The organism is Salinimonas sediminis (assembly GCF_003429285.1).
Lineage (GTDB): Bacteria > Pseudomonadota > Gammaproteobacteria > Enterobacterales > Alteromonadaceae > Alteromonas > Alteromonas indica.
Window position 1 is genome coordinate 3446715 of sequence record NZ_CP031769.1, and the last position, 230686, is coordinate 3677400.

The 230686-nt window shown below is 47.8% G+C and carries 180 protein-coding genes, 3 tRNA genes, 3 rRNA genes and 3 pseudogenes (2 of these 189 only partly in view); 95 read left to right on the plus strand and 94 right to left on the minus strand.

All coding sequences use genetic code 11. From position 1 onward, the window contains the following. The 3 genes from D0Y50_RS15180 to typA all read right to left on the minus strand — a co-directional run. Positions 1–1037: the 5' portion of a MalY/PatB family protein gene (locus tag D0Y50_RS15180; RefSeq protein WP_117317745.1), read on the minus strand. 100 nt of this gene lie to the left of the window's left edge; only the first 1037 of its 1137 coding nucleotides appear in the window; the start codon lies at positions 1035–1037; the stop codon falls past the left edge of the window. 115 nt (positions 1038–1152) lie between these two features. After that, a complete protein-coding gene (locus D0Y50_RS15185) occupies positions 1153–1530 on the minus strand; it encodes a response regulator (protein ID WP_170145524.1) in 378 nt (125 codons plus the stop codon). 163 nt (positions 1531–1693) lie between these two features. Next, positions 1694–3526, minus strand: coding sequence for a translational GTPase TypA (typA, locus tag D0Y50_RS15190; RefSeq protein ID WP_117317747.1), 1833 nt, complete (start codon positions 3524–3526; stop codon positions 1694–1696). Between the two features lie 459 nt (positions 3527–3985). Here typA and glnA point away from each other — a divergent pair, with 459 nt between their 5' ends. The 7 genes from glnA (at position 3986) to D0Y50_RS15225 (ending at position 14970) form a co-directional block, all read left to right on the plus strand. Beyond that, positions 3986–5395: a glutamate--ammonia ligase gene (glnA, locus tag D0Y50_RS15195; protein ID WP_117317749.1), complete on the plus strand. Its 1410-nt coding sequence runs from the start codon at positions 3986–3988 to the stop codon at positions 5393–5395. A 123-nt stretch (positions 5396–5518) separates the two neighbouring features. Continuing rightward, a complete protein-coding gene (locus D0Y50_RS15200; RefSeq protein ID WP_147318250.1) occupies positions 5519–6043 on the plus strand; it encodes a DUF4124 domain-containing protein in 525 nt (174 codons plus the stop codon). Between the two features lie 114 nt (positions 6044–6157). After that, positions 6158–7243, plus strand: a complete 1086-nt coding sequence (gene glnL, locus D0Y50_RS15205) for a nitrogen regulation protein NR(II) (RefSeq protein ID WP_117317753.1) — start codon at positions 6158–6160, stop codon at positions 7241–7243. Further along, positions 7236–8648: a nitrogen regulation protein NR(I) gene (glnG, locus tag D0Y50_RS15210; RefSeq protein ID WP_117317755.1), complete on the plus strand. Its 1413-nt coding sequence runs from the start codon at positions 7236–7238 to the stop codon at positions 8646–8648. Before glnL ends, glnG begins: the two co-directional genes overlap by 8 nt. 340 nt (positions 8649–8988) lie before the next feature. Further along, positions 8989–11850 carry a TonB-dependent receptor gene (locus D0Y50_RS15215; protein ID WP_408640702.1) on the plus strand — a complete coding sequence of 954 codons (2862 nt, stop codon included), beginning with the start codon at positions 8989–8991 and terminating at the stop codon, positions 11848–11850. 128 nt (positions 11851–11978) lie between these two features. Then, positions 11979–13469, plus strand: a complete 1491-nt coding sequence (locus D0Y50_RS15220) for a tryptophan halogenase family protein (protein WP_117317757.1) — start codon at positions 11979–11981, stop codon at positions 13467–13469. Positions 13470–13479: 10 nt separating this feature from the next. Further along, complete coding sequence (locus tag D0Y50_RS15225) at positions 13480–14970, plus strand: tryptophan halogenase family protein (RefSeq protein WP_117317759.1); 1491 nt, start codon at positions 13480–13482, stop codon at positions 14968–14970. On the opposite strand, the gene D0Y50_RS15230 is transcribed toward D0Y50_RS15225, so the two are convergent. The 3 genes from D0Y50_RS15230 to D0Y50_RS15240 are packed head-to-tail and all read right to left on the minus strand — an operon-like array spanning position 14933 to position 19065. After that, positions 14933–16372 carry a TolC family protein gene (locus tag D0Y50_RS15230; protein ID WP_147318251.1) on the minus strand — a complete coding sequence of 480 codons (1440 nt, stop codon included), beginning with the start codon at positions 16370–16372 and terminating at the stop codon, positions 14933–14935. The two genes, D0Y50_RS15225 and D0Y50_RS15230, sit on opposite strands and share 38 nt — an antisense overlap. After that, positions 16365–17402, minus strand: coding sequence for an efflux RND transporter periplasmic adaptor subunit (locus tag D0Y50_RS15235; protein ID WP_108567429.1), 1038 nt, complete (start codon positions 17400–17402; stop codon positions 16365–16367). Before D0Y50_RS15235 ends, D0Y50_RS15230 begins: the two co-directional genes overlap by 8 nt. After that, positions 17389–19065, minus strand: coding sequence for an ABC transporter transmembrane domain-containing protein (locus D0Y50_RS15240; protein WP_117317763.1), 1677 nt, complete (start codon positions 19063–19065; stop codon positions 17389–17391). The genes D0Y50_RS15235 and D0Y50_RS15240 overlap by 14 nt, the downstream gene beginning before the upstream one ends. Before the next feature lie 101 nt (positions 19066–19166). Between D0Y50_RS15240 and D0Y50_RS15245 the strand changes: the two genes are divergently transcribed. Further along, a complete protein-coding gene (locus tag D0Y50_RS15245) occupies positions 19167–20072 on the plus strand; it encodes a LysR family transcriptional regulator (RefSeq protein WP_117317765.1) in 906 nt (301 codons plus the stop codon). On the opposite strand, the gene D0Y50_RS15250 is transcribed toward D0Y50_RS15245, so the two are convergent. Then, entirely contained in the window at positions 20073–21227 is a 1155-nt protein-coding gene (locus D0Y50_RS15250; protein ID WP_117317767.1) for an HD domain-containing phosphohydrolase, read from the minus strand. It abuts the gene before it with no gap. 179 nt (positions 21228–21406) lie between these two features. Between D0Y50_RS15250 and D0Y50_RS15255 the strand changes: the two genes are divergently transcribed. The 6 genes from D0Y50_RS15255 to D0Y50_RS15280 all read left to right on the plus strand — a co-directional run bounded on the left by D0Y50_RS15255 (position 21407) and on the right by D0Y50_RS15280 (position 28137). Next, a complete protein-coding gene (locus tag D0Y50_RS15255; RefSeq protein WP_108567425.1) occupies positions 21407–22132 on the plus strand; it encodes a 1-acylglycerol-3-phosphate O-acyltransferase in 726 nt (241 codons plus the stop codon). 33 nt (positions 22133–22165) lie between these two features. After that, positions 22166–22558 carry a ribonuclease E inhibitor RraB gene (gene rraB, locus D0Y50_RS15260; protein WP_108567424.1) on the plus strand — a complete coding sequence of 131 codons (393 nt, stop codon included), beginning with the start codon at positions 22166–22168 and terminating at the stop codon, positions 22556–22558. 250 nt (positions 22559–22808) lie between these two features. Beyond that, on the plus strand, positions 22809–23543 hold the full coding sequence (locus tag D0Y50_RS15265; protein WP_117317769.1) for a choice-of-anchor H family protein: 735 nt from the start codon (positions 22809–22811) through the stop codon (positions 23541–23543). A gap of 80 nt (positions 23544–23623) precedes the next feature. Then, a complete protein-coding gene (locus D0Y50_RS15270; RefSeq protein ID WP_108567422.1) occupies positions 23624–24892 on the plus strand; it encodes an ABC transporter substrate-binding protein in 1269 nt (422 codons plus the stop codon). 23 nt (positions 24893–24915) lie between these two features. Beyond that, positions 24916–27585, plus strand: a complete 2670-nt coding sequence (locus D0Y50_RS15275; RefSeq protein ID WP_117317772.1) for a hybrid sensor histidine kinase/response regulator — start codon at positions 24916–24918, stop codon at positions 27583–27585. 372 nt (positions 27586–27957) lie between these two features. After that, complete coding sequence (locus tag D0Y50_RS15280; RefSeq protein WP_232366278.1) at positions 27958–28137, plus strand: DUF2798 domain-containing protein; 180 nt, start codon at positions 27958–27960, stop codon at positions 28135–28137. Positions 28138–28235: 98 nt separating this feature from the next. Here D0Y50_RS15280 and D0Y50_RS15285 read toward each other — a convergent pair whose 3' ends face one another. Genes D0Y50_RS15285 through pepA (D0Y50_RS15295) form a run of 3 tightly spaced genes read right to left on the minus strand, consistent with a single transcriptional unit; the run spans position 28236 to position 32995 of the window. Further along, a complete protein-coding gene (locus D0Y50_RS15285) occupies positions 28236–31046 on the minus strand; it encodes a valine--tRNA ligase (RefSeq protein ID WP_117317778.1) in 2811 nt (936 codons plus the stop codon). A gap of 14 nt (positions 31047–31060) precedes the next feature. Further along, positions 31061–31483, minus strand: coding sequence for a DNA polymerase III subunit chi (locus D0Y50_RS15290; protein ID WP_108567418.1), 423 nt, complete (start codon positions 31481–31483; stop codon positions 31061–31063). A 6-nt stretch (positions 31484–31489) separates the two neighbouring features. Beyond that, positions 31490–32995, minus strand: coding sequence for a leucyl aminopeptidase (gene pepA / locus D0Y50_RS15295; protein WP_108567417.1), 1506 nt, complete (start codon positions 32993–32995; stop codon positions 31490–31492). A gap of 295 nt (positions 32996–33290) precedes the next feature. Here pepA (D0Y50_RS15295) and lptF point away from each other — a divergent pair, with 295 nt between their 5' ends. Further along, positions 33291–34394, plus strand: coding sequence for an LPS export ABC transporter permease LptF (gene lptF, locus D0Y50_RS15300; RefSeq protein ID WP_108567416.1), 1104 nt, complete (start codon positions 33291–33293; stop codon positions 34392–34394). Further along, positions 34394–35455: an LPS export ABC transporter permease LptG gene (gene lptG / locus D0Y50_RS15305; protein ID WP_108567415.1), complete on the plus strand. Its 1062-nt coding sequence runs from the start codon at positions 34394–34396 to the stop codon at positions 35453–35455. The genes lptF and lptG overlap by 1 nt, the downstream gene beginning before the upstream one ends. Positions 35456–35531: 76 nt before the next feature. On the opposite strand, the gene D0Y50_RS15310 is transcribed toward lptG, so the two are convergent. Beyond that, positions 35532–35975, minus strand: a complete 444-nt coding sequence (locus D0Y50_RS15310; RefSeq protein WP_117318800.1) for an RDD family protein — start codon at positions 35973–35975, stop codon at positions 35532–35534. A gap of 259 nt (positions 35976–36234) precedes the next feature. Here D0Y50_RS15310 and D0Y50_RS15315 point away from each other — a divergent pair, with 259 nt between their 5' ends. From D0Y50_RS15315 to D0Y50_RS15325, 3 genes are all read left to right on the plus strand, one after another. Next, complete coding sequence (locus tag D0Y50_RS15315; protein ID WP_117317780.1) at positions 36235–37773, plus strand: TonB-dependent receptor domain-containing protein; 1539 nt, start codon at positions 36235–36237, stop codon at positions 37771–37773. Further along, on the plus strand, positions 37749–38216 hold the full coding sequence (locus D0Y50_RS19915) for a TonB-dependent receptor domain-containing protein (protein ID WP_117317782.1): 468 nt from the start codon (positions 37749–37751) through the stop codon (positions 38214–38216). The genes D0Y50_RS15315 and D0Y50_RS19915 overlap by 25 nt, the downstream gene beginning before the upstream one ends. A gap of 124 nt (positions 38217–38340) precedes the next feature. Next, positions 38341–38427 (plus strand) — tRNA-Leu (locus D0Y50_RS15325). A 684-nt stretch (positions 38428–39111) separates the two neighbouring features. Here D0Y50_RS15325 and D0Y50_RS15330 read toward each other — a convergent pair. Beyond that, positions 39112–39375 carry a Blp family class II bacteriocin gene (locus tag D0Y50_RS15330; protein WP_170145525.1) on the minus strand — a complete coding sequence of 88 codons (264 nt, stop codon included), beginning with the start codon at positions 39373–39375 and terminating at the stop codon, positions 39112–39114. A 773-nt stretch (positions 39376–40148) separates the two neighbouring features. Further along, positions 40149–41069, minus strand: a complete 921-nt coding sequence (locus tag D0Y50_RS15335) for an AraC family transcriptional regulator (RefSeq protein ID WP_108567388.1) — start codon at positions 41067–41069, stop codon at positions 40149–40151. Positions 41070–41286: 217 nt separating this feature from the next. Between D0Y50_RS15335 and D0Y50_RS15340 the strand changes: the two genes are divergently transcribed. From D0Y50_RS15340 to D0Y50_RS15360, 5 genes are all read left to right on the plus strand, one after another. Next, positions 41287–42342 carry an alpha/beta hydrolase gene (locus D0Y50_RS15340; protein WP_117317786.1) on the plus strand — a complete coding sequence of 352 codons (1056 nt, stop codon included), beginning with the start codon at positions 41287–41289 and terminating at the stop codon, positions 42340–42342. Positions 42343–42354: 12 nt separating this feature from the next. Continuing rightward, positions 42355–43443 carry an alpha/beta hydrolase gene (locus D0Y50_RS15345; protein ID WP_108567386.1) on the plus strand — a complete coding sequence of 363 codons (1089 nt, stop codon included), beginning with the start codon at positions 42355–42357 and terminating at the stop codon, positions 43441–43443. Positions 43444–43482: 39 nt separating this feature from the next. Next, the gene (locus D0Y50_RS15350; protein WP_232366279.1) at positions 43483–44622 is read left to right on the plus strand and encodes a (R)-mandelonitrile lyase; all 1140 of its coding nucleotides are present in this window, start codon (positions 43483–43485) and stop codon (positions 44620–44622) included. 39 nt (positions 44623–44661) lie between these two features. After that, complete coding sequence (locus D0Y50_RS15355; protein WP_218023546.1) at positions 44662–45156, plus strand: nuclear transport factor 2 family protein; 495 nt, start codon at positions 44662–44664, stop codon at positions 45154–45156. A 384-nt stretch (positions 45157–45540) separates the two neighbouring features. Continuing rightward, positions 45541–45774, plus strand: a complete 234-nt coding sequence (locus D0Y50_RS15360; protein ID WP_117317788.1) for a YrhK family protein — start codon at positions 45541–45543, stop codon at positions 45772–45774. 573 nt (positions 45775–46347) lie between these two features. On the opposite strand, the gene D0Y50_RS15365 is transcribed toward D0Y50_RS15360, so the two are convergent. The 3 genes from D0Y50_RS15365 to D0Y50_RS15375 form a co-directional block, all read right to left on the minus strand. After that, entirely contained in the window at positions 46348–46851 is a 504-nt protein-coding gene (locus tag D0Y50_RS15365) for a hypothetical protein (protein WP_117317790.1), read from the minus strand. A 24-nt stretch (positions 46852–46875) separates the two neighbouring features. After that, entirely contained in the window at positions 46876–47058 is a 183-nt protein-coding gene (locus tag D0Y50_RS15370) for a hypothetical protein (RefSeq protein WP_117317792.1), read from the minus strand. A 654-nt stretch (positions 47059–47712) separates the two neighbouring features. Beyond that, on the minus strand, positions 47713–50196 hold the full coding sequence (locus D0Y50_RS15375; RefSeq protein ID WP_232366280.1) for a glycosyl hydrolase 115 family protein: 2484 nt from the start codon (positions 50194–50196) through the stop codon (positions 47713–47715). 402 nt (positions 50197–50598) lie between these two features. Here D0Y50_RS15375 and galB point away from each other — a divergent pair, with 402 nt between their 5' ends. Further along, positions 50599–53316, plus strand: coding sequence for a beta-galactosidase GalB (gene galB / locus D0Y50_RS15380; protein ID WP_117317796.1), 2718 nt, complete (start codon positions 50599–50601; stop codon positions 53314–53316). Positions 53317–54029: 713 nt separating this feature from the next. Here galB and D0Y50_RS15385 read toward each other — a convergent pair. The 13 genes from D0Y50_RS15385 to D0Y50_RS15440 form a co-directional block, all read right to left on the minus strand. After that, positions 54030–55391 carry an MBL fold metallo-hydrolase gene (locus D0Y50_RS15385; protein ID WP_108567376.1) on the minus strand — a complete coding sequence of 454 codons (1362 nt, stop codon included), beginning with the start codon at positions 55389–55391 and terminating at the stop codon, positions 54030–54032. A 32-nt stretch (positions 55392–55423) separates the two neighbouring features. Further along, complete coding sequence (locus D0Y50_RS15390; protein WP_117317798.1) at positions 55424–55855, minus strand: DUF6691 family protein; 432 nt, start codon at positions 55853–55855, stop codon at positions 55424–55426. Between the two features lie 21 nt (positions 55856–55876). Next, entirely contained in the window at positions 55877–56305 is a 429-nt protein-coding gene (locus tag D0Y50_RS15395) for a YeeE/YedE family protein (protein ID WP_117317800.1), read from the minus strand. Between the two features lie 328 nt (positions 56306–56633). Continuing rightward, entirely contained in the window at positions 56634–57812 is a 1179-nt protein-coding gene (locus D0Y50_RS15400) for an MFS transporter (protein ID WP_117317802.1), read from the minus strand. Further along, entirely contained in the window at positions 57809–58336 is a 528-nt protein-coding gene (locus D0Y50_RS15405; protein ID WP_117317804.1) for a TetR/AcrR family transcriptional regulator, read from the minus strand. The genes D0Y50_RS15400 and D0Y50_RS15405 overlap by 4 nt, the downstream gene beginning before the upstream one ends. Positions 58337–58810: 474 nt before the next feature. Further along, a complete protein-coding gene (locus D0Y50_RS19585) occupies positions 58811–58954 on the minus strand; it encodes a hypothetical protein (RefSeq protein WP_170145527.1) in 144 nt (47 codons plus the stop codon). Positions 58955–59241: 287 nt separating this feature from the next. Continuing rightward, positions 59242–59973, minus strand: coding sequence for a 3-oxoacyl-ACP reductase FabG (gene fabG / locus D0Y50_RS15410; RefSeq protein WP_108567371.1), 732 nt, complete (start codon positions 59971–59973; stop codon positions 59242–59244). A gap of 6 nt (positions 59974–59979) precedes the next feature. Continuing rightward, positions 59980–62292, minus strand: a complete 2313-nt coding sequence (locus D0Y50_RS15415; protein ID WP_117317806.1) for an MMPL family transporter — start codon at positions 62290–62292, stop codon at positions 59980–59982. 3 nt (positions 62293–62295) lie between these two features. Then, positions 62296–63009 (minus strand): LolA family protein, encoded by a 714-nt coding sequence (locus D0Y50_RS15420; protein ID WP_147318253.1) that lies wholly within the window; start codon positions 63007–63009, stop codon positions 62296–62298. Then, positions 62994–63413: an acyl-CoA thioesterase gene (locus tag D0Y50_RS15425; RefSeq protein ID WP_108567368.1), complete on the minus strand. Its 420-nt coding sequence runs from the start codon at positions 63411–63413 to the stop codon at positions 62994–62996. Before D0Y50_RS15425 ends, D0Y50_RS15420 begins: the two co-directional genes overlap by 16 nt. Then, entirely contained in the window at positions 63404–63670 is a 267-nt protein-coding gene (locus D0Y50_RS15430; protein WP_147318254.1) for a hypothetical protein, read from the minus strand. Before D0Y50_RS15430 ends, D0Y50_RS15425 begins: the two co-directional genes overlap by 10 nt. Further along, positions 63667–64380: a lysophospholipid acyltransferase family protein gene (locus D0Y50_RS15435; RefSeq protein ID WP_147318255.1), complete on the minus strand. Its 714-nt coding sequence runs from the start codon at positions 64378–64380 to the stop codon at positions 63667–63669. Before D0Y50_RS15435 ends, D0Y50_RS15430 begins: the two co-directional genes overlap by 4 nt. A 139-nt stretch (positions 64381–64519) precedes the next feature. After that, positions 64520–65458, minus strand: coding sequence for a chorismate transformation enzyme, FkbO/Hyg5 family (locus tag D0Y50_RS15440; protein WP_147318256.1), 939 nt, complete (start codon positions 65456–65458; stop codon positions 64520–64522). Positions 65459–65715: 257 nt separating this feature from the next. Between D0Y50_RS15440 and D0Y50_RS15445 the strand changes: the two genes are divergently transcribed. After that, positions 65716–67086 carry an AMP-binding protein gene (locus tag D0Y50_RS15445; protein WP_117317817.1) on the plus strand — a complete coding sequence of 457 codons (1371 nt, stop codon included), beginning with the start codon at positions 65716–65718 and terminating at the stop codon, positions 67084–67086. Between the two features lie 321 nt (positions 67087–67407). On the opposite strand, the gene D0Y50_RS15450 is transcribed toward D0Y50_RS15445, so the two are convergent. The 9 genes from D0Y50_RS15450 to D0Y50_RS15485 form a co-directional block, all read right to left on the minus strand. Next, positions 67408–67881, minus strand: coding sequence for an ApeP family dehydratase (locus D0Y50_RS15450; RefSeq protein ID WP_108567363.1), 474 nt, complete (start codon positions 67879–67881; stop codon positions 67408–67410). Then, entirely contained in the window at positions 67881–68876 is a 996-nt protein-coding gene (locus D0Y50_RS15455; protein ID WP_108567362.1) for an LpxL/LpxP family acyltransferase, read from the minus strand. The genes D0Y50_RS15450 and D0Y50_RS15455 overlap by 1 nt, the downstream gene beginning before the upstream one ends. Position 68877: 1 nt before the next feature. Further along, complete coding sequence (locus D0Y50_RS15460) at positions 68878–69621, minus strand: glycosyltransferase family 2 protein (protein ID WP_108567361.1); 744 nt, start codon at positions 69619–69621, stop codon at positions 68878–68880. Next, positions 69618–70007: an ApeI family dehydratase gene (locus D0Y50_RS15465; protein ID WP_170145528.1), complete on the minus strand. Its 390-nt coding sequence runs from the start codon at positions 70005–70007 to the stop codon at positions 69618–69620. Before D0Y50_RS15465 ends, D0Y50_RS15460 begins: the two co-directional genes overlap by 4 nt. Then, complete coding sequence (locus tag D0Y50_RS19590; RefSeq protein ID WP_170145529.1) at positions 69994–70587, minus strand: COG4648 family protein; 594 nt, start codon at positions 70585–70587, stop codon at positions 69994–69996. The genes D0Y50_RS15465 and D0Y50_RS19590 overlap by 14 nt, the downstream gene beginning before the upstream one ends. Further along, entirely contained in the window at positions 70584–72155 is a 1572-nt protein-coding gene (locus D0Y50_RS15470) for an NAD(P)/FAD-dependent oxidoreductase (RefSeq protein ID WP_117317819.1), read from the minus strand. The genes D0Y50_RS19590 and D0Y50_RS15470 overlap by 4 nt, the downstream gene beginning before the upstream one ends. Before the next feature lie 3 nt (positions 72156–72158). Next, positions 72159–72968 (minus strand): beta-ketoacyl synthase chain length factor, encoded by an 810-nt coding sequence (locus tag D0Y50_RS15475; RefSeq protein ID WP_108567358.1) that lies wholly within the window; start codon positions 72966–72968, stop codon positions 72159–72161. A gap of 1 nt (position 72969) precedes the next feature. Next, positions 72970–74148 carry a beta-ketoacyl-ACP synthase gene (locus D0Y50_RS15480; RefSeq protein ID WP_108567357.1) on the minus strand — a complete coding sequence of 393 codons (1179 nt, stop codon included), beginning with the start codon at positions 74146–74148 and terminating at the stop codon, positions 72970–72972. Between the two features lie 63 nt (positions 74149–74211). Further along, positions 74212–74475: a phosphopantetheine-binding protein gene (locus D0Y50_RS15485; RefSeq protein ID WP_117317821.1), complete on the minus strand. Its 264-nt coding sequence runs from the start codon at positions 74473–74475 to the stop codon at positions 74212–74214. A gap of 90 nt (positions 74476–74565) precedes the next feature. Here D0Y50_RS15485 and D0Y50_RS15490 point away from each other — a divergent pair, with 90 nt between their 5' ends. Continuing rightward, positions 74566–75333: a 4'-phosphopantetheinyl transferase family protein gene (locus D0Y50_RS15490; RefSeq protein WP_117317823.1), complete on the plus strand. Its 768-nt coding sequence runs from the start codon at positions 74566–74568 to the stop codon at positions 75331–75333. 856 nt (positions 75334–76189) lie between these two features. On the opposite strand, the gene D0Y50_RS15495 is transcribed toward D0Y50_RS15490, so the two are convergent. Together D0Y50_RS15495 and D0Y50_RS15500 are read right to left on the minus strand one after the other, a co-directional pair. Further along, on the minus strand, positions 76190–78253 hold the full coding sequence (locus D0Y50_RS15495) for an NAD(+) synthase (RefSeq protein WP_117317825.1): 2064 nt from the start codon (positions 78251–78253) through the stop codon (positions 76190–76192). Beyond that, positions 78250–78831, minus strand: coding sequence for a cysteine hydrolase family protein (locus tag D0Y50_RS15500; RefSeq protein ID WP_117317827.1), 582 nt, complete (start codon positions 78829–78831; stop codon positions 78250–78252). The genes D0Y50_RS15495 and D0Y50_RS15500 overlap by 4 nt, the downstream gene beginning before the upstream one ends. Positions 78832–79358: 527 nt before the next feature. Between D0Y50_RS15500 and D0Y50_RS15505 the strand changes: the two genes are divergently transcribed. The 3 genes from D0Y50_RS15505 to D0Y50_RS15515 all read left to right on the plus strand — a co-directional run bounded on the left by D0Y50_RS15505 (position 79359) and on the right by D0Y50_RS15515 (position 84063). Continuing rightward, positions 79359–80525 carry an AI-2E family transporter gene (locus tag D0Y50_RS15505; RefSeq protein ID WP_108567352.1) on the plus strand — a complete coding sequence of 389 codons (1167 nt, stop codon included), beginning with the start codon at positions 79359–79361 and terminating at the stop codon, positions 80523–80525. 436 nt (positions 80526–80961) lie between these two features. Next, a complete protein-coding gene (locus tag D0Y50_RS15510) occupies positions 80962–82461 on the plus strand; it encodes an alpha-N-arabinofuranosidase (protein ID WP_232366281.1) in 1500 nt (499 codons plus the stop codon). Positions 82462–83190: 729 nt separating this feature from the next. After that, the gene (locus tag D0Y50_RS15515; protein ID WP_117317831.1) at positions 83191–84063 is read left to right on the plus strand and encodes an EamA family transporter; all 873 of its coding nucleotides are present in this window, start codon (positions 83191–83193) and stop codon (positions 84061–84063) included. Positions 84064–84102: 39 nt separating this feature from the next. Here the strand turns inward: D0Y50_RS15515 and D0Y50_RS15520 are convergent, their stop codons facing one another. The 8 genes from D0Y50_RS15520 to D0Y50_RS15555 all read right to left on the minus strand — a co-directional run bounded on the left by D0Y50_RS15520 (position 84103) and on the right by D0Y50_RS15555 (position 93725). Next, the gene (locus tag D0Y50_RS15520) at positions 84103–84555 is read right to left on the minus strand and encodes a DUF6314 family protein (RefSeq protein WP_117317833.1); all 453 of its coding nucleotides are present in this window, start codon (positions 84553–84555) and stop codon (positions 84103–84105) included. A gap of 77 nt (positions 84556–84632) precedes the next feature. Then, positions 84633–86483 (minus strand): TonB-dependent receptor plug domain-containing protein, encoded by a 1851-nt coding sequence (locus tag D0Y50_RS15525; protein WP_117317835.1) that lies wholly within the window; start codon positions 86481–86483, stop codon positions 84633–84635. Positions 86484–87335: 852 nt separating this feature from the next. After that, complete coding sequence (locus D0Y50_RS15530; protein ID WP_117317838.1) at positions 87336–88031, minus strand: HAD family hydrolase; 696 nt, start codon at positions 88029–88031, stop codon at positions 87336–87338. A gap of 80 nt (positions 88032–88111) precedes the next feature. Beyond that, on the minus strand, positions 88112–89143 hold the full coding sequence (locus tag D0Y50_RS15535) for an ABC transporter ATP-binding protein (RefSeq protein WP_117317840.1): 1032 nt from the start codon (positions 89141–89143) through the stop codon (positions 88112–88114). Positions 89144–89154: 11 nt separating this feature from the next. Then, positions 89155–89985: a carbohydrate ABC transporter permease gene (locus D0Y50_RS15540; RefSeq protein ID WP_108567345.1), complete on the minus strand. Its 831-nt coding sequence runs from the start codon at positions 89983–89985 to the stop codon at positions 89155–89157. 3 nt (positions 89986–89988) lie between these two features. Beyond that, the gene (locus D0Y50_RS15545; RefSeq protein ID WP_117317842.1) at positions 89989–90861 is read right to left on the minus strand and encodes a carbohydrate ABC transporter permease; all 873 of its coding nucleotides are present in this window, start codon (positions 90859–90861) and stop codon (positions 89989–89991) included. A gap of 67 nt (positions 90862–90928) precedes the next feature. Next, complete coding sequence (locus D0Y50_RS15550; RefSeq protein ID WP_408640703.1) at positions 90929–92215, minus strand: ABC transporter substrate-binding protein; 1287 nt, start codon at positions 92213–92215, stop codon at positions 90929–90931. A gap of 190 nt (positions 92216–92405) precedes the next feature. Beyond that, positions 92406–93725 (minus strand): hypothetical protein, encoded by a 1320-nt coding sequence (locus tag D0Y50_RS15555; protein ID WP_117318806.1) that lies wholly within the window; start codon positions 93723–93725, stop codon positions 92406–92408. A gap of 805 nt (positions 93726–94530) precedes the next feature. On the opposite strand from D0Y50_RS15555, the gene D0Y50_RS15565 reads away from it, so the two are divergent. After that, on the plus strand, positions 94531–95181 hold the full coding sequence (locus tag D0Y50_RS15565) for an HAD family hydrolase (RefSeq protein WP_117317845.1): 651 nt from the start codon (positions 94531–94533) through the stop codon (positions 95179–95181). Between the two features lie 14 nt (positions 95182–95195). Further along, entirely contained in the window at positions 95196–96158 is a 963-nt protein-coding gene (locus tag D0Y50_RS15570; protein ID WP_117317848.1) for a sugar-binding transcriptional regulator, read from the plus strand. A 512-nt stretch (positions 96159–96670) separates the two neighbouring features. Here the strand turns inward: D0Y50_RS15570 and D0Y50_RS15575 are convergent. After that, positions 96671–97513, minus strand: coding sequence for an alpha/beta fold hydrolase (locus D0Y50_RS15575; protein WP_232366282.1), 843 nt, complete (start codon positions 97511–97513; stop codon positions 96671–96673). Between the two features lie 1502 nt (positions 97514–99015). On the opposite strand from D0Y50_RS15575, the gene D0Y50_RS15590 reads away from it, so the two are divergent. After that, positions 99016–101340, plus strand: a complete 2325-nt coding sequence (locus tag D0Y50_RS15590) for an FdhF/YdeP family oxidoreductase (protein WP_108567339.1) — start codon at positions 99016–99018, stop codon at positions 101338–101340. Positions 101341–101348: 8 nt separating this feature from the next. Here the strand turns inward: D0Y50_RS15590 and fdhD are convergent, their stop codons facing one another. The 5 genes and pseudogenes from fdhD to D0Y50_RS15615 form a co-directional block, all read right to left on the minus strand. Then, positions 101349–102149 carry a formate dehydrogenase accessory sulfurtransferase FdhD gene (gene fdhD, locus D0Y50_RS15595; protein ID WP_108567338.1) on the minus strand — a complete coding sequence of 267 codons (801 nt, stop codon included), beginning with the start codon at positions 102147–102149 and terminating at the stop codon, positions 101349–101351. Further along, positions 102139–102690, minus strand: a complete 552-nt coding sequence (gene mobA, locus D0Y50_RS15600) for a molybdenum cofactor guanylyltransferase (RefSeq protein ID WP_232366283.1) — start codon at positions 102688–102690, stop codon at positions 102139–102141. The genes fdhD and mobA overlap by 11 nt, the downstream gene beginning before the upstream one ends. Positions 102691–103278: 588 nt before the next feature. After that, positions 103279–104495 (minus strand): annotated as a pseudogene (sstT, locus tag D0Y50_RS15605) (serine/threonine transporter SstT). 908 nt (positions 104496–105403) lie between these two features. Continuing rightward, positions 105404–105844 carry a host attachment protein gene (locus D0Y50_RS15610; RefSeq protein WP_108567336.1) on the minus strand — a complete coding sequence of 147 codons (441 nt, stop codon included), beginning with the start codon at positions 105842–105844 and terminating at the stop codon, positions 105404–105406. Between the two features lie 169 nt (positions 105845–106013). Continuing rightward, positions 106014–107414: a carbohydrate porin gene (locus tag D0Y50_RS15615; protein WP_108567335.1), complete on the minus strand. Its 1401-nt coding sequence runs from the start codon at positions 107412–107414 to the stop codon at positions 106014–106016. Between the two features lie 1572 nt (positions 107415–108986). Between D0Y50_RS15615 and D0Y50_RS15620 the strand changes: the two genes are divergently transcribed. Beyond that, positions 108987–110168, plus strand: a complete 1182-nt coding sequence (locus D0Y50_RS15620) for a DUF547 domain-containing protein (RefSeq protein ID WP_117317854.1) — start codon at positions 108987–108989, stop codon at positions 110166–110168. Positions 110169–110579: 411 nt separating this feature from the next. Here the strand turns inward: D0Y50_RS15620 and D0Y50_RS15630 are convergent, their stop codons facing one another. The 3 genes from D0Y50_RS15630 to D0Y50_RS15640 are packed head-to-tail and all read right to left on the minus strand — an operon-like array spanning position 110580 to position 113841. Next, complete coding sequence (locus D0Y50_RS15630) at positions 110580–111503, minus strand: SDR family NAD(P)-dependent oxidoreductase (RefSeq protein WP_117317859.1); 924 nt, start codon at positions 111501–111503, stop codon at positions 110580–110582. A 3-nt stretch (positions 111504–111506) separates the two neighbouring features. Continuing rightward, complete coding sequence (locus D0Y50_RS15635; protein ID WP_117317861.1) at positions 111507–111995, minus strand: MaoC family dehydratase; 489 nt, start codon at positions 111993–111995, stop codon at positions 111507–111509. Between the two features lie 40 nt (positions 111996–112035). Further along, the gene (locus D0Y50_RS15640) at positions 112036–113841 is read right to left on the minus strand and encodes an acyl-CoA dehydrogenase (RefSeq protein ID WP_108567330.1); all 1806 of its coding nucleotides are present in this window, start codon (positions 113839–113841) and stop codon (positions 112036–112038) included. A 161-nt stretch (positions 113842–114002) separates the two neighbouring features. On the opposite strand from D0Y50_RS15640, the gene D0Y50_RS15645 reads away from it, so the two are divergent. After that, positions 114003–114860 carry a helix-turn-helix domain-containing protein gene (locus D0Y50_RS15645; RefSeq protein ID WP_117317863.1) on the plus strand — a complete coding sequence of 286 codons (858 nt, stop codon included), beginning with the start codon at positions 114003–114005 and terminating at the stop codon, positions 114858–114860. 126 nt (positions 114861–114986) lie between these two features. Here the strand turns inward: D0Y50_RS15645 and D0Y50_RS15650 are convergent, their stop codons facing one another. Next, entirely contained in the window at positions 114987–116318 is a 1332-nt protein-coding gene (locus tag D0Y50_RS15650) for a DEAD/DEAH box helicase (protein WP_108567328.1), read from the minus strand. 102 nt (positions 116319–116420) lie between these two features. Next, on the minus strand, positions 116421–116627 hold the full coding sequence (gene cspE / locus D0Y50_RS15655) for a transcription antiterminator/RNA stability regulator CspE (RefSeq protein ID WP_108567327.1): 207 nt from the start codon (positions 116625–116627) through the stop codon (positions 116421–116423). A 627-nt stretch (positions 116628–117254) separates the two neighbouring features. Between cspE and D0Y50_RS15660 the strand changes: the two genes are divergently transcribed. Both D0Y50_RS15660 and D0Y50_RS15665 read left to right on the plus strand, forming a co-directional pair. After that, entirely contained in the window at positions 117255–118094 is an 840-nt protein-coding gene (locus D0Y50_RS15660; RefSeq protein WP_117317865.1) for a carboxylesterase family protein, read from the plus strand. Positions 118095–118193: 99 nt separating this feature from the next. Continuing rightward, positions 118194–119255: a transporter substrate-binding domain-containing protein gene (locus D0Y50_RS15665; RefSeq protein ID WP_170145530.1), complete on the plus strand. Its 1062-nt coding sequence runs from the start codon at positions 118194–118196 to the stop codon at positions 119253–119255. 107 nt (positions 119256–119362) lie between these two features. On the opposite strand, the gene D0Y50_RS15670 is transcribed toward D0Y50_RS15665, so the two are convergent. After that, entirely contained in the window at positions 119363–119635 is a 273-nt protein-coding gene (locus D0Y50_RS15670) for a hypothetical protein (RefSeq protein ID WP_117317869.1), read from the minus strand. A gap of 729 nt (positions 119636–120364) precedes the next feature. Between D0Y50_RS15670 and D0Y50_RS15675 the strand changes: the two genes are divergently transcribed. Beyond that, complete coding sequence (locus tag D0Y50_RS15675; RefSeq protein ID WP_117317871.1) at positions 120365–121210, plus strand: acyl-CoA thioester hydrolase/BAAT C-terminal domain-containing protein; 846 nt, start codon at positions 120365–120367, stop codon at positions 121208–121210. Positions 121211–122028: 818 nt separating this feature from the next. Then, complete coding sequence (locus tag D0Y50_RS15680) at positions 122029–124119, plus strand: EAL domain-containing protein (protein ID WP_232366284.1); 2091 nt, start codon at positions 122029–122031, stop codon at positions 124117–124119. Positions 124120–124539: 420 nt separating this feature from the next. On the opposite strand, the gene D0Y50_RS15685 is transcribed toward D0Y50_RS15680, so the two are convergent. Together D0Y50_RS15685 and D0Y50_RS15690 are read right to left on the minus strand one after the other, a co-directional pair. Continuing rightward, positions 124540–124989, minus strand: coding sequence for a hypothetical protein (locus tag D0Y50_RS15685; RefSeq protein WP_232366285.1), 450 nt, complete (start codon positions 124987–124989; stop codon positions 124540–124542). Beyond that, on the minus strand, positions 124977–126185 hold the full coding sequence (locus tag D0Y50_RS15690; RefSeq protein ID WP_117317873.1) for a TonB-dependent receptor: 1209 nt from the start codon (positions 126183–126185) through the stop codon (positions 124977–124979). The genes D0Y50_RS15685 and D0Y50_RS15690 overlap by 13 nt, the downstream gene beginning before the upstream one ends. Positions 126186–126613: 428 nt before the next feature. Here D0Y50_RS15690 and D0Y50_RS15695 point away from each other — a divergent pair, with 428 nt between their 5' ends. From D0Y50_RS15695 to cyoE, 7 genes are all read left to right on the plus strand, one after another. Then, positions 126614–127849, plus strand: coding sequence for a mechanosensitive ion channel family protein (locus D0Y50_RS15695; RefSeq protein WP_117318812.1), 1236 nt, complete (start codon positions 126614–126616; stop codon positions 127847–127849). Between the two features lie 840 nt (positions 127850–128689). Further along, complete coding sequence (locus D0Y50_RS15700; protein WP_147318257.1) at positions 128690–129106, plus strand: hypothetical protein; 417 nt, start codon at positions 128690–128692, stop codon at positions 129104–129106. A 165-nt stretch (positions 129107–129271) separates the two neighbouring features. Next, a complete protein-coding gene (gene cyoA / locus D0Y50_RS15705; protein ID WP_108567322.1) occupies positions 129272–130222 on the plus strand; it encodes a ubiquinol oxidase subunit II in 951 nt (316 codons plus the stop codon). Between the two features lie 2 nt (positions 130223–130224). Further along, the gene (cyoB, locus tag D0Y50_RS15710; RefSeq protein WP_108567321.1) at positions 130225–132213 is read left to right on the plus strand and encodes a cytochrome o ubiquinol oxidase subunit I; all 1989 of its coding nucleotides are present in this window, start codon (positions 130225–130227) and stop codon (positions 132211–132213) included. Continuing rightward, entirely contained in the window at positions 132210–132842 is a 633-nt protein-coding gene (cyoC, locus tag D0Y50_RS15715) for a cytochrome o ubiquinol oxidase subunit III (protein WP_108567320.1), read from the plus strand. Before cyoB ends, cyoC begins: the two co-directional genes overlap by 4 nt. Further along, positions 132842–133198 (plus strand): cytochrome o ubiquinol oxidase subunit IV, encoded by a 357-nt coding sequence (gene cyoD / locus D0Y50_RS15720; RefSeq protein WP_108567319.1) that lies wholly within the window; start codon positions 132842–132844, stop codon positions 133196–133198. Before cyoC ends, cyoD begins: the two co-directional genes overlap by 1 nt. A gap of 56 nt (positions 133199–133254) precedes the next feature. Further along, positions 133255–134139: a heme o synthase gene (cyoE, locus tag D0Y50_RS15725; protein WP_108567318.1), complete on the plus strand. Its 885-nt coding sequence runs from the start codon at positions 133255–133257 to the stop codon at positions 134137–134139. A gap of 48 nt (positions 134140–134187) precedes the next feature. On the opposite strand, the gene D0Y50_RS19595 is transcribed toward cyoE, so the two are convergent. Next, positions 134188–134358, minus strand: a complete 171-nt coding sequence (locus D0Y50_RS19595; protein WP_170145531.1) for a hypothetical protein — start codon at positions 134356–134358, stop codon at positions 134188–134190. Positions 134359–134694: 336 nt separating this feature from the next. Between D0Y50_RS19595 and pepA (D0Y50_RS15730) the strand changes: the two genes are divergently transcribed. After that, positions 134695–135450: a flocculation-associated PEP-CTERM protein PepA gene (pepA, locus tag D0Y50_RS15730; protein WP_117318814.1), complete on the plus strand. Its 756-nt coding sequence runs from the start codon at positions 134695–134697 to the stop codon at positions 135448–135450. 139 nt (positions 135451–135589) lie between these two features. On the opposite strand, the gene D0Y50_RS15735 is transcribed toward pepA (D0Y50_RS15730), so the two are convergent. Together D0Y50_RS15735 and D0Y50_RS15740 are read right to left on the minus strand one after the other, a co-directional pair. Further along, positions 135590–135883 (minus strand): putative quinol monooxygenase, encoded by a 294-nt coding sequence (locus tag D0Y50_RS15735; protein ID WP_108567317.1) that lies wholly within the window; start codon positions 135881–135883, stop codon positions 135590–135592. 233 nt (positions 135884–136116) lie between these two features. Continuing rightward, entirely contained in the window at positions 136117–137301 is a 1185-nt protein-coding gene (locus D0Y50_RS15740) for an ROK family transcriptional regulator (protein ID WP_117317877.1), read from the minus strand. Positions 137302–137508: 207 nt separating this feature from the next. Between D0Y50_RS15740 and fucP the strand changes: the two genes are divergently transcribed. The 3 genes from fucP to D0Y50_RS15755 all read left to right on the plus strand — a co-directional run bounded on the left by fucP (position 137509) and on the right by D0Y50_RS15755 (position 140942). Beyond that, positions 137509–138813, plus strand: coding sequence for an L-fucose:H+ symporter permease (gene fucP / locus D0Y50_RS15745; RefSeq protein WP_117317879.1), 1305 nt, complete (start codon positions 137509–137511; stop codon positions 138811–138813). A 19-nt stretch (positions 138814–138832) separates the two neighbouring features. After that, positions 138833–139810, plus strand: a complete 978-nt coding sequence (locus tag D0Y50_RS15750) for a carbohydrate kinase family protein (RefSeq protein WP_117317881.1) — start codon at positions 138833–138835, stop codon at positions 139808–139810. A 595-nt stretch (positions 139811–140405) separates the two neighbouring features. Then, complete coding sequence (locus D0Y50_RS15755) at positions 140406–140942, plus strand: hypothetical protein (RefSeq protein WP_117317883.1); 537 nt, start codon at positions 140406–140408, stop codon at positions 140940–140942. Between the two features lie 75 nt (positions 140943–141017). On the opposite strand, the gene D0Y50_RS15760 is transcribed toward D0Y50_RS15755, so the two are convergent. After that, positions 141018–143867, minus strand: a complete 2850-nt coding sequence (locus D0Y50_RS15760; protein WP_117317885.1) for a TonB-dependent receptor domain-containing protein — start codon at positions 143865–143867, stop codon at positions 141018–141020. A gap of 615 nt (positions 143868–144482) precedes the next feature. Here D0Y50_RS15760 and D0Y50_RS15765 point away from each other — a divergent pair. The 3 genes from D0Y50_RS15765 (at position 144483) to D0Y50_RS15780 (ending at position 148285) form a co-directional block, all read left to right on the plus strand. Then, entirely contained in the window at positions 144483–145070 is a 588-nt protein-coding gene (locus tag D0Y50_RS15765) for a porin family protein (RefSeq protein ID WP_108567311.1), read from the plus strand. 291 nt (positions 145071–145361) lie between these two features. Then, positions 145362–147548 carry a VTT domain-containing protein gene (locus D0Y50_RS15775; RefSeq protein WP_108567309.1) on the plus strand — a complete coding sequence of 729 codons (2187 nt, stop codon included), beginning with the start codon at positions 145362–145364 and terminating at the stop codon, positions 147546–147548. Continuing rightward, on the plus strand, positions 147536–148285 hold the full coding sequence (locus tag D0Y50_RS15780; RefSeq protein ID WP_108567308.1) for an endonuclease/exonuclease/phosphatase family protein: 750 nt from the start codon (positions 147536–147538) through the stop codon (positions 148283–148285). Before D0Y50_RS15775 ends, D0Y50_RS15780 begins: the two co-directional genes overlap by 13 nt. An 84-nt stretch (positions 148286–148369) precedes the next feature. On the opposite strand, the gene D0Y50_RS15785 is transcribed toward D0Y50_RS15780, so the two are convergent. Beyond that, complete coding sequence (locus tag D0Y50_RS15785; protein WP_108567307.1) at positions 148370–149365, minus strand: LysR family transcriptional regulator; 996 nt, start codon at positions 149363–149365, stop codon at positions 148370–148372. A 488-nt stretch (positions 149366–149853) separates the two neighbouring features. Between D0Y50_RS15785 and D0Y50_RS15790 the strand changes: the two genes are divergently transcribed. From D0Y50_RS15790 to D0Y50_RS15885, 21 genes and pseudogenes are all read left to right on the plus strand, one after another. Continuing rightward, positions 149854–152490: a TonB-dependent receptor plug domain-containing protein gene (locus D0Y50_RS15790; RefSeq protein ID WP_117317887.1), complete on the plus strand. Its 2637-nt coding sequence runs from the start codon at positions 149854–149856 to the stop codon at positions 152488–152490. A gap of 134 nt (positions 152491–152624) precedes the next feature. Then, a complete protein-coding gene (locus tag D0Y50_RS15795; RefSeq protein WP_108567305.1) occupies positions 152625–153446 on the plus strand; it encodes a sulfite exporter TauE/SafE family protein in 822 nt (273 codons plus the stop codon). 27 nt (positions 153447–153473) lie between these two features. Next, on the plus strand, positions 153474–154649 hold the full coding sequence (locus tag D0Y50_RS15800) for a pyridoxal phosphate-dependent aminotransferase (RefSeq protein ID WP_108567304.1): 1176 nt from the start codon (positions 153474–153476) through the stop codon (positions 154647–154649). Positions 154650–154972: 323 nt separating this feature from the next. Continuing rightward, on the plus strand, positions 154973–156160 hold the full coding sequence (locus D0Y50_RS15805) for a methyl-accepting chemotaxis protein (protein ID WP_232366286.1): 1188 nt from the start codon (positions 154973–154975) through the stop codon (positions 156158–156160). A 114-nt stretch (positions 156161–156274) separates the two neighbouring features. Further along, positions 156275–156640, plus strand: a complete 366-nt coding sequence (locus D0Y50_RS15810) for a response regulator (RefSeq protein WP_108567302.1) — start codon at positions 156275–156277, stop codon at positions 156638–156640. Positions 156641–156655: 15 nt separating this feature from the next. Further along, positions 156656–158605, plus strand: a complete 1950-nt coding sequence (locus D0Y50_RS15815; protein ID WP_117317891.1) for a chemotaxis protein CheA — start codon at positions 156656–156658, stop codon at positions 158603–158605. Then, positions 158602–159096 (plus strand): annotated as a pseudogene (locus D0Y50_RS15820) (chemotaxis protein CheW). Before D0Y50_RS15815 ends, D0Y50_RS15820 begins: the two are co-directional and overlap by 4 nt. A gap of 415 nt (positions 159097–159511) precedes the next feature. Then, positions 159512–159796: pseudogene (locus D0Y50_RS20075) on the plus strand (PAS domain-containing protein); the annotation flags it as partial. A 21-nt stretch (positions 159797–159817) separates the two neighbouring features. Next, the gene (locus D0Y50_RS15825) at positions 159818–162370 is read left to right on the plus strand and encodes a methyl-accepting chemotaxis protein (protein ID WP_456300107.1); all 2553 of its coding nucleotides are present in this window, start codon (positions 159818–159820) and stop codon (positions 162368–162370) included. Further along, positions 162351–163217: a CheR family methyltransferase gene (locus D0Y50_RS15830; protein ID WP_108567298.1), complete on the plus strand. Its 867-nt coding sequence runs from the start codon at positions 162351–162353 to the stop codon at positions 163215–163217. The genes D0Y50_RS15825 and D0Y50_RS15830 overlap by 20 nt, the downstream gene beginning before the upstream one ends. Before the next feature lies 1 nt (position 163218). Beyond that, positions 163219–163833, plus strand: coding sequence for a chemoreceptor glutamine deamidase CheD (gene cheD / locus D0Y50_RS15835; protein ID WP_108567297.1), 615 nt, complete (start codon positions 163219–163221; stop codon positions 163831–163833). Between the two features lie 7 nt (positions 163834–163840). After that, complete coding sequence (locus D0Y50_RS15840) at positions 163841–164884, plus strand: protein-glutamate methylesterase/protein-glutamine glutaminase (protein WP_117317895.1); 1044 nt, start codon at positions 163841–163843, stop codon at positions 164882–164884. Positions 164885–165503: 619 nt separating this feature from the next. Then, positions 165504–165869 (plus strand): response regulator, encoded by a 366-nt coding sequence (locus D0Y50_RS15845; RefSeq protein ID WP_108567295.1) that lies wholly within the window; start codon positions 165504–165506, stop codon positions 165867–165869. Continuing rightward, entirely contained in the window at positions 165866–166450 is a 585-nt protein-coding gene (locus tag D0Y50_RS15850; RefSeq protein WP_108567294.1) for a chemotaxis protein CheC, read from the plus strand. The genes D0Y50_RS15845 and D0Y50_RS15850 overlap by 4 nt, the downstream gene beginning before the upstream one ends. Continuing rightward, positions 166451–167749: a sensor histidine kinase gene (locus D0Y50_RS15855; RefSeq protein WP_108567293.1), complete on the plus strand. Its 1299-nt coding sequence runs from the start codon at positions 166451–166453 to the stop codon at positions 167747–167749. Positions 167750–167777: 28 nt separating this feature from the next. Beyond that, the gene (locus tag D0Y50_RS15860) at positions 167778–168308 is read left to right on the plus strand and encodes a sigma-70 family RNA polymerase sigma factor (protein WP_117317897.1); all 531 of its coding nucleotides are present in this window, start codon (positions 167778–167780) and stop codon (positions 168306–168308) included. Further along, the gene (locus tag D0Y50_RS15865; RefSeq protein WP_108567291.1) at positions 168305–168997 is read left to right on the plus strand and encodes an anti-sigma factor; all 693 of its coding nucleotides are present in this window, start codon (positions 168305–168307) and stop codon (positions 168995–168997) included. The genes D0Y50_RS15860 and D0Y50_RS15865 overlap by 4 nt, the downstream gene beginning before the upstream one ends. Positions 168998–169127: 130 nt before the next feature. Then, positions 169128–170711, plus strand: coding sequence for a DUF4331 domain-containing protein (locus tag D0Y50_RS15870; protein ID WP_117317898.1), 1584 nt, complete (start codon positions 169128–169130; stop codon positions 170709–170711). A gap of 9 nt (positions 170712–170720) precedes the next feature. Next, a complete protein-coding gene (locus D0Y50_RS15875) occupies positions 170721–171218 on the plus strand; it encodes an Ig-like domain-containing protein (protein ID WP_108567289.1) in 498 nt (165 codons plus the stop codon). A gap of 48 nt (positions 171219–171266) precedes the next feature. Next, on the plus strand, positions 171267–172280 hold the full coding sequence (locus D0Y50_RS15880) for a hypothetical protein (RefSeq protein WP_108567288.1): 1014 nt from the start codon (positions 171267–171269) through the stop codon (positions 172278–172280). A 5-nt stretch (positions 172281–172285) separates the two neighbouring features. Further along, the gene (locus D0Y50_RS15885) at positions 172286–173401 is read left to right on the plus strand and encodes a HupE/UreJ family protein (RefSeq protein WP_108567287.1); all 1116 of its coding nucleotides are present in this window, start codon (positions 172286–172288) and stop codon (positions 173399–173401) included. Between the two features lie 49 nt (positions 173402–173450). Here the strand turns inward: D0Y50_RS15885 and D0Y50_RS15890 are convergent, their stop codons facing one another. Then, positions 173451–174491 carry a patatin-like phospholipase family protein gene (locus D0Y50_RS15890; protein ID WP_108567286.1) on the minus strand — a complete coding sequence of 347 codons (1041 nt, stop codon included), beginning with the start codon at positions 174489–174491 and terminating at the stop codon, positions 173451–173453. A gap of 265 nt (positions 174492–174756) precedes the next feature. Here D0Y50_RS15890 and D0Y50_RS15895 point away from each other — a divergent pair, with 265 nt between their 5' ends. The 3 genes from D0Y50_RS15895 (at position 174757) to D0Y50_RS15905 (ending at position 179458) form a co-directional block, all read left to right on the plus strand. Continuing rightward, positions 174757–176619, plus strand: a complete 1863-nt coding sequence (locus D0Y50_RS15895; protein ID WP_117317900.1) for a diguanylate cyclase — start codon at positions 174757–174759, stop codon at positions 176617–176619. Next, positions 176616–178982: a DNA polymerase II gene (locus D0Y50_RS15900; RefSeq protein WP_232366287.1), complete on the plus strand. Its 2367-nt coding sequence runs from the start codon at positions 176616–176618 to the stop codon at positions 178980–178982. Before D0Y50_RS15895 ends, D0Y50_RS15900 begins: the two co-directional genes overlap by 4 nt. Before the next feature lie 263 nt (positions 178983–179245). Further along, on the plus strand, positions 179246–179458 hold the full coding sequence (locus D0Y50_RS15905; RefSeq protein ID WP_108567284.1) for a hypothetical protein: 213 nt from the start codon (positions 179246–179248) through the stop codon (positions 179456–179458). Between the two features lie 382 nt (positions 179459–179840). Here D0Y50_RS15905 and rrf read toward each other — a convergent pair. The 5 genes from rrf to D0Y50_RS15930 form a co-directional block, all read right to left on the minus strand. Next, positions 179841–179956, minus strand: a 5S ribosomal RNA gene (gene rrf, locus D0Y50_RS15910). A 207-nt stretch (positions 179957–180163) separates the two neighbouring features. Beyond that, positions 180164–183145, minus strand: a 23S ribosomal RNA gene (locus D0Y50_RS15915). A 475-nt stretch (positions 183146–183620) separates the two neighbouring features. Then, positions 183621–183697 (minus strand) — tRNA-Ile (locus D0Y50_RS15920). A gap of 175 nt (positions 183698–183872) precedes the next feature. After that, positions 183873–183948, minus strand: a tRNA-Ala gene (locus D0Y50_RS15925). An 80-nt stretch (positions 183949–184028) separates the two neighbouring features. Beyond that, positions 184029–185563 (minus strand): 16S ribosomal RNA (locus tag D0Y50_RS15930). Together the 16S, 23S and 5S rRNA genes with 2 tRNA genes alongside form the textbook arrangement of a ribosomal RNA operon. A 513-nt stretch (positions 185564–186076) precedes the next feature. On the opposite strand from D0Y50_RS15930, the gene D0Y50_RS15935 reads away from it, so the two are divergent. Then, a complete protein-coding gene (locus tag D0Y50_RS15935) occupies positions 186077–186541 on the plus strand; it encodes an RNA recognition motif domain-containing protein (protein ID WP_108568456.1) in 465 nt (154 codons plus the stop codon). Between the two features lie 98 nt (positions 186542–186639). Here D0Y50_RS15935 and D0Y50_RS15940 read toward each other — a convergent pair whose 3' ends face one another. After that, complete coding sequence (locus tag D0Y50_RS15940; RefSeq protein WP_108568455.1) at positions 186640–187860, minus strand: DUF5610 domain-containing protein; 1221 nt, start codon at positions 187858–187860, stop codon at positions 186640–186642. 148 nt (positions 187861–188008) lie between these two features. Here D0Y50_RS15940 and trmA point away from each other — a divergent pair, with 148 nt between their 5' ends. After that, positions 188009–189103 (plus strand): tRNA (uridine(54)-C5)-methyltransferase TrmA, encoded by a 1095-nt coding sequence (trmA, locus tag D0Y50_RS15945; protein ID WP_108568454.1) that lies wholly within the window; start codon positions 188009–188011, stop codon positions 189101–189103. A gap of 1 nt (position 189104) precedes the next feature. Here trmA and fabR read toward each other — a convergent pair whose 3' ends face one another. Then, complete coding sequence (gene fabR, locus D0Y50_RS15950) at positions 189105–189743, minus strand: HTH-type transcriptional repressor FabR (protein ID WP_108568453.1); 639 nt, start codon at positions 189741–189743, stop codon at positions 189105–189107. 220 nt (positions 189744–189963) lie between these two features. Between fabR and D0Y50_RS15955 the strand changes: the two genes are divergently transcribed. The 4 genes from D0Y50_RS15955 (at position 189964) to sthA (ending at position 197039) form a co-directional block, all read left to right on the plus strand. Continuing rightward, positions 189964–191091: a fatty acid desaturase gene (locus D0Y50_RS15955; RefSeq protein ID WP_108568452.1), complete on the plus strand. Its 1128-nt coding sequence runs from the start codon at positions 189964–189966 to the stop codon at positions 191089–191091. A gap of 264 nt (positions 191092–191355) precedes the next feature. Next, complete coding sequence (locus D0Y50_RS15960; RefSeq protein WP_108568451.1) at positions 191356–193623, plus strand: putative bifunctional diguanylate cyclase/phosphodiesterase; 2268 nt, start codon at positions 191356–191358, stop codon at positions 193621–193623. Then, positions 193620–195479, plus strand: coding sequence for a sensor histidine kinase (locus D0Y50_RS15965; RefSeq protein WP_108568450.1), 1860 nt, complete (start codon positions 193620–193622; stop codon positions 195477–195479). The genes D0Y50_RS15960 and D0Y50_RS15965 overlap by 4 nt, the downstream gene beginning before the upstream one ends. Positions 195480–195608: 129 nt before the next feature. Next, entirely contained in the window at positions 195609–197039 is a 1431-nt protein-coding gene (gene sthA / locus D0Y50_RS15970; RefSeq protein ID WP_117317903.1) for a Si-specific NAD(P)(+) transhydrogenase, read from the plus strand. A 52-nt stretch (positions 197040–197091) separates the two neighbouring features. Here the strand turns inward: sthA and D0Y50_RS15975 are convergent, their stop codons facing one another. Then, complete coding sequence (locus tag D0Y50_RS15975; RefSeq protein WP_108568448.1) at positions 197092–197403, minus strand: pyridine nucleotide transhydrogenase; 312 nt, start codon at positions 197401–197403, stop codon at positions 197092–197094. A 114-nt stretch (positions 197404–197517) separates the two neighbouring features. Here D0Y50_RS15975 and D0Y50_RS15980 point away from each other — a divergent pair, with 114 nt between their 5' ends. Then, positions 197518–198105, plus strand: a complete 588-nt coding sequence (locus D0Y50_RS15980; protein ID WP_108568447.1) for a uracil-DNA glycosylase family protein — start codon at positions 197518–197520, stop codon at positions 198103–198105. A gap of 26 nt (positions 198106–198131) precedes the next feature. Here the strand turns inward: D0Y50_RS15980 and D0Y50_RS15985 are convergent, their stop codons facing one another. Next, entirely contained in the window at positions 198132–200372 is a 2241-nt protein-coding gene (locus tag D0Y50_RS15985) for a bifunctional diguanylate cyclase/phosphodiesterase (RefSeq protein WP_108568446.1), read from the minus strand. A gap of 141 nt (positions 200373–200513) precedes the next feature. Between D0Y50_RS15985 and D0Y50_RS15990 the strand changes: the two genes are divergently transcribed. Beyond that, complete coding sequence (locus tag D0Y50_RS15990; protein ID WP_117317905.1) at positions 200514–201416, plus strand: TIGR03899 family protein; 903 nt, start codon at positions 200514–200516, stop codon at positions 201414–201416. 61 nt (positions 201417–201477) lie between these two features. Here the strand turns inward: D0Y50_RS15990 and D0Y50_RS15995 are convergent, their stop codons facing one another. The 9 genes from D0Y50_RS15995 to dusA all read right to left on the minus strand — a co-directional run bounded on the left by D0Y50_RS15995 (position 201478) and on the right by dusA (position 210220). Beyond that, positions 201478–202224 (minus strand): phosphoadenylyl-sulfate reductase, encoded by a 747-nt coding sequence (locus tag D0Y50_RS15995; protein WP_117317907.1) that lies wholly within the window; start codon positions 202222–202224, stop codon positions 201478–201480. Next, the gene (cysI, locus tag D0Y50_RS16000; RefSeq protein WP_108568443.1) at positions 202217–203935 is read right to left on the minus strand and encodes an assimilatory sulfite reductase (NADPH) hemoprotein subunit; all 1719 of its coding nucleotides are present in this window, start codon (positions 203933–203935) and stop codon (positions 202217–202219) included. The genes D0Y50_RS15995 and cysI overlap by 8 nt, the downstream gene beginning before the upstream one ends. Continuing rightward, positions 203935–205761: an assimilatory sulfite reductase (NADPH) flavoprotein subunit gene (locus tag D0Y50_RS16005; RefSeq protein ID WP_108568442.1), complete on the minus strand. Its 1827-nt coding sequence runs from the start codon at positions 205759–205761 to the stop codon at positions 203935–203937. Before D0Y50_RS16005 ends, cysI begins: the two co-directional genes overlap by 1 nt. Positions 205762–205872: 111 nt before the next feature. After that, complete coding sequence (locus D0Y50_RS16010) at positions 205873–206628, minus strand: TIGR04219 family outer membrane beta-barrel protein (protein WP_108568441.1); 756 nt, start codon at positions 206626–206628, stop codon at positions 205873–205875. A gap of 3 nt (positions 206629–206631) precedes the next feature. After that, positions 206632–207621, minus strand: coding sequence for a DUF2333 family protein (locus D0Y50_RS16015; protein ID WP_108568459.1), 990 nt, complete (start codon positions 207619–207621; stop codon positions 206632–206634). 118 nt (positions 207622–207739) lie between these two features. Then, a complete protein-coding gene (locus tag D0Y50_RS16020) occupies positions 207740–208078 on the minus strand; it encodes a hypothetical protein (protein WP_117317909.1) in 339 nt (112 codons plus the stop codon). Continuing rightward, positions 208078–208281, minus strand: a complete 204-nt coding sequence (locus D0Y50_RS16025) for a PspC domain-containing protein (RefSeq protein ID WP_108568439.1) — start codon at positions 208279–208281, stop codon at positions 208078–208080. The genes D0Y50_RS16020 and D0Y50_RS16025 overlap by 1 nt, the downstream gene beginning before the upstream one ends. A 431-nt stretch (positions 208282–208712) precedes the next feature. Next, a complete protein-coding gene (locus tag D0Y50_RS16030; protein WP_108568438.1) occupies positions 208713–209006 on the minus strand; it encodes a hypothetical protein in 294 nt (97 codons plus the stop codon). A 176-nt stretch (positions 209007–209182) separates the two neighbouring features. Next, the gene (dusA, locus tag D0Y50_RS16035) at positions 209183–210220 is read right to left on the minus strand and encodes a tRNA dihydrouridine(20/20a) synthase DusA (RefSeq protein ID WP_117317911.1); all 1038 of its coding nucleotides are present in this window, start codon (positions 210218–210220) and stop codon (positions 209183–209185) included. A gap of 723 nt (positions 210221–210943) precedes the next feature. On the opposite strand from dusA, the gene D0Y50_RS16040 reads away from it, so the two are divergent. Then, positions 210944–211273: a four-helix bundle copper-binding protein gene (locus D0Y50_RS16040; protein WP_117317913.1), complete on the plus strand. Its 330-nt coding sequence runs from the start codon at positions 210944–210946 to the stop codon at positions 211271–211273. A gap of 95 nt (positions 211274–211368) precedes the next feature. On the opposite strand, the gene D0Y50_RS16045 is transcribed toward D0Y50_RS16040, so the two are convergent. From D0Y50_RS16045 to D0Y50_RS19600, 4 genes are all read right to left on the minus strand, one after another. Further along, on the minus strand, positions 211369–212655 hold the full coding sequence (locus D0Y50_RS16045) for a cytochrome P450 (protein ID WP_117317915.1): 1287 nt from the start codon (positions 212653–212655) through the stop codon (positions 211369–211371). A 98-nt stretch (positions 212656–212753) separates the two neighbouring features. Then, the gene (locus tag D0Y50_RS16050) at positions 212754–215087 is read right to left on the minus strand and encodes a phosphoketolase family protein (protein WP_117317917.1); all 2334 of its coding nucleotides are present in this window, start codon (positions 215085–215087) and stop codon (positions 212754–212756) included. Then, complete coding sequence (locus tag D0Y50_RS16055; RefSeq protein ID WP_117317919.1) at positions 215084–216196, minus strand: acetate/propionate family kinase; 1113 nt, start codon at positions 216194–216196, stop codon at positions 215084–215086. The genes D0Y50_RS16050 and D0Y50_RS16055 overlap by 4 nt, the downstream gene beginning before the upstream one ends. Positions 216197–216955: 759 nt before the next feature. Next, complete coding sequence (locus D0Y50_RS19600) at positions 216956–217123, minus strand: hypothetical protein (RefSeq protein WP_170145532.1); 168 nt, start codon at positions 217121–217123, stop codon at positions 216956–216958. 937 nt (positions 217124–218060) lie between these two features. Here D0Y50_RS19600 and D0Y50_RS16060 point away from each other — a divergent pair. Both D0Y50_RS16060 and D0Y50_RS16065 read left to right on the plus strand, forming a co-directional pair. Then, on the plus strand, positions 218061–218483 hold the full coding sequence (locus tag D0Y50_RS16060; protein ID WP_117317921.1) for a CBS domain-containing protein: 423 nt from the start codon (positions 218061–218063) through the stop codon (positions 218481–218483). 185 nt (positions 218484–218668) lie between these two features. Beyond that, a complete protein-coding gene (locus D0Y50_RS16065) occupies positions 218669–218932 on the plus strand; it encodes a DUF7218 family protein (protein ID WP_117317923.1) in 264 nt (87 codons plus the stop codon). A gap of 258 nt (positions 218933–219190) precedes the next feature. Here the strand turns inward: D0Y50_RS16065 and D0Y50_RS16070 are convergent, their stop codons facing one another. Next, positions 219191–220414: a cation:proton antiporter domain-containing protein gene (locus D0Y50_RS16070; RefSeq protein ID WP_117317925.1), complete on the minus strand. Its 1224-nt coding sequence runs from the start codon at positions 220412–220414 to the stop codon at positions 219191–219193. A gap of 716 nt (positions 220415–221130) precedes the next feature. Here D0Y50_RS16070 and D0Y50_RS16075 point away from each other — a divergent pair. Continuing rightward, positions 221131–223197, plus strand: a complete 2067-nt coding sequence (locus D0Y50_RS16075) for a TonB-dependent receptor (protein ID WP_117317927.1) — start codon at positions 221131–221133, stop codon at positions 223195–223197. A 110-nt stretch (positions 223198–223307) separates the two neighbouring features. Beyond that, positions 223308–223820 carry a hypothetical protein gene (locus D0Y50_RS16080; protein ID WP_117317929.1) on the plus strand — a complete coding sequence of 171 codons (513 nt, stop codon included), beginning with the start codon at positions 223308–223310 and terminating at the stop codon, positions 223818–223820. A 109-nt stretch (positions 223821–223929) separates the two neighbouring features. Here the strand turns inward: D0Y50_RS16080 and fghA are convergent, their stop codons facing one another. Then, positions 223930–224766 (minus strand): S-formylglutathione hydrolase, encoded by an 837-nt coding sequence (gene fghA, locus D0Y50_RS16085; protein WP_117317931.1) that lies wholly within the window; start codon positions 224764–224766, stop codon positions 223930–223932. Between the two features lie 3 nt (positions 224767–224769). Next, the gene (locus D0Y50_RS16090; protein ID WP_117317933.1) at positions 224770–225909 is read right to left on the minus strand and encodes an S-(hydroxymethyl)glutathione dehydrogenase/class III alcohol dehydrogenase; all 1140 of its coding nucleotides are present in this window, start codon (positions 225907–225909) and stop codon (positions 224770–224772) included. A 103-nt stretch (positions 225910–226012) separates the two neighbouring features. Between D0Y50_RS16090 and D0Y50_RS16095 the strand changes: the two genes are divergently transcribed. From D0Y50_RS16095 to D0Y50_RS16105, 3 genes are read left to right on the plus strand one after another with little or no spacing between them, the layout of a single operon-like run. Further along, positions 226013–226927: an acyltransferase gene (locus D0Y50_RS16095; protein WP_117317935.1), complete on the plus strand. Its 915-nt coding sequence runs from the start codon at positions 226013–226015 to the stop codon at positions 226925–226927. Next, positions 226921–227814 (plus strand): acyltransferase, encoded by an 894-nt coding sequence (locus tag D0Y50_RS16100; RefSeq protein WP_117318818.1) that lies wholly within the window; start codon positions 226921–226923, stop codon positions 227812–227814. The genes D0Y50_RS16095 and D0Y50_RS16100 overlap by 7 nt, the downstream gene beginning before the upstream one ends. A gap of 2 nt (positions 227815–227816) precedes the next feature. After that, positions 227817–229133, plus strand: coding sequence for a mechanosensitive ion channel family protein (locus tag D0Y50_RS16105; RefSeq protein WP_117317937.1), 1317 nt, complete (start codon positions 227817–227819; stop codon positions 229131–229133). A gap of 26 nt (positions 229134–229159) precedes the next feature. On the opposite strand, the gene D0Y50_RS16110 is transcribed toward D0Y50_RS16105, so the two are convergent. Next, positions 229160–229351, minus strand: coding sequence for a hypothetical protein (locus tag D0Y50_RS16110; protein ID WP_117317939.1), 192 nt, complete (start codon positions 229349–229351; stop codon positions 229160–229162). A 309-nt stretch (positions 229352–229660) separates the two neighbouring features. Here D0Y50_RS16110 and D0Y50_RS16115 point away from each other — a divergent pair, with 309 nt between their 5' ends. Both D0Y50_RS16115 and D0Y50_RS16120 read left to right on the plus strand, forming a co-directional pair. Then, the gene (locus D0Y50_RS16115; RefSeq protein ID WP_117317941.1) at positions 229661–230464 is read left to right on the plus strand and encodes a DUF2884 family protein; all 804 of its coding nucleotides are present in this window, start codon (positions 229661–229663) and stop codon (positions 230462–230464) included. 55 nt (positions 230465–230519) lie between these two features. Further along, a protein-coding gene (locus D0Y50_RS16120; protein ID WP_117317943.1) for an NAD-dependent epimerase/dehydratase family protein crosses the window boundary here: on the plus strand, positions 230520–230686 show its beginning. Its footprint extends 646 nt past the window's final position; only the first 167 of its 813 coding nucleotides appear in the window; its start codon is at positions 230520–230522; its stop codon lies beyond the right edge, outside the window.

Here is a 230686-nt window from a genome sequence, read left to right on the forward strand (position 1 = left end):
GAGGGCCCCACACCGCGGTCCTCAGCCCACTTCTGTACATTGCTTACGCCTAAGCCAGAAGCATCCACCCAGGCCAGGAACGTAGCTTCCTGTAGCTTTACAGATAAACCGTCGATGGCGTTAATGCGCTCTACCAATAGATCGCGGTTGCCTTTTAGATAATCCAATTGTTGTTGATGCCATTCGTCGCATTGAGTAAATGCAGCTTCAGTGGCAAGCAGTCCCAATTGGTTAACCCATGGCACGATACCGGCTGCGGCGCCGATAAATGCCTGCCGCAGGCGCGCATCGGGCACTATCGCAAACGAAGCTCCTAAACCAGCGATATTAAAGGTTTTGCTGGCGGCCATAAGGGTCACGCTACGCTGCTGCAATCCTGGTTCCCGACCCGCTGGAATATGTTTAACCCCGGGTTCCAGTAACAGATCGCAGTGTATTTCATCTGAGCACAATACCACATCATGTTGCTCACAGATTTGCGCAATACGGTTTACCTCTTCGGCGCTCAGCACTGCACCCACTGGGTTCATTGGATTACAAAGTATTAGCAACTTACACTTAGGATCAGCCGCTTCTGACGCTAGCTGATCAAGGTCTAGGGTATACCGGTCACCCTTATCAAGCGTCGCAATGTCTACCCGTTGTAAATTGTTCAATTTTGGTGCAGCCAATAAAGGCGGATAGTTAGGCGTCTGGATAAGTACCTTATCGCCCGGTTCGCAGTACGCTTTACAGGCGGTATTGAAAGCCGGTACCACGCCGGGTGTCCAGACCAACCACTGTGGATCGATCTCCCAGTCGTGCTTGTCTTTAAGCCAGCGGCACACCGCATCAATTGCTGGTTGATACTGGCCGGGCAATACATACCCCAGATTGCCATGCTCGATACGAGTTTGTAACGCAGCTAAAATAGGATCAGCACAACGAAATTCAGTATCGGCAACCCAAGCCGGTAGAATATCGGTGCCTTGGTATTTTTCCCATTTAAATGAATATGTTCCAGTGCGCGGCGGCGTCTGATCAAAAATTGAGGGCACGCTTGATAATCCTTTGGTTAATCGAAGATGTCACTCAGTGTAAAACAGCCGCACGGGCGCTATCCAGTGTCTTGTTAGACTAATTAGGAATGACATGTTTTCAGCTGTCCAACAATCAAGATGCCAATAACTTACGCACGTTATCCAGCAAATTTTCGACCTTGAAAGGCTTTACCATAAATTGGTTGGCCCCCGACTGGCGAGCCTTTAACACGGTGGCTCGGGTGGCATCAGCGGTTAACAGCAGGAAAGGTACCTGCATACCCTGTCGCCGGCACAGGTTAAGCAAGGCTATACCATCGTAATCCGGCATCATTTGATCGCTAACCACCAAAGATACCGAGGCGTCGCTTTGTTTCAATAAAAATGCTCTGGCAAGTTTACTGTGGGTAAAGCTATGCACATGCGCTCCCAGCTGTTGCTCCAGGGCTACTACAATGAGCTCCAGTGTAATAACATCGTCATCAATCACTACGATAGATTGTGAAGTCATGCGCGCTTTCACCTGTGGTATGGGTAAGGTAAGCATAATTGGCTATTTTCCGCTTGCCAATTACTCTTAAGTCCAACGTTAGCCTACCGCGCTTTTTTATTACGTTGGGGATACAAAAAACGCCGCTATAAGCGGCGTTTTTTTAAAGGCTAATAACGGCTACTTAGCTCTTTTTTTCGCGTGAGTTACGCTTACGTTCGTTTTCGGTCAGCGCTTTTTTACGAATCCGGATGCTCTTGGGTGTAACTTCCACCAGCTCATCGTCATCAATAAATTCCAGGGCCTGTTCCAAAGACATAATCACTGGCGGTACCAGGCTTTGCGCTTCATCTGTACCCGACGCACGTACGTTGGTCAGTTGCTTACCTTTCAGGGCGTTTACAGTCAGGTCGTTATCACGGCTGTGAATACCAATAACCATACCTTCGTAAACTTCAACCCCATGACCAATGAACAGACGGCCACGTTCCTGCAAGTTAAACAAAGCGTTAGTCAGTGCTTTACCGGCTGCGTTAGCAATCAGTACACCGTTCTTACGCTGTCCAATTTTACCGCCTTTATGCGGGCCGTAATGATCAAACGTGTGGTACAACAAACCTGAACCTGAGGTCAGCGTCATAAATTCAGTCTGAAAACCAATCAGGCCACGGCTTGGAATAACGAAGTCCATACGAACCCGGCCTTTACCATCCGGTGACATATCCGTCAGCTCGGCTTTACGGTAGCCAAGTTGTTCCATGATAGAACCCTGGTCTTCGTCTTCACAGTCAACCGTCAGAGCTTCAAACGGTTCCATTAACTGGCCGTCTTCTTCCTTCAGGATAACTTCCGGACGGGATACCGCCAGCTCGTAACCTTCACGACGCATGTTTTCAATCAGGATACCCAAGTGTAGCTCACCACGCCCGGAAACACGGAACTTATCCGGGTTTTCAGTTTCTTCTACACGCAGGGCCACGTTGTGTACCAATTCGTCCTGCAGACGGTCAAATATATTACGCGAAGTAACATATTTACCTTCACGCCCAGAGAACGGCGAGGTGTTAACCTGGAAAGTCATGGTAACGGTAGGTTCATCTACTGTTAGTGCCGGTAACGCTTCAACAGTGTTGGTATCACAAATTGTATCGGAAATTTTCAGCTCACCAAGGCCGGTAATTGCAATGATGTCGCCTGCGTTAGCAATTTCTGCTTCTTGGCGCTGCAAACCAAGATACGTAAGTACCTGGCCAACTTTACCGTTACGCTTTTCGCCGGCTGCATTAACAATAGTAACCTGCTGGCCGGTTTTTACTTTACCGCGCGCAATCCGGCCTACCCCAACAACCCCAACATAAGAGTTGTAGTCCAGCTGCGATATTTGCATCTGGAACGGACCTTCAGGGTCAGTATTGGGGGCTTCAACCTGATCAACAATTGTCTGGAACAATGGCGTCATATCGGTACCGATAGTTTCGGCATCCATCGCCGCCCAGCCATTTAATGCTGAGGCATAAACAATTTGGAAATCCAGCTGTTCGTCAGTAGCACCCAGGTTATCAAACAAATCAAAAACCTGATCGATAACCCAATCAGGACGTGCCCCTGGCTTATCAATTTTGTTAACAACAACGATTGGCTTCAAACCCTGTGCAAAGGCTTTTTGGGTAACAAAGCGCGTTTGCGGCATTGGGCCTTCCTGCGCGTCTACCAATAGTAATACTGAGTCAGCCATTGACATAACGCGCTCAACTTCGCCACCAAAGTCGGCGTGTCCGGGAGTGTCTACAATATTGATATGGTAGTCTTGCCAGTTAATTGCCGTGTTCTTTGCCAGGATAGTAATACCGCGCTCTTTCTCGATATCATTTGAGTCCATGATGCGCTCTTCAGCCTCACCACGACTTTCCAGCGTACCAGACTGTTGCAGCAGTTTATCAACCAAAGTAGTTTTACCGTGGTCAACGTGCGCGATGATCGCAATGTTTCTTAACTTCGAAATATCGTACGTGTTCATTAAGTAAATGCCTGTATAGCTGCCCGAGCTGCGGTTGGTGCCCGGCGAAAGAGTTGAAAATTCTTGCAGAGGTAAAAAATGTGCGCGGATTGTACAGAAAATCTGATCCTTTTGCGCCTCTTTTTTTTCAATTTTTACACACTAGTGAAGATTATCAACTAAAGTCGCACGTTATTACGTATGACGGGTCATATACCCAGTACAAATGTAGCCATTATGGGTAGCATGCACCATGGGATTGCATTAGGCTAAGAATCGGCCCACCGCATGCACTGCACTATTTTGGACCGGGATTGCCTCAAATTGGTGCAATCCATTTAGATTTTGCTGCCGTATCGTGCTTGTAACCCGCGAAATTCCCTGTCGATACAGATGGCATGAATATCGCTTCGTCTTTTACATCATAGACAGGGTACCGATAAATACTCTGCAACTTTACATCAATACCTGGAGGACACGATGTCAATAGAAAAGGCATTAGAGCTGATTAAAGAAAGTGAAGCGAAATTTGTTGATATGCGCTTTACAGATACAAAAGGTAAAGAACAACACGTATCAATCCCGGCAGCTCTGGTTGACGAAGAGTTTTTTGAAGAAGGCAAAATGTTCGATGGCTCTTCAATTTCTGGCTGGAAAGGTATTAACGAGTCAGACATGATTTTGATGCCGGATCCGGATTCAGTTGTGCTTGACCCGTTTGCCGAAGAAACACAGGTTAACGTACGGTGTAACATCGTAGAGCCAACCTCAATGGAAGGTTACGAGCGTGATCCTCGTTCAGTTGCCTATCGTGCAGAAGAATATCTGAAATCGACCGGTATCGGTGATACCGCATTCTTTGGTCCAGAGCCAGAATTCTTCCTGTTTGATGACGTGCGTTTTCATACCGATATGAGCGGGTCGTTCTATAAAATTGATTCTGCGGAAGCCAAATGGAACTCTGGTGAAGAGTTTGAAGGCGGCAACATGGGTCACCGGCCTGGCGTGAAAGGAGGTTACTTTCCGGTTCCTCCAGTAGATTCAGCGCATGACACCCGTGCTGCAATGTGTCTGGTAATGGAAGAAATGGGGCTGGTTATTGAAGCGCACCACCATGAAGTGGCGACCGCTGGTCAGAACGAAATTGCTTGCGAATTTAATACGCTGGTGAAAAAAGCAGACGAAATTCAGGTTTATAAGTATGTTGTGCATAACGTTGCCCATGCGTACGGCCAAACAGCTACTTTTATGCCTAAACCATTGGTCGGCGATAATGGCTCTGGTATGCATGTTCACCAGTCTATTTCTAAAGATGGCAAAAACATTTTCGCGGGCGATAAGTACGCGGGTCTGTCTGAAGAAGCCTTGTATTACATCGGCGGTATTATTAAACACGCCCGTGCAATTAACGCTTTCAGTAATGCATCGACTAACTCGTACAAGCGTCTGGTACCAGGATTTGAAGCACCGGTAATGTTGGCTTACTCTGCCCGTAACCGTTCCGCATCAATTCGTATTCCGTATGTAACCAGCGATAAAGCGCGTCGGATTGAGGTTCGCTTCCCTGACCCAACTGCTAACCCTTACCTGGCGTTTACTGCCATGCTAATGGCTGGCCTTGACGGTATTAAGAACAAGATTCACCCTGGCGATGCGATGGACAAGGATCTTTACGACCTGCCTGCAGAAGAAGCCAAAGATATTCCAACTGTCGCTAGCTCGTTGGAAATGGCACTGGAAGCACTGGATAATGACCGTGAATTCCTGAAAGCCGGCGGTGTAATGACCGACGATATGATTGATGCCTACATTGAACTAAAAGCTGAAGAAGTTACTAAGGTCCGTATGACTACGCACCCTGTTGAGTTCGACTTATACTACAGCGTATAACGTTTAATCAGTATTAATACGAAAGCCCGCTTAATGCGGGCTTTTTTGTGGCCGAACTCTTTTGAACCCACGCTATTTCGTACTAGTATTAAAAAGGTATCCACGTTAAACCGAGTAGCACTAATGAAGTATTTTTATCTGACAATGGCGATGACGGCCTTGATACCGGTTACGGTTAATAGTGCACCCGTTTATAAAATCACCAATGACGACGGCACGGTGATATATACAGATACCCCTTCAGCGCAAAGCGAAGAGGTAGCGTTTAACGGGATAACCGATAATGTCACGCCGAGTATTCCTGCTTCCCCTGCTACTCCGCCAGTCGCCTCCTCACCGGCAACTCGCTATACAGTGTCTATTGTTTCGCCCCAGCCTGAAGCTACTGTGCGTAACAATAATGGGAAAGTCACCATTAAAGCCCAGGCTGCACCGAAACCGACCGGCAGATTTCAGCTAATTTTTGATGGCGAACCAATACAGCGCAATAGTGCGGGTATTTTTGCACTATCTGGTATCAACCGCGGGGCCCATACCTTTTCCGTGGCCCTGATTGATAATAAGGGCAAGACTCTTGCATCGTCCCAACAACAGACACTCTATCTGCATCAAGCGTCAGCGCTAATCAATGGTCAGGGCGGTCAATAAGGCGGTAATGCCCGTTATCCCTGCCCTATAGCGTACCGCCAAAGCGGGTTCACGGCTTTTTTGATGCAACACAGCTATAATGCACTATATTAGTGCAAAGGAGAGTTGCTCGGTATGCAGAACCCCGAGTCAGCAATGACCAATTTGCTAAATAACCTGAATACGGTACTGGTGATGGTGGATGAACAGCTAAATATTGTTTACGCCAACCACGCAGGAGAAGCTTTATTTGAGACCGGTACAAAACAGCTTTATGGCCACCCGCTGTATGACTTTTTTATGCCAGGTACGATTAAACGTGCGCGCTTGCGGGCGGCGCTTCGGCGCGGCGAGGACTTTACCGAAAATGAAATTCGTCTTTCGTTTAAAGATAACCGTTTTGTACTGGCTGACCTCACCGTAACTAACCTGCAAACAGATGACGGCCCCCGCCTGCTATTTGAAGTACGTAAAATAGATCAGCAACGCAGGATATCCAGAGAAACCCAGCAAAACGCGCAGCATTATGCTGCCCGGGAGTTAATCCGGGGGCTGGCCCATGAAATTAAAAACCCGCTGGGGGGCATTCGCGGCGCCGCACAGTTGTTAGAAAAAGAACTCGATAATCACGACCACAAAGAATTTACCCAGATGATTATCGAACAGTCGGATCGCCTGCGCAGTCTGGTGGACCGCCTACTGGGGCCCAATTCACTTCCCCGCCAACAGTGGAGCAATGTGCATCAGGCGCTCGAGAAAGTTCGCAGTTTAATGCGGGTAGACTCCGACACCCCGATAACCATTATTCGAGATTATGATCCCAGTATCCCGGACATCCACATTGACCAGGATATGATTCAACAAGCTGTACTTAATATTGTCAGAAACAGCGTACAGGCATTAATTGAAGCACACACCCCTGAGCCCGCCATCAGGCTGGTGACCCGGGTGGAAAGGCAAATGACAATACAGGGCAAACGCTACGCTCTGGTGGCGAAAATCCGGATTGTGGATAACGGACCGGGTATACCTGCTGATATTCGCGATACCCTGTTTTACCCCATGGTAAGCAGTAAGAAAAATGGCAGCGGGTTGGGCTTATCGATCGCCCAGACCCTGATCAACCACCACGGTGGACGTATTGATGTGGACAGCCATCCTGGCCACACAGAATTCATTTTATATCTTCCTATCGACCGCAAGGAGTCGCTGCATGAATAATGAATCCGTCTGGATTGTAGATGACGATAGCTCCATACGATGGGTACTGCAGAAAGCCTTACAAACAGCCAATATCAGTTGTTTGTCTTTTGAAAATCCTCAGGATTTACTGCTGCAGTTACAATCCGGCCAGGCACCGGAAGTGATTATCTCGGATATTCGCATGCCACAAATGGACGGCATGACATTGCTAGAAGAAGTGCATCAGGTAGATAGCATGATTCCGGTAATAATTATGACCGCTCACTCTGACTTAGACAGTGCAGTTAATGCTTATCAAAATGGGGCTTTTGAATACTTACCTAAACCTTTTGATATCGATGAAGCTGTTACGCTAACCCAGCGAGCCATAGCGCACGCCCGCGAACAAACCCGGCATCAGCAACTGCCCGCCGAGGAACCTGCTCCAGAAATTATTGGCGAGGCACCAGCGATGCAGGAGGTCTTTCGTGCCATTGGCCGTTTATCGCGCTCCTCGATCAGTGTATTGATCAATGGCCAGTCAGGTACGGGTAAAGAGCTGGTCGCGCATGCCTTGCATCGCCACAGCCCACGTGCGGCTAACCCATTCATTGCATTAAATATGGCCGCTATCCCCGCTGACTTGGTGGAATCTGAGTTATTCGGGCACGAAAAAGGCGCTTTCACCGGGGCTCAAAACGCCCGTCAAGGTCGTTTTGAGCAAGCCAACGGCGGAACGCTGTTTTTGGATGAAATTGGCGATATGCCGCTGGATGTGCAAACCCGCTTGTTACGGGTACTGGCCGATGGTCAGTTTTACCGGGTGGGCGGCCATCAGTCTGTCACTGTCGATGTGCGCATTATTGCCGCGACCCACCAGAACCTGGAGCAGCGCGTAGCTCAGGGTAAGTTTCGGGAGGATCTATTTCATCGGCTAAATGTTATCCGCATACATATCCCCTCCCTTAGTGAGCGCCGTGAAGATATTCCCTTACTGGCCTCGCATTTTTTACGCCGTGCAGCAAAAGAGCTGAATGTAGAAACCAAAACCCTCAGTCGTCAAGCCGAAAAAGTGATGAGTCAGTTGGCCTGGCCCGGTAACGTACGCCAATTAGAGAACGTGTCACGTTGGTTAACTGTCATGGCCAGCGGCCAGGAAGTCCTTCCCACTGACTTACCGCCCGAAATACATAGCGAAGGGGGTAGCGAGAAAAGTCAGCAGCAAGCTGGTGACTGGCCCCAGTTATTGGCCAGCTGGGCAGACACCCAGTTGCGTGCAGGCAATGTGAATATTTTAAATGATGCCATGCTGACGTTTGAAAAAATCATGCTGGAACGTGCCTTGGAGTATACCCATGGGCATAAGCAGGATGCTGCCAAGCGTTTAGGTTGGGGACGCAATACGCTGACTCGTAAACTCAAAGAGCTGGACATCAGCCATTAACTTTTTCACTCACCTCTTCACCACCAAGGGTAAGCGTATACCCTTGGTGCCCCTGTAAACTGTTTTAATTTATCCGCTCAATTATTCCCCGCACTCTATTTTCTAAAAATATTAAGCTGGCTCTGCCCTGCAGAGTGGTTTGTGGCTGTAATCTGCGAAATAGCTGAACTTAATGGTTTAAGTTTCATGTTAATTTTTCTTGAGTACGATTAACATTCCCGCTATTGTTAATGCGATGTAATGCATTGGTTACGAAAAACACACACTCGAAAAGGCACACATAATGAAGAAAACACGACTGTTCAAACCAGCGCTTCTTTCCCTTGCCGTTAGTTCTGCAATGTTGACAGGACAGGCATATTCACAAGAAACATCGGCCGCAGAACAAGCTGAAGATGTTGAAGTTATTGCGGTGAAAGGTATCCGCGGCTCGCTTATTCGAGCGCAGGCAGTGAAAATGGATAATTCATCTATTGTTGAAGCTATCTCAGCTGAAGACATTGGTAAATTACCCGACTCGTCTATTGCCGAGTCGCTGGCTCGACTGCCTGGTATGGCAGGGGAGCGCGTAGGTGGACGGACGTCAGGTATTTCTGTGCGTGGCTTTAAAGAAGACTTCACCGGTACGTCATTAAACGGCCGGGAACTCATCGGGATTGGTGATAACCGGGGCGTAGAATACGACCTGTACCCTGCTGAAATAATGACCGGTGCGACTATTTATAAAACCACAGATGCATCATTGCTAGTGCAGGGTATTGGCGGAACTGTAGATTTACAAACGGTTCGTCCGTTAGCCGCCCAGGAAACCCTGACATTGACCGGGGTGCTGGAGCAAGGTGGTAATGATTCAGATAACCCGGAGTTTGATAACAACGGGCACCGCTATGCCTTGTCGTTTGTGGAAAAGTTTGCAGACGATAAAATTGGTATAGCGCTAGCGATTGCCTCGACTGAGTCGCCTCGTAATGAGCGTAAATACGGCGTATGGGGTTATGGCGAAAACAATGGTGCATTACTGCCTTCAGGCCTTGATTCACAGGCCATAAGCCGGGTGCTGGAACGTGATACCATTTCAGGTATATTTCAGTGGCGGCCCAACGATGACCTGGATATTGTCGTGGATATTCTGGACATTGATTACTCTGACTCTGGTGTAATTCGCGGCTTTATCGAACCGTTTGAATTGGACGCTGCCAGCCTAAACGGCAGCGGTGCAAACTCAACCGGGACGCAAATAAATTCAAACCCGGTACTGCGTACCGATCCGGCACAAAAAGACGGCGAACTATCTACCTATGGCCTTAACCTGACCTACCATTTAAATGATAGCTGGTCGGTGGAGCTGGATGTAGCAGATAGCGAGTCGACCAAACGAGACCTACGTGGTGAGTCTTATTCCGGTCTGGCCCGTAACGGTGCCGCTATTGCCGATGCTGATCAGCGTACCCGTGATTTCATCATGAGCCCCGATGGCATTACCTTTACCGACAGTAACGGGCTGGGTGCATTTGCCGATCCGACGATGCTGCAACTGGCCGGGCCGCAACCCTGGGGTGGTGGTATGGCGAGTCTGGCAGACCAGTTCGCCACTGATGCGCTCCGTGCTGATGGCGAAAATTACAACTATATCAACGCGCAGGATGGGTTCCTTAACTATGCTGACTTTGAAGAAGAACTTACCACTATGCGCCTGGAAACCTTCGGTCTGGTAGATTGGGGAATGGTAACCAAGGTTAATGTGGGGGTAGCGTATAGCGACCGCTTTAAGAGCAAAGACAACAAAGGCTTTTTTGCTACCGCGTCTTCTTATCCTGATTCGCAGGCTATACCTGCAGACTATTTATATAACGGCCTTACCGACTTGACGTGGGCCGGTATGGGTTACGTCGTCGCTTATGATGGCTTTGCGCCTTACAATGACGGTGAATATACCCTGAACGACGCGGGCCTGCTGGAGCCGGATCGGTTAGGGGATACTTATGAGATCAATGAAGAAGTAACCACCCTGTTCGCAAAATTTGATTTTGAAACTGAAGTGGGCGATTTCTTTGTCACCGGTAATATTGGCGCTCAATATGTACAAACGGATCAAAGCTCTACCGGTTACATCGGTATTGTAGGTTCCAATTTCAAAGTGTGTGATGCGGATAATGATGGCGCTATCGATGCCGATTGTCTGATAGATATTGAAGAAGATTATTCGCATTTTCTACCCAGCTTTAACCTGAGTGTAGAAGTAGCGGAAAACCGTTATGTGCGCTTCGCAGCATCAAAAACTATTAGCCGGGCCCGCATCGATCAAATGAAAGCATCCGGTTTTGTGAAGTTTGATCAGAACATTAATCTGATAGCTATCCCTAACAACCAGGAAGCGGTAGATGAATATGGTTCGCCTTGGTCTAAATTCCAGGGTAACCCTCGTTTGCGTCCGTTAGAGGCTAACAACTTCGATTTGTCGTTTGAGAACTATTTTGAAAACGAAGGTTATCTGTCGCTGGCATTGTTTTACAAAGACCTGGTTAACTGGACACGTGACGGTAATCAAACTATCGACTTTACCAACGATGTTACTAATGAGGGCGCCAACTACTTTATTCCTGGCTTCCATGATCGCACTGTCGGCGCTGACGGCCTGGTTGGCCCTGATGGGACCACTTACGCGGCGGGTACATACCTGACGCCACCGGATACCGGTACTTTCTCGTTCTTCGAAGATGGTTTAACTGGTTCCGTAAAAGGGGCTGAAATGACTGCTCAGGTACCGTTGAGCATGCTGGCTGACTCATTAGAAGGCTTTGGTTTAGCGGGTTCCGCGACCTTTATTGATGCTGAGCTAGATGATGGCACGCCAATCGCCGGGCAATCCGATCGGGTTTATTCGTTAACTGCTTACTATGAAATGAACGGCTTCGAGATTCGTTTTGCGGCCACTAAGCGGTCTGAGTACTTTACTTACGAGCGTGGCGGTTCTAATAAAATTGAAGAAGCGACCCGTAGTGCGATAACCCAGGTTGACGGTCAGATAAGCTATGACTTTGAAGGCTCAGGTATTGAATACCTGGAAGGCTTACGTATTTCATTACAAGGCTCTAACTTGACCGATGAAGAAGAAGAGACCCGTGATGAAAACGGTCTGGTCACTTTACGGCGTGAATTCGGTCCATCCTATCTGCTTAACTTTAACTACTCGTTTTACTAAGCGCTAATAAATAGACGCCCTACCGTATCCCGGTGGGGCGTTTTATTTGGTTTTTTACTTTGCTTTTGCGGCTTTTTTATCTAGAGTCAAAAGCCAAGTAAAGACGTTGTAAAATCAAGGAATTTCCCATGCCTAACCCTATTCGTAAAGTTGTCGTTGCCGGTGGCGGGACCGCAGGATGGATGAGTGCCGCCCTGCTAAAAAAAGTATTGCCGCAGTTAGAGATTGAATTAGTTGAATCGCCGGATATCGGCACCATAGGTGTGGGTGAGGCAACTATCCCGCCCATTCAAACCTTCAATCAATTTCTTGGCCTGGATGAAAAGGCATTTTTACGTGAAACCCATGGCACGATTAAGCTGGCTATTGCGTTTGAGAACTGGCGGGTACCAGACGAAACTTACTATCATACCTTTGGCGCGCCCGGCGCCACCCTTGGTTTTTGCGGGTTTCAGCATTTTTGGCTCAGGGCCAAACAGGCAGGCCTTAGTCAGTCGCTCTGGGATTTCGACTTAAACTACTTAAGTTGTAAAGCTGGCAAATTTAATAAGATTCAGACTGACAACCCGGTTTATCAGATGGGTTACGCCTATCATTTCGATTCGTCCCTCTACGGCCAATTCCTGCGCCGCCTGGCCGAACAGGCTGGTGTAAAGCGTGTTGAAGGGACCATTGCGCACGTAGCCCAAAACGCCCAGACTGGGTTTATTGAAGCTCTGCAATTACAAGATGGGACGCAGCTTAAAGGCGATTTATTTATTGATTGTACCGGAATGCGTGGCTTGCTGCTGCAACAGGCACTGGGTGTCCCCTACGAGGACTGGTCACATTGGCTATGTGCTGATAGCGCCCTGGCGGTGCCGTCGCAGCGCCATGCTACCAGCGCCCCTTATACCCGCAGTATTGCTCACAAAGTTGGCTGGCAATGGCGGATCCCGCTAACCCATCGTAACGGCAATGGTATTGTGTATAGTTCCTCGTATATGGATGAAAGCACCGCGCACGATACACTTATGGGCAACCTGGACACTGAGGCGCTGGATACTCCCCGCACAATTCGTTTTAAAACCGGCCGAACCACGAGGCAGTGGGCAAAAAATGTGGTGGGTATAGGGCTTTCCAGCGGCTTTTTAGAGCCTTTAGAGTCAACCAGTATTCATCTTATCCAGTCTGGTATCGTCAGGTTACTTAAAATGTTCCCCAATCAGGGAATTAATCCTTCGGCGCAAACCCTGTACAATCAGGACTCCCAGCAGGAATATGAGACCATCCGTGATTTTATTATCCTGCATTACCATTTGAACGAGCGTACCGATTCGGATTTTTGGCAGGATATGCAACGCTTAACCTTACCGGACAGACTGGCGCAGAAAATTGCCGCGTTTAAAGATACCGCCACCGTATTTAATGAGCACAATGATATGTTCAGAGATGCCTCCTGGGTGCAAGTAATGATGGGTCAGGGAATTACACCTACCGGCTACCATCCCAGCGCTGATGAGCATTCAGACACCGCTATTCTGGATATTATGGGCAAAATTTACCACGCCAAGCAGCAGCCTCTTAGCCAGATGCTGAGCCATGATGATTTTCTCGCCCGTTTTACCACTGTAAAATGAGCCCGGCGTAATGACCCAGCCTCACCACATTATAATAGCCGGGGGCGGCACCGCAGGCTGGATGGCGGCAAATTTACTGGCCCACCAACTGGCTGCGCATCCGGTACGTATTACCTTGTTGGAATCTTCAGATATAGCCACCGTTGGCGTAGGTGAAGGCTCAACCCCCACATTAAAACAGTTTTTCCGCGAGCTGGGTATTACCGATGAGCAGTGGATGCCGGCCTGTCAGGCGACCTATAAGGTGGGTATAGAGTTTCGCGGCTGGAGCCCCCAATCGGGTATCGATAGCTATCGACACCCGTTTATTTCACAGTTAGACAGCTATAGCGAAAGGCCGTTTCAGGTGAATTGCCATACCCGCCGACTGGGGCTGGACGTTACCACCCGCCCTGACAAATTTTTGTTTAACAGTTACCTCGGCCAGGCAGGCTTTTCCCCCTCTACCCCGCCCAACTTTCCATTTAGAATTGAATATGGCTATCATTTTGATGCTGCCCTGCTAGGGGCGTTTTTAAAACAACATGCCCTGCATCAGGGCGTCGAGCATATTAACTGTACCATCGAGGCTGCGCAGACCCATCCTGACGGCAGCTTGAAAACCCTTATCGACACTAAGGGGCAGCGCCATAGCGCTGACATGTTTATCGATTGCACCGGCTTTCGCGGGTTACTACTGCAACAAACCTTAAAAGTGCCGTTTGAGCCTTTTGCTGCAAACCTGTTTAACAACAAAGCAGTGGTAATTGCCACAGCGGCCCCCGCAAGGCCGCAGGTAGAAACCCGGTCTACCGCGTTAAGTAGTGGCTGGGCGTGGCAGATACCTTTGCAGCATCGTACCGGTAACGGCTATGTATACAGCGATGATTATCTAAGCGCAGATGCAGCAGAAACCGAGCTTAGACAGCATCTTAGGGTGGTTGACGGCCAAGCCGAAGCCCGGCATCTATCCATGAAGGTAGGCCAGGTCAAACAACACTGGTTTAAGAACTGTCTGGCACTGGGATTGGCGCAGGGTTTTATCGAACCATTAGAGGCAACCGCATTGCACCTGGTGCAGTTGTCAATCAACGCGTTTTGTAAACATTATATAAAAGGTAATTTTACCCACCAGGAGGCTGACGCGTTTAACCAGTATATACGCGGACAGTTTGCTAATGTCCGTGACTACATTGTGGCGCACTATAAGCTTAACACCCGGCATGACTCTGCGTACTGGGTAGATAACCGTAACAATATGCAGTTATCAGAACCCTTACTGCAATTACTGGATACCTGGTACCGGGGCAAAGATCTCGCTGCTCACCTACAACAACGCCACCAGCACAGTCATTTCAACAGTACATCTTGGCACTGCCTGTTAGCAGGCTATGGGACCTTTCCGCCGTTAGCCGCCCAACAGCCGGGCGGCGCAGATATGTTTAGCGAGCATCAGCTGGCGACTTTTTTTGATGGCTGTCTGCTTAATTTTGGCCCGCCGCTGACCGCGTCGGTTGGTTAAGCAATGGAGCGTGGTCTGATGGCTGCAAGGCCAGACTATCCAACGCTGCAGCGGCGTAAAATAGGTCCAACTCCGCCTGCCGCTGGCTAACGTGGGCGCTGATGGCGTCCATTCGCGCTTTGATCAGTTTATTTTGACGTGCGTTTAAAACAAACATATCTGCGTCACCTGAATCAAACCGGGCTTGCTCGGCACGCTGTAAGCGTGCTGCCAACTCACTAGCTTGCTGGCGTAACGTCAGCACCCGGCGCGACTGCTCCCACCGTGCCACCGCGGCCTGAAACTGTTGCATTAACTGCTGTTGTAAATCCGTGATCTTAAACTCGGTCTGGCGTATTTTTGCTTGCTGAATTTGCTGTTCGGCCCGCCCTTTTCGGTTCCCTAAAGGATAGGAAAAATTTAACCCCAGCTTACTTTCGGTGCCATCAAGATTAGCAGGTCCGCTACCAATATCCCGCGCCACCGAAGCCTGTATATCTAAGGTTGGCAACAGAGTATTTTGGGCCAGCGTTAGCTGCGCCCGGCTGGTCTGCAAATCAGTCATCAGCACTTGTTGCAAAGGGTGTTTCGCTAATTGGCGCTGCAAATCACTTAACCGCGTAGCATTGATGAAAAAGGGCCATTGCTGACGCGTAGTGCCTGGTGCAGCCAGCGGCTCAGGCGTGTTTATATAATAATCGAGCTTGGCCTGAGTCATTGCTTGCAATTGCTGGGTATCCGCCTGTAACAGCTCTATTTCCAATGTATTGGAGCTGAATTCGTCCAACGTCATTTGGGCGGCGTCCCCCTGTTCTACACGACGTTGCAGCGCCTTTTCGCTCCCACTTAACGTTTTCATCATAGCCGCTAGCGCCTGCCGCTTTAATGAACTTTCATACCATTTAAGGTAAGTGCTGGTAGCCTGATAAAGCTGGTCATTTAATAACGCCCGATACCGCGCTTGCCACTGTTGCAAAGCATACCCTGCGGTGCGTAATCCGGTTCGCCGCTCATCAGTCTGGCGACCTTGCAATAAGGAAAATGCGATGCCCACACTGACTTCACCTGCAGAAAGTGTGTCGTATTGGGCTTCATAAACCGGGAAGCTGCCTTCCGCCAGCGCGTAACGGGTATAAAGCCGCGCGCCCATCTCGCTTAGCGGTTTACTAAGTTCAGTGGTCAGCACATTGCCATCGTAATACCCCGACACCCGACTACTGACCTTTTGGCTAAAATACGGGTCGAATTCGGCCTCTGCTTTGCGTATTTTCGCCTGTTGCTGCAAACCTTCCTCGCGCATAGCGGCCGTTTTGGGGTGCTGGCTAATCACCTGTTGCAGAATATCCTGTAACTGTAATCCCTCTGCCTGGACCGCCCCCGAGGCTAACACCCCGGCCAATATCGTTGCCTTTAGCCTATTCACTTTTCCCCCCCTGAACCTGTAACTCGCTGGCGGGTTTAGGCGGGAAGTTGTTTAACTGGCGCCATAATTCGTAGCCCAATCTGACTTCATCTAACAGAATCCAAGCCTTTACCCGGCTGCCAAAGCGTATCACCCGCTCATCGGGCCAGGGCAAGGCGGTTTCGTCGGGTTTTATCCACACAAAAAACTGACCGCTGGGATCGGCTACCGGCTCAACATACATGACCTGACCGGCAAATGTGCCCAACGATGCTTCTGGCCAGCCGCTAAACTGAAAGACGGGCCACCCGTCAAATTGCAAGCGAGCAGTATCACCAGCTTTAATTAACGGCGCGTCCATGCCATTCACGGCAATCCTCACCGTTCGTTCTACCCCGGTGGGTATAAATTGCCCTAATACATCGCCAGCTTTCACATAGGTTGAAGGCCCCCCAGCATACAGCCTGACCACGATGCCATCTGTGGGAGCAATTTTGGTTTGCGTACGCTGGCGAGATAACGCCATACTGGCGGTATTAATCTCGGACTGGCTTTTAGCCAGTTTGGCATTAAGCTCCTGCAACTTAATTTGCGCGGTTTCTACGGTTTTTGCCGACACTACGCCATCGCTTAACAGCGCTTGCTGACGTTGTAGATTATTCCTGGCATTACTTACCGCACTGATATTGGCCTGGTGCGCAGCATTCGCGGCATCTAGCTGACCTTGCAGCTTTTCTACTAGCTCTTCGTCAACGTCAATCAGGGTCACAATAGGGTCGCCCTTTTTTAACTGACTGCCTTCACGAACATGCCACTGTTTGATTTGGCCTGAGACCAACGCCGATATAGCCTGCGTTCGCTCTGCCGGGTTCAGCGAATCCACACTGCCCTGGCCCATAGCCGTTTGGGTCCAGGGCATAAACCACAGTAGCAGTGCAGTGAGTACAATACCGGTGCAAATAACGCCCCCGACAATGCGATGTACCCGGGGTAAGCCTATAGCGCTGGCCACGGGAATTTTTTGCAAATATCGTTGTTCATTGGTTTGCATCGGGTGCTTCCTGATTGCGCAATAACTCAATGGTCGCCATGTCGTTCAATTTCATGATGGCATCAAAGCAGTCGGGATCGGGGGCATTGGTAAAGTACAATACCGTAGCAGGCAGGCTTTCAATCCGCGACAGCATGCGTAAGCGCACTGCCTGCGGGATAGCATCAAAATGCTGGTTCAATATAATCACGGGTGATTGAGCCAATATCGCGGCCGCCAGCTTAAGCAATAAAAATTCCAGCGGTTGCAGCGGGCTCCCTAATGCCGAAAGGCGGCTATTAAGCCCCTCTGGTAGCGCCGTAATAACCTCGCTTAAACCTACCTCGTCCAATACCAGATGAATCTGGGCAAAGCCTGCTTCGGGGGCCGACATTAACAGATAGTCTTCAATCGTACACTCTACCACCAAAGATCGGTCGACAACCGCAACCGCCTGGCGCAATTCCAGCGCGTCGTAATCAAATACAGAATGATCACCTATAGTTACCATGCCGTGCTGGGGCTTATCGTAGCGCTTCAGCAAAGCAATAAGCTGACGTTGCAGCCAGCTTTTATCATTGTAGATGTAACATTTGGTACCTGCACTTAGTGTCAGGTTTACCACACAACTTTCATGTCGATGAGACAGCCTGACTTGTTCAAAACCCAACGCTGGCCCTACGGGAATGCGAAAACGGGTATCCAGACTGGGCTCTTGCGGAATATTCAGCGCCGAACTCAACTTTTCGGCAGCGCCGTACAACTCATAATATAACTTAAGGTACATAGAGAACCGGGCAATCCCAATGAACACCGCAGACATGATTAACTCAGCAGCGACCAGCTGGCCAATAGATAACTGTCCTAATACCACCAGGTATCCGCCCAACCCCAATAACAGCGCACTGGCTAACGCATAAATCAATAAAAACATAATGGACTGGGTAAAGGTATAACGAAAATGGCTACGATGAGCGCCCAGATAATTTTGAATATGTTCCTGGGTTTCTTTACCGGCATAGTCCAAATGGCGACTAGATTTAAAAAATTCATGGGCTGCGGCAGTGTCACTTAACCACTTAGCGGCATCATATTTGGTTTGTGACAACTTAATGGCTGAGGCTTTAGCTTTGGCTCCCCATATTTTCCACACAGCCAGCATGGCCAGTAAAATACAGGCGTTAAAGGCAAAAAACGCAGGATGATAAAAAGAGACCAGGGTAAAACCCACCAGCATTTGTAACACCACAGCAAAGCCGTCAATCATCAAAGAAGGAATATTCTTTTGCAGCGTCATGATGTCAAAATAGCGCTGAACAATAGTGGTATTGCGCCGTCCTTCAAAAAAGCTATGTGGAGCAAATAGGGTTTTTTGACTGAGTTGACTGGTTAACCTGGCATAGACCCTTCTTTCGTAATATTCCATAACCCGCATACGCAGTGCACTGAATACGGCGGAGACCAGCAAAATAATAAACAATACGCCAGCCAAAATAAGTACGGCCCGTGTTGAGCCGATATTGATTACGCTGTTGATGAGCGTTTGTACAGCCAGCGGCACCGCCAGGGTAAGCAAGCTTATTGCCACGCCGTACACCACTGCCGCGCCGAAAAATTGCCGATCTGGCTGCAACAGAGAAAACAGCATAGACCGGGTCTGCGCCAGATTAATATTACCCGCCATAAGGAAGCGCCCTGAATAATTGAATTAAGGCTAAGTCTAGCCTACCCTGATATAAGTACATAACTGATATTTTCTTACTAAATCATCGGAAAAAACTGTCTTTGAAGCAGCTTAATTATAATCATCTACATTACTTTTATATCGTCGCCCGCGAAGGTAGTATTGCCAGCGCCGCCCGGCAATTGCATGTTACCGCGCAAACCGTTAGCGGTCAGTTGGCTACATTCGAAGCCCAGCTCGGCCATCCTTTATTCGACCGGGTTGGTAAACGGTTGCATTTAAACCCTAAAGGCAAACGGGTATACCAGTATGCCGAAACAATATTTCACAATGGTATGCAACTGCTGGAAACACTCCGTAGTGACAACAGCGATGCCATTAGTGAATTTGTTATTGGCCTGACTGATGCTATCCCCAAAGTACTGGCATTTGATTTTATTCATGAAACGATGGCCGCCCACCCACAGGTGCGATTCGTATTTAAAGAAGAGCGTTTTGATACGCTGGTCAGTGAAATGGCGATTAACCATATCGACTTGGTGCTGGCTGATCGTGGGGTGGCCCCCGGGGCAGCCGTCAAGTTCAGCAGCCATACACTGGGCAAATCGGCGGTAAGCTTCTTTGCTGCGCCCGCCCTGGCCACCCGGTTAAAACCGGGCTTCCCCCATTCTCTGAATGGGCAGCCGTTATTGATGCCCGGCGTTCGTTCCGGCATTGCTATGGGTTTAATTAACTGGCTGGAAAGTGAGCAAATAGTGCCTTTGCAAATTGCTGATTTTGACGATAGTGCACTACTAAAATTATTTGGCGCTAAAGGCTTTGGCGTATTTTGCGCGCCAAGTTGTATTGCTGCCCACGTAGAACAACAATACCAGGTAGTGCATATCGGCCGCATCGATAGCCTCACCGAGCAATTCTTTGCCCTCACCCGCCAGTATCAAAGTGAACAACGCGTAGCCTGTGCCATTATCAATAGGGCCAGAAGCTTGTTGATTAGCGCCCGCTAATTATCCTGCCTGCTTGGTCAGTAAAATGGTCATAGCATGATTGAAGTGCCGCATCCATTCCGCACTAAATTGGCCTTTGGCCTGCCGGTTCATATCAATAACGGCTTCTTTTTTCGACATCGGCGGCTGTTTATTGTGGGCCCGAGAATGGGTAAGCGCGTCGTAAGTATCTAAAATTGCCAGCAAACGCGCCCCAGCACAAATATCGTCTTCTTTCAGGCCCAATGGATAACCGCTCCCGTCAGGCCGCTCGTGATGCTGCATCACAATTTTTCGAGCATGGTCCCATTGGTCAAGATGCTCTAACAAGCGGGCGCTTTTATAAACATGGGAACGCATTAAATTGAATTCGTTCTCAGTGTAGGGGTCCGTTTTATTAAGAATCGGCAACGGCATAAAAGCCATACCGAAGTCATGCACATAGCAGGCAACCGCCATCTGGTCATCGTCAATGGGGCTGCCGGCCAAATGGTTAATGTATAACGCCAGTTTGGCAATACGGTCACCCCGGCCTCCCCAGTAGTTGGAACGGTGCTCAATCGTTTTCATCATTTCGCGAAAAAACAACATATCCATGTGTTTTTCTGCACTGAGTTCTTTTGGAATGCCTGTATTAGCCAGAGTCGCGGGAGGTACGGATCCCCCGGAGGCATTTGCCTGCCCCTGCTTTTGTTGCAAGCTAATGTCTAAATCCGGATTAAGCAGCAATACCGCGTCTGCCAACAGCCGTTCATGATCAGTTTGATTAGTCGGCTGAACCTTGGATATAGCCATCACCAACTGACTGTGTAGCTCATCGTCATAGTCGGCGCTGCCCTTGTTCATGACATCCAGAACAAAGTTCTTAACCCGGTCCATAGTCAGTAGCACCAGGTCGCTCATGGTGCTGGTGTAATTTACTTCACCTTTACGCAGGTAATCCAGCAAGTCCTCTACGTGTTGCAACAAGGGGATCATCGGCCCGAAGTTGACTAGGCCCAGGTCGCCTTTTATGGTATGAATAGAGCGGAATAGCGCCCGCTGCAGTTCGTTATCTTCCGGTCTGAGCTCCAGTTCAATCAGTGTCTGCTCACTGGCTTCATACAGCTCATTGATTTCTTCCATCAGGTCAGTGAGGATATCTTCTTCTAATTCTTCAGGCACAAAAGTCTGCATGATTATTTACCGCGTGGAGGTAGTTAAGTGTTGTTCACCGGGATCGTCTATAAGGCTATCGGTTTTAACCGTGCGCATCTTTAGTTCTTTAGAGTAATATTAGACGATAAGACTGATCGGACATGTGAATCCTTCACATTATTCTATACTGCGCCGCAAATTTAGCAAAAGGATACTCTGTGCTCGCCATCATTCGCGTTCTAGCCTTATTAATCAGCTTTATTATAATAAACCTGGTTGTCTTTGTGGTATGTGTATGCCGCCCTTTTCACCGCAACAATGTTCATTTTGCCGGCAATGCTTATGCATGCATGGCGCCCATTCTTGGCCTGAAGGTTATAGTGCGTCCCTCGCCTGAGATAGATTTGAGCAAGGCCTACGTTTACATTGCCAATCATCAGAACACCTATGACATAGTAACAATATGCAAGGCCGCGATGCCTGGCGTGGTAACAGTGGGTAAAAAAAGCCTTAAATGGATTCCGGTGTTTGGCCTGATTTACTGGCTTTCCGGCAACATTATGATTGACCGCAAAAACAGCGGCCGGGCGCGCGATACCTTGACCTTGGCGGGTAAAAAAATTCGCCAGCGCAAGACCTCAGTCTGGGTATTTCCTGAAGGGACGCGTAGTAACGGCCGCGGTATCCTGCCGTTCAAATCAGGCGCCTTCAGACTAGCTAAAGCGGTGAACGAACCGGTGGTTATGGTGACCGCAAGTAATGTCCACAATAAAGTAAAATGGAACCGCTGGAATAATGGAGTGGTACTGGTAGAGCTTTCCGCTCCGCAAGCCCTTACCGAAGAAAAGAGTGTAAAAGGCTGGACCGACTACTTTCATCAGTCAATGCAACAAAAAGCCAGCGATTTGAATGCACAAGTCGCTGAACTGGAAAAAAAGCGATAAACTTAACCCAACACTTTTCTACCACGGTTGCCCATGAAACAAATAGACGAAAAAGCCGAATGGCATGCCTTTAATCAGGAAACCATAGATGCGCTGCTAGAAGATGGCAGTGAAGCTGATGCGCAATATACTATTGAGCATCACCTGGCCAGTAGTGACTTCGATCAGCTGGAAAAAGCCGCTGTTGATGCATTTAAAGCGGGCTTTGAAGTTAGTGATGCCGAAGAGCTTACGCTGGATGATGGCGGACTGGTATTTTGCTTTGATGCAGTAGTTGAGCGCAAATTAGAGCGTACGGCCTTGGATAAAGACGTAGAAAGCCTGCTGGTTATAGCAGATAAACACGATGTGCACTATGACGGCTGGGGCACGTACTTTATGCCACGCGACGGCGAAGAAGAAGAATACGACGAATTAGACGACTAGCGCGCTACCCACACCGCTAGCCTATCGGCCAAACCTGATCTGCCCTGTTTTTACAGGCGCACAGGAATGGCCGGTTTATTCCGCCCCAACTAATCCCCGGGGGCATCATATCCTGCAGTCCTGCCAGACAGGCGTTTTTTGTGATATCCAATAAGCATACCGTACGTTATCTACATTAAGTTTGGTTTCAGCTATTGTTCAGCTTGGTCAGCGCACACTGCCCCTCTATACATTTTATCGGGAATAACTTATGACCGCATACCACGTTTTTTTTACCATGGTAATGATTATAGCTGGCGGGTTTCACTCTGTTACGGCAGCCGAAAACAGCCCCGACGTAAAGGTAATTGAAAGCCAATTCGACCAGCCGTTACCCGCCCCCGCGACCACCAAAAGCCAACAGGCGCTGCCGCATAACACCACCTCAAAGCGCTCGTTGTCGTCTTTTTCTGCAAAAGGTAAATTCGCATTAAGTCATCAGGACGAACCTGATTACTGGGTATTTGATGCCTGGAGCGAGCTGTACAACGATGATGACTATGATGGCTATTATTCGTCGTTGCGCTTAAGTGTTGATGTAGACAGTGTTTATACACAAGCGCCAGTCTATCTGGTGATATACCTGGGTGACGAAACCGAATACAACTCGGTGCATGTATCATCGGTATTTACTGTGTATGGCGATGATAGCAACGATTATCTGGTTATGGATATTGCGCTGGTCACCGGCTTCAGACCTTACGATTATGATGTTTTGGTTGAAGTATATGATGCCAGTACCGATGCGCTGCTGACCTATAGTGATGCGCTGGATGATGCAGATTTGAGCTACCTGAGCCTGGAAAGTGCTGATTACGATCGCGAGCAGGGCGAAACGGTTGTGGTAGTAGAAGAGCATGGCGGCAGTACCGGGGTCTTTTCCCTTTTGGCCCTTAGTGCTCTGGCCGTAGTAAGAATACGAAAACGGATAAAAAAAAGCGGCTAAGCCGATAAAGTTTATTGGTAGAGAGCGCCATTCAATGCCACAATAAAGCTATTGATATACCAACACATTACCAAATTCTTATGGACAAAAGCGCAGTAACTGCCCCGCGCAGGCGCTTTTTGAAAGGGGCCGCCGCTGGTATTTTTACCGCTGGAGTCGCCCCCTTTTCAATTGGCAGGGAAAAACCCTTAGTCAGGGTAATGGGCACTCATGTGACCCTGCAGGAAGAACTGCGCCAGCGCGCCATGCAGGATTTGGGCATTCGGTTACAGTTTGAGCCCAACGGTTCGGCGGCTATCTTGCAAAAAGCGGCCATGAACCCCGATAGCTTTGACTTGTATGAGCAGTGGTCCAACAGTATCAATCTATTATGGCGCTCCAACGCTATTGCGCCTATCGATGTGAAGCGTTTGCATTACTGGGATGAAATTAACAGCCTCAGCAAAACCGGCAAGATCACGCCCCAGGCTAAACTGGGCGCAGGCGACGCTCCGCATCGCATTTTGAATGTCCAGCCAGACGATACGCTTGGTGCTTCCCCTACCGGATTTATCAGTTTTTTACCTTACGTGCACAATGTCGATTCATTTGGCTACAACCTGCATACGCTGGATCCCTCGTTAAAGCAGGAACCGGAAAGCTGGGGCTGGCTGCTTGACTCAAGGTTTTCCGGCAAGGTGGCCATCATTAATGATCCCACTATCGGATTATTTGACCTGGCGCTGGCAGCTCAGGCTAAAGGATTCCTTGATTTTGCCGATATCGGGGCCATTACCCGGCCGGAAATGGACGAACTCTTTTCCGTTCTTATCGAACTTAAACAGTTGCAACACTTCACCGGGTTCTGGACATCTGTGCCTGAGTCAGTGCAGTTTATGCGTAATCAGCGGGCCACCATAGAAAGTATGTTTTCGCCCGCCGCCTACACCTTAAATGGTGAAAATGTACCCGTTCAGTTTGCAGCGCCCCAGGAAGGTTACCGGGGCTGGCATGGTGTAATGTGTTTATCGGCCCTCACCAAAGGGCGCGTTAAAGACGCCGCGTATGATTATATGAACTGGTGGTTGTCTGGCTGGCCCGGTGCGTATATTGCGCGCCAGGGGTATTACATTTCCAATCCACAACGCTCCGCTCAATATCTTAGCGAAGCCGAGTGGAACTATTGGTATAAGGGCTTACCTGCCTCGGAACCTTTAAAAGGCACAGACGGCAATATATCAGTTAACCGCGGCGACCAGCGCACCGGAGGCAGTTATGAGAATCGTTTCTCCAATGTGGCGGTGTGGAACACCGTAATGCCTACTTATGAATATAGCCTGCAAAAATGGTATGAGTTTATTACCTCTTAAACAGGGAGTGTCGTTTCTTTTTTATGTTTTCTTCTATTCGTACACAATTGATTCTGGTGCTATTGGCGCTGGTTGGCCTGCTTCTTCTGCAAGGGGTAATAGCGCGTGCCAATCAAGCGGCGCTGGCAGATGGCATCAATGCCTCAGGGCAGGCAGTTATTGATGTGGGGCTGGTAGGGGCGTTAGAAAGAGACGTATTGGATTTACAACGCAATGTACTGATATTTAAAGAAACCGCCAGCCAATCAGCGGTTACCCGTTTTGAGCGGCTGATGCGCTCAATAGAACAAAAGCTCGATACGCTCGACCAATCCAGGCTTACCCACCAACCTGCATACCAGGCTGACGATACTTTGCTGCGTATGCGTAACCACCTGTTAAGTTATCAAGCTAACTTTAAAGACGTGGTAGCCGCCCGTAAAGAACGTGACCAGCTTCTTAGTACCGGCAAACTGTTTGATAGCTTTGATATAAGCCAGTATTTGGAGGGCCCAGGCCAGGCTAGGTTGTCGGCGGAACTCACCCATGAAATTAACTACCATGTAAGCCGCGCTGAAGCATCTGCATTACAGTACTTACTGGTACCTGATAGCCAGTATATTGAAGCATTTAACCGAGCCATCACTGCTGCGCAACAAAGCTTGGCGCTGCAAAACAGTACCCGTTTTAGCGCCCTATCTGCTCACCTTGCGCAACTTGAAGAGCGCTTTTTCCGGCTGACCCGCATTATTCAGGGAAATCTCTTTTTGGTGAATGTGGTAATGGCCGGTTCGGCAAACGAATTTCTATATTTAAGCGGCGAATTATCGACGCAGGTAAATCAGCAATACAATACGATTAAACAGCAATCGCACCAAAGCGCCATTGAAGCGCAGCGTAACGTAGAATTAGCTTCGCTGTTTGCCATACTGCTGGCGGTGGTAGCGGCCATATTTACTTTTTCACGTATTCTGGGGCCAATCCAACTTATCACCGATGTGTTTCGTAAACTGGCTGATGGCCGTAAAATTGGCAGCGTGCCCGGGCTTGAGCGCCAGGATGAAATTGGCCAGTTGGCAGAATCGGCCAAAGTGTTTAGCGATAAAAACCAGCAAACACAACAGTTGCTTAAAAATGCTCAGGAGCTGAATTCACAGCAGGAAGTGCTTAACCGGGAGTTGGTAGATTCAAAGTTACGCGCCGAACAGGCTACCGCGTCCAAAAGTATTTTTCTGGCCAATATGAGCCATGAAATCCGCACCCCGATGAACGGTATTATTGGCCTGATTGATCTTGCGCAAAAACAACCGATGTCCTCTATTTTAAAAGGGTATTTGGAAAAAGCGGCATATTCCAGCCAAATATTAATGACCGTTATCAACGATATTCTGGATTTTTCGAAAATAGAAGCTGGTAAGCTTGAGCTGGAAGAAATCAGTTTTTCGCTGCATTCGGTATTTGATAATTTGCTGGCAGTAATTGCCTTACGTGCGCAGGAAAAAAACCTTAGCGTGCGGCTAACGGTTTCGCCCGATTTACCCACCCGGGTCATTGGCGATCCGCTACGGTTATCTCAGATATTACTTAACCTGTGTACCAACGCCGTCAAGTTTACTGAACAAGGTGAAATCGCCATTCATTTTGACGCTGAGATGAATGACAAAGGCAATCGTATCGCTTTACTGGTTGAAGTGAAAGACACGGGTATCGGCATGACCGAGGACCAGTTAGCTAAAATATTTAAACCGTTCACCCAGGCCGATGAAGCGACCAATCGCAAGTATGGCGGCTCAGGGCTAGGTTTAACCATAGTCCAACAGCTGACCGAACTAATGGGCGGCGAACTGGCTGCAAGCTCAACGCTGGGGTCCGGCTCCACCTTTCATATAACCGTACCACTTCGAACCTTTAAAAACCAACCCGGTATGTTGCGCCAGTTGCCGGCATTGCCGTTCACCAGCCAATATTATTCCAATCATCCGTTACTCAACGATGAGTATTTGTCGGTATTGGCTATCCCCTCCATGCCGGCGCCACTTGAAGCGCTGAGCCAGGATATCGGCGCGCCTGAATGCATGGTAATTGATATTGAAAATTACACCACCTTCCGCGCGCTGCTCCCGCGTTTGCTGGAGTTTAGTAGCCGCGGGATTCAAATTGGTGTGGTGGTCAATACGCAAACCGGCCAGTTGGTAGAAAAAATGATGTCGTTATGGCCTCATGCGTTACTGGTACACCCCTTTACCCCCATGCAATTTAAACATTTTGTGTTAACGCTAGCCGGCGAAACGATACAAGGCGAAGCGCTTGGTGAAGAAAGTGAACTCAAAACGGATATGCTGGAAGCCCATGTGCTACTGGTGGAAGATAACAACATCAACCAGCTGGTAACCGGTGAAATGCTGACCTCCCTGGGCATTACCTACGACATCGCCGAAGACGGCCAGCAGGCGGTAACCAAAATAGATAACGCCCCGCAGTACGATCTGATTCTGATGGATGTACAAATGCCGGTAATGGATGGCTATGAAGCCACAACGGCGCTTCGCGATAAAGGTTATACCGCACTGCCCATAATCGGGTTGTCGGCTAATGCGATGAAAGAAGACAAGTCATTGGCGCTGGCAGCGGGTATGGATAACTACCTGACTAAGCCGATAAAACGCGATGCCCTGGCTGCCATGTTGAAACGCTATCTGAAGATGTCTGCCTAGAGGGGCAAGGTCATATGCTGGTTGCAAACCCTCCCCTGAAGATAGATTTGCAACGTGCGAAATACCTACGCCGATTCGCGAACTGCCATGGTGACCTCTGCGCTGCACGCCATACTCCTGCTTACTTGGTGAACCGCACAGTTATTTACCTCAGGGGCGCTCTATCTCTTCGCAGGTGTTTTAAACGTCGCCTTTTTGCTGTGCTAATTATCCACTTTACCCACAGGCTACAGCGAACAAATGGGCTGCAAACATAGGGGTAAACCTCTATGCTATGTCCCGGCTTTTATTAATAAGATGAGGGTGATAAACGGTGAACATGTTACATCGTACTGTATTTGCTTTTTTATGTCGCTGGCGTTAAGCAGCATCATGTCTGCCTGGGTCACCTTTATAAATCTCGGGGTGACCAGCAGTTTTATCGCTAACTGGCTACATGCCTGGATTTTAGCCTGGCCGGCGGCGGGTATTTGTGCGTTTTTATTCGGCCCGATGGTACACAAAATCACCGCGGTGGTGGTAGCACGAATTTCTGGTGAGCAGCGCGCGTGACAAAAAAAAGCTCCATCTTGATAGATGGAGCTTTTATGATTGTTTACGCATCAGCTTTTTAATGGCCTTGCCTTAGGATCAGCTGGGCCTACCGGGACTTAAAGTGCACTGATTGTCTCGAATTGCTCTTTTAGTTTTGCCAGCTGTTTTTCGCCTTCATCCAGTTTCCCACGTTCTTTTTCAATCACCGCGTCTGGGGCGTTGCTTACAAACTTATCGTTATTCAGTTTACCGCGGGTCCGGCTGACATCCTTTTCGACTTTTTCCATAGCACGGCTGATTCTTGACAACTCAGCGTCTTTGTCAATGAGCCCGGCCATAGGAATCATAATCTCCATATCCCCTACCAGTGCAGTGGCACTGGCTGGCGCCTGCTCGCCAGCATTAAGTACAGTAATACTTTCAAGCCTGGCTAGCCGGTCGATAAACGGTTGGGCGGCCTTCATTCGACGGCTGTCCTGTTCACTGACGTTACGAAGTAATGCATTAAGTGGCTTATTTGGGGAAATATCCATTTCACCGCGAATATTACGAATACCCACAATAAAGCGTTTTACCCACTCGATATCGCTCAATACCTGTTGGTCTTGCAAGCTGGTATCTTGTGCCGGGAACGGTTGCACCATGATGCTTTGCTGTGCAGCTTCATTCACGGCGGCGGTGGTGACACTATGGCCTGACGTGCCCACCATACTCAGCGGTGCCACTTTCTGCCAAATTTCTTCGGTAATAAAGGGCATAAACGGATGCAATAACCGCAGGGTACTTTCCAATACATTAATTAGTGTATGGCGGGTACCCCGTTTTTGCGCCTGTGTACTGGCATCAGAATTCAATACTGGCTTAGTCAGCTCCAGATACCAGTCACACAACTGGTTCCAGGTAAATTCATACGCCACCTGCGCAGCAATATCAAAACGATAGTCTGCTAATGCTGCTTCAAATTCTTTAAGGGTTTGCTGGAATTGCGCCAAAATCCATCGGTCGGCCAGGCTCAATTCCATATCTCCACCCTCACGGCCAGTGTCCGCGTCTTCGGTGTTCATCAGCACAAAGCGCGACGCATTCCATATTTTATTACAGAAGTTGCGATAGCCTTCAACCCGGTTCATATCGAAGCTGATATCCCGACTGGTAGATGCCATTGCCGCAAAGGTAAAGCGCAAAGCGTCGGTACCGTAGGCTTGAATGCCATCGGGGAACTGCTTACGGGTGCGTTTAGCAATTTTTTCCGCCAGTTGTGGCTGCATCATACCTGAGGTACGTTTGCTCACCAGCGCCTCAATATCAATCCCATCAATTAAATCGATAGGATCCAGCACATTGCCTTTCGATTTCGACATTTTGTCGCCATTTTCATCCCGAATAAGGCCGGTGATGTAGATATCTTTGAACGGAATTTTGCCAGTGAATTTTTTGGTCATCATGATCATTCTGGCAACCCAGAAGAAAATAATGTCAAACCCGGTGACCAATACAGAAGATGGCAAAAAGGTTTCCAGCTCAGTGGTATCGTTAGGCCAACCCATTGTAGCAAACGGCCATAGTGCAGAAGAGAACCAGGTATCCAGTACATCTTCATCCTGGCGTAAGGTAATATCCGCCGCCAAGTTATGCTTAGCACGCACTTCAGCTTCAGTACGCCCTACATAAATATTTTCCTGTTCGTCATACCAGGCAGGTATACGGTGGCCCCACCATAGCTGTCGGGAAATACACCAATCCTGGATATTATGCATCCACTGATAATAGGTTTTGTTCCAGTTCTCAGGTACAAACCTGATTTCACCGGATTCCACAGCATCGATGGCTGGCTTGGCTAAAGATTCAACCGCAACGTACCATTGGTCGGTTAAAAACGGTTCGATAACCGCACCGGTACGATCACCCCGCGGAACCTTAAGTTTATGGTCTTCAATTTTTACCAGGTGGCCCGACGCCTCAAGGTCGCTAACAATTTGTTTGCGCGCATCGAAACGGTCCAGGCCACGATAGGCCTGCGGTGCTTCATCATTAATTTTGGCATCAGCGGTAAGGATATTGATAACCGGCAGGGCGTGGCGTTTACCCATGTCGTAATCGTTAAAGTCATGCGCTGGCGTGATTTTGACACAGCCCGTGCCAAACTCAGGATCCACATAGTCATCTGCGATAACGGGGATCAAACGCCCTGTAATAGGCAGTTTAATGTCTTTGCCAATCAGGTGTTGATAGCGCTCATCTTCCGGGTGTACAGCTACGGCCGTATCGCCAAGCATTGTTTCAGGGCGGGTAGTAGCCACTACCAGCTCGCCACTGCCATCTGCCAGAGGATAGCGCATATGCCACATATGGCCGGCTTCTTCTTCGTTTAATACTTCAAGATCAGATACCGCAGTGTGCAATACCGGATCCCAGTTAACTAAACGTTTGCCACGGTATATCAAGCCTTCTTCGTGTAATTTAACAAAGACCTCGGTGACCGCTTCAGAGCGCTCGTCATCCATGGTAAAAACTTCACGGTCCCAATCAGGTGAGGTACCTAAACGACGCATTTGCTGAGTAATGGTGCCGCCGCTTTGAGCTTTCCATTCCCAGATTTTTTCTACAAAGGCTTCGCGGCCTAAGTCATGGCGGGTTTTGCCTTGTGCATTAAGCTGACGCTCCACCACCATTTGCGTCGCGATACCGGCATGATCAGTTCCCACCTGCCATAAGGTGTTGTCGCCTTTCATGCGATGATAGCGTGTTAATGCATCCATAATGGTTTGCTGAAAACCATGTCCCATATGCAGGCTGCCGGTCACATTAGGGGGCGGCAACAAGATGCTATAAGGGTCTCCGTGCCCGGACGCTTTGAACATACCGGAAGTTTCCCACTTCTGATAACACTGCTGTTCAATGGATTTCGGTTCGAAGGTTTTGTCCATACTTACTCTCAATATTAGGCGGACTTGAACTGCATTTGGCAGCCAGCCTGCTGAAACTGTTTATAACGAATACGCGCCGCTTTCTTTGCCTCGTCGGCAGCTGGCACAAAATCGACGATATGTTGAAACTGCCCGAATGCATCAGGCAAGCTTTCACTTAGGTTAACCAGTAGCTGACGCCGGCTTAGCTGTGCCGGATCCCAGCAAATTTCTACCGGGGTGCCTGCCGAAGGTCCTTCTCCGGCCATGTTGTGGGGAACAAACCGGTTAGCGGGCAATTGCCAAAGTAGGTCATCCAGCGCTTCGGCCTGGCTTTTACTCAGGCACAAAACCGCACAGCGTTGCTTAGCAGCATAAGCGCTGGCGATAATTTCACAGGCCCTAACGGGGCCTGCGTCCTGGCTATCCTGCAATTGGTAAAATGTGGCCTGCGGCATCTTGCCTTAGTCCTCGTGGTTCACACCGGCACGGTTCATCAAAAACTGTGACAGCATAGGAACCGGACGTCCAGTAGCGCCTTTGTTTTTACCACTACGCCATGCTGTACCAGCGATATCCATATGTGCCCAGGTATATTTCTTGGTAAACCGCGACAGAAAACACCCAGCCGTTATGGACCCAGCCGGGCGACCGCCTAAGTTGGTCATATCAGCGAACGGGCTTTCCAGTTGTTCTTGATATTCGTCCCATAGTGGCAGGCGCCAAGCGCGGTCTGAGCTTTGTTCAGAAGCATTTATCAGCTCATGAGCCAACGGATTATGCTGGCTCATGACGCCGGTAGCATGCGAGCCCAGAGCAATGATACAGGCACCGGTTAAGGTCGCCACATCAATGACCAACTCAGGTTCAAAGCGCTCAACATAGGTTAACGCGTCACATAGGACTAACCGCCCCTCGGCATCTGTGTTGAGGACTTCAACCGTTTGGCCGGACATGGTGGTAAGAATATCACCAGGCCGATACGCCTTGCCGTCGGGCATATTTTCACAGCCCGCCAATACCCCTATTACGTTAATAGGTAGATTGAGTGCCGCTACCGTATGCATGGTTCCCAATACGCCGGCAGCGCCGCCCATGTCATATTTCATTTCATCCATGCCCTCTCCAGGCTTGATTGAAATACCGCCGGAATCAAAGGTTAGCCCCTTTCCTACCAGCACAATCGGCGCTTGGTCAGCTGGACCTCCGCGATGCGTAATAATACTCATCATGGATTCGTTTTCTGAACCGCGACCAACGGCCAGATAAGCCTGCATACCCAGTTCGGCCATCTGTGCTTCATCGACCACTTCGGCTGTAACGCTTTCATACTCGGTAGAGAGCTTTTGCGCCTGCTCCCACAGGTAAGCCGGGTTGCAGATATTAGGTGGCATATTGGCAACGTCACGGGTGGTTTTCGCGCCAGCGCTAATGGCCAGGCCGTGGTCTATAGCCCGCTCGCCAACCGTTAACTCGCGGCGGGTTGGCACATTAAAGACCATCTTACGTAACGGGCGGCGAGGCTCGCCTTTTTTAGTTTTCAGGTGCAAAAAGGTATATAGCGAGTCTTGGGTAGCTTCCACCGCCTGGCGAACTTTCCAGTAGGTATCACGCCCTTTGACGTGCAGCTCGGTCAAGAAGCATACTGCTTCCATTGACCCGGTTTCATTCAACGTTTTAATCGTTTTAGCGATGATTTGCTTGTATTGGCGCTCGTCCAGTTCACGCTCCTTGCCACAGCCAACCAGCAATACACGTTCGCTAAGTACATTAGGCACATGGTGCAACAGTAGCATTTGGCCAGCTTTACCTTCTAAATCGCCACGGCGCAGTAGGTTGCTGATGTAGCCTTCGCTAATGTCGTCCAGTTGCTCAGCAACCGCAGTTAAGCGTCGTGGTTCGAACACCCCGACCACAATACAGGCACTACGTTGTTTTTCAGGGCTACCACTTTTTACACTAAACTCCACGATGACACCTCGCTATTATCCATTTTGTGTTTGCAGAAATACAAAATCACATAACGTTTTGCGCTGCTTTTATGTTTTAATACGCAGCTTAGCTTGCATGGTATACCGTATTACCCCGATAACCGGGTGACAGCTATAGTGGCCTTAACGGGCTAAAATAAGCTGTTGGCACCGGGCAATGGTTAATTTCCATGCAACCTGACTCATACTTGCAGGCAAAACTTGTAAAAACGATTAGTTTACTCAAAATTGTGCTTTCTTTCACTATAAATCCAAACTTTCCAGTAGGGCTGACATGCTGATATTTCGCTACCTGATTAAGGAAACGTTGAAGTCACAGCTGGCGATATTTTTTATTCTGATGGCTATCTTTATCACTCTGCGTTTCGTCAGGGTTCTGGGCGATGCATCAGATGGAGATATTCCTGCCGGCCTGGTGATGGGCTTTCTTGGTCTGTACGCTCCCATCCTCGCATCGCTGGTACTGCCTATCAGCGCATACCTTGGTATTATGCTGGCACACGGCCGCATGTATGTAGACAGTGAAATGACCGTGCTACGGGCATGCGGGGTGAGCGAGTGGTATATCACCCGGGTAATGTTATTTTTGTCGCTGTTTACGATGGTAGTGACTGGCTTTATTACACTGTATTTGGCCCCTACTGCCGCCCAAAGTGAATATTTGCTGCGCGAAAAGGCGCGTAACGAAGCCGGTTTTTCAGCCCTTATACCAGGCCGGTTTCAACAAACCGGTAATGAAAAAGCAGTCATTTTTGTGCATGATATCGACACCCAGAATGACCGCTTGAAGCGGGTTTTCCTGTCGCAAAATCAACCTGAAGAAAACCAGTCTAATGTACGCGTGGTGTATGCTGATGCCGGGGCCATTCGGAATAACCAGGATGGCACCCGTAGCCTGGTATTACAAGATGGTGTGCAGTATGAAGGTGTGCAAACCGAAAAAGACTATCGCAAAGTAAAGTTTGATGAATATCAAATTCAGATTGCTGATGAGCCTGCTGAAGAACCCAGCCGCAAGGTAAGTGTATTGCCCACCGCGGAACTATGGAACGATGATTCCACAGAAGCCCGGGCGGAATTGCAATGGCGTTTTGCGATCCCATTGTCCATTCCCTTTTTGGCCCTGATTGCCGTGCCCTTAAGCGCTGTAGATCCGCGCCAGGGTCGGTTTGGTAAAATGTTTCCGGCGATATTGCTTTACCTTGGCTACTTCTTGTTATTACTTGCAAGCCGACGCGTACTAGCCGATGGTAAGCTACCTATTCAGCTAGGCCTATGGTGGGTACATGGCATTATGCTGGTGATTGGCGTCACGCTGATTGTCAGGGACAGGAAAACCGGCACTGAATTGCGCGCCTGGTTACTGAGGAAGAAGTAATGTTTAAAATTCTCGACCTGTATATTGCCCGTACATTGCTGGGCACCATTTCTATCACCCTGTCTGTACTGATTGGTTTAAGCGCGCTAATTAAGTTTGTCGAGCAATTGCGTAAGCTGGGTGAAGGCGACTACGACATTACCCTTGCTGCGCTGTATGTAGTGCTAAGTCTGCCGCGGGATTTAGAGCAGTTTTTCCCCATGGCGACATTATTGGGCGGTTTGGTAGGTATGGGCTTGCTGGCCAGCAACAGTGAACTGGTGGTGATGCAGGCAGCGGGGCTAAGCCGCTGGAATATCATCAATTCGGCAATGAAATCGGCCGTGGTGATGATCTTATTTGTGATGGCGGTGGGCGAATGGGTTACCCCATTTAGCGAGGCCAAAGCCAAACAAATACGTACCGAAGCTATTTCGGGGGGCTCGTTGTTTTCTTCCGACCAACTGGTTTGGGCTAAGGATGGCGAACACTTTGTGAGTATCGGTCAGGTGGTAACACGCGAACGTCTGCGTGATATCAGTATTTTCGACTTTAACGATGACCTCACGCTGGACAATATTACCTATGCTGCCGATGGCTATTTTGACGGCAAAACGTGGTGGCTTGAAGATGTTTCCGTAACCCGCTTCACCGACACTCAGGTGAGTGTGAATGAACAGCCTAAAAGCCGTTGGAATTCCTCATTGACCCCCGACAAACTGGGTATTGTGGCGGTCAAACCAGAGGCTTTATCCATTAGCGGATTACTCGAATATATTCAGTACCTTGATAACAATACGCAGGATAGCAGCCGTTACCAGCTAGCTTTTTGGCGGAAAATATTTCAGCCCATATCCATATGCGTCATGCTATTAACCGCGCTGTCATTTATCTTCGGTCCGCTGCGCAGCGTCACTATGGGCGCGCGGGTTATTATGGGAGTGCTAACCGGCTTTGGTTTTTTCATCACTAATGAAGTGTTTGGGCCATTAAGCATGGTCTACAGCTTTCCACCGTTTGTCGGCGCCCTATTCCCAAGTTTGATGTTTGCCGCTGCCGCTGCCTTTATGCTGCGCCGTTAACGCCGTCTAACTAGGCTCGGGTAACCTCACTACTCGAATCGGCTAGCTCGTGATACACGGTCTACGATTGGTAGTGCTACCAGCTTTTGTGGTCATTGGCGTGCTTGCTAAGTTGCAATACTTCGGTACCGGCTATGCGGTCTTGTAGTGATTGTTTGTGTTTATAATCAAACAATACCAGCAATGTGCCTATCCCGCCGAGCGAGAACACAAGGCGCAGGATTAATCGCGACCAGCTCATTGGCGTTTCAGTGGTAGAAAATATCCGCAGGCGCCAGGCGCGCATCCCCAGCGTTTGACCGCCCTTTTTCCAAAACCACAGAAAAAAACCTGCTATCCAGGTACCTACCCATAATTGAATAACCAATTTGTACGCCCAGGAAGATTGGATAAGCGCAGCGGGCTCTGCGTGGCCCTGTAGGGGTAATAGTTCATTTTTTAATAACACCACCATCACTATAATCATCACCATAGCGGCGCACATACCTACTGCCACCGCCACCAGCGTATCGTAAATCATGGCAAGCAACCGACGCCCGAATCCGGCCCGGGGGGAAGTATTACTGATAGAGGCCCGGTTAGCTGCATCAACGGCCTGGGTAGCGTTTTTCAATAGGTAGCTCGATAAATATACCAGGGTTACTGACGTTGTAGTCTGCCACAGTTTGAGACAGATACAAACCCACCCTTATTAGTAATGGTTATCATTTGCATACGCATTATATTTGCGTAAAATACTGCCCGCATTCAAAACTTATCTTGGTTAAAAGGAATCAACGTTGAAAAAGCAATCTATAGCGTGTTTCGTTGCAGCTGCATTTGCTCCTGCCGCTTTTGCAGAAGATTCATCGGTAGAGCACCTTCAGGTGTGGGGAACAAAAGTAAAAAGTTCTTCCGTTTATGTTGGTGAACAGGCCATCGCATCCAAACAGGCCGAACATCTTAGCGATCTTCTTCGCGATATCCCGGGTGTTGATGTAGGTGGAACACATTCTCTGAATCAGCGAATTAATGTACGCGGCCTGGATGATACGGACTTAGAAGTACTGATTGATGGCGCCTCGCAAACCAATTATATGTTTCACCACATGGGTAACCTTAATATTAACCCTGATGTGCTTGAGTCTGTCGATATTCAGGTTGGTTCCAATTCAGTCGTACATTCCGGCTTAGGTGGCGCGCTGGAATTTCGGACTAAATCTGCCAAAGATATGTTAACTGGTGACAACCAGTTTGGTGGCCGTGTACTGGCCGGGTATAACAGCAACGACAGCCAGTATATTACCCTGACCGGGTATGGCCAGTTAACGTCCAACGTCGATGTGCTGGTGTACGGTTCATCCATGAATAGAAATAACTTTGATGATGGCGCTGGCGTACAGGTACTGGGTAGCGACGGCACTATAGATAATATTATGGCCAAGGTTGGCTGGGACGTGGATGCCTACCAGCGCGTTGCGCTGAAATATGATACCTACAAAAATCATGGCGATTATACCGCCCGCCCCGATATGGGCGTGCGCACCAATGCCGCCATCGGTGGTGGTGAAGTGCCGTTATATGACACCCATTACGACCGCGATACTTTAAGTGGGCATTACGAATTAAACCTCGGCAGTGAGTTAAACCTGCGTGCAGACTTGTATCAAAATGAGTCGGACCTATGGCGCGCCTACAATGGCGCTGAAACCTCGGGCACCGCCCAAAATACTGGCTTGACCCTGATTGCTAACTCATTGCTGGAAACCGCCGCGGTGGGGCACCAGTTTACCTACGGCGTAAAGTGGATAAAGTCAGAAAACGACAGTCAAAGTATCAGTGAAGAAACGCTTACTACTGGCCGCGAAGAGACCGATGACACCGGGTTGTTTGTGGAAGATACGATTAACTTCAATAATGGCCTGACGATTACGCCGGGGTTGCGTTTTAACCATTATGACAAGTCATCTTCTGCGGTAGAAGGTGTACAGACCTGGACAGAGTGGCAAAAAGCACTGGCGGCAGAATATGCGATTACCCGCGAAGTTATTGTTCATGCCAGCACCACCGATTTGTTCAAAGGGCCTCAGCCTGGCGAAATTTTTGCCAACGAGCAAGCCAACAAAGCTCGCAATCCCGACCTTCGGCCGGAGACTGGCCGCAATACCGAAGCGGGTATACGTTACGCGGCGGCGAATGTGTTAGGGGCAGATGAACTGCGCGCAGCATTTACCGCATTTGAAACCAAAATTGAAGACTATATCGATATTGTTGATTATCCATTAGACAGCTGCGTAGAAGGCAGTTGTTTAGAATGGATCAAAACATTGGTACCGTAGAAATAGACGGTTTTGAAGCCAGTGCTTTTTATGCTTTGGACGCCTTTAGTGCCCTGCTTACCTACGCTAAGTCAGACTCCCAAAAGCAATCCGACAGTATATCTGCTGAACCGTTAGATAGAGAAGTAGGTGATAGCGCCGGGCTTACCTTAAAGTATGCGCTAACCGATTATAACGTAGACTTGCGTTGGCAGTGGCAAAAAACGTTCTCGGAGGACGCTAAGGAAGGTTATCAGGTACACAATATTACCGCGGTGTGGGTTCCTCAGCAGTTTGCGCACAAGTTAAATATAACACTGGGCGTGGACAACCTGTTTGACGAGCTGTATGTATCTCACGCGTCACGCACGGGCTCATCAAATCATCCGGTGTTCGGTTTGCTGCAACTAGATGACTATGAGCCAGGTAGAAATATCAAATTATCGGCGTCATATCAGTTTTAAGAGGCAAGGTGGACAGGCTTTCTGTGCACCTTTTGAGCAGTTGACACTTAACTTGATAAAAAAGGCTTGTGTGTCATAAACTCTTCTCTATAATGCATGGCTCAGCGATAGTCCAACTATCCATGCCAGTGTGATGGAATTGGTAGACATGACGGATTCAAAATCCGTTGCCTTTACGGGCGTGGCGGTTCAAGTCCGCCCACTGGTACCATCTCTTTTCTTACCAATGAAAGAGATAACAATAAACCGACGTAAGTCGGTTTTTTTGTGTCTGAGATTCCAGAGTCCCCCACGCCCAGGCGTACTGACCGATTGTCGGCCCATCGCGTGGCGACCAAACTAAAGACCGCCTACTGGTATCACTCTTTTCTGTCGACTTGAAAAGAGACACAATAAACCGACGTGAGTCGGTTTTTTTGTATCTGAAATCGAAACGGAATTTAAAACCACCGTCAGCCTTGCAAAGTGAACGGCGCAGCGCAGCTGCAAGAAAAATATCAATTATTACTAGCGTAAACCTACACGATTTCTTGCTATCCACTTCACCAAAATCATTCACACGGCTTGGCACTAAAAGGGAACTTTCTCATCTAAAATCCACCGCCTGATTGATGTTTTGCAGGTACTCCGCTGTTGACAATTTTTTAGCAAAACTAGCAATTTTCGTAAACCTGACACAGGTTTTTAGCTAAGTATCAAAACTATCATCTCTTTTATACCTAGCAGAATAAAAACACCAGATACGCCAATCATTAACCCAGATACAAAAGCGCGCTTTATATCTCGATTTGAAAAATCAACGCACGGAAGACCATTCTTAAAAATCACTGTTGACTCCTTTTTTATGTACCCGCTTCGTCAGAAGCGGGTAACTAGCATGAGCGCTGATGAATAATTATGGCCAGTTGTGATACAAGTATGAACCTGTGAGGGCAAGACTAGTACCTATAAAAAGCGCCGCACCAAAAGGGGCTAGCACGACGCCAGCCGCATACAGCCCTATTCCACTACCGACGAATGCCATTTGCGAGGCAATTTGAGTTGATTGACTAATGCCACCGCTAACTGCTGCAACCTCATCATCATCCAGGATCTTGAATGAATTGCTATTTTTTCTATTGTTGGTTAAACCACGCTGTTCGCTTTTTTCCTTAAACATATAAATATCCATCAATAATTTAAAAGACAAAAAAATAAAAACTTTGGTCGATGATGAAACATTTTACTGTAGCAATCAGGGTTACATTAATATACCTCGAAGATATATTTCACCTGCCCTTAGTAACAGAAAAATTTTAGGCTCAGGCCTGGATTCAGATAATTAGTGCATCAGCAAGTACCTATGAGATGACACTATTTTTTCCGGATGGGGGAGTTATGTGCTCATGTGGTATTCCCGCGCCCCCTTGATTATTTCAGACTGCTAGGCTTTGTCGGTGTAGCAGTGAATAGGACAGCCACTTCCTCAGCAACAAACAGAGCAACGAATAGGACAGGCACATCCCCCGCTGAAAATAACCAGTGCAGTACCTCAAACAAGTCAATAACTTCGTCATGGAGCATAGAAACTCATTGCAGATATAACGAGTGACTTTCTTATGTATATCGGACAATGGGCTTTGGTCTTGGGCAGTCACTTTCTTTACTTTGAATCACAGCTGTATTTGTTATCACTAAGTGATTGTCCTATTTATTTCTCTCTATTTATTTGTCAGCAACAACTGTCGTATTACCTGTAGGAGTGAGGTATACAGTCAGTATTTTGACCGAAGTATCAACAGCAACTGGCGATCGCGCGCCGAGCGTTCCCCTCAACCGGACCACGATATTGACCGGTACCGGTTTATTAACCGCCAACGCTTCCGCTCTATATTTAAAAGGTGCTTTAGAAAACCCTTTATTGCTACTTTGGATTTTATTATTTAAACGTTCTTAAGCCTTAGAACCTGCCAATTTCAATCTAATTTCGTTCACATCCTTTGCTGGCGAGCAGCCATAAAACCGACCGTATTCGCGACTAAACTGAGACGGGCTTTCATAACCTACTTGAAATGCGGCGGAGGCAGCATCCAGATGTTCCGTTAACATCAGTTTTCTCGCTTCCTGGAGTCTTAATTGCTTTACATATTGCAGCGGACTCATAGCCGTCATATTTCGAAAGTGATGGTGAAAAGTTGACACGCCCATACTGGCTATCTCAGCTAGCTTTTCGACACGAACCTTTTTTGAAAAATTAGATTTAAGCCAGGAAATAGCCTTGGCAACCTGGTGAGTCTGCGTTCCCATCGCAGCTAGCTGGCGCAGTGTTTCGCCTTGCTCTGCAATAAGTAAACGGTAAAAAATTTCTCTTCTTATTATTGGAGCTAAAGTCGGTATGTGCTGCTCTTCATCAATGAGATCAACAAGCCTTTGGAATGCATCTATTAGGGGGGCGGTCAGAGTGCCTGTAGCCATCCCCCGACCTGAACTCCGTTCTTTAGGTGGCGGTACCTGACTGTCAGTCATTAGCTGAGTGATTTCCTGATAATCGAATGTCAGTTTTAGTCCCAAATACGGCTTTTCAATACTGGCATCGGTGACCTGAGTGACAACAGGTAAAAGCACACCTGAAAAAAGATAGTGCTCCGTATCGTAGATGTAGCTTTCATCACCTAATTGAACACGTTTTGCCCCTTGGGCAATAAGGCACACGCTGGGTTCATAAAATCCGGCGGCAGGCTTTGATGTATCGGTTTTCTTAAATACCGTAAGTCCTGGCACCGTGGTCGGATAATATGCTTCTTGCTCAGTCCACCTTAGAATGTTCGATGCCAACCGAGTCATTTTGTTCGCCAGTTCTGGTTTTGCTCCCATCGCAAATTACCTTTTTATGTTTACTGTTTCGAGCTTGAGTATAGCCCCGACGATCCTCGTGATAAATCGAATCACCCGCCACTCAGAGAAATAGGCAAATAACGGACAGAAATTAGATACTACCTTTTTCATCTCCCCTCTATGCTAACAGCCTACAACATTCATTTGTGCTGCGCTTATTCATATGGTGCACACCGACATACAGGAAAGTGGATTAATGGCTACACTTATGAAAACAGCAGCATTTCTAATTACAGCCAGTTTCCTGCCAGGGGAACTGTTTGCCGCTGATTACAAGCAGAACCCGTTCACGTTGACTTACGAGGGGGCGGTGACCGAAAATCTAGCCGGTCAGGTAAATATTCAGCCCGTTAGATACGTCATAGCAGACGTCAATATCGCTGCCAATGTGTACTCACCGCCCGATTACAATCCATCAAAGACGTATCCCGCCATTGTTGTGGCGCATCCCAACGGCGGGGTGAAAGAGCAGGTCGCGGGCCTCTACGCTCAGCGTTTAGCTGAACGCGGCTATATCACCATTGTTGCTGATGCTGCTTACCAGGGGGCCAGCGGCGGTAAACCTCGTAATGTTGACAAGCCGGCTAATCGAATCCAAGACATCCATGGCATGGCTGATTTCATTTCCACCTTTAATGGAGTTGATGCGAATAGTATCGGCTTGCTGGGCATATGTGGTGGTGGCGGATATGCCCTTAAGGCCGCGCAAACAGATAAGCGTTTTAAGTCTGTTGCGACTTTAAGCATGTTCAACAGTGGGCGAGTCAGACGTAATGGCTATATGGACTCAGCGCTTGATACCATTCAGCAAAGACTTCTTTCGGCTTCTAAGGCGCGCCAAAAAGAAGCCCTAACAGGTGAAGTCACTTATGTAGGCGATGCCGAATTAACCGATGCACAAATTGCGGCTTTGCCTTTTGAATTATATCGGCAGGGTTTTGAATATTATGGCAAGACACACGCTCACCCTAACTCTACCTTTCGCTATACCGAAAGCAGTTTACTTTCACTGATGAATTTTGACGCTGCCACCAATATGGACTTGATCAATCAGCCTCTACTTATGGTGGCAGGCAGCAAAGCAGATTCGCTGTATATGACAAAAAACGCCTATGAACTGGCAACGGCTACCGATTCAAAACGTATGTACCTGATTGAAGGGGCAACCCACATCGATACTTACTGGAGACCAGACTATGTTGAACAGGCAATGGTTCAATTTACCGACTTCTTTACTGACACGCTAAAATAAGGACATAGCAAGATGACTAATCGAATCAAAACCAAGAGCGTAACCTTGCTGCTTGTGCTCATGACGCTTTTTGTTAGTGCCTGCACATCTACCTCCACAGGCCAAAACGCCTCGCCACTAATGATAGCTGAACAAGGCAGCTTCGCTGTTGGTGGCGCAGTGATTAGAAATGAGGGTGAGTTTGATCCGGTAGCACTGACTGCTGCGGGGCAAACGCTACATGGCGACCATGCCTCTGTGTTCTATCAAATTCCCGTAAACCAAAGACAATATCCGTTGGTGATGTGGCACGGATTCGGTCAATTCTCCAAAACCTGGGAATCTACACCTGATGGCCGTGAAGGCTATCAAAATATCTTTTTGCGTAAAGGCTATGGTGTTTATCTGATTGATCAGCCCCGACGCGGCAATGCAGGGAAAGGTACACAGCCAGGTACGTATGCTCCCGTACCTGACGAACAGAAATGGTTTAATGTTTTTCGCGTGGGAATGTGGCCGGACTATTTTCCCAATGTGCAGTTTCCGACTGATACAGCATCATTGGACCAGTATTTTCGCCAAATGACCCCCGATATTGGCCCAATAGATATCAACGTCAACGTGGATGCCGTAGATGCACTTTTTGATAGAATCGGTGAGGGTGTTTTGGTGACCCATTCTCACAGCGGTGGAATGGGATGGGAAGCGGGCATGCAAAACCCGAATATAAAAGCCATTGTGTCTTACGAACCGGGTAGTAACTTTGTTTTCCCTGAAGGTGAAGCGCCCGCTCCTAAACAGAGCTCTGCTGGTGAGTTAAGCGCGCTGGAAGTGCCTCTGTCCGAATTTCAGAAGCTTACCCAGATCCCCATTATTATTTATTACGGCGATAACATTCCTGAACAGCCCAGTGATTATCCAGGGGCGGACGGTTGGCGTGTGCGACTGGCAATGGCGCAGGAATGGGCGGATACCATCAATCGCTATGGTGGTGATGCAACGGTAGTCCATTTGCCTGACATCGGCATTTATGGCAACACCCACTTCCCATTCTCCGATTTGAATAATCTTGAAATAGCTGAACTCATGTCCGATTGGCTGAAAGAGAAGGGCTTAGACTGATAGGTCCCTCAACTCAAAGACAATAAAGAGGCTTACACAATGAATGATACACCTACGATAAGCACTACCATTTCATCAGCGGCAAAGGTAGCCTGCCTTTGCTTTATGGCAATCATGTCGGTTAAAACCCAGGCGTCGGAGGACCAGCTTACAGACAGGCAACAAGCCATTATCCCCATCGCTGCGCTCACTGCATCAGGAAATACACAAGAGTTGGAGGGTGCGCTGAACGATGGACTGGAAAAGGGATTAACGGTTAACGAGGTAAAAGAAATCTTCATTCACTCTTACGCCTATGCAGGGTTTCCTCGCGCCTTAAACGGTATAAATACCTTTATAAAAGTTGCAGAAAGCCGCAAAGAACGTGGGATTAAGGATAAAGCAGGTGATGAGGCCACTCCCTTACCTGATGATTACAATGCGAATGCGTATGGACATAAGGTCCGCAACGAGCTGGTGGGTAGCGATATATCGAACCGTAAGACAGGTTACGCCGCATTTGTTCCGGCTATTGATAAATTCCTGGTAGAGCACTTATTTGCTGATATTTTTTATCGCGACGTACTGAGTGTGAAAGACCGCGAACTCGTCACCATCAGTATGCTCTCTGCGATGCCTGGCGCCGAGGCTCAGCTCGCTTCGCATATGAAGCTGTCATTAGGTGTCGGTTATTCTGCGGCGCAACTTCGCCAGTTTATCCGTGTACTTAACGAAACGGTAGGTCAGGACAGTGCTATCCGCGCTCAATCCATGCTAAAGGAAACGGCAGATATCGTTTTAGAAAACGCCGAGGTGGGCGCAGTAGAGGTGAGTAAAGACGACTCAGTGACCGTAGGCGCTGCGGATAAATTTAGCGGCACAGCAAAAGTCACCTCGCGCTTTTCCTCTTCAGTCTCGTCTCATTATCGCGGGGCAAGGGTAGAGTTTGAACCTGGTGCCAAAACTGCCTGGCATACTCATCCAAAAGGACAAACGCTGATCATTATTTCAGGTGAAGGCGTGGTGCAAAGTGACGGTAACGAAGTACAAAGCATGTTGCCAGGAAACGTCATCACAATTCCACCCAATGTCAGACACTGGCACGGTGCGGCGCCTGACTCCCCCATGTCACATATTGCGATTTCCACGCCGGATAATGGCGAAACGGTTACCTGGATGGAGCTGGTCAGCGATGATTAGTCGTGAAGAGCCCAATTATTTCGCTACTAAGGAAAACTTATGAAAATTATTCGAAATACCCTGATCTTGTCATTGCTCGTTTTGCAATCAGCAACGGCAATGGGGAAAACCATCACGACCTCCGAAAATCAAAATAATGTTGCTGTTGAAGCATCACTCACTCAGGAAGCAAAGGAGTCAGAACTCCTGACAATATCGAAGCAAAAGTGGCAATGGATGGCCAATAAAGATGTGGAAAAGCTGAATAAGCTATTTGATGAAAAGTCGAGGTTCGTCCATATGGGAGGAACCTGGGGCAAGCAACGTGAACTGGACGTAATAGAATCAGGTGGTATTCACTATAAAAAAGCCGATATTCACGAAGTATCTGTTCAGGTTATCGATGGCACCGCCATTGTGTTAAACCGTATCACCTTGCTTGCCGTGGTGGGCGGAAGAGAAGTCACTAACAACTTTATGGTAACTGAAGTCTACATAAATAAGCAGCAAAACTGGTCGCTGGGTGTATTGTCTTTTACCAAACTCATTGACTAAACAATGAGGCCCGGAGCGCCTAAAGTTCGGCGCTTAGAATCCTATGTAAAAAACTTACTCTGTAGGTTTCGAGATGCCACAGATTATCTTAGATTATGGGGTTCAGAAGCGATTAAGACAGGTCAGTGATAAATATTAATACTAAGTTAATCAAGGAGCGGGCCCTTTCGTCTGACGCCGTTTAAGCGAAAGGGGAGATTATTACTTTAGAGATCTGCAATTCGTTCAAAGCGGAACTGTCTTCCCGTCTACAACGAAGTGAGAATCGTCAAATTTGGTCCAACTCAAGTATAAGTGAGTACACTCTACGGGTCCTGACAAATAAATGTAGCTAATCTTCAGCAACAACTATTTCTCCCCAATCCATCAAATAAGGAGTCCCCGGTGCTCAAATTAATCAAGGTAATCGTGAACGACTATGGTTGGATTCATTTATCCTTAGGCCTGCTGGGAAATATTGCTTTTTTTGTCGGCAGCATTTTATTTTTGCCTTATTTTGAAATGTACAAAACTCTGGGCGTATGGTTTTTTATATTCGGGGCTTTTTTTATGCTCCTAGGTTCGGTTGGGCGGCTGCTGGTGGATATTAGCGGGAAAAAGAAAGAAATAACAAAATGAAGCACACTAACCAGGTTGATGCGTAAATTGCAGACTATATTGCTATTGAATAGCGAAGCTCCTTCCCGCTTCTTAATAATATAACAAGGATAGTCACTTCCCCTGCTCTAATGAACAGCCGTTATACCGTTTACTGGTGAAATAACCAATGTAGTACATAAAATAAGATCAATGATTTCATTATGGAGCAATGAAATTTATTGCAGATATAACGGGTGACTTTCTTATATATATTGGATGGCTTTGCTGTTAAATGCGCGACTGGGCTTTGGTCTTGGGCAGTCACTTAAAACAGAACGAGTGAGATGAAAAAATTTACAGGTCTTGGGATGAAGCGAGAGCAAACTCGTTTTATTATATAGAAGTATTTTACAATCGATTTCGACTACTCCGCTATTTAGGCCATCAGCCTCCTGACAAGTTTTAAATCCGATATAAAACGGCAAGCTGGGCGTCTAGGAGTTCAGAGGAAGAGCAGTTTGGCATCCACCCAGTTAGAGTATGCTTCGCTTATGAAAAAGATAACTTTCCAGGGGAAGCTCGCAAGTTCATTGTTGGCTTTTAAGATGATTATTATGTAAAAGCGGGTTCGGCGGTGACAATCATCACTATCGCTGCATTATGAAAGGCATGGGCAAAGAAAATTATTTTCCACGCCCTGTCGGTAAGTTTTTTACGGGTACTTGCGTAAAAATAAGTCCATAGGAAAAAAGGTATGGTCACAATGATGCCCCGCACCGGGTCTTCGGAATGAAAGTAGGCCATAACTAAAGCGAATAGGCTCGCAATGATTGTGTTCTCTACACGCACCTTCTGAAAAATTATCACAAATGTCGCGAGCAGCGCTGTTTCAAGGGTAGGTGCAAGAATGACAAGAAGAACGAAAAGCACAATTGCAGGGGGCGCATCCATCCATACTTGCCCATGCTGAAAGTCATGAAAAATATTGATTATAGCTAATGCGCCTGAACAGAGTATCAGGGTAAGCAAAGACATGTACAAGGCTGATTTCGCCACACTGGTTTGGGCTGTCTCCATAAAAAGGAAGTAATACTTCGTTAACGTTAGCTTGTTCATATTATTACCGCCCTGGCGGTCATTTTATAATCGGTTGGTTGCAGCGCTCAAATAATGGGAGTTATGATTAAGGTCAAACCCTTGCATATAGGTAACCGACTTATAACCATAATTTACCAGATCTAAACCTGTCACTAGCCTCGATAAGCCTGACCATACTCCCGCACCACTAACAATTTCTATCTCTACTGTATTGAGCGTTTTCATGAAAAATCCTCTTCTGTTTATGCCCTAAGTAAACACTTGCGTGTTCGGTATCAACTATACACTCGGGAGGATGGTAGATAACCGGCCTACCGGCTAGTTTTGGTTAGGGGAAATGATTCATTGGACTTCCTACACATTGCTAGACACTTTTAACAGTGACAATGTAACTTCACAAAGAAGGGTTTATGAGCAAAGGTAAGCGGTAGACCCACGAGATTAACATGCAAAATGAGACAGGCAGGTTGGGGGCAGGCTAGGCGCGATATAGACTACGGGTTAATATTCAAAAAATGGAATCGGATAACCAATATTTGCAGCGTCTTACAAATAAATTTAACCGGGAATACAGCTTGTTGATTTAACAGAGGAACGATACTTACTGCGTGATAGCGAACCTCCCCAACGCCTAGGCGAGCCGGCTTAATCAAGCATTCTTTTTACCGCCATGCGGCTTACCAAACCCGGTCGCCAATCTAATCTCGCTTCTCTTTTTTTAGCCAGGTAGCCAGCACGCTTGTTGTAGCGGTTGGAGAGCACGGTTCACCCACCTTACCCTATTACAAAAGTTTACCCGCAATCACTTGCTATAAAGCGTGGAAATGCCTCGTTGCTGAGCGCACGTTTCTATGGCAAATCCACGCATTTAACATTGGTTTAGTTACTACCGAACAACTTACTGAAAAAGCGACTCACTGCAAATTCTGATTCTGCCTCGGGCTCTGCTTTTTGCTCAAACTCAATTTTTAGCTTTTCTAGTACAACGTTATCATCAATACGATACACCGTAAGCTTATGGCTGCCCTTTTTCAGATTCTGCACATTCCATTGCAAAGAGTGTTTGTTGTTTATTACTGCCTGTGCCCAGGCTTTTTGCTCGGGGGTATGTTGTGCGCCGCCGGTGGCATGCAAATCAAAACTGAGGGTTTCTGCTGGTCTGTCGTCGATAGCCACAGCAATCCGAATGCCGCCACGGGCATAGGTATCCAGCGTGGGGCTAAGTTCTATCGTAAACGTAGCATCGCCATAATAAGGCTGAGTTAGTTCATAGGTTAGCGAGACGTTATCATCAATACTGGTTGGGCCGTTACCCTGGGGCAATATAACAACGCCGGCTTTCGCCTGCCCAAGATGCTCTACTTTCGTCCATTCCATTTCATCATTATCAGACGCTTTTATATAATCGGCCGCCTGAATGATTTGCGTGTTCGGGGGGAGCGGGCTTTCTTCAAACGCAACGTCAATGTCGTTCTTTGCGCTATGTATAGCCGACACGGTGGGCATGGTCTGCTGGTCTGGATCGTTCCAGGTCACATAATTCATATGTACCTGGTTTATCATACCGTCCCACTTGCCATCGTTGATAGAATGATATTTATCTGTCAACGCTTTGTCTCTGGCAAAATTCTTTTCAACTATCTTTTTAAAATAGTTTGCGCGGGCATCACCTGCATCCACTAGCTTTTGGTTCCAGGCCGCAGCAAAGTACATCTCGTACAGGTTGCTCATTGAAGCTATCGGCCATTCGACCAGTTGAAAAAAGGCCGGGTAGTGTTCAGGCTCTGTTTTAGCTTTCACTTTTTGCATATCTGCTTCAAGCTTTTGCCACTTCACATAGTGTTGATAAAACTCGCCGGCTTTTAATTTCGGCGCAGATATCTCTCCAACAGAAAATGTATGTTGATTCAGCAATTCAGGTTTTCGCATAGCGGCAAACGTGCCGTAACGTTGTAGTAAATCGCCGATTTCATTAGCCAAACCCGTACCAAATGATTGTTTGGCAAAGTTATTTGCATATTCTTGCAACGCCTGGGTGTCCATATTTTCAGGATCCCACGCCATCGTTAAAAAGAAATCGATAGGGAACTCAATGGGTTTAAGGTCGCCCACATTAACAACCCATAAATCTTTTGCTCCGCGTGCATACGACAAATCCATTTGTTGCCACACCTTGCCGATTTGCACAGTATTGGTCCATTTGTAGTTGCGGGGCACCCCTACGTAATCGAAATGGTAGTAAACACCAAAGCCGCCTTCCCTATCGACATTTTTAGTAGGCAGACGACGGACAAGCCCCCAGTTATCGTCTGCAAAAAGTAATGTTACGTCATCAGGGACGGTCATTCCCTTGTCGTAATAATCCTGTACTTCTTTATATAAGGCCCAAACCTGAGGAGTCTCAGCCGCAGGTTTACCCGTTACGTCGGCTATAATTGCGCGCTGATCCTCTACCACTTTTTCTAATAACTCGGTGGCGGTATCTTCAGACATGGGCTCATCGCCATCTCCTCGCATACCGACGGTGACCAGCGATTCATAGGGTTTGCCGTTGCCCTTTGACATCATTCGCTCAATTCCACCGCGCCAGAATTTTTGGATATTTTCCCGATTAGTTTCATAGTTCCATGGGCCGCCTCCGGCCGGGTTTTCCGACTTACGATGCCATTCTGCGTGCGCGCGTGTCATGGGCTCATGGTGTGATGTTCCCATTACCATTCCCATATTATCTGCCAGTGCGGTATTTTTGGGATCGTCCAGATGAAACGCTTTTCCCCACATCGCCGGCCAGATATAATTGCCTTTTAATCGCAGTATTAAATCAAACATACGCTCATACATATCTGCGTTTACACCGCCAAATTTCTTCTGCGCCCACCCTTTTAAAGCAGGATCTTCATCATTAATGAAGATCCCTCTGTAGCGCACCTTAGGCTGATCCTGCATGCTGCCCGCGGTGATATACACATTATTCTTTTGCTCTGTGGGAACATCGGCAAACCAATACCAGGGCGATACGCCGATTTGTTCTGATATGGCAAAGGTTCCAAAGATAGCTCCCCGGCGGTCTGCGCCGACAACGACTAAAGCTTGAGCAACCCCAGGGGCGGGATCCTTAACGACGGCTATCTGATAGGCCTCCCATTGGCCTTTGATATGCGAAACATCTAGTTTGCCTTTCTGCACCAGCTCGTCAATAACGGTATCTTCACCTAATACACCTATGATTACTGCGGGCTGAGAGAGAGATTGCGCTTGCGAAATATCGGCGCGCGTGCCTCCAACGCGCTGAATATCGAGGGAGAAAGCATCCGCCACACGTTTTACGGCGGGATCGGCGCTTGGTGATACAATAATAGGCAAGGGCTGGCCATCTTTTATTAGTGGCAGTCCCTCATTATTTTGAAAACAAACGGATGCTGGTTGCTCGCACGCCCATGTTACTGACGAAAATAATGCCGTCGAAAATAATGCGCACAATACTGGCGCCGACTTGATGCTCGCTCTCATAAAATTATTCGCTCAAATAACGTATTTGCTTATAAAATGTAAACGCATTAATAACATTAGACCAACATCTAGTATACAAGTATTCATTATGTTTTTTAGTTTCGTATTTTGGATTTCCTACTAGGTCTGAAAGCCTTTTTGAGAAATTTCGTATCCGATTTATTTATTTCTTTATTATCTTTTAAATGCACTGCTTCGCTGTATATTTGCCTGAAACAACGGTTAAATTACATTTTATTAACAGGGGTTCGAAGCATGTCATTTATTCGGAATTGCACGTGGCTGTTGGCGCTTACCATAGTATTGCTAGCGCCCCAGGCTTCAGCCAGCCCCAGGGAGAAAATCGATTTTACCGATGATTGGCGCTTTTACCGCTATGCAGATGATCAGACCCCGGATACGTTAATCTATGACACACGACCCCAGGTTGGTCGGTTCAACGATAGTCAGGCGGCAGATACTCGTCCTACCGATGCCGTAGAGGCGAATAGCCACGAGGGTGTATTAAAACCCTGGATTTTACCTACCGGCAACGCGTTTATCCGTGATCCTGAGAGCCGCTATTCCCGTCCCTCAGGCCAACCGGGCAAAGACTTTGCTTTTATTCAGAAGCAGTTCGATGACAGCCACTGGCAAGCTGTGGATTTACCCCATGACTGGGCAATCGCCGGCCCTTTTTATAGCGGCGACAACCCCAAAGTAGGTGGCGGTATGGGTCGTCTACCTTCGCATGGCGTAGCATGGTATAGAAAGCAGTTTACGCTAGATAAAAACGATAAGAATAAGCGTATTTATCTACATATAGACGGCGCCATGTCTTATTCTATGGTATGGCTAAATGGCCATCTTGTGGGGGGCTGGCCTTATGGTTATACCTCTTATCAGCTTGATCTCACCCCCTATGTGTCTACAGAAGATAAAAATCAATTAGCCATTCGGCTGGACAATCCGCCTAAATCATCTCGCTGGTATCCTGGCGGTGGTATTTATCGCAATGTATGGTTAGAAAAAACCGGCCAAGTTCGGGTGAGTCAGTGGGGAACGCAGGTTATTACGCCTGAAGTGAGCCAGGAGAAAGCAACCATATCGGTTACCACATCACTGAGCAATCATTCTTCTAAGCAGCAGGTGGTTAGCCTGCAACACCATCTTTACGAACTATCAGACCAGGATGTGCTCAGCAAAGAACCGGTATTAGTGCTGCCTCCCCAATCGTTAACGCTGGCAACAGCAAAGGTACAAAAAAATACGGTCACCACGGTGCTGAAGAATCCGAAATTGTGGGGGCCAACTCCTCATCAAACTCCCCATCGTTATGCCCTTGTTACGTCGGTTATGCACGATGGTAAGAAACTTGACCAGTACACCACTAATTTTGGTATTCGCCAGCTTGAATTCAATCCTGATGTCGGCGTAGTGATAAACGGTGAACACATACCGCTGCAGGGGGTGAACCAGCATCACGACCTGGGCGCACTAGGCGCCGCATTTAATGTACGGGCAGCCCAGCGACAACTGGAAATTCTTCAGGAAATGGGGGTGAATGCCATTCGTATGGCACATAATCCGCCGGCACCTGAACTTCTGGCACTCACCGATAAAATGGGCATTCTGGTATTAAACGAATCCTTTGACAGTTGGTATAAGAAAAAAACACCGCTCGATTTCCATCTTATTTTTTCCGACTGGCATGAGCAGGATCTTCGTGCATTGGTGCGGCGCGACAAAAACCATCCGTCCGTTATTATGTGGTACATCGGTAATGAAGTAGGAGAACAGTATACCGGAGAGTCGGGGGCAGACATCGCCTTACAATTAAAAGCCATTGTTAAAAGTGAAGATCCCACCCGCCCTGTTACCGCATCTATGAATTGGGCTAAGGCCGACTTCCCCTTTAGCGCAGCCATGGACTTAATCAGTCTCAACTATCAAGGTGAAGGCATTCGACAAGCGCCTGAATTTGAAAATACTGACCGTATTCGCACTCCCCCTTCATATCCAGCTTTTCGCAAAGCTCACCCGGATAAGGTTATTTTGTCTAGCGAAACGGCTTCTGCTTATAGTTCCAGGGGGCTTTACTTTTTTCCTGTGACTGACCAAACCAGTGCGCCGGTTCGCGATGGGCTTGGGGGTAATTCAGCCATTCATCAGGTCAGCAGTTACGAGCTTCACGCGGTAGATTTTGGGGCCTCGGCTGATAAAGTTTTTCGCTATTTAGACACCTACCCTTTTGTAGCCGGACAGTTTGTATGGAACGGTTTTGATTATTTGGGTGAGCCAACGCCTTACTATGCGGCGCGCAGTTCTTACTCAGGTATGATTGACCTGGCAGGATTCAAAAAAGACCGTTTTTATCTTTATCAAAGTGAATGGCGCCCAGATTTTCCTATGGCGCATATTCTTCCACATTGGAATTGGTCCGGCAGAGAGGGCGAAATTACGCCGGTTCACGTGTTTACGTCCGGCGATGAAGCTGAGTTATTTGTGAATGGAAAATCTCAGGGACGCCAGAAAAAAGGCCCTTTTGAATACCGCCTTCGTTTTGATGATGTTCGCTACACCCCGGGAACAGTAAAAGTGATTGCTTATAAAAATGGTAAGCCATGGGCAACCGACAGCGTCACTACCTCTGCAGCTCCGGCAGGCTTGCGTTTAACCGCAGACCGTCACTCCATCAGTGCAGACGGAAAAGATCTATCGTTTGTTACCGTGGATATCGTAGACCAACACGGCAATGCGGTGCCAACCGCCACCAACCGCGTTAAGTTTTCCGTCACCGGACCAGGCCGGATAATCGCCACAGACAACGGAGATTCGACGAACTTCACGCCATTTCCATCCCACGCAAGAAAGGCGTTTAGTGGTAAGGTACTGGTTATCGTGCAAAGTGAGCGCAACAAGCCTGGAAAAATAACGCTTACCGCCAGTAGTCCCCACCTGACGTCAGCGTCCTTGCCTCTAAGCGCAAATTGAGGTGCGAGACGGGCCGAAGGTATAAATAGTGAATAACCTGCCTTGCCTTTGGTAAAGCGGGTTCTTTCACAACAGAGCCACGCCCTGGGCTTTTTTTGCCTACCGGCTTTCATCCCGGCTAATGTGAGCACCCCGCTTTTAGCCTTCACCGGATAGTGCTTGATGGTGCCTGATGATATCAAATGACAGTAACAGCAGCCTCTTGGCATCACCCCAACAATTATCCGCAATACTACTTTGTCGCCTGTAGGCATCACAATGAGAACGGCTTAGCACGAGGTGTTTGCCTTTTTGCTGTACCAGAGCTAAATACAAACTCAGTCATTATGGTTTTGTAACGTCGGCCCGCCATAAAGCAGAGCATAGGTATACTGCCTTTTTGGCCCAGAGGCACCGAAGAAAAGCCTTCCACTCCTATGGCACCAAGTGGTTCTTGGGCTTCAATGGCGAGCTTAAAGAGCTGGTAGCCTAAACATCATTGAACCGGCTATTGGGATTCAGCATGCTGTGATGGGTGAAATTACTCCCCTGTAAAACAGAAGCCATCACCACCAACAACCACTATAAATAAAGACTGTTGATGAGGACGGCTTTTGGTGTGCTATCGCGGTTTACGTGTTCACAGTGAAGTAAAATATTGAGCCGTTACGGATTAGCTAAACGTTCCGTAATAAGCGAACTCAGACCTTACCAATACGCCAAGCGTACTGATATTACTCTGTCGGAAAATCGAGGGTCTTCCACGCTTTCATTCCTCCCAACAGATTACGTACATCCTTAAAGCCAGCTCTTAGTAAGATACTCACCCCTACTCCGGCCCGGTGACCAACGCCGCAGGTCACTATTACCGGCTGGTTTTTATCTAAAGAGAGCTCGTTTACTTTATCTTCCAGATACCCTACATAACAGTGCTGCGCATTGGGGATGTGACCGCTATCAAATTCATCACTTTCCCTTACATCCAGTACTTGCGGATTATCCATGTTGTTTAACGCCTGCGGCGAAATGGAACCACTTGATTCCCATTCACGCCCAGCATTGCGCCACGCTTCAAACCCGCCGGCCAATGCGCCGCGCACATTGTCGAGACCGATATTACTCAAATGCCGTGCTGCCGGGTCCACATCCGCATCGCCATCGGTAACCAGATAAATAGGACTGTCGGCTTCAGCCAGCCATCCGCCAAATACTGGCAGACCTCCTTCCCAAACACTATAGCTATCCGCAATGTGCCCGCCTGCAAAGCCTTCAGGTAAGCGGGTATCATAAATTCGTTGGCCGCTACTCGCGTTAGCAAAATCGTCTACCGTATGTAAGGCCACATCGCCGGGTCTGAGCTTAGGTGGCAATCCGCCTGCTAAGTTAACTTTTTCCATTGTACGAAAATAAGGCGGGCGCGGAATGCGCTCGTTCCCTTTCTTCTGGGAAAACGCCTCACGGGAAAGCGTAAATACATTATTGTAGGTTTTTTCATCACCTAAGGTTGACCAAGGCCGTTCTGCCATTCCGCTACCGCAGACCGAACCCGGGCCATGGGCCGGCAGAATCAGCGCGGCGTCACCCAGCGATGCCAGCTTTGAATGCACCGAATCATAAATCCGACCGGCGTTTTCAACCGATTGATCTTCGGCAGGTAGGTCCGATCGGCCGGTATCACCAAAAAATAGCGTATCACCGGTAAATACAGCCCATGCTGTTTTGGCATCTGCATCTTCGTATACCGCATAACTCATACTTTCAGGTGTATGACCCGGTGTATGTAAAGCACGAATGAGGAGTTTACCTACACGAAATGTATCACCATCTTCAAGGCGCACATCACCGTGTCCAAAGGTATCAAAATTACCATTGTAGATTTTTGCGCCGGTGCGTTTAGCCAGCCACGCCGATCCCATGACAAAATCTTCCTGACGATGGGTTTCGACAATATGTGTTATGCGGGTACCCAGCGAACGGGCCGCGTCTAGATACGCTTGTACATGACGAGCCGGATCGACCAACATAGCTTCGCCGCCATCCGCTAATAACCATGCATAATGCGCGATCCCGGGTGTAACAATGCGTTTGAGTTCCATTGTTTCCTCCTATATCTTTGTTGGAAAAAGTTTTAGCCGTCTGTAGCAGACGTTTTTGACTTCAACCAATGCTGCGCCAGCATACCTACAAGCATTGCAACCACAAATAACACGACATCTGGCTGTAGCGTGGCTAGCGCTACCACGCCGGGACCGGGGCAAAAACCCCCAATACCCCAGCCTATGCCAAAGATAGCGGCGCCGCCGATTAACTTTTTATCAATTTTAGTACTCGAGGGAATATCAAATTTATCTGTAAATAAGGGGCGATGGCGCTTGCGCACCCAATAAATTCCAGGCCCCGCAATAGCAATTGCCCCGCCCATAACAAACGCTAACGTAGCATCCCAGTTAGCACTCCAGTCTAGAAAATTTAGCACCCGGGCCGGATTACTCATTCCCGCTATAATCAGGCCCAGGCCGAAGATGAGCCCACAAATCAGAGAGCTGGCAAGCACTTTCATAAATTGGCTCCTCAATGGCTTTTAAAGGTGTCGAATGACATTAGTGGTGATTACTGCCGCGCCAAAGAATATCAGTGTGGCCACGATTGAGCGCGGCGATAACCGGGCGATTCCTGCCACCCCGTGACCAGATGTGCAGCCGCTCCCCAGCCGCGTACCAAAACCGACCAGTAACCCTGCTATGACCATCCAGCCTGAACCTAGCTGGGTCTGTACGGGGAAACCGTCCATCAACACAATATAAATAAGTGCAGAGATAATGATTCCCGCTAAAAACGCTAGCCGCCAATGTTTTTCAAAGCCGGCTTTGGTCATTGCGCCTGCAGAAATACCCGATATTCCGGCAATCCGACCGAGCGTAAGAAGCAGCAATACCACTGCGGCTCCGATAAGAATGCCGCCGGTCAAACCCGCCCACGGCTCAAACGGGGTGATAGTCCAGTTTTCCATTCTTCTTTCCCTCAACCTGTTGTGTAAGGATGGCTTGTCGGTATTGTGTATCTCGGCTCAATACCGTATTGGCAAAATCCAGATTGTTTAATAAATACGCGACAATTGATATGAGATCACTGACATAGATATATATTAGTTATATTTAAAAGGATGATAGGAGATCACAACCTGATACTAATATGCGGTCGGACCATTACAAATGGGAAAATTACTTGTTGTCCGGCTGGATAGTTGGGCGGTGAGCCAACCTTAACAAGGCATGGTGTGACCGCCTTATTTATTTGCTATTTATGCTTATCGTAATTTGCTGTGGGCAGCGTATGTTTCAAATCTTGGCCAATCGCGGCCTTAAGCAGCTTGTTTGGTAACTAAAGCCGCCTGCCGCACACCCCAGTATCGCATACGTGATGACCGCAGCCTGCAAAGAGCCATGCTCCATCAATAATCCGAAAAGCGGCGCGCCAAAGGTTTGACCCAGGGAGATTGCCAGAAAGCCGATTGTTACGCCTACTCCGGGACGATCGGGTAGTGCCATCGTCCCCCAAACAAGATAAACACCGGTCAACATAACGTAGGCAGCGCCAAACAATATGCCCCCCGTTAAGGTTAACCCCACGGAGGTGTACGATAACCCCACCATCAAAATACTGCCCGATAGCGCGATAAGAGAGAGCCAATGTACCCGATTAACGCCTAAACTGGCAGTTAGCCAACCTGCTATAGCACCTAACACGCCAGCTGCGCCGAAGAGTGTCCACAGCATACCCACGTCTTCTGACAGCCAGCCTAAGCGTTGTTGTGCTATAGCACCGCCAAATGACCACAACGCCGTACTCGATGCACCCATTAAAAACGCCGCCGTCACCAAGTGTTTCAGGTTGGTATGAAAGGGTGGTAAGCCGAACGTGGTGGTTTTTGACTGGTTAGCCGTCGCGCTCCCGCGAAAATTCTTCTGCCGGGCGGGTAACTGGGCAACCGCCCCTACCGCTATCCCAAGCGCGGCAACAGTGAAAATGATGAATACCATGCGCCAATCGCTACCGATAAACAGTGCCATTACGCCAGAGAGGACTACACCTGCACTGGTACCTGCATTAATCGCGGTATTGGTTAAATTTTGTTGTTGAGGAGCCACGCTTTGCGCTACCGCGTCCGCCATCGGTGGTGATGCCAGACCCGTACTGATGCCAGCAAACATGACACTCACTGCAAGTAACCAAGGCGAAGTGCTTAGCGCTATACCGAACATTCCCCCTGCTGCAATCAACGCTGCTGCTACCGCGATGGGGCGCGGACCAACCCGCTCGGATAAATGCGCTGAGCACAGAATAGCGATGCAGTACAACGCAAAAGCGCCACCCGACATAACCCCCGCAAGGGTTGAGGATAGTTCAATGTCTTCACCAATTTGGGGTAAGAACAAGCCAAAAGCAAACCGCGCAAAACCGTAACAAACCGCTATAAGCGCAAAGCCTAACGAGCCAATCCTGAATGCTGGGTTCACAATTCAGCCTCTGGTTGAAGTAGTCGTCTGGCGCTCAGGCGAGCAGCCTCGATAGCGGTAGCGCCGCGATAAGTCGATGCGGTTACCGCACCTTCAAACAGCACCAATAGTTGCTCGGTCATTAACTCATCAGGCTGGCCGGCTTCACGATGAATCAAGTCTGTCAGGGCTTTAACCAGCTGTATGTGATAAGCCTCTACGGCGGTATGTATTTCAGGGATATTGCCGCTGGTTTCCGCCCCCACGCGAAAATACAAACATCCGCGCATACCATCCTTAGCAGACCATGCGTGTAGGGCGTCGAATAACGTCTCGAGGGTCGAAAAATCCATACTTTTGAAAAAACGCTGCTGGCGCTCCTTCAACACTAGCGCCATTAAAGCATTTTTACTTCGCACATGTTTATAGACGGTGCGGCTGGAAAGGCCTGTCTCGCGAATCAGCCTGCCCATGCCAGTGGCATTAAAGCCCTCTTGATCAAAGACGCGTTCAGCGACACAGAGTATTTTGTTTTTAATATCCATAAGCGCAGTGTAAAACGATCGTTTTACACCTGTCAACTCTACAGGGGATTAAACCCAGTTCACGTATAAGCCCAAAAGCGTGCTTATAAACAGCCAGCAAGTTATTAGAAGTAACATGGGCGGTCATCTATAGCTCATGCTATAGGTCATGTTATAGGTCATTTTATAGATCATACCGTGCACTTATCAGGTGATGGCATAAATACTCCCGCCGTTGTGCACACGGGCGGCAGAGATAACCCATAATGCCGGTGCGTAGACACCCGCCCCCTTCTAGTAAGAATAAAAAAATCCAGATCAGAGGGCGATATTTCGTGGAGAAGTGTTAATGGGTTAAGTGCAGAGCCTGCAAACGATATTAGGGGTCAGTAGTCAGGCGCCCGGGCTAAAAAAACGCATTTACCCTGGCTTAAAACGAGTAGTTTACCGCCCGCCCACTACATAGTTTAAAAGGCATAGTCTAAAAGGCATAGTTTAAAAGGCATAGTCAGGTACGAGTTCATCAAATATCCCTTTTCGATACTGCTGGGTGGCATGGTCAGATAATCTGGCTAAATTCGTTTCTGCGTAGCGGCGTTGTTTTGTGATGTCGCTCTTTTGTTCAATTTCCGTCAACACATTTTGCTAACGCGCGATTGTGTAACCATCTATGGCATTAGTTAGCTAAGCAAATGTATCAACCTGATTTTTCTGCGCTGTGGCATAGTGGGTTAATAGCATTGCGGCGGAGATATCGCGCAACACCCGACTACGCAGCGCTTTCGAGGTCATTTCCTTTGCGGCTTGTTTAAGACCGGTAAGACGGCCAGCATTTGCTTTTTTAAACGGCTGACTACATCAGCACTCGCCGCTTTGCTATAGAGGATTTCAGGCAGGACGTACATTCCGGCCACACTTAGTAATTGTTAGTACATGCCACCGTTAACGCTAATCACCTGGCGGGTAATATAACGCGCCTCTGGGGACACCAGAAAGCCTATGGTATTGGCCACATCTTCCACCGCACCAAAGGTGCCAAGGGGGATCATTTTTTTCGCTTCATCTGCTACCGCACCTTCAATCATGCCGGTTTCGATAACCCCCGGCGCTACACAGTTAACGGTTATTTTTCGTTTACCTAGCTCAATAGCCAGAGACTTGGTCGCGCCAATGATTCCTGCTTTAGAAGCACTGTAATTAGTTTGCCCACGGTTGCCCATTAGTCCTGAAACAGACGACAACGTGACGATACGGCCCCCCTGGCGCAATCGAATCATGGGCATAATGACCGGATGTAATACATTGTAAAAACCGTCGAGATTAGTATGGACAACGCCATCCCACTGTTCGCCAGTCATGGCCGGAAACGCATTGTCGCGCGTTACGCCGGCGTTACAAATTACCCCGTAATAAGCGCCGTTTTGCTCAATATCGGCCTCAATGGCCGCGCGGGTCCCCTCCCTGTCTGCCACATCGAATTGCAGTGCTATCGCGCTGCCGCCCTGCCCCTGAATATCCGCTACTATTTTATGCGCAGCCTCGTTGCCACTGCGATAATGTACTGCGACAGCAAAGCCCTGTGCTGCCATTTTGTAGGCGGTAGCTTTACCGATGCCACCACTTGCTCCTGTCACGAGGACACGCTTTTGATCAGACATAAAATCTTATTCCTTGTGTTTCGGCCCACCACCAATCAGGGTTACCGCCGCGATAAAATTAATAGTGTTCCCAATCAGAATGATACTTCCAAAAGCCTGAACTACCGGCATCGAACTGAATGCAAGTAAACCGAAAGAAAGCAGGCTGGTGATAGCTGAGAGCAGTATTGCTTGATGGGTAGTGTCTGGTTTTGCCGCCATTTCCCGGGCAAATATGATGTAATCCATACCAAGCCCGAGCACCAGAAACAGTGCCATGATATGAAAAATAGTCAACGCCTGGCCGAATACCGCTACTAATGCAACAGCAATTAAACTGGCAGAGGCGGGAATAAGTAACAGCAAGGCGGCCGCGGCGCGGCGATACCACAGGCTTAACAGCACCCCCACCAAGGCATAGGCTACCAGTAACAGGATAATACCGGTTTCCCGCTGTGATTTAAGCGCCTGTGTCGCATTACCCAGTGTATTTACATACTCTACGCCTGGGATGGCGGCGGCAGCGGCGGCAAGCGCGGTTAAATCGCTGTTCTTGCGAATTAATCCGAAACTGTATATATCCTCGTCCTGGGCACTCCATAAGGGCGGGATAGCAGCCACGTGTTCTGCCATTGTGGCAAAATAAAGCGGCTTTTGCGCGGCGTCGGCATAGGCGGCTTTTGCGGTGGCTACTGTTGTCTTGGGCAAACCCAACGCGCTGGAAAATAAATCCAGAGCCCCGCCATCGGCATATAATTTTGCCTGTAACGCATAGTTACGTGCCTGTACCTGAGGTGAGGGCACCCACTGTGCTGTACTGGTAATCATTTCCCTGTCCACGCCGGGCAAAGCATACAGTTGGTCTAATGCATCAAATATCTGCTGCGGTTGCTGACCACGAATAAGTAAATACCGCCCGGGTTCATATACCTGGGTAAGCGCTGCCACCGCCTTTTCTTGCTGCAACAACGCTGGCGATACATGAAAAAACCCTCTTGGGTCGTCATTCACTTCGACCTTGCCAGCCAATAGATAAACCAGGCACACCGCAGCTATCGCCACCCCTACTGCACCTAACCCACGGGGGCTGCGGCCAAACATACGCTGACAGCCATGAATCATGCTTTTGAGCACGGTTTGTCTGGCTTCTATAGGTCGACGCACTACCCACGGCCCGAATAGCATTACGCTAAGCCAGGCCATGAATAACCCTGAACAGGAAAACAAAGCAATTTTTTGCAGGATAGCAAGGTCCGACAAACTCAATGCGCCATATCCCACCAGCGAGGTAATCATACTTAGCAGCATAGCCCGAAACAGGATGTTGTCGCGGCCCTTTTGAGCGGTTTCTGCTACCTTTTTATCGGCGAGGAAGTGGTAAAAGTAATGCAACGAATAATCAACAACAATGCCAATCAAACTGGCACCAAATACGATGGTGAGTATGTGGACGGAGCCATACAGCCATACACTGGCCAAAATTCCAAAACCCACCCCCGCGGCAATAGAACCAAGGGATAACAACAACGGTAACAGGGAGCGGAATACTAACAGCATCAACACCAGAACCCCGGTAATAGAACCAATCGCAATCAGTTGAATATCCGCCTTTGCAGACTGGGCGGAGTCAACAGCGAAAAAGAACATCCCCGAGTGCAGCACCGTTACATCAAACTCCTGACTAACGCGCTGCTCTATGGTATTAATTTGTTCATACAGCCGGAACTGTTCGGCCATCCCAGCGGGATATTCTTTGAACTTTACCGAAATTGAGACCGCAGACGAAGTGACGGTTTTGTCAGCTTGATTGTTTGTCGCGGGTGTATCCATTCCATCAGACATAGTAAGCAGATAGTCTGAAAACCAACCCAGTGGATCCGCTTCGAAAGGAATCAGTCTGACGCCCTCGCCCAACTGATATAACTTTCGCTGGGCGGCGTTCGCCAGTTGCGCCGCGCTTTTTGTTTCCAGTGCCCTACGCTGACTTTCAGAAAGAACATTAAAACGGTAGGGGGTAATGACGGCCAAATAGTCATCTAAAATGCGATCGCTATCAATAACAGTAAGATGCGGTAATGAGTTAAGCGCAGTTTGCAGGGCGGTGGCAGCCCGCTCGGTATTGCGCTTATCTGCGCCTTGCACCACTATCATAAAGCGTTGACTGACATCCGCAGTCAGCCTATTTAGGGCATGTTGCAGGCCCGCATCATTGTTTTTTTCCGGGTTGAGTTCGTTAATATTCGTATCAATCTGAATCGCCTGCGGGTAAAGCGTAGCGTAGAGTGTCCCGCCGATTAGTAGCAAAATCAGGCCCAGCCGGGCAAACAAAAACAGGCTCACAGGTTAGAAAACGTCAAAACGGGAAGGAGAGCGTAGCACCTGACACCAGTTTGTTTTGTCAGCGTACAGGTTATTACACTGCTCATAGGCACTTCGCTTGCCCGTAAAACTATACTGCTGAATGTGGTCAATCAACACCAGGGTATCCTGCCCCTTGACATCGGTTACCTTGATACTGACAGTAGTTTGCGAGTCATCCTCGGTTTTACTGATATGAATGACGTCCAGACCTTTTTGCAACATCCCACTTTCAGGGTGTAACCGCACAGTTTTATCAGTTGCTTCGGTAACAGAAAACTCTTCAGCAAAGTACGCGGTATCTCCATTTAACAGGCGTACAAAAATGTTGGACATGATATAGCGGGTTATCCCAGTGAGCGGCGTAAGCGTACCATCATCCTCGGCTTTAAAATTATTTGTGCTGTTCACATATAACACGGCTTCGCTAAATGGTTTGCTGGTATGCCACACAAGCCCCAGATCACAGGAATAAAAGAAGTCACCGGTGGAGTTTAAGGGGACCGAGACCCCTTCAACCGCTTTGCGTTGGCTAAAGTGCCCTGAAAAGTTACAGCGCGATGGAAATATCGCGGAAAGCAGAGTTTCTTCCGTGTTCTTACTGTCTTTAGCCAGTACCGGGGAAGCGTCTGCAACGGCCAGCAAACAAAACAGGCCCAGCCAGGTAAAATACGTTTTTTTCATTATCTCTCTATCCATGCATTCACCGCTTTCATCAGAAAAGCCGGAGATTCGTATTGCGTAATTTGCGCAGGCATTGCCACCGCAAACTGGGTGGTTTTTGCTTTAGTAAATATTTCTCCGGTTAGCCGGTCTTTAATAATATAATTAATTTTCAGGCGGTTTTGCCATTCCGCTAACCACGATTCCACCACCACTTGCTGTTCAAACAACAGCGGCTTAATGTATTTCACCTGGATATCTACAATTGGAAAAAAGTACCCCTCTTTTTCCATCACACTATACGGGCAACCGATGTCCGCTAGCAGCGCGCAACGCGCCATTTCCAGGTATTTAGGATAATTTCCGTGCCATACCACGCGGTATGCATCAACATCAAAAAAAGGAATCTCGAGGTTTAATGCATGTTTTTTTATTGGCATGATGCTTCCCTGGAAAGTTCAGCAAACAGGTTTGTCGCCTTATGCGAAGTTGGTATTTGCATCAACGGCACGCTGGTGTTTTCCCGCGTGCGGGGCATCAGGAGACCTGCCGACAGCGCTAACGCTTCCATCGGCTGCATAGCCAAAGCTTCATAGCATTGAGTTTCAGGCGCATTGCAGGCTGGCTTAATACGAAACAGCCTCACCGCAGCCTCTATAGCGTGGTGAAAAAAGCGCTTGTGTTGGCTGTTCATCATGTCGTCCTTTGCGGTTGCTCAAAAGCTTCTGATAAGCTCAACGTGTAATCTTCCAGCTGCTTTTTGTAATAGTTTTCCAGAAACACGGTAAGATGGCGATATTGCTGGGGCCGGGGTAACATAATATCAATACAGTCCTCCACCACCAGCCTTGCGCTTGAACGTAACGTGAAATTGAGGCCACCTGCAGGGATATCATACCATTTGTCGCCTTTTTTTAACCCCCGGGGAACGCACTGGATTATCACGGGCATTATCGGCGCACCAATAGCGACGGCGATATTCGCGGCTCCCCGTTTGAATCTTACAATGTTATCTGCTTTTGTGCGGGTCCCTTCTGGGAAAATAAGAATATTTTCGCCGGCCTTAAGTCTGGCTTCTGCTAACGGTAAAAAATGCTCAGCATTATTAGGGATAAAGCCGGCCTGACGAACCACCGGCCCAATGAAAAAGTTGTTCCAGATGGCGTTTTTCACAATACAGCAAATCTGCTCGTTCACCGCCAGCAGCAATACCACATCAATCAATGATGGGTGATTCGCCGTTACAATATGTCCAGGGTGGACAGCCCGTAGCGACGCAATATCAAAATGATACCGAATTAACCCGAAAAAACGCAAAGTACGGATAAAAGTCAGGCAGCCTTTATGAATACACCAGCGAATTAAACGTTGTTTTTTAGCCGGTGAAATGGCAGATATCGGACTCATTAATCGAAAAACAGCGCCAATGAGCAGGGCAACTATCCCGAAAAACGCATAACTTACCCCCGCACAAAAAACTTGCCAGGTTTTATACAGCAAACGGCGTGGCCGCTTGCCTCCGTGGTGCTGTTTCGGGTTCACGGCGTCAGGCACAGAAACCTTCAATCTCTACCAACAAATCTTTGCGACAGATATCAGCCAGTGTATAAACCGCTTCAACCTGAGGGTAGTGCGTATCAAGCCAGTTGCGAATATAAGCAATATCATTGGCAAAACGAATATACACTTTAATTGCGACCAGTTCGCACTGGTCAGGGTTAGCGGTTGCCAGTAGGTGATTAATATTATCCATGGTCACATTAAGCTGCTTTTCTATATTCCCTTCTGCAATAGTTTGATGACCTTTGATACTAGCTGTACCGGATATAAAAAGAAATGACGCTGTACCCAGATGCAACGCGGTAGCGCGGGCAAACGAAGGACTGGTAATACCATACTGGCGGGGGTATTCGTAAGCGTTTATCTGGTGGTGATTATTAAAGTGCCGGGGCTTAACCAAACTGGCGAAAACATAGAACACGGCCCCATCGGTATGATGGCCCAGGGCCGAGGCAGCTGGAAACGCCTCTGGCGCAATGCGTTTTTTTTCAAACGCATGCAAACGGCCGGTGCAAAACTTTTTATAAACTTCGTCATCACCGTCACCCGTATTAATCGATGGCAGGTAATTCCAGAAGCGAAAAGGATGCGCAAAACCGTGCTCATCAAGCACCGTTAACATTGCTTCATAGGCAATCTGGGTATGCTGTTCAATATTTTCGCATTCATCTTTGCTTAGCCAGCGCGCCACACAAATGATATCCGGGGTTTTAGACCAATAGCAATGATTTGACTGCCCCCGGCTAACTTTCCCGTTTACCGTCCAGACCTCGTTGATAGAGTTAGCACTGGCTTCTTCAAGCCCTGTGGCAATTAAGCCGTGACCAAACGCTTCGCATTGCACGTTTAATGGCATAACTGCCAATGTATTTTGTCGGGACAATAGCTCTGTGGCAGAAGTGGAACAAAAATGCTGTTTTAACATAAGCCAACTGGATGTGATGCAAGTTTAGAAAAGAATGAGGCTGAAAACAGGTGGAATAAATAATAGCACTGACCACTATCAGCACTTAGCTGCCGGGTAATGCAGCACACTGTTTTTTCAGGGAGCCATTCTGAGGCGCAAAATTAGTTTTTGAACTGGCGGTAGTTTAAACTAGCGAAAATTGAAAATAAAGCGAATGGCCCTGCCGGTTATCCAAGCCGGTTAACATTCACCAATACCAATAAACGACAACGTTGATGCCTAATACATACCCTCTAATTACACGCGAACCTGAAGATCCCCTTGCCTTCCTGACCCAACCGGTTGAGCAGCTTGGGCTGCCCGCTGGCCCCGTGTCAGCCAGACAGTTCATCAAGCACGTAAAGCGGGTGGCTACGGCCTTGCCCCCCGCTAAGCATGCCATTAACCTATGTGAGAACCGTTATCTGTTTCTGGTAGGGTTTTGTGCCGCTATCGTACAACGCATGACCACCTTGTTACCGCCCAACCCCAATATAGCCACGCAAGAGCAGCTTAACCAAGAGTATGACGGTTGCTTTATCCTTCATGATGGCAAAGATATCAGTACCCAGCTTCCCGCGTTTAATCTCATGTCGGTCAAACCTGATAGCGCCGAAGCCGGCGATGAGCCTGTACCCGCAATTGAAGATGGTTTTCTGGCGTGCATTAGTTTTACCTCCGGGTCGACCGGGAAATCCAAACCCAATCACAAGTATTGGCGCACCCTGCATCGTAGCAGTTTGATAAACTATACCTTTATGATTCCAGACTGTAATACGACCCTTTATCAACTGGCCACCATGCCGGCGCAACATATGTGGGGGCTGGAAACCTCAGCGTTACTACCACTGTTCAGTAAAGTGTGTATGAGTGATGCAAAACCTCTTTTCCCGCAGGATATACTCGATATTTTTAGCGCCCTGCCCGCGCCCAAACAGTTAGTATCGACCCCGGTTCATTTACGTGCGTTATGCGCTGATATGTCAGGCGCACTGGCCGCCCATTCTGTGCTTTGTGCCACCTCGCCCCTCACTGTCGAACTGGCCCAGGAAGTAGAGCAAAAATTCAATGCGCCCTTGCGCGAGGTATATGGGTGCAGCGAGGTAGGATCTATGGCGGTAAGAAGAACAGCGCAGGAAAAAGCCTGGTTGAAGTTTGCCGGGATACACTTTGCACAACAAGGCGATAGCACCCTTGCCAGTGCTGAACACCTGCCCGAAACTATCGCTTTACAAGATTTTATTAAGTTCCATGAACATAATCGGTTTGTCCTTTGCGGCAGAGCAACCGACCTGGTGAAAATAGCCGGTAAACGGGGCTCGTTGTTTGATATCAATCAAACTCTGCTCACCTTCAAAGGGCTTGAAGATGGCATTGTTATTCATCCCGCCTCTGGCGACCGGGTCACCCGTCTGGTAGCCATTGTAGCGTTAAAGCCGGGGGTTGAAAAAACCGCGCTGATGCGTTTTTTACAGGCAAAACTAGACAGTGCTTTTGTACCCCGGCCTGTTTATGTAGTAGAGGCCCTGCCCCGGGAACCCAATGGCAAGTTATTGAGAAAAAACATCGACGCGCTGCATGCATCGCTGAAAAAGAAACCTCGCTAAGTGCATGTGTCCAGGGTGCCTGTCTTCTTCGAAGCACTTTCTTTGAACCATGCGCGGCGGCTTTTTTCGTATGGACGAAAACCTTTGGCGTGGTTTCGCTCGCGCTTTTTGGCGGTACCTTCGTATGAGTTACCAAAAGACCGGGTCAAGTCAGCCGCTGGGTAACAACCTTTAATAGCGCGCCGTATTTCTATCCCCCCTTATGCCTCCCCCATATTGCCGGTACAAATAGCTGGAATGCCAAGCCTGGCAGGTTTCAGTGATCATTGGGGCACATACTCTGCTGGCGGTAGCCGCCATAAACCCGGCGGGAGGGGCAGTCTAAATAGCCGTTTTAGGTGCTACCGGTCGGCGCAAAACCGAGAGGCTTGCCGTGGCCAGGCAGTCTATCTCACCGCCGTCTTGGGGGGTTGTCCTAATTGAGCAATTGAAGGTGGCCAACTCATCGCCGACCAACGCAGTTTCGGCGCAATAAACATTATAAGAGCCGGGAGCAAAATAGTCGTGGCTGGTTTTAAATCCCCGGGTGCCAAGTAAAAAACCCAGATGGGGCCCGACTTTGCCTAACTGACGCTGGTGTCCGGCGATCAGTGCAGCCGTTTGCCCCATATATTCAAGCCCTATCCATGCCGGAACACCTTTGCCGGCTTCAAAAAAAGGCGCGTGTTCATCAACAATAACCCTGGCAGAAGAGGATGTTTCGTTGACCTCTAACAGGTTATTGATAAGTAACATCGGCGGGCGGTGCGGGATTAAATCAAACAGCCGGGGGTCAAAGCGGTTATCGTGGGACATTACTTTGCTTCCTGTTGATTGCCCGCGGGCGTAGCGACACTCGTACCGGGCTGCCAGAAGTCATAAAAATTAAACCACTGGTACGGTGCATTCAAGCAGTGTTCTTCTAGCTTCGTAGAAAATTGCTGCGCATAACTTTGCAAATCCTGTTGGCGAGTTTTGCGGTTAATTTGCAGCTTGTCACATAACGGCGAAACATCAAATAGCACCTTATTATCAACCGCTTCGCTGCGATAGGCGAACATCAGCTTAACCGGGCATTCCAGCGCCTTCGCCAGCATATAAGGGCCAATAGGTAACGGCGCCTGCTCGCCCAAAAACTGCACTTCAACGGTACGTTCCAAGCCGCTTAACGGTACCCGATCGCCAGCAATGAAAACCCATTCTCCAGCATCAACTTTGTCTTTCAACTGCATGATGGTGGTAACATCAAATTCATCCACCTGAAATACATTCAGCCGTGAAGCATCATTTTCTTTCTGCATCATTTTTACAAAGTTACCGGCATGCTTATCATACACCAGAATATTGATTACCTGGCTACGGTAGCGGTGCATAAACCCACGACAAAATTCGAGGTTCCCAAAATGGGAGCCGATAATAAGCTGTCCGCGGGGATCCTCGTGTAAAGCGTCAATTTGTTCTGGCGAGGTCAGCACGAAATCGTCAGTGGAAAGCTCATCCAGCCAACCCAGCATTTTATCCAGAATGACTTCCGCAAAGCTTTTGAAATGCAATAACACATGGCGGTAGCCCGGTTTGCTCTGCCACCATTCAGGGCGGCACCGGTAGTGCGCCAGCAGGAACTGCAACGAGGCTTTACGCTGCGCTGAGCGGCACAACACGAAGTACAAAGCTACCGGGTACATGATGAGGGAAAACACCCGCCGCCCGCCTATCCGATAAATCAGAAACACCAGACGCATTGCCGCCAGTGTGCCACCTTCGCGGATTTGCGACCAGTGCTGTTCCGTTGGTGAATGTGCTACCGGCATGTTAGCGCAGCAATGCTTTAAGGCGGGTGAAAAGCAACTTCGGTAAGCGCACCAGCATGCCACACAACAGCCGAATATTCAGCCGGATGAGCATCAGGTTGTCTTTCAGGTAATGAAAATGCGACACCGTATCTTCGTGATAAACCACCTTGGTAGGAATAAAGTGCACATCAATCCCGGCCCACACCGCCTTCACTAACAGTTCGGGATCAAAATCCATGCGTGGACCAAGATAATAGTTATCAAACACATGCTCAATTTGCTTGATAGGATAAACCCGAAACCCACAAAGGCCGTCTTTGATTTTCAGCGAAAGTGTTTCTATCGCCATCCAGAAATCGGAAATTCTGCGCCCGTATTTTCTGGCAAGAGGGGCCGTTTCATCAAAGTAGGGTTTGCCAGAAATAAACGTTTCAGGATGCGAGCGGCTGTATTCCAGCAGTTTCTGGGCGTCGTTAATATCGTGTTGACCGTCAGCGTCCAGTTGCAGCACATGGCTAAACCCCATAGCGCTGGCGTGATAACAACCGGTGATCACCGACGCCCCTTTACCACGGTTGGTCTGATGCTTTACCAGGTGAAAATCGGCATAGGGAGCGAGCAATTCGGCGACTTTTGCCACGCTTTCTTCGCCACTACCGTCGTCTACCACAATACAGGGTAAGTTCAGTGAGGCCAGTGCAGGCAGAAACTTTTCAAATAACACGTGATGTTTATAATGGGGAATAATAATGCAGTATTTCATAATGCGCTAAACTTAAAACTGCCTGTAGAAAAAGACTCAGTTTGGTTGGAAAAATTGAATGTGACACTTTGCTTCACGGCGTTGTAGTGCAACGCAAGTTGCATCGCCGTACCGGGCATCACCATGGATTTAAATTTGATGTTGGTTAATTGATGAAAACGCCCCGCCTGCACGAATAACGCTTTGGCCAGTTTCCCCGCCCAATCAATTTGTACCACGCCAGGTAACACTTTATGGTCCGGGAAATGGCCGTCAAACCACGTCAGGCGCTCATCTACTATCAGGGTTACCTGCGCAGAATTGGCATCGCTACTGACCTTCGTAATTGTCGGTCCTTCCTGCGCGTTGAACAGTGCTTTTAATGCATCTATATCAGTCTTCAACAATGTTATGCTTCTTCTTGTAATATTGGCGGTAGACCAGTTCAGCGATGATAAATACTGCAATAAACACATAAAACAGTAAACCATTGTAAAGCGTCCACATTGCCAGGCTACCGTACCATGCTGTCCATGCGGCCACCAGGGCATTAAGTAGTAACAGAGTGCCCCAGGTCAGGCTAAGCCGACGAAGGTAGCCAGAGGCTTCAGGTGGCAGTTGCTTGCCGCCGACGCTGGCAAAACGTTCGATTAAACTTTGTTTATCGTTTAGTGAAGCAAGGAATAGCAGCCCCATGCTGGCACTCATCATCACCGGGTAACATTTGAGCAGGATGGTACTATCCAGCAGGATAATTGCAGCACAAAATAACACTACTATCGCGGTTAGCAACCAATCACTGACGCGGCGCATACTGCCCATAAAGACCACGCGAATAATGGCAATACATAGCAGGGCCACACCGAACCACCGAGGGTTTATCGTATCAATGTTCAGCCAGACCACAAATGGGTAGGCCACGGATGCCAGAATAGCCAAAAGCGGCACCAGGTCTTTTACGCCCCGCGTTTTTGGTGGGATCGTCATGCCAACACACTTAATCGGTAATTGCCAAGGATCTGCCGCTCTTCGTCATCAATCTCGGTGGTGGCATCATCGCTTAACATGTTCTCAAAATACCCTTTGAGTTTTCGCATCAGGATAATGTTCGTCTCCAGGGCCTGATTAACATCGACCTTGGGATTTTTCAGTAGTTCATTTAATGCCTTCAGACACGGAACCTGAAATTGATCCATAAAGTTACCTTGGGCTGGCAATACCAAACGCTGTTTTGCACGTTCCCTTAGCAATGTCTGCATCTCTTTATTTAGTTTCTGAGCTTCCAGCAACCCCGGCAACATCTTACGCATGGTTTTAAGGTCGTCGGTGGTATCGGTGAAAAACAGTAAGGCAAACACGCCCCAGTAGTAGGTGTAATCCCATACCAGCTTGATGGACATCATTTTACGGTCGCCGAAGCCGCCGTACTGATCTTTATAAATCGACAAGGTATTTTCGAAGAACGAATCGTAAAACTTATGGAACAGCGCCGCTTCAAAGCGAATATCCTGACCTTGTCGGTCACGCTCAATCAGATTCGTCACAAAGGTGTTGTTCAGGGCTATAAAGTCGCTGCCCGGCGAATAGAAGGGATCGGTGAAAGCCCCGGCTTCGCCGGTCATCGCCCAGCCATCGGCTGAAAACATTTGTTTGCAGCCATAGGAGTAGCCTTTCATCACTTTAAAGTCCAGCAGGTCTGCGCCTTCGATGGCGGCGGCGCACCGCGGATGCTCTTTTTTCAGCCAGTCCATGGTATCTTCAAACGAGGAAATACCACTATCTGCCAGCGCTTTATCGTCCATCACGATACCAAAGCTGGTGGCACCGGACGCCAGCGGAATGATCCATACCCAATAACCAGGGCCCATTAAATGATTGGTACTTAACCAGCGCTTACCCGGCTCACATACCCGATTCTGCCAGTGCGGGTTCGCAGACCATTCATCAATAATCACACGCTTATTGATGCGAAAGAAAACCGCGTTGCCGTGATGACCGGTTTCTGTTTGCAGGTTCAGTTTGTTTCTAAGTAGCGCTTGTCGCCCTGCTGCATCTACCAACCACCGGCCGTGAACGGTGATAGTATCGCCGTTACGGTGACACGTTAGCGTATGGTTTTTATCGCCAAGTTGAATATCGTCAGGTACAGTACCATCAAGAAATACCACCCCTTGTTCTTTCAACAGGGTGTAAAGATGATTCTCCAGCGAGCCTCGTTCAATCTGATAAGCAGGAATGCCAAACAGTTCACTTACACCCAGCTCGTCATACTCACTGTAGTCATCTTGGCCATGACCAAAGAACAGCCTTAAGCCATATTTGCGTAGATGCTTTTCTTTAAAATGCGCCTGCAAACCCAACACATGGGAAAAATAATGCGCCCCGATTTCCACGGTCGATTCACCCACCTTTGCAGTGGTGTCGTCTACTGGGAAGGTGTTTTTTTCAATAATAGTGATAGCGTAGGATGCATCGCGGTTAAGCAGTTGCAATGCCAGGCTCATGCCAGCCAGGCCACCGCCGGCGATAATAATGTCCGTATTCAACTGACTCATCGCTTATTCTTCGCAGGAAATAGTTAACGCGGTGCCACTGCTTAAAGGCATTACTATCTGACCTTCTGGATGTTTTAGAAGCTCAGCCAGACATAATACTTTTGCCGCCGGATTTTTTGCATACAACTGCCCAATATAATCACTGTTGCTGCGTAATGCGGGCCAGGTTGCCTGTTCATCCTGTTTAACACGAGCAGTCACCAATTGCCCCTGAACATTAGCGTCGTGTGGAAACACCACCAGCGAAAACGCGAAAGTTTCCTGGTTCGCTAAGACCGGCGTTAATATGTCTGCCACGGGTGCATCATAAAAAGTCAGCAACATGGGGGAGTGTTCCGTTTCACACTGAATCATCGCTTCAAGTAGCGTCAGGGAAACTGATGCTTCATACCCTGCCACAGAATTGGCTGCACACATGGTACCCGTACTAATCGTCCAGTATCCGGCCGGCGCGTTATGCACAGAATTGTGGAATTTGGTGGGCGATAATTCTTTATGTTCTGAGGCCAGTGTTTTACACATATAGTCTGTCAGATCAGTATCACCAAGCCCGGAAACAAAGACGCAGGTCAGCGTATTAGGCTCGACACCCGCCTCTTTTGTGGCCTGCCACGAACTTTCAACGGCTAATCTTACCGGCAGCGGTGCCCGGCGTCGTTCATTGGCGGGGATAATGCCGGGCTTCGGACCTTTCAACTTAGTTTCAGGAAGCGCTGCACCATTTAATAATGCTTGCAAACCCTGCCAGTTTTCAAAATAACTGCCCCAGGCGCCCACGCCTACAATTTTACATTTCAGTTCTTTTGCCTGCATATTACTCAGCCCTGCTAAACAAAAGTGTACAATTATTGCCGCCAAAGCCGAATGAATTGGTCATTACATGCTGACACACTTTTGTTTCATCGGCGGCTTTGATAGAAAAATTCAATGCTTCGTCCAGCGTTTCTAAGTTCTTAGAGCCCGGGATCACGTTGGTGGATAGCGTATCCATTGCCACAATGGCTTCAGTGATACCCGCCGCGCCTAAAGTGTGCCCCATCCATGCCTTGGTTGATGAACAGCGTACGGAGTCGGGAAACAATTCAGATATCAGTTTGCCTTCAATCAAGTCATTGGCCCGGCTGGAGGTTCCATGCAAATTGATATAATCAATATCGCGAGGGGTCAGCCCGGCACGACTCAGCGCTTGGGTCATCGACAAGCGTGCACCGAGGCCCTCGGGGTGGGGGTGAGACATATGATAGGCATCTGAGCTTTCGCCATAACCGGCCAGCCTTATCCCCCGGCCATTATCGTTCTCGCCAGCCCGTTGTAAAACCGCGAAACCAGAGGCCTCGCCAAGGTTAATACCATCACGGTGCTGATCAAAGGGTTTACACGGATTCGCAGATAGCAATTGCAGCGAATTGAAGCCGTGCAATACGCTCAGGCATAAGGTATCCACGCCGCCAACCAGTACGGCATCAACAATCCCGGTGGCCAACCAGCGCGCACCGGTAGCAAACACCTTAGCAGACGATGAACAGGCCGTATTGATAGTCAAAGACGGGCCTTTTATACCGGTAAGATGCGCGGCAAAAAGAGCAGGCGCATGAGGGTTATGGACATTTGGCTGGATGAATTCTTCGCTGAGGGTATGGTCTTGGTTAAGCTTGGTGTACGCTTCTTCGGTGCGATCGATACTGGATGTACTCGACCCCATTATCAAACCAATTCGCGCCGCGCCATACTGGTTAATCAAGTTGGTTACGGTATGGCGGATAGTGCCCTGCGCATAACCTAGTGCCGCCAACGCGTTATTCCGGCTCTGCCACTGACCCAGGTCATTAACCTCAGCAATTTCCCCTACCACACCCACCCAGGTATCAATAGCAGACCCTGGCAGGTTGTTTTTAATCAGGCCGCTTTTATGTTGCCTCAGGGAGGCCCGTAATGCACTGATATTTACCCCAGCTGCTGAACAGGATTCATAGTCAATGATATCTATTTTCATGTCGGTAGAATGGCCCCGCTAAATTCGTTTTTACCGCTCAATTGATAAGACGCTGGCCCGGTATTATTTATTCTTTTCAACAAATGTCGTTAAGCTTCTCAACGTTTCAAATGCTTCACGAGTACCTTCGTCTTCGGCTTTAATTTGTACACCGTATTCTTTTGATATTGCTAGAGAAATCTCCAGTGCATCAATAGAATCAAGACCTAACCCATCACCGAACAATTGTTCTTCAGGGTCAATTTCTTCTGCTTCCATGTCTTCAAGGTTGAGGGCGTCAACCAAAAGCTGAGCCATTTTCAATTCGGATGCTGTTTGTGTAGCCATAGTTTATATAATCCTTACTATGAACGCTTCTATCGCAAAGGGCGCTAGTCTAAACTAATGTTACATTAAAAACTATTTCTGCAACCTTGTATGTTTTGTGATTTCACCCCTTCCTATCCCGTGGCAGACATTGCCGATGAAGAGGTTCATTTATGGCTTATCGATACCAATGATGCTCTCCCCTCAAAGGTCCTGGATGATGGGCTAAGCTTGTTGTCTGATGGCGAAAAAAACAGAATGAAACAGTTTCGAAAGGCAGCCAGGCAACATCAGTTTTTGATAGCTCGCGTTGCGTTACGTTGCATTCTTAATGCACTGTTAAACCACCCTGGGGCCCGGGATCTCAGGTTCACCACCAACCCTTATGGAAAACCGGCACTTGCCAATAATAGTGAAAATATACAGTTCAACCTGTCTCATTCCGGCAGCATTATATTGATTGCAGTCACGCTTGGGCGTGAATGCGGCGTAGATATTGAACACATTGATAACACCAGAAATATTTACGACCTTGCTCGGTTTTACTTTCACCCGGCTGAATACGGCACACTGCGTGGCCCCCATAATGTTCCTGCAGATATTCTACAATTTTATAAATTGTGGACATTAAAAGAGGCTTTTATTAAAGGCGAAGGAAAAGGTATGGCAATACCCGGAAACGGGTTCTATTTTTGTAATACTGAAGCAGCCAGCCCCCGGCTTAGGGTGGCCGATCCAGCCTTAGCCGCTCACCCCCACTGGCTGTTCCACCATCAAGTTTACAACGACACATTCAGTACTGCCCTCGCGATAGCATCCCCCCCAGATACAGTATTAAACATCAGCCGTAGGCGGCTACTGTTTAACCCCCTCACTTAACCAAACAAAGATTGCTTTGAATAATGATGTTTCTGGTGCTGGCGTTTTTACCTTCGTTATGAACCTGAGAGCAAAAGCGGTGAGCAGATAGCCACGGGCGGCCGCCCAGTTGCTAAAACCAATTGCTAAAACCAGGTGCTAAAATTAGTGCAGTTCGTGGCTAGCCTAACGCATATAGCTGGCTGGGTAGGCTTCATAGGTTGAATAGATTGGATAAAGGTTGCTGGTAAGGGCTGAATGCTGAGTTTTCCAGCGTCCGTATTAAACAAAAACACGTAGAGGATAGCGAGCTGATGCCACCTGTTTCACTTTCTACAACTCTCACCATACAAGGCAAATTAGAATAAGCCATGTGAAATAAGCCATTTAAAAATAACGCTTTCCCCCTCATTCTTATTTTGGCTTACCCCTCCACTTTACTTTTAACATAGCGGGGATGGTATTCCCTGCTGCGTTTTGGCAATTATCTATCACCCTTAGCTGATTTTCCTGGTTAACGGCTTGCCGGATAGCTGTGCATATCTGACCTAACCAAGGCGACCAAAGGCCTACATACACCTATGGCCAACACCAGCATTACCCTCATAACCTGGCGCTACGCTGCCACAATATAGCCGGTTGAAAGCCAGGTTGCGGGTTTGACCCTATGAGGGTTTTGTTCAAAGCACTTGGGGTTATTTCAGGCCCAGCGTATGTGTATAGATAGGCGGCGAGCGTTACTTTTTGAGGGGCTTTAGATGGGCACTGAAACAAGGTCGCCATGCCTGCCCTGCACAGATAGCAAACGCAGGCTCAAAACGAGCCTGCTTGCATAAGACGTGACACACTTTACACGGCTACCTACCTGAGCAGCAGATTACAATTCGGTAGGAATATTTTTAATCTCTTCCAACCAGACCTCTGCCTCGGCATCGCTGGGCGCGCGCCAGTCTCCCCGCGGTGACAGAGAACCACCCGAACCAACTTTGGGCCCATCAGGCAAGGCTGAACGTTTGAACTGGCTAATTTTGAAGAAGCGATAACAGAACACCTCCAGCCAGTGTTTGATATCCTCCAGCGTGTATTCATTGCGACTTTCGGTTGGCAGCGTACTGGGCCATTTTCCCTGGCTTACATCACACCATGCATGGTAAGCAAGAAACGCGACTTTTGAAGGTCGCACACCAAACCGGGTAATCCAATATAAATTAAAATCCTGTAGTTCGTACGGGCCTATTTTATCCTCGGTTTTCTGCGCAGGTTCGTCAGAACTGTCCTCGCCTGGCACCAATTCAGGCGATATTTCGGTATCCACAATATCGGTTAAAACGTTGCAGGTATCAGCGTCAAATTCATCTTGGTCAGCTATCCAGCGTATTAGGTGCTGAATTAATGTTTTGGGCACACTGCAATTTACGTTGTAGTGAGACATGTGATCGCCCACGCCATAGGTCATCCAGCCCAAACCAATTTCTGATAAGTCGCCCGTTCCCAATACTAACGCGTGGTTTTGCCCAGCCAGCCTGAACAAATGTGATGTACGCTCGCCGGCCTGAACATTTTCAAAATTGACATCGTAAACTTCCTCGCCCTTAGCATAAGGATGCTCAATATCTTCAAGCATTTGATCACAGGAAGGTTGAATGTCGATTTCTTTGGCAGTAATTCCTAAGCTTTCCATCAGTATATGCGCATTACTCTTGGTTTTACTGCTGGTAGCATAAGCGGGCATAGTATACCCAAGGATATTGGCACGCGGTAAGTTCATCCGGTCCATTGTTTTAGCGGCCACGATAAGGGCATGGGTGGAATCAAGCCCGCCCGATACACCTACCACGAGCTTGGTAAAACCAGATGCAGTAAGCCGTTTTTGTAGTCCATGAATTTGGATATTGTAAGTTTCATAGCACCGCGTATCTAAATCATCATTATTGGCAGGCACAAACGGGAACCTGTCCGCTTCTCGTAAAAGCGGCAAACCGGCCTCAGCAGGGTTCAGGGTGAAATCAATACGGCGTACTTTTGCTACCTGTTCCCGGTGCACACTTACAGAATCATGAAAACTGGTTAAGCGCATCCGATCCTGGCTTAATCGCTCCAAATCAATATCAGCCACAATCAGGTCTGCTTCAGGGGTAAACCGGCCGGCTTCCTTTAGCAAAATGTCGTTTTCAAAGATTAACCCATGCCCATCCCAGGCCAGGTCGGTAGTGGATTCGCCAGGCCCTGCGGCAGCATACAAATAGGCAGAAACACAGGCTCCTGATTGCCGGGCGCATAGGTCTCTGCGGTAGCGGGCTTTGTCTATTGTAATATTACTGGCTGACAGATTTGTTAATAATGTGGCACCTGCTAGTGCGGCATAGGAACTTGGCGGAATGGGCGTCCATAAGTCTTCGCAAATTTCGCTATGAATACGCAAATGTTTTACATCTACGGCATTATAAATAAGGTCTGAGCCAAACGGGACACGTTCGCCTAACAGGTCTATTTCGTTAAGCAGACAGTCACGCCCCGAGGCAAACTGCCGCTTTTCATAAAACTCGCGATAATTGGGTAGAAAGGTTTTAGGCACTACCCCCAGCACTTTGCCGTCGTGTATAGCCAAGGCACAATTATAAAGTGCTCCTTCCACTTGCAATGGGGAACCCACCAGCAGTAGCGGCCGCAGCGATCTAGACGCGGTTTTGATTTTTTCGATAGCTTCTTCGCAGGCATCCAACAATGTGTCCTGATGAAACAGATCACCACATGAGTAAGCACTGATGCTTAATTCAGGAAACAAACATACCGCCGCGCTTTGCGATGCAGCACGTTCTGCCAGGGCAATGATTTGCGAGCTATTATAAGCGGGGTCGGCAACTTTCACTTCGGGTATACAGACTGCTACCCGAGCGAACCCGTGCGTATAGATGTTATTAAACGATTGGTTTTTGTTCACAGATATTCTTCCAGATTAATGTCGTAGGAGAAAGGCGTAGCAGCTTTGCAGGTTTGGGTCATCTGCGTCAGGGCTGTGCGTTTTGTCTCGTCGTCTGCGCAGACAAACAAGTCAGGGGGGACTATCAAATCGAACTCGCGCATATAGGCATCCTGCGCGGTAAACTGAACGCAAATATCACCGGTAAGACCAGCCAGAATTAAGGTTTCGGCCCCAAGATGCTGTAATAATGTTTCCAGGGTGGTACCAAAAAAACCGGAATGGCGGGCTTTTATGACAAAGTAGTCGTCGTCATCCGGATGCAGTATCCGGGTGACTTCTTCACCTCGGACATCATCTTCCATAACGTGTTTCACCAATTGTCGGAAATCTGAGCGCCATTTACCGAAATTGTCATTTACGTAAATCGTAGGAATTGATTTTTTGCAAAGTTCGTTTTTAAACTTTTCGATATTGCGGGCTGCCTCAAGCGCTGGAGGGAGCATTTTCTCGCCATCTTCAAACTCAAGGTCATTTATCATGTCGATAACGATTAACACCAGTTTACTTTTATCCGGAAAATCAGCTGGCTTGTTCATGCGTCGGCTCCATAAGACAAATTTGTTTATTCAATAGAATCACTGCGTTCACCAAGTGTGAAACTGACTCGCACGTTACAGATATGTCATGATGGGAGGATTCAGATCAGTCTGAACCTAAACACTTTAAGAAAAATAAGCTGTCCGAAATCGTGATACAAAGGAACTATTAAATGAGCGAAGCAAAATATCTGAATTAAAGAATAAAAAATAACGAACGCTGATTTTAATATAATATGTATGCCGATAAATGGCAGGGCAATAGTGATATACAAATATCTATGCCTGTATCTGGGTAATGCGGGTAACTAAGGGATACGGTTTTATGGTGACCCTGTATTGGCTATTTTGCACAAAGCCACGCTTAGGGTGCTATAACGGGTTTGCTATTTTATTATTTAAAAGTTGATGCCTGAATGGCAACTAGCGCGTAAACTGTGAACCGGCGGTGCTTCAGCGCAAACCCATAAGCTATTGAAATACCCTCAACTTGACCACGCAACACCTACTTCCTATAAGGCTGGCACATGGACACATCAGAATCGGTAAAAGATACCCAGAAAAGGGCGTATCCGGCCACCTATCCTAAAGAAACTTATCAAACCAGATTGCTCAAAGTACTTGTTACTTTAGCCGTGGTTTATACCCTATACTTGGCAAAATCACTGCTGATTCCACTTTTTTTCTCGGCATTTATTGCCTTGCTATTAAGCCCGCTGGTTAGCGTGGCCAGAAAATTTTATATACCTCGGACCATATCGGCTACTGCGCTAATGGCTTTACTGGTGACGCCTTTCACATTCTTAGGCCTGGAGCTTGCCGAACCTGCAGAACGCTGGATGCACTCACTACCCAAAATAGCAGCCGAAATAACTCAGGAAATTGACGAGATAAGCAACAATCTTGAGGTGGAAAAAACCCCGCCGGACGCTGCAGCGAAGGAAGAGGATGCCTCATTTTTTGACTGGTTCAGCGATGACGATGAGGATGCAGAAGCCCCCGTAGCCCAGCAGGAAAACAGCACCACGGTCACTGATAAATTAAAGCAAAGCGGCATTGAGATGGGCCTTACAATGTTCAGTAGTGCCCCCCTACTGCTGGCACAGATATTCGCGTGTATTATTCTTATTTTCTTTTTACTCGTTTTCGGCCCTGGGTTATTTAGCGTATTTATTAAAGATTTCCCTATCGTTACCAACAAAAGACGCGCTCTGGTTCTGGTGAATCAGATTCAAAGAGAGCTATCCGGGTATATCGTTACCATAAGTATTATTAATGCGTTTTTAGGCCTTGCTACCGCGGCTGTGTTTACCTATATGGGAGTTGACGACGCGTTATTGTGGGGCGCGCTGGTAGCGTTAATGAACTTTGTGCCTTACCTGGGCGGATTAGCTAGCTGCAGTATATTGCTGGTAGCAGGCGTGGTGCAATTTGGCCTGGTCAGCGCTGCGCTTCTGCCCGCCATCCTGTTTCTAGGTATTAACATTATTGAATCGCAGTTAGTTACGCCGGCGGTATTGGGCAAAAGTATGCAGCTTAACCCCCTGATAATTATATTGTGGCTGTCTGTTACAGGATGGTTATGGGGCGTAGTAGGCGTATTGCTTGCCGTACCATTATTAATGAGTTTTAAAATTATTCTGAAAAATTTGGGCGTACTACCCCATTGGATAAAGCTTATTAAATCGAAATAAATAACTCAATATATGTAGCCTTTATATTACACATTTTTACGTACGGAATACCCGCTTAAGCCGCTATGTTGAAGAACGCCGGGTAGTTATTAATACCCGGCTGCCCTACCCGAATTATTCTTTTTCTACCCTGCAGAAACTGTATTCACGCAATTGCCTATGACGTGCCTACCACATTATTTTTTGTCACAATAATATTCACAGAATACATATTTATCGACACCATCAATACGCTCATCATGGACCCGATTACCCGGTTTTTCTTATGCTGCCCATACAATAGCAAATTCCATAAGAATATAGGCAAATCTCGTTATCACCGTTTATGCAATAAGGCGTTATTATGTGGGTTGCTATTAAATAACGGATTCCAAATATCATGGTTAGCGTTAAGCCTTTGCTATTCTTATGCTTTTCAATGGTCAGCCTTGCGGCTATGGCTGATACTGCCAGAATCGATATCTCCATTGATACACAGCGCCCAGGTGCGGTATTAAATAAAAATATTTATGGTCAATTTATGGAGCATCTTGGCCGTGGTATTTATGAAGGTGTATGGGTAGGAAAAGATTCGCCAATCCCGAATAAGAATGGATATCGCTTAGATGTATTACAGGCGCTAATCGACCTGAAAGTTCCCCTGTTACGTTGGCCTGGCGGTTGTTTTGCTGATGAATACCACTGGCGAGATGGTATTGGCCCTCGGAATGAGCGGCCGCGAACCGTCAACAGCAACTGGGGCGGTGTGATAGAAGACAATGCATTTGGTACACACGAATTTTTCGAATTTGCAGAACTGGTGGGGGCACAAACCTACATTAATGGCAATTTGGGTACGGGTAGCCCAAAAGAGATGGTCGAATGGCTGCATTATATGACATCGGATGCCGATACCACGGTCGTGCGGGAACGCAAGAAAAATGGCCGTGAGCGCCCTTTCAAAGTGGATTATTTTGCCGTGGGCAACGAAAGCTGGGGCTGCGGTGGCAATATGACACCAGACTATTATGCCGATCTCTACAAACAATATACTACCTTCTTAAAGGCACCAGAAAATAACCAGCCGAAATTTATTGCCAGCGGTGGTACCGACGTTCAGACCAACTGGACGCAGACGTTAGCAGAAAAAATAAAGCGGTCAGGCAATGTACGTATGGATGCTATTAGTCATCATTATTACACCCTGCCCACAGGCGACTGGGAAACCAAAGGCAGCGCCACGGGCTACCCTGAAGAGCAATGGTTTTCAACCTTGCAGCAGACTCTGCGAATGGAAACATTCATTACCGATAATGTTGCCATCTTGGATGAACTTGATCCTGAACAGGAAATTGGGTTTTATGTAGATGAATGGGGAACATGGTATGACGTGGATAAAGGTACCAATCCTGGCTTCCTATACCAGCAAAATACGATACGCGACGCAATTGTCGCAGGGTTAAACATCCATATTTTCAATCGCTACGCCAAGCGTGTACAAATGACGAATATTGCACAGATGGTCAATGTATTGCAGGCGATGATTCTGACCGACAAAGAAAAGATGTTGTTAACCCCTACCTATTACGCGTTTAAAATGCATATCCCATTTCAAGATGCGACCTATCTGCCGGTCAACTTAAGTGATACGCCGCTGTATCAACATGGTGATGACGCTATTCCCGCGCTTAGTGTGTCGGCGGCAAAAGCGTTAAATGGCGATATCTATATTTCATTAATAAACACACAAGTTGACAACGCTGTCGAGGTAGCTTTACCCCAGGTTAGCCAAGTTAAAGGAAAATTATTAAATAGTAGGGACATGGATGGACACAATACGTTTGACCATCCCGATAATATTCATCCAACAGACTATACCGCTACCGAGGTAAACGGGAGCACGGTTATTTCGATACCTGCCAAATCACTGATGGTACTTAATCTGGGCCAGCTCTAATTCGCGGCTGAGCGTCCTACGGATTCATAGTTAGCATACTACGCTTTCGTGGGGCCTGAGCCCGCAGAGTTTGTCTGGCATAGCCTGAAAGATGGATGTCTATCGAGGTAAGCTGACTAAACGAGATTCGGTGGGTGTCTAGCAATATCCCCACCGTATAATCACCACCCGTTTTACTTTGGACACCCTCCTTCTATAACCATGGGTTCACATGCCCCTCCGGAAAAAGAAAGGTGGGTGTCTAGCAATCTCCTCACCTTACAATCAACATCCGTTTTAGTTTAGACACACACCTTCTATAACCATGGGTTCACATGCCCCTCTGGAAAAGAAAGGTGGGTGTCTAGCAATCTCCTCACCTTATAATCAACATCCGTTTTAGTTTAGACACCCACCTTCTATAACTATGGGTTCACATGCCCCTCTGGAAAAAGAAAGGTGGGTGTTCAGGCTAAGTAGTTGGCCATAGACCCTTCTAAAAACCCTGCTATTGCCTATCGATTATCCTGCGTAAGGTGGGTGTCTACGCGATGTAGCGTATCGCCGTGATACGTAGCTTACGTGGTGTGTTAATTGGGCAGCTAAGGAGGAACGCTACCTTACGTAAATTAGCAGGGTTGTCTCGGCCCACGGCTACGACCCTGCTTTCATGCTCAGATGCAGCGCTATTGATTAAACCGTCGCGATGCAATAGTTTAGCGCTCACTTCACTTTGTAAAAGAGTTTCGCGTGTTTTATTTAGTCGCTGTCACCCTCTTATGGGCATTTTCCTTTTCCCTGATAGGTGAATACCTGGCGGGCGCTGTGGATAGCTACTTTGCGGTTTTAACCCGGGTAACGTTAGCTTCCTTAGTGTTTTTGCCCTTCCTGAAAGTTTCGCGTTTAACCGCTACGCAAAAAGGAATCCTTGCCTTGCTGGGGGCGCTACAGCTGGGGGTAATGTATATCTTCTTCTATCACTCCTTTATGTTTTTGTCGGTGCCGGAAGTTTTGCTGTTTACTATTTTCACCCCGCTTTACGTTGCAATGCTCAACGACGCCCTGTTCAAGCGATTTACCCCCTTTCATCTGTTATGCGCCATACTGGCGACAGTGGGGGCGGCGGCGATACGTTTTGAAGGCGTCAGCGAGCACTTCTGGACGGGCTTTTTTATTGTACAAGGCGCAAACCTCTGTTTCGCCCTTGGCCAAGTAGGTTACCGGAAGCTGGCTGCCACTTTTGTTCCCACGGTGGCGAGTCATAATATTTTTGCCTGGTTTTACATCGGTGCGCTAGCGGTTGCCCTACCGGCCTTTCTTGTATTGGGGAATACCAGTCAATTACCGCAAAATGCCACACAGTGGGGCGTGCTTTTATGGCTTGGTGTAGTTGCTTCCGGTTTAGGTTATTATTTCTGGAACCAGGGCGCCCTTAAAGTATCTGCCGGCACATTGGCTATCATGAATAACGCCCTTATACCTGCCGGCCTTATTGTTAACCTTGTACTGTGGCAAAAAGACACCGACTTTAGCCGCCTTATGATTGGAGGGGCAATTATTGGTCTGGCGCTGTGGTTATCCCAGCATCGCAGCCAACAAGATCGCAAGGCCCCCGGTAGCTAAAGACCTTGTGCTACTACCAGTAAGCCGCCTACAAACACATTACTGCCGGGTAAAACGGCTAAACATTGTATAATCTTTACGGGGGCCCGTTACCTGCCATGTAGAGGTCCATTCAGGCCAGCCGGAGAACCCATAGTCCACTACATAATGGTCGGCTCCACAAAGATGTTCTGCCACCGGAGCGGCCAGACTAAAGGTGTGAAAAAAGCGGTTGTCATCAAACAATACTTCTATATGGCCGTTATCTAACTGGCGCCATTTGTAGCTGCGTGCCGCCTGTAACGTCCTTCCATCTGGCGCACTCACCATCCCTGATTCATGGTAGTGTAAATAGCTGTCTGCATAGGTAAACTCTGCCTGCCCTTCAAATACAAACACTGCCCCATCCTTTTGCTGGATGTGTTTATATAGCTGCCATGCCCCTGCAAAGTCGGGTAACCCAAACGGTTGATTGTTTGCTGAAACAGATTCAGCTGGAGTGTTTTTATGCATATTACTGTTCTACCGAAATAATGGCGGACTGCCTGGCTGGCCCTGTGGGCCGCTACAGTCTGGCGGTCCGCTTAGCCTTACCATGAATAGGTTGCTGTGGCCGATAGCTGCTGGCCCCGGCCCGGCGTACCTGGGATTTCTTCAAAAGACTCATTCCACGCATTGTCCACAGCCAGCACTATATTAAAACCGTTAATCTGTGGCGGAGTATAAGTTAGTGTCAGATGCGTGAAAAAAGCGCTATCTGCGCCATTTCTTAAGGCGTTTTCCTGCTGTTTACGCCACTCGTTGTCGGCTCTTATTTCCAGCCAGGTTACAGGATACCAGACGGCACCAAATGTCAGCCGGTGAGGCGGGTAGTTTAGCGCATAAAAACTCGCATCAATCGCTGCGTCGCGGTAGTCTTCGGATTTGTGAAGGTAGGTGTAGCCAGCCACAAGGTCAGCTTTTTCCAACCTTTTCACAGCGAAGAACTCAACACCGATAGTTTCAATATCTACCGGGTTAGCTACCCGCGCAGAGGTAGCATCAAAACGATAAGTCCAATCAGTTAGGTCATTGTCCCACCGATAAAATACTGCCGAGTCCAAACGCCATTCGATGCTATCTAAGGAAACCCCGAGCTCCAGGTTTTTACTTGTTTCACGCTGTAATGTGTCATTGCTTCGAAACAGGCCACTTGTTGTGCTGCCCCCTATTGCGGTATAACCCGCTACCTGAGAGGCTTGCGCATAAGATAGACTAACTGTCTGCGAAGTGTTGTCAGCGTGCAGGCTACGCCATACCGCATCACTGATGAGCGAAAGCTGTGCGTCGTCGCGGTTAGTGTCGTCATACGCCGCCCCTAATCGCAAGATTACCTGTTCGTTCTCGCTAACCCCAAAGGTGTATTGAGGCACTACACTTAGTTTGCTGTACTTACGTGATACAAAGTTATTTTCCAGGGTGGTAGAGGCAATATCATCAGCGCTAAACTGTGACGCGTAGTTCAGTGCCCAGTGCGTATCCACGCTATGCTGTCCCGACAATGCCAATGCCGCAACTTTGGTTTCGTGAAAAGCCCGAAAACTTTGGGGATCTTCTCGTGAAAAAACATAATCATCAAGGTGTTTTCGATAGTAAGCTGACACTTCAATATTACTGTTGCGCCCATATTGCTGCTGGTGATTAAACATCAACAAACGGCTTTCTAAGTCTTCCGTTTCATTCACATTAAACGGCGTATATAAGTTAGGCCAACCAAAAAACTTTTCCTGATAGCCAACAAACAAATCAGTTTGTGATTGCTGGCCCGATAGCTGAATACGCCCCGCTGCACGCTCAAAGTGGTGATCTCCATTTGCGATAGAACCATCACTTTCAGACCGCGAATATTCGCCTTCGGCGCCCAGTTTCCATGCGGCGGCCCCGCTTAGCGGCCAGCTTACTGCAGCGTAGGCCCGCTGAAGGTTGGCGTTATTATTTCCTACACCTACCGATACACTGCCTGCCGTTTTTATCGGCCGCCATGCATAAGCCACTGTGCCTACCGAACTGTTCATGCCGTATAACGCATTATCCACACCGGTTAAAATAGCCGGTTTTTTTAGCATTTCCGGGGCGATGGGGATCTCGGCAAAGTAGTGTCCCGTCTGCGGGTCTATAATCGTCGCACTGCCAATCCTAAAGCCGGTATTTTCAAATATACCGCCGCGAATGGTCACATCAGCTTGCGCCTCTGCCATGTTTCTGGACTGAAGATCGACTCTGGGATCGTACTCTAAGTTAGAAACCGGCGAATTGAAGGTACCAACAGGCGACTCATTTGCAGTGGCTGCGCCTTCTACGGTTATTTTCTCGACCTCTGGTTCGGTAGCGCTATTACCGTAAAAAGGGAGTAAAAAAAGCGAGCTAATGCATAAAGCCCGGTGGGTTACAGCGCGAATCATTGTGTGTCCTTATGGCTGATGGTCAACGTACCACTGCTTAAGCAGCGATTAATAAGCGAGGTATTCGCCTGTATTATGCTTTGGAAAAGACGTCAGTCAAAACCCGGTTTGCCTTTAAAGTGATAGAAACCATCTTAAAGGCGTTTTAAACCCATCGCCGCAGCCGTTGCTACTTTCGTGCTTAAACCGAGTAAGTGCAGCGCAAATAGAACAAGCGCCCTAAACCTAACCCCCGTCCGGGCACGCATGTAAACACGTGGTGCACTGTAGTGCAATACGCTACATCCAGCGCATAGCCCTGCCCCATTTTATCCTTCGTATGGTTAGTATTGCCGGCCGCCCCCAGCACCCGCAAAGCACCCCGCATTATCGCCCGGTTACTTGATGAAGTTAGAACAATGTCAATCGGTTAATTAACATATTAAAATGCAAGACAAGCTCGGACTACATTGCCAGAGGGCGTTACACTATGGCCTGAGTAGGGTGAGCAAGCTAACCTTCAAGATTAGGCTAAACCAGGGGGAAGCCGCGCGTTGCAGCAGCGCGATGAAAGGTGCCAGCTAACCGCTTTGGGAGGACACAAACGGTAAATTAAGAATAAACCAACCAGCCTATCGGGCCGGCCTGACAAATACGCTTACTACGGATATTTGCCTTTAAACAACCCCCACCAAGCACATCAACAGTGGTAACACGGCTACCCAGGAATAGACGTTGCTACAGGGAAAGCCTTCGTTATTCTGCCGGGGCATTACGTCACTATAATAGAGCGAGCGCTATGCTTTGTAGCCAACACGCTGCGCTTTAACGGCAGAATAATCAGCTCTAATTATTAGGAGCTGCAAATAGATTCTATTTGAACAAACCGGGGACTACCGAGGAAAGCTCATGCCAATGGCTGATAACCGAGACATTCGATGAAGAAGCGTTCGCTTTACCGGATAAATGGCTAGCCCCAGTGTATTTTATCACTTCCATACCGGCAGCTAACGCGCCTTCAATGCCAGCCTGGGAGTCTTCAATAACCAGACAGTGTTCTGGCTGCACATTCATCTTAGCCGCCGCATGTAAAAATATATCCGGGGCGGGTTTGCCTTTTTGTACTTCTGAACTGGTGGTTATTCTGCCGTCAAAAAACGCCAGTAACCCTGTGGTTTGCAAAGCAAAATTGACCCTTTGCGGGCTGCTGCTGGTAGCTATACAACTTTTCACATTCAGCTGGTCAAGTACGCTATTGAGGTATTCGGTAGGTTCAAGTTCCTCGGCAAACACACGAAGTAACGTGTTGAGATAGTCATCCCGGAAGTCCTTCGGTAACAGTACGTTAAAATCATGATGAATCTGCCTGTGGGCTGACTCATAGCTTTGGCCAAGAAAGTAAGTATCAAAGTAATGATCAGACACTGTGACTTCAAGGCTTGCCAGCATACCAACCAATACGCGCTTGCACAGTATTTCACTGTCCACTAAAACGCCATCACAATCAAAGATTACCAAACGGATATCGCTGTTTTGTAACGTCGGCTGTATAGTGAAATTACCCGGCATTATCATATTCCCTATCTTTTCGAGCTTTGAAAACAAGCGTTACCGAACCCGCCAATAACGCTCGCTACTATCCGAGGTATTTAGGCGGCACTTTCCCCGCCCCAGGATAATGCCGGAATAGTCATTCCCTGTTTATCAAAGTGCATAATCTTAGCCTGTTCCGCGGTTAAGTTAATTTGGTCGCCGTAAACCGCCTGACAATCACCATCAGCTTTAACCGTGAGCGTTCCTATGTGGTCTACATGAACATGTAAAAAGGTTTCCGAGCCAAGATGTTCAACTACCCCAACCTGCCCTTGCCAAAGGCCCTGCTCAGTGGTGATTTTAAAATGCTCCGGCCGAACGCCTAACGAGTGGGTCGCATCACCGGGTTTTGGCGCTACATCAATGAAGTTCATCTTGGGAGAACCGATAAACCCAGCCACAAAACGATTAACTGGCTTTCGGTAAAGTTCAAGCGGCGTACCTACCTGCTCGATGATACCACCATTAAATACAGCAATTCTATCCGCCATCGTCATTGCTTCCACCTGATCATGGGTGACGTAAATCATCGTGGTATCTAAACTTTTATGTAGCTGGGATATTTCAAGACGCATATTGACCCGCAATGAGGCATCGAGGTTCGATAGCGGTTCGTCAAACAAGAATGCGCTGGGCTGACGTACTATGGCGCGGCCAATTGCGACACGCTGACGCTGGCCACCAGATAACTGGCCAGGCTTACGGTCCAGGTAATCTGTCAGATTAAGCATTGTTGCCGCTTTTTCAATTTTTTCTTTAATAACGGCAGGCGCAACCTTTGCTTGTTTCAGCGGAAAAGCAATATTGTTGCGCACTGACATATGCGGGTAAAGCGCATATGACTGGAACACCATAGCCAGGCCCCGCTTCGCAGGCGGCACACTGGTGGCCTCCTTGCCATCAATTTCGATGGTGCCGCTGGTGGTGTCTTCCAAGCCTGCAATCATGCGAAGTAAGGTAGATTTACCACAGCCCGAAGGCCCAACAAATACGATAAATTCGCCATCACGGATATCAAGATCAAGGGGTTTGATAACATTCACGTCATCAAAGCTTTTTGTCACTTGTTTTAACGTAATACTTCCCATCTGAAGTTCTCCTACTTGACCGCGCCGAAACTGAGTCCGCGCACTAATTGTTTTTGACTAAACCAACCCAGGATAAGAATAGGCACTACGGCCATCACAGAGGCAGCTGATAATTTTGCATAAAATAAGCCTTCCGGGCTTGAGTAACTGGCAATGAATGCCGTTAACGGGGCCGCATGTGCAGCGGTCAGTATTAATGTCCAGAACGCTTCATTCCATGCCAGAATGACATTGAGCAATAAGGTGGAAGCGATACCCGGTAGTGCTATCGGCAGCAGTACAGTCAGAATTTCTTCTTTGATCCCGGCCCCATCCATACGCGCCGCTTCCAGAATCTCGTGGGGAATTTCTCTGAAGTAGGTATAGAGCATCCACACCATAATAGGCAGATTGATAAGCGTCATCACGATCACCAGGCCCAGCCGGGTGTCGAGTAAACCTACATCTCTAAACAACAGGTAGATGGGTATCAGTACGCCCACCGGCGGCAACATTTTGGTCGATAGCATCCACATCAGTAAGCCTTTGGTGCGCTTAGTTTGGACAAAGGCCATCGACCAGGCCGCGGGGATGGCGACTAATAGTCCGGCGATGCTGGCTCCTAATGAAATGATTACCGAGTTTAAAAAATGATCGAAGTACGGCGAGCGTGCCAGCACCTGGGTGTAATTTTCCAGGGTCCACTCAAACATAAACAAACTGGGCGAAGCTGATATTGCCTCCGCTTCGGTTTTGAAACTGGTAATAATCGTCCACAGTATGGGGAAGAAAATCATGCCGCTGATGGTCCATGCTACCAGCGTATAAATAACCTTGGTTTTATTACTGCTATTCGTGGCCATGTTTTAGTTCTCCAGATTCTTACCAATTAAACGCATCAGGAAGATGGCTACAATATTGGCAATAATCACTGCCACTATCCCACCCGCAGACCCGCCACCCACATCAAACTGAAGTAGCGATTGGGTATAAATTAAATACGTAATATTGGTTGAGGCATAGCCGGGGCCGCCACTGGTTGTCACCAGTATCTCTGCGAATACAGATAGCAGGAAAATAGTTTCTATCAGAATGACCGCCGTGACTGCCCGCGATAAGTGCGGCAATACGATATAAAAGAATTTGCTGAACGGGCCTGCCCCGTCTAAATCTGCAGCTTCTAGTTGCTCCCGGTCTAAAGACTGAATAGCTGTTAGCAATATTAGCGCGGCAAAGGGTAACCACTGCCAGGAAACAATAACGATAATGGATAGCAAGGGAAGCTCGGCAAAAAAGTCCACCGGGGTGACACCAAGCCACTGGGCAAAATGCGCGAACAATCCATTGACCGGGTTCATGAACATGTTCTTCCAGACCAGCGCGGATACTGTAGGCATCACAAAGAATGGCGCAAGCACCATCATGCGTACATAGTTACGCCCCCAGATAGCCTCATCAAGCAGTATGGCTAACCCCACACCGCCGCATAGGGTAATAAGCAATACCCCCCCCACCAGCAATAAGGTATTAAAGAAGGATTCAACAAACGCCGGGTCTGTAAGGAAGAACTCATAGTTTAAAAAACCAATGAATTCATTATCGCCGGGCATGAGCAGGTTATAATCCAGAAAGGAAAAATACAGCGTCATGCAAAGTGGCACGATCATCCATGCTAATAGCAGTGAGATCGAAGGAAAGAGCATTATTTTGGCTAACGTACGTGACTGGGTGGTTGCCATGACTAGACCCCTTTCGAGTGAAACTGGGACGGCGCGTTAACGCACCATCCCGCCAGTTTAGAGCTTATTATTTTGGGTAACGGGCTTTGCGCATCGCCCTTTCCACCAGGCGCTGAGAGCTTTGCAACGCTTGATCAACCGTCATCCGGCCAGTAAGCGCTGCGCTGAACTGCTGTCCCACAGCAGTGCCGATACCTTGGAACTCGGGGATTGCTACAAACTGAATTCCCACATAGGGCACGGGGTCTACCGTAGGATTTTTCGGGTCAGCTGAGTTGATAGAGTCCAGGGTTATCTGAGCAAATGGCGCAGCATTCAGGTATTCAGGATTTTCATAAAGCGATGCCCGGGTACCCGGCGGCACATTGGCCCAGCCTTTCTTTTCAGCCACTAGCTCAGCGTACTCTTTGGAGGTGGCCCAGCTGATAAACTGCATTGCGGCATCGCTTTTTTTACTGCTTGAAGGTATCGCCAATGTCCATTCCCACAGCCAATTCCCGCGTTTACCCAGGCCGTGATCCGGGGCCAGCGCAAACCCGACTTTATCCGCCACTTCGGAATCTTTTTTATTCGTAACGAAGCCCCCGGCCACAGTGGCGTCTATCCACATCCCACACTTACCAGTCTGGAATAGCGCCAGGTTTTCGTTAAACCCGTTTGCCGAAGCGCCGGGAGGGCCGTACTTATTCATCACATCTACGTAATATTCCAGCGTGTCTTTCCAGGCCTTTGAATCAAACTGCGGTTGCCAGTTTTCATCGAACCAGCGCGCCCCGAACGAATTAGACATAGCGGTTAGCAGCGCAATGTTTTCGCCCCATCCGGCTTTACCACGCAGACACAAGCCATAAACCCCCGCCGCTTTATCGGTCATCGCTGCGGCCGCTTTTCGAACAAACTCCCAACTCGGTGCTTTCGGCATTTTTAAGCCAGCTTTTTCCATCAGATCAGTGCGATACATCACCATCGAGCTTTCCCCGTAAAAAGGAGCTGCGTACAATGTATCGTCTACCGACAAGCCACTTTTGATCGCTGGCAGCAGGTCATCAACATCGTACTGTTCGCCAAGCGCATCCAGCGGTTGCAACCATTCCTGCTTGCTCCAGATAGGTACTTCATAGGTACCAATGGTCATTACATCATACTGCCCGCCCCCGGTGGCGACGTCGGTGGTAACCCGCTGGCGCAAAATGTTTTCTTCCAACGTGACCCATTTAAGGTCGATATCCGGGTACTTTTTCTTAAAGTCGCTACTTAATTCTTTCATAGTTATCATGTCGCCATTATTTACCGTGGCGATAGTGATAGTCTGCGTCTGAGCGATGGCACTTAAGCTCATTGCTCCAGCAAGCATTAACGATAGTTTTTTTAACATCGGGCTACTCCCCTTTATGTTTTTTAGGTATGACTTCCCCCTCTGCGCGCCATTAAGCAAAATTTATAGCGCAGATAAGAAAGGGGTCATGTATGACTAAATGTCTGGTTGGTTTAGCGGCCGCCGATGATGAACAATCCTCAGCGACCCGATACCTTGTGCAGCGTGGTTAGAATTTCACCGAGATTTCAGAAGTGATGCCATCAAAGCCTGCACCAATCTGGCCGCCTGAATTGACGCCTTCTTCCTGATTCACGTATTCAATTTTCCATAGCGTTCTGTCGTTAATCCAATAGCCGGCTGAAACTTGCAGGCGGGTTACGTCATTGTCAGTTTGTTCGATTAAGTCTGAGGTGTTTTCAGATTCGGCATAACGGGCCGCCACGTAAAGTGTTTCTGGGATCACATACTGCTGTGCTTCCACCGCCCAGTACTTCACTGAAGCATCTGCTTCAATCACCTGATTTGAATCGAAACTGGTGCCCGCGGCATCAACCACACCCTGGGTGCCAAAGTAAGTGATACCTGCCAGGGCGTTGCCATTGGTGTCGGCGAAGGTGTAATCATCGGTCGCTTTACCCAGCATCACAATCACGCTGGTCTGGTCGGAAGGTTGATAGGCCAGGTTAAGTTGCATAATTGCCTGGTTCAGCCCTGGTAATACACCCACGTGAGTGTCGCGCTCGCTAGAGGGTGAGGCTGAAAAATTATAGTTCTCGCCATCACCAAACCGGTAGTTAGCGGTGGTCACCCCATCCAGGCTGGCCAAACCGTCTTCAAATACTAACTGGTCGCCCTGATTGGCTTTAAACAGATTAAGCCCGGCTTTAAATCCACCGACAAAGTTTAAAGTACCCTGAAGGCGATAGTTATAACCACGATCTTCTTGAAATGCTTCGCCAAAGCTGGAGGTGGTCATGTGACCGGCCACGTTATAAGAGCGAAGTAGCCCGTTGTCGAAGGTTTCTGTGTAGCTTAGCTGGATGCCGTTTTCCGCCGTGGCATAATCGTTGATGCCATTACCGATAAGCGCGTTGCCTTGATTATCTGCACCATCCTGAAAACCTTTAAACTGAAAAGGTGAAGCGCCAATATTCCCTGCCCGCAGTATCAGGCTTGCGTTTTCTCTTTCGTAACCGGTCAAACCAAACATATCAAATTCGATACCAGCAAAGTCCTGGTGGAAAGAAAAGTCCCGGTCACCATTGTTACCAAAATCGTTCGGTTCCTCTGCAATATCAATATCGGCAGTGATGTTGTCGGTAATTTTAAACTTAAACATCAGGTTTACCCTTAGGCGGCCAAAACCGTCTGACTGGGTTTCATCAACCGGGCGAAATGCACCTTCTTTTGCCTGAATCGCCTGATAGTTTTGCATGGCCAGAAAATTAACCTGGACTCTGCCATCCAAAAACTCATTGGGTTCGCTAGGAGGCACATACATCGGCTTTTCCTGGCTCAATTCCTGCGCCATGGCCAGCGGCGCCATGGTGGCGGCAATAACTGCCGACGCTAACAAACTTACTTTGCCGAAGGTAGCTTTAGATCCTGACTGACGACCCTGATCATGTTCTAGCATTGTGCACTCTCTTTTGCTGTTTTTTTTGGTTAACCGACAAGGCAGAACGGCTTAACAACGCGTTGGCCCTTTCGTTTCAATACATGGAAGAAAGCAGGAACCCATTTACATAAATGATCATCCGCTCACCGATGGGGCATATGACCATTTTCTGGATTTATCGTCAACTATTTTTTAACAAGTCGTTATCATAAGACATTCACATAATTAATTATGTTAATAATATCATAATGTTAAAAACATAATAAAAATCGCATCACTTTGGTTTCGACGACAATGAATTAAAGAGAAGCTAGGTTATTGCGCAGCAATAGGTTTAAAATAGGCAACAAAATATAAACAAAAAAGAGCATTAGCCAAAAGTTGTAGCATTTGTAAAGAATTGTGCAAAAGCGGTTGGCGCAGCTACCGGCACGAAATGAGGTTCGCCGGGCATTTTAGTTTGAAATTCATCTCTGCTGCGGCCCGGTCGGTGTGTTATGTCCCCATAGGAAGGAGCGGCAAACTGCGAGTTAATAGCAATTTGAGCAAAACCAGGCATAATCCGGCAGGACCTAATGTTAATGAAGCTTTAACGGGTGCTGAGGTAAGAATTCTTTTCGTTTACGGGTGGTTTACTATTGAGATTACCTCGCTTTTCTGTTTTATTTCTTCCTGATGGCACCGGGGCAAGTATGCGAACTCGCTTAGGACTATCTGTGAACCGGAGTTTTAGTTGACTGATATACAGCTGGTAATTTTCGATTGTGATGGCGTACTAATAGACAGTGAAGTGCTAAGCATGAATCTGTGGATCAGCCTGCTTGCCGAAAAAGGCATCAATATTGATGAAGCCTATTTCAAAAGCCACTTTCTTGGGCGTAGTTTTAGTCATGTTAAAGCCCATGTTTACCAAGCGTTTGAGCTTTCGGTTACCCCCGCATTGGCTGATACGTTTGCCCAACGTTTGCGCCACGTATTTACTCAGCACTTAAGGGTAACGCCCGGTTTATATGAGGTGCTGCCCAAGCTGCGGATACCGAGCGCATTGGCCACCAGTAGTAGTCCGCAACGTACCCAACACGCCCTGGCCTGTACCGGACTGGATACATTGTTTACGCCGCAGCAAATTTTCACCGCGGCACAGGTAAAAAATGGCAAACCAGCCCCCGATTTGTTCTTATTGGTCGCCCGGCATTATTCGGTAGCCCCACAACACTGTCTGGTTATTGAAGATTCCGAACCGGGCCTGTTGGCCGCTAAAGCAGCAGGTATGCAATGGCGCCATTATACCGGGGGCAGTCATATGCAGGCGCGCTGTGACGCCCAACAGACGCTGACAAACTGGAAAGAGTTTGTTGTACAATTTCCTCATTTACTTTACTAAACGGAATACTTTTTATGCCAACTTTGCCCACCAGTGAGCAACGCAAATTAGAAGACGCCGCCCGGGCTGGCTGGTTGTATTATGTAGCAGGTAGAACGCAGGATGAAATTGCCAGGCAACTGAACACCTCCCGACAATCAGCCCAGCGTTTAGTGGCATTGGCAATTTCAGAAGGGCTGATTAAGGTACGTATTGAACATCCAATCCGGCAATGTATGGAGCTGGCCAAAGCGTTGCGTAGCAAATATGCTATCTACCATTGTGAAGTAGTCCCCAGCGATGACAATAGTCCTGATTCTACCGCCGGGCTGGCCCAGGCTGGCGCAGCTGAGATTGAGCGGCAGCTAAAGCGCTCGGCGTCGCAAACAATCGCGTTTGGCACAGGTAGGATACTGCGTGCCTGTGCTGATGAGTTAACCACCATGCATTGCCCTGAGCACAAAGTGGTTTCTATGGTAGGTAATATTGCCGGGGACGGTTCAGCCAGCCGATACGACGTCGCGGTGCATGTGGCAGAGCGAATAGGCGCAGCGCACTTCCCCATGCCCTTACCCGTTATTGCCAACTCCAGAGAAAACAAAACCCAGCTTCATGCCCTGCCACATGTTGAAAAGGTGCAACAATTAGCTCATCAGGCGGATGTCGCTTTCGTTGGCATTGGCAATCTGGGGCTTGTATCGCCACTTCATGACGATGGTTTTATTGGTGACAATGAGCTTTCTACCTTACAGGCACAAGGTGCAGCCGGAGAGATAATCAGTTGGATATATGACCACCAGGGCAATATTATCGATTGCGAGATTAATCAGCGGGTAACCAGTGTGGCCATTGCAGATTTCACCGACAAGCCCGTTATCGGGATAGCCGCGGGGGAAGATAAAGTGGGGGCCATCCATGGGGCCTTGCGTTCCGGTATTTTGACCGGCTTAATTACCAATGAATACACTGCTAGCCGTTTGCTAAACAGCGACCTGTGACGCTATAGCCAGATGGGTTAACCCTCACCCATGCCTGGCAGCAGCGCCTATTTAGCCCGATAAAAACACTGCCCCGATTAAGCCTGGCGGTTTGATTTTAATTGTTCCATTGTATTTACGAAGACCTGTTATTCCCGCTTACAATAACTTGGCTTGACCATAATATATCAGCCACACAAGCCTGTATCTGACAGGCTATGGCTTGCTCCAGGTACCACTATTGAGGCTATTCATTGGCTTTTCAGGGCGCCGCGTTGCGCTAGAGATAGCATCTTGCTACCAATAGCTTCACGACGTTATTATTTCGCTCTGCGCATGGCCCGGCATAATAACAGCCTTTAGCTTATCCGCATGAATGCGCGGCTAGCATTAACGATGCTAGTGTTTAGTGAGATGACTGAAAATTAACGTCGCTGCAAGGTTCGGCCCGGGCTCGCCAGGAACATGGCCGAAACCCCGGCCCCGGGCAAAGCCCCCGGGGCGGAATCTTCTGGTGCCAAGCCGCTTATGGCTTAATCAGCAAGAAACTCAAGTATGTGTCTTAATGTTTTGTTAGGTTTTTCATCGGTTACCCAACGGCCAGCGTCTTCAATCCATTTCAGGCGGGCGCCTGGGATAGCGTCGGCCAACTGCGGCGCGTATTTGGGTTTTTGAAAGTTGTCTTTATCGCCCCACAACACTAACGTATCGATTTCAATATTTGCCAGTTCTGCGGCTATCGCCTGGGTATATTCTTTATTCAAGCGACGCATATTACGAAAGAAAGCCGCCTTGCCCAGCGCGCTGTTCCACTGGCCCACGTAACGTTCAATCATCGACTCGGTAGCCACCGCAGAATCGTGAACGCCACTAGGCATAAAGTCACGCATGGTACTGATAAAGTCTTCCACACTCATTGAGGCTTCAACACCGGGTTCAAGCATTTTCTCAAACTCGGGGATGGGCCAGGAGTCAAAACAGACGCTGTCTATCAGTACTTGTCGGCGCACTCGCTCAGGATGGTTCACTGCCATAAGCTGCCCTACGCCCCCGCCGATATCGTGAGACACAATATTCGCTTGTGCTATGCCAAGCGCATCCATCAGTTTTAATAGAATACGGGTTTGTGCATTGATGGATACATCCGCCTTCTCCGGCATGTCGGACTCGCCATAATTAAGCATGTCTGGCGCGATCACCCGATAATGTTTGGCGAGCTCTGGCATGATATTACGCCACAATAGCTTGTTGGTGGGAATACCATGAACCAGTATCAGTGGCTCTCCCTGACCCATTTCTTTGTAGGCAATGCGGTGGCCTTCAATCATTGTGTAACGGGTATCTGTGGTTTCCATTGTTGCCATGTCATTACTCATATTGCGCTCCACGGGTTAACTCAAAAATCATATAGATGTTGAACATTCATCATGCGCGTTGTTCCAATAAGTGGCTTTAGCCTGCTATTAAAACATCTTGAACGTTTGTTCAAGTTACGTGTTCGGCACCACTGAGTTCACAATTGTTTTCTTTTCGGGGGTATTTTCAACAGCGATGGCGCTATGCCACGTGCCCAGAGCTGCGCCCAACCTCTTATAAAACCTGGCATGGAAGAAGAGTGCGGCGCTTAATGTCGCGCCGTAAGGTAATAAGCATGGCGATAAGGTATAAGCATGGCGGTAAGGTATAAGCATGGCGGTAAGGTATAAGCGTGGCGGTAAGGCATAAGCGTGGCGGTAAGGCATAAGCGTGGCGGTAAGGCATAAGCGTGGCGGTAAGGCATAAGCGTGGCGATAAGGTATAAGCTTGGCGGTAAGGCATAAGCGTGGCGCTATAGAACGCCCCGTACCAGGACCAGGTGCCGGGCCGATATCGACCACACTACCCCCTCGGCTGCGTTGAGTATATATTCTTGCGCGTTGTGCTGACGGGCGAAGATGAAAGAAATAAGCAAGATAATGGCAATGATAAGGGTGAAATAAATTCGCTAACCCGCCGGGTCCAGATCAAAAGAATCATTTCCAAAAAACGGTTTGCCTGACGTGTTCTACCCCGCCCCCTGACCAATGTATTTTTTCTAACTTTTTCTAACTTTCTGGCACTTTCCCGTCATGTGTTCGCATACCGTTTTTTCAGGCCTTTTTAGCGGTTTTTAGCCTTGATTTAGCCTTATTGCAACGACTGAAGAAGGTAACGGTTGTATGTGGCAAACGCGGCTTCGCTTACTGGCGTAGTAGACAAGCTTTGCTGGTTTATTATTTCGTGGTGCTGCACCGCGACGTAAGGCAACAGTTGGTGGTGCTATGCGCAGGCAGCTTCCCACTGTCGCCGCAGCCGGTACCGTGATAACGCCATCTATGCGAAGTTCAGTAATTATAGTGCGCCGTGAATAGCTATAGTTCGCGATGTTATGGCCGCCCACCGCCCTGGGGCAGGTTAATGGGCCATACTGGTAGCACGGCGCAATATCCGCGCTGCACATCTGTTAATACACCAGCAAAATAAGCTGGCATAGCGGTAATTTAGTAAAAAATTCGTAGGGCTAAACAGTGCTGAAACTTTGCTATACACCTGCCCTAAAATATGAACTTTGCCGGCGAGCGTAAAGTACCTACACCAGTAATGCAGCATTCCTCAAACCGTAAATTCCTGCGGTCGCAATGTTTGTGTTAACACCATCAGCGGGGCATGCGTGGTGTTAAACATTACCCGATTTAGCCTCATTATTGGAACAACGCCACCGCTACATGCCTCTGGGTTCGATTGACCGCTTTTATTGTGCAGTCACCGCTATCAGTTGGCTTCGGCGGCTCAGCATGCTTATGGTGTGCTATCGCATTTATACAAGGTAGGTCTGCTCACGCAGACGGGGATTCTAAATATGACCGATAAAAGCAACATCAAATCCTACGACAAACCCGCCGGCGGATGGGGCGCACTAAGAAGCGTGACTAAATTCTGGATAGGCAGTGAAAAACCCATCAAAAACCTTCGCGCCATGTTAAAAATGAACCATCATAAAGGTTTTGATTGCCCAGGCTGCGCGTGGGGGGAGTCGCCTGAAAGCGGCATGGTAAAGTTTTGCGAAAATGGTGCCAAAGCGGTGAATTGGGAATCTACAGGCCATTATGTAGGGCCCGACTTTTTTGCCAAGCATTCGGTGAGCGCCTTAAAACGCCATACTGACTATTGGCTGGAATCGCAGGGCCGACTGACCCATCCTATGCAATATAACCCGGCCACCGATCATTATGAGTCAGTCAGTTGGGAAGATGCTTTCAAATTAGTGGCCACTCATTTAACACAACTTGAATCGCCCCATCAGGCCAATTTTTATACTTCCGGGCGCGCCAGCAATGAAGCCGCTTATTTGTACCAGTTATTCGTGCGGGCCTACGGTACCAACAACTTTCCCGATTGTTCAAATATGTGCCATGAGGCGAGTGGCCTGGGTATGACACCCACCATTGGCGTCGGTAAAGGAACGGTGGTTTTTGATGACTTCGCTAAAGCAGACGCTATATTTGTGATTGGTCAAAACCCGGGAACAAATCACCCGCGCATGTTAGAGCCTTTGCGTGAAGCGGTCAGACGTGGCGCTCAGGTAGTATGCTTTAACCCTTTAAAAGAACGGGGGCTTGAACGGTTTCAGAATCCTCAGCATCCCACTGAAATGCTGTCGAACGGATCAGAACCTACCAATACAGCCTATTTTAGCCCTGCTTTAGGCGGCGATATGGCTGTTATGCGGGGTATCGCTAAATGGCTACTGACCTGGGAACGCGAAGCACAACAAAATAACCAGCCCGCCATATTTGACCATGAGTTTTTGCAGCGGCATACACAAGGCGTAGATGATTACCTGGCGGCGGTAGATGCCACTGAATGGGAACAGATAGAGCAGCAATCGGGGCTGTCTCGCGATGAGATACGCCACGCCGCGGCAATGTACTGTAAGGCAGAACGCGTGATTATGTGTTGGGCGATGGGTATTACCCAACACCACCATTCGGTTGCTACGGTTAAAGAAATTGTGCACGTACAGCTTCTTCGCGGCAATGTAGGCAAGCCCGGAGCGGGGCTGTCACCCGTACGCGGCCACAGCAATGTGCAGGGCGATAGGACGGTGGGTATTAACGAGGACCCTTCAGAAGCCTTTTTAAATGCGATGGAAGAACGCTTCTCTTTTACCGCCCCGCGCAAAAAAGGCAACAATACCATTCAGGCTATCCAAGCAATGGAACAGGACAAGGCCAAGGTATTTATCGGGCTGGGCGGAAATTTTGCGCAAGCCACCCCTGACACCCCGCGTACACAGGAGGCATTAGCCAAATGCGACCTTACTGTGCAAATTAGTACCAAGCTTAATCGCTCGCATTTGATTACCGGCAAGGCCGCTCTTATATTGCCGTGTCTGGGCCGAACCGAAGTAGATATGCAAGCTAGCGGGCAGCAGGGAATCACTGTTGAAGATACGTTTTCGATGGTGCATATATCGCACGGGCAACTTCCGCCAAGCTCGCCTTTATTGCGCTCAGAGCCAGCCATTATTGCCGGTATGGCAAAAGCTACCCTGGGCGACTACCCGGTAAACTGGGATGAATTAATTGCTGATTATGACCGTATCCGCGATCTTATCGCCGATACCATTCCCGGCTTTGCTGATTTTAATCGTAAACTACAACATCCTGGCGGGTTTCATCTGGGTAATGCCGCGGCCCAAAGAAACTGGCTTACCCCCAGTAGCAAGGCGCAATTTGAATCGATAAAGCTGCCCGATTCGCTGCTTAATGCAGATATTGTTGCGCGGGGTGAAAAGCCGGATCTTATTTTGCAAACGTTACGTTCGCATGACCAATACAACACCACTATATATGGTATGAACGATCGCTATCGTAGTGTGTTTGGTACGCGCCACGTATTGTTTGTGAACGCTAAAGACATTGAGCGGCTTGGCTTCAAAGACGGCGATAAAGTAGATATTACGTCTTTGTGGAAAGATGGTAAAAAACGCCAGGTTACCCAGTTTATGCTGGTTGCTTACGACACACCGATGGGCCAGGCTGCTGCATATTACCCGGAAACCAACCCGCTAGTTCCTTTGGAAAGTTATGGCGAAGGTACGTTCACCCCGACATCCAAGTTTATCGCCATTACACTTGCAAAATCGGCTCCGGACAATCGAATAGAAGTGGCCGCGGTTTAGCATACCAGCTAGCCAGCACTGTACACGCGGGGGGCATCATGTTTGGGGACGTGAATAAGCGTCAAGCCATAGCGTGATGCCCATTTTACTGCCAGTGCGGTAGGCGCCGAGAATGTGACAAGCAGCGGTAAACCGGCGCGAACCGCTTTTTGAATCAACTCAAGGCTACAGCGGCTGGTTAACACGACCATGTTATCCGCTTCATGCAAACCAGTAGAAAAAATAGCGCCAATGAGTTTATCAAAGGCGTTATGTCGGCCTATATCTTCACGACAGGCCAGCGCATTACCCTGTTTATCCAGATACAGTGCCGCATGTACTGCCCCACTGGACTTAGCTAACTGTTGTTCTTTGGCAATGCGCTCCCGTAACCCATTTAGCTGTTCACGGGTGGGAAGCATTGCCGGGGCCAAAGGTTCAAGTTCTGGCAGGGCCATATCTAAAGCCTCGATACCACATAGGCCACAGCCGCTGGCACCCGCTAACTGGCGGCGGGTAGATTTCAGTTTCCAGAAGGCCTGGTTAGACAGCTCTACCTCTGCGCTAATGTGCTCGCTGTGACGCTGTAAGGTTATACCGTACAACTGACGACGCTGTTCAATGATGCCGGCAGTAATACTAAAGCCGACCACAAAATCTTCAATATTCTGGGGGGTAACCAGCATAACCGCATAATTTATCCCATTGTAGCTAATACTTAGCGCTACCTCTTCAGCCAGAGGAAAATAGTCGGTATGTTGTTGCTCATCTAACACCAATGCAGCAAACGTGTTAACGCCTTCAGGCGCGTCGTGGGAGTTAGGTTTCATCGGGCCAGTCTTCCGGGGAATTTACGTTAAGCCAGGCTGCATCACCTGAATTGCCGGGCTCATTAACGTAGCCGGAAAACGTCGCAGCATGGATCGCATTTAAAAAGCGTACAACCTTACGCTCCTTTTGAGCGGTTAAGAATGTATGCAATTCGCTTTTCACCTGGTGAGTTACAGGAAGGTAAAAGGGTAAGATACGGGTGGCCACAAAACATGCCTTTTGCTGGTCACGCCCAAATTGCCAAAGTGACCGGAGTAATGCCGGGGTCATTTGGGGCATATCTACCGGCAACACGACTAACTCATCGCCTACGCTAAGCACGTCAAGTGCCGCGTGCACGCCAGCCAGCGGGCCTGCATCAGCAATAATATCGGTAAGGTAGCCTGGCTGATTGCGACTGATGAGTACCTGCTTACAGCCGGCCTCGTTTAACAAAGCGGCAGCATGCTCGAAAAGCGGCTTACCTTGATAGCGCATTAGCGCTTTGTCTTGCCCCATTCGGCGGGATTGCCCCCCCGCAAGCACCAATCCGTTAAGCACTCCAGCCCCCGGTTAATCCACCCGCCAGACAGCTACCCATTAGGCAATCCGCTTGCTTACCACTATAAGCCGCCAGCGCAGCTGTACTAGCACACCACGCTATGACACGGTTATCTGCCGCGAGTGGGTTATTCAGCCTTTTGGCCATATTCATCACCTATAAATTCAAGATAACCGTGTACACAACGGCCCGCTGTGTGGCACGCAGGCCAAGGATCGAGCTGGCAGTGTAGCGGCCCCCGTGTTGGGCTATCCAGAACGCCGCTTGTTGCTACCGGCCCAGGCTGTTTATCGAGCCCTCAGGCGGTGGTCACCGCGCAAACACCTGCCTGTGACCCCGGCAAACCCGCTATCATCAATAGTGCCCCGACGGCCGTCCGTCGCCGTGTATACCGCTTAATGGAACACTGCATACGCAATGCGCCTGTTTTTAGCCCAGCTAGAAATTATGCTTTTATTGCGGTATCCACAGTGTGGCGAAACGTGCTCAGTAAAGGCGAAAGTACTATGCCACCTACCCAATCGCAAAGTAAGCCCGTAGGCTTCCTCAGCAACTGCGTATACAGGCTCCACCATAAAATCAATAAACTAACGTTCCTGCTTGCGACACGCAGCAGCGGTAAACAACACATCGGTAGAACTATTAAGCGCGGTTTCCGCTGAATCCTGCAGCACCCCGAGAATAAATCCCACGGCCACTACCTGCATAGCGACCTCGTTGGGAATATTAAACAAACTACATGCCAGAGGAATCAATAATAAGGACCCCCCGCTACCCCCGAGCTACCGCACGCAGAAACGGCGGCGATGATACTAAGCAGAATAGCAGTGGGAAAATCAACCGGGATCCCTAGCGTGTTTACCGCCGCCAGAGTCAGGATAGTAATAGTGATCGCCGCGCCGCCCATATTGATGGTAGCACCAAGGGGGATAGAGACAGAATAAGTGTCTTCATCGAGTTTCAGGCGTTTACACAAGGCCATATTAACCGGGATATTCGCTGCTGAACTACGGGTAAAAAATGCGGTAATACCACTTTCTTTTAAACAGGTAAATACCAGCGGATATGGATTTTGGCGGGTAGTCAGGTAAACCAACAGCGGATTGGTAACCAACGCAATAAACAACATGGCGCTTAACAACACCGCAAGCAGATGGGTGTACCCGAGCAGTGCATCGAACCCCGTACTGGCCACTGTATTCGCTACCAGACCAAATATACCAAATGGCGCCAGCCGAATAATAAAGCCGACAATGGAGGTAACGCTGTCGGCTAGGTTTTGCAGCACCCCTTTGGTAGTTTCACTACCGTGCCTCAACCCCAATCCAAAACCCACAGCCCAGGTAAGCAAACCAATATAGTTCGCATTTACCAGCGCATTAACGGGATTATCCACCATATTAAATATAAGCGTACGCAATACCTCACCTACCCCTTCAGGTGCACTTTGGCTGACCTGGGAGGACACCAGGCTAAGTTCGGTTGGGAACACAAAGCTAAAAATAACCGCCGTGGTAGCGGCAATAAGCGTACCGGCCAAATATAAGACCAGTACTGGTTTGATGTAAGTTTGCTGGTTTTTTTTATGGTTTGCGATCGACGCCATCACTAATATAAAGACTAATAAAGGCGCGATTGCTTTAAGGGCTTTTACAAAAATGTCGCCCAGTAAACCCACTGTCTGAGCAGTGTCGGGCAACAGCGTCGCCAAGGCTACACCACAGGCTATCCCCACCACGATTTGCAGCACTATATTGCCGTTCATGTAACGTTGAAAAAGCGTTGAAAACGCAGTTGAAACCATAAAAGAGTGTCCATTGTATTTTCGCAACGTGCACCTTAATGCATCACCCTGCAGAAATGAACCTGTTTGATAAGGATTCGCGCTAAAAGGCCAGTATCCTCGCCCTTACGGGTAGGCATAACGAACCCAGTCCGCTGGCTAGTGGGGCTACGGTAAAGAATTTGCTATAAATATAAATGCTATTACTTCGATAATACTCACCGACGCCCACTTTTAACGATCACCCACGGTGATATTCGGGCTAGTTAAAGCAGAACGATAGGCGTAAATCGCGGCGACATAGGTTGTATCGTTTTAGCGTAATAATGCTTTCATCTAGCCAAACTATGTAGCGTTTAACTGTAACGCGGCAATGTCACATTGATAAAAACAAAGGCAACGAAAACTGGCAAGTCAGATATAGCAATAAGCACGAAATGAGATTCGACTACTTATAGGCACCTAAATCAATATGAATGCCCATTATAGACAGGAATGTGTTTTAAATTACCTCTTCGACAGTATATTGGCGAAGAAGTCCGCTTATGTTCGATACTTCGTTTAATCCTGCTTGGCTAGGCTTTTTATATATATTAATAACCTAGTCTAACTAAACGCCCTATCGAAACTGCGTAAGCATGCAGATGATACGGTTTAAGCGGGTCGTTTGTTTAATAGGATACTGGATACTGTTCCAGATACTTTTAAAGAAGCGCAGAATAAATCACGGAGTAATCACTGCGGAATCAGTTCAATAAGTTACGCACCACATAGGTCGTATTAACTCAATTGAATAATTCTTCCTAACCATAACATTACCTTCGGGTTAACGTTTGAATCATAATCACAAGCCCTGCCAGGCAGAGCCTGTGTAAATTTTTACTTCTTGCAATGTATTGCTTTATCGAATGGGCTGACGAATAAATTACTTACGCCTGTCGAATATAATCCAACCAGACTTGCTCATCTTCGCGGACCACATCTTTGTTAACCGTTTTATTTACCAGATCTGCTACGTGCTTCGACATATGATTGCGCAGTTTGCCTAAAAAACCGGCTTCGGCAATAATATTGATATGATATATTTTTTCTGCGCTGCGCCGCTTATCTAACCAGTCGGTTACCGTATTGGCGAACCTGTCTGCTTCAATTTGCGCTGCGTCTTTGCGACTGAATGTGTTGGTACCATGGCCATTGCTGCCAGGGGGCGCTGTGGCGCCGGGACGGTCGGTAACTAAATCGCTGTCATGCTCCCTGCCATCATCGTTTATTAAAACCACCACAGGCTCCAATGAAGTGGCATTGTCGCTTTCTATAAAAATTTTCGCTTCACTTTGATTAGCCACGACAAGATAAGATTTACCTAACATAGTACATCCTCCTTTTTACGATGTAGAATTTATAAGGCTATCGCTGCTAAATGGTTTGATAATAGCTGGCTTTTTAATGAAGTATCGGAATCGGCATTAGTGCGACGAAGATTACGTGGCCCCTTGAAGATAGTGCCCATAGCCTTGCGCTATCGGCGCCTTGCTTGATTTACTGCAACAGCAACCCAGCTAAATCAACGTCAAACCGCATGCCTACCACCCAGGCATCGGCCAGGTCTTGTGTACGGCCAGGTTCGCTAAACTGGTCTGGATTAATAATATAATGCACATTGGGTTGTATTCTTATGTGGTCGTTAACCTGTACACCGTAACTAAGTTCCATCATTGTCTGGCTACTAGCGGGGGTGCCGACCCCACCGTTTGCGGCTCTGGCCAGGCGTTGGTTTTCCAACGCTTCGTCACTGTAGTGCTGGTAAGTTATAACAAAACCGATAGTGTCATCATCGCGCCCGGCAAACGTGCCGCGTTTAACTAATCCGGCATTTAGATAATAATCCTCAGTAGATTCTCCTGATAGACCGGTTAATGCGTTGCCAAATACAGTAAGGCTGCGCCGGGTCTGACTGTCGGGTCGGCTAACGACCTGCTCAAAACGTGTAAAAATACCCGACCGGCCATTTTGAGGCGCATATGCCTTGCCACTGATAACCGCAGGTTGATCCTCATCGTCAATCAACGGATCGTCATAATCGGTACTATCATACCACCCACCCACTTCATACTTTTTAGGATACCGGTCGGTTTCCCAACTTGTTTGATAGCCAAGGGTGACCGGGGCCACCACGCCGGTAGAGTCTTTCGTACTCCAGTTGAAACCATGGTCGCCAGCATCCTGAAACGCGGAATTTTCTTCATATACACCCGCATGCAGATAAACCTTGGACGACAACCAGTATTTCGCCCGGCCTCCCCAACTGGATACCGGCCACCAGCTAAAGTTGCTGGTGCGAAAGACAAAGGTGGGATTACCACACGCGGCGTTGGTCTGAAAGTACTGACATAACTGCGATCCCAAAAAGCTAATATTAGCCACGGTGCGGCCAGCTTCTAGTTCTAACTGCCCATCAAGCAATGTGGTTTCAATACTGAAACGGGTTAGGCGGGAGTTCTGACCGCCATAGATTTCCTGCACTGAGGTACTATTACCAATATGAGTCTGCGCAAGGCTTTTACCGTGCCGGTTAGTAAATGCGACATGAACGACGGTATTGTCCCAGTCTAAGGCGGGCTGAAGATTAATATCTGCGCCGATAAACAGCTGTCCTGCATAAGCGCTTCCACGCTCCATACCACCACTGATGTTGGTGGCAGACTCCCCCGTATAGGACGCCAGCCACTGCACAGAAGAGTTCGGGTTACTTTGAGCGCTTGCAGCATGTACTGAGCTTATCAGTGCTATCCCACATAAACCGACCACGCATGGGGTCACTAAACCCACTGGCTTTGGTTTACGATACTTTGCTGGCTTACTCGCTGCTTTTTTGCATAAAAGCAGGAGCCACCGCGCTGCTTTGGCACCCGACGCATTTGTTAAATAATGTAAATTCATATTAGTCCAACTGGCGTTTTACTACTGCTACCCACAGCAAAATGCGATTCACTGCATCAATTTGATTGTAAGGATACGCACGGTAAGGCAGTCCGGACTATAAATCAACTATGGTTATTTAAATTTTATTAGCATTTATTTAAAGAACCATTCAGGCCGTACGTATTTTTAACAAAATTTCATTATAACCGCACGGGGCTGGCAGTAACGCTTAAGAGCGCGGACCAATTAAGAACTACAAAAAGCCGCAGGATTGACGAGGGCATCCTTACCCGCGAAGCTAATAAGTAATGTTTGTTTATTTATTGTTATACAAATAAAAACTAAATGTTTCACCGCCAATAACGGCGTTGGTTTGCTAAGGGTTATCGATACTCCCGCTGGTTAATTGGCTTTATCTGGGCAGGTTTACTAGGTGCCTATCAATGGATAGATAGGGCAGAAGTCAGGCTACTGGTTGCAGTGAGAGTTGGGTAGCTAGCAGCAGTAAGTATGCGTTAAATAAAACGATTAAAGCGCCTGACAGGGTAAGCAGTTAACAACATAGAAAGTATGTATAAACCTGCTTTTTAATACCGCCCTAAACTACCTGAAATGAGCCTACCCGAAATGAGCCTAAGGGGCGAAGCATTACAGTCATTTGTGCGCCCAACGCGCGTTACGGGGGTGACAACTAACAAAGGTAGGCTAACCGTGCAGAGAAGAGGCCCCCGTGGCTTCCTACGGTAATGCGCCTATGCAAAGCGCTGGCGGCGATAATTAGTGAAGCGTCGGTTGGTGGTACCACAGCCTTTAGCATTAAACCGATTTATCCGGGTAAATTCAGTCAGGATCGGAGGGGCTTTGCAGCCGAGCTCCGAAGGGTTCAATTCGTTGCCCAGGCGAGCATTTGGCTTTGCATAGTCGGGGCACCCCCCTTGCCAGGGCTATGCAGGGTTTGTTGTCCGAGACCGCACACCCAATTGCTAAAATAGCCTGTGGACGCGGTTGCCGAACCGGCCATCAGCCTATAGGCAGGTCTGGGGACGCCAGTAGAAATACCTAACGCATAAAAACTTATTAAGCCGGCCATCCATGCTGGGTAAAGCAAACAGACAAAGCGCCTATTTAAAAAAGGAAAAACGTCGTTAGACCGTCTGCAAAAATTGTTACGTTCCTTTCTCGTTATATTGTGACAACCAACATATGAATACTAACCCCATTTAGCAAAACACTGATTACTGGCTTTGCTATAACCGGCTAACTAAGGTCCGGGCTATTTTGTGGTATTAATCTTATTTTATCTTCATAAACGCCGACCATCGTATAAATAATATAAGCACTTGAAAGGAGATAAAGGGCGCGGCTGTATAGCGGTTTTTGAGCTATAAAGTGGCAACTTATTGGTATTGCAGGTAGCTATATTGTGTTTGTCAGCTCTGGCTAATAATTTAGTTCGCAGGCCTATAGGGACTTATCCACAAAGCACAAAAAATGAACAATATGTACTTGCAGTGGTTCGTTATAGCGCTTATAACATACCTGTAGCCCCCTCTATCATAAAAAAGGATTAACTTGTTAAATGGAGATAATATGAAAATTATTAGCCAGTTCATAATGCTATCGCTCATGTTTCCAGCCCTTACGCATGCCAGCGAAAACAACCTTCCTCCCCCATTTCAAGGTGCGTCGCAGGACTCTACTTTAACGGTAAGTTATGATGATTTAAGCGCTTTTTTAAAGGCCGAGGTATTGGTGGTAGGCCGTTCCACGAGAAAAAAAGCAGCACGAGCAGAAACCACCGGAACGCGAATGCGTTCACGGGTAAATCGTTTAACAGCGTTAGAGGGAAACAGATTTTATTTTGAAGCGTTAGAAAACGATGATGTTCGAAATACCCTTCATGCGATTAAACAAAGTCTGGAGTTATTGCCCGGACAGGTTCCGCTATCTACCTTAAATAGAAAAGAGCAATTAGCTTACTGGCTCAACCTTTATAATTTCACTTTACTTGATCAACTAGCTGAGCAGAAAGCCCCTGGCAATATTAAAGGCCTACTGGATTATGGCGACGAAGATTCCATATTAACTAAAAAAGTTTTGAACGTAGCAGGCGAATCTTTAAGTCTTAATGATATTCAATTTACTATTTTGAAAGAAAAGTACAATGATCCGCTGATAATATACGGTTTATTTCAGGGTAATATTGGTGGCCCCAGCATTTTAGATGAGGCGTTCACCGGCGACCGGGTTTGGCGACAACTTGAAGAAAATGCTCGTGAATTTATTAACTCAAACCGGGGCACGTATTTTGATGGTTCTGTTTCGGTTTATTACAAACGTAATATGACTTTTTTCGATAACAATAAAGAAAAATTAAGACGTCATCTGTTAGATTTTCTTGAAGGCTCTTTCTACAACGAGATACAAGAAGCTGACGAATTAGAGTTTGAAACAGCTGACTGGCAACTGGCTAATTTGATGGGGGGCGCCAGAGAGTATGGTGGCTCGGGGATGATAAACAGCGCTGCACTACTTGATGCCGTGCGCTCTCAGCAAATGCTATTCAATCAAGGTGGAGGCTCAGGAATGAGCGCGATAGAAAGTCCATTGGCGCAGTCAATTGTCAGCAAATCACGGCTTAATGTGCGCTTTCCGGCCGCCCAACTGGAGATGATTCAACAATTAAAAGCGCGACATGAATTAAACTCTGGCTCGGTGGAGATTAAAGATATTGATGAGGCAGAAGCAAAGGCAAAAACTAAGGAAAATTAACCGGCTTATGTCTGCCGCCTTCGCGCACGGTAGCTCTGACTGCGGGGCTATCGTATTGGTAACTAACGCGCCGGATTAAACTGACATACCGGGTTAGCTTATTCGGCGAAAAAGCTATTCGCCTGGGCTAGGCGGCTGAAACTGTTCCGCATGTACAGCAGCTAAGGTTTCATTTAGCAGGTACTGCGATAGGCACGGCCCGGAAGTGCAGCGGGCCAGTCGGGTACGCAAAAGCACTGTGCTACGTAGCTGCCCGAAGATACCGTTTCCAGGTTCGTCGGGGCGCTCCCCACCCACTGTATCGCTGCATTAACCACCGCTGCATATTATAAGATAGCGGCGGTATTATTAAACCCATCAAGTAGCGCTTTGCCGATGGCGGTGCGGGTCACTAAACCCACTATCGGCCGGTTATTGGCGCTGCTGAGACTGCACATAGGCCATAGCCTTTGCCAAGAACTTCTCGCCTTGCTTCCCGCCGTTTGTAAGCTCATGCTGCCCGTGCGGGTCTTGAATATCGTTAAAGTGAGCCGCCACCGTCTCGGGGTTTTGTTCTGTTTCGGGTAAAAATATACCTTCGGTTTCAACAATGCGCGCAGTGGCGTAGCCGCCTACGCCGGCACACAAAATCATCCGATTGGGGGCCTCGGCGGAGCACAACGTTAACGCCCCAGCGGTAACAGATTCGGTAGTTAGCATAGCGAAGATGTCAGCTGGAAGCAGGTCTGCGGTCATGCGCGTACCTGCGGTGGGGGCTAACGCATTTACGCGGATGTTATGCTTCGCTCCTTCCAGAACTAATGTATTCATTAACCCAATGACCGCCATTTTCGCCGCCCCGTAATTTGATTGCCCGAAATTGCCGTATAAACCACTGGATGAAGTGGTTACCAGGATACGCCCATAATTTTGTTCACGCATAATATCCCACACGGCTTTGGTACAGTTAACCGTGCCCATTACATGAACATCCATGACCGCGGCGAAATCAGCGATATCCATTTTAGAGAAAGATTTATCCCGCAGTATGCCAGCATTGTTGATGAGAATATCTACCCGCCCCCACTGTTGCATAGCGTGGCTAACCATATCACTTACCTGGGCATAATCAGCCACATTAGCGCCATGGGCGATGGCCGTTCCACCTGCGGCTTCAATCTCAGCGACCACATCCTGAGCAGCCTGGGACGACCCACCAGTACCGTCGCGTTGCCCGCCAAAGTCATTCACCACCACGCGCGCACCACGTGCCGCAAGGGCCAGAGCATGAGACCTGCCTAAACCATTGCCTGCGCCGGTGACAATTGCCACCTGATGTTCAAATGAAACTGTCATATTCTATTGCCCCTGTGCTTGGTGTAGTGAGGTATCACTGACTAACTGCAAACCAATCCAATGCGCTATCAACGCCGGTTTCTCGTTCCCTTCAATTTCTATAGTGACTTCATGGGTTACTTTAAACTGGTGAGGTTTGTCTTCACTGACAGCCAGTACTTTTGCATGGCCCCGGATTCGGCTGTTTACAGCGACCGGCGCAATAAACCGGACTTTATCGAAACCGTAATTGATGCCCATGGTTACCCCTTCCACCTGCAAGCTGAATGATTCTGCGAAATGCGACAACATCGACAACGTCAAAAATCCATGGGCAATTGTGCTGCCGAACGGGGTTTGGCTGGCTTGTTGCTCATCCACATGAATAAATTGATGATCATGTGTGCAATCTGCAAACGCATTAATTTGCTGCTGGGTAATAGTGAACCAGTCTGTGGGCGCAAGTACCGTTCCCACGCTATTTAACATTTCTTGTTGAGTAACCGTTTTCATCGCCGATCCTTATAATGAGGCAAGCTACGCTGCCTCAGGGTTAAAACCAGGCCGTTTGCATATCGTAATTCGTAGTATCAAGACGCCTGACAAGGCTGGCCCAGTGCTCAATCTCCGGCAGTTCACTGCGAAAGAAAAACTGCATTGTGTGCAACTTACCCTGATAAAAATCGTAATCGGTAGTGTGCAGGCTGGAAGCTAAAGCCTGCTGGGCCTTAATGCCCTGCTTTAGCCACATCCAGGCAATCACTACATGACCGAAGATATCCAGGTATTTAGCAGAATTTGCAAACGCTGCGTCCATATTCATAGTTTGCGTTGCCCCCATTACCGCTTGAGTTGCGCTATCCAATGTTTGGAGCGCATGCTGTAACTGGTCTGCGTAAGGCTTTAGTTTTGACTGTTCAGTGGCCTCCTGGCAGGTAGCCTCTATGGCTTCAAGGCAAGCCCGGTATCCGGCGAATTTATTCATTGGTACTTTGCGGCCAAGCAAGTCAAGCGACTGAATTCCGGTGGTCCCCTCGTGGATAGGATTAAGACGATTTTCGCGGTAAAACATCTCTACCGGGTGTTCATTGGTGTAGCCCGCGCCCCCCAATACCTGAATGGCGTAATGGTTCGCCTTTAACCCGAACTCGGATGGCCATGATTTTATTACAGGGGTCAGAAAGTCCAGTAAGGTATGCGCCGCCAACCGGGCGGATTCTTCCGGCTGAGTTTTTTCATCATCATGTAAACGAGCGCCAAATAAACATAGCGCAAGCGCTCCTTCTGCATACGCTTTTTGGGCCAGAAGCATCCGTTTCACATCGCTGTGTTCAATAATATTCACCGGCGCAGAGGCTGGGTTCTTTTCTGCCATTAGACGCCCCTGGGGGCGCTCTTTGGCATAGTTCAGAGAGTACTGATACCCCGCCAACGCCATTACGGTAGCCCCCATTCCTACAAACAAGCGGGCTTCGTTCATCATGTGGAACATATATGTGAGCCCTTTGTTCTGTTGGCCCACCAAATAGCCTACTGCCCCCTCATTTTCGCCAAAACTTAACGCGGTGGAGGTAATCGCATGGCCCCCCATTTTGTGAAACAGTCCTGCCAGTGCCATATCGTTGGGCTGCCCTAAGGTACCGTCGTTGTTAACCATTATCTTAGGTACGATAAATAAAGAAATACCTTTTACCCCTGCCGGAGCCCCTTTTACTCGGGCCAGAACCAAATGCACGATATTCTCACTTAAATCGTGATCGCCACCAGAGATGTATATTTTGTTGCCGGTAATACGATAGGTGCCGTCATCCTGTTTTACCGCGCGTGTAATAAGGTCCGCCAGCCCGGAGCCTGCGCCTGGTTCGGTCATGGCCATGGTACCGGTGAACCGGCCTTCGCGCATTGGCTTAACCCAGGTCTCAATTTGTTGCGCACTACCATGTGCCTGAATGAGGTTAGCGTTAGCATTGGTGAGCGTGGTGTATCCCATTGTACTCATACCTGAGGCAGTAAGATGCGCACTTACTGCACACGCCACTAGCGAGGGAAGTTGCATACCGCCGTGCTCAAAGTCAGCAGAGGCACTGGCCAGGCCAGAGTCTATCACTGCGCGCATTGCGGTTTTTATGGCTGGCAGTAGATGGGCTTTTTTACCGTCAAATTCAGGCTTCACTAAATCAGTTTGCTGACGTATGGGTAACAGATATTTTTCAGCCACGGCTTTTGCGGTTTCCATGGCGGCATCAAACGTTTCTTTGTTGTGCTCGCTAAAACGCGCGCGCTGGCATAACTGTTCGGCGTCAAACAGCTCATACAACATAAATTCCAAATCTCGTTCATTTAACAAAGATACCGCCATACATTCCTCATTCATGATTATCGCAACGCGCTGCTCTTCGAGTTAGCGCCAAGTATATTTTATTGTTCCCGGGTTAACGTCGGGATAACATGACCTGAGAGGTCAAACTAGCTATTTGCCTAGCAAATTTATACATAGAATAAGGAACCGTTAACCGCGTGATGAGCCAGGATGCACAATTTGGAAAGCCCTTAGCGCCCCCTCTCCCCTTCGGTAACTTGCTGAAATTTTGGCGAGCTGTGTATGGATTAAGTCAGGAGACGCTGGCTTATGCCATCGACTCTTCGCCCCGGCATATTAGCCGAATGGAAAATGGCCATGTACATCCGAGTATGGAGATGGTCAACAAACTCGCCCATAAGTTAGGTTTGCTGGAAAGGGACACGCACCATTTACTTATCGCCGCCGGCTTTATCACTCAACCTGCCAAAGTTGATTTTCACAGCGCTGAACTTAAGTGGTTACGTAAAGCCATGAAACTAACCTTGCGAGCACTTGACCCCTACCCTTCTGTACTGATAAATAGCAGTGGGAACATTATGATGGTGAATAAAGGCTGGGTTAATTTTTATACGCCAATGGTGGGCCATAATGCGCTGACGGGGGTCTCCAATCATTTTGACTTTTTGTTTAGCTTACACAGTAACCAGCCCGCTTCCGGAGCCTTGCAGGACGCCCTTTCATTAATACTCATGAGTATGCAACAAGAAGTGCTGCTGCGTCCTGATGCTGATATTGAGGCCTTACTGGAACGTCTGATGCGCACGAATGCGGTACCCGATAACTGGGCCCAACGGGCTGCCCAGTTAGCACCAATGGCTAGCTTTCGAATTGAGCTTGAAATTGAGGGCAAGCTGCAACGGTTTTTCAGTGTGAGTCAGACGGTGGGGGCATTAGGGCCGAATGCGTATGTTTCAGAGCCCCGGCTTACCATAAACACGCTCTACCCGGAAGACGATGATGCCACACCTATGTCGCCAGCCACGCGCCATGTTCACCACCCTCGGTTATTTTACTGAGCATAACCGTTATGCAATTCAACGCCGTTGGCGGCTATCAGCTCACTACCGACTGGTTACATAGCGGTGCTGCCGACCAACAAAAAAGCAGCCGGAAGGCTGCTTTTGGTATCTCCACGTGAAATATTAGACACTTTTTTCGGTATTACGCCGGGTGGATAATGACGGCCGACGACGGGCCTGGCCGCTATTATTACCACGATTGCCGCCGTTGGAACGCGCATTGCCCCCGCGTGGGTTTGCGCGCTCTCCGCTAAAGCCCGCTTTTGGCTTTTTCGGTTTATTCGCTTTTTTAGGCGGCGATAACGTAGTTTGCGCTACCGACAATTGAGGCTCAAATCCTGCCAGCGTCTGTCTTGGTAACAATTGCTGAATCAACGTTTCAATGTCTTTTAATTGATCAAGCTCATCGGCGCTCACCAGTGACCATGCCTGACCAGATGCGCCAGCTCTACCGGTACGGCCAATTCGATGCACATAGTCTGCAGCAGTGTTTGGTAAATCCAGGTTAACTACTATAGGTAGCTGACTGATATCAATACCGCGCGCTGCGATATCGGTTGCCACCAGCACTTTAATAGAGCCATCTTTAAAGGCGGCTAGCGCTTTAGTTCTGGCTCCCTGGCTTTTATTACCATGAATAGCGGCACTGGCTATACCCGCGGATTCCAATTTGGTGGCAATTCGGTTAGCCCCATGCTTAGTACGGCTGAAGACTAACGCCTGAGACCATTTATTCTGCTTAACCAGCGAAATCAATGCAGGTATTTTACGGTTTTTATCTACCGGCACTAAGCGCTGGTCGATTTTTTCCACCGTGGTATTCGCTGGCGCCGTAGACAACTTTATCGGTTGTTTGGTAATTGACTCAGCCAGAGCTGTTACCGTAGGCGAAAACGTTGCAGAAAACAGCAATGTCTGACGGTTAGCCGGCAGCAGCTTTAAAATACGCTTAATATCATGAATGAAACCCATGTCTAGCATACGGTCGGCTTCATCCAGCACCAATGTTTCAAGGGCGCTAAATTTCACTGCATTTTGCTGAAACAAATCGAGCAAACGGCCTGGCGTTGCAATCAGTACGTCAATACCACCGCGCAACTGCTTCATTTGCGGATTAATTCCTACGCCGCCAAATACCACGGCGGTTTTCAGCGGTAAGAACTCGCTGTACTCACGTACGCTCTGCTCTACCTGAGCCGCCAGTTCGCGGGTAGGGGTAAGGATAAGAGCACGGATGTGATTGGCAGCAGGTTTATTACCCTGCTCCAAACGTTGCAACAATGGCAAGGCGAAGCCTGCAGTTTTGCCAGTTCCAGTCTGTGCAGCGGCCAGTACGTCCTTTCCTGACAAAATAGCAGGAATGGCTTGCTCCTGAATGGGAGATGGCGTGGTGTAGCCCTGTTTTTCAATAGCTTGTTGAAGCGGGGCTGACAGACCCAACTGGGAAAACGACATTAATACCTCGGATGGCGATAATAGAAAAGGGGGGGTAATTGTAAAATATGAAGAGAGGAAAATTGCAGGCACACGGTGTGCCTGCAACTAGAAAGCAATAGCTTACAGAACAACCACGTCGGCTGCCTGAGGACCTTTATTGCCCTGTTCTACGGTAAACTGTACTTCTTGACCTTCAGTCAGAGTACGGAAACCTTCAGATTTGATAGAACGGAAATGAACGAAAACGTCCTTGCCGCCGTCAGCTTGTGTAATAAAACCGAAACCTTTAGTTTCATCGAACCATTTTACTGTGCCTGTTGTAGACATGGATAACTCCTTGGAGAATAAATAATAATTTGTTGGATGCGTTTAAACATCCAGCTATGCACTGAAGGGCTATCTGTTTTGCAGCAGGCTTAAATCGGTAGACGTCTAAATGTGAATCGCACGAGGGGACTAACAAGAAACTAACGTAAAGAAGCATTTATCAAATAGAAATAGAACCTTCTAAAGGCGAGACAAATACTAGCACCGTTTTTTCCGATGCGCCAGCCTAATCTTTGTTCTTTTTAGAATGAATGCATATTTTCGGGGGTATTGCCGCCGTAACCGGGCTGCCCAGATCGCTACAGCAATAGCATAACCACAGCGACTTATTTCGCTGTCGCCCTTGCCCTGCAAGCAATACAGCCTTTTGGTGAAGGAACGCGGCGGCGCTTTATCCAGTCTGTTTGCATCAATAAACCAGGCCAAGAAAAAAATGTGCAATAATTAAAAAAACACATACCGCCAGGGAAAGGTTATCGCCAATAGCAAGTATCAGCCCTTTTTCAACCACCGGGTACACAGCCGGTAACAACCGGGCTTTTGTTTTTCCCTGCTGACTTTGCTGGTTACTTTTGCCGATTATGCCTGCTATGTTAACCCAATAATACCCAGTTCACAGGCTAGAATATGGATAAAAGAATACGTGAATTAATTGCTGTTGGTCTGCTAGCTCTTTGCTTAGTTACACCGCTAAATGCGGCGCCGGATACTGGTTGGCAACAGCAATACCTAAAACGTACATTCTATTGGCGCGGACACACCATGCCCTATCGCTTATTGCTTCCCGCGCATTTTGACGAAACCAAACAATACCCGTTAGTCGTTTTTTTACATGGGGCCGGTGAGCGCGGTAGTGACAATACCCGCCAACTCATCAATGGGGGTCAGTTGTTTGTACAGCAGCAGTCGCGCTTTCCTGCGGTGGTGGTGTTTCCGCAGGCCCCCCGCGATGATTACTGGGCTGTAGTGAAAGCCGACCGGTCTTCACTGCCCTATCGTTTTGACTATCCTTATACCGGCACGAATGAGGTAGCGCCAACCGGTGCGCTGCAAGGCGTAATGGCCCTCACTGACAGGCTTATCGAAAAAAGATTTATTGATAATTCGCGGGTGTACGTGGCCGGACTATCTATGGGTGGTATGGGAACCTTGGAGTTACTTGCCCGCCAGCCTGATACCTTTGCTGCCGCCATTGCCATTTGCCCGGGGGCCAATCCGGCTATTGTTAATGCCTATCGTGAGAGCCTGAGTTTACGTATATATCACGGAGCCGATGACGATATCGTGGTTCCTGCGCTATCAGCCGCAGTAGCTAACGCTGCCCAGGGTAAAATTCATTACATTAAACGCAAAGTATATCCTGCGACAAATCACAATTCGTGGGACAAAGCGTTATCAGAGGAAGATTTCCTTTCCTGGTTGATGGCGCAGTCTTTGCACCCAAGCGTGGTACCTGAGCGGCCATAACCCGGCTCTGTTTATCCGGCAAAAACTGAACAGCTTTTACCCACAGCGGGTAAAAAGCCTATTGAATTTATTAATGTTTTAGCAACCCTAAGGATGCTTATGTACAAAGTGATAGTTGCCCTACTGATGACGCTTGGGTGTTTTTCGCTCAACAGCCAGGCCCAATCTGATGAAATGGTCATTGCCACCAAACAAGCGCCCCCCTTTGTTATCAAAAACGAGCAAGGTGAGTTTGCCGGTATTAGCATTGAACTGTTCGAGCAGATAGCCGATGAATTGGATATCAGTTACCGCTATGTGGAAACCGATTTGGATGCGTTAATCAGTGGGCTTGAGCAGGGCCAATACGATGCGTCCATTGCCGCACTTACCGTCAATGCTGAGCGCGAAACCAGAGTCGATTTCACCCATCCGTTTTACACTACCGGCTTGGCGATTGCTGTCCCTAAGGACGAGAACCGCCTGATGTCTGCCGTTTCCGGTTTTTTTTCCTGGAAATTTTTTGTGGCACTTGGCGGTTTGTGCTTACTGTTGTTCATAGTGGGCGTGATCGTCTGGTTAACTGAACGCCATGGCAACCAAGAGCAATTTGGCGGAGGGGCGGCTAAAGGTATAGGTGCAGGCTTCTGGTGGGCCGCGGTCACCATGACCACGGTAGGCTATGGCGATAAAGCGCCGGCCACTCCCGCAGGCAGAGTGGTAGGATTTATCTGGATGTTTGCAGCAATCATTCTGATCAGCAGTTTTACCGCCGCGATTGCAACCAGTTTAACGGTTAGCCAGCTGGAAACACAGGTACAAGGGGTAGAGGACCTGCCCGATGTGAACGTTGCAACGTTGGCGAACTCTGCCAGCGCCGATTTTTTAACCCACCGTGATATCGATTTCACCACTGTAGACTCGGTTCCTCAAGCGCTCGCCGCAATGAAAAAAGGCCAGACCGATGCTTTGGTTTACGACAAACCCATTCTGGAGTATCAAATCAACAAAGGCTATAAAGATGACATTATGGTACTACCTGATGTGATCGATCGGCAGGATTACGCCATCGCTTTACCTGAAGGTAGCCCGTTACGAGAACAGTTCAATACCACTCTACTACGGATTATTGATACCGACGAATGGCGCGAAAAGGTCGAGAATTTACTGGGTAGTGATTAAATCGTTTCGGTTAGCGCTGTGATGCTAGCGCTAACCGCTGATAGTTTTGTGGGTAAACAGCAATAAGCCGACAAAATGGGAACGCGCAGCTAACGGCTTACCGGCTTTTAGAAATGTCGAAGACGCCACTCATTGGTCGCCCAAAACAGCTGAAACAGCTTTTCCTGGCTACCTTCACACAGGCATATAAGTATTTCGTTAACTGAGCTAGATTGGCACCACAGCGTTACGCCATTGTCGAGCACGGCATGGATCGGCCCGTTGGAATGGTAGTCGGACACTTCTTTAACCACCAAGGCCTGCATAATGCAAAAAGCGGATAGTCCGTCCCATAAGGACGCGTTACTCTGACAAGCAGGTTCTGCGTAGTTAAAGTTCATTGCTTGCCCTACATCCAATTTCGATAATTAAATATATGACATACAGATAGAAGACACTATTAAACTTTAGGCTAATTTAACCCCCGTTTAGGACAGTTTCACACCACAAATTCGTCTTTTCATGACTCTTTCGTGCATATCGCTATCGTGGCGATAGTAAATTATGACGGACTAAATTATAGCAGTGATAACCTATGTCTTACTTAGTGTGGACACGGTACCTTTAATGGGGTCAGCAACGCGATAAACGGTTAGCTGAATTTATACTAGATAAGTAAATTGACGATGTCTTAGCTATTTAGCTGGTTTGCGCCCATGTTATTGCCGTAGCAGGTGGCTAACGCCCTTCCCTACCTATTGTATCTACTCTATGTATACAGCGGCCCATCGTCACCGATAGTTTTCCGGCAGTAGGGATAACCAGTGGCTGACCACCACCGGCCCGTTAACGTAATGAAGTCACACAACGTCGGAATGAACGGCCAGCTAACGGGATGTTAAAGCGCCTATCGCTAAATATGAGGATAGTTTAAACATAACGATAGTTCGCAATGTAACGCAGGAAGCAGTAGGGGTAAGTCTGTGCTCAGGTAGCTAACCATTCCGTTCATCTGCTATGTTTAGTAGCCCGTATCAAGTTCAACCTATAATAGCATCAATCCTGCATAGCGTTTTTTTGCTTACGCAAATATTACCCGTTACCTATGCCCCCTAAGGAAGAAAAATTTCATGGATATGAAATCCTTATTGCTACCGATAATCTCCGGGCTGGGCCTGTTCTTTGGTAGTTTCTCTGCCCACGGCGACACGCTGTCACTAGCGCAACATGGGTTTGCTGGTCGTTATTATCCAGCTCAGACGGCTAGCGCGGCTAACCCGGTAATTGTATTGGGGGGCTCCGAAGGCGGCATCGCGCATAAGCTTGCTGAAGTTATTGTTCAGACCGGTCGGCCTGTGCTGGCCATTGCTTATTTCGATATGGGTGAGCTGCCAGACGAACTAGAATATATTCCTTTGGAATACTTTGAACAGGCCAAAACCTGGCTGCAACAAAAACACCCGCTGGCTAAACATATCACTTTAGTAGGATGGTCGAAGGGAGCAGAATTATCGTTACTACTGGCTGCCAAGGATCCTATTTTTAACCATGTGGTAGCCATCGCCCCCAGCTCGGTGGTGTGGGCTGGCATTTTACAAGACTGGCAGAAGACGCCAGGTTCAAGCTGGACTGAAAACAATACCCCACTCCCCCACATAGCGTTTGCCCCTTCCGGTCCAGTCGACGGTTTAATAGATTTGTATACCCAGTCATTAGCTAACAGAACGGACAATGGCCAGGCGACGATACCAGTGGAAAATATCCACGGCAGCGTTTTTCTATATTCAGGAGGTCAGGATGAAATATGGCCGTCTAACCAGATGGCAAAGGCGGTTTGTCGGCGGATGGAGAAAAATGTCCTATCCCGTTGTCACCACTTTAACTTTCCCGAGCTAGGCCACCTTTTAGACTATAAATTTCTAGACCAATCCGATCCCCTATATCAGCATTTTACGGAAAAAATGCATAGCAACTGAATCACACTGCGGGGCGATAATCTATCCTCGGTAACCCAACTTTACTCGTATAACCCGATTCAATATAAAGGCAGGCAGCCCGCCTGTTACCGCCTTAAGAAGTCACCAGGGTAAGATTGCAAGTGGCATTGCCTGTCCTATGGCCCTGGGTGTATAGCTAGCCCCTTTTTGCCAAACGGGCATGTATCACCAAGGTAAAAGAACCTCGCCGCGAATATCCCAGCATCGGTAAACACTTCGTTTGGTTGCCGGCATTTTTCAGCGCACCTGCCTGGTTAGCTTTGCACATACCTGCTGCACCTTTGCGAGGTGAGCTGAGCCATACGTTACAGGCCGGCTTAACCGCCTTGTAGAATGGACTTATCATCACCGGTTACGGAAACTTATCGGTTTTTTGCGTGGATAGGGTTTAATAATCAGTACCTGTGTATGGTAGCAATACTGGGCAAAACCGCCCGGCAAGGTTAGCTTTCACTCCGTTCTTAGAGTTAGGGTCAGTATCGGCTCAGTGAACAGGCGGGCATGCGCACCGTTCATCGACTTCGCGCTATCGCTACCAAACAAAGCGTTACGCACCTGCCGTATACCATTTACCCTATTAAAGGTGGGTATCTTTCGCGCTATCCAGTGGAAGGTTCTTAAAGAGGGTCATTAAGGGCGTTGTAGGGTCACCGCATAAGAGAGCTGCGCTTATATGCCTTCAAAAACTCATAGTTAATAGTGACGTTTTACGGAAAATTTTTGGATGTGCGCTAAACTTAATCCGTAAGTTAGCATTCCAGGCCTAACCATTCATTGCCTACTTTTGAGACCGCTGAGTGAAGAGTTTACGTTCAGAGATCGCCGCGATCACCTTATTTTCCATTACGCTCGTGAGCACGTTAATCCTATGGTTTTCGGTAAACGTTTATGAGGAGCTGTATCAGGAATTTGTTGCCGAAGAATTAGAGTCGCTATCGGAAAATTTAGCGAACGACTTACTGCCGTTTATCGGTGAGCAGTCTGATACCTTTTCAATCGCCCGCACTATGCTCAGAATGGATCAGTATGAGCATATTGAATATGCCAAAGTATTCAATAACCAAGGCGACTTGCTCAGCGCTTATCATAGCCCCCAAATAATGCAATCGGGTACCCTATATCGCCATCGGGAGCTGACCAACGAGCTATTACTAAAATTACCTTTTGGGCTCGATATTGCGCCCGATTGTATAATTGTAGTAAAGCGCATTGGCGACCCACAATACTCGCAGGGCCGGTTGATTATTTCATACGACTTATCTCAGGCCCTTAGTAGCAGTCAGGCCAAGCTAATCAGCTCAGTATTACCCTTCGCCGGCTTATTAGTTCTGGTGGCGGTTATCTTAGTACTAGAACTACAACGCCGCTCGTTATCCCCGCTACACCAACTTATACATAAAATGCGCCGGATTGAAGATACCAAAGACTACGACGTAGCTGTGGAGGAAACCGGTAAAAAAGAGATTGCCGAACTTACCCGCGGCTTCAACAGCATGATGTCTGATATTAACCGCCAGGTGGAAGCGAACCGCCAAAAAAATGCATTGCTGTTGCGGCAACAGGAACAAATGGAGCAGTTAGCCAATTTTGATAGCCTGACCGGTTTACCTAACCGCCAGTTTCTGATGACCAGCCTGTCCATTGAGTTAGCGCGGGCGAAACGGGACAATCGGGAATTGGCCCTGATGTTTTTGGACCTGGATGGGTTTAAATTAGTAAATGATTCTTTTGGCCACGACGTTGGCGACAAGCTTTTATGCAGAGCTGCCGATATCGCTAGTGAGTGCTTACGTAAAGGCGACATTCTGGGCCGTTTGGGGGGCGATGAATTTATTATTATGCTTAGCAATAATCCGCTTATTACCCAACTGAAAGAGGTTGCCCAGCGGTTAATCGACAACCTTTCAAGGCCCCACCATGTGGATGAATGGAAAATATATACGGGGGTTAGTATCGGTATTTCGCTGGCCACCGAGTGCGATTATCAGGCCTCAGATATGGTCACCAATGCCGATATTGCCATGTACCGTTCAAAGCGAAATGGTCGCGGGCAATTTACTCTGTTTACTCAGGAAATGCAGGATGACAACCGTCGAATGGTTAGAATTGCCACCAATATTGCTTACGCAGTGGAGTCGGACGAGCTATCGCTGCATTATCAGCCAAAAGTGAACTGTCACGGCGTGGTACAGGGTTTTGAAGCCCTGATCCGCTGGTCCAGTAAAGAACTGGGATTTGTACCGCCCAACGAGTTTATTCCTATTGCTGAACAAAGTGACAAAATTTCTATGATCACGCGCTGGGTGATGACGCAAGTTTGCCGTGACTTGCCTGCCTTGCTAGCGGCGTATGGCGATGCTATCCGGGTTTCTCTCAATCTTTCTGCTCATGATTTAAAGAATCCGAAGGTAACTGAATTTATCGTAGAGAAAATGCAATCGCTACCGATTGCGCCATCTACGGTAGAATTTGAAATCACAGAGTCTGCTTATTTAGAAAGCTTTCACGCCGGTAATGTGTTTTTTGAAACTTTGCGGGGATTTGGCTGTAAAATTGCTCTGGATGACTTTGGCACTGGGTATTCATCGTTAAGCTATTTGACCGAATTCAATATTGATACTTTGAAAATTGACCGGCAGTTTACCAGCCAGATTGGCGCGTCGAAGCGTTCCGGCCTTATTACAAATACCATTATTGAAATGGCTCGCCACCTGAAGCTGACAGTCTGCGCGGAGGGCGTGGAAACCCATGAACAGGCCCAGTTTTTAATCCACCACAAATGTGACTTATTACAAGGTTATCTGTATGGCCGGCCTGAGCCTCTATCGACTGTGGTAGCGAATGCGGCAAAAGGGGATTGCCAACGGTTAAATATCGTTTCTAGCTAAACCCCTTCATTTATTTCGCTAAAGCCCTGTACCCTCGCGCAACTTCGGTGAAAACCTGATTAACCTTATGCGGCGGTGAGCGAAGGCTGATTACAGCTACCCCCTAGTGATATGTGACTCGCTTTTGCAGCGCCGCAAACATAGCTTAGTGCCGCAGTTATAGCTAGCACCCTGGCCTGTAACTTTGCGTCTTTTATACTCTATTGTTGCAGGTGGCCGGCAGGTAGCCAGAAACCTGCTTACGCGCTTTAGGCGGCAGCATCAACACTAGCTTAAACTATAACAGTCCGGCTTTGTCGTAAGGCCAATAAACCCAGACAGTAGTACATCATATAACCTGTATCAGGGAAACGACGGCGTGGGTAGCGACACTAAGAGCAATGGCGCCATAAATATTTATATGACCTGTCTTCAATGCGATTAGCCGGCTTTGTACAATACCGTTAGCTCAGCCGGTAACGGCGTATTGGCCGGAACATAACCCACGCTGCCTTCATTGTTAAGCAAGTAACGAATCATTGCATTTACCGAATCGACTTCTACCGGGGGCTTTTCTCTGCCGCTAAAACGCATCTGAGCCCAATATGACTGCACTCTTGATTCAGTAAGCCCTACAATCCGGGTATTGAAAATTAAACGCTCGCGCGTGCCCGGCGTTAGCGCAACAGGGTGCAACGCAAGCTGGCTTACTCCCCCCATAAAAAGATTACGTATCTCACTTTTTTCCAATGCGGGTGGCGCTGCGCCGACATTCGCGACTACCATTATCTGGGAATCAGCAAGACTGCCGGTTGAATAAATAGCACTGATTAGCAGAGCGCCCAGTGTTCTGCGCCAGCCTGTGGGCAGCAGTTTGATTAAAATACCCATTCTACCCCCATTTGCAATAAATTAGCCTGCCGGTCAAAACCTGGCTGAATATGGGTGAAGTAAGATGCCTTGTTCGCGTCGCCCCGTAAATGTGACCATTCCAGTTTAACCGCCACATTGGGCCGTGCATCCCACCGCACACCGACAGTATATGTGGAGAGGTCATCTTGTGGTAAAGCGCCGATAACCTGGTCAAAGACCAACGCCAGTTGGTCCAGTTGAGCAGATAGCCCGATAGGAATTTCGTTTTCAATCGTCTTGCGCGTATTTCGTGAATTAGCATAAGTCAGATGCAACTGAACATCCCCAAAATAGCGTCCCACCATGACATAATAATTGGTGGAAGTGGATAATACTTCCAGCTTCGAGTTTATTTTCATCCACTCCGCCGCGCCAAACCAATCCAATGTTTCATAATTAGCGCCCATTAAATACAGGTCAACATCGCCTTTAAAATCGAGTACTTTGGCATTCCGGCTAAAGCCGGCCTGAAGCATAGCATCGCGTAAGGGGTCTATTTGTGCATTGTCGGTATCGCTATCAGGGGCGAACAATGAGGCAAAACGTAATTGCAACCGGCCATACATAACATCGACAATGCCGCCGTAAAGCCCTTCCACGTTAGCAGAGTACGAGGCATCAGAAGCATTGATGTCATCTTTATATTGGCCATAGTAGCCTTCAAGATTGATTCCCACCTGGCCCACTCGGGTCCGGTAGCGCGCACTCGCGCCTTCATAATGGGAGAACAAATAGCCACTATATAGTTGCTGGGGCGCAGATATCCATGGATATGCAAAACCAACATCAATAACATCAGAGTAGCGCAGTACCGGCGTACGGAGACGGCCCGCCTTAAATTGCCAATTTTCGTTGGGGCTGTAACGCATATAGAGCCATTCCACACCGCTATCGCGGTCAGCGGACGAATGCATTAATAACTGCCCGGATACAGATAAGCCCGGGGTGAGTGCAATATTGGTTTGTATCCCTATCAATGAGGCTTGAGAAGCACTTAACGCATCGTCATAGCCCTGATATTTTGCCCCATCAGTATCCAGATACCCGCCAATAAAACGGGCGAAACCTGAAATTTCTGCACTAGGCGCAAGCGCCGCCATCGCAAAACACGGCGTTAAGGTGCACAGGCCGATAAACAAGTAATGAATGAAAGCACGCAAAAATAAAGGGGTCACTGTTATCTTCAATATAAACATACCTGATAAAACACGATACCGAATAGCGCGACAAGCTGTGATAGCAAAAGGTTAACACCTATGGTTTAGCTATTTTCTTTGCCACAATTATTGTTGAATAAATACTATTTAGCCAGTTTATGTATGGTTTTTTAGAGCATGTATAAAACCTTACGGAGCGGCACATCTACCCTGCCCTGCGATTACGGGCAGCGGACGCTGACTATATAAATGAGTATAGTTGAGCCAAAGGGCTAAACAAAGGGTGGTGTTTTAGCATAGGTATAGATAAATTACTTTACCTTACTGGCAGATCACGCTACAAAGCCCCTCTTCAAGACACATAGAACACAAGGTAACCAAGGATGCTGTCGTTGAATAATCTTACCCTTGCCGCTCAGCAAACCTTAGCTAACGCCGGGTCAGCCATGACCAGCCCAGAGTTTCTTTTACAGCTGGGTATTATTGCTGCAATTTATGTGGTGGGTTTTATTGTAGCGGTACAGGTACGTAACAAAATTCCTTTTATGCATACCACGCCTGGTGAGGGCGCGCATTCGGTGCACTGGTTTGGGTATCGGCTGGGCGGCACCTTGTTCCCGTTATTTACCATAACGCTTCTTAAGCTGTCTTCTACTGTAAGCTCAGAATTTCAATTCGATCCTTGGTTGTTGGAAATCGCACTTATCCTGGCTGTGCTGCTGTTTCTGAATTCCTGCATACGCGCGTTTGTTCGCAGCCGTGCGGTAGCATTATTTTTACGCTGGGTCGGCCTGCCTATCGTATTTATGCATTTAATCGGCATTCTGCCGGTTGTAACCAAAGCGCTTGAGTCTATATCCCTGTCGGTAGGCAATGTCGAAGTATCTGCATATGGGGTGGCCCGGGTCCTGGTATTCGGCGCTTTGCTGTTCTGGCTAGGCCGGGCCTCCAATACCATGGGCAAAGATATCATTCGTAACCGGCACGACCTAGATATTACTACCAAGGAAGTCTTTGCCAAGTTATTCGAAGTTGCCCTGTTTTGTATAATTTTCCTGCTGTTGCTTAACATCATGGGTATAAACCTGACTGCGCTGGCGGTATTTGGTGGGGCGCTGGGTGTGGGGCTGGGTCTCGGTTTACAGTCTATCGCCTCTAATTTTATCTCCGGTATTATTATCCTTATCGACCGCTCCCTAACCGTCGGCGATTACGTAGAGCTGGAAGACGGCAGTAAAGGTTTTGTACGCGAGTTCAAAATGCGCTATGCCGTACTGGAAACCTACGATGGTAAAGATATCCTGGTACCTAACGAGAAGTTTATTAGCTCTTTGCTGATCAACTGGACTCACAAAGACCCCAAGCAACGTTACCGAATAGATTTTTCGGTGGCCTACCACACCGATATCCGCTCAATGGTAGAAATTATTAAAGAAGTCGTGGCCGAGCACCCCCAGGTATTATCCGGTAACACAGTGCCTATCGAAGAGCGCCCTGACTGTGAAATTGACAGCTTTGGCGACTCTGGTGTCAATATGTTTGTAGAGTTTTGGATGGACGGGGTGGATGACGGCAAAAACCGGGTTGGCGGTGACTTGTTACTGATTATATTCGAAACGTTGCGGGAGCATCATATTGATATCCCATTCCCACAACGTGAAGTACGCATCATCGAAAAATAGCGCCTAGGGAGTTTGTTGGAAATACCCTGCAGGTTCATCAGCCAGGCCTGCGTAAGCTTACTTACATTAGCTTGGTGGCGGCTGGCGAAAACACTGGCTCAGCCTGGAGTTAACGTAGCACCAGCCATAAGCAGGCCACAGAACGCGACCTGCGCCTCGCTATCCCACGCGGTGGTTCAGTTTGTCTGTTTATTCAAATAACCCTATAGAATACGCCCCCCGCTAGTTTACCTTCACGCTGCGCCGGTTGGCTTTTTTAACGCTACGTGTGTTAATTAGCTATACCGGTGGGGTTGGTTTTAAACGCTTTTGCGCTATGGCGACACCAGCGTGTATTGGTGGGGGAAGCGTATGATGGGTGGAGCACACCAGCGCGGGTGACAGCATGCTTTACGCCCTCCCAGGTCAAGCGTAAAGGCGTTAATAGCTGGCGCGGCGGGTTGCTTATCGAGGTGATTAGTCGCTTATTAAGATTATGAGGAAGAGCGCATTACCAATAATACACCCCAGCATTATTGTTTTGCTTGTTTTTTAAACTACCCGTAATGTGGGTTTGAGACCTGTTACCCGTATCATGCGTCAAATTGCATACACATCTTCCCATAAAATAGCCTTTTTAGGACTAACGCATTGCTGTGTGAACTAAACTTAATATTGGTAAACGTACCTAAAAACAATGACATAAAAATTATTTAACATTTTATTTACCAAAATCCACATTATGTTGACTTCAAAGCCGCTAAATCTCGTTTCCCTTAGTCAGCTATTTTGCTATCCTTTCGCGGCAAATTTCTCTGATGGTGAATTTTTCGCCATCAATTTATAAATAGAGTGAGACTAATGTCACTACTGTCCACAATGTCATCCGCCTTTATGAGCATTCTGCCTGCGCAGAATGCTGGTACGTGCGCGTATTGGTTGTGCCGTGGTTTTGGCATGACGATGTTTATTGCGTCGTTGAATCTTTTTTTAGTGCTATGTGGTTCATTAGCTGACTCTACCGATGTGGTATCTGCCATTATCGAAAATCCCTTCATTGGACCTGTCACCGTAGCTTTTTTGGGCTTACTGGTGGCCTACAGTTTGATGCGCGACTCTTTCACCAGCGCGTTACTCAACAGCTTGTTTACGAGTACACCGGCCCGCCGGGCGGGTGTTATCTTCAGTAAAACTGTAAGAACGCTCCAAATATTTGCCGCTAGCCAACGTGGTCAACTTACTCATGGCTCGCGCGCACCCCCTTTAAGCCACGGCTGATAATGCGCCCTGTTTGCTACCCATTCCTGGAGCGGGTATCAAGTTGGGCGCAGTATCGACGTGCTTAAAATGTTGGGATTACCTTGTGTTTTCCCTGAAATCTGAGCGTCGTTCCGCACGCTGGAACGGCAGGATAGTAAACCTCTGGGTTGTAGGAAAATTCCTTTGCTTATTCGTAACCTTAGTAAAATTGCTCTTACCGCCATCGCGTTGACACTAGCAGGTTGTAGTGGCGGGGTTCTCGATCCGAAAGGACAAGTTGGTGTAGAAGAAAAGTGGCTGATTATTATCTGTACACTGCTGATGCTCATCGTTGTCATTCCGGTTATCGTGATGACCCTCTATTTCGCCTGGAAATATCGCGCAAGTCGGGATTTTGAAGTCTATACGCCTAAATGGGCCCACTCAGTGAAGATTGAGTCAGCTGTCTGGTCTATTCCAGTCCTGATCATTATCGTGCTGGGTATCATCACGTGGAAGTCTACGCATGCGTTAGACCCTTACAAGCCTATTGAAGGCCGGGGTGAGCACATGACTGTAGAGGTCGTTTCACTAAACTGGAAATGGCTGTTCATATACCCTGAGCAGGGTATTGCTACAGTAAATGAACTTGTTTTCCCGGCTGATAAACCGGTGAAATTCAAGATCACATCTGAAAGCACCATGAACTCGTTCTTTATTCCACAATTAGGTAGCCAGATCTATTCAATGGCGGGAATGGAAACCAAACTTCACCTGATTGCAGATGAACCTGGTACTTACGATGGCTTTTCATCTAACTACAGCGGTGCAGGCTTTACCGGTATGCAGTTTGACGCTATCGCCACGCCAACCAAAGACGACTTTGATGCGTGGGTTGAAAAGGTTAAGCAGCAAGGTGGCGAGTTGGATCAAGCCCAGTATAAGGCATTGATTGAACCAACCGAATACCACCCGGTGACTTACTTTGCTGATGTAGAAGACAACCTGTTCAACACGATCATCATGAAATATATGAAAGATCACGGTGAAATGAGCTACTACAGCAAACCGAACAATGCAGTCGAGGGGCACCATGAAGGCGCGCAAAAAATGTCGCACCACTCAGGCGCTCATGACAGTGGGGCCGAGGAGTAATAATGTCTTTCTTAGGTAAATTAACAATTGAAGCGGTGCCGTACCATGAACCTATTATCATGGTTGCGTTATCGGTGGTGGCATTACTAGGCATAGCATTAGCTGTCTATTTAACCAAAGCCGATAAATGGGGCATGTTGTGGAACGACTGGATTACCTCCATCGACCATAAACGCCTTGGTATTATGTACATCATTCTTGCGCTGATAATGTTACTGCGCGGTTTTGCCGATGCAATTATGATGCGTACGCAATTAGCTATGGCCACGAATGGGGCCGAAGGTTATCTGCCACCAGAACATTACGACCAAATCTTCACGGCACACGGTGTCATTATGATCATCTTTATGGCAATGCCATTTATGATTGGTCTGATGAACATCATTTTGCCGTTACAGGTCGGTGCGCGTGATGTTGCCTTCCCATTCCTGAACAACCTGAGCTTCTGGTTGACCGCAGGCGGCGCCGTGCTGATTAATATCTCGCTAGGTTTAGGTGAGTTTGCGAAAACCGGTTGGGTAGCTTATCCGCCGTTATCAGGGCTTGAATACAGTCCGGGGGTGGGTGTTGATTATTACATCTGGGCCTTGCAGATATCCGGACTTGGTACGCTACTGACCGCAGTTAACTTCCTGGTTACTGTGTTTAAGATGCGTGCACCGGGTATGAAGCTAATGCAAATGCCAATCTTTACCTGGACTTGTACCTGGGCGAACATTCTTATTGCAGCATCGTTCCCGATTCTGACTGCGGTACTGGCGATGTTAACCCTGGACCGTTATATGGATTTCCACTTCTTCACTAACGAAGCTGGTGGTAATTCTATGATGTATATCAACCTGTTCTGGGCATGGGGTCACCCTGAAGTATACATTCTGGTTTTGCCTGCATTTGGTATTTTCTCTGAAATTATCTCTACCTTTACGGCAAAACGTTTGTTCGGCTATAAGTCGATGGTCTACGCCAGTGGGGCAATCGCGATTCTTGGCTTCATCGTATGGCTGCATCACTTCTTTACCATGGGCTCCAGCGCCAATGTAAATGCCTTCTTCGGCATTATGACGATGATTATCGCCGTCCCTACCGGGGTTAAGTTGTTTAACTGGATATTCACGATTTACCGTGGTCGTTTACGCATTACCGTGCCGGTATTGTGGACCCTTGGCTTTATCGTAACCTTTACTATCGGCGGTATGACCGGCGTATTGTTAGCGATCCCTGGTGCCGACTATGTATTGCATAATAGCTTGTTCCTGATTGCTCACTTCCATAACACGATTATCGGTGGTGCGGTATTTGGCTACCTGGCTGGTTTTGCTTACTGGTTCCCTAAAGCTGTTGGTTTCAAACTCGACGAGCGTTGGGGTAAAGCGTCGTTCTGGTGCTGGCAGATTGGTTTCTTATTAGCCTTTATGCCGTTATACGTATTGGGCTTCTTAGGCATGACTCGTCGCCTGAACCACACAGATAACCCAGACTGGAATATCTGGCTATATATTGCAGCATTCGGTGCTGTGGTTATTGCCTTTGGTATCCTGTTCCAGGTTATTCAACTGGTCGTTAGCTTTATTAACCGTGAAGCGTTAGACGATACTACGGGCGATCCGTGGAATGGTCATACACTGGAGTGGTCGACTGCGTCTCCACCTCAGTTCTACAACTTCGCTAAAATCCCTCACGTAAACGATATCGATACGTGGACGGATATGAAAGAAAAAGGCGAGGCGTATCAGCGTCATGAAGATTATGAGCCGATTCATATGCCGAAGAATACGCCTGCTGGTATCCAAATCAGTGCCAGTTTGACGGTATTCTGTTTTGCCATGATCTGGCATATCTGGTGGTTAGCGCCAATAGGTTTGATAGGTGCCATCGGTTTCTTCATTAAACGCTGTTATACCAGCGACGTGGACTACTATGTCCAACCTGATGAAATCAAACGAATTGAACATGAGCACCTGAAAAATGCGCCAAAAGAGGTAACAGCATGAGTTCCGTTCCATCAAGCTTAAATCCTAACGATGCAGGAGGTCATGGCGACAGCCATGACCACGAACATCACGATACTGGCGGTAATACGGTATTTGGCTTTTGGCTATACCTGATGACTGACTGTTTATTGTTTGCATCGTTTTTTGCTACTTACGCGGTGTTATACATGAACACTGCCGGTGGTGTGTCTGGCAAGGACATCTTTGAGCTGGACTTTGTTGCTGTGGAAACAGCAGCACTACTGTTGAGCAGTATCACGTTTGGTTTTGCGATGATTGCTGCGCACGCCCAAAAGAAAGCGTTAACTCTAACCTGGTTAGGGGTGACGTTTGCATTTGGTGCGGTATTTATTGGCATGGAAATCTATGAGTTCCATCACCTGATTGTTAACGGCAATGGCCCGCAGGAAAGCGCCTTTTTAACAGCGTTTTTCTCGTTGGTTGGCTTGCATGGTGCCCACGTTACCGCTGGCTTAATTTGGATGACGATTATGATCATCGAAGTTGCCCGTCGCGGTTTGGGTAGTCACACAGTGACGCGTTTGAGCTGTTTGAGCCTGTTCTGGCACTTCCTGGACATCGTCTGGATTTGTGTATTTACCGTTGTCTATCTGATTGGAGCAATGTAATGAGCAAGAGTCATTCTCATTCTGCAACACCAGGGCGCGCTGAGGAGCAAGCAGCGGATCACGGTGATGCGAAGTCGTATGTCATTGGTTTTGTGTTGTCGGTTATTTTGACAGCGATTCCATTTTGGGCAGTGATGGAAGGTGATTTTTCGAAATCTACCACCCTATGGACCGTCGTTGTTGCGGCGATAGTCCAGTTGTGGGTTCACCTGAAGTTCTTCCTGCACTTAAACTTTGTTACTGAAGACGGGCGTGCCAGCACGTTCTCGTTTCTATTCAGTGCCTTAGTTATTGTTATGGTCGTAGGTTTATCTGTGTGGATTATCTACGAGTCCAACGCGATGATGATGTACTAGCCTCACGGCTGGTACATTGCACGCTATTTAAGCCGTTAGCTGGAGAAACTGATTAGATGTTCCGACGTTATTTGCAGGTAACCAAACCCGGTATCATCATGGGTAACCTGATTTCCGTGGCCGGAGGCTTTTTGCTTGCCTCCCGTGGCGATATTGATGGGTTATTGATGGTGGCGACCCTGGTAGGTTTGTCGTTGGTAGTGGCCTCAGGCTGTGCGATTAATAACTGTATTGATCGTGACATTGATGCCCGTATGCAACGCACTAAAACCCGGGTGACGGTTACCGGTGAAATGTCTGTTAAAGCTGCCTTTGCTCATGGCATTGTGTTAGGCGTAGCCGGTTTTACATTACTGGCTGTTTACACGAATGCAGTGGCAGTGTTTTTTGCTGTCCTGGGCTATGTAGTTTATGTAGGCGTTTACAGCTTATATATGAAACGGAATTCAGTTTACGGTACGTTAGTGGGAAGCCTGTCAGGGGCTGTTCCACCCGTAGTAGGTTACTGCGCGGTAACCGCGCAGTTTGACGCAGGCGCAGCTATTTTGCTGCTCATGTTCAGCCTATGGCAAATGCCCCACTCTTACGCTATTGCTATTTTTCGATACAAAGACTACGAAGCAGCCAATATTCCGGTGTTGCCCGTAGCCCAGGGTATCGAAAAAGCCAAGCTGCATATAGTGCTATATATAGCAGTATATGCGCTGGTCACTATGCTGTTGCCATTAAGTGGCTACACCGGTATCGGTTTTATGGCTGTGGCAGCCACCACCAGTATATGGTGGTTGGTTATGGCGCTGCGTGGGTATCGTAGTGATGTTGATGTAACAGGATGGGCCCGTCAGGTATTTGGCTTCTCCATTTTGAATATCACTATTTTAAGCATTGCTATGGCGGTTGATTATCATGCCGTTGCGCCGCAATTATTCGTGTTTAAATAGCGCCTTTACGTATAGATAAGAAAAGCCGCTTACTAACAAGCGGCTTTTTTATTGCCGGTTACCCAACATACCGGGGGCGGCTTTAACGGTGTTGCCACAGGCTACCGGAATTATCTGCCAAGACTCGGAAAACTGGCCACCGGGTAGCACAAAAGCAGCGTATCCTGCCCCGCCGTCCGGCTTCCCCATACGGCTCGCGGCCCTTTTTGCGATATTCATTATTTTATCCAACAGTGGCTTATACGGGGATGATAGCGGAGCTGCCTACTGGGCCCTTTACATTGCTTATTGTCCTGTCCTGTCCTTCCCTTCCCTGCCCTTCCCAGGTGCTTATAACTAAAGCGCTATATTGGTTTTGGCAGAGATAAAAATTATTTATCAACACTGTGATCCAACGGTCAGAATATAGTCAGGTTTTTTTACACTATATAGTTAGTGGTAACCATTAATATGACACTTATTTATATTAATCATGTACTTAACTATATGGCACCATAACTGCTTAAAGTATCAGGTAGCTTACCTGCGTCGTTTACCTTGAAAATGGAATATTTTATGAAAACCACATCAATGATAAAATCAATAGCACTCACTGTAGGCCTGATGGCCTCTTATTCAAGCCATGCCGGATTCATGCAGTATACGGTAGATGAATCTGCTGCATACCCAAGTGGCGGTACTCTTGAGTCAGATAAAATCAACGGCGGTTATGTTGAAACCTTGGTATTTGACGGCGCAGGAAACTTTACCGCTAATGCAGTTGCAACCTTTGGTTTGTTCTACGACGAGGGATTAGTAGTTCGCGGTAGCGGATTGAACCAAGCGTACTCTTTGTACGCCACCTTTACGTCAACTGCTACTGTTACACCCAAAGCGGATGGTTTTAACTTCACCGGTACTGAAGGGGAGTTTAAAGTTTTCCTTGATAGAAATGTGGATACAACGATTGATAGCGTGAACACATTAAACTTGCTGAATACTGCTGATGACTTTTTCCTTGGCTCATCATCTACGCTTGGTAAAAACCTTGGATCTTATACCGTAGTCGGTGGCGTTGAAACAACGTCATTTAACTTCGACTTCTTAGACTTTTCACTTACCTCTGATGGTGAAGACTTCTTCGTAGCTCCTCGTCCATTTGCAACAGCTATTAATATAAATGGCGACTTCGATGCCTTTAACCCATCTGGTTCACAGGTTACTACTGGTGATGTCAGCGCGCAGTTTTACGATGTTCCAGAGCCTTCTACCCTGGCAGTATTAGCTCTTGGCCTGTTGGGTCTTGGTGCTGCTCGCCGTAAAGCGAAGTAATAAATATCGGCAATCCTACGGTTGCCGTACTATTTATTGCCCGAGGTAAGCATCCTCTATAGAAATTTTATAATACAAAAAAAGACCGGCCCTATGACCGGTCTTTTTTGTAGCTGGTATATTCCCATCTATATCTTGCTTAACTGTCTTGTACTACCTGGTATTTCTTAATTTCACTTTGTAATACAATACCTTCGGCTTGTGATCCGAACCTCACAAAGTGATCGGCCGCAAAGTGCGCGTCTAAATCAGCTTCAGATTCCCACAGCTCCGTAACCACTATTTCAATATTGTCTTCCATCTCACGTTGCGCCAATTCATAACGCTCGCATCCGGTTTCCTGGCGTGAATGAAACTGTAGTGTCTTTAATGCGCTCACCAGGTGCTCCTGATTTTCAGGGGTGCAATGCAAAGTAGCAATAACCGCTAGCATAAATTCTCTCCGTTTTAAGTGACAATAGCTGTACTTTTTACGCGCGTAAGATAATTCCGATTTACCCGATATCGATTATTCGAAGTGTTTACACTTATTATATAGGGGTTGTGTATTGGGATAACCATGCGAGAGCCGCCTCAATAGCGCTTCACGCCTTCATGAACAGGTATTGCTATGGCGTACCAACGAGCTTATTGAAACTTCCTGCAACGACTCATATCCATAGCCGACTACCCGTTTAATGTTTCCAGATAATAATTTGCCATCAACGGTAGGTTGGCACTGCCGATTGATTGCGCTTTAGCCCCGATATTACCCCCTACCACCGATAACGTATTTAAACCTCGCCAATCCAGGCTATCTAATGCGCGTGACACTTTGTTGATAAGTTGCGTTTTAACTGGACCGGGCACTGTACCGTCAATCACTACGCCCTGCACATCTAGTACCGCCTGACAGGTTACAATCGCCTTAGCAAGCCCTTCGCTAGCGGTATTCAGCCATTGCTCTAACGGCTCGCCAAAATCCTCCCACGAGGTAGTATCTAAAAACATTGTGCTTCGTTTGTTCTCGGGCAGTGATTGTTCCAGCAAGTAGAGCGATGCATGATTAATAAGCTGGCCGGTTGCTGTATTGCGGTTACTAAACAGCGGGAGAGACCCTACCGCCCCTGCATTGCCTTGATAGCCGGTAAAAAGCTGGTCGTTAAGCACGATACCGCCGCCCACAAACGTGCCCACGAAAAAGTATAAGAAATGCGAAAAATGCGCAGGATTACCGAACGTAAGCTCGGCCGAGCACGCTGCGGTATCGTCATTACATAAGAACACCGGCAGTCCCACCAACTGCTCGATATGACGCGAAAAGTCAAAAGATTGCCAGCGTTCGAGTTCCGCCGCCGGGGCCCCGGCCTCTTCCACCCAATTCCACATTTCAAAAGGCATGGCTACACCCAGCCCGGCTATACACTGGCGCTGAGATTCACTTAAACCAATGGTTAAGGCAGGTAACCCCCGCTTCAAAAATGTCATTAAGGCATCTACGGTGGGGTAGGCAAAACGTTCATTCAAGGTGGCCTGCACCGCCCCGCAGAAGTCTACCAGGGTTAAATCGAAGCTACGACGTCCAACCTTCAGCCCAATCCCATAGGCGCCTTGAGGATTGAGCTCAAAGGGAACAATAGGCTGCCCTACTCTGCCCCGCTGTGGGGCCTGTCGGCGTACCAGTTGCGAAGCTTCCAGGCGATTCATGATTATCGTGGCTGATTGTGCCGACAGGCCAGTTTGTTTCGCTATTGCCGCCTTCGGCAAGGCATGCTCCCGGCGAATAAGCGTTAAAATGCGTCGTTCATTAAAATTACGAATACCCAAGTGGCCTTTATTCACTTCAACAGATTGCGGTTCGCTCGCTGACATTGCTACGCAGCCTTTCACTTTTTTCTAACACAACTGCCAGCTATCTTCGCACGCAAGTTATTGCCTCGCCACTATTTTTCCGCGACGGCCGGGGAGCCCCCGCTCAGCTTCGCAAAATAGATAAATAAACGAAGTTGATTTATTAAATAAAGTCGTTGATACTGTGCCCATTACGTTAACCAATAATTAACGAAACAGGTTAAAACTATGAAAAAATCTGCATCGCTTATCCCTCGCGATAAACTGTTTCAATTTACCCTACTGGTGTTGTGTTTTGCTGCCTGGGGTACGGCAGCTAACATGACAGACCCTTTAGTAAAGGTGTTTAGTAAGACATTTAACATGTCAGCGTTACAGTCTGCACTGGTGCAATTCGCTTATTACGGGGCGTATTTTTGTCTGGCTATCCCAGCTGCGCTTATCAACAAGCGTTTTTCTTTTAAGACTGGAATGTTAACAGGGTTAGGGTGTGCCGCCATCGGCGCTTTTCTGTTTTATCCTGCCAGCCAGGCAATGACGTATGGTTACTTTCTGGCTGCATTATTCATATTAGCGGGCGGGTTATCTATTTTGGAAACCTCAGCTAATCCGTATGTAATGAAGCTGGGGTGTGAGAAAACTGCCACACGCCGGCTTAATCTGGCTCAGGCATTTAACCCGGTAGGCACAAATTTAGGGGTGTTTCTGGCTGCAACATTAATTTTGCCTAATCTGAATCAAGCCGATTCCACCGCGCGTACGGCGATGAGCGCCGCAGAACAAAAAAGTATCGTGAGTGCAGAGCTTACGGCAGTAATGACGCCTTATGTAGGTATGGCTTGTGTTTTAGTATTAATTTGGTTGGCTATTGCCTTTACCCGCTCACCCACTGCCGATGCAAAAACCTCGTCCGGTAACCCCGTAGACTTCAAAGCCAGCGTGGGTCGCTTGTTTCGCAATAAGCATTACCGTTATGGTGTGCTGGCTCAGTTTTTCAATGTGGGGGCGCAAACCTGTGTGTGGACGTTTACTATTCAATACGTCATGGAAGCATTAAATGCTGATGAGGTTACCGGCGGCCAGGTGTTACAGTATTCTATGATTTTGTTCCTGCTTTCCCGGTTTGTTATGACCTGGCTGATGAGTAAAGTGCGTCCTGCACGTCTGCTTAGTATAATGAGCACAGTTGCTATACTACTATGTATTGTCATGATGGCTTCCCACAATATTACCGGTGTGATTGCATTGGTCATGATTTCAGGTTGTTTGTCGTTAATGTTCCCTACTATCTACGCCCTATCATTAGGCGGGCTGGGGGACGATGCTAAATTTGGTGCTGCCGGATTGGTGATGGCTATTTTAGGCGGGGCAATTATGCCCCTGTTCCAAGCTGCCCTAATTGATACCGTGAGTACTGCTTTTTCGTTTGTCGTACCCGCAATATGTTTTGCGCTAATTACTGCATACAGTATTTTTGATGCAAAAAAGCGTGCTGAAGCTGCGGTGACGTCCACCATCGCTTTTGCAAAATAGTTAAATTTTTGAGGTGTTTATGAATGTGTTTTCATTAGGTGAAGTATTGGTTGATATGCTGGGCAAACAGCAGTCTACGCCTGATGGGCAGGCAAATAAGGTATTTCAGCCTTTTGCTGGCGGTGCGCCTGCCAATGTTGCGGTAGCCGTTGCCAAACTGGGCGGCACCAGTTCGCTGGTGTCGAAAGTAGGCGAGGACAGCTTTGGTACCTTCTTACTAAAAACATTGCAGCATTACAAAGTGGATACCCAATATGTTGGCACGTCTAAAGGCAAAACTGCCCTAGCCTTTGTCGATTTGGATGAATACGGGGAGCGAACCTTTGATTTTTACGTGGAAAATGCTGCACAAAAGGACATTCAGGTAGCCGATACCCAAGCCGTTGCGTTGGATAGTAAAAGTATTGTGCATATGTGCTCAGGCTCGTTTTCTACACCCCAGCTTGCAGATAGTGCCCAGGCATTGATTGATAATGCCCGTAATAACACGGCACTGCTGTGTATGGATATTAACTATCGCCCGGGTTTCTGGCAAAACCTGGAAGGCGTGAGCCAGCAAATTGCTGATGCCGCTAGTCATATGGATATTATAAAAGCCAGCCGCGAAGAACTGATTGAACTTTACGGTGAAAACAATACGCAGGCTGTTATTGAACAATGGCTGAAAGACGGCGTCTCGTTAGTATTAGTTACCAATGGCGGCGATCCTGTCGCGTATTACACTGCTCAATTTGATGGCACGTTTGCGGTGCCTGGCACTCAGGTAGTAGATACCACTGGGGCGGGCGATTCCTTTATTGGTGGTATCTTGTACCAGGTAGGTATAAGCATCGACAACGCGGCGGCCTTTAAAGACTGGGTGGGTAACTTCGAAAATGTTACCCGCACGCTGGACTTCGCTACCCGTTGCGGGGCGATTACCGTATCTCGTTTTGGCGCTTTTGATGCGCTTCCATACAGTGAAGACGTTCCCGCGGTCGTAGCTGCGGCGGGCTAACGTGAGCGTAAAAGGGTCTGTATTACAGGCCCTTTTGTTAAGTTTTCATATCGCGCCCTGATTTAGTGCAGCTGCGCCCTCCTGGGTGACGGCATACCCTTTCTGTGGTTGAGTCTCGTTTCTCCCCTCGCCTTTTTTTGTATCTTCATCTTCTGGCTTAAAGCAGCCACCTCCTGTTAGCTACTATAAAATTCTTACTTCAAAAACAAATTCTTAGTATTTTTCCGTGGTCACCAGTCAGTTGGCTGAATAGCTTATTGGTCGGCGGGCTTCGCCACTATCGAGGTAGCGGTTACACATAGTCTGCACGGTCTTTGCATAGGCTTTAGTGCGGTATCGAATGAGAACCGATAATGATTTATCCCGTTAGCGCTATCCCGCTTTATGACTGGGTTCGCAAAATACTGGTTCCACTGTTAGCCCGGTTCGGGTCATCTGCCCCCACCACGGCAGCAAGCCACCAGATCGGGGCGCAGTTCAGCCGTAACCGCGTGTGTCGCGGAGGTTACAAGAGGTCGCGTTGGAAGAGTAATCATACGGCCGGTCTATCTATAAATTGCTATGCCAGCGTATTACGCATGAAGACAGGAAACATATGAAAACGTTAAATAAAGGTCAAAACATCGATTTTATTATTGCTACTCACGAAGATGACGCGGGCGCGCTATCTCGCGTTTCAGCTATCTCATCCTCGTTTCCATTAGCTAGAATTATTGTAGTTGATAGCTCTTCAACCACCTATAAATCGCAGTCGCGCTTAGCCTCTACCTTAAAGACCCTGGGCACGCGGGCCAGCTATGTTGACTGCGATACCCCTTGCAGGTATAGCTGTTATCAAAAGGCAATGGCGAATTTACAGGGAGATTATGTGGCTTTTCGCACCCATCATAAACTAATGGATGAGACACTAACGGCGCTGGGTGTGAATACCAGTGAACCGGCAGACGTGTTTGTTACCCACCCTGGGGATGAAACACAACAGTCAGTAGCTGGTTTGGAAGCGATAGTATTCAACCGCTCTTTTGTGGAACAAAATAACCCGTTTAGCGAGCCAGCTAATTTTGATGAGAAAAAGTTTATAGATACTGCACTTGGTGCTGCTCGAGGTGTAAGTAAAGCAGTGGCAGCGTGAGGACTTGTGTTTTATCAGTCACATGAATAAAAAAGGCCAGCTTCGAAGCTGGCCTTGGTGTTTACAACGCTTTATTTACATACTGTAAGCAACAGTAACATAGCCGAAGCGGCCGATATTGTCATAGGCACCATCGAACTCACCGGTACCCGTTGTACCCAGCGGCAAGGCGCGGTTAAACAGGTTATCAACCCCTACTGACAAGCTTACACCGTTAGCAAAGTTATAGCCTACGGTTACATCAGTAATAGCATAAGATGGGTTGTCCATCAGAGTGCTTGGGTTAGGGTTAAGCGCCAATGACTGATTGGTGTATAGGCTGACCCGATCAATATAGCGGGTTTTCCAGCTTGCTTGCCAGTCACCACGGTCATAATTAAGCGAGAAAGTGCCCTGCCAGGTGGCTTCACCTTCGGTACCAGCATACTGATAAAACTCTTCAGTATTTTCCTGGAACGGATACTCTTTACGTTCATCCAGGTACGTAGCGATAACGTTAGTACGGAAGCTGCCTTCCAACGCATCAAAGTCATAGCCAAACTCAAAGTCTACACCAGAAGCTTCCTGGCCGGCCAGGTTAAGGGAATAGCTTTGAATCAGGCTGATTTCGCCTGCGGCATTGCGGCTAATCAGGCCACAATATTCATTGTCCACACCAGAGGTTGAATCGACACAACGGTCTACTATCGTTTGTGCATCTACCTGAGAGATAGCGTCAGTCAGTTCGATTTCCCAGTAGTCTACCGTTGCTGTAAAGCCTTTGAACCATGAAGGTTGATAAATCAACCCGATAGTCTCTGAGGTAGATTGTTCAGCACGTAGATTCCGGTTGCCGCCTGATTGGCCGTCAACCAGACTGTCGTCATAGTCAGAGTTGAAATCGGCAGGTACACCTAATGCTGCGCAGTTAGCCTGGCGCAGACCTTGAGAATCTTGCGATAACTCTGCGATATTGGTTGTTTTACACGGATCGTCAACAGGGAAATATGTTTCGCTGGCTTCACCAAACAGTTCACCAATGTTAGGCGCACGAAGAGCAGAAGAGCGTGTTGCACGTAAACGCAAGTCTTCCATTACTTCCCAGTCCAGACCAAGCTTCCAGCTGGTTGCGTTACCAATTGAGCTGTAGTTTGCAATACGGATAGCACCGTCAACAGTCAGCAACTCAATACCAGGCAAATCGGCTAATACCGGAACGGTAACTTCTGAGAAGATTTCTTCTACTGAATATTCACCGCGATCTTCACCCAGCGCGTTAAAGAAAGTCCCACCGGCGTTTTCTGGCTCGTTAATTTCACTTTTTTCTTTACGGTATTCAACACCAGCTGCAAACCCAACGTAACCCGCTGGCAACTCATAAATACCGGCATTAGATACACTTGCCGCAGCGTTGTATTGCTGGATTTTGCTGGTACCCACTGATGTGGTATTGATGTAATCAATCGCCGCTTGGCTTGGTGCACCTTCGCCAAAAATGTCAACCGGAACACAACCTGCCAGGCGCGCTTCACGGTCAGCACAAAATGCCGTACCAAACTGGTCTGCTTTTGCATTCAAGGCATTTTCATAGTTGGCATAAACCAGGTTATTGCTGTTCGCGCGCTCTAGTTCTGTTTCACCGTAGTTTAAGTACGCTTCGTATTCCCATACATCTGCCACCAGGCCTTCAACACCGACCACGAACCGAGTAGTTTCACGCTCGTCATCTTCAACCCGACGGCCTAAGTCAGTCATCATCCGGTTGATCGTAATTTCCTGCAAACCCTGCTGCGTCATATAATCAGTTACAATGTCATCAAGCAGTGGATTATCAATGCTTACTGTATTGATTGGGTTGCCGTAGAAAAAGGCAGGCTGACCGATACTTTGCGCACGCGTGCGTGAATATTTTGCCTGTGCATAGACCAGCGTATCGTCATTTAAGTCGTAGTTACCTTTTACATTTAGGTTAGTACGGTCAAATTCAGGCTGTAAATCAGTAAACTGGCGCAGGTTCAGATAATCGCAGTTCACACATTCTGAGCCATCAACGATATCGCCAGTATAAACATCTTTTAATGTACCATCGGCATTAAACGACTTACTGTTACCGGCAAATACACCACTATTATTGATAGCGTACAAACCTGAATCCGCAGTATAGAAATTGTCTGGATACGCGGTTGAGTCTAGTTGATCAGCGGTACGCCCTTCCGCAAAAATGCTGTCATAGGCAATTTCCCGATACGACGTAGCCGTCCAAGGGTTGTCTAACGCGTTTAAGCGATTCTGGCTACTGTATTCCGCTGCGAAAGCCACGTTTCCACGGTCGTTATCGAAGTTAAAACCGTACGATGCCTGATATTTTTCGTTTTGATAGTTGTTATCATTGGCATAACCACGGGTGATGCTGGCGTCAAACCCTTCAATATTTTTCTTTAATACAAAGTTAACCACACCGGTCACAGCATCTGCGCCGTAAACTGCCGACGCCCCACCGGTAATAATTTCTACCCGCTCAATCCAGCTGGTAGGGATAGTGTTAGTATCTACCGCCGCGCTTCCCGCAGAGCTTGATACATGGCGCTTGCCATCGACCAATACCAGTGTGCGGTCTACACCCATACCACGCAAATCAAGGATATTAAGCCCTGCCGTACCTATGTACTGACCTGAGTTACCCATCGAATAAGTGCTGGCTAAAGCGGGCAGCTCATTTAGCACTTCGCCGATGTTCATCGCACCGGTGTTTAGCAGCGATTCGCCACTTAATACGGTAACCGGCGACGGAGCAATCGCGCCTTGGCGAGAAATACGTGAACCTGTTACCTGGATTTTTTCTACATTTGCATCAACAGCCTGTGTGTCCTGAGCCATTGTGTGCGTCGAAGCAAAAGCCGCACTGGATACCAGCGCTAGCCGAACAGCATTCGCAAGGTTTTTCATCTTCAATTCCTAAAGTTTTAAAAAGCTGATTTGGACTGATTAAAAATCAACCAAAGTAAATTGCATTGTTATTATTTTTTGAGCAATTGGCTCGCGCATTTTAAATACTCGGGTAGAAAATACAAAACATTTAAGCTGGTTTTATTTAATTTGTAAGGAAAATTGTTATTAAGGATATTCCTATATAGAAGGAGGAATACTGACGAGAAGCTCGCTTTTTATAAATGTTAAAATTTATTTAACAATATAAACGCATTATCGCTATAAACTTAACCTTATAAGTAAACACTAACCTTATGTAAGCCTATTTTATGAGCACACAGAGAAGTTAAAATAAGCCAAACTGCATTTATGAATGCGTTACATAGGTATTGAAAAAGATTCATAACGGGACACGGCAATTAAATAAGGGAATCTACAATAAGCGTAAAAAACAATCAGAAAATACTTTAACATTGCTGTTTTGTAGAAAAATTAATCAATGAAATATGCATATAACCCGGCATAGATGTTGATACAAAATGATTGAAACTTGCCGATTGTGAAAGCGGAATGTTTAATTTTTCGAGTTACGCATTCTGTCTTTCTTATATTATTCAATATGAGGACACATCTATGAAAACATCTATTAAATTGCTTACTGGTTTGTCATTAGGTTTGCTGGGTACAGGCATGGCCTCCGCTCAGGTAACTGACAACACACTACAGGACAAGGAAGGGTTTTATGTAGGTGGTAACTATGGTTATCTCAAAGTGGATGGTCAGGACGATTTTGATGACGATAACGATATGTGGCAGGGCTTAGTAGGCTATCGCTTTAACCGCTATATAGCGGTTGAGGGAAGTATGGTCGATTTTGGCGATTATGGTAGCGATGTATCTAATGCGGATACCGATGGCTATACCGCGGCAGTCAAAGGCATGCTACCGATAAGTGAAAATTTTGCGGTCTTCGTCAAAGGCGGCCAACTGTGGTGGGAATCTGACTATGACGTAGGCGGAGTAGCAGGAAGCTATGATGATGAAAGCCTGTTTATAGGTGCAGGGGTGAATTACGCCTTTACCCGGAACCTGAGTGTCAACGCAGAATACACCATATATGATGCCGATTTAGATGCTGATGAACTTAGCGATAATTTTGCTGACAGCGATTTCAATACAGATTTAAAGCAAGCCAGTGTGGGTATTGAATACCGTTTTTAATTGAACACGGTTTGCCTTGTGGCAATACATTAAGGGGCGGATAGCCCCTTTTGTTTGTTTATTGTTTAGCGGTATCAGGTGACGGCCCAGGTGAAAGCCGCTACGTAAAAAATACACTCCAGTCGTAAATATCCCACCCTAAAGCATGAGGCTGGCCCCAGCCCCGTTATTAATTACTTTACTAATCATATGATTACACAACACCGTGGCCTATTTATCGGGTGGAACGATTTGTGCAAACCTGCTTCTATTGCGACAAAGAAAGATGTTAAAAGAAGTCAGGAGGCTCTCATGTCGAATCCAGGTTCGATTTTTCAGCAAGGAGAAAACTGTTGGGTCAGCAGTAAGGCTACCTTTGCTACCCCACTTATTGATTGCGCTAACTATTATAAAGCGCTGCACTCTTCCATTGCTAAGGCCAAACATTCCATTTTTATTGTGGGCTGGGATATCGATAGCCGGATTCGACTCATTCGCGGTGAAGACGAAGCCAATAGCGAAGCCCCGTCAGTTATCAGTGATTTGCTGGCGTGGAAAGCGGAGCAAAACCCGGACATTAATATCTATTTGTTACGGTGGGATTCGTCGTTGGCTTTTTTTGCTCAGCGCGAGATGTGGGCTAAAGAAGTCTGGGATGAAAAAACGCCAGACAATGTTGAAACCGTTTTAGACGATACCATCCCCATGGGCGGTAGCCAGCATCAGAAAATCGTTATCATTGATGATGAAGTTGTGTTTTCTGGAGGCATGGATGTATCAACCAACCGGTGGGATACCCGCGATCACCCGGTAGAGTCTGCAGAGCGTGATGGCCCGGATGGCGAATATGGCCCCCTCCATGATGTGCAGGCGGTATACGCAGGCCCGTTGGTGAAAGACTTTGCCGAGCTGGTCAGATGGCGCTGGTTGCGGGTAGCTGAATCCCAACCTATCGACATTCGCCAGGATGCCAAAAACAGCCTGGAAGACGGTATACCTGAAGCCTGGCCTGATGCCTATGAGCCCTGGTTTGAGCAAGTAGAGTGCGCGCTTGCCCGTACCATCCCTTTTATGGATGAAGTAGAGCCCGTGCAGGAAGTCAGGAATATGCTGCTTGACCTGATCAATCAGGCGCAACGGGTAATTTATATTGAAAATCAGTTCACAAGTCGTCAGGAAATAGCCGAAGCACTTAACCGTCGCCTGAAGGAGTGTCCTGAACTGAATGTTATTGTCGTCAGCTCCTACGAACCCAAAGGGCGTTTTGAGTGTGAAGCGTTCTGGGCCAGCCGGATTGAGTTTAAAAAGATCCTGTTTAACGATGTGGATACTGACCGCATTATTATGTCCTATTCGTCTATAACCGATGAGCAAGGTCGCGCGGCATATAAACGCATACATTCCAAGGTGATGACCATTGATGACAATTACCTGGTCATAGGCTCATCTAATTTAAGTAACCGGTCTATGACCCTGGATACTGAGATAGATACGGTAATGTATGGCAATACTGAGCATAACCGTCGCTACATAGCGCGTATGCGCGATGATCTATTAGCCGAGCATACCGGGCGCACCGTAGAAGATACTGCGCAGCTTATGCAGCAGGATAATCCTGCCCGGGCGATCATTGAGGGTCAGTTAGCTCACGGCTATATCCTTACTCAGGTAAATGATGAAATTTTTACTGACCAACCTTCCGATAATCTGTTTCGTTCATTATCAGACCCTGAAGAACCCCTGATTGCAATGCCCACATTGGATGGACAATCTATGCCGGTAAGAAACCCCCGCCGCCGCACCATTATGATAGGCATCGGCGTACTTATTATTGCTATTTTAGGTGGCTTAATGTTCTGGGCCAGCCAATCTATATCTTGGTTAAGTGCCGATAGCATAAATGCCTTTTTAGAAAAAAGCCGGGGCACCTATTTTGCCTTACCGACTGTATTGCTAGTGTACTTAGTAGGTGGGTTACTATTCTTTCCTGTCACCGTGTTATCGATAGCGGTCGCCGCGGTATTCGGGCCCATCTGGGGGCCGGTATACGGCATTTTAGGGGCGCTGCTTAGCTCAGCATCTATGTTTGGTATAGGTAAGCTGCTCGGTAATGCCGGGCTGAAAAAAATTGGCGGCCCAAAAGTAGAAGCAGTAGACCAAAAACTAAAACAAAGTGGCGTAGTTGGTGTGGCGGCAATTCGCATGCTACCTATTGCCCCGTTTAGTTTGGTTAATTTGGTGGCTGGTATTTCTTCAATCGGTTTATTCCAGTTCCTGGCGGGCACTTTTTTAGGCATGTTCCCGCCAATGATTGCCAAAGGGCTGGTAGGTGATTCAATTACTCAGATATTCCGCAACCCATCTCCTAAAACAATCTCTTATCTGGTTGGCGGCATTGTATTATGGGGGCTGATGATTTGGGGCTCACAAAAATTTGCCCGTTGGTATCAGGAGCGCAAGCAAAGTCAAAAGGCTAAGTCTGAAGAATGTGTCGCATAATTAGTTACAATATACACAGTGGTGTAGGCAGGGATAAAAAGCACGACTACCGCCGTATCGGTAACTTCCTGGCCTCCTGTGATGCAGACATTGTGTTGCTTCAGGAAATGGATACCCGGCCAGCCCAGCGTGAAGTGGTAAAAGATATCAAAGATATATGCGCAGGTAGTGTATATCACCTGGTGGCGTCTCCTGCGTTAACGGAAGATGATGGCTGGTATGGGAATGCGGTACTCACGCGGTTTCCGGTGTTAAGTAATCAGACATTGGATGTCAGCCAGGATGGGTTTCAGCCGCGAAATATCCAGACGGTCATGGTACAAACGCCCGCCGGCCCGCTAACGGTGGTGAATACTCATAAGGGATTGAAAAAACAAGAGCGCAGGTCCCAGTTTGCTCAATTACATGAATATATCGCTGAACGACTACAGCACACTCCCACCCCATTGGTATTGGCAGGTGATTTCAATGAGTGGCAGTTCTTTACATCAGCATTTAAAGCGCTGGACGATACGTTAACTCAGCATAAGGTAGGCGCAACGTTTCCCAGTGGGTTTCCGTTGTTTTCTTTAGATAGGGTATGGACCACGCCGGACTTGAAAGTTCGGCGTATTAGAAAACTGAAAAATACACAGACTAAAATAATGTCGGACCACCTGCCGGTTCAGTTGGATATAAAAATGCCTGACAGCGCTGCGTTATCCTCGCCTATCGCCGCCGATAAAGCGTATGCCTAGCGGCTGCCGGCGTTATGGTTTCCCCGTTTATTTATCGCTTATAGCGTTTAGCGGCATCTATATTGTCTGGTTGAACATTAACAGCTAGGCAAAGTGGCTTTGCCTGCGTTCGGGCGTCATCGGCGCCGGGCTAAAGCATAGTTCACCCCGCCAATGGCCACTTTGCTGTTCGGCTGCCACAACCTGTTTAACAATATCAGCGAGCTTTAACATAGCATCGGTTGGCGATGCTGTGCGGCTGGTAGCCATAAGCACAGTACGGGTCATCTCTGGCGAAATAATTTTGAGGGCCCTGACCAACCCGGTTTCTTCAAGGTGAAATATCGCGGAGGATGGCAGGATCATTAGTCCTTCGCCTTGCATCACCTGACGAAGCCCGGTCATTAGCTGGCCGCTGTAAGCTTTACTATGCTTAAGTAAAACTGAGGTGTTTTTTTCATATAGCGCCACCAGCTTACCAAGCGCGTCTTTATCACTGGGAATAAGTAGTTCATAGTCACTTAACTCCCAAAAGTGAATAGCCTGGCGCTCTGCTAAAGACGCGTATGTTTGTTTTTCTGCCCCCGTTCCTACCACTAAATACATATTCTCGTTAATCAAGCCACTACACCGCATCGTGTTTAGCGTTACGTCTTGTTCGTAGGTGATAGCGATATCAATCTCATTGTGTTCTAACCACTCCCGCACACTATAGGATGGCCCGGTACTTATCTCCAACTGTACATCGGGATAGCACCTGTTTACCTCCTCTATTAAAGCCATTGACAGCACATTATTAATCGATGGCAACATGCCCAATCTGACTTTTCCGGCCTGCCCGGTTTTAAGTTGTTGTAACGCAACCCGGGTGGTATGGATTTGATTCATTAAGGTTTCAGCGTGTTGCGCAAATACCTGGCCGGCCTGGGTTAAACTTACCCCTTTATAGCTGCGCACCAACAGCGTTGCCCCCATTTCCCGCTCAAGATTGGCCAGCTGCTGACTGATAGCTGGCTGAGCAACATCTAACTCGCGGGCGGCGGCTGCAATACTCTGCTTTTGTACCGTAACCAGAAAGTAATGTAATTGTTTTGAATTCATTGTAGGCCTCTGTCGCTGCGCCGCTGGACGGGATCAATACTTACGTATCCAAAGAGTATGTTAACGATTCAACTGCCTCGATATTTGCTCTGGTGGCTATTCATCCTTTCATAGGAAATTCATCTACTTAGTCTACTTAGCTATGGCAAGTTATGTGCCATTGAAAGGTATACACCTTTGGTAAATGTAACAACCACGTTACCAGGACATTCGGCAGTTTCTTTTTTTATCGTCCTGCCCTGGCCTAAGCGCTTAATTATTAAGTGCTTAGGCCAGGGCTATAGGGTTTTGTTATACCCCCTCCATATTCTTCTGACTTGTGAGATCCCCCGCCATTTTTTTAGTCTTTCGTTACACAGCACGGGGAGTCAGAACCTGACAATACATTCTAATGCATGGTTCTGGTGCTGTGGTGAGCCAGGATTGGGCGCAACAAGACGCCGAGCGACAGAAAAAAATAAGCAACCAGGCAACGCTAGGAATACACCATGAAACGAACAAAAATAAGTGCTGCAATAGGTGCCGGTTTGACAGGGTTGTCACTGGTATGGGCCTCTCAACTTCAAGCCCAGGAAGCGGTTGATACAGAACAGCCGCAAAGCGCCGATGCGTTGGAGCGTATCGCGGTAGTCGGCGCCCGCGGGGCGCCACGATCGGTTACCAGCTCGCCGGTACCGATAGATGTGCTTAGTGCCGATGATATGAACTCTGTGGCGTTCTCAGACATGAATGATGTTATGAAAACGCTGGTGCCGTCTTATTCACTCTCACGCCAGCCCATTTCCGATGGCGGCACCTTTGTTCGCCCAGCCACGCTGCGCGGACTGCCCACTGACAAAACCCTGGTGTTGGTCAATTCCAAACGGCGCCATCGCGCGGCTCTGGTCTCTATTGGTGGCTCCGGCACGCAGGGGCCTGATTTAGCTACCATACCTACTGCCGCCATCGCCAATGTTGAAGTTTTACGTGACGGCGCGACCGCCCAGTATGGTTCAGATGCTATCGCAGGGGTTATTAACTTTCAGCTGAAGAACAACAATGAAGGCGGTATGTTTAGTGCCGAATGGGGGCAACACTATGAAGGCGATGGTGAGCAACTAACCTTGTCGGGAAACAAAGGCTTCGCCTTGGGAGATGACGGTTTTGTCAGTGTCTCTGTCGAATATGCCGATACTGAATCGACCAACCGCGGCGAGCAATATTGCGAAAGTTGGTTTTGTGTGGATCCTGACTTAGCGGGTTTTGATCCAGACGCTGATTACGCCGCTTATGTTACAGACGACTTTCTGGCTGCGGCCCAGGCCATGGGCCAAAATGTTCACGACTCAGATTTTGTGCAACCCTGGGGCCAACCGGAAACCGAAGCCACCCGGGTATTCATTAATGCCGGCTATGTGCTTTCTAATACTGCTGAGCTATACGGTTTTGGTAACTATTCCTCCTCTGAAGGTGCCGGCCCATTTTTTTATCGCTACCCAGAGAACGGTACGATAGAAAATGTCAGGCTGGAAGACGGCAGCCTCTATAGTCCTTTGGAACATTTTCCCGGCGGGTTTACTCCGCGCTTTTCTGGCGATGTAGCGGACTATTCTGTGGTGGGTGGCGTCAAGGGCATGCTGGGAGCGCTGGGTTATGATATCAGTGGGCGTTATGGCTACAACGAAATTGAATACACCCTGAGCAATACCATTAACCCTTCAATGATGGATGCCTCCCCTACGTCATTTAATCCAGGCACTCTAACCAACGATGAGCTCCAGTTTCAGGCTGACTTCACTTATGACTTTAACGAGTATGTGCTGGCCTTCGGGCTAAGCTATATGGACGAGTCCTACGAATTAGAAGAAGGGGAAGCGGCATCCTATGAAGCAGGCCCCTATGCCCTTAGTGACCCATGGGGGCTGTGTGAGGCGCAAGTAGCCACTGCCGCAGGTTTAGCAGTTATTGCCAACGGCTCAACACTGAACTGTGCCGATGATAACGATCCGGTTTATACCGTAGTAGGGGTAGGCTCAAATGGTTTTCCCGGCTATTCTCCAGAATTTTCCGGCGAATATACCCGCGACTCTCACGCTGCTTACCTTGATATCTCCGGCGACCTTTCTGCCAAGCTGTTTGGGCAAGCGGCAGTACGCTATGAAGACTATTCTGATTTTGGCTCGCAGATAGTTTATAAAGTGGCCGGTATTTACCAGCTAACCGATGAAATAGGCCTACGTGCCTCTTATGGTACAGGCTTTAGAGCCCCTACCCCAGGGCAGCAAGGTACCACTAACGTATCCACCCGTCTTCCCAATGGCTTTCCGGTGGCAACCGGTTTATTCCCAGCCTTAAGCGCGGTCTCTCAGGCGCTCGGCGCAGAAGCGCTGCGGCCGGAAGAATCAACCAATATTACCTTCGGCATGACCGCTAATTATGGTGACCTCACGCTTACGCTGGATTACTACCATATTTTACTTGAAGACCGGGTTAATTCGATTTCCACCCGCGATGTGTCAACCGACCCCACCGCAGAAGACGCCTACGCTAATTACCTGGCTCTGGCTGGGGCGGGAGTTATTGGGGCGGAATCTATCGGCGGCGTATTTTACTTTCAAAACGCGTTCGATACCGTTACCGAGGGTGTCGATTTTGTCGCTAACTATGCCATCTCATCTGACTATGGCAACACCACCCTAACCGCTTCGGTTAACTATAACACCAATTCGTTCGACTCCGACCCCAGTAGCTATTTCAACCTGGAGGACCAGTTCGACTTTGAACAGGGTACGCCTGAAATGCGCGGCGTGTTTTCGTTGCGTCATAGCTATGATGCCTGGGAACTGGTAGGCCGCCTGAGCTACTACGGCGACTACAAAAATGCCGACGGCATTGAGACCCAGGAAGACGGCAGCGAAACCCTGGTCCGCATTCAGGAGTTCGACCCTGAATGGATGTTTGATCTGGAAGGCACCTATCACTTTAGCGACACCTTATCGCTGATTGCCGGTGTGCGTAATCTGTTCGACAACTACCCTGACCCGGGAGAAATTGGCGAAACCTGCTGTGGTCGTATCTATCGTTCAGACTCTATTGTCGACTGGCAGGGGGGATATTACTACACCAAACTAGTCGCCAGATTTTAGGGCAAAACCCGCCTACGGAGGGGGCTCACGAGGCAATCAGTAATGCCACGTATTAGCCCTTTTTATTCTTCTTTTTTGGCGAATGGCTGCACGGTAAGCCGTTGCCATCAGTTCGCTTTCGGAGCTACCCATTGATGGAAATTGAGTTAGTTTGGTTTGTGCTGACACTATGCTTAGCAGGCGCGGTTGCCGGCATTACCGCAGGTTTATTTGGCAATGGTGGTGGTTTTGTAGTGGTGCCAGCTTTACTCATTGTATTCCCCCTGTTTACCGAAGCCTCTGAGGCATTGGTAAAAGTTGCTATTGGCACTTCGCTGGCCTCAATTGTGGTCTCTAGTGCTCGAAGTGTGATAGCTCACAAAGCTCGGGGGGCGGTGGATTTTGAGGTTTTAAAATCCTGGTCGGTGTGGCTGGTGCTAGGGGTACTTGGCGGCGTCATGATCGCCAGTAATACCAGCCCAAACGGACTCAAAATAGTATTCGCGGCAGGGGTACTGCTGTACTCGGTGTATTTTTTATTTCCCGACCGGGTGGTACCTCCCGGCGTCAACCGTTCTATGCCCACCGGCATTGGGCGGGCCACCCTGGCTTTTGTACTAGGGGGCTTTTCCGCCTTGTTGGGCATTGGCGGGGGGACGCCCACCGTTATTACGATGGTGATGTGTCGCCGCTCGATTCAGCAAGCGGTAGCCACAGCCGCTGGAGTAGGCTTTTTAATTGGCCTACCCGGGGCTATCGGCTTTTTGATTATGCGCCACGCCGAGAACGCACCGTTGCCCTTTGGTACGGTGGGATATATCAATATTCCTGCGCTGGTGGCTATCAGTATCGGGGCGGTGATGACTGCGCCTATCGGCGCCAATATGGCGCATAAATTTAGCGAAAAAACCTTAAAAAGGCTGTTCGGGATTTACCTTGTCATTGTATCGGCAGGCATGTTCTACAAAGCCCTATAACTCTTAATTTGTGACGAAGGAACTACTATGACACATAACGCATCACGCCGTTTTTTCTTAGGTGGTAGCCTGGCCGCTACGGCCGCCGGTGCCGCCGGTATTATTTCGCCCGCCAGCCTGGCGGCCAGTGGCCAGGTGGTTAAACCGGCAAATTTGTACGGCCCTAAACCTGGTATTGCTAAGCTTAATGCTAACGAGAACCCTTATGGGCCCAGTCCGGAAGCGCTTAAAGCTATTGCGCAGGCAGCCTCCAGCGGGGGGGCATATTATGCCTACACCGCCAGCCAGTATCTTACCGATATGATTGCTGAAAAAAACCAGTTGAGCGCTGCCAATGTGGCGATCACTGCCGGTTCTAGCTTGATCTTAGCGTTTGCTGCATACGCGGCCACCAGTAAGGGCGTTATTTTAGGCCCTGACCTGTTCTGGGATACCACCTCTATGGCCCCGGTTCGAACCGGCGGCCCCCAGATTAAGCGAATTCCTAATACGGCAAACCTGGATATCGATTTGGACGCGATTTATCAGGCTATCGACGACGATGTTGCGATGGTTCATATTTGTAATCCGAACAACCCCACCGGCAAACTACTAGAACCAACCAAACTACGCGAGTTTTGTGTTAAAGCATCGAAAAAAACGCTGGTCCTGGTGGATGAGGCATACAATGAATTGATAAGCGACGGCCCTAGCCACTCAATGATTCCCTTGATTAATGAAGGCCATAACATAATCGTGGCCCGGACCTTTTCGAAAATTTATGGCCTGGCTGGTATGCGAGTGGGCTATATGCTTGGTTCACCAGAAAACATTGAGTGGATTGAACAGTTTGGCTTAGGCGGTTACTCCGTTAATCAGGCCGGACTGGCCGCAGCAATCGCCAGTTACCATGATGAAGGATTTAAAACCTTTTCACGCGATAAGGTCGCCCAGGCAAAAGAAATGATTGCCACGGCTGTGAAAGAAAATGGCCTTACAGCCCTCCCCTCCAGCACTAACTTTATGTTTGTTAATTTAGGAAAGGACGGCGACGCCAATACGTTCAGACAAGCCATGGAAGCAGAACAGGTTTTGATTCGCGGTCAGTACCGTAGTTATACCCCATGGTCGCGGGTGAGTACCGGGCGAATTGAAGATGTCCAAATGTATGTTAATGCAATGCCCAAAGCACTGGATACCATGTACAAAGCCATCAGGGCATAGCCTAAAAAAACGCCTGTGGCGGCTTGCTTAAAGCCGTCAGAAACCTAAGCGTAAACCAACCCGATTACGCTTCTATAAGCGACTATTATTAGTCGCTTTTCTGCGTTTATACCAGCTGAATACCCGGCGTCATCAAAAAAAATAAAATTTTCTCAATTACCTTTCATTACTCAGATTCTTGTCTATAACTTTATTAAAACCGATTAACAGGAAGCGGCGTTTCTCCGCTATTCCCCCTGTTACATTAAGCACGTTTTAGCCAGCCTTTGTCGGCTCATTAAAACAGTGTCATGGCAAGTGTAGTATTTTATTCAGGTGAATTTATGTTAAGCGGCAGTATAGCGAACCAACAACAACCTAAGTTGTCATTTCCCATCCTCTCGTGGGGCGGCGCCACGGTAAGTCTGCTCCTGGGGTTAGCGGCAACCTATTGGGGGTTTGAATATATCGGTGTAGTGATAGCGGCGTTAGGCTGTGTGGCTGCTTTTGCCAGTAGCACGGCTGTTCAGGAAGCTTCTGCGCAACACGCTGAAGCTGAAGTGAGTGAGCGCAATGCCAACAGTCTGGGCCAAATAGATATGCTAACCAACGAGCTAGCAACGGTCATCAGTACCTGTGAAACCAACCTGAATGATGTGCTGAGCACCCAGGATAGCGCGGTTGAAACCCTGAGCGAATCATTTACCACCTTGCGGAGTATGGTGGCTGAGCAAAACGGCTGCATAACTCACCTTATCCATACCGATGCTGATAGTAATGAAATGTACTCCACCAGAATGCGCAACTTTGCCGATAGTACTGAACAATCGTTAGACCAGTTTCTTGATTCCACTAAGCGCATATCTTCCGGCACCTCGGTCATTCTTGAAAAAGTTAACCTGGTACATGAAACCATGCCCACGGTAATGAAGGCGCTGGGAGATATTGACGATATTTCTGCTCAAACCAACCTGCTGGCACTTAATGCCGCAATTGAAGCAGCACGCGCCGGTGAAGCTGGCCGCGGGTTTGCTGTGGTGGCCGACGAAGTCAGAGCGTTATCCAATCGGTCTACTCAGTTTAGTGGTGTTATCAAAAAACAAATGGAAAGCATGAGTGTGCAAATTGATGAACTTACACAGAATGTGCGCGAACTGGCCTCTCAGGATACCAGCTACATCGTAGAGGCAAAGCGCGTCATTCAGGGTGAGTTAGACAAAATCATCGAAAAGGCGGAGTCAGATGCCACTACCACCAGCCAGCTCGAAGGTATCGGGGTGCAACTGGATACCGCCCTGGGTAACTCAATAAGGGGCTTACAGTTTGGTGATATCAATGGGCAAAACATCGAATACACCAAAGAGATTTTAGGGTTTGTAATTGACCAGTTACGCACCTTAAACGAATCATCCATGGACGATCTCGCTACTCAGTTACAAAACTATCAGGAAAAAATGAAAAGCAAAGGCAACCTTGATCATAACCCTGTCTCGGCCACCAACATTGAAGCTGGCGAAGTAGAATTTTTTTAGTAAAGCAGTAACTACGTAGCGCAGGCTTTGCACATTGAAGCCAGGCCGTAAAAAACGGATTTTGACACGAATTTACACGGTAATGGAATTTAACAAACTAGGTGTTAGACAGATATGAGCAAAAAAATACTGGCAGTGGATGACTCATCCTCTATCCGCCAAATGGTGGAAATGACTTTGAAGTCTAAAGGTTACGATGTAACCACAGCAGTTGACGGTCAGGATGCGCTGGACCAATGCAAATTTAACCGGTTTGACTTTGTGCTAACCGATCAGAATATGCCGCGCATGGATGGCCTGAGCCTGATAAAAGAATTACGAAAAATGAGCGCCTATTCGCGTACGCCTATTGTGGTGTTGACTACCGAAGCCGGTAACGACATGAAAGCACAAGGCAAGGCCGCCGGCGCCACCGGCTGGATGGTTAAACCATTTGATCCGGATAAGCTACTTGCAATCGCAGGTAAAGTTCTGGGCTAAAACGGACGCCGTATTATGTCTATAGATATTGAGCAGTTTCACGCTGTTTTTTTTGACGAAAGCCAGGAACATTTAGATGACATGGAACAACTTCTGATGGAGTTGAATGTCGATGACCCTGACCTGGAGCAATTGAATAGTATTTTTCGGGCCGCCCACTCAATTAAGGGTGGTAGCGGTATTTTTGGGTTTGATGCATTAACCGGCTTGACCCATGTAATGGAAAACCTGCTTGATAAGGCACGCAAAAGCACCATAAAGTTAGATGTCTCAACGGTAGATCTTTTCCTCGAAACCGTGGATTTACTTAAGGTCATTCTGGATGCGTATAAAGCCCAGGGAGAATTACCCGAAGCAGATATCCAAACCGGTATCGCCGCTCTGGAAACCGCGCTGGCAGCGTCTGATGGAGCAACGACCATAGCAAGTGAACCGGCGCCCGTAGTAGACGAAGGCTTTGGTTTCTTCGACGATGACGATGACGAACCAGCCGCGGAACTCAGTGACGCGCAGCCGGTTAGCGACTCCCCCGGGCAAACCGAACCGACCGCAGAACAGCATGCCTCATCTCCCCCCTCGGCAGAAGAAGATGGTTTTGGGTTTTATGATGACGACCTCGCATTACCTGTCGCCAGTGATACCGCCAAACCTTATGGTTTTTACAAACCCATAGAGCAAATCCAAGCTGACGTAAAAGGTGCCAAAGATGGCTCCGCACCGCCGCCGGTGGTGAAAAAGCCGGGCCAGAAGCAACCCGAAACCACCAGCCGGGCGTCGAAAGAAGCTTCATCAATACGGGTCGATACCCAAAAAATAGACGCTATGGTAAACCTGGTGGGTGAACTGGTTATAACCCAATCAATGCTGTCTATGATTAGCGAAGAAGTCACCGGTACCGTGGGTCAAAAATTACAAACCGCGATTGGCGAGCTTGAACGCAATACTCGCGAAATTCAGGAATCGGCCATGTCCATGCGGATGTTGCCTATTAATATGACATTCAACCGTTTCCCGCGCGTGGTCCGGGACCTTTCCACCAAACTGGGTAAAAAAGTCAATCTGGTTATTGAAGGCGGGGCGACGGAAATCGATAAAAGCATGATTGAGAAGCTGGTCGACCCGCTGACCCATCTGGTCCGCAACAGTATCGATCATGGCATTGAAAAAACCGCAGACCGCCTTGCTGCAGGCAAAAACGAAACCGGCACCGTCATTCTTCGGGCGGAGCAAAAAGGTGGCAACATAGTCATTAGTATTATTGATGATGGCGCAGGACTAAGCCGCGATCGAATACTGGCAAAAGCTCGCGAAAATAACTTGCCGGTGAATGATGAGATGCCCGACAAAGAAGTATGGAAGCTGATTTTTCAAGCCGGTTTCTCTACCGCTGCTGAGGTGACCGATGTATCAGGTCGGGGGGTCGGGATGGACGTGGTACGTCGTAACATCGAAGCGATTGGTGGGCGCATTGATATTGACTCTAAAAAAGGGAACGGCTCAGCATTTTCTATCCAGTTGCCGTTAACCCTGGCCATCGTAGACGGCATTAGTGTAGCAATAGGCGACCAAATATTCGTGGTACCACTGGTTAATATTATTGAATCTATTCAACCCAGCCGCGAGCAACTTAAAAGTATAGGTAATGACACCTTGCTGTGGATTCGTGAACAGTACTGGCCGCTTGTTGCTGTGCATAAAATGATGGAAGTAGACAATGCTATTGATCGCCCCACAGAAGGCATCGTTGTGCTACTTGAAAGCAGCAAGCGGCGCTATGGCATTTTAGTCGATAGCCTGTTGGGGCAACAGCAAGTGGTTATTAAGAGTTTGGAACACCACTACAAAAAGGTTCCAGGTATATCCGGCGCTACCATTATGGGAGATGGCAGGGTAGCAATGATACTGGATGCTGACTCCATTGCTGAGCAGTGTCGACCTATTGTCGAAGAGGAAATGTTGGCATGAACACCGCAGAACAAACAATGGCAAACGAACAACGTGAATATCTTAGTTTTGTATTGAGCGATGAACATTACGCCCTGGATATTACTTGCGTAAAGTAAATACGTGGCTATGAACCTGTAACCAAAATTGCCAACGCCCCCGGCTTTATCAAAGGTGTACTCAATCTGCGGGGCGACATCGTTCCGATAATTGATCTACGCATTAAATTTAACGTGGGTGAAGCCGTATATAACGAGTTTACCATCGTCATTATGCTAAGTGTATTTGACCGTATTGTTGGCATTGTAGTGGATGGCGTGTCAGACGTAATACGCTTAACCGACGATGACGTAAGGCCGCCACCGGAATTTGGCGTGGCGTTTGATAGCCGTTATTTACAAGGCTTAGCCTCCGTAGATGACAACATGGTTATCTTAGTCAATATTGAAAGTTTGATTTCCAGCGAGGAATTGGGGCTATTTGAATCCCAAAATGATGGCGGAGAAATGTAACATGGGAATGTTCAATCTATTCAATAATGAGTCTATCAAAGCACACCGTTTGCAGATGCTCAGAACTGAACAGGCAATGGAAGCCTCTAACTGCTGTATCATGATGGCCGACGAAAATGCCTTGATTACCTATGCCAACAGAGCTGCAACGCGCTTGCTGCTAAAGCATGAAAGGGCGCTGGCCAATGTAATTCCCCAGTTTTCCGCCACCCAGTTGTTGGGACAGAATATTTACCAGTTTGTGAATACGACTGAACACTCGAGCCATGGCAACCTGCTGCCCACCCAGCATAATATTGAGGTTGGCGAGATAAGCCTGAAACTATCCTTTACACCGCTTTATGGTGATGAAAAAGCGGTCATCGGCACGATGATTGAGTGGGAGGATCAATCTGAGTTGCTGGTTAAGCGTGGCATGTTGCACGCGCTACATCGGGCCCAGGCACTGGCCGAGTACACCCCTGAAGGCCAGTTGGTAGATGTTAATGATAACTTTTGCGAACTTACCGGCTACAGCAAACAGGCCTTATTAGGGCTGCATCATAGTAAGCTGGTGGTCCCTACTGAGGCCCAGCGGTCGGCTACCACCGCCCTATGGCAAACGCTGGTGAAAGGCGATATGCAAGCGGGTGAATATCAGCGGGTGCGCCAGGATGGCGGTATTGTATGGATACAAGCATCCTACAACCCCGTTACCGATTCACAGGGTAATGTAGTAAAAATAGTTGAGTTCGCCATCGATATTACCGAGGAAAAGCGTAAGTTTGCTGACTTTAATGGACAACTAGAAGCTATCGGTAAGTCGCAGGCAGTCATAGCGTTTAATACCGATGGAACAATTTTGTGGGCTAACGATAATTTTTTAGCCACGATGGGTTATACGCTGTCCGAAATTCAGCACCAGCACCACCGTATGTTTGTTGATAAAGCGTATTCTGATAGCACCGAATACACCGATTTCTGGACGCAATTGAAAGCTGGCTCATTTAAGTCAGGTGAATTTAAGCGCGTCGCAAAAAACGGTAAAGAAGTATGGGTACAGGCTTCCTACAATCCTATTTTCGATATGAATGGCGATATTATCAAGGTAGTCAAATATGCCACTGATATTACTGAACAAAAATTACATAATGCGTATTTTCAAGGTCAGATAGACGCCATTAGTAAATCTCAGGCAGTCATCGAATTTGATACCCAAGGGAACATTCAGTGGGCCAATGATAATTTTCTGCAGGCCATGGACTACACCTTAAAAGATATCCAGGGCCAGCACCATAGTATGTTTGTTGATGCAAACTACAGAATGAGCCAGCAATACAGTACATTCTGGAGTGATCTTCGCTCAGGTGTGTTTTGCAGTGGAGAATATAAGCGCCTGGCGAAAGGCGGCCGAGAAGTCTGGATTCAGGCGTCTTACAACCCTATCCTGGATATGAACGGCAATGTGTTCAAAGTGGTCAAATACGCTACCGATATTACCGCGCAAAAGCTTCGTAATGCAGACTATGAAGGCCAGATAAAAGCAATTAGTAAAGCGCAGGCGGTTATCGAATTTGATACAGACGGTAAAGTTAACTGGGCCAACGATAATTTCCTGGAGGTTACCGGTTACAGCTTGGCAGAAATTAAAGGAAAGCATCATAAAATATTTGTTGATAAAGCGACCCGCCATTCAGATGAATATGCCAATTTCTGGCCAGATCTAAAAAGCGGGAAGTTTGTTGCTGGCGAATTTAAGCGGGTAAGTAAATCCGGTGAAGATGTATGGATTCAGGCATCCTATAACCCTATTTTCGATAGTAATGGCGAGGTTTTTAAAGTGGTAAAATACGCCACTGATATTACGCCACAAAAACGTACGAATGCTTATTTTGAAGGCCAGTTAGCGGCTATCAGTAAATCTCAGGCCGTTATTGAGTTTGAAATGGACGGCACGATTTTAAATGCTAACGATAACTTTTTACGGGTAACAGGCTATAGCCTGGATGAAATAAAGGGCAAGCACCATAGTATGTTTGTCGACACCGAAACCCGTAACAGTCACGAATATCGTGCGTTTTGGGAACAGTTAAATCAAGGTGTTTACGCCTGTGGCGAATACCGTCGGTTGGGCAAACAGGGCAAAGAGATCTGGATTCAGGCCTCATACAACCCCATTTTAGACCAAAATGGGCGGCCATTCCGAGTGGTTAAATACGCCAGCGACGTCACGGCCCGCACTACGGCGATTTACGATATCAAGCAGGTGATGGCCCAACTAAGTTCAGGCGATCTTACCTGTGAAATCGAGCATGAATTTGAAGGTGAATTCAAAGTTCTTGGCGAATCGATTAACGCATTCATCCATGATTTACGCGGAACTATCTGCCAGATAAACACCGCAGTAGAAACAATCAATACAGCCTCATCAGAAATAGCCAGCGGTAACATTGATTTATCTAGCCGCACCGAGCAACAGGCATCCAGCCTGGAAGAAACAGCATCCAGTATGGAAGAACTCACGGGCACCGTTAAGCTAAATGCAGAAAATGCCGGGCAAGCGAATTCCCTGGCCACCCAGGCTTCCGCAGTCGCAGTAGAAGGCGGCAGCATGATTCAACAAGTGGTGCAAACCATGTCGAGTATTAATGAATCTGCACAGAAAATCAGTGACATTATCGGCGTTATTGATGGCATCGCTTTCCAAACTAATATACTGGCCTTAAATGCGGCGGTCGAAGCAGCCAGAGCAGGTGAACAGGGCCGCGGCTTTGCGGTTGTTGCCTCAGAGGTAAGAACGTTGGCCCAACGCTCCGCGGATGCAGCAAAAGATATTAAAGCCCTGATTTCGGACTCTGTCACAAAAATTGCCAGCGGCAATGCACTGGTTAATCAGTCAGGCGAGACCATGGGCAATGTGGTGACCTCTATTAAACGGGTTAACGACATTATGGCGGAAATTGCTGCCGCTTCTTCGGAACAAGCATCGGGTATTGATGAAATCAGCCAGGCTGTCTGTCAAATGGATGAAATGACGCAGCAAAACGCTGCCCTGGTAGAACAGGCCGCCGCCGCGGCTGAAAGCATGCAGCAACAGGCAGAACAGCTTAGTGAGCGGGTTTCATCGTTCAAACTGGAAGACAATGTTGTGGCCTTAGCGCTGCAAAATAAAAAACCAGCCTTAAAAGCCAGAATACGCACAGGTGGTAGTAGTGACAACGCAACTATGTCAGGTGCCAGATTAACGGATATGAAAGCGGCGGCGCCTGAAAATGATGAATGGGAGAGTTTCTAACGTGCAGACGGGTACATCAAGCAGTAGAGCCAAAGGTGCCCGTGAATTCAATTATAGCGGCGAGGATTTTGATAAGGTCAGAGAGACTTTGTATAGAATGGCGGGTATCAGGCTGGCCGATAGCAAAGACTCGTTGGTGTATAGCCGGCTCGCCAGACGGTTACGCGCATTACGACTACGCACGTTCAATGATTATCTTGCCTATTTAGCCGTAACCGATTCGGAAGAAGAGCACTTTATCAATGCGTTAACCACCAATCTGACATCGTTTTTTAGAGAGCCTCACCACTTTATTGAATTGGAAAAGTATTTACGTCAGACCCCCGGCGTCAAAACCATCTGGTGTGCAGCCAGCAGTACCGGTGAGGAACCCTACTCTATTGCAATGACCGTGGCACAAGCTTTTCGTAGCTTTACACCTCCAGTATCAATAATCGCATCAGATATCGACAGTAACGTACTTAATAAAGCGCGGCGCGGTATCTACCCGGTAGATGTTACCCGCAAATTAAGTAAGGACCAATGTAGCCAGTTTTTACATAAAGGTCGGGGTGATAACCGGGATCTTGTGCGGGTAGTGCCTGAGCTTAGGAGAATGGTTAAGTTCGAGCAGATAAACCTGACCCACGAGTACTGGCCTCTACCTGAGCAAGTAGACGTTATATTTTGCCGCAACGTTATGATTTATTTCGATAAAAGCACACAGCTTAACATTCTGACAAAGATGGTAGCGTTACTTCCTGAAAATGGCCGCTATTTTGCTGGCCATTCAGAAAACTTCAACACTGCGTCTAAAATTGTCACGCCTTTGGGACAAACTATTTATAAACCAGTAAAGGATAACTAATGTGGCAGAAGTGGCCCAGGAAAGGCTATCAGGTTTAAATGTTTACTACGATAATCGGTTTGAACGCCAGGCAGTAAAAATTTTACCCGGGGAATACTTTGCTACCAACAAAAACAGTCTGATAGTAACGGTCCTGGGTTCGTGTGTATCAGCCTGTTTACGGGATACTAAAAACGGTATTTTCGGTATGAACCATTTTTTATTGCCCTGCGATTATGGCGATGATTGCTACAAATACGGCGCCCCTGCCCGCTATGGTATGCATGCCATGGAACTGGTAATTAACGAGATGATGCGAATGGGCGCTGACCGGCGTTATTTACAAGCAAAAGTGTTCGGTGGTGGCAATGTGTTAAAGGGCATTACGGTAAACAATATTGGCCTTAAAAACGCTGAGTTTGTAGCCCAGTATCTGCGTACCGAAAGTATCCCGATAGTTGCCAGCGATTTATTAGGCGACTACCCCCGCAAAATTTATTTTTTCCCAGAAACCGGTGAAGTGAAGGTAAAGCGACTAAAACGTCTCAACAATACCACCATCATGGACCGGGAGACTGTTTACAGAATGAAACTAAAAGAACACATCCGTGAGGATGACTTCGACTTATTCGAATAGGTAGTGTATGACAATTAAGGTACTTGTAGTTGATGACTCGGCGCTGATTCGTAACTTATTGGGCGAGATTATAAATGCAGCGGATGATATGACTTTGGTGGGCACAGCGCCCGATGCTTATGTAGCAAAACAAATGGTCAAACAGTTTACTCCAGATGTGATTACATTAGACATTGAGATGCCCAAAGTTGATGGTTTGCGTTTTTTAGAAGTACTTATGGAAGCCCGCCCTACCCCCGTTGTCATGATTTCCACACTGACCGAGCACGGGGCGGAAGCCACATTACGCTCGCTGGAATTAGGCGCGGTAGATTTTATTCCGAAACCCAAATTGGGCGTGGTTCAGGGTATTGAAGAATACCGCGGATTCATTCTGGCAAAAATTCGCACTGCGGCGCGTTCAAAAGTACGAAAACAACGTACCAAAATTACCACTGCCAATAGCTTGTCTTACTCTGGAACTGAAAAAATCATTGCCATCGGCGCCTCTACCGGTGGCACTGAAGCCATTAAGAGCGTGATGGAGGCTCTGCCGGCGAACGCTCCAGCCACAGTAATAACGCAACATATGCCCCCGGGTTATACCAGCACGTTTGCTAAGCGTTTAGACAACTGCAGTAAAATGAAAATTGTTGAAGCCAAGGGCGGTGAACGGCTACTGCCGGGGCACGGATATTTAGCCCCTGGCGACCGCCATATGACAGTAGTCAGAAGCGGAGCAGACTACCGTATCGAGATTTCGGACAGCGAGCGGGTAAGCGGGCATCGGCCGTCTGTAGATGTGATGTTTGACTCACTGGTTAAGTCGGCCGGTAACAATGTGGTGGCAGCATTATTAACCGGGATGGGTAAAGACGGCGCGCAGGGGTTGCTAAACCTGCATAATGCCGGCGCCCATACAATTTGCCAAAGTGAGGCGTCGTGTGTGGTATTCGGCATGCCTAAGGTCGCCATTGGTATGGGCGCAGCAAACCAAATATTAGATTTAGAATTGTTACCCGCCAGTATTATTAAATATCTGGAATCGGTGCATGCCGGAAGCCGTTTATAGTATTCGCGACGACCATTGGTGCAGGCCTTTAGCAACTACAGAGTTTCGGTAGGACTTAAGCTGCCACTGGTACGTTGAATAGGTGCTACCCGGCAGCGCGGGTTGGCCACCGGCAATCAGTCATCTGGTAATACGCCGCACTATTGGCGCGTTAATAACGTGGTTATCTAGCGGGCATGGATGCGCCGCGTTGGCAAAGCGCTGCTCCATGTTATTCGATTGCTAAGAACGTTAGAGGGGATAGTGCTGAGTTTAGGCCAACCCGCTAATTTGAATGCTCAGTCTACGCGCAAGCTAACCCGCTTCACCCCGGTGCATTGCGGTCGTAAATGCCTATCGTCCAATACGCCCATCGCACGGCAATACAACATGACAGAGGGAGTTAAGCTTTATTTATTTCAAACAATAGCTTAAGAATAGTTATCGCAGGTTGTGCCAAGGGCTGAGTAAAAAATGACACACGATTACCGTCACTTATGTCATATACTTTATAAACGAAGTGATACTTCGAAGCGGGTATTCTTTGGTCGTAAATGGCTGTGTTTTTCGCGCGGTAACTTGCAACAAATGAATAATGACGAATACTCAGTATTAAAGATGTAGAAAGTTTGGAGGTTATATGACAGTTCGTGTATTGGTGGCAGACGACTCCCGCTTGTCCCGACGCAGTGTAATCAAAGCTCTACCGCCAGAACTGAATTACGCAATAGATGAAGCAGCCAACGGTAAAGAAGCTATTGCGTTATTAAACAAAGCGTCATTTGAGCTGATGTTGCTGGATTTAACCATGCCTGAAATTGATGGCGTTGGGGTACTTGAATATCTGGCGGACAAAACTGAAAAACCCCACGTAGTCGTTATTAGCGCCGACTTCCAACCAGAAAAACAGCGTATCGTAATGAGCTTAGGCGCAGCCAAATTCATTCGTAAACCGTTGGACCAGGAAGAGTTAGCAATGACCTTGTTCGAGCTGGGGTATTTATGAGTACCGAGTCCGTTTTGACAGCAGATCAGCGCGACGCCCTGCAAGAATTGATGAATATATCGATGGGTCAGGCGGCAAATTCACTGGCTCATTTGATTGAAACAAAAATAGGTATATCAATACCTAAAATTGCCTCTGTGACGCCCGAACAGTTGTTCAGTATGATCAGTGAGCAAGCTGACGCCTATTATACCCGCCAGTCTTTTTTAGGGGATATCCAAGGCGAAGTCATGTCGGTGGTTTCGCAACAGGGTTTATGTGAAGTTGGTGCCCTGCTTGAATACGATGCGCCACTGAGCCAGACAGATATTCAGGAAATTATTCTTGAACTCTCTAATATTCTGGCCGGAGCATGCCTGGCTGGTTTGTCAGCTCAGCTGGCGCTAGGCACTAACTTAAATATGCCCACCTTGTTTTCCCCCCGTAAAGCCAATTTTGAAGAGTTTCAGTGGTCGAATAGTTTGGTCATGGAAGTACAGTTTGATATCGAGATATCGTCATTTTCCATGCGCGTGGTTTTTTGTCTGGACGACGCGTCGCTAGACAGGCTTACGCAAACGCTTGATGAGTTATTAGGGTAAATGTTCGACCAACTGGTAGCCAAATTACCGGTCGGGATATGCGTGGTAGACGAGCAATACCGGTTGCAGTATCTCAATGCCTTTTTTCTCGACAGAATGCGGCCTGACCAGCGCCACAATTACTTACAACAACCTCTGATAAGCATATTCCCCGAACAGGCAAAATTTTTAACAAGACGTATCAAGTCGGTATTTGTGTTACAGCATCCTAGCTTTAGTTATTGGGAGCAACGTGCGCATATATTCCCCTTCAAAAGTAGTCGCCCGATTACCGGGGAAGAAACCCAGATGTATCAGAACATGGAGATTGTGCCCATTAGCGGCCCTTCCTCTGAGCAGAAGCTAGCGTGTATTATTCTGCAGGATGTTACCGCCCAGGCCAGTTACTTGATGGCGCAACAAGAGCTAGCATCAGCGCTGAAGCAGGAACACACTGCGCAACGTAAATTAATTAAAAAACTTGATAGCGCGCAGAGCCAGTTAATACAGGCTGAAAAAATGGCATCTACCGGGCAACTCGCCGCGGGGATAGCGCATGAGATTAATAACCCCATTGGCTTTGTTACCGCCAACCTGGCGACGCTAAAAGACTATAGCGAGCAGTTGCTTAACCTATGTGACGCCCTGGCTGACAAGTTACAGGTTACCTCACCATCGTTAGCGCAGTTCAGTGCCCAAACGATGGATACTTATCACTACGAATTACTTAAAGAAGATATTTCGCCGCTAGTAGACGAGTCCTGTGAGGGGCTAAACCGAGTTCGCGATATTGTGGAGAACCTCAAGCAATTTGCCCTGGAAGAGAGTACCGGCTGGCAACTTTTCAATCTTCACGAAACCACCCAGCAATTAGTTAAATTAGTGGGTGCACAATATAAAGCGCCCGTATACAAAGTGTCCTGCAACCCGCCCAACCTGCAAATTTTTTGTGAACCCGCCAGCATAAAGCAGGCCCTGACCAACATACTTATCAATGCTGCGCAGTCAATAAAATGCAAAGGATTTGTAAAAATTGACATCCGAGCTACCGCGCAGCGCGTAAGCATTAAAGTAATAGATAGCGGCGTTGGTATTAGCGCCGAGAATATAAAGAAGATTTTTGACCCCTTTTTTACGACCAAACCGGAAGGGATGGGACAAGGACTGGGATTGTCAGTGGCGTATACCGCCATAGAAAAACATAAAGGCAAAATTATTGCCAACAGCAACCCCGGCCGCGGTACCGTTGTGGAAATTCTGGTACCTGTAGTGCATCCAGAGCAGCGCCATGAATGTGCAGAACCTTTGGGGGGCAGCTGACGACTCTGACTGAGGGAGCGTTCACTGGATGGACCAAGAACAATTATTACCACTATTAGTCGCCACGGCTCAGGGGCACAAAGCAGCTTTTGCCTCACTCTATGAGCACACCAGCGGGCAACTTTATGCCATTACCCTAAAACTATTAAAACGTGCAGACCTTGCTGAAGAAGCGCTGCAAGACGCTTACGTACAGATATGGCATAAAGCCGACAGCTACCACCGTGGCCGCGGTACGGTACTCACCTGGATGATTAGCATTGCTCGCTATCGGGCTTTGGATAGCCTGAGATACCATAAGGTTCGTCCTGAACACAGCTTTAATGACGAAATTGCCGCACCAGACCTCGGCACACTCGGCGCACGCCAGCCCCCCCACGAAAAGCTGTATCGCTGCCTTGATGAATTGGAAAGCGAGCAGCGCCAGGCGATTTGTCTAGCTTACTTTAACGGCCTGTCGCATACCGAAGTAGTAAAACATGTAGACAGCCCTCTAGGCACGGTAAAAAGCTGGATACGACGCGGCTTAAAGTCCCTGCAACGGTGTTTATCGCTATGAACTACTTAACCCCGGCCCTTCGCGATGCCTTAGCGGCGCAATATGTGCTGGGCACGTTACGCGGCCCTGCTCGCCAACGCTTTACCAAATTGATGATGCGTCATGAATCGATTGCCCAGGCTACGTGGTATTGGGAACAACAGCTTAATACGCTGGCTACCCATCTCGAACCTGTTGCGCCGCCCGCATCTACCTGGGAAAAGATTGCCCAGCGATTGCATACATCGTCCAATGTACAAGCCATTGCTTCGCCGGCACGATCACCGCGCGGCTGGCCCAAGGTTGTGGCAATGGCCGCCGCAGTGATGTTAGGTGTGACGTTATGGTTAATGCAACCGCCTGATACTGAAAAGGTTTACCAACAGCTGGCGGTAATGAACAATCAACAGAGCGAGCCAGTTTGGTTGATTAAGGTTAGCCCAGAGCAAATGCTTATCACACCGACCAGTCAGCTAGCGTCAAAAAATAATAACGATTATGAATTGTGGATGTTGCCCGCGGATGGCAGTGCACCGGTTTCGTTGGGTGTTATACCGCAACAGGGCGAACTGGCCGTCAAAACACCAAATTTGGTGAAAGCTGAAAGGGTGAAAGCCCTGGCGGTGAGTCTGGAGGCAGTAGGCGGTTCCGCCTCAGGGGCGCCTACCGAAGTTTTGTATGTGGCCTCGCTATTTTCGGTAAAGTCATAGCCTACTTAGTACCACAAAGCTACAGAAGAATAGTTAACTATAGTTAACATTATATATACTAAAATGCTGCATCTGTTTACATTTTAGCCGCGTAAGGATTGGGTAGATTCTAAGCACACAAGGAAAAACCATGCTTAAACTCACTCCGATCGCGGTTGCACTCACTGGCGCCCTGGTAGTTACCTCCGCAGTAGCATCAAGCCATAGAGAAGCACCCAATATTACCCGGATGCCTACCGTCGATTCCACCGACTTCTACATGTTCAATAGTTACGAGTCAGGCCGGGAAGGCTATGTAACTATGATTGCTAATTACATTCCTCTTCAGGATGCCTATGGGGGCCCTAACTATTTTGCGATGGATCCGGCAGCTGAATATGCCATTCATATTGATAACGATGGCGACGCTGTAGAAGATATCAGCTTTACATTTAAGTTCACAAACAAGCTGGCGGCAGAAGGTGAAGGCATTGCTTTACCAGTAGGCCCCAGTGGCGAAGAAAAAATGATTAAGGTTCCGCTGAAAAATGTTGGCCCGGTTTCGGCCGACGATGCGACCAACGCAAACTTTTCAGAAATGTACGACATGCAGATTGTTAGCGGGGATTTACGTTCTGGCACCCGCACTACGGTAATGCCATCACAGGGCGAAGCCTTTTACAAACCATTAGATTATATAGGCGACAAAACCTTTACCAGCACCGAAGAGTACGCCCGCTATGCCGGCCAGTTTGTTTACTCTTTTGCAATTGAAAGCTGTGATAACCCGGGCCGGGTATTTGTAGGCCAACGTAAAGACCCCTTTGTAGTGAATCTCGGCGATACGTTTGATTTAGTTAATTATGTACCGGTGGAAGGCGATAGTGCACCCGGCGCCGGGGATGCGGGGGGCTTTCCTGGCGGCATAACACAAGATAGCGCCAACGACGATCTTAAAGATAAAAACGTTACCTCAATTGCCGTTGAAGTACCCGCTGAATGTGTTACGGGTGAAGGCAATGGAAGTATAGGTGGTTGGACTACGGCCAGTTTGCCCCAAGCGCGTATTTTAAACCCGAATGCGACGTACGCTAAACCAGAAGTAAATGGTGGCGCGATGACCCAGGTTTCACGCTTAGGCAATCCTTTGGTTAATGAGTTAGTCATTGGACTTGGAGATAAAGATACATTTTCTACCTCCATGCCAGCCCAGGATGGCCAATTTGCCGATTATGTTACTAACCCGGTATTACCTGAGCTGTTGAATATTTTATTTAAAGATGCCGTCAACACTACACTGGGTACTGAGATGGACACTCTGGCCCCAACCAACTTCCCACGTAATGACCTGGTCACCGCGTTTTTAACCGGCTTTGAAGGCGTTAACCAACTTGCCACTGTCTCCCCTTCGGAAATGCTGCGATTAAATACTACTATTCCCGCTACCCCGGCAGCCGACCAATCGGCTTTTGGCGTCGCTGGTGATGATTTAGCAGGCTTTCCAAATGGTCGTCGTCCCGGCGATGATGTAGTGGATATTGCATTGCGCGTGGTAATGGGGCGTTTGTGTTACCCCATCCCGGTGAACGGCGAAGATACGGACCTCGGTTTGTGTGCACCAGAAGATGCGAACACCGGTGAAGTTCCCTTTACCGATGGCGCTCCTATAGATGCATCTATGATAGGTAGCAGCTTCCCGTATCTGATGACACCTATCTCAGGTTCAGCTGAATAAGGAGCCACTATGCGTAATTTATTAATGGTAGCTGCCGCTACTGTCATGCTAACCGGCTGTTTCGATGACGATGATGACTATGTCGTACCTGACGCGGAAAACACGGCCCCTGAGGCGGTGTCGGAGTCATTTTCTACGCAAACAGAAACCGCGTTTTCTGAAACATTAACAGCTACGGATGAAGAGGGAGATGCACTGACATTTGTCATGGCTGATGGGCCGGTTAATGGTTCTGTAGAGATCGCGGCCGATGGAAATTTCACCTATACCCCGGTAGCAGAATATGCTGGCGAAGACAGTTTCACGTTTACGGTCACCGATGGGGTGAATGAGCCTGTGGAAGGGATGATTACCATTATGGTTGAGGCGCAACAGGTAAATGTTTCTTCCTATACACGTGCGGCATTTGAGCAAGAATCTACTGATACACCATTGCCGCTAAACGGGCGAGAGTTTACCCAGGACGTGGAAGACCCAACCGCCTTTGATGATTTGATAAACCAGTAACAACCGCTAAGGCCAGGGATGGCCTATTTCTTAATAGGGAGCTGCAACATGCTAAAAAAACGTTTGGGTGTTTTATTCTTATGTACGGTCTGTGGAGCAAATGCCAAACAATTATCTCCCTCTTCCACCGATATTATTGCTACCTGGCCCGCCTCGGTTTCAAGTAAAATGACGTACCAACAGGCAATAGACATTCTGGATAAGGCCAAACAGTTAGGCAGCACTTCTGCTGATATAAAAGCCCTTTCACATGTAATTTCCCGTAGGGAAAGCCAGCGCAACCTGGACGATAAGTTCACGTATATCAAAGCAAGCTTACTACAGCGTAATCATGATTTTGAAGCCGCAAAAGAACAGCTTGTAACGCTTAATACCCCACAATCGAAGCTACTTTTGGCATCGGTTTACAATAACCTCGGTCAATTTGAGAATAGTCTTCAAACGTGCAAATCGCTGGTTTCGCACAGCGCTCATCTGGTGGCGTTGACCTGTATGCTGGATGCCCGCTTCCAGCAATCACCTTCAGTAAAATGGTATCAACAACTTACGCAACTTAGACGTGTGGCAAAATACGAGTCAGCCCAGGTCCTTGAGTGGGTCGATCAAACCCTGGCATTTATGGCGTTAGCCTTAAATAACCCCACAGCAGCGCTTACTCATCTCCCCGCTGAGGAGCTAGACCAAGTCAGTGTTGCCTCTGCCTCGTTGTGGGCCCAGGCGCAGTTGGCGTTAGGCCGGTATAACCACGTCATTGATACGTTAGGTCCAGCGGCCAATAAGGCTGCAGAAATGGATGATGGCATATTGATAATGTTAGCCCAGGCCGAGCAACATACCGGCAATGACACACGCTGGCAAAAGCAAGCACAACAGCGTATTGCAATGCGCGAATGGCGTAAAGATTGGTCCCATGCGGCGTATATCGCGCGTTATTATCTGGAAGTAAAGCAAGATGCTGATAAAGCGCATCATTTTGCTCAAGTTAATTGGCAATATGCTAAAGGCCTTGAAGATAAACAGCTCCTGAGCCGAACTGTTAACCTCGTCACAGGAGAAAACTAAACATTATGCGCTTATGTATTATAGTGTTTTTGCTGAGCTGTATCTTCCTATTAACCAGTATCCCGGCGCGGGGGCATGAGCTAAGCAACGGGTATCTGTCGTTAACGGTTAACAATGACGAAGATGTATCGGGGACCTTATTGTTACAACCCTTTGATCTGGAACAGACAGTAGGTCTGGATACCAACACTGATGGGCAGCTTACGTGGGCCGAGGTTTTATCTCGCAGCGATGCCCTGCACCGCTATGTCAACGAGCACCTGGTACTGTCAACAAACGCCCAGCCTTGCCCCGCCACCTTGCACGCCCCTACCTTGCATTCTATTTCAAGTCAGACACTTATCGGAGTGGCTTTTTCTTTTGCTTGCCCAGCAAGCAGCAACCTTACATTACAGTACTCTGCTATTTTTTCTGAAGATCCCACGCATAAAGTATTATTCACTGCGGCCGGAAATGACCTACAGGCTACCCAAACACAGGTACTCACGGCCCAGGCCGATACGGTCGAATTAAGCGGCACGCCAATAGATACGTGGGCTACCGTAGGCAACTTTGTATATGAAGGTATCATCCACATCTGGATTGGCATCGATCACATTCTATTTTTGATTGCGACACTTCTCACAGTCAATTTGTATCGCCAACACAACCAATGGCAAGCTGAAAGTAGTAAACGAACTGTATTACGCCATACGTTTTATCTGGTCACCGCATTTACGCTGGCCCATTCACTGACGTTAACATCTACCGCATTAGGTTGGTATTCACCTTCCAGTCGGTGGGTCGAATTGGGTATAGCCATATCAGTACTCCTCACGGCGCTAAATAATATCTGGCCGGTAATACACCGGCTCGGCTGGGTAACGTTTGCTTTCGGGCTATTGCACGGAATGGGCTTTGCCAGTGTTTTTGCTGAGCTTCAATCAGTGGCTTCCAAGCCTTTACTTACCATAGCTTCGTTTAACGTGGGCGTGGAAATAGGCCAGCTTGCTATTGTAGCGCTTCTACTGCCTTTATTGCTCGGCTTACGTAAGGTCAAGGCTTACGCCCAATTCATAATGCCTACTGCGTCATCTATCATTGCGTTGATTGCCGTCAGTTGGGCTATTCAGCGCTGGTAACTGTCACTTTTCAAAAAGCGCCCTTCCATTACCCGATAAACAGTCGGGTTTATGGCCCAGGTTCAGGCCGCGCCAAAGGGGTACCTGTCCCAGGGTCGATAGCATCAAGCGAGGGGCCGTCATAAGCATTCAGCAGCATGGCAACAACAGCTTGGCCATATTGAGCAAACCACATATCGCCCAGCGCTTTAAGTTTGTTGATGTTCGCTTCACTGATGTCATCCATTGCGTCATCCGGCGGAAATGGTAACCCCGGTTGCTGTTTCATTTGTGCGTTCACCCTGATGTATCGCCCTGTTGGCAAAATGGTAAGGGCCTGATAGGCGACCAGCTGTTCGTCAGACAACACATCAATAATATGTCCTTGTCGCATCCACTGTAATGCGCCCCAGCCGGTGGTATCAGGGCCGTTAACCTTGCGGGTACGTTTTCCGGTCCCAATAGAAACGACCCGAACATTTTCAAAGGCGGTGTCGGGCCACAGCCGCCGACTTTCGGCAATAGCACACATTGTAGGGTTGTTTGCTACTACCCCACCATCTACCAGCCAGCGGCTGACATCCTGTTCAGGATCCGTGACCTCAACACTGGGGAAATAGGTTGGGGCAGCAGAGGACGCATCAGCAATAAGGTAGCTCAAGACATCATGGTGTTCAGGTTTAGTGGTTTTAAAAATGAGCGGACGGTGATACTCCACACCAAATGTCACTGCCAGTGCGTGGCAATTATTTTTCACAGCATTGGCTAATGTAGCGGTGCCAAAGTGGCGTTTCAACAACGCGGTTTTACCACTGGCTTCATACTTGGGAGCATTTATCCCGTCAAACTCGAACAAACCACGATTTTCAGTAAAAATCTCGCGGGCATTTTTTGCGTTATAAAGGGTATTGATTTGATCTACGGTAAGTTCGGTAGTGGCTAACGCCAGTGCGATAATGGCACCGGTACTGGTGCCTGCGTATAAATCTACGCAGTCCCGGATTGAAACTTGATGATTTTGCTGAAGCTGGGCTTCAACATTACATAGAAACTGGATACTCGCCGCTCCGCGAATTCCTCCGCCATCCAAAGAAAGGATAAGTTTAGACATGGTTATTCGTTCGCCGCTGACTGCCTTACCACCAAAATAAAATGGCGATGAAACCAAGTCAACTGTACCGGAGTCCAAATAGTTATGACTTATTGTACGGTAACCCCGTTATGCGGTATTAAAAAGCCGTGCGCCATATTGTTTACTTAACCGTGCGCCACTATCATAAAGCCTGCCCAGGGCCCGGATCACTAAGAGTCTTATTACGTTGAATAATCATCAGAATCGAACATTGTCTATACCGGTTAACGCCCGGTTTGCTGCCATGTTTAGTTTAATACTGTTACTGAGCGCTTATAGTGAATCGGTGTTTGCCCGCGCATTAACAGACTGGCCTGAACCCATTTTAAAAAGTTTGAAAGGTGTAAGGGATAATCCCCGTCAGGTACTTGATCAAATTTTGCCACCAAACAATACGAAAACAGCAATTGATGAGGCGGGTCAGCATTTTGTGGCCAGTCGCGCTTATTCATCATTGATACTGCATAACAAGGCACTGGAACAGGCTGAGCAAGGGTTAGCCCTGCTTGAGCACGACCAACAGCCCTGGCTATTTCATTATTTACAGCTTGCACAGGCTGAGGCACTTAAAGGCCTTGGCCGGGCTCGGGAAGCTGAGCTGCAGGTTGCCCAGGCTATCCGCTGGGCCAGACACAATGACTCCGCTGAATTATTGGCCTATGCACTTAGCGTAGCCGGTTATATGAATTTAACCCTCAGCGAGACTGATAAAGCCCTGGGTCGGTTTCAGGAAGGGTATCGGTTAGCCCAGGATAACGCGTTGCGATTGTCTCCTGCCGATTTCAGTGGAATGATTGCGTTGGTCTATGAGTACCGGGACGAACCTGCCCTGGCCATACCGTATTTTGAAGAAGCGCAGGCGTACTATGAAAAACACCAGCGCCGGCTTGAGCTGGCCAATACGATGTTCGGCCTGGGACGTAGCTATCTTAAACTTAATAAACAGCAGGTGGGCCTGGAACTCTTGGTCAAATCGGCCCGACTGGCGGTAAATATTAAGGATATTCAGGGCGCTGCGTACAGTTATCAACAAATCTCTGAAGTGTTGATAGAGCGTGGTAATTTAGACGAAGCAGGCTCCTACCTAGTGGATGCACTTCGATTATTTGAAGAAGCGAAAAATCCCTATCAACAAATAGGGGTGCTCCTGGCGCAAGCCAGAATCGGGCTGATTGAAGGCGCTGCGCCGTTAGCGCTAGAACGTATTGAAGCCGCCCAACTGCTGGCTGACGGCGATGCATTTCTGCCACACAAAGTACAAATCAGTAAGTTAAAAGCGGAAGTTTTTGCTGCATTAGGAGAATACCGAGAGGCCTATCAGTTAATTTTGACCATGTTGGCAGATGAACGCCGCTTGCAGCAGGAACAAAATAGCCAACGGCTAATAAAACTTAAAACCGCGTTCGAAACTGAACAACAGCGATCGCAAAATGCGCTGCTGCAAGAGCAAAACCTACGGCAAAAGGCCGAATTAGAAAGCGAGCGAAAACAACGCGGTTACACTGCTATCGTGGTGACGTTACTGGCCGTCATCTGCTTACTGCTGATGTGGCAACATCAGATTAGCAAACGTCACCAAAGAAAATACGAAACTCTGGCCAATAAAGATGGGCTGACCGGCCTGCTAACCCGCCGAAAAACCCTGGAAGATGTGGGTCAGCAACTTAACCTGGCACACCGCCACAACGAGTACATGACCTTGGCCCTCCTGGATCTTGATCACTTTAAACATATCAACGATACCTGGGGACACCAGGCAGGAGATGACATATTAAGAGGGTTTTCAGCGTTGGCGAACAAATCATTTCGCGGTACAGACATTCTGGGCCGAATTGGCGGAGAAGAGTTTCTGTTTGCTTTCCCTCATACCTCTATCGACGATGCGGTTAAGCTGCTGAACCGGTTTCGTGAAATCGTAAAGGATGTGCCTGCACGTATCGGCCGTGAAGACATAACCTTATCAGTATCGATAGGTTTGGTTAGCGGCGATGAAAGCGAGGACACCGCGCAGTTGATGAACCTGGCAGACGAGGCGCTCTATGTCGCCAAAGCCGCGGGCCGTGACTGTATCAGGGTTTACCAACAGGCGGTTGCCAGAACCTCGTGAGGCGGCCGTTACCCGCCGCCCATGGCCTGGGTTTTATTTTAACCCGCCGAGTGGTGCGCCGCGCCAATCAAGAGCTTGTTGAGTTATGGCTGGCGACCGACACCGGGCCTGTGTGCCTATACTCTACCCCGCAGCAAAATGTGTGTTTTGTGCATACCGCCGATGCGCAAAAGGCATGTCAACTGCTGCTGCAACAGCGCCTATCGGTTGACTTACTGCCGGATACCTACCGTACTCTTAATCAACAGCCTGTCAGTTTATTACGTTACAGCCCTGATGGGCTTACGCAGTCGGTGCGGCAATTATTAAGCGCCCAAGGAATCGTACTTTACGAAGGTGACATTAAGTTAGCTGACCGTTTCTTGATGGAGCGCTTTGCATACGGCAGCATTCGCTACAAAGGCCACCCTCAACAGGGAAATATCCTGCATAACGTCACCCTGCGCGGTGCGTCATATCGTCCTTTATTACGTTCTTTAAGCATCGATATAGAGTGTGATGAGCGTGAAAACCTATATAGCATCGGTTTCAGCGCACCTGACTTAAAACATGTTCTATTGGTTTACCCCACCCCGGTAGTTACACCAGCCAATAGCGATTTCATAGTAGAAGTTGTACCAAATGAAAAAACGCTACTGCAACGGTTAGTCGATATAGTCGTGAACTACGATGCCGACGTGTTGCTAGGCTGGAATGTAAAGCAGTTTGATTTTGCGGTTTTATACCGATGTGCCCGGCGCCACCATATGCAGTTAGCTATGGGGCGAAACGGTAGTGTATTAACGGTACGCCAATGGGAAAGCGGCACAATAGCTGACTTACCGGGACGTGCCCTGGTGGATGGTATCGAGGCACTCAAAACTATGACCTATCAATTCGATAGTTTTAGCCTGGATGCTGTCGCTGGCACACTGCTTAATCGTGGTAAGCTGGTTAAAGAAGACGATCAATTAGCTGCTATTAAAGCACTGTATAAACATGACCCCCTGCAGTTGGCTCGCTACAATATTGAAGACTGTGAGTTAGTTAACGAGATTGCTGCCCATACCCGGTTTATCGACTTTCTGGTTCTGCGAAGCACCCTAACCGGTTTAGACATGTCGCGTCCCGGTGGTTCGGTGGCTGCTTTTATCAACGTTTATTTGCCCCGCCTACACCGCCAGGGCTATATCAGCGGTATACGACCTCAAGATGGGGGGCTGGCAAGTCCCGGCGGTTATGTTATGGCGTCCCGCCCTGGCCTGTATGATTTCGTTCTGGTACTCGACTTCAAAAGCCTGTATCCGTCTATAATACGCACCTTCAAAATAGACCCTATGGGCTTAGCAGAAGGTCTGGCTAACCCAACAACTGCTATTGAAGGCTATAAAGGGGCTCGCTTTTCCCGCGATGCGCATTTTTTGCCCGAGATAATTGCCAACTTGTGGAAACAGCGTGATGAAGCCAAGCGCCAGCAGGATGCGCCCCGCTCTCAGGCCATTAAAATATTAATGAATTCATTTTACGGTGTATTGGGTAGTGGCGGCTGCCCTTTTTATGATCCCAGACTCGCCAGCTCTATCACATTGCGGGGCCACGATATCATGCAAACCACGGCGCAATGGATAGAGGCAGCAGGGTATGATGTTATTTATGGCGATACCGACTCGACCTTCGTACATTTATCTCAGGTGCATAGCCGCGAAGAAGCTTGTCAGATTGGTAAACAATTAGAGCAGCAAATTAACCAGCGATGGCAACAGCGGCTTAATAAGGACTTCAACCTTGATTGTTTCTTAGAGATCGAATTTGAAACCTGTTTTGATAAGTTTTTCATGCCGACGATTCGTAATTCCGAACTTGGCAGTAAGAAACGCTATGCTGGGCTGATTGATAGCCAAGCGCAACCACCTAAAATAGTATTCAAAGGTCTGGAGAATGTCCGCTCAGATTGGACCTCTCTGGCTAAAACATTTCAGCAGGAGCTATACACCCGGGTATTTACTGGCAAAGCTGTAGAGCGCTATATTCTTGATACGGTGGCGGCAATTTATGCAGGGCAGTTTGACGAGCTACTTATTTATAAGAAACGCCTGACTAAGCCTCTGGCTCAGTACACAAAAAGTGTTCCGCCCCATGTAAAGGCTGCGCAACAAGCGGAGCTATTCAATCAGACAAACGGTTTACCCTTGCAATATCGAAATAAAAGCGCGGTAAAGTATGTCGTTACCCTGGCCGGGCCCCAGACGTCTGACCGGCAAAAAGCCCCGTTGGATTACGAACATTATATAGAAAAACAGATCCGCCCTATAGCCCAAAGCATTTTACCTGTTATAGGTCTCTCTTTTGATGAACTCACCGCTCAACAAATGGGCTTGTTTTAAAACATATATCCTGTGTAATATAAAACTGGTCGTGCTCTGCTGGTAATAAATTCTTTCCTGTCGCATGCTTATGGAGAGGGTTAATTATTTCACGCTGTTCTCCTCGCCTAGCCTCGCTAGTTTGTTGAATGTTGCTTTATCAACCAGCGTATATGACGACCCGCTCACACTATTCGAAGTTTATAAGCGTATAGACCGGGCAGAACGGGATTATTTGTGGTTATTAGGTGCGTAGATTGATATTAATTTGATAAGGGATAATCATGAACCAGGTTCAAAAAGGTATTGTTTCATTTCATATTAGTCTGGCACTATTTTCTATTATGGCAGGGGTATTACTGTTTGTGTTTGAGCATATTAGTCAGGCGCAAATATTAACAATGGCATTGCTCAGTATGCTGTCAGCCGAATTTTTGTATTTTGTTAAGACCCGGCTATTTAACGATAAACCCAAACCATCAACATCGCAGCATTAGTTGTACTAACCTGACCAACACCATCACGTCCCGATGGTGTTGCGCGTCAAAAGCTGTTTAGTCATTATAAGTTTATTGCATTATCTGATCTGCTCGATTTCTTCTGAAGTTTGAGCGGGCTTCTTCGTAGAATAGGCCTGCTTCACAGCGAGCCGTGGCGGCTGTGCTACACAAAACACTATCCTGACCCTTATGCTTTATTTTGTCACAGCCACAAAAAAAGCTCCTGTCTTTCGACAAGGGCTTCTTCGTAGAATAGGCCTGCTTCACAGCGAGTCGTGGCGGCTGTGCTACACAAAACACTATCCTGACCCTTATGCTTTATTTTGTCACAGCCACAAAAAAGCCCACTCAATCGAGTGGGCTTCTTCGTAGAATGGGAGTCTGGCGGTGTGCTACTCTCACATGGGGAAACCCCACACTACCATCGCCGCTAATACGTTTCACTTCTGAGTTCGGAATGGGATCAGGTGGTGCCGTATCGCTATGGCCGCCAGACAAAAACTTTTTGTGCAGAATACGTTTTATATTCTGCGTAAGGAGGACCTGCTGTGCGCTTAAGAGCGCGGCCTGTCAGCCTTACTTTAAAAACTTAACAATTCGGGAAATCTGATATTCAATCAATCATTGAGTAACGTTGCTACTCTCACTTGTTTTAGCTTGTCTCTACCACAACCCGCAGCGCATGAAGCCGCTTAGGGTTGTATGGTTAAGCCTCTCGGGCAATTAGTACAGGTTAGCTTAACGCCTTACAACGCTTCCACACCCTGCCTATCAACGTTGTAGTCTACAACAACCCTTCCGGACTTTAAAAGTCAGGGATGACTCATCTTGGGTTCGGCTTCCCGCTTAGATGCTTTCAGCGGTTATCCGTTCCGAACGTAGCTACCGGGCAATGCTATTGGCATAACAACCCGAACACCAGCGGTTCGTCCACTCCGGTCCTCTCGTACTAGGAGCAGCTCCCCTCAATCATCCAACGCCCACACCAGATAGGGACCGAACTGTCTCACGACGTTCTAAACCCAGCTCGCGTACCACTTTAAATGGCGAACAGCCATACCCTTGGGACCGACTTCAGCCCCAGGATGTGATGAGCCGACATCGAGGTGCCAAACACCGCCGTCGATATGAACTCTTGGGCGGTATCAGCCTGTTATCCCCGGAGTACCTTTTATCCGTTGAGCGATGGCCCTTCCATACAGAACCACCGGATCACTATGACCTACTTTCGTACCTGCTCGACGTGTCTGTCTCGCAGTTAAGCTAGCTTATGCCATTGCACTAACCTCACGATGTCCGACCGTGATTAGCTAACCTTCGTGCTCCTCCGTTACTATTTGGGAGGAGACCGCCCCAGTCAAACTACCCACCAGACACTGTCCACAATCCCGATAAGGGACCTATGTTAGAACATCAAACATACCAGGGTGGTATTTCAAGGTCGGCTCCACGCAAACTGGCGTCTGCGATTCAAAGCCTCCCACCTATCCTACACAAGTAGGTTCAATGTTCAGTGCCAAGCTGTAGTAAAGGTTCACGGGGTCTTTCCGTCTAGGTGCGGGTACACAGCATCTTCACTGCGATTTCAATTTCACTGAGTCTCGGGTGGAGACAGCGTGGCCATGGTTACACCATTCGTGCAGGTCGGAACTTACCCGACAAGGAATTTCGCTACCTTAGGACCGTTATAGTTACGGCCGCCGTTTACCGGGGCTTCGATCAAGAGCTTCTCCGAAGATAACCCCATCAATTAACCTTCCGGCACCGGGCAGGTGTCACACCCTATACGTCCTCTTTCGAGTTTGCAGAGTGCTGTGTTTTTAATAAACAGTCCCAGCCACCTGGTCACTGCGGCCCTCATTCGCTCAAGGAGTAAATCCTATCACCAACAAGGGCGTACCTTCTCCCGAAGTTACGGTACTATTTTGCCGAGTTCCTTCACCCGAGTTCTCTCAAGCGCCTTAGTATTCTCTACCTGACCACCTGTGTCGGTTTGGGGTACGGTTTGTATAATCATAAGTTTAGAAGCTTTTCCTGGAAGCAGGGCATCAACAACTTCACTCCCTTGGGAGCTCGTCTCGTGTCTCGACTTTAAGTGTCCGGATTTACCTAAACACTCGGTCTACGCACTTTCACCTGGGCTACCAACGCCAGGCTTGCCTAGCCTTCTCCGTCCCTCCATCACTGATTATACAAGTACGGAAATATTAATCCGTTTCCCATCGACTACGCATTTCTGCCTCGCCTTAGGGGCCGACTTACCCTGCCCTGATTAGCATGGGACAGGAAACCTTGGTCTTCCGGCGTGGGGGTTTTTCACCCCCATTATCGTTACTCATGTCAGCATTCGCACTTGTGATATGTCCAGCAAACCTCTCGATTCACCTTCATCCACTTACACAACGCTCCCCTACCCAGAGGACATCCTGAATGCTACTTCTTCGTTCTTTATCTTCACCACCTTGTGATGAACGCTTTACCAGCGGCTGCTTACGCAGGTCGCTGTTAGCTTAAATAGCATTGAGTGATGTCCTCTGCCGCAGCTTCGGTATATTGCTTAGCCCCGTTACATCTTCCGCGCAGGCCGACTCGACTAGTGAGCTATTACGCTTTCTTTAAAGGGTGGCTGCTTCTAAGCCAACCTCCTAGCTGTCTGTGCCTTCCCACATCGTTTCCCACTTAGCAATATTTTGGGACCTTAGCTGGCGGTCTGGGTTGTTTCCCTCTCCACGACGGACGTTAGCACCCGCCGTGTGTCTCCCGGATAGTTCTCATTGGTATTCGGAGTTTGCAAAGGGTTGGTAAGTCGGGATGACCCCCTAGCCTTAACAGTGCTCTACCCCCAATGGAATTCATCCGAGGCTCTACCTAAATAGATTTCGGGGAGAACCAGCTATCTCCCGGTTTGATTGGCCTTTCACCCCCAGCCACAGGTCATCTCCTAACTTTTCAACGTTAGTGAGTTCGGTCCTCCAGTTGATGTTACTCAACCTTCAACCTGCCCATGGCTAGATCACCGGGTTTCGGGTCTATACCTAGCAACTAAACGCGCAGTTAACACTCGCTTTCGCTACGGCTCCGCTATTTGCTTAACCTTGCTACTAAATATAAGTCGCTGACCCATTATACAAAAGGTACGCAGTCACACCACGAAGGTGCTCCCACTGCTTGTACGTATACGGTTTCAGGTTCTATTTCACTCCCCTCACAGGGGTTCTTTTCGCCTTTCCCTCACGGTACTGGTTCACTATCGGTCAGTTAGGAGTATTTAGCCTTGGAGGATGGTCCCCCCATATTCAGTCAGGATAACACGTGTCCCGACCTACTCGATTTCACATTAAATTCGCTTTTGTGTACGGGGCTATCACCCGGTATCGCGCCACTTCCCAGAGGCTTCCACTAACTTATAAAATGCTTAAGGGCTAATCCCCGTTCGCTCGCCGCTACTAGGGGAATCTCGGTTGATTTCTTTTCCTAAGGGTACTTAGATGTTTCAGTTCCCCTCGTTCGCCTCGCTACACTATGTATTCATGTAGCGATACCTGTAAACAGGTGGGTTTCCCCATTCGGACATCTGTGGCTCAAATGCATTTTGTCGGCTCACCACAGCTTTTCGCAGACTTACACGTCCTTCATCGCCTCTAACTGCCAAGGCATCCACCGTATACGCTTTGTCACTTAACCATACAACCCCAAGCAGCCTTTTGACTTCTGCATTGGTCGGTGAATTAACACCTGCTGTATGATGACAAGCTAATCGATAAATCGCCTTGCTATCTCATTGACAATCGGACTTGCCGATTGGCACGCTTTTCAGCGCTTTTTCGATAACAAGTAATTTAAGTCAAGTAGAGAGTAGCGTGATTGAAAGAACATCTTTCGATATTCAATTCTCAGTTACTCAATTTTGATTGATTACTAATTAATATCAGCTTTCCAAATTGTTAAAGAACGTTGGATATTTCCTGCTAAAAGCAGTACTTTTATCCTTAGAGTAAAAAACCCTAATCAATGCTTACTGAAACAGTAAATATTCATTAGGATTCCGATTTTCCTGGCAACCGGTTTTCTTTCGCATTTCTTCTCTGATTGAGGCATCGGATTGCGTAGTGTGCTTATCAGCACATGAGCAATTCGATAACGAAAAGCAGGGAAGAAATGGTAGGCTTGGGCAGACTTGAACTGCCGACCTCACCCTTATCAGGGGTGCGCTCTAACCAGCTGAGCTACAAGCCTGTTCTAGCTTTTCGCTTTGTCTTGACTGAATACCTTTATTTCATCGCTTGTCAGTCACATACGCTACGTATGCTCCTTCCTCACTCTTCAAGTTGGTATGCATTCAAACCAAATCGCTTTGCTATAACCTTCTTTCAGCAATCTGACTCTATTTGATTCAGATAGTGGACTGAAATGGTGGAGCTAAGCAGGATCGAACTGCTGACCTCCTGAATGCAAATCAGGCGCTCTCCCAGCTGAGCTATAGCCCCATAAAAACGGTCGTTCTTCTTTTCTATAACAAGACTATCTGTGTGGACACTACGCTAAGAGTGCTCGTCGATTCTTTTGGTAAGGAGGTGATCCAACCGCAGGTTCCCCTACGGTTACCTTGTTACGACTTCACCCCAGTCATGAAACACAAAGTGGTAATCGTTCTCCCGAAGGTTAAACTAACTACTTCTTTTGCATCCCACTCCCATGGTGTGACGGGCGGTGTGTACAAGGCCCGGGAACGTATTCACCGCAGTATTCTGACCTGCGATTACTAGCGATTCCGACTTCATGGAGTCGAGTTGCAGACTCCAATCCGGACTACGACATACTTTAAGGGGTCCGCTCCACATCACTGTCTCGCTTCCCTCTGTATATGCCATTGTAGCACGTGTGTAGCCCTACACGTAAGGGCCATGATGACTTGACGTCGTCCCCACCTTCCTCCGGTTTGTCACCGGCAGTCTCCTTAGAGTGCCCAACTAAATGCTGGCAACTAAGGACAAGGGTTGCGCTCGTTGCGGGACTTAACCCAACATCTCACGACACGAGCTGACGACAGCCATGCAGCACCTGTGTCTGAGTTCCCGAAGGCACCAATCCATCTCTGGAAAGTTCTCAGCATGTCAAGTGTAGGTAAGGTTCTTCGCGTTGCATCGAATTAAACCACATGCTCCACCGCTTGTGCGGGCCCCCGTCAATTCATTTGAGTTTTAACCTTGCGGCCGTACTCCCCAGGCGGTCTACTTATCGCGTTAGCTTCGCTACTCACGCCTTAAAGGCACAAACAGCTAGTAGACAGCGTTTACGGTGTGGACTACCAGGGTATCTAATCCTGTTCGCTACCCACACTTTCGCACATGAGCGTCAGTCTTTGGCCAGGGAGTCGCCTTCGCCACTGATGTTCCTCCAGATATCTACGCATTTCACCGCTACACCTGGAATTCCACTCCCCTCTCCAAGACTCTAGTCTGCCAGTTCTAAATGACCGTCCCAGGTTGAGCCCGGGGCTTTCACATCTAGCTTAACAAACCGCCTGCGTGCGCTTTACGCCCAGTAATTCCGATTAACGCTTGCACCCTCCGTATTACCGCGGCTGCTGGCACGGAGTTAGCCGGTGCTTCTTCTGTGGGTAACGTCACAGCTAACGGGTATTAACCGTTAACCTTTCCTCCCCACTGAAAGTGCTTTACAACCCGAAGGCCTTCTTCACACACGCGGCATGGCTGGATCAGGGTTGCCCCCATTGTCCAATATTCCCCACTGCTGCCTCCCGTAGGAGTCTGGGCCGTGTCTCAGTCCCAGTGTGGCTGATCTTCCTCTCAGAACAGCTAGAGATCGTTGCCTTGGTGAGCTCTTACCTCACCAACTAGCTAATCTCACTTGGGCCTCTCTTTGCGCCAGAGCCCGAAAGCCCTGTTTGGTCCGTAGACATTATGCGGTATTAGCCACCGTTTCCAGTGGTTATCCCCCTCGCAAAGGCAAGTTCCCAAGCATTACTCACCCGTCCGCCACTCGTCATCTTCTAGCAAGCTAGAAATGTTACCGTTCGACTTGCATGTGTTAGGCCTGCCGCCAGCGTTCAATCTGAGCCATGATCAAACTCTTCAATTAAATATATCGAAAACTTTTTATGAATCGTCGGTTGACACTCTTAACGAGTGCCCACACAGATTGTCTTGTTATAAATTGTTAAAGAACATTTTGACAGCCGGCATGCCGGCTGGCACGCTTTTCAAAGTAAACTACTGTTTATTTTTACTTCACGCCTTGCTTCGTTTCTCCCCGAAGCGGGATGCGCATTCTACGCGTTTCGTTTTCTGCGTCAACACTTTTTTGAAAGTTTTTTCTAAAAGCGCTTGCTTGGAAAACTACACTTCGAATTGGCTGCTGCCCTCTCGAAACGTGGGGCGCATTCTACATGAGGATATTGCGCCGTCAACACCTTTTTTATCCTTTTACGGGGTTTTTATACTTTATTGATTCAAACGCCCATTTTTCCAACAAACCTTGTGCTAAACTTGGCCTTTAGTCTACATCTGTGACAGATTGTTGTTCAAATTGTTACAAGTGAGTAAACTATAACCAGCCTCCAAGTATCATCTATAACAATATAAAGGTAGGTTTATGAAAGTTGGCTTTATTCAATGCGCTATTATTAGCGTAATTTTCGCGGTTATCGGCTATCTGGTATTTTCTTCTTCTGGTATGGAAACAAGTTTACCGTTAACTGTAGCTGCATCTTTATTATTTAGTGGCATCGTTACGCCCTATCTTGCTTCGCTATTCGGCACCTCGGCAATTACCGCCGAACCTGAAAGTGGAGTTAGCGGCGAAACGGCGACGCTGTATGTGGGTAATCTGCCATATAAAGCGAACGAAGATGCTGTAAAAGAGTACTTTAATAGCTACGTCAATGTGCAGTCTGTTCGACTGATGAAGGATCGAAGAACGGGCAAGCGCAAAGGTTATGGTTTTATTGAAGTGGTTACCAGTGATGTCGACCAGGCAATAACTGAACTGAACGATAAGGTTTTCCTGGAACGAACATTAAAGGTACGTCCCGCCAAAGAAAAAGGCGAAATGGAATAGCAAAAAACCTGGGGAAACCCAGGTTTTTTTTACTCTTGAATCAGGCTAGCTTACATTCACCTATACGCTAGTTACGATAGCCGTGAGGTAATTACGTATTACTCTTTCACATCCAAGGCATTACTTAGCTGTTGATTAAAGCCAGTAAAGCGATTAATCGCACTGATGAGATCAGGTGTATGCACTTCTTGCATTTGATTAATAATACCTTGTACCAGTGAGCCAATGTCCTGCTCGGTGGCTAACGTCTGCTCTGCCTGCTCGCGGTTGTTCAACATTTTTTGGATATAGTCAGCAATAGCAAATTCCCCCTCCCGCTTAGCCAGTTCCTCACCGGAAAGCCCCTGGACACTTTCATATGCTTTCACAACACTGGAACTTTGGGTTCGGGTAAGTTGCATGGCATAGCCGGCTAACACCTCTTTATCAAAGGTAAGGCCATTAGCTTGCTCGAAGGCTTTATCTATATCACCATCAAAAAATGTTGTCGCCAGATCGTAGGTACTGTTTACCAGTTCCGTAATGCCTGCCAGCTCTTGCTCGTTCAGCTCGCCGCTAATTGAAAAGCTAAAACTACTGGTGGCCTGCCATTGAGCACGACTATAAGTTTCGGTATTACTATTGGTGGAGCTGGCGTCCGGCTCAGAAGCCGGGGTGGCTTGCGAGGGTCCATATTGTTGGTACTTCGCTGTTTGAACATCTGCAAACCGGACTGTTACTTCGTCGCCTTCCCGGGTGCGGATAATCAGGTCGCCCTCACGGCTGTTTAACTGTTCTAGCTGGGTTGCGGTTACTACTGGCGCACGGCCAAATACATCGTCTTCCAACGCTACCATTTTATTTTCAATCAGAGATTCACTATCGGTGATCCCCTGACTAATATCATCGTTTAACCAGCCGGACAGATCCTGACGGGCTTGAGCAATCCCTTTAGCTACGCCTTCTCTGGCTTGCCCAAACAAGGATTGAAGCTGCTCTTTTTCTGCTCCACCAGCCGCCGCTCCACGTATAACTGAACCAACAAAGCCCATCACATTTTTAGCAACTTCTTCAAAATCAAATAGGTTTTCGTCTTTGGGCGGCTTTTCGCTTGGTAGAGGGCGCTGACCATCAATTTCCACATTGGATGCCAGGGCCCGATTGACCACTTTGTAGCTAATAGTAGTTTGCGAAGCAGAAACTGTTACCGATGTTTCCTGCTGCATAAACTGGGCTGCTTGCTGCAGGCCTTGCTGCTGCAACTGCTTTTTATGCGCTGTAACAGGGTTTACCGGCGCTGCGGTTTCAGCTTTGGCATTAGTAATTTTATCAACATTCATAACAGTGTCCTCACTCACCTCACCCTAGGTTATCGGCCGCAGAGCCCATTTGTTTAATTTTAGAACAAGACATTTTATAAAAGCCATTGCAGTGCGTATAAAAGACTCTACAATTCGCTCCCTTTAAAAAGTGATTTCGGAGAAAATAATGGCGCAGACCGACCATAGTGAAGCCTACAATAGTCAATTGCAGGAAAAATACGAACGGTTAACCACACTGCTGGCACCATTTGCTGCCCCCGAGCCGCAGGTCTATGCCTCCGCAGAGCGCCACTATCGGATGCGAGCAGAATTCAGGGTCTGGCATGAAGGTGAGGATCTCTACCACATTATGTTTGACCAACAAACCAAAGAGAAATACCGGGTAGATACCTTTGATGCTGCCAGCAAGACTATCAATCAAGCTATGTCTGCGCTGATTGCCTTGCTTAAGGTCACGCCGGTCCTGCGTAATAAACTGTTTCAAATAGATTATTTGAGTGGTCTGAGCGATGAACTGGTGATTAGCTTGTTGTACCACAAAAAGCTTGAAGACGAATGGCAACAGGCTGCAGAACAGTTGCGAACGACACTGGGTGATACATTTGCAGTAAATATTATTGGCCGCGCACGCAAACAGAAAGTCGTTATTGGTAATGATTATATTATTGAAGGCTTACCCGTAAATGGCCGCATGTACTACTTTAAGCATATTGAAAATAGTTTTACCCAGCCTAACGCTCAGGTTAATTGCAATATGATTGAGTGGGCCTTGGCGGTCTGCGGTAACCCCAATCGGGATTTACTCGAACTGTACTGTGGGGCAGGAAATTTTTCCTTACCAATGGCCAGCCAGTATCGCAAGGTTATCGGCACTGAAATTGCCAAACCCTCTGTCGCGGCGGCGCAGTTCAATATTGATAAAAACCAGCTAGAAAATGTTGATATTGTAAGATTGGCTGCCGAAGACTTCACTGCTGCCATGAATAATGAGCGGCAGTTTACCCGACTGGAAGGTATAGATTTGTCCAGCTATGACTTTGCCACGGTGTTGGTCGACCCACCACGCTCTGGCCTTGATGAAGCGTCGCTGAAGATGATTCAAGCCTATGATGAAATTGTGTATATCTCGTGTAACCCGGAAACACTTTCGGAGAATTTGCAGCTGTTGTGTGACACGCACACTATTACTGCCTGTGCGCTGTTTGATCAGTTCCCGTTTACCCATCACATAGAAACCGGGGTCAAACTGGTCAGGAAATAGCTTATTCGGCGTGGGCCGGGGCATTACTTTTGGCCCGCCCGGTACGGTTGGCGTAGGTTGCTGCGCCTAGCTGCACAAAGCGCAACTGCGCTTTCACCCGCCGTCCAATTTCGCCCCGCATTGAGGGGTCTGCCTCCAGGGTTTCAGCACCGGCACTAAATACCAACCGCACCATTGCTTCTGCCTGTAAACTTGCAATGCTATGGTCAATGCTTTGGCGTTCGACGATGTAGTCGGCCAACTCTTCCACGAAATGTTGAATTTCCCTAAGCACAGCCATCCGATAAGCCGCTGAAGTCCCGGTATGCTCGCGTAGCAGCAACCGAAATACATTGGCATTCGCACAGATAAATTCTATAAACGTGTCGACCGAAATATCGATTACTCCTCCGCCTGACGCAATACGGCTTCGAGCCTGACGCATGAGCTGTCGTAACGCTAAACCTGCTTCATCGACCAGGGTTAACCCCAATTCATCCATGTCTTTAAAATGACGGTAGAATGAGGTGGGCGCTATCCCCGCGGCCCGCGCAACTTCACGTAAACTAATAGCCGATAAACTGCGATTATCATCCAGCAACGCAAATGCTGCCTGAATAATATTTTGGCGGGTTTTTAATTTCTGTTCCTGGCGACTCAAAATAACCTCCTGCAAGACACACAGAGTTTACCTGAGATAATCGTAAAGCTCGACTTTGTATATCTCACTGTTTCTTGGAAGGTTTATAATCTATAGCAGGTTTTGTCTCCCTGAGAGGACAAAATATGCCTATACTTTATGCTGAAAAGGGGCCGTTTTACTTTACTAACACGGCTTTTCCCGCTAAATTAGCGTACAGTTGTAAGCTGAGTTGTGATTAATGAAAAAACCACCAATTATTCTTACCAATGTCCTGGTCTTTATTATCACCGGAGCCATTGCGTTTATCGGCGTGCCTGTGTGGGCTGCCTATATCGGTTTTGATACCGTGGAAATCATTACGGCCGTCGTGCTGTTTTACTTTACTGGTATGTCTATTACTGCTGGTTACCATCGCCTGTGGTCTCATAAAACCTATGATGCCAATATAGTGGTTAGAGTGGTACTGGCTATCGGCGGCGCGATGGCGCTGCAAAATAGTATACTGCACTGGTGTTCTGATCATCGAATTCATCATCGTCATGTGGATGATAACGACAAAGACCCTTATTCGGCCCGGAAGGGTTTGTGGTTTGCTCATATTGGCTGGATGCTGCGTGAGTACCAGTCACATCGATATGACGACTACCGTAACTGCAAAGACTTGTTAAAAGATCCCGTCGTGCAATGGCAGCATAAGTATTATCTACCTATTGTGCTGGCATCAAACTTCGGTATTACCGCCTTTTTAGGTTGGTTGAATGGCGACATTCTTGGCATGATTTTGTTTGCCGGTGTCTTCCGCCTGGTTATGGTTCACCATGTTACTTTCTTTATTAATTCGCTGGCGCATTTTTGGGGTCGGCAACCGTATACCGACAAAAATACTGCACGGGATAACGGGATATTGGCTTTCTTCACATTTGGCGAGGGCTACCATAACTACCATCATATTTTCGAATATGATTACCGAAATGGCATTCGGTGGTGGCAGTTTGACCCTACCAAATGGTTGATAAGAGGTTTATCCTTTGTAGGGCTAACGTATAACTTGCGCCGGGTACCGGAAGAGCGTATCGAAAAAGCGCGTTTGGCGATGCAGCTACAACAAGCCAGCGCTAAAGTATCGCAACTGCCCAATGCTGAAGAAGTTATGCAAAAAATTCAGGCTGAATATGACTTATTAATGCAGCGGATGTCGGAATACTACACGGCGAAAAAACGGCTGATGAAAGTCCGTCAAAAGTGCATCAAACGAAGCATGGAAAGACTGGAACTGGACTTTAAATATAAAGAGCTTAAAAACAGTCTGGCATTACAGCGTGAAAAATGGCTGAAGCTGCAGGAAACCAACTTTGCATTAAGTTGAGTTTTTGACATACCGGTCATTCGAAAGGCGTTTCTGATCAACAGGTACGCCTTTTTTATTGCCTAAAATTCCCTACCTCACCCCTTTCTGGGGGTAAACCCCTATGTCATGAATCCCTATTAAATGGCGTAATAAATCTTTGCATTTTTGCTTATTTGAGCGACACTTAGCTATAACAAATAGATATTCAGACTTACTTTTTATATGCAGGTTGCATCGTCACTTTGTTGCATAACAGGGATCTTTTTTTAGCAGGACACAACGATGAATGATGATTCACTTTTTACCTTTGCAGAAGAAATAGAACAGTCGCCCTCTGACCCTGCGGTTTCGGGTGAATGGTTAGTCTTGAGTGTGGAAGATGATCCCGGCTATCAGCAGTCACTCGAACTTGGCCTACGGGGCTTAACCGTAAATTCGTTACCTATTCGGCTACTCACAGCCAGTTCAGCCGCACAAGCTGCAGCAATTATTGCTGAACATGATGATATCGCCGTCATTTTGCTCGATGTAGTTATGGAACATGATGACGCGGGGTTATTCCTGGTAAATACCATTCGCAATGTGCTGGGTAATGAACTGGTGCGGATAATCCTTTTGACTGGCCAGCCCGGAATGGCGCCGCGTCTGGATACCATGCGCGATTTTGACGTAGATGAATACTGGAACAAAGTCGACCTGACGGCAGAAAAATTACGTAGCGTAGTTACCAGTAATATTAAAACCTGGGATTCATTGCACGAGCTGGCGGTGGCAAAACGCGGTTTGCAGTTAATTGTAGATGCATCCCGTAGCATTACTGCCCGCCAGGAAATACACAGCTTTTCAGATACGGTGCTAAAAGAAATCACCCGCATTATCGGGGTGGATGATAGCGGCGGCGTGGCCTGCATTCACTATCCTCAATCTATGGCAGTTAGCTATAGTCCGATTGTGGCTTCTAGTGGCGAATTTGCAGACAATCAGGCGGCGGCGCTTAGCGGGTTGCTCACTTCACTGGAAGAAACCGAACAACAGCTATTAAGCAACGCCATTGATAATGCAATCACCCAACGGGAACATCAGTTTGCCGACCACTGGACCGTGCTGTACTTTAGTACCCAGGAGCTGGACGACCGACGGTATCTGATTATCGTGAAGTCGGCGGTTACGCTTCAACTTAGCCACATAACCTTGCTTATGGTATTTAGCCAAAATATCGGCAACGGGTTTACCAACCTGGCACTACTTAATAAGCTCACCTCCCTGGCGTATTACGACACACAGCTGGCCATACCCAATAGAAACTGGCTGGAGCGCGAGTTAAACACCACTTCCCAGGAAGATAAGAACAACTCGATCATTCTGCTTTTTCGGGTGAACGACTTTTTCACTAACGAAATTATGCTGGGCAGCGAGTTTATGCGCGCTATGATGGCTAGCTTGTTAGACGTAATACGGGCCCAGGTCCCCGGCCATTATGCCATAGCCCGGCTAGATGAAGACTGCCTGGCGATGCTAATACATAAACCGGATGCGCCAGACAAGAACGCCCTGCTAGCATTAACTGAGCAGTCTGTGGTAGTGAATGAAATTACCCACAAAATGCTACTTTCTGTGGCGTATATGGATTTAAGCCTGGTGGCCCGGGAAAATGCCGAACAGGCTATTCGGTTATCCGAGGCTACACTTCACGAGGCTAACCGCCACGGGGAGTTGGTGCGCTTTTACAATGCCGAGTTACTCCAGGCGCTGGAAAATCGCTACACGTTGCTTAAACATTTGCGTGATGCTATTACCGAAGGCGATCAATTACGCGTGTATTACCAGCCAAAGTTCAACATGCATACCGGTAAGGTATGCGGCGCCGAAGCCTTGGTTCGTTGGCAATATGATGCAGACACGCTGTTAGCACCTGACCAGTTTATTCCGCTAGCCGAAACATCCGGGCTGATTACTAAGATTGATACCCGGGTAATGGAAACGGTATTTGCAGATGTCGCACGTTTACAAAGCAGTGGTTTTGCCCTGCCAGTCTCATTTAATGTGTCGAATCTGGATCTATTGGCGCCAGAATTTTTAGGTAGCCTCGAAAGCCTGTTATTACACAGCAAGCTTACCGCGTCCTTGTTTGAAATCGAAATAACCGAAACCCAGGCAATGCAAAATTATGAAGCTGTAGCGCCCGTGTTAAGCCGGTTAGTGAAATTAGGTGTGAAAATCAGTATTGATGACTTTGGTACCGGTTATTCTTCCCTTGCCCATTTTACCAAACTCGCTGCTACCGTACTAAAAGTCGACAAGAGCTTTGTTGCACAGCTAGCTGGCAAAGACAAAGAAAACGCCTTAGCGGTGATTAAAATGGTGCGTAATTTTGCTGAACAGTTCGGTGCCATTGTGGTAGCAGAAGGCATTGAAACCGAAGAGCAACGGGCTATATTAACTGATAACGGCTATCAGATAGGCCAGGGCTATCTGTTTTCACGCCCGATCCCCTTTAGCCAGTTTGAAACTCTACTGGCGCAGGAAAAGCAGCTAACCTTGTCACGATGAAAGCACATTACCATTACTTCATTACGCAACCACGGTTATGGTGGTGGGTGCTGTGTATTTGTATATTGTCGTTTTTAGCCGGTTTTGTGCAGTACGAAAAAAATCTAGAGGGACAATTGGAGCAGCTTGAGACAGAACATATCAATATGCTGTCTTCAGCAAATTCTATATTCAGTCGGGAATTAGGCGATCTACGCAACAGTACGCGGTTACTGGCCTCTCATTTACAAGACTTGATTACCGATACCCCCGAGGATGGGGCTAATGTGGAAGCCGTGTTTCAGCGGGTAGGCAGTATTTTACCTAAAGTATCCCAAATTCGTTGGCTGGCGCTTAACGGCGATGAGATATTTCGGGTCGACTTTAAAGGTTTAGACGTGACTGCAGTGCCCCCGGTCAGCCTACAAAATAAGCGAAACAGGCCTTACTTTAACCGCATAAGCCAAACCTTGCCCGGTGAATTGATGTTAAGCAAAATCAATCTCAACGTCGAAAATGGTGATGTGGTGATGCCCTTTGAACCGACGATTCGTGCATTGATTCACAGCCCCGCCAATCATCCCTTGGGCGAAGGTTATCTGGTAGTCAACTTTAGGCTCACCGCACTTTTCAGCTTTCTTCATGGCCTGAACCAACCCTCCACAGACTTACTGGTTGCTTATGGTCAGGATAGCTGGTTAATGCATTACGATAAGTCATTAGAATGGTCCACCAGCCTTAACACCCGCCCGGCTAATATTGCCATTAACACCCCCAATTTATGGGCCTACTTAAGCCAGGCTAAAGCCGTATCGGTTAAGACTTTTAGCAATGGCGATGTGTTTAGTGCTAACCAGACATCCATTCGCTACAGTGAAAAAGACGGGGACCATGAGCGTATCTATTTCATCGCGCGAACGCAGTCCCATGTGTATGCCGCGATGATTGAAAAAGCGCTGATACCGGCCGGCATTACAGCAGTACTGGTATTCTTATTGTGCTGTATTTTACTTTATCGCGAAATTGCGTTGGGACTGACCCTGGAAAAGCTAACCGCCGCATTAAACCGTGAAAAAGACGAACTGGCCAATGCGTTACGATTACAAAAACAGTTGCAGGATGAATTGGTAGAAACAGAGAAAATGGCGTCGTTAGGCATGTTAGTCGCCGGTGTTGCGCATGAAATGAACACCCCGTTAGGCGCCGCTGTTATGTCTGTAAGCGACATACAAACCCGGCTGGACACCTTGCGCAGCGAAATTGCCCAGGGCCTGAAGAAATCCACGTTGGATAATTACCTTAATAGTACGGCGGAAACCACTCGGCTCACCTTATCTAACCTGCAGCGGGCCAGCTCGCTGATTAAACGATTTAAACGGCTGGCGGTCGACCGCTCCAGCGAAGACTGTACCCAGTTCAATTTGTATCAATGCATCAACGATTTACTGCGCGCTATGCAGCCCCAACTCAAACAGCATAATATCAATGTTGAAATACAATGCTCTAAAACCATTTATATGAATAGTTTTCCGGGTATTTTGTCGCAAATATTGCAAAACCTGATCAATAACTGTGTGCACCACGCCTTTGATAATGTACGCAATCCCGCCATTACTATCGATGCCCATGCTGATGGTAACACCATCAGGTTAACCGTAGCAGACAATGGCCAGGGTATTAGTGAGGAAATGGTGAAAACCATTTTTGAACCGTTTATTACCACTAACCGCAAGCAAGGTAATACCGGTTTAGGATTACATTTGGTGCACCAATGGATTAGTCAGGTTATGGCCGGCAAAATACAGGTAAGAACAGATACCGGTACACAATTTATTATGTATTTACCTGTCAGTGTCAAAACCGGCGAAGATGACTGATTAACGTATAATTTTTTTCCAGTCATAAAGTTGCTAGACTCTGTGATAACAAATCCCCAAGCTATGGCTACCCTACCTAGGTAGCCATAGCTGGCAATGTGTATTTTAAGCTAAAGCGAGTACAGCATTATGACAAAGAAAGCTACCAGCGCCCCCAAGACTTCTCCTAAATACCAGTTTGACGCCATTGTTATTGGTACTGGCCCCGGCGGAGAGGGGTTGGCAATGCAGCTTGCTAAGGCCGGCAAAGAGGTCGCTGTGGTAGAACGTTACGAGGCCGTAGGCGGGGGTTGTACCCACTGGGGCACCATTCCCTCTAAAGCATTACGTCATTCGGTTAGCCGGTTAATAGAATACAATAACACTCCGTTGTTTTCGGAAAACCATATCAATAGAAACGTGACGTTTTCAGAAATTATGCGCCACGCCAGCGGGGTTATTCAAAGCCAGTCTAAACTACGCTCGTCGTTTTATGATCGGAACCGGGTTTCACTGTTTCATGGTGAAGCCAGTTTCGTCGACAAAAATACCTTGAAAATCGTCCGTCATGACGGCTCTCAGGAAACGATCAGCGCGAAGCAAATAGCCCTGGCGACGGGATCACGGCCTTATTGCCCCGAAGATATAGATTTTTCTCATCCGCGTATTTACAACTCTGACACCATTTTAAATATGAAGCACGACCCTAAGTCGATAATTATTTATGGGGCCGGAGTTATAGGTTCTGAATACGCCAGTATCTTTCGCGGCATGGGGGTTAAAGTTGACCTGGTTAATATGCGTGAACGGCTACTGTCGTTTCTGGACGCTGAGATTTCAGATGCCTTAAGTTACCACCTGTGGAATAACGGCGTGGTGATCCGCAATAACGAAACCTATTCGTCGGTGGAAGGGCGCGATGACAGCGTAATACTCAATCTGGAGTCGGGTAAACGCATGCGGGCTGATTGTTTACTCTTTGCCAATGGCCGAACTGGCAATACAGATATGCTTAACCTCGCCGCTATCGGATTAGAAGCTGATTCACGAGGCCAGGTTAAAGTAAACGAGCATTACCAGACTGAGGTAGATAACATCTATGCGGTGGGCGACGTAATCGGCTACCCCAGCCTGGCCTCTGCGGCATACAATCAAGGCCGCTTTGCCGCTGAAGCAATGTTAGAAGGTAAAGCGAATGCAGGGTTGGTAGAGGATATTCCTACGGGAATTTATACGATTCCTGAAATCAGCTCGGTGGGTAAGACCGAACAGGAACTCACCGATATGAAAGTTCCTTATGAAGTGGGCCGGGCGCAGTTCAAACATCTTGCCCGGGCGCAGATTGCGTCGACCCAGGTAGGCAGCCTTAAAATTCTCTTTCATCGGGAAACCAAAGAAATTCTGGGTATTCATTGCTTCGGAGAACGGGCCTCTGAAATTGTGCATATCGGCCAAGCCATTATGCAGCAGAAAGGCGAAGCAAATTCGCTGGATTACTTTGTAAATACCACCTTCAACTATCCCACCATGGCAGAAGCCTATCGCGTAGCGGCGCTCAACGGCCTCAACCGCATATTCTAAACACAAAAAAACCGGCCTGAAGGCCGGTTTTTTTTGTATTGATGCGGAAAAATTAGTTTTTCGCGGTAAGCTTGTTCGTTGCCTGTAACGCATCGCGGTGAGCCACGATGTCTATCTGCATTTTACGTGGATCAAATGTCATCGTTGCAATAGCATATTCGCCCCGCGCTTCATTCGCGTGATCGAATACTTGCTGCTGAGCTTCCTGGAAGCGCATATTACCGGTGATCTGATCAGACATACACTGGCTATTTACTTCAAAGGTCTCAGAATCCATGCAACTAAACAGTTGATTATTACCGGATTCCGCATGCGCAATACTTGTTGTTGTCAGTAGCGCTAGGCCAATTATTAATTTACGCATGGTTTTACTCCTGTGGTACAGTAGGTTACTGTATGAATCAGCATACTGTACAAACGGGAATTTTGCAAATTTAGATCATGCCTATGTGACAGCTTTATGACAGGTTGTAAATTAATGGCAAAAAATACCGAAACGTTTGAACAGCTAATGACCCGGGTTCGCCAATGTACATTATGTCAGCGCGACCTTCCTCAGCCTCCAAGACCCGTACTATCAGCCTCTGCACAAAGCAAAATTATCGTAATAGGACAAGCACCGGGTATTGTAGCCCACGATACTGCGACGCCGTGGAATGACAGAAGTGGCGATAGATTACGCAATTGGATGGGTATAGACAGAAATACCTTTTATAACAACCAACTCATTTCACTGATTCCAATGGGATTTTGCTTCCCCGGGTATAAAAACGGGGCGGACGCCCCCCCTCGTAAAGAATGCGCGCCCACCTGGCATCATTTGTTACTAGCCAATATCGACCCAGAACTGGTGTTGCTGGTAGGAAGATATGCTCAGCAGTATTATACTAAACACCATAAAACCTTAACCGAGGGTGTGCGACAGGAAGCTCACGCCCCGGGTAAATTTATGGTACTCCCCCACCCGTCGGGACGTAACAACCGGTGGCTAACGAAAAATGCGTGGTTCGAACAGGATGTAGTGCCCTTATTGCAGCACCGCGTGGCTGCATTACTATCACGTTAATTCACTTTGTATGTGGGTTGTACCCACTATCTAGAAGCGGGTTGATGATGTTCAGTCAGATAAGTCATAAGATCGTCAAACGGCATAGGGCGAGCATACAGATAACCTTGAGCTTCATCACAGCCCAGCTTAGTCATATACTGGGCCTGCTCGCGGGTTTCCACACCTTCCGCTATTGTACATAAACCAAGCTTATTACCCAGCGTTACAATTGTTTCGGCGATGACTGCGCTTTTCCCTGGCGTAATATCACCGACGAAAGACCGATCCACTTTCAGTCTATCCAATGGCAAACGTTGCAGATAACTCATTGACGAAAAGCCTGTGCCAAAGTCATCTATAGCAATAGCAACCCCGTAGGTTTTGAGCGTATTAAGGGCGTCTATAACAATTTGCGGTTCATCCATCACAACGCTTTCTGTAATTTCCAGTTCAAGCCTTCCGGGCGGGCAGGAAAAACGCTTGAGCGCATCAGTTACTTTCTGCACAAAGCAGCGATCGCGAAATTGTGGAATCGAGATGTTTACTGCCACCCTGACATCCACGTAGCCCGATTGCTGTAAGCTTTGGATGCGGCGACAAGATTCCTCTAGAACCCATTGGCCAATATCGACAATGAGCCCGGAGTATTCTGCCAAGGGAATAAATACAGCGGGCGAAATATAGCCGCCTTTGCCATCCGGCCAGCGTAGCAGGCCTTCCACCCCAACCACTTTTTCGGTAACTAAATCAACCTGGGGCTGAAACCATAACTGTAATTTACGATCGGCGAAGTCATTGCGTAACTGGCGAATCATACCCAGCTGCCAGGTGGTCCGCTCCTCGATCTCGGGCGCGTAATATTCGAAGTTATCAGTGTGGTTGCGCTTTGCCCGGTTAAGGGCAATATTCGTACGCTTAAGAATCTCCAACCCTTGTTGGCAGTTATCGTTGACCAGACATAACCCCATGGTCACATTTAGCGGTATAGTATGTTCAAGTGCCTGAAACGATGATTGGAATATACCGTTGATGGCTTCTGGAGTAACCTGCGACTGCGGCCCGATAAGCCCAAACACATCACCGCCTATGCGGGCTTTGATAATATGCTCCGGAAAAATCGATTTAATTCGGTTGGCTACCGCAATAAGTAGGGCATTCCCGGCATCCTGTCCCAACCCATCGTTAATATCAGAAAAGTGATTAATATCGATAAGCGCAACCGTGCTTAATTCATTATTGCGGCTTAAGTCACGCTCCAGCGAATTTATAAATTCATTACGATTAGGCAGACGGGTCAGCCAATCGCGAAACGCCGCGTTGCGTAGCTCGTGAAACAAGTGAACATTTTCATACCCTACTGAAATACTTGATAAAAACACTTCAAGTAGTTGTTGATGGGTGTCGCTGAGTTCATGTTCGATATTCACATATACTGCCGCCTCGAAACCTGCCCGATTAAGATAAAGCACTGAAAAACCGGCTTCAAATATATGTTTTTTGAGTTTAAGGCAGCGACTGATACTTTCTGTAATAAGCGTGTTATTGAGGTGGGCCACAGGCTGGTTGATAAGATGAGCAAAATCGCCCGCTGCCCCGAGAATATACACAGCGTCATCATCTTTATCGATTACCGTGCCGGCCTTAGCGCAAACCAAGCCTTCAGCTTCCAGTCCAATCAGCGAGCTCAGTTGGGTTACTACGCCGTCACAAAAAGCTTTTATTGAATGTTCTTCAAGTAAATTAGAAGAAGCATCAATGATTTTTTGAAGTCCCACCCGGCTTTGATTAATGGTAAGAATTTGTTGATAGGAACGAATTGAAGCCACCACGGTAATGAGCAGCTTACTGCGGGTTAGTTCAGTTTTCGTTTTGTAATCATTAATATCGTAATCGGTAATAATGGTTTCTTCAGGAGCATAACCTGGTTGCCCCGTGCGTAGCACTATGCGGGGTTCATCCAGCTTTAAATCCTGCCGCAGATACCGTACCAGTTCCAAGCCGGCATCGTCAGTTTCCATAACGACATCAAGTAACAGCATGGCAATCTGGTTGCCGTATTCTTGCAGAATCTCTCTTGCCTGATGAGCGGAGTAGGCATGAAGGAAGTTAAGTTTGCGGTTATTAACGACCAGGTCAGCCAGCGCAAGCCGGGTAACTGTATGAATCTCCTCATCGTCATCTACGATAAGCAGATTCCAGAATTTTCCGTTTTCACTAACGGCAACCGACAGCGGATCTTCATCCAAAAAAATCAGTTCGTCATTGTCATAATCAGAGTGCGTCATTGTCGGAGAAATCCTTACTACCGCAATTTTTTAATCGTACTCCTTACACCGTAAATTGCAAAGCCTCATCACTGATGCAATAGTATCGGCATAAATACTGTACCGGTACAGCCACTGTCATTAGCAGTGACCTCTAATTTTATGAAGATACCCTCACATACGTCTGCGGGGCCTGTTTCGCCCATTAATAATAGGCCAAAACCAAGCGATAGTCCCGTCACGTCCAACGAAACACGTTCGACCACTGCAAATGCCAGTGCGCTGCGGGCGGATACGATAAGCCGCTTGTTCGCCCGAGCCGGGGTAGATGGCCGCAGTACCTCAACTGATTATAAACAACGCCGTCAAGCGCTTACCCGCCGAGATGAAGTTAATCAGCTCAGTAAACTGGATAATTTACAAGCAGTGATGGACATTGCGATGGCCGTAAATGTGCGTCATACCACAGACGATGAGATTGACCCAGACTGGTTCTTCGCCTTCGTTAGTTTGGCGGAAAACGTCTATTCTACTGCGATGCAGGAACTATGGGGGAAAATTCTGGCTGTTGAAGTAGCCAGCCCGGGAAGCTTTTCTTTGCGTAGCTTGCAAACCATTACTTATTTGACTCAGCGCGATGCTTTACTGTTTGGGCGCGCGGCGGGAATGGCAATGCGTAGCCAGGATACAGTACCGCGCCTGGTGGTGGGTTACCATCAGCGTAGAAGCTTTTTCCAATGGCTCAAAAACCCCGCTGGAGCACAACTGAATCTCGCCCATTACGGGTTATCATATCCTGACCTGTTGACGCTGATTGATTTGAAACTGATATTTGCCAGCGAAATTGAAAGCGCTGAAATTGCACCGGATAAACCTATTACCTGGCGCTATGGTCAGCAAGGTATCACCCTACAGGCAAGAAAGCCGGGCGTGGCACTGGTGTATTACAAATTTACTCACGTTGGCGCCGAATTATTTAAACTCATTGCCAGACAGGACTCACCAGATTATATAGAAGCATTAAGTCATGTCCTGCACCCGGTGTTTGAAATGAAGCGAACATAATTGCCGGCTACTGAAAACCTTCAGTAGCCGATACAAAACCGCTTAGACGAAGCTTTGCCGCTTAAATACCATCACCGAACTCATGCAAACCACACTCGCGTTTGAGGCCGAAAAAGCGTGTATCCTGCTCGCTCATCCCTTCCTGTAACGATTGCGTTGTATGCCAGTCCCCAATCGACACATATCCCTGTTCCCACAACGGGTGGTAAGGCAGATCATGTTCCTTGAGGTAGTAATGCAGGTCTTTGTTTGACCAGTCAATAATTGGATAAAGCTTAAACTGGTTACCAGCTTTTTGCAGCACAGGCAATTTTTCGCGACTATCTGACTGGCTACGGCGCAGCCCGGCAAACCAGGTTTGCGCTTCCAGCGCTTTAAGCGCGCGCTGCATCGGCTCGACTTTGTTCAGCTTGTTGTACTTTTCAATTCCCTCGATACCCTGCTCCCACAACCGCCCAAAACGGGCCTCTTGCCAGGCGGCGGATAAAGGCGCCTGGTACACATGCAGGTTCAGTTTAAGGCGTTCGGTAAGCTCATCGACAAACTGATAGGTTTCCGGGAACAAATAGCCAGTATCGGTAAGCACCACCGGAATATCCTGGCGAGCCTGAGTCAGTAAATGCAACATAACAGCAGACTGTGCGCCAAAACTGGAAGACACCATATGGTTGCCAGGCAAGTTTTTAAGCGCCCAGGCCACGCGTTGCGCGGCACTGAGGTTATCCAGTTGTTCATTAATCAGCGCAAGTTCTTCTGCAGTGATTTGCAAAGAAAGCGGCTTATCAATGTCAATTGCTGTATTAGTCATAGAAGTCTCTTGCTGAGTCCACAACGGGTTTAATGATGTCAGCCCGAATCACAAAGTCACCAAACGCTTCGTTGTCATTGCGTTCGCTGGCCCACCGGCCAATCAGGGTATCTAACTCTTCAAAAATTTCATCTTCGCCGATATTTTCCCGATACATTCTGGGAATTCGGGTGCCTTCACGATCGCCACCAATATGCAGGTTGTATTTACCAGGCCCTTTGCCTACCAAACCTACTTCTGACAACATAGCGCGGCCGCAGCCATTCGGACATCCGGTAATCCGGAAAATAATGCTATCGCGGGTTACATCATGTTTGTGCAGCAATGTTTCCATACGGGCTATGGCTGCAGGTAAATAGCGCTCGGCTTCCGCCATCGCTAATGGGCAAGTCGGCAAAGACACGCAGGCCATAGAGTCGAGGCGCTGGCCCGATACATTATCTTCAAGCAGACCGTATTGGCGCGCCAGGCTATCAATCTTATCTTTCTGCTGCGCTGGTACTCCGGCAATAATCAGGTTCTGATTAGCGGTGAGACGGAAATCCCCCTGATGCACTTTTGCAATTTCAAGACATCCGGTTTTTAACGGCTTATCTGCAAAGTCCAGAATTCGGCCATTTTCAATATATAACGTCAGATGGTGTTTGCCATCAATGCCCTCGGCCCAACCAAAGCGGTCTCCCCGGGTGGTGAAGCTATACGGGCGGCTAGCAGCAAAGCTGACACCGGCGCGTTTTTCAACTTCAGCCTTAAAATTATCTACCCCTACCCGCTCCAGGGTATATTTTGTTTTGGCATTCTTACGGTTAACCCGGTTACCCCAGTCGCGCTGGGTAGTTACCACAGCCTCAGCAATTGCCAATGTATCGTTGACGCCAATAAAACCAAAATCATCAGCCTTACGCGGATACGTTGAATGGTCGCCGTGCGTCATCGCCAGCCCGCCGCCTACCAGTACGTTGAAACCAACTAACTTGCCATTTTCGGCAATGGCGACAAAGTTCAAGTCATTCGCATGTACATCCACATCGTTATGCGGGGGTATGACTACGGTGGTTTTGAATTTTCGCGGTAAGTAGTTATCCCCCAATATTGGCTCAACTGACGCTTCGGTAGTCGCCACTTTTTCAGCGTCTAACCAAATTTCAGCATAGGCCCGGGTTTTGGGCAGTAAATGTTCACTGATTTTCTTCGCCCATTCATATGCCTCAACATGCAGTTGAGACTCGATGGGATTAGAGGTACATAAAACATTACGGTTTACATCACCCGCCGTGGCAATCGAGTCGATCCCGACTTTATTCAAGGTCTGGTGCATCAACTTGATATTTGGCTTTAATACACCGTGAAACTGGAATGTTTGCCGGGTGGTTAAGCGAATGCTGCCATACATAGTATGTTCATCTGCGAAGCGATCTATTTGCTGCCACTGGGTAGGCGTAATGATGCCGCCCGGTAGCCGTGCGCGCAGCATGACATTGTGCAGGGGTTCAAGCTTCTGCTTGCCACGCTCCGCGCGTATATCACGGTCATCTTGCTGATACATGCCGTGAAAACGAATTAACTGGAAATTATCCGCAGTAAAACCGCCCGTCAGATCGTCTTTTAAGTCTTGTTCTATGGTGCCGCGTAAATGGCGACTTTCTGCCTTTAGCCGTTCGTTGTCAGCCAGTTTGCCTTCAACGATAAATGGCGATTTTTCGTTACTCATTAATAGACATCCTTCTGATAACGTTTTGCTTTGCGCAAAGCCACAAGATACGCTTTAGCGTCTTCTTCGCTCTTGTTGCCATATTTTGCAATAATACTTAGTAAGGCTGCTTCTACATCTTTTGCCATGTGCATAGCATCACCGCACACGTAGAAATGTGCACCCTGCTCTAACCATTCATAGACTTCCTGGCCCTGTTCCAGCAGCCTGTGCTGTACATAAATCTTATCTGCCTGATCGCGCGAAAACGCCAGCGTGATTTTATCCAACAGACCGCTTTTGACGTAGCCTTGCCACTCGACCTGATATAAAAAGTCCTGGGTAAAGTGGGGGTTACCAAAGAAGAGCCAGTTTTTGCCTTGTGCATCCTGGGCGTCACGCTCTTGCATAAACGCTCGAAACGGTGCAATACCTGTTCCGGGGCCCACCATGATCACGGGTGTATCGTTATTTTCCGGCAGACGGAAATTATCGTTTTGCTCAACAAAGATTTCAACTTCACCCGCTGCTACGCCATGCTCACATAAGAAACCTGAAGCGCCACCTTGATGGCGTACCCCAAATGCTTCGTAATCAACGTGCGCCACAGTCAGATGCACTTCGTCTTCAACTTCAGTCTGACTTGACGCTATTGAATACAAACGCGGCGTTAACGGACGTAATGCGTCGACTAGCGCCTGGGCACTGATTTGCCCAGGATGATCGCGTACGATATCGACAATTTGGCGCTCCGCCATGTAGGTGCGTAAGGTTGCTTTGTCTTCCAGCAGTTCGGCCAGGCTCGATGAACCGGTGGCACTTTGATATGCCTTGATGAAGTTAGGATAGCTTAGCGTCAACTCCAGCTTTTCGGTTAATGCTTGTTTCAGTGGCATAGCGGTATCATCCACCGTAACCTCTTCTGCTGCATTAAGCGAAACCAGGCCTATCAGTTCATCCACCAGCGTTTCGGCATTTTTAAACCACACGCCCAGCGCATCGCCCGCTTGATAAGTAATACCTGAATCTTCCAGGCTTATCTCAATATGACGGATATCTTTGACCGAATCCCGTCCTGTGATTTTCTGCGAGTCTAAAATTGCCGCTGTAAAAGGGGCTTTTTTAGTATAGGTGCTGCTGGCACCGGAGGTAACGGCATCACCGGTTTGGGCGGCTAACGCCTGACCGGCCGGTGCACCAGCAAAATCGTCTTTTAAAGAAGCAATAAGTTTGTCAGCGAAGCTTTGAGCCTGCGCTTCATAATCAACATCACAGTCTTCACGAGGAATAATGGCGGTGGCGCCTTGCGCAGCTAACCGGCTATCAAAGTCCTTACCGGTCTGGCAAAAGAATTCATAGCTACTGTCACCTAAACCTAACACTGCATATTTAAGATTAGGAAGTTTCGGAGCTTTTTTGCCCCCTAAAAATTCATGCAGTTCGATAGCGTCATCGGGGGCATCGCCCTCACCATGGGTACTGACATAGGCCACCACGTGGGTTTCACTTTTAAGCTGGCGCGGTTTGTAGTCTGCCATGCTGACCAGCTTACTGGTATAACCAGCCGCTTCTGCCTGCGCCTGGAACGCTTGCGCTAAATGCTTGGCGTTGCCCGTTTGCGAACCATATAAAATAGTCAGGGTAGATGTATTGCTTTGGGCAACAGGTGCGGTACCTGCAACGGGGGCAACGGTGCCACCTGCTGAGGCTGCCATACCGGCCATATAGCCGCTTACCCAGGTTAATTGATCACGGTTAAGGCCTGCGATAGCTTGAGTAATCGCATTCCACTGCTGTTCGTTGATCACCGCTGGCGGTGTTGTATTTTGATTAGAATCTTGTGACATAACTCGTTAGCCTCAATTTGATGTGCTAAGGCTAACGAGTTTAGTTAGGAAGAGAAAAGAATTATTCTGCCTTTTTTATTACCTAAAGTGATTAGGGCTAAACTTTTCGGTCTAGAAATGCATCTCAAGACCGACAAAAGCACCGTCGTAGCTCATGTCTGCGTAGACATCGTCCAAATCATCCAGGTCCATTTCAACGTTGCGATAACCTAGTTGTAATGTCATATCTACTGCTAGACTTTCAATAAATGAGTAGGTTACAGCAATTTGATAGTCGCTGAAGGTATGATCGTCGAACGATAAGTAACTCCCTTCTGCGTACGCACCAAGGCCTGAAAACGGCAAACCAACTTGCACCCGTGAATAGGCCATGGGAATAACGCCTGAAAATTCCGCGTAGCCACGGGTGTCACTTTGCTCATCTAGCACAGCAAACGCACCGTCGACATATTTACCATTGATACCGACATCAAAACTTAGCAAATCGTTATCAAACAGCTCGTAATACAAAATGATGTCTGTGGTATTTAATTCAACATCTGTGGCCACGGTACTGTCAGTCGTATACAGATCGCCATCAAAGGTGAAATTAGACTGCAGATTAGTTGCCCCATTCACATCCAGGGTGGTGTAGTTCAATTTGACATTAGGTACAAACGGAACAGGATGCTCCACGGCAATATAGGCAGAGGTTTGCGTTTCATCATCAAAGTTGAATTGCGCATTGGCATCGTTGTCGGCAAACCCGCCATCGGTGGTGCTGCGCCATCCCTGTGCCCCTACGTAAACACCAGCGATGGTGTCAGCCATTACCGGTGTAGCGGCAAATGAACCTGCAAGTGTCAGGGCCATAATGCTTTTTTTCATCGTTTATCCTTGATTCATCAGTTCGGAAAGTTCAATAAGTGCAGCATTTGCACGGGAAATATAATTTGCCATTACCAGTGAATGGTTGGCCATCATGCCAAAACCATCCCCATTTAAAATCATTGGGCTCCAAACCGTTTGCTGAGTGGCCTCTAATTCACGAATGATTTGCCGCAAGCTCACCAGTGCATTTTTATCTTCCAATACGTCAGCAAATTCAATTTCGGCGGCTTTCAGATATTGCAACATAGCCCAGGAAGCACCTTTGGCTTCAAAAAATACATCATCCAGTTTCCACCAGCTGGTTTTTACCTGCTTTTCCGATACCTGGCTTTTATTCTTTGCATTACGTTGCCCGGCCATATCGGTATTGATGCGTGCAGATCCCACGCTGGCACTCAACCGTTGCGAATAGCTGCCCAAGCGCTTCTCTACCATTTTTATCCACTCGCGCAAATTGTCGGCTCGGGTATAAAACTGACTGTCGCCGCTGCCCGCGGCCGTTAAGTCTTTACGGTAAGAATAAAGCAGGTCAATGCCTTTACGATAACTTGATTCAGCCGCTGGAAACATCCAGTTGCGATGGTCCATGTTAAACTGCGGCACCGCTTTAGCGATGTATTTGTTTTCCACTGACTGAGACTGGGAACGGGTAAAGTCTTTTCGCATAGACATGGCTAAATCCCGGGTCATTTCCAGCACCCCAAATTCCCATGCAGGCATATCGTCCAGAAGGATTCCAGGCGGCATAACATCATTCGATAAATAACCGCCAGGCTTATCCAATAAGGTCTCGGCCACCATTATCATCGTGGTGGTCATAGTATAGCCGGGGATTTGTGGGTGCGATGCTTTGGCTGCCTGAGCAGACACCCGCTGCTTGACATTAAACGTGGTGGGAGAAAGGCTCCAGTACCACCCTATTACCCAAAAGATAATCAGTAACAGGGCTACGACTGTTCCAATTCGCTTAACATTAAGATGCTGTTTAATGCTCAACTTTGCTTTTCCTTATTGTTGTAATGCTATACGCCTGCAAACCATGTAGGGAGTAACGCATAGCATAGCTGTTCTGCCCCTGCGCGCAAAGGACGGCAGCAAGGGGCTGGGCTCAGGTAGAGCGTGTCTGATGCCGATTTTGCACACTTCGGGCAATCATTACCAGTGCCACTACCAGCAGGATTGGCCAGAACAGGCTGATACCGAATACCGCAAGCCCGGCAAGGGCGGCTATCAGACCTATAGATATAGCGCCCAGCATACTGATCGCCACTATAAAGCCTATCACGGCAAACACAACTGCCAGCATTAAAAAAACCAGCAGGCCTTCCAATGGTGACAGCATATCGTGGTTAAGATACACCGTCATGCCAAACCAATCGGTCAGCGCGCCACCTGCTGCCCATGCCAGAGCCGCAGCAATAGCGACCGCCACAATAAGGTTTTTCATCACGCCCACCGTGGCAGCAACATTACCGCCGCGATATAAGCGATAACGGTAATCCCCGGCAGCATAAACAGCGCTATACCTGCCGCGATTCTCACCCACAGGGCATCAACCCCAAGGTATCGAGCCAGCCCTGCACAAACACCACTAATAACCGACTGGCTCATAATACGATGGATACGTTTATCCGAATTTACCGTTTTCATAGTGACTCCTGTTGTTTCAGTAAGATGGTACTTGTTAAATGTTGGTTTGCCTTTAGCGGCAGCCTGGACCTAAACGACTCAACATTGCGCAGTTCTTTTGCTGACGGGCTTAGCGATGCCCCCGTTAGCTAACACCAGCCGGGAACTGCCCGCCAATAGTCGTCGTTTATCACTTATTGGGTCGCTATTGCCGAACATGCTTTGCGGCAATCTCATTTGGTATTTCCAGAACTATTACAATTGCCATACCAAAAATCTAACTTACTGTTTTAAAAAAACTATTTGTTTTCACAAGGGATATTCTAAGGAGCAGTGAGCGGCGTACAGGTGAATAATAGCGAAATTAGCCAACTTATTCGTCAGATGCACCACTTTGCATGTGAAGACCAAAAAAAAGCAGCCAGCGCTGCTTTTTCAATTGGATGCTCTATTTACATCTGAGCTTCTTGTGACTCTTCTTGTTTGGCAGGTTTGTCAGCGGCAGCCGATAAATCTTTAATATTCACTGTACCGCGTTGGTTGTGCGTAGCATCTGGTTCAAAGAAGTAGACCGTATTGGCCACAGCCTGTTGTACATCCAGCTGAATTTCATGGGCAGTATGGGCCATTAAGTCGCTTAGCATATCGCCAACGACTTCCTCTACAGAAGCTTGTTTAGCAAATGCAGGTGCGCCGATAAGTGATGATGCAATAAAAACGGTGGACAACAGGTGTGTAGCGTTCATGGTCAATTTCCTTTTCTAGTGTCGGGTAGTAGTACTCAATGTACGATAAACAATAGATAGCGAAAGCTATGCCAACGCTTAATAAAAAATTAACTCATTGAATTACATATACTTCTTCAAGTTAAGCTAGAAACGCTTTCGCGCTACACATGCATGATACTTAATTATTAGCCAAATTAGCTAACCTGGTTAGTGGTTTTGGCCACCTTTTGCGCTTCAAACTCCTGTTGTTGCTGTTGCGCCGCGTCCACCTGTTCTAATGCGTTCATCAGTAAGTTAGGATCCGGGTTTTTGCCAGTACCATGTTGGCTCAGATAGCGCCGCCATATACGGCCACCTGTCTGGCCTTGATACAAACCAAGAATATGTCGGGCGACATGCCACGGTTTGAAATAAGGTTCGTCCTGACGATTAATATAGTCCTGCATCCGATGCACCACCTGCGCCCGCGTAGGTATTGCCCTGCCATCGTTGAAGATCGTGCTATCCACCTCGCTTAGCAGGTAGGGGTTGGCATAAACTTCCCGGCCAACCATCACGCCATCGACACAATCAAGTTGTTGCTTCGCCGCTTCGAGTGATTTAATGCCACCATTAATACTAATATGTAAATCAGGGTATGCTTGTTTGAGCTGGTGAACCCGTGGATAGTTTAAAGGCGGAACTTCACGGTTCTCTTTGGGGCTTAGCCCTTGCAACCAGGCTTTTCGCGCATGCACAATGAATGTATCGCACCCGGCGCTGGCGACCACTTCAATAAACCGCGAGAAATCTTCATATTCGTCCATATCGTCAATGCCAATACGGCATTTTACGGTAACCGGGATATCAACTTTAGCCTGCATGGCTTTTACTGAACGCGCCACGGCATCGGGCTGGGCCATCAGACACGCCCCGAAACTGCCGTTTTTAACGCGATCAGAGGGGCACCCTACGTTGATATTTACTTCATCATAACCACGTTCCTGCGCCATCACCGCACAACGCGCCATATCGTCGGCATTGCTACCACCCAATTGTAAGGCAACCGGATGCTCTTCCTGGTTATAGGCAAGATAATCGCCCTTACCGAATATTAAAGCCCCGGTGGTCACCATTTCGGTATATAACAGAGTATGGGCAGACAGTTGACGCAAAAAGAAACGGCAGTGGCGGTCAGTCCAGTCCAGCATAGGAGCAACGCTGAAGCGCCGGTTTAAAGAAATGTCAGACATAAAACTTAACACCTTGGTTTATCTGTAAAAAAGTAAAGCTAATCGCATTTTTACCGGTTTTTAAATAAGTGACATTTCCATTGTGTTTCACTGATTTTGGCCCGTTTACAACCCAGCAGCAATATGAAAACAGGGCTTATTCGTCAGTTAGCCTGGGCGCCGCGAAGCTTGAACCGTATATTCTACTTCCGTCAATCAGAAAAACAAAGGCCAGATCGTTTTCTCTTTACGCGGGGCCATTGCGCTAATAACACCAGCCGGGAGTTAGGGCGAACCTTTATTTTTAACCGGGTGTGAAGCAGCCCCGCCCCTTACCATAGCAGGCTATAACGCCATAGCCTGAGCGGGTTTAGCGGTAAACGAACCAGACCAGATACTGCTGAAGGCCCCGCCCGACAGCCAATAATTTAATCTCGCCTGCCACTATTACTTAAGGTGGCCGTGCTGGCCGTGCCTACGCGCTAAGACAACGCCTCCTCTACCAACCATTAATACCACTGCGGCGCGGTTAACTTTTCTTATTGGCCCCAGTAGCCTGGTGTCTTATACCCCTTGCCGCAGGGACATGTTCTTAGCCCAAAAAGCTTATGAACGTTGGCATGGGTTTAGCAACTCTATTGGTTCCCCCCTTGGGGCTTTTTATTTACCGATGGTTTCATTTTATCGGTGGGTTATTTTGCGCAGTAACATTATCAATTTTACGTATAAAGAAGGAGCTCTATTATGACTTATCAAAAATACGCCGAATGTATTGATGCCTGTAATCGTTGTGCCGATGCGTGCGATAACTGTTCTACCGCGTGCTTAGCAGAAGAAAATATCGCTCAAATGGCGCAGTGTATAAAGCGTGATATAGATTGCGCGGCAATATGCCGGCTGGCCGCTGGGGCTATGGCTCGCAATAGCGAGTACGCCGGAAGCATATGTTCGTTATGCGCGCAAATCTGTGAAATGTGTGCAGAGGAATGCCGTAAGCACGAAGCGGACCACTGCCAAACATGCGCAGCAGTATGTGCTGAATGTGCTAAAGCCTGCCGTGCTATGGCCGCATGATACAAAGCCAGGCGCGACGTTGCCTGGCCCAATTTGTCTTTAGCCCAGACGGCTGTGGTTAACCAGCGTTATCGCTCAAAGCCAGGTTTAGGCCGCTAAGTTGATGGTAGATACCCGTCGCCCTTACGCCCGCCCTTAGCCATTGAATGCTGACGCACGCGCCTGAGTACGAACTTACTGGAGGGCCGGGCTGGTAAGGTTTTCATATCTATATCAAGATGCTCAGCAGATACCTCATAGTCACAACGCAGTAGTGCCTGGGTGGCTATTTTCATTTGTTCAATGGCCACCCACTCGCCAGGGCATCGATGATTACGATAATGATCTCCGCCCCCCTGCGGTATCAATCGATAAGTATTGTCCGCTGCATCGGCAAAACGCTGAGGGTAGAATGTGTCTGGCTTTTCCCATATACGCGGGTCATGATTAGTACCGTACAGGTCAAGTAATACCTTACGCCCTTTAGAAAATTGCTGGTCATGCCATGTAAAGGCATGCTTAACCCTGGCCACTGCAAAAGGAAAAAACGGATAAAAGCGACGTACTTCCTGAACGAAATTATCCAGCATTTCAGGTGTGCCCTCTCGAAGCCGAGCGCGCCAGTTTGGATAACTTTGCAAAGCGTGGGCGCATTGCAAAATATAAATAGATACCGCCACCGTGGGGCGTAGTAAGTTATTTAATTCTACTGCTGCAACATTTACATCCAGCAGCTGATCGTCAATGTCTTTATGTAACGCAATAACTTGTGCTGGCGTCTCGGGCTTCGCCTTAGGGTTCGCGCGAAGGGCTTCAATAACAGTACCCAGCCACTTTTCACTCTGCTTACGGGCACGGCGTGCTTTCCAATGGGAAATACCAATACTGCCCGCCTCTTCATAAAGCGAAGCCAACTCTTTTGAGCGTTTCTCAACTTCGGCAGACTCTAACGGCACCCCTGCCCATTCACACACTGCTTGGGTAAGCAGATTACGGGTTTGCGTATACAAACAGATATTGTCCGCCCCGTCCCATTCGCCGATACGCTGCTCCCAGCGGCGCTGAGCTATGGTCGATAGTGCAGTAATTTTTTCCGGCACCAGCATTTGCATAAACATCGCTTTGCGATGTTTATGGGCAGCCTCGTCCATACCCTGCACCCCGCCTTTACCAAACAGGGTTTTCTGAATTCTGGCCGGGGCGACATTTTGCCGACTAAACTTCGCGTTGTCGTAAAATAAACGGGCGGCTTCTTCGCCTCTAATACATATAAATTTTTGCAGCAAAAGACGTGTTTCCACCACATCAGTGTCGTATTGTTTGCATAGCCTGGAGATATAACGATAGGGATCCCGATATAATCCGAGGGTGTGATCAAGATATTTTGTGGAGAAATTTCCCATAGTCTTTAACCTTCATGGATATCATGGGGTAGTTTTCGGGTTAACTACGTCACCCGCTTTGGGCAACGTAGTCACTGCTGTTCATTTAACGTTTTGGATTAATGCAGGTTACCCAACATTTGCTTGGCCTTCTTTGCGATATCGTCAGGGGTTTGGGAATTAACGTGTTGCAAGCCTTCAAGGTTTAGCGTGCCGCCGTGATTCTTATAACCCATAAAGGCTGACCGCTGAGGGCCTAAATCTAACCGCCGCAACACCCCTGCGATAACATCTGCACCGGTATGGCTCACCACAACCTGAACCTTACATTGGGGTAAAAGCGCCTGAAGACGTTCATCTGAATGACAATAATCGGCTTCGTGCGTGTCGCGCGGCGCTCTGAATTTTCCGGGTTCTAATAATGCAATCACGGTGCAGCTGATAGCGTTTTGGCGCAACTGTTGGGCTGCTTGCAACGTAGCCTGAAGCTGGTACCCGCCTATCGCAATGAGTTGCACCATAGCGTCGCCCGCCGCTTCCATGATAAACATTCCGTCTTTTACAGCCTGGTCAGCATCGGTAGCAGGAATCACGGTAGGTAGTGGTTTTTTGGCTGCAACAATTACCGCTATACGGCCATAAGTTTGATAAGTATGCTTTAGTACCGCTAACGCGGAATTGGCATCTACCGGAAAATAAACAGGTGCCGTATCGGCCATTTCACACAGCCAGTTTTCAGCGAATTTAGGATCTTGATGCGACTGCTCGTTTTTGCCGTTTTCCCAGGTATGGGATGTAGCAATAACCGGTACGCTCGTCCAGTTTGGCTGGCGGTTTGCCAGCTGCAAATTTCTGCTGAAAATCGCTTCCTGGCGCATAGCGCCTAGCATTTTCATGGCGAATGCTTCATAGGAAACAACTAAATTTACCCCCTGTTTATTGGCCAGCGCAGCAGATATCGCGGTTTCTTCGTTTAATACGGTAATTACCCCGCCGATGGTCGATTCAGAGTCTGTATCTTCTGGTGCCACCACCCGGTGCTTTAAATACGTTAGGGCCTCTGACATCCGGTTACTCTGAATTTCGTCAGGATTGCCCAACCTGAAACGCACTTCGGTATTGCCTTTCATAAATTCAGTAAACCATTTATCCATCTGCGATAGTGACGAGGCTTCTTTGCCCGGGTGGGCGTAATGTGCAGGCGGATAATGCAGGGTTAGCTTGTCAAAGCAGCGTAAAGCGTGATCCTGTTCTTTTACCCTATGAGTAGTGGCATGATTATTCAGCGTGGTGGTGCTTTTCTCTAGTGCCTCGGGCGGAACAAAGAGCGTTTCGGTAGCACGATAAAACGCCTCTTGGCCCTGCTTGTCGTCGCGAATACTGCCGCCTAATGGCAGACTATGGGCCGCATTTGTACCTGCTTGAGGAAGCCCGTAACCTTTCGGCACATGCGCGATAATATACGGCATGCGGCAAGGATATGACGCTTTATTATCAGCCACTTCCCGCGCCCGGTTGGCCAGTGTGGTAGACGCCATTATGATAGCCATTGCATAGGCGGCCGGGTCCTTACCATCGATAACCCAGGGATCAAAGTCATGTAGCGCAAGATGCTGCTCTAAATAGCCCGGTCCGCCCTCCTGAGCTATCATGGTTCGCTGATCTATCCTTCTTCCATTGGCCACCATCACCGGTACCACTATGCCGGTATCTTCTGCTCGCCACCAGCGCGGCGCCCAGTCGCTGCCTCTTTGCTCTTCAAAGGCTCCATCGCTGAGGAAGGCCACCAGCTCCTGTCCGGGTAACGGCATGTGGGCGTATTGAAGCGCGGCAAAGCCTAAATAGCCCCCCTCGATAATCCCACCAGCGGTGGCTGCATTTACATGGCTTCCCACTTGTGACACCAAGTTATTATCAGCATCTAAATCATAGCGATAAAAATCTTCACACAATCGGTTAAAGCCACTTTCATTAGGTGGGTAAACCTCTGCTTTTTCAGGATATTGGTTTGCCAGAATGGTATTTAATGACTCGATAGCCGCCACGCAATGTCCTTGCCCCATTATCCAGGAACGGGTGCGGCCTGATAGCGCATTTGCCAGTAAATAGCCTGTATAGCCAATGGCCATATTTAAAGAGCCACCCGTGTGGCCTTGCGCTTTAGCTTTAAAATCTTGTGCTGCAAGGCGCTCCCCGTTGGTAGCTACCTTGTTGGCGTACGTCATATGTGCCACTAACCACATACCGGCATTGCACACGCGATCGGCGGCCTTGAGAAGGTGCAATACTTCCTCTGGCCGCAAAGGCGACGCTACAGTGTTGTGACTATTGTGCTGGCCTAAGTAGGCTCTTACCGAGTCAATGGTCTGGGGCGTATGCTCGATAATGCCATAGCCTTTTGTCCACTCATCAAATAATTGTTGTTGCGTCTCATTGCTGAATAAGTTGCTCACTGTCGCTCCTTTTCTGATAAATGAAACTGACGTAACATTTCTTCACATTCGCGGGTTGGTGTAACCCAAACCGCGCAAGGGGAATGGCTATCATGAATAGCCCCCAGGGCCGTGGTATTGGCGTTTTTTGCCTGATCAAGCTGAATACCAAAATGGGCAAGACCGCCTAGCGCCCGTTGGCGCAAGTCGGGTTGATTCACGCCTAATCCCCCGCCGATGGCAATCGCATCAATACCGCCTAGAATGGCAACAAAGGCTCCAATAGCTTTGGCTAACTCATGCGTGTACATATCAATAGCTAGTTTCGCTTCAGGCGTAGATTCTTGCTTCAGATCACGGTAATCGCCAGAGGTGTTACTTACCCCAGCAAGACCGGCCTCACCATTTACCAGTTGCTTTAGCGTATCTAACGGCAGTTGCTCTTTTTCAAGCAAATGCAGAATAATATTCGGATCCAGGCTGCCGCTGCGGGTGGTCATGGGGATCCCCTCGGTGGGCGTGAAGCCCATAGTAGTATCTATTACCCTGTCATCTTTCCAAGCCGTAAGCGATCCACCACCGCCTAAATGAACGGTGATAACTTTGGAATATGCGCTTTGCTGGCGGAGGGTATTCCACTGGGACTGATGGGCGATACCATGAAATCCATATTTCCTGATAGGCCACCTGGGGCTGAGATTTGTAGGCAGAAAGTACTGGCGTGCCTTGTTGGGTAGTTCACAGAACAAAACGGAATCACCAAATACATAATGTTTTGCGTGCTGCCATTGCTGCATGGTAATGTTTATCAGGTTCAGTGCAATATCATTATGAAGAGGCGCCAGTGGCGCCCAGTGAGCAATGGTTGCCAGCGTATCGCTAGTTACTTCAACCGGGTGAGATTTCACTTCGCCAAGGTGAACAATTCTGAATAATACAGCATCGCACGGCTGTATAGACAAGATATAATCTGCAAAATACTCCTTTACCTGCGAGGGTGTTCCCTCGAACTGACAATGGTCCCGCTCAGTAGCGTTTTGCGTCACCATCATTTCCAGTGAGCCGCTACCCGCGTTACATACCAGTATTCGTTGGGAGGATAACGGATAAGGCTCAGATTCTTCTGACATAATATTACCTCGAAATGCAGTAAATTCACCCCGTCCCCCTCAGTGTGAAATTTTTTACCCCGCGCTGTTGTAATAACATGCTATAGCAAAATAGTACTGGGGCTGACCGCAACACCAAGTCACCTGGTGGTTATTAATAGGGCGACGCCGGGGCTTAACTTATTTTCACTAGCAGAATAGGTACAGGCTAAACATCAACCTTACATAATGGCCGTAGTTGAATTTGAAGAATAATAAATGAATAAGATATGAATTAAGCAATAGCTTTACCAACTTCGCCAACCCATGACGATTGGGTAAACCTTAAAAAATAACACCACACCTAATACCAATGCGCGTTATGTTTGCCAGAAATGAATAGAATAAAAGCTAAGGTTCACCTTCAAAAAAACCCGCTTTTTAAACGGCTCTTTTAACAATGAAATATTTATCAATCATCCTGTAATAAAATCCCACACCTTATTTTTAAAGACGGAATATTGAATACTTTATTACTATGATAGTAAACCTATGCTTTCCGGCTAATTTGCTAAAATAGGTCACGCTGCTTCTATTTTGACTAACACCACATTTACTAACACCGCCGCTTTTTAATACTTATACTTTCCGGCGGTATTTTGTAGATAATAGTCTGTATTTATTTTGCCGATTGTTCTGGGTAGGATATTGAGATAGGTAAACGACCACTTAATAATTGTAATTGTGGTATAGGAAAAAATAAGAAGGTGGGTGTAACACACGCTGGTCACAAAACCATGTTTATTCCTCCTCTATCACCCACTCTTCATTATTCAGTATCAGGGTAGCTACTACATTTGCTTTTTCCCCGGCCTGCATGAGTTTGACCCTTCCGCATGGGTCCAGAGAACACTGTAAAGACAAGCCTGATTCCAACTGTACCGATAACGTTTCGGTATCTTTCACCACCGTAATATCAACTACGCGTAGAGCTCGCCTTTTGCAATAGGCACTTAATGCATCAATAATGTAGGTGAATTGCTGAAATCGATACTGGCTTTCTCCGCTAATTACTTTTTTCCATGCAAGATAACCACCGTCTACCTCCTTGCTAATGTGAGCAGTATTAGTTTTATCCTATCTGGATATCTTCATTTCACCAATAATGAAAAAAACTTAATTTTTGGAGAATTTGCCGTCAGGCTCCAGCAACATTTAACTGTCTGCCTAGTTCGCTTTACTCTTTGCTAGCACACGCCCGTGGTACTCGGTTGGGCCCGCACCCCTCGCGTTGTTATCACGTGCAGCATAATGTGGTAGAGCCCTGATACACTCTAATGTAGACGATAGAATCGTCGTAGATAGATGCATATCGGCGGCAGGCTCTGGCAATCAGAACACGATAATGGGGTAAACCACGCTAAACTCACTATGAAGAAGTAACACGCGCCTTACCTCCCCAACATCCCACCTACTACCTAGTAACCAGCTATAATAAAAAGTAGTAAAATAGTATTATATCAATAACCCGTGCTATACGATTCAAGTCGCTTTTGTACGGTCAGCTCACTAATAGATTTGTGTATATTGCGTGTATAGCCAATTCTGGACCATTTTTCTAAAGCACCCCGCTCATTGTTCAGTCGTAGCTTAGAATAAGCCATGTTAAACACCTGCTAACTCGTGTATAGCTTGATTTGGGGCAAGGAGCGGCTTTTAATTTTTTATAATTTTACCGTTATAATTTTGCTTACCGGCCTTTTGACGTAACCCTTCCCTTCCCTTCCCTTCCCTTCCCTTCCCTTCCCTGCAATGTTTAATGTCTAGCGTCCCTCCATGGAATCGAAATTGCTTGCTAGAGAGTACCTGAAAATGATTTCAGGTATTTACATTATGGAGAAGTGCAATGTTAGTTGATGAAGTTATGTCAAAAAATACTGAAGTTGTTACATCCACCGCTAGTGTAAAAGAAGTAGCAAACAGAATGGCTGAGCTTAAAGCGGGTTTAATGCCAATTTACGAAGGCGATAAACTTATAGGAACGGTTACCGACCGGGATTTGGTTATTGAAGCTATTGCTAAAGGAAAAAATCTTGATGATGAGATTGCCTCAATAGCCAGTGAGCCTGTGCTTTATTGTTTTAAAGGCGATGATACTGAAACCGTACTAAATAACATGCGAAAAAATGAAGTTCAGCGCTTAGTTGTACTGGATAATCAAGAGAGTAAACGTCTTGTCGGCATTGTTTCAGTGGCCGATATTGCAAGCCGGTGTGATAGCAATGAAACGGCTAAATCTATTGTAGACTGCTGTAAGCATTACCATTAGTTAGTACCCGTTACACGAGGCCTATTACAGGCCTCCATAATTATCTATGCACTAATACAATCTATTATCCACTACAGGTTTTTAAATACATCTTCGTTTAGCTGTAGGTTTATAACTTTATTTAACTACATACAGAAAACGGGATTTCTCAATAACCTGTAACAAAATCCAGTAAGGAATTTGTGATGGCAAAAGACCACGGTAACCAGATTAAAAACGACGATACATATGAAGAGTTACGCGACCAAGGCTACAGTAAGGAAAAGTCCGCCCGCATAGCCAATGCGCAAAATAATTCAGCCCAACAGCCTTCCAAAAAAGAGGGGAAAAGCCGTAAATATGAAGATCGCACAAAAGACGAACTTTATCAAAGAGCGAAAGAGGTAGGCATCGATGGCCGCTCAACGATGAATAAAGACGAGCTTATTGATGCTCTACGTAATCACTAACAGTGTATGCAGGCTAAGCTGATAAGACCAAGCTGATGAAGCATAGCCGCGTAGTAATAGTGGTTTTTATTAGCTTAGCTTGTTTTATCTGGCATTGCGGGCCATCAAGTGATTTTACGCATGGACACAGGGTAGCAGCTGGGTAGTACCGGCTCGTTCTTCCTTTTTCGCTATACCATAATAAAACATAGCACGGGCGCCGCCGCTTACCTGCTTAACGAGCATGCGTATTAGATACCCCCACCATATAACGGCTGATCACTTTTCGTGGATCCTGGCCCACAGCCTTGCTGAGGGCGCTGCAGTTGTGCCATGCACAACCAAAGAGGCGGTTACCACCAAACTACCCGCTACCCAGGCTATATCGTGTCCACTTTTATCCAGTATCACCATGCTGTAGAAAAGGGCTGAAATACCGATAGGCCCAAAGTGGCCAGCCAATAACGCAAGCTTCCAGTTTTTCCACAGCGGCATAACAGGCGCCAGCAAAAGAATCACCGGAATTCGTCTGAACAAAAGCACCCCTAGGGTAAATATGACCCCGCCCCAGCCAAGCTCCAGCCAGCGTTCGACTGGCAGCATCAAACCAAAGAGGATAAAAATGGGGATGGTGAAAAACAGATTTACCGTTTCTTGAACATTGTCTTCTTTTGCCCGGGCGGCCCCGCCAACTAACTGGCTAAATACCACCCCGGCCACGAAAACAACCACTATACTATCAGTAGCAAAGTATTTGCCTAACCCCAGGGCCAGCATGGTTAACGCCAGGGTCGTCGCTAAAAACGCTTTGTGATCGAGCGTGTTATGACGTTCTGCCCACAATAAACTTTTGCCCACTGCCCAGCCTAAACCAATACCTAACACTACCGCGCCCCCAATAGGCCACAATATGGCGTCCCACAACCAGGTAAGCCAGGGGCTTTCCTGGTTCGGCTTTAACAACAAAATAGGCAAGAAAACCAGCGGATACGCCAGACCGTCATTGGCGGCTGACTCTGTAGACAGTCCATACCGAAAGGCTTCAGGTAGATGCTCGCGGGCCAGCCCGCCAGTGACTATAGAGCTGGCGATTACCGGATCAGTAGGGCAGATAGCGGCTCCGACCAGTAATGCTACAAGAAAAGGTAAACCCAATGCCCAGTGAACCATTAAGCCACTGATAAGAAACATCGCTGGCATACCTATGCCAAGCAAAATAAACAAGGACGTACGATGTTTAAACAGAAAGTCTTTGGGTATCCGCAGGGCAATAGCCATCAAGCTGATACCAAGAGTAAGGCGGGCCCCTTCCTCCAGAATTTTAAAACTATCCCCCCAGTTCGAGGGTAGCAACAGACCGGTACCTAACGGGCCGAGCACAATACCGCTTATGAGTGCCAGTAGCGGGATTGAAAAATACGAGTGGTTAATTCGTCGGGTGAACATGCCCAAACATAAAACCGTAGCGCCGGCGGCTGCCAGTGCAAGATTAAGTTGTTCCATGACTTATTCTCCTAGTTTCATTCCCCGGTAACATACCCCGGATAGCTCACTCGGATAGCTTACTCGGATAGCCCACTCGGATAGCCCACTCGGATAGATCAAACGGCCAAATCATCCCGTGATACCAATAAATAGCTCGTTAGGGTCCCACCGCATGTGGTCTTTATACAGCCTCTCACGCACCATTAACCACGCTAGCGCGCATTTTGCACACCCGTTTGGCTGTGCAAGTACCACACCAGTAGCACGTTACGTACTCCTCTGCCACTACCACCGGGTTTACGCTTATCCTAGGTTAAATAAGAGGTAGCTGATCCGGGTTTTTCGGCTTGCGTATATGGGTGCGTATACTTTTACACCCTTTTCCGGCGACACTACGCAGCACTATGGTGTAACCCGGTGTGCATGTGGTGCGCAGTGTGGTCTAACACCCGAGCTGGCCGGCGTGATGTTAACCCTTTGAACGTACCATCCCATCGGGTAGTTCAGTAAACGGGATAGCCGCCACGGCCTCTACGGTAAATATTCATCGTGGCGTGGGAATTTGATACGTTTATCGTCAGTCTGCGAATAAAGCCATCATTTATCAGACAGTAAGCCGGGCTGCACCTTTATCGTTAACGCTTCACCGTTTAGTATACAAATTGCGTAAATCACAGACTTGCATGCGTTAGTTAATTTAAGCACGCGCCTTAATTATTAAACAAGGATAACGAATGGCAGCACCGCGTAATATTTCGATTCTGGTATTGGCTCTCGTCGCTTCACCGCTTTATGCCGATACCCGCTCATCTGATATCGAGCACATTATTACCACCGGCTCACGCATTTCAGCCAGCCCATCGAACACTGACCTGCTTACCAGTGAAATTGCTGAGCAGGAGATTACTTTTACTGCTGCTTCACACATTCAGGAAATGCTTAATTACATTGCCGGAGCTGGCGTACAGCGCGGTAATGGGCAAGAATATCTGCCGGCACTGCGTTCAGCGGTATTAACCGGCGCCGGCGCATGCGGCGGTATTTTAGCGGCGGAAGACAACATACCTCTACGCGCCGCCGGCTTTTGTAACATCAACGAGCTATTTGAAGCCCACAGCGAAATGGCCGAGCGTATTGAAGTATTAAAAGGCCCGGCTTCGGCGCTGTACGGGTCCAATGCAATTCATGGCGTGATAAATGTTATTACGCCAGACACCACTCAAGATACGCATATGCTGGGGTGGGATTATGGTTCGTTTGGCTACAATCGCCTTAAAGTACGTCAAGGTAAAGATTATGGCGATACTGGTATCGGTATAAACGCCAGCGTAACCCACGACACCGGTTACCGTGACGACGAGGGTGTGGAACAGCAAAAAGTAAACCTGCGCCATCGTATCGAAACCGGTAATCTGCGCGTAATGAGCGGCCTTACTTATACCCATCTTGATCAGGATACCGCTGGCTATATTACTGGTTATCAGGCCTATAAAGATGATGCCGCCGTACACAATAACGAAGATCCCGGGGCTTTTCGTAAAGCTACCGCTTTGCGGCTGTGGAGCCGCTTGGAGTGGCAGCTTGAGGGTAACAATGCGTTGTCGGTTACCCCTTATGTGCGGGACCAGGATATGGAATTCAAAATGCATTTTTTACCCGGTACGCCGATGGAAGAAAACGATCAGCGTGGTGTAGGGGTATTAAGCCAATATCGGTATTATGCTAACGCCAATACCTTTTGGGATATCGGCCTTGACGCTGAATACACTGAAGGTGGGTTACTTCAGTATCAACAGGGCGCGACCCCGGGCTCAGCGTTTTTAACCGAAACCGTACCGGCAGGCAAACATTATGACTACGACGTCAATGCCACAATGTATGCGCCTTTCGTGGCTTTTAACTGGCAGCAAGAGGCGTGGCAGCTGCAAGTAAGTGGTCGGTATGAGCATATGAAATACGATTATACCAATAACATGCTCGCAGGCCGCACCCGGGAGGATGGCAGTGAGTGCGGATTGGGGGGATGTCGCTACTCCCGTCCCCCGTCTGGCGACAATAGCTTTAGCAATATAAGCCCCAAATTAATTGTACAATATACGGTTAACCCCAAAGCTACGTTGTATGCCACTATCGCTCGCGGTTATCGGGCGCCACAGGCTACCGAGCTGTATCGCCTGCAGCGCGATCAAACCGTTGCAGAGCTCGATGCAGTGACCGCCGATAATATTGAGGTCGGGGTTTCAGGACAGGCTGCGGCACTTGCTTATCAGGTATCGTTGTATTCGTTGCGTAAGGATGAAGTTATCTATCGCGACAGTGACTTTTTCAATATCAATAATGGCGAAACCTGGAGCCGTGGATTAGAAGTCTCGATGCAATATGCCTTCAGCAAACAATGGGATATGGCCTTTGCAGGCAGTTATGCGCGGCACACCTACGAGCACGACGAGTTGCTCAACGGTATCAACATCAACGGTAACGATCTTGATACCGCGCCCAAAACACAATTTAATACGCGCCTGGGTTACACATTCGACCAAGATGGCCGGGTGGAATTGGAATGGCAGCATGTGGCCCGTTATTATACTGACCCGGAAAATCTTCACGACTATGAAGGGCATGATCTCTTCAATCTGCGCGCCAGCTATCCAATCGATACCGGGCTCACGGTGTTCGCTCGAATAAACAACCTATTGGATGAGCACTATGCAGAACGGGCTGACTACTCGGCGTTTGGCGGCGACCGCTATTTTCCCGGTCGGCCCCGAAACGTTATGCTTAGCATAACCTACGAATATTGATGCCCCGCAGGTTTGTTGCTACACGGCAGCGGCGGTGCTGAAGGGGGCCTAATTGAACCCCCCTCAGCATCACGTTACCCTACGGGTCCTAATGTACAGATACGATAATCATGACAGAACTGGAACAGGCTATCGGCCATCGGCAAAAAAACCTTAAACTGTTGCTATGCGTAGCGCTGGTAAGCCTTTTACTGCTAATGGCGATGGCCTACAGTACCTATCAAAATTTTGATACGGTATATGCACAAAAGCTGAGTGTGTACCCGGCTACCAGCGCGATTGCCACGTTGCCGAATGTGTTTGGTGTAGTCTGTCTTACTTTGCTGGTGGTCGCGGTGTTGGCTCGGGTCCAACGGGCAAATCAAGCGCTGGCGTTAAAAGCCTATAGTCTGTTGATGAGCCAGGCATTTCAGGCGCGCCAATCGCAGCATAGCAACATAGTAAACCGTTTTTTACATGCTGCCGGCTTACCCTCAGATTACTCTATGAACCGTCTTGCGAAGGTAAAAACCTACCATTTTGTAAGCCATTCATTCGCGATTAGTCGCGTGGTGGCTAAAGATCAGGCTACCTGGATTGCAGTAAGCAGAGCCATCCAGCAATCAGTAAGTGAGCGTTCCTGAACAATGCTGTATGCACATAGGCTTTAGCCCTTCCACGCAAAAAAGGTGAGCAAGTGCTCACCCTCTACTTATTTGCGACAAGCTGTATGTGAAGCCTAATGTAACGACGCTAAATTAAGCCAAGATTAGCCGCGTGAAATTGCAGATGCTCATCAATAAACGACGCAATAAAGAAATAACTGTGATCGTATCCTTCATGCATATTTAAAGTAATCTGAGTATCGGTTTTCTGCGCGTTGCTAATCAATGCCTCTGGTTTGAGCTGCTCAGTTAAAAACTGGTCGGCCCGCCCCTGCTCTACCATTATTGGAATATAATGTTGCTCGCGAGATAACAGTACGGCAGCGTCGTATTCCTGCCAGAGCGAGGTATCGTCACCCAGATATTTACTGAACGCTTGCTGCCCCCATGGGCAGTTTGTGGGGTTAGAGACCGGGCTAAAGGCTGACACCGACACATATTGCTGGGGATTGCGTAATGCAATAACCAGCGCGCCATGACCGCCCATTGAATGCCCGCTGATAGCTCTTTCACCGGTTACCGGAAAAGTGTCTTCAATCAAAGCAGGTAATTCTTTGGTAATGTAATCGTACATTTGATAATGCTTATCCCAGGGCGCCTGGGTGGCATTCAGGTAAAACCCGGCCCCTTTGCCCATATCGTAGCTATCTTCATCCGCCACTTGTTCACCCCGGGGGCTGGTATCCGGGGCTACAATAGCCATTCCAAGCTGCGCCGCCAGCTTCATAGCACCGGCCTTTTGCATGAAATTTTCGTCGGTACAGGTTAACCCAGATAACCAGTAAAGTACCGGTACCGGATTTTCTTTAGTGGCAAACGGCGGTAAAAACACCGCAAATGTCATTTCGCAATTTACGGTGTCAGACTGATGTGTATAGCGGCTATGGGTACCACCAAATGCGCGATTTTCGCTTACTAACTTCACTGATTACCCCTCAAGCGCATCAAAATGCACTACGCTGCGAATGCTTTTGCCTTCGTGCAACAATTCAAAGGCGTGATTGATATCATCCAATCCCATGGTATGGGTAATGAATGTCTTTAATGGAATTTCGCCATTGAGGTACTGTTCCACCATTCCTGGTAGCTCTGAACGGCCTTTAACGCCACCAAAAGCGCTACCACGCCATACACGACCGGTGACCAGTTGGAAAGGTCTGGTCGATATCTCCTGACCAGCGCCCGCTACACCAATAACTACCGATTCTCCCCAGCCCTTATGGCAACATTCGAGCGCGCTACGCATCACATCAGTATTCCCTATACACTCAAAGGAATAATCCACGCCGCCATCGGTTAATTCAACAATAACCTCTTGAATAGGTTTGTCGTACGCCTTTGGGTTGATGACATCTGTCGCGCCAAGTTGCTTAGCCAGATCGAACTTACTTTCATTAATATCTATGGCTATAATTCGACCGGCTTTGGCCATTACCGCACCAATAATAGCGGATAAACCAATACCGCCTAAACCAAAAATAGCTACGGTTGCGCCCTCTTCCACTTTGGCAGTATTTAAAATGGCACCGATCCCGGTAGTTACCCCGCACCCTAATAGGCAAACTTCCTCTAAAGGTGCTTCTTTGTTCACTCTGGCCAGCGAAATTTCAGGTAACACGGTGTATTCGGCAAAAGTAGAGGTTCCCATATAATGGTAAATCGGCTTACCGTCTTTGCTAAAACGAGTAGTACCATCGGGCATCAGGCCCTTGCCCTGGGTTTCGCGGATTTTGCCACACAAGTTAGTTTTACCCGACTTACAGAATTTACACTCACCACATTCAGGGGTGTATAGCGGGATCACATGGTCGCCCGGCGCCACAGAGGTAACGCCTTCGCCTACTGATTCTACGATACCGCCACCTTCATGGCCTAATATCGCTGGAAATACCCCTTCAGGATCATCCCCTGACAAGGTAAATGCATCCGTATGGCACACACCACTGGCTAATACTTTGACCCGGACTTCACCGGCTTTAGGCGGCGCCACTTCAATACTTTCAATAGCTAACGGCTTGCCCGCTTCCCATGCTACCGCGGCCTTACAGGTAATTGATTGACCTTTCATTTTATTCTCCGGTTTCATTGGTTTGGTGATTAACAGTAAAGGGTCTATCGGCTTTTAGTTCAATCTCGTTTACACTACGCCCCAAATATTAGAGGTAAACGCCATGCTTAAAAACCTGGGCCACCATTTACTTGGGTCTCTTTCTGTTATTATCTATTTTGTTAATACGGTATTCTGGACCACGCCGATTTTACTTTTATCAGTGTGCAAATTAATACCCTTTGCGCCCTCTCGCCGGTTTATCACTTATTTGCTAGATGGGTGCGCAACCGCTTGGATCGGTATCAATAACCTAAATCAACGGCTATTGAGTAATACGCAGTGGCAGATTAAAGGATTGGATCAGCTGTCACCTCGCGACTGGTACCTGGTGGTAGCGAACCACCAATCGTGGGTAGATATCTTGGTATTACAGCGTATTTTCAACCGTAAAATCCCTTTTCTGAAGTTTTTCCTGAAGAAAGAATTGATTTGGGTACCGGTATTGGGGCTGGCCTGGTGGGCATTAGATTTTCCTTTCATGCGGCGATATTCAAAGTCGTTTATTGCGAAAAACCCGCATATGAAAGGCAAAGATATGGAAACTACACGGCAAGCTTGTGAAAAATTCAAGTATAAACCCGTGAGTATCATGAATTTTGTTGAAGGTACCCGTTTCACCCAACCCAAACATGCTGCTCAGCAATCTCCATTTACCCACTTATTAAAGCCTCGGGCCGGCGGCATTGCCTTTGTACTATCTGCAATGGGTGACCAGCTGCATAAGCTAATTGATGTCACCATTGTGTATCCTGGCGGCGTTCCTTCGTACTGGGACTTTGTTTGCGGCAGGGTAAAAGAAATTCGGGTGGACGTGATGGTGACACCGATTAAACAGATCGTTGAAGGTGGCTTCTACAGCGACACTTACTTCTCTGATCCTGCGCAACGTGCCCGCTTTCAGATGTGGCTGAACCAGCGCTGGACACAAAAAGATCAATTACTGGCATCAATGAATTCATCGCAAACGCCATTATGAGAACTGCATTAGCCCCCTTAATATTTATTATTCATACTCCCCTGCAAATTGCTAATATGGCAGTGTGGGGCTCATTGATTGTAATATTTGGGTTGGTGAAGTTACTGCTGCCCTTCGCCCGGTTGCAGCGCGCTTTGGCTATTTTGATGCAGGGTTTTTTATTGTGCTTTGGACGCCTTAGCGTAGCGATGATAAAGCTATTTAATCCGGTCAGTATAGAACGGCGCTTTAGTGCCCCAGTATCGCGCCACAGCTGGTATTTAATTATAGCCAACCACCTTAGCTATCTAGATATCATATTACTGATAGAGCTGGCTTATGGCCGTATACCTGCGCCGAAATTTTTTTTGAAACGAGAGCTTATTTGGCTTCCTTTTGTAGGCTTGGCGGCTTGGGCTTTAGATATGCCGTTTATGCGCCGCTATTCACCAGCATTTGTCGCGCGTAATCCGCATCTCAAAGGCAAAGATATCGACACCACCAAGCGGTATTGTCAAAAATTTACACATACGCCAACTACCGTTATTAATTTTGTTGAAGGAACCCGGTTTACCCACGCTAAACATGCTGCTAAGCCCAGCCAATTTAACGCTTTACTGCCCCCCAAAGCAGGCGGTATAGCATTTACCCTGGCGACCATGGGTGATCTTTTTACCAACATACTGGATATCTCACTGCTTTACCCGGATAACCGCGCCCATCCGATGATGGCCATGCTATGCGGCCAGATGCAGCGTATTATTGTTGATGTCAATGTTATTGCGGTTCCCACCGAGGTAAAGGGCGACTATTTTACCGATGCGCAATACCGAGAAGGATTTCAGGCTTGGCTAAACCGGTTATGGAAAAGTAAAGATGACCGTATTTCACAAATTTTGGAGAGCTAATATTGGAACTGACCAACTCCGCGCGAGATTTATTCCACACCTTAGTTGAGAAGATATTCCCAACCGTTCAGCCGGATGACGCGCTGTATAACTTTTTAGCCGCCTCTACCATTATTGTTTCCGCCCTCGTTACCTACATATTGGTTCGGCTGGTAGTGCGGTTTTACGCCGAACGGCTTATTGGCAAAACCAAGAATGGCTGGGACGACGCATTACTTGAGCACGGCTTTTTCCGTCGCCTGGTTCATTTGGCACCCGCCTTAACAGTTTTTTTGCTGACCCCGGTGTTAATTGAAGAAACTGGCCTGTTACATGGCAGCCTGATCAAGCTGTCGTTGTTGTACATGATGTACACCACCCTATTAACTATCTTTGCTTTGCTTTCTACGCTGGAAGATATGTATAACGCCTCCTATCTGGCTAACCGGGCATCAATAACCGGGTTCATTCAGGTGGGTAAACTAATGTTTTCTATTATTGTTTTACTGTTAAGTATTTCAATAGTGATAGACCGCAATCCGCTGATTATCCTCTCTGGTTTAACCGCATTAGCGGCAGTATTGTTGCTCATTTTCAGAGATACAATTTTAGGGTTTGTGGCCGGTATACAAATAGCGGCAAACCGGATGTTTAAAAACGGTGATTGGATTCAGATAACGAAATACGAGGTAGATGGCGAGATTCAGGAGATCGGCCTGACCAACTGTAAAGTGCAGAACTGGGATATGACAATATCCACCCTGCCCACCTACTCATTAACTAATGAGGCGGTAAAAAATTGGCGGGGTATGCAGGAGTCCGGTGGCCGGCGAATTAAGCGAGCCATCTATATTGATATCCATTCGGTACGGCTGTGCGATGATGAAATGTTAGCTCGGTTTGGCAAGATTCGTTATATCTCGGAATATATCGATAAAAAGTTGAACGAGCTACGTGCCTATCATAAAGATTATGACATTGCAGAAGAAGATTTATTAAATAGCCGTAGGTTAACCAATATCGGAACGTTTCGCGCTTATTTAGATGCTTATTTAGGTAAGCATGCAAAAGTTAACCAGTCGCTGACTTACATGGTGCGACAGCTCCCGCCCAATGAGTTAGGCCTGCCGCTGGAGATCTACTGCTTCAGTGTAGAGAAATCCTGGACCAAATATGAGGCCGTACAAGCCGATATATTTGACCATGTGCTGGCAATGCTGGACACCTTCGATTTAAGAGCTTATCAACGCGACAGCCATTTAGGTAATTTCGCTGCGCCAGCCAAAAAACCGGCAGTGGCTGTGCCTGCACAGTTAAGTTCAGCAAGCCAGCCGCAATAATATGCACTGAGCACTAAGCTTATGGGCTATGCTAAGGCGTAGCCCATAAGCAAACAAACCACCAAGCCCGCTACCCCAAAGAAGCCATACTCTATTTTGTGTTGCATGCCCTGTCCATTCGTTGCGCTGGCCATAAACCCCATAATAATACTGGTAACGCCCAGCACAAAAGCTAACAAGCCAATTCCAAACCCTATTGCGCCTAACCATTCACTCATTGTATAGCCTCGTTAAAATGCCTGCACAGTTGCCGGTGGTTTTCGCGAAAGATAACGACAGTCATCTTTCCTGTCTCTTTATTATGCATTATGCCCATTTTATGGGCAAAAAATTTCTCTTGTAACACCTGGTATTATCATTTCGTTAATTCAGCTATTTATTGTGGTTACTGACCATTATGCAGTGTTTATATGGCCAAGTTTCAATTTGATGAATTTTTAAGTAATTGATAAATAACGAAATTTAAATATGGCATAGGCCCTGCTCAGCATTGACTACTTTTTGCTTAATGTTGAAACGGAATCATCATGAAAATGTCTGCTATTGCCCTTGTTCTGCTCACTTCAGTTACTCCTGTTATGGCGCACCAAAATGACAGCTGCGATATTAATCTTCGCGGTGATGTACACTATAACCCTGCGCAAATTACCTTAACTCTGCCTAACCGCGATCAAGTGCAAATTAACCAGGATCATTCGTTATACCTGAATGCACAGCCGATTCACCTGAGTGCCAGCCAACAAGCTAATGTAGCGGGCTATTATGAGGCTATTAATGAGGCGGTACCGATGAGCATGGAGATGGCCGATAAAGGCTTGGCGATGGCTAACGGCGCAGTCACTGAGGTGTTTGCCCACTTGCTGGGTGAAGACGATGAACTGGTTACCGAATTCCAGACGTCGTTTGCTGAAATGCGCCAGTCGCTGGAACAACAGTTTTACACTGATGATGGCAGTATTAAAATTACAGCGAATAATGATGCCAGCGACAACTGGCTTGGCAGCGACTGGGAACAGGAATTTGAACAGCGAATTGAAGATCTGGCAGAGCGCGCTACCGGCAAGCTATTGATGGCGCTGGCAGGGCAGTGGTTTAGCTCGGATGATAATCTTGAATCCTTTGAGCAGCGTATGGAAAACTTCGGAGAAGATCTGGAAAGCCGGATGGAAGCGCAAGCGGAAATGCTGGAACAACAGGCCCATAAACTGTGCCGAATCTTACGCCAGGCTGATGGTTACGAAACTCAGATGCAACGCACTATTGCAGGACTAGACGAACTTAATATACTAGATTTAGAAACCCACAGGTCACATAACAGCGCTAAAATGTAGTGCTTAGCCAAGGTTGTGCTAGGATAGCGTTCTTCCCTTTTATTGCAGGTATAGCATGACGGCAATTACCCTTTGCGGCTGCGGCTGGCTCGGCAAACATATGGCCCGCCGCCGCCCCTCAACAATGTCGATATTGGGCACCACCCGAACCCAAGCCAGCGCAGAACTGTTGCGTGACGCTGATATTCAGCCGGTACGTTTTACACTGGGTGACAATCCCGA

What these genes read in the sequence shown, in the direction of transcription:
- D0Y50_RS16070 (WP_117317925.1), bottom strand. Translation starts at nt 220,414, where the DNA reads ATGGAACAACTTAATCTTGCACTGGCAGCCGCCGGCGCTACGGTTTTA.
- D0Y50_RS15830 (WP_108567298.1), top strand. Translation starts at nt 162,351, where the DNA reads ATGAATGGGAGAGTTTCTAACGTGCAGACGGGTACATCAAGCAGTAGA.
- D0Y50_RS15505 (WP_108567352.1), top strand. Translation starts at nt 79,359, where the DNA reads ATGGACACATCAGAATCGGTAAAAGATACCCAGAAAAGGGCGTATCCG.
- lptF (WP_108567416.1), top strand. Translation starts at nt 33,291, where the DNA reads ATGCTGATATTTCGCTACCTGATTAAGGAAACGTTGAAGTCACAGCTG.
- D0Y50_RS15590 (WP_108567339.1), top strand. Translation starts at nt 99,016, where the DNA reads ATGACCGATAAAAGCAACATCAAATCCTACGACAAACCCGCCGGCGGA.
- trmA (WP_108568454.1), top strand. Translation starts at nt 188,009, where the DNA reads ATGGCGCAGACCGACCATAGTGAAGCCTACAATAGTCAATTGCAGGAA.
- D0Y50_RS15735 (WP_108567317.1), bottom strand. Translation starts at nt 135,883, where the DNA reads ATGCTAGCGGTTATTGCTACTTTGCATTGCACCCCTGAAAATCAGGAG.
- cyoC (WP_108567320.1), top strand. Translation starts at nt 132,210, where the DNA reads ATGAGTTCCGTTCCATCAAGCTTAAATCCTAACGATGCAGGAGGTCAT.
- D0Y50_RS16025 (WP_108568439.1), bottom strand. Translation starts at nt 208,281, where the DNA reads ATGAAAACGGTAAATTCGGATAAACGTATCCATCGTATTATGAGCCAG.
- D0Y50_RS15695 (WP_117318812.1), top strand. Translation starts at nt 126,614, where the DNA reads ATGACCAGCCCAGAGTTTCTTTTACAGCTGGGTATTATTGCTGCAATT.
- D0Y50_RS15960 (WP_108568451.1), top strand. Translation starts at nt 191,356, where the DNA reads ATGAATGATGATTCACTTTTTACCTTTGCAGAAGAAATAGAACAGTCG.
- fucP (WP_117317879.1), top strand. Translation starts at nt 137,509, where the DNA reads ATGAAAAAATCTGCATCGCTTATCCCTCGCGATAAACTGTTTCAATTT.
- D0Y50_RS15755 (WP_117317883.1), top strand. Translation starts at nt 140,406, where the DNA reads ATGAAAACGTTAAATAAAGGTCAAAACATCGATTTTATTATTGCTACT.
- D0Y50_RS15420 (WP_147318253.1), bottom strand. Translation starts at nt 63,009, where the DNA reads ATGGATAGAGAGATAATGAAAAAAACGTATTTTACCTGGCTGGGCCTG.
- D0Y50_RS15540 (WP_108567345.1), bottom strand. Translation starts at nt 89,985, where the DNA reads ATGGCCACGAATAGCAGTAATAAAACCAAGGTTATTTATACGCTGGTA.
- D0Y50_RS15905 (WP_108567284.1), top strand. Translation starts at nt 179,246, where the DNA reads ATGAACCAGGTTCAAAAAGGTATTGTTTCATTTCATATTAGTCTGGCA.
- D0Y50_RS15775 (WP_108567309.1), top strand. Translation starts at nt 145,362, where the DNA reads ATGTCGAATCCAGGTTCGATTTTTCAGCAAGGAGAAAACTGTTGGGTC.
- D0Y50_RS15620 (WP_117317854.1), top strand. Translation starts at nt 108,987, where the DNA reads ATGAAAATTATTAGCCAGTTCATAATGCTATCGCTCATGTTTCCAGCC.
- D0Y50_RS15345 (WP_108567386.1), top strand. Translation starts at nt 42,355, where the DNA reads ATGACTAATCGAATCAAAACCAAGAGCGTAACCTTGCTGCTTGTGCTC.
- D0Y50_RS15285 (WP_117317778.1), bottom strand. Translation starts at nt 31,046, where the DNA reads ATGGACAAAACCTTCGAACCGAAATCCATTGAACAGCAGTGTTATCAG.
- D0Y50_RS15780 (WP_108567308.1), top strand. Translation starts at nt 147,536, where the DNA reads ATGTGTCGCATAATTAGTTACAATATACACAGTGGTGTAGGCAGGGAT.
- D0Y50_RS16075 (WP_117317927.1), top strand. Translation starts at nt 221,131, where the DNA reads ATGGCAGCACCGCGTAATATTTCGATTCTGGTATTGGCTCTCGTCGCT.
- D0Y50_RS15235 (WP_108567429.1), bottom strand. Translation starts at nt 17,402, where the DNA reads ATGCAAACCAATGAACAACGATATTTGCAAAAAATTCCCGTGGCCAGC.
- D0Y50_RS16010 (WP_108568441.1), bottom strand. Translation starts at nt 206,628, where the DNA reads ATGAAAAAAAGCATTATGGCCCTGACACTTGCAGGTTCATTTGCCGCT.
- D0Y50_RS15290 (WP_108567418.1), bottom strand. Translation starts at nt 31,483, where the DNA reads ATGCCGCAGGCCACATTTTACCAATTGCAGGATAGCCAGGACGCAGGC.
- D0Y50_RS15870 (WP_117317898.1), top strand. Translation starts at nt 169,128, where the DNA reads ATGCTTAAACTCACTCCGATCGCGGTTGCACTCACTGGCGCCCTGGTA.
- D0Y50_RS15895 (WP_117317900.1), top strand. Translation starts at nt 174,757, where the DNA reads ATGTTTAGTTTAATACTGTTACTGAGCGCTTATAGTGAATCGGTGTTT.
- fabG (WP_108567371.1), bottom strand. Translation starts at nt 59,973, where the DNA reads ATGTCTGATCAAAAGCGTGTCCTCGTGACAGGAGCAAGTGGTGGCATC.
- D0Y50_RS15785 (WP_108567307.1), bottom strand. Translation starts at nt 149,365, where the DNA reads ATGAATTCAAAACAATTACATTACTTTCTGGTTACGGTACAAAAGCAG.
- D0Y50_RS15535 (WP_117317840.1), bottom strand. Translation starts at nt 89,143, where the DNA reads ATGGGAAGTATTACGTTAAAACAAGTGACAAAAAGCTTTGATGACGTG.
- cyoD (WP_108567319.1), top strand. Translation starts at nt 132,842, where the DNA reads ATGAGCAAGAGTCATTCTCATTCTGCAACACCAGGGCGCGCTGAGGAG.
- D0Y50_RS19590 (WP_170145529.1), bottom strand. Translation starts at nt 70,587, where the DNA reads ATGACGATCCCACCAAAAACGCGGGGCGTAAAAGACCTGGTGCCGCTT.
- D0Y50_RS15460 (WP_108567361.1), bottom strand. Translation starts at nt 69,621, where the DNA reads ATGAAATACTGCATTATTATTCCCCATTATAAACATCACGTGTTATTT.
- D0Y50_RS15940 (WP_108568455.1), bottom strand. Translation starts at nt 187,860, where the DNA reads ATGAATGTTGATAAAATTACTAATGCCAAAGCTGAAACCGCAGCGCCG.
- D0Y50_RS15660 (WP_117317865.1), top strand. Translation starts at nt 117,255, where the DNA reads ATGGATAAAAGAATACGTGAATTAATTGCTGTTGGTCTGCTAGCTCTT.
- D0Y50_RS15430 (WP_147318254.1), bottom strand. Translation starts at nt 63,670, where the DNA reads ATGATGAACAGCCAACACAAGCGCTTTTTTCACCACGCTATAGAGGCT.
- D0Y50_RS15630 (WP_117317859.1), bottom strand. Translation starts at nt 111,503, where the DNA reads ATGACAGTTTCATTTGAACATCAGGTGGCAATTGTCACCGGCGCAGGC.
- cspE (WP_108567327.1), bottom strand. Translation starts at nt 116,627, where the DNA reads ATGTCTACAACAGGCACAGTAAAATGGTTCGATGAAACTAAAGGTTTC.
- D0Y50_RS15875 (WP_108567289.1), top strand. Translation starts at nt 170,721, where the DNA reads ATGCGTAATTTATTAATGGTAGCTGCCGCTACTGTCATGCTAACCGGC.
- cyoE (WP_108567318.1), top strand. Translation starts at nt 133,255, where the DNA reads ATGTTCCGACGTTATTTGCAGGTAACCAAACCCGGTATCATCATGGGT.
- D0Y50_RS15675 (WP_117317871.1), top strand. Translation starts at nt 120,365, where the DNA reads ATGGATATGAAATCCTTATTGCTACCGATAATCTCCGGGCTGGGCCTG.
- D0Y50_RS16115 (WP_117317941.1), top strand. Translation starts at nt 229,661, where the DNA reads ATGAAAATGTCTGCTATTGCCCTTGTTCTGCTCACTTCAGTTACTCCT.
- D0Y50_RS15485 (WP_117317821.1), bottom strand. Translation starts at nt 74,475, where the DNA reads ATGGCTACACAAACAGCATCCGAATTGAAAATGGCTCAGCTTTTGGTT.
- fdhD (WP_108567338.1), bottom strand. Translation starts at nt 102,149, where the DNA reads ATGAAACCTAACTCCCACGACGCGCCTGAAGGCGTTAACACGTTTGCT.
- D0Y50_RS15795 (WP_108567305.1), top strand. Translation starts at nt 152,625, where the DNA reads ATGGAAATTGAGTTAGTTTGGTTTGTGCTGACACTATGCTTAGCAGGC.
- pepA (WP_117318814.1), top strand. Translation starts at nt 134,695, where the DNA reads ATGAAAACCACATCAATGATAAAATCAATAGCACTCACTGTAGGCCTG.
- D0Y50_RS15850 (WP_108567294.1), top strand. Translation starts at nt 165,866, where the DNA reads ATGAGTACCGAGTCCGTTTTGACAGCAGATCAGCGCGACGCCCTGCAA.
- D0Y50_RS15665 (WP_170145530.1), top strand. Translation starts at nt 118,194, where the DNA reads ATGTACAAAGTGATAGTTGCCCTACTGATGACGCTTGGGTGTTTTTCG.
- D0Y50_RS16110 (WP_117317939.1), bottom strand. Translation starts at nt 229,351, where the DNA reads ATGAGTGAATGGTTAGGCGCAATAGGGTTTGGAATTGGCTTGTTAGCT.
- D0Y50_RS15760 (WP_117317885.1), bottom strand. Translation starts at nt 143,867, where the DNA reads ATGAAAAACCTTGCGAATGCTGTTCGGCTAGCGCTGGTATCCAGTGCG.
- D0Y50_RS15365 (WP_117317790.1), bottom strand. Translation starts at nt 46,851, where the DNA reads ATGAACAAGCTAACGTTAACGAAGTATTACTTCCTTTTTATGGAGACA.
- D0Y50_RS15640 (WP_108567330.1), bottom strand. Translation starts at nt 113,841, where the DNA reads ATGGCGGTATCTTTGTTAAATGAACGAGATTTGGAATTTATGTTGTAT.
- D0Y50_RS15975 (WP_108568448.1), bottom strand. Translation starts at nt 197,403, where the DNA reads ATGCGTAAATTAATAATTGGCCTAGCGCTACTGACAACAACAAGTATT.
- D0Y50_RS15765 (WP_108567311.1), top strand. Translation starts at nt 144,483, where the DNA reads ATGAAAACATCTATTAAATTGCTTACTGGTTTGTCATTAGGTTTGCTG.
- D0Y50_RS15990 (WP_117317905.1), top strand. Translation starts at nt 200,514, where the DNA reads ATGAAGATACCCTCACATACGTCTGCGGGGCCTGTTTCGCCCATTAAT.
- D0Y50_RS15530 (WP_117317838.1), bottom strand. Translation starts at nt 88,031, where the DNA reads ATGCCGGGTAATTTCACTATACAGCCGACGTTACAAAACAGCGATATC.
- D0Y50_RS15935 (WP_108568456.1), top strand. Translation starts at nt 186,077, where the DNA reads ATGAAAGTTGGCTTTATTCAATGCGCTATTATTAGCGTAATTTTCGCG.
- D0Y50_RS15390 (WP_117317798.1), bottom strand. Translation starts at nt 55,855, where the DNA reads ATGAAAGTGCTTGCCAGCTCTCTGATTTGTGGGCTCATCTTCGGCCTG.
- D0Y50_RS15275 (WP_117317772.1), top strand. Translation starts at nt 24,916, where the DNA reads ATGTTTTCTTCTATTCGTACACAATTGATTCTGGTGCTATTGGCGCTG.
- D0Y50_RS15880 (WP_108567288.1), top strand. Translation starts at nt 171,267, where the DNA reads ATGCTAAAAAAACGTTTGGGTGTTTTATTCTTATGTACGGTCTGTGGA.
- D0Y50_RS15185 (WP_170145524.1), bottom strand. Translation starts at nt 1,530, where the DNA reads ATGACTTCACAATCTATCGTAGTGATTGATGACGATGTTATTACACTG.
- D0Y50_RS15555 (WP_117318806.1), bottom strand. Translation starts at nt 93,725, where the DNA reads ATGGCGCCGCTGGCCATGGCGCAGGAATTGAGCCAGGAAAAGCCGATG.
- D0Y50_RS15355 (WP_218023546.1), top strand. Translation starts at nt 44,662, where the DNA reads ATGAAAATTATTCGAAATACCCTGATCTTGTCATTGCTCGTTTTGCAA.
- D0Y50_RS15670 (WP_117317869.1), bottom strand. Translation starts at nt 119,635, where the DNA reads ATGAACTTTAACTACGCAGAACCTGCTTGTCAGAGTAACGCGTCCTTA.
- glnL (WP_117317753.1), top strand. Translation starts at nt 6,158, where the DNA reads ATGCAGAACCCCGAGTCAGCAATGACCAATTTGCTAAATAACCTGAAT.
- D0Y50_RS16065 (WP_117317923.1), top strand. Translation starts at nt 218,669, where the DNA reads ATGGCAAAAGACCACGGTAACCAGATTAAAAACGACGATACATATGAA.
- typA (WP_117317747.1), bottom strand. Translation starts at nt 3,526, where the DNA reads ATGAACACGTACGATATTTCGAAGTTAAGAAACATTGCGATCATCGCG.
- glnA (WP_117317749.1), top strand. Translation starts at nt 3,986, where the DNA reads ATGTCAATAGAAAAGGCATTAGAGCTGATTAAAGAAAGTGAAGCGAAA.
- D0Y50_RS16030 (WP_108568438.1), bottom strand. Translation starts at nt 209,006, where the DNA reads ATGAACGCTACACACCTGTTGTCCACCGTTTTTATTGCATCATCACTT.
- D0Y50_RS15700 (WP_147318257.1), top strand. Translation starts at nt 128,690, where the DNA reads ATGTCACTACTGTCCACAATGTCATCCGCCTTTATGAGCATTCTGCCT.
- D0Y50_RS15550 (WP_408640703.1), bottom strand. Translation starts at nt 92,215, where the DNA reads ATGCTTGCTGGAGCAATGAGCTTAAGTGCCATCGCTCAGACGCAGACT.
- D0Y50_RS15265 (WP_117317769.1), top strand. Translation starts at nt 22,809, where the DNA reads ATGACCGCATACCACGTTTTTTTTACCATGGTAATGATTATAGCTGGC.
- D0Y50_RS19595 (WP_170145531.1), bottom strand. Translation starts at nt 134,358, where the DNA reads ATGAATATCGCAAAAAGGGCCGCGAGCCGTATGGGGAAGCCGGACGGC.
- D0Y50_RS15840 (WP_117317895.1), top strand. Translation starts at nt 163,841, where the DNA reads ATGACAATTAAGGTACTTGTAGTTGATGACTCGGCGCTGATTCGTAAC.
- D0Y50_RS15225 (WP_117317759.1), top strand. Translation starts at nt 13,480, where the DNA reads ATGACCCAGCCTCACCACATTATAATAGCCGGGGGCGGCACCGCAGGC.
- galB (WP_117317796.1), top strand. Translation starts at nt 50,599, where the DNA reads ATGTCATTTATTCGGAATTGCACGTGGCTGTTGGCGCTTACCATAGTA.
- D0Y50_RS16005 (WP_108568442.1), bottom strand. Translation starts at nt 205,761, where the DNA reads ATGTCACAAGATTCTAATCAAAATACAACACCGCCAGCGGTGATCAAC.
- cysI (WP_108568443.1), bottom strand. Translation starts at nt 203,935, where the DNA reads ATGAGTAACGAAAAATCGCCATTTATCGTTGAAGGCAAACTGGCTGAC.
- D0Y50_RS15955 (WP_108568452.1), top strand. Translation starts at nt 189,964, where the DNA reads ATGAAAAAACCACCAATTATTCTTACCAATGTCCTGGTCTTTATTATC.
- D0Y50_RS15995 (WP_117317907.1), bottom strand. Translation starts at nt 202,224, where the DNA reads ATGACTAATACAGCAATTGACATTGATAAGCCGCTTTCTTTGCAAATC.
- D0Y50_RS16045 (WP_117317915.1), bottom strand. Translation starts at nt 212,655, where the DNA reads ATGGGAAATTTCTCCACAAAATATCTTGATCACACCCTCGGATTATAT.
- D0Y50_RS15440 (WP_147318256.1), bottom strand. Translation starts at nt 65,458, where the DNA reads ATGTTAAAACAGCATTTTTGTTCCACTTCTGCCACAGAGCTATTGTCC.
- D0Y50_RS15370 (WP_117317792.1), bottom strand. Translation starts at nt 47,058, where the DNA reads ATGAAAACGCTCAATACAGTAGAGATAGAAATTGTTAGTGGTGCGGGA.
- D0Y50_RS16060 (WP_117317921.1), top strand. Translation starts at nt 218,061, where the DNA reads ATGTTAGTTGATGAAGTTATGTCAAAAAATACTGAAGTTGTTACATCC.
- D0Y50_RS15330 (WP_170145525.1), bottom strand. Translation starts at nt 39,375, where the DNA reads ATGTTTAAGGAAAAAAGCGAACAGCGTGGTTTAACCAACAATAGAAAA.
- D0Y50_RS16090 (WP_117317933.1), bottom strand. Translation starts at nt 225,909, where the DNA reads ATGAAAGGTCAATCAATTACCTGTAAGGCCGCGGTAGCATGGGAAGCG.
- D0Y50_RS16055 (WP_117317919.1), bottom strand. Translation starts at nt 216,196, where the DNA reads ATGTCAGAAGAATCTGAGCCTTATCCGTTATCCTCCCAACGAATACTG.
- D0Y50_RS15270 (WP_108567422.1), top strand. Translation starts at nt 23,624, where the DNA reads ATGGACAAAAGCGCAGTAACTGCCCCGCGCAGGCGCTTTTTGAAAGGG.
- D0Y50_RS15575 (WP_232366282.1), bottom strand. Translation starts at nt 97,513, where the DNA reads ATGAGTAATGACATGGCAACAATGGAAACCACAGATACCCGTTACACA.
- D0Y50_RS15215 (WP_408640702.1), top strand. Translation starts at nt 8,989, where the DNA reads ATGTTGACAGGACAGGCATATTCACAAGAAACATCGGCCGCAGAACAA.
- D0Y50_RS16020 (WP_117317909.1), bottom strand. Translation starts at nt 208,078, where the DNA reads ATGAAAAACCTTATTGTGGCGGTCGCTATTGCTGCGGCTCTGGCATGG.
- D0Y50_RS15845 (WP_108567295.1), top strand. Translation starts at nt 165,504, where the DNA reads ATGACAGTTCGTGTATTGGTGGCAGACGACTCCCGCTTGTCCCGACGC.
- D0Y50_RS15250 (WP_117317767.1), bottom strand. Translation starts at nt 21,227, where the DNA reads ATGCAGACTTTTGTGCCTGAAGAATTAGAAGAAGATATCCTCACTGAC.
- D0Y50_RS15200 (WP_147318250.1), top strand. Translation starts at nt 5,519, where the DNA reads ATGAAGTATTTTTATCTGACAATGGCGATGACGGCCTTGATACCGGTT.
- glnG (WP_117317755.1), top strand. Translation starts at nt 7,236, where the DNA reads ATGAATAATGAATCCGTCTGGATTGTAGATGACGATAGCTCCATACGA.
- D0Y50_RS15480 (WP_108567357.1), bottom strand. Translation starts at nt 74,148, where the DNA reads ATGAAAATAGATATCATTGACTATGAATCCTGTTCAGCAGCTGGGGTA.
- D0Y50_RS15490 (WP_117317823.1), top strand. Translation starts at nt 74,566, where the DNA reads ATGTTTTGTGATTTCACCCCTTCCTATCCCGTGGCAGACATTGCCGAT.
- D0Y50_RS15340 (WP_117317786.1), top strand. Translation starts at nt 41,287, where the DNA reads ATGGCTACACTTATGAAAACAGCAGCATTTCTAATTACAGCCAGTTTC.
- D0Y50_RS15520 (WP_117317833.1), bottom strand. Translation starts at nt 84,555, where the DNA reads ATGCATAAAAACACTCCAGCTGAATCTGTTTCAGCAAACAATCAACCG.
- D0Y50_RS15650 (WP_108567328.1), bottom strand. Translation starts at nt 116,318, where the DNA reads ATGTCGTTTTCCCAGTTGGGTCTGTCAGCCCCGCTTCAACAAGCTATT.
- D0Y50_RS15350 (WP_232366279.1), top strand. Translation starts at nt 43,483, where the DNA reads ATGAATGATACACCTACGATAAGCACTACCATTTCATCAGCGGCAAAG.
- D0Y50_RS15335 (WP_108567388.1), bottom strand. Translation starts at nt 41,069, where the DNA reads ATGGGAGCAAAACCAGAACTGGCGAACAAAATGACTCGGTTGGCATCG.
- D0Y50_RS15310 (WP_117318800.1), bottom strand. Translation starts at nt 35,975, where the DNA reads ATGATTTACGATACGCTGGTGGCGGTGGCAGTAGGTATGTGCGCCGCT.
- D0Y50_RS15510 (WP_232366281.1), top strand. Translation starts at nt 80,962, where the DNA reads ATGGCTGATACTGCCAGAATCGATATCTCCATTGATACACAGCGCCCA.
- D0Y50_RS15385 (WP_108567376.1), bottom strand. Translation starts at nt 55,391, where the DNA reads ATGGAACTCAAACGCATTGTTACACCCGGGATCGCGCATTATGCATGG.
- D0Y50_RS15280 (WP_232366278.1), top strand. Translation starts at nt 27,958, where the DNA reads ATGTCTGCCTGGGTCACCTTTATAAATCTCGGGGTGACCAGCAGTTTT.
- D0Y50_RS15545 (WP_117317842.1), bottom strand. Translation starts at nt 90,861, where the DNA reads ATGGCAACCACCCAGTCACGTACGTTAGCCAAAATAATGCTCTTTCCT.
- D0Y50_RS15790 (WP_117317887.1), top strand. Translation starts at nt 149,854, where the DNA reads ATGAAACGAACAAAAATAAGTGCTGCAATAGGTGCCGGTTTGACAGGG.
- D0Y50_RS15685 (WP_232366285.1), bottom strand. Translation starts at nt 124,989, where the DNA reads ATGGGTATTTTAATCAAACTGCTGCCCACAGGCTGGCGCAGAACACTG.
- D0Y50_RS15815 (WP_117317891.1), top strand. Translation starts at nt 156,656, where the DNA reads ATGTCTATAGATATTGAGCAGTTTCACGCTGTTTTTTTTGACGAAAGC.
- D0Y50_RS15445 (WP_117317817.1), top strand. Translation starts at nt 65,716, where the DNA reads ATGCCTAATACATACCCTCTAATTACACGCGAACCTGAAGATCCCCTT.
- D0Y50_RS15455 (WP_108567362.1), bottom strand. Translation starts at nt 68,876, where the DNA reads ATGCCGGTAGCACATTCACCAACGGAACAGCACTGGTCGCAAATCCGC.
- D0Y50_RS15645 (WP_117317863.1), top strand. Translation starts at nt 114,003, where the DNA reads ATGAGCCAGGATGCACAATTTGGAAAGCCCTTAGCGCCCCCTCTCCCC.
- D0Y50_RS15570 (WP_117317848.1), top strand. Translation starts at nt 95,196, where the DNA reads ATGCCAACTTTGCCCACCAGTGAGCAACGCAAATTAGAAGACGCCGCC.
- D0Y50_RS15965 (WP_108568450.1), top strand. Translation starts at nt 193,620, where the DNA reads ATGAAAGCACATTACCATTACTTCATTACGCAACCACGGTTATGGTGG.
- sthA (WP_117317903.1), top strand. Translation starts at nt 195,609, where the DNA reads ATGACAAAGAAAGCTACCAGCGCCCCCAAGACTTCTCCTAAATACCAG.
- D0Y50_RS15470 (WP_117317819.1), bottom strand. Translation starts at nt 72,155, where the DNA reads ATGAGTCAGTTGAATACGGACATTATTATCGCCGGCGGTGGCCTGGCT.
- D0Y50_RS15885 (WP_108567287.1), top strand. Translation starts at nt 172,286, where the DNA reads ATGCGCTTATGTATTATAGTGTTTTTGCTGAGCTGTATCTTCCTATTA.
- D0Y50_RS15800 (WP_108567304.1), top strand. Translation starts at nt 153,474, where the DNA reads ATGACACATAACGCATCACGCCGTTTTTTCTTAGGTGGTAGCCTGGCC.
- D0Y50_RS16040 (WP_117317913.1), top strand. Translation starts at nt 210,944, where the DNA reads ATGACTTATCAAAAATACGCCGAATGTATTGATGCCTGTAATCGTTGT.
- D0Y50_RS15405 (WP_117317804.1), bottom strand. Translation starts at nt 58,336, where the DNA reads ATGGATATTAAAAACAAAATACTCTGTGTCGCTGAACGCGTCTTTGAT.
- D0Y50_RS15985 (WP_108568446.1), bottom strand. Translation starts at nt 200,372, where the DNA reads ATGACGCACTCTGATTATGACAATGACGAACTGATTTTTTTGGATGAA.
- D0Y50_RS15805 (WP_232366286.1), top strand. Translation starts at nt 154,973, where the DNA reads ATGTTAAGCGGCAGTATAGCGAACCAACAACAACCTAAGTTGTCATTT.
- D0Y50_RS15740 (WP_117317877.1), bottom strand. Translation starts at nt 137,301, where the DNA reads ATGTCAGCGAGCGAACCGCAATCTGTTGAAGTGAATAAAGGCCACTTG.
- D0Y50_RS15500 (WP_117317827.1), bottom strand. Translation starts at nt 78,831, where the DNA reads ATGAACAAGCCAGCTGATTTTCCGGATAAAAGTAAACTGGTGTTAATC.
- D0Y50_RS15860 (WP_117317897.1), top strand. Translation starts at nt 167,778, where the DNA reads ATGGACCAAGAACAATTATTACCACTATTAGTCGCCACGGCTCAGGGG.
- D0Y50_RS15855 (WP_108567293.1), top strand. Translation starts at nt 166,451, where the DNA reads ATGTTCGACCAACTGGTAGCCAAATTACCGGTCGGGATATGCGTGGTA.
- cyoB (WP_108567321.1), top strand. Translation starts at nt 130,225, where the DNA reads ATGTCTTTCTTAGGTAAATTAACAATTGAAGCGGTGCCGTACCATGAA.
- D0Y50_RS15240 (WP_117317763.1), bottom strand. Translation starts at nt 19,065, where the DNA reads ATGGCGGGTAATATTAATCTGGCGCAGACCCGGTCTATGCTGTTTTCT.
- D0Y50_RS15450 (WP_108567363.1), bottom strand. Translation starts at nt 67,881, where the DNA reads ATGTCCCACGATAACCGCTTTGACCCCCGGCTGTTTGATTTAATCCCG.
- D0Y50_RS15220 (WP_117317757.1), top strand. Translation starts at nt 11,979, where the DNA reads ATGCCTAACCCTATTCGTAAAGTTGTCGTTGCCGGTGGCGGGACCGCA.
- D0Y50_RS15635 (WP_117317861.1), bottom strand. Translation starts at nt 111,995, where the DNA reads ATGAAAACGGTTACTCAACAAGAAATGTTAAATAGCGTGGGAACGGTA.
- D0Y50_RS15750 (WP_117317881.1), top strand. Translation starts at nt 138,833, where the DNA reads ATGAATGTGTTTTCATTAGGTGAAGTATTGGTTGATATGCTGGGCAAA.
- rraB (WP_108567424.1), top strand. Translation starts at nt 22,166, where the DNA reads ATGAAACAAATAGACGAAAAAGCCGAATGGCATGCCTTTAATCAGGAA.
- D0Y50_RS15810 (WP_108567302.1), top strand. Translation starts at nt 156,275, where the DNA reads ATGAGCAAAAAAATACTGGCAGTGGATGACTCATCCTCTATCCGCCAA.
- dusA (WP_117317911.1), bottom strand. Translation starts at nt 210,220, where the DNA reads ATGTCTGACATTTCTTTAAACCGGCGCTTCAGCGTTGCTCCTATGCTG.
- D0Y50_RS16080 (WP_117317929.1), top strand. Translation starts at nt 223,308, where the DNA reads ATGACAGAACTGGAACAGGCTATCGGCCATCGGCAAAAAAACCTTAAA.
- D0Y50_RS15475 (WP_108567358.1), bottom strand. Translation starts at nt 72,968, where the DNA reads ATGCAGGCAAAAGAACTGAAATGTAAAATTGTAGGCGTGGGCGCCTGG.
- D0Y50_RS15980 (WP_108568447.1), top strand. Translation starts at nt 197,518, where the DNA reads ATGGCAAAAAATACCGAAACGTTTGAACAGCTAATGACCCGGGTTCGC.
- lptG (WP_108567415.1), top strand. Translation starts at nt 34,394, where the DNA reads ATGTTTAAAATTCTCGACCTGTATATTGCCCGTACATTGCTGGGCACC.
- D0Y50_RS15395 (WP_117317800.1), bottom strand. Translation starts at nt 56,305, where the DNA reads ATGGAAAACTGGACTATCACCCCGTTTGAGCCGTGGGCGGGTTTGACC.
- D0Y50_RS15610 (WP_108567336.1), bottom strand. Translation starts at nt 105,844, where the DNA reads ATGTTAGGTAAATCTTATCTTGTCGTGGCTAATCAAAGTGAAGCGAAA.
- D0Y50_RS15615 (WP_108567335.1), bottom strand. Translation starts at nt 107,414, where the DNA reads ATGAATTTACATTATTTAACAAATGCGTCGGGTGCCAAAGCAGCGCGG.
- D0Y50_RS19915 (WP_117317782.1), top strand. Translation starts at nt 37,749, where the DNA reads ATGGATCAAAACATTGGTACCGTAGAAATAGACGGTTTTGAAGCCAGT.
- D0Y50_RS16095 (WP_117317935.1), top strand. Translation starts at nt 226,013, where the DNA reads ATGCTTAAAAACCTGGGCCACCATTTACTTGGGTCTCTTTCTGTTATT.
- D0Y50_RS15525 (WP_117317835.1), bottom strand. Translation starts at nt 86,483, where the DNA reads ATGATTCGCGCTGTAACCCACCGGGCTTTATGCATTAGCTCGCTTTTT.
- D0Y50_RS15435 (WP_147318255.1), bottom strand. Translation starts at nt 64,380, where the DNA reads ATGAGTCCGATATCTGCCATTTCACCGGCTAAAAAACAACGTTTAATT.
- D0Y50_RS15890 (WP_108567286.1), bottom strand. Translation starts at nt 174,491, where the DNA reads ATGTCTAAACTTATCCTTTCTTTGGATGGCGGAGGAATTCGCGGAGCG.
- D0Y50_RS15865 (WP_108567291.1), top strand. Translation starts at nt 168,305, where the DNA reads ATGAACTACTTAACCCCGGCCCTTCGCGATGCCTTAGCGGCGCAATAT.
- D0Y50_RS15425 (WP_108567368.1), bottom strand. Translation starts at nt 63,413, where the DNA reads ATGCCAATAAAAAAACATGCATTAAACCTCGAGATTCCTTTTTTTGAT.